Consider the following 230,686-nt stretch of genomic DNA (forward strand, 5'->3'; position numbering starts at 1 on the left):
GTAAAGTCGTCAGTGTGATTGGTGATGGTGCCATCACCGCGGGAATGGCATTTGAAGCCATGAACCACGCAGGCGATGTCGACAGCGATATGCTGGTTATCTTAAATGATAATGAAATGTCGATTTCAGAAAATGTCGGCGCACTCAATAACCATTTGGCGCAATTACTGTCTGGCAGTTTATACACTTCGATACGTGAAGGAGGCAAAAAAGTTTTATCGGGCATTCCACCGATTAAAGGGCTGGTACGTCGTACCGAAGAGCATTTAAAAGGTATGGTCGTACCGGGGACGCTATTTGAAGAATTCGGCTTTAATTATATCGGTCCGATTGACGGCCATGATGTCTTAGAACTGATTAAAACCATCAAAAACATGCGTGAACTCAAAGGTCCGCAGTTTTTGCATGTCATGACCAAAAAAGGCAAAGGCTACGCGCCCGCAGAGAAAGATCCTATCGGTTATCATGGCGTACCCAAATTTGATTTAAGCCATACCAGCCTACCGAAGAGTGCTGAAAGTAAGCCTACTTACTCAAAAATCTTTGGTGATTTTTTATGTGATATGGCCGCGCAAGATCCTAAATTAATGGCCATCACCCCTGCAATGCGTGAAGGTTCGGGGATGGTGCGTTTCTCCAAAGAGTACCCTAGTCAGTATTTTGATGTCGCGATTGCTGAGCAACATGCCGTCACTCTCGCAACAGGAATGGCAATCAGCGGTTATCACCCGATTGTGGCGATTTACTCAACCTTTTTACAGCGCGGTTATGACCAATTGATCCACGATGTGGCAATTATGAATCTACCAGTGATGTTTGCCATTGACCGCGCGGGATTAGTGGGTGCCGATGGTCAAACTCATCAAGGGGCATTTGATTTAAGCTTCTTACGCTGTATTCCCAATTTATTGATCATGGCTCCGGCAGATGAAAATGAATGTCGGCAAATGCTCTATACCGGTCATCAGCATCAAGGTCCAAGTGCCGTGCGCTACCCTCGTGGTACCGGCATGGGCGTGCAGATTGAAACCGATTTCACCCCACTGACAATTGGCAAAGGTCGCCTGATCCGTCAAGGTGAAAAAGTGGCGATCCTCAGTTTTGGCACCTTATTACCTAATGCCTTACAAGCCGCCGAAGCGCTTAATGCCACCGTCGCGGATATGCGCTTTGTGAAACCGCTGGATGAAGCATTGATCACTGAGTTAGCCAATAGCCATGACGTACTGGTCACGTTAGAAGAAAATGTTATTGCTGGCGGTGCTGGCGCGGCTGTGGTTGAGTATTTGATGGCGCAAAAACTCCTCAAACCGACCTTAAATCTTGGCTTGCCGGATCAATTTATTGCCCAAGGGACGCAAGAAGAGATGCATGCTGAATTAGGTTTAGATGGCGCAGGCATTGAAGCTGCGATTCGTGATTACTTAGCCAAGTAATCAAAGAGAAAAGGAAAGCCTTCTCAATCGAGAAGGCTTTTTTGTTGTGGGTCTGGCCATGAAAAAGCGCTAAACAAGCGTTGCCAATCGTCATCAAACCCTGCGTTTAAGGTGACCATTTGCTCTGTATAAGGATGAATAAAGCTTAATTGGCTAGCGTGAAGCATCAAACGCTGCACTTGATACTGCTCACGGTACAAGCGATTATGTTTACCATCACCATGGGTGGTATCACCAACAATCGGATGACGTAAATGAGCCATATGGCGCCGTAATTGATGTTTACGGCCGGTCTTCGGTTTCAATTCCATCAAACTGTAGCGGGTGGTGGCAAACTTGCCGGTAGAAAAAGGCACTTCAACGTTGGCTAACGGCTGATAAGCGGTGATCGCCGATTGCGGCTCTTTATCTTGCTGAGCAAATTTATCGGCGATTTTATCCAGCTCTTGTTTAAGTGGATAATCCAAAACACCGGCTTGCTCAATCCAGCCTCGCACCACGGCATGGTAAGTTTTTTCCATTTGTTGACTAGCAAACATTGGCATCAGTATTGAAGCAACTTCACTGGATAACGCAAACACGAGTACGCCAGATGTCGGTCTATCTAAGCGGTGCAAAGGGAAAACATGTTGACCAATTTGATCGCGTAAGGTTTGCATCACAAATTGAGTTTCATGCTTATCCAACCAAGAGCGATGAACAAGCATACCCGCAGGCTTATTGACCGCGACCAGATACGGGTCTTGATAAATGATCTCTAACATTATTGTGCCACTCTATCTATCTCAATTAACACTTCAATCAATGGCTGGTAGCCAGATTGATCTTTCCACGCTTCAACAAAATAAGGCGTTAACAAAAAACCTTTAGGCAAAGGTTGTTTCGTGTCGAGTAATTGCCACATTCGAGGTAAAAAAATCCATTGTAGCCATTCGTGTGGATGTAATGTATCAATAGCAAACGGCTCTCGACTGAGGAGCTTATCCTCCGTTGGGCAATGTTCTTGCCATAAAGCCGCCACTTTGAGCTCTGTGGTTAGTTGTTGCAGTAAAATCGGTAAACGTGTTGGATAGATCATCAATGTTTATTTGTTGGGCCTTGAATTTGCGCCAAATGATACCATTTATTAAACAAAGAAAGTTAGGAACAAATAATCCCTTATGCAGCCGATTCATACCCTCACCGATTTACTTAAACAGAGTGAAGTACACTATCAGATTTTTGATCTGGGACGGCGCATCCAACCCGTCGATGCACAACAATTTCACCATGTTGAACAAGCAAGACAACCGTATCCTTACCCGTTGCAGCGTCAAGCTCATCTCGCCATTGTTTATTGGCATCAGAACCAACAACCGTGGATATGGTTTGTAAAATTTACTCTTGATGAACGCGGGTTATTGGCTCAAGCAGAAATAGGCCAATTTCTTAGTTACGTTCTTGAAGCAATGGGCTCGCGGCTCACTGGCGAATTAACCGAAGCTCAACAACAAAAGCTTGCTAATAATCCTTATACCTTTAAACCAAGCGAAGAAAAAATGGCGGTCATTCATAGCCAAATTCGCCAGCAGCTTTCATTATCTAGTAGTCAATACTATGAACATGCTCAACATTACTTAACAGGTGATTTAGGATGGGATAACTGGCAAACTGTTGGTCTACAAGGCATTAGCGATATCTGCGCGCGTCTTAATGATAGCAACAATGGTCGGTTAATCATCAACGCACTCGCTCATTTACCTTCGCCTGTCCTTTATGCTCTGCTCGGCTCACTTGAACACAGCTCATTACCCAATGACCTAGCACAGGCTCTCGATGAGAAATTACGAGCTTGCATCACGCAACCTGAATGTGACCTATTTTTATTGGCAGCGTTGATCCGAGCACTCTCTGGAGGGACGCCAGAGCAGCTAGCTCAATGGATTGATCAAGTGTTGGATGACTGTTCTTTTTGTCACCCAGAAGTGCTGATTGCTATCGCCGGTCGTTGTTGGTCAGCGCTCAAGGATCCCGGGCGCGCTCAACGATTTTTACTACGCTTAGCACAAAGTGGTGATCAAACGCTATTTAATCAAATTTTTGCTGATTTAGTCATGCTACCAGAGCTGCGAGTCGTGCTATTACCGCTACTCCATAGCAGCCCTTCATCAGAACTCACTCAAGCGCTGGTCAATTTACAGCGTGCCACCAAACCTTCATCGCCATAAAGGAAAGCGAATGATTGATAACCTTATTGGCATCATTCTACTGAGCTTAGTCTGTTATCTATTTTGGCAGCAGCGTCGTCAATCAGAAATAGCCAAACAGTGTATAGCACGTAAATGCGCAGCGTTAGATTTACAGCTACTCAGTGTCTCTTTTGGACAGCATAAATGGAAAACGCCAGCTCATCGCTGGCGTTGGCATACGGTCTATTATTTTGAATTCTCTGCGCTCGGTGATGATTGCTATCAAGGACAACTGATGATGGTCGGCTTTACCCCCTCGGGCTTTCATCTGCCGCCGCACCGAATGCTTTAAACTTAACGCCGTTACTGCTCAGAGAGAGTAACTGGCAAATGAGGATAACTCGGTTTGGCGTTGCCATTGATACTCATAAAACACGCCAAAAATGTCGTCTTCCGTTCTTATCGAAATAAAACCTAATTTATCCAAAATAGATTGAGCCGCCGCATGCTGAGCGTTAACCCTAGCCATCACCTTCTCAAGGTGTAATCGTTGACAAATTTTAGGAAAAAAAGCCTGCAATGCCTCATTAGCGATCCCTTGTCCCCAGTAACTTTTATCGAACACAAAGCCCAACTCAGCGCTCTGCTCGTCGACTTCAACGTACAAATGCCCCATGTATTCACGATTATAATTATCCAGCACGGCCATCGCATGTAAGTGAGGGTCATGTAAAATGCGTTGAAATTGCTGTCTCGCGGCCGCCACCGTTTTCGGGCCATTCATTTGGGCACGATTTTTAGCACAGCAATTAAGCATCAAAAAATCAGATTCAAACGTCTCGGTATAAGGCACTATTAACGTTCTACGTGTTACTATCGTCACGGGCCATCCTTGTTCTCAACAATATCAATTATCTCAATACCTAAAACGAGTAAAGAAACAAATCGTCGTACTCCGCAGCCATCATAATGATAGCGCTGGTATCACGACAACCTTGCCACTTCACCGTCTCACGGTATAAACAGCGCTAAGCCACTGCGGAGTTTTCTTGAAGAAGTAGGCGAAAGTAAACCAATCCCAACGATGACGTATTGATCTTGATGTCATTTGCTCAACATCACATTATTATAATTATCATTATACTCAAACCGTTCGACATTACCGGCAGCAACATCATGTTTTCACTGCCCTATCCGAACTAAGAAAAGCCCCGACACACATGGTATCGGGGCTTAAGTCTTACTTATAGCAATCCAGCTACTTGTTCGTGCTCCCTGCATCGTCCCTAATAGTAGCGGTACAATCCAGTGACCTTATCCTATGCATCGCCACCTTGGCGGTGTCCTATTCATCCATGACACTAACCGATCCTGATTAGTTTCCTTCACTTGTTCCTTGAGCGGTGTCCTACCCTCATCCTGAAGGGATCCCGACCTATTCCATAGGGTCCTGCTTTCCTTGCCCATCAACCTCATGTCAATGGTCATATCCTTAATGAGTCCTAATCCTTGCGGCGATGTTCCGATTCACCGTCTCATCCTTGAAGCAACACTCCTTGTGTCATTCCTATTCCTTGTCACTTCCGCTGCGACAGCTACTAATCTACTCACTTCTGGCCACGATTCAATCCCAAGTTCAAGTTTTATATCACTCAAATAGTTCAACATTAAATTTAATCACTTATAAAACAATCTATTAGAATTTTCATATCTTAAGACTTCAATAACGTAGCGCTTTTCTCGCACATCACAGGTAAGCGATCTCTTACACGCAACGCCCTCTTTTGCTACCAAAAGAACAAAGACTGAGAGAAGAGAAAACTCAACACGAAGCCATCATTTATGGGTAAGATAGGCACTATCCATGACACAAGGACAGAATATGCTCAGTAAAGATCTATCGCATGAATTACAGGCTATTTTCACGCAATTACAACAACAGGGAAAAGCGCCAACGGTGGCTCTGGTGAAATCTCGCCTTAGCACCTCGCTGCCAATCCCCGTCCTTATTGCAGCAATAACAAGTTGGAAACAAGCCCAACGAGTCCCAAAGGTTGAGGTCAATAGCGTTACTCCACTGACGGATCAACAACGTATTACCCAACTTGAACAGCAACTCGCGATGCTCAGTACTAGAGTCGAACAGTTAGCCGCCGAACTGACCAATCAGAAGGAATCAAGATGAAAATTTGGGTCGATGCCGACGCGTGTCCGAAGGTGATCAGAGAAACCCTGATCAGAGCCGCTGAACGTACGGGAGTAGAATGTACGTTTGTTGCTAACCATCAAATCCCACTCCCTAAACGCAGTAATATCATTGCATTGCAAGTTCCTGCTGGGTTTGATATTGCCGACAATGAAATTGTTAAGCGAGTCGAAAAGGGAGATTTAGTTATCACCTCAGACATCCCATTAGCCGACGAAGTGATCACGAAAGGTGCATTAGCACTGAGTTCACGAGGAGAGCTGTTTACCTCTGAAACCATTAAAGCTCGGCTGAACATACGAGACTTTCTCGATACTATGCGCTCAAGTGGCATTCAAACGGGTGGCCCAAATGCATTATCCCAAACCGAGCGACGTGAATTCGCCAACCATCTCGATCGCTGGTTGACTCGCCGACGCTAAACGTTGTCAGATAATCTTGGTCATGTCGAGATCGCCCTGTTTACGATCAAAAAACGCCGCTGCCATTTTCATCATCGCAGCGGCGTTAAGCCTGTTTTTACTCTTTCGTTAAAGAGAAAAGATTAAGGAATATAATAGGTTGCAGCGCCCGGCCCGACAGGCATTCCCAGCACAAATACCCATACAAAGAACAGTACACTCCAACCTAATGTAAAGACAATCGTATAAGGGATCATGACCGCAATCAGCGTACCAATGCCTAGATTTTTAATGTACCGACTCGCAATCGCTAATATCAAACCAAAATAACTCATCATGGGGGTAATGATATTGGTCACAGAGTCACCAATACGGTACGCCGCTTGAATGGTCTCCGGTGCATAGCCAACAAGCATCAACATCGGTACAAAAATAGGTGCCGTGACTGCCCATTGTGCTGAAGCTGAACCGATCATCAGGTTAATAAATCCACACATCAGAATAAAAGCAAAAAACAGCATTGGTCCAGTCAAACCAATGGTTTGCAAAAAGGAAGCACCACCGACAGCAAACACTTGACCAAAGTTAGTCCAGCTAAAAAATGCCACAAACTGAGCGGCAAAAAATACCAACACAATATACATGCCCATTGAGGACATGGATTTTGCCATTGCATCAATCACATCACGGTCATTTTTCATCGTGCCTACGACTTTACCGTATACAAAGCCAGGAACAGCAAAGAACACAAAGATGAAAGCAACGATACTGCGTAAGAACGGCGAACCAGCAACCAGCCCGGTTTCAGGGTGACGTAATACGCCATTTTCCGGCACAATCGTCCAAGCCAACAGTCCGCAGACAACGACGGTGGCGAATCCAGCGTATTTTAAGCCTTTCTTTTCCACATCGGTCAAAAAGCCCATTTTATCTTGTGATAAATCATCGCCCGCTTCAGCCACATCATACTTACCGAGTTTAGGCTCAACAATTTTTTCCGTTACCCAAGCACCAGCAATTGCAATAAAGAAGGTGGAAACCGCCATAAAGTACCAGTTTACTTCTGGGCCTACGATGTATTCTGGGTCCAAAATTCGCGCCGCCGTTTCCGTAATCCCAGAAAGCAGCGGATCGACCGTACCAATGAGTAGGTTGGCAGAATAACCACCAGAAACACCAGCAAACGCAGCCGCTAAGCCTGCTAAAGGATGACGCCCCAATGAATGGAACAGCATGGCGGCAAGTGGAATAAGCACCACATAACCCAGTTCACCCGCCGTGTTAGACATGATACCGGCAAAAATAACCGTAAACGTAACCATGCGTTTTGAAGCGCCCATGACCATGCCACGGATCGCAGCAGACAGCAGGCCAGAATGCTCAGCAATAGAGACACCTAGCATGGCAACTAACACCGTGCCCAAAGGAGCAAAACCGGTAAAGTTAGTGACGAGATTGGTCACAATGCGCTGTAAACCATCGCCATTCAGTAAGCTGACCACATGGATCATACCATCGGCAGCACGACCTCTTGCACCTTCAGGTCGAGGATCGACAACCGACACTTCAAAATAACCAGCAATACCTGAGGCGACTAAAATTGCCACGCAAAAAATGGCAAACAGTGTGATGGGATGAGGTAATAAATTCCCTAAATATTCCACAGCATCTAAAAATCGCGTAAAGCGCGGTTTTTTCGGTGCTGGTTGATTAATCGAAGCAGATGAACTCATCTGTTCCCTCCTTGTTATTATTCCTATGCATATGTGACAGAAATGTCAAAAGCGAGCGCAGGTTACTTGAGGAAACGAATAAGTAAAAATTGAAGATGTTACTAAATGTAAAAATAAGTCTTATTTTTAACCACTTTTAAACAAAAAATCAGATGATTAATCGGTAAATCAATCATCTGATGAGTCATTACTGTGTTACGTGTTTTGTGATCGAATCTAAGCAACACTCCCTAGCTACTCATGGCCCAATCCAATTTTTTAACGCTGCACGGCTTTAAAGCGCGGATTGGTTTTACAAATCACGTACAAACGTCCCCGTCTTTTGACAATTTGGCAATCTGGATGACGTAATTTTGCGCTTTTTAATGAACTTAAGACTTTCATGGTTTATTCCTTGGTAAATTGGGCAAAGCGACGATTAAAGTTAGCCACACGTCCCTCTTTTTGAATCACACGCTGCTTACCCGTGTAGTAAGGGTGCGATTCTGCTGAGACTTCGACCGTAAAATAAGGGTAAGTTTTTCCATCTTGCCACTCGATGGTGCGATCGGTTTTTAATGTCGAACCAATCATAAAATATTTATCAACACTGGTATCATGAAACACCACTGGTCGATATTCAGGATGAATTCCTGCTTTCATAGACCCTCCGAAAATTGATACATTATAACATATCAATTAATAATCATTATCAACTGAAAATGCAAGTAAAAAATGTGCTATTTTGGCATGTCTCATTCTTATTATTCAGCGTTAGGTTATGTATACAATTGATCCTATTGGTATTATTGAAAGTCCCTATCAAGAAAAATTTGCCGTCCCTCGTCAACCTCGCTTAGTGCCCGCCGCAACCGCACGTTTAAAACTCCTCGGGACGGCTAATACTCCTGAAGCCGTGCGTGGCATTGAACAATTTTCTCATCTCTGGCTACTGTTTTTGTTCGATAAAAACTTAGCCGCAGGCTGGAAACCAACAGTAAGACCACCTCGCCTTGGTGGCAATGAACGGGTTGGGGTCTTTGCTTCCCGCTCAACCTTTCGCCCAAATGGCATCGGTATGTCTGCCGTTGAACTAAAAGGGATAACCAAACAAGGTGAGCAATTGTTTCTTGAGTTAGGCAGTGTTGATTTGGTCAATCACACGCCGGTGATTGATATTAAGCCTTATATTCCATACTCCGATGCAATTCCTCAAGCGACAGGAGGCTATGCTGACCATGAACCAGAGCGGTTGCCTGTGGTTTTCTCCCCTCAAGCACAAACACAGCTCAATAGACTTACGGGGCATCACTATGAACAACAAGTGATTGAGCAGGTTTTAGCGCAAGATCCACGTCCCGCCTACAAGAAAAACCAACTTGACAATAAGGAATATGCGGTCAATTTGTTCAATTTGAATGTGAAATTTACCGTTAGCGATAAGTTAGTGACAGTAACGAGCATTGAACGCTTTTGACAAAGCCGATTGGCTGATATTATACAAGGCTTAATTTTACGCCCTCATAATGATGAGGGGCTTTTCAATCATGATGAAACGGATACCATAGAATGCGTACCAGTCAATATCTTCTTTCTACTCTGAAGGAGACTCCAAACGACGCTGAAGTCGTGAGCCACCAGCTCATGTTACGTGCAGGTATGATCCGTAAGCTGGCTTCAGGTCTTTATACTTGGCTACCTACTGGTCTACGTGTACTGCGTAAAGTCGAAAACATCGTTCGTCAAGAGATCGATAACGCCGGTGCGATTGAAACCTTGATGCCCGTTGTCCAGCCGTTTGAACTGTGGGAAGAGACCGGCCGCTCAGAAAAAATGGGCCCGGAACTACTTCGCTTTACTGACCGCCATACTCGTCCGTTTGTTCTTAGCCCAACGGCTGAAGAAGTAATAACCAGCCTCGTTCGTAACGAGGTCAGCTCTTACAAGCAATTGCCGTTGAACCTGTACCAAATTCAAACCAAATTCCGTGATGAACGCCGCCCTCGTTTTGGTGTGATGCGTGCCCGTGAATTTTCTATGATGGATGCTTACAGCTTCGATATCGACAAAGACGGTCTAGAAAAATCGTACCAAGCGATGCACGACGCTTACTGTAAAGCCTTCGATCGTATGGGGCTTGATTACCGTCCCGTATTAGCCGATACCGGTGCAATTGGTGGTAACGGTTCGCATGAATTCCACGTGCTGGCTGAAAGTGGTGAGGACATTATTGCTTTCTCTACTGAGTCAGATTACGCAGCCAACATTGAAAAAGCGGAAGCGGTAGCGCCAGCAATCGAGCGCCAAGCTCCAACCCAAGAAATGACGCTGGTTGATACACCAAACGCAAAAACCATTGCTGAATTGGTTGAGCAGCACGGTCTACCGATCGAGAAAACCGTTAAAACCCTGTTTGTCAAAGCCTCTGATGAGATCGATGCCCCTATCGTGGCACTGATCATCCGCGGTGATCATGAACTCAATGAAATCAAAGCAGAGAAACTCGCTGAAGTTGCCGCTCCATTAGAAATGGCCAGCGAAGAAGAAATTCGCGCGCTGATTGGTGCAGGTCCTGGTTCTCTTGGGCCAGTCGGCCTTCAGCTACCATTTATCGTTGATCGCACTGTAGCGGTGATGAGTGACTTTGGCGCGGGTGCCAATATTGACGGCAAACACTACTTCGGTATTAACTGGGGCCGTGATGTTGAGCTAGCAAAAGTGGAAGATCTGCGTAACGTCGTTGAAGGCGACCCAAGCCCATGCGGTAAAGGAACCTTGATGCTGAAACGCGGTATCGAAGTGGGTCATATCTTCCAGTTAGGGACTAACTACTCGGAAAAGATGAACTGTGGCGTACTCGATTCCAATGGTAAACACACTATTTTAGAAATGGGTTGTTATGGGATTGGTGTTTCTCGTGTTGTGGCCTCAGCCATCGAGCAAAACCATGACAAGTACGGCATTATCTGGCCAGATGCACTCGCCCCTTTCCAAGTCGCGATTGTACCAATGAACATGCACAAATCTGAGCGAGTTCAACAAGCGGCGGAAACACTCTACGCGGAATTAACCGCTGCTGGTATTGAAGTCTTGTTTGACGATCGTAAAGAGCGCCCAGGCGTGATGTTCTCGGATATGGAACTGATCGGTATTCCGCATACGATCATCATCGGTGATCGCAGCATGGATGAAGGTAACTTTGAGTACAAACATCGTCGCAGTGGTGAAAAATCTGCCGTCCCTATGGCCAATATGGTGAGCTTTATTCACGAGCAATTGGGCGATAGCTAAGCGATGTGAGTGGATGATCATCCATTACTCATTCTCAATGAAGGCTGCTGAATGGCAGCCTTTTTTATCGATGCTGCTTAAAAGCTCCACCTTAAAAACGGCAAAATCAGTTCTATCCCATGCGGGTTCCAAGACTATCTATTCACCATCAATGTATAGAGCCCTTATCGCTTCAAGTCGGAAACGAGAGAATGATTTTGTTTTCTGAACATACCCTGTGTATCATTGCGAGCCGTTATCATCTATCAATAGGAAACCCAGATGCGAGTTTACGATTGTTGTGATTTAGTCCGCGAGCTGTACGCACAAATTGGCAGTGGCGATCAAGGCTATATCCCTAAAGCTATCTCCTGCGCAGTAAAAACCTTAAATGATATTGCTGCCGATCCGACTCTGCCTAAAGACACTCAAGAAAAAGCCGCTTTCGCTGCTGCCAATTTGCTCATTTCTGATTTTGAGGACTAAGCATGATGCTCGACAATTTTGCGAATATGGATCCCATCATGCTGATGAGTATCGTTAATATGAAGCTGCGCGATGAGTTTGCTGGTGACCTTGATAAGTTGAGTGATCATTTTGCTATCGATCGTCAGGCATTAGAAGCACGCTTGGCCAATGCGGGGTTTGAGTTTTTACCTGAGGTTGGTCAGTTTCGCTAATACGCATAGCTCGACTTGATAGACAAGATGGTATGGGCCATAAATGTAAAAAACCCACAAATTGAAGTGGGTTTTTTATCATCCAACAAGTCGACGAAACGAAACGCGTTAGTCTTGTTTCTCTTGTTTTTCTTGCTTTTCTTGTTTTTCTTTTCTTGCGACGGCTTTGCGCTCATTACGCTTAGCTTGGCTTTCAATAAAACCAATCAACTCTTTTTCAGCCCAAGCTTGTGCCTGTGCTTCGCTCTCAAAACCCATTTCGCGCTTTGAAACGACGGTGCGACGGGAGGTAACTTGACGAACAATTTCTGCCGCCCAACCATTATTCTTTTCGGTCACTTTAATCGTGAATTTTTTACTGTCTGACATTTTCATTTTCCTAAGGGAAGAAGAAGGGATTACTCATCAACGTTAATCGCGCTTAGAGCCGACTGGCTTAGCCGCTGAATATGTTGAACACCATCCCTTGGTAAGCGCGGCATTAGAGCACAAATTTCACTATTTTTCCGCTTTTTTTGCAAAATTTTACGCTCAACCGATAGCATCAAGCCGCAGACGAACCGCGGCTTGATGGGGTATTAGAGCGCGAGCATCGCTCCGTTAAAGAGTAAACTTAACCGAGGTTTTTACGCGCATTTTGGAACATACGCATCCAAGGACCATTTTCTCCCCAATGATCAGGATGCCATGAGTTGGCAACCGTACGGAATACTCGCTCAGGATGCGGCATCATGATCGTCACTCGGCCATCTTGGGTCGTTAAGCCAGTAATCGCATTTGGCGAGCCATTCGGGTTGTTCGGGTATTGTTGAGTCGCTTGACCATGGTTATCCACAAAACGCAGCGCCACCGTACCAGATTGCTCTATCGCGTCTAAATGACGGCTATCACGCACTTCTACTCGGCCTTCACCATGAGAAACGGCAATCGGCATCCGTGAACCAGCCATCTGATTAAAAAACAGTGACGGCGACGGTTGAATTTCCACCAAACTAAAGCGCGCTTCAAAACGCTCAGATTCATTGCGCACAAACCGTGGCCATAACTCAGCACCCGGAATCAAGCTTTTTAAATTAGACAGCATTTGACAACCGTTACATACCCCTAATGAAAAGGTATCTTGGCGTTGGAAAAAGCGCTCAAACTGCTCACGAGCTTGGGGGTTAAATAAGACCGATTTCGCCCACCCCTCACCAGCACCGAGCACATCTCCGTAGGAGAACCCGCCACAAGCGACCAACCCATGGTACTCATCAAGAGCGACTTGCCCCGTTAAAATATCACTCATGTGGATATCAACGGCATTAAAGCCAGCGCGATCGAAGGCAGCAGCCATTTCCACGTGTGAGTTGACCCCTTGCTCACGCAAGATAGCCATATTGGGTTTGCTTCCCTTCGCAATATACGGTGCCGCTATGTCTTGTTGGACATCAAACGTTAACTCGGCATGTAAACCTGGATCAAGGTTATCTTGCTTAGCCGCAAACTCTTGATCAGCGCAGCGTGGGTTATCACGCAATCCCTGCATTTTATGGGTCATTTCTGCCCAAATAGTGCGTAGTTGGGTGCGGTTACGTTCAACCACAACTTGCTGATTTGAAGTAATACGTAAAGTATCCGAGTCCGTTACCGTGCCAATCACATGGCAACAGGCTTGTAATCCATGATTCGCTAAGCTAGCCAGTACTGAAGTCAGCGCCTCGTTGCGCACCTGCAATACAGCGCCAAGCTCTTCATTGAACAGAATCGCTAAGTTGTCATCGCCCAATGGTGCAATATTAGCGTCAATCCCGCAGTGCCCAGCAAAGGCCATTTCTGCTAACGTAACCAGTAAACCACCATCGCCCTTATCGTGATAAGCAAGTACTTGTTGCTGGGCGACCAGCGTTTGAACCGCGTTATAAAAACCTTTTAACTGCGTAGCGTTATCAACATCTGCAGGCTTATCGCCTAGCTGCTTGTAAACTTGAGCCAGCGCTGTTGCACCAAGGCGATTTTTACCATTGCCCAAATCAATCAGAACTAAGCTTGTTTCACCTTTATCGGTTCTCAACTGAGGAGTGATGGTTTTGCGCACATCTTCCACCCGAGCAAAAGCGGTAATCACCAATGATAATGGTGACGTCACTGATTGAGATTGTCCCTGCTCATCTTGCCATTGGGTCTTCATTGACATGGAGTCTTTACCGACGGGAATGGTTAACCCTAATGCCGGACAAAGCTCTTCACCGACCGCTTTCACTGCAGCGTAAAGCCCGGCATCTTCACCGGGATGCCCTGCTGGCGACATCCAGTTGGCAGATAGCTTAATATGTTTAATATCACCAATATGTGTGGCGGCAATGTTGGTGATCGCTTCACCAACCGCCAAGCGTGCAGAGGCAGCAAAATCGAGCAATGCAACTGGCGTACGCTCGCCCATGGACATCGCTTCGCCATGATAAGTATCATAACTGGCCGCGGTTACCGCACAGTTCGCTACTGGCACCTGCCAAGGCCCCACCATCTGATCACGTGCCACTAATCCAGTTACCGAGCGGTCACCAATGGTAATTAAGAAGGTTTTCTCGGCCACGGCTGGCAAGCGTAGGACGCGATCAATAGCGTCATTCATCTCAATATTAGAGCGGTCTAACGCCGGACTTTGTACTTGTTGCGTAGTAGCTTGACGATGCATTTTCGGTGGCTTACCCAGCAAAATATCCATCGGCATATCAATCGGCGTCTTATCGAAATGGCTATCTTCAAGGGTTAAATGGCGCTCTTGAGTGGCTTCGCCAACCACCGCATAAGGGGCGCGTTCACGTTTACAAATCGCCTCAAACACTGGCATGTTTTCTGGAGCAACCGCTAACACGTAACGTTCTTGAGATTCATTACACCAGATTTCTAGTGGACTCATGCCCGGTTCATCGTTGGGTACATCACGGAGTTGGAATTTACCGCCGCGATCACCATCATTGACTAACTCAGGAAGGGCATTAGAAATACCACCCGCCCCAACATCATGAATAAAGGCAATCGGGTTAGCATCCCCCATTTGCCAACAGCGGTCGATAACCTCTTGGCAGCGACGTTCCATTTCCGGATTTTCACGTTGTACAGAAGCAAAATCCAAATCTTCTGCTGATTGACCCGATGCCATAGAGGATGCCGCACCACCACCAAGTCCAATATTCATCGCTGGGCCACCCAGCACAATTAACTGCGCACCAATAGGGATCACTTTTTTCTGCACATGATCTGCGCGAATATTGCCCATCCCACCAGCGATCATAATCGGTTTATGGTAACCACGAACCTCTTCTCCCGCATGTGAGATCACTTGCTCTTCATAGGTTCGGAAATAGCCCAATAAGTTAGGACGACCAAACTCATTATTAAACGCCGCGCCGCCTAGTGGACCTTCGAGCATAATGTCTAACGCGGTGACAATCCGACTTGGCTTACCAAAATCACTTTCCCACGGTTGAACAAACCCAGGAATACGTAGGTTAGATACACTAAAACCAACCAATCCAGCCTTCGGTTTACCACCGATGCCGGTTGCGCCTTCATCACGGATCTCACCGCCCGACCCCGTTGCCGCACCCGGCCATGGTGAAATAGCCGTTGGGTGGTTATGCGTTTCTACCTTCATTAAGATATGGGCATCTTCATGATGATAAGTGTATTGACGAGAATCGGGATCAGGGAAGAAACGGCCGACTTTAGAACCGGTCATGACGGCAGCGTTATCTTTATAAGCAGAAAGGACGTGATCAGGGGTAACTTCAAAGGTATTTTTGATCATCTTGAACAGCGACTTTGGCTGTTCTACACCATCAATGGTCCAATCGGCATTAAAGATTTTATGGCGACAATGTTCAGAGTTAGCTTGCGCAAACATCATTAATTCAATGTCATTCGGGTTACGACCTAAACGAGTAAAACTCTCGACTAAGTAGTCAATTTCATCTTCGGCTAATGCCAAACCAAGGGAAACGTTTGCTTGTTCAAGCGCAGAGCGGCCGCCAGTGAGGATATCAACTTGTGACAATGGTGCTGGTTCAGCGACAGTAAACAAGGCACTCGCCGACTCTAAATCACTGAATACCACTTCCATCATCCGATCATGAAGTAAGTGACTTAGTTCGGTTTTTTGAGCCTCAGTCAGTGGGCTCTGACTATCAATATAATAAGCCGTGCCACGCTCTAAGCGCTTAATTTTGCCTAAGCCGCAATTATGAGCAATGTCACTGGCTTTAGAAGACCAAGGAGAGATAGTGCCGGGACGCGGCGTGACTAACAACAGTAAACCTTGCGGCTGGTGCTCTTGAATCGTTGGGCCGTAAGTGAGTAATTGTTGCAATTTACTCTGTTCAGCGCTGTCGAGTTCAGCATTAAGATCAGCAAAATGCATAAACTCAGCATAGATACCAGTAACTGGTAGGTTTTGTTGACGACACGTTTCGAGCAGTTTTTGAATGCGAAATTCAGAAAGCGCTGGGGAGCCACGCAAAATTCTCATGAGCTTAGGTCTCTATATACAAGTGATTAAGATGAAATTGGGATAAGTTCATTATATTACAAATAGTTATGTATAAATTAATAAACAAATACCAATGTCGACTCATTATTGCGAGGGCATTATAGAGGATTTCTTTTTGTGACGTAACACTAAAAGCAACCGTTTGCGCCATTTTTTCGTATATTTTGCACCAGCCCTCATTGCTCGCTCGACAAGGTGGTTCAAGAAGCTCAGAAAAATAAGGTCGTTAAGTTCCTATTCCTGAGCGATGGTGTATATACTTTGCCTTCAACACCTCGGGTTTGGTATAAAGACATAACCAGATGTAAGAGATCGCTAATCAATGACCCCATTTTCTTTCACGTTTTTCTATCGTGCGCTATGGCTAGCATTAACCCTGCTCGTTCTCAGCGGCTGCCAAATTGACTCTGAGCCGAAAAGTGAGCTAGAAAAAATCCGCGAGAGAGGCGTATTACGAGTCGGTACGTTGAATAATCAGCTGTCCTATTTCATTGGCCCAGATGGTCCCGCGGGTCTTGATTATGAATTAGCAAGAGAGTTTGCTCGTGAGCTGGGGGTACGATTAGAAATGAAACCGGCCTATCGTACGTCGAGTCTCTTTCCAGCGTTAAAAAATGGCGAGATAGATATTATTGCTGCTGGGTTAAGTCAATCAGAACAGCGCTTAAAAGAGTATCGCGCTGGGCCAGCCTATTACTATGTATCGCAACAGGTGGTATATAAACCCGGCCAATGGCGACCTCGTAACATTAATCAGTTAATCGCCAGACAAGATGAACTGTTGGCAAATAATGATCAGCAGCCTATTTTTAAAATCGTCAACGACTCTCATTTTACTACGACATTAGCCAGTGTTGCCGAGCGTTATCCTGATTTTCAATACGTGATTGATAATAATAGTGATGTGAGTGAACTATTGAAGCAGGTCTCTAAAGGTGAGCTGCTGTTTACCATGGCAGACTCGGTAGAAATTTCACTCTCACAACGTATTTATCCAGATATCGCAATGGCCTTTGAAATGACCGAAGACCAGCCGATTTCGTGGTTTATGCGGCGTTCAGATGATGAAAGCTTATATGCGTTAATGATTGAGTTTTTCGGTAATCTCAAACAATCTGGAAGCTTAGCCTCTTTAGAAGAGAAATACATTGGTCATGTTGGCAACTTTGACTATGTGGATACTCGCGCCTTTATCCGTGCTTTGGAAACTCGCTTACCAAAATGGGCACCGCTGTTTCAAAAATACTCAGAAGAATTTGACTGGCGTTTAATTGCTGCGGTGGCTTACCAAGAGTCACACTGGAATCCGATTGCTCGCTCGCCAACTGGCGTTCGCGGAATGATGATGCTCACCTTACCAACGGCGCGCAGTGTCGGAGTGACCAATCGACTCGATGCAGAGCAATCGATTCAAGGTGGTGTCGAGTATCTACGCAGAATGGTTGCACGCATTCCAGACAGTATTCCGCAGCATGAAAAAATCTGGTTTGCATTGGCTTCCTATAATATTGGCTATGGGCATATGATGGATGCTCGCCGTCTAACTCGCCAACAAGGTGGTTCGCCGGATGCTTGGGCCGATGTTAAAGATCGCCTTCCTCTTTTGCGTCAACAACGCTATTTCTCGCAAACGCGTTATGGTTATGCTCGTGGAGATGAAGCTCGTGCTTATGTTGAAAACATCCGTCGCTATTATCAAAGTATTATCGGCCATATGGATCCACATCACAGCATCGATACCGATCTCGGAATCGATGACTTGTTAGTGATTACTATCGAGCCAGAAGAGGTCACGGATGAGAGTAATGACCATCACGTCGACGTCGAGTAAATCCTTATTAGCGAACCGCGACCGGTTTCCATCGTCTACCCAACAAAATTCGGTGTTCGCTAATAAAATATCTTGATTTTTATACTTAAAAATCATAAATATCTAGTGTGAAATTTAACGGTAATAAAGTATTGATACACTTTACTCCTACCTTGCTATACCCAAACGACTTGAGGTTGCAGGTAGGCGGAAAGTGAGTGAATCCCCCCCTAACTACTTCTAGTTACAGCCTCCATGAAAAAGTCCATCCGCATGGCTGCAACTTCCAGTGGTAAGGGATCGATAAGTTTAATTATTTTTTATAATAATAGGAGGGTGTTTATGTTGAAACGAAAACGTCAATCAAAACTCCTGAACAAAGCAGTATCAGCCAATCGCCGCCGCCGCATGCTGGCGAACACAAAGAAGAAAGTGCTCGCACGTCATCGTGCCTTCGTGCAACTGATAGATTGATCGAACACCAGCAAACATCTACACAAAGACTCAATCAGGCTGTAGATGTTTGCCAGCCTCCATCTCAGAAACACATCCCATCACTATTTTTATTTTGCCTTTGTTTTTGTTGCTCTTTTTGAGCTTTAATTTCTTGCCGACGACGTTTGAAAAAAGCTTGCAGTTGAGTACGGCATTGCTCTTCTAATAACCCTTTTTCAATGACCGCGTAATGGTAAGCCGCTTGACTCGCAAACAAATTAAGCACCGTTCCTGCTGCTCCCGCTTTGAGATCTGGCGCGCCGTAAACAATCCGTGCAACTCGGCTGTGGAGCAAAGCACCAGCACACATTGGACACGGTTCTAAGGTGACATATAAAGTGGTATCTAATAAACGATAGTTTTGTAACGCTTGTCCAGCTTGACGCAACACTTGGATCTCAGCATGAGCCGTCGCATCATGCCCACCAATCGAGCGATTCCAACCCTCAGCGATCACTTGACCATCTTTGACTAATACCGCCCCGACGGGTACCTCGCCTTCCGCTTCGGCCTTGGCAGCAAGCGCTATCGCACGACGCATAAAGACTTCATCTTGTTGGGAAAACAAGGAGGGACTGTCGCTCATAAAAACCTCTTACACAAATGATATACCTAAACAACTTGGCGTTACGGTACGTGAGTCGCCATCAACATAGATAAACGATGTGAGAACGTGGCCACCACTCTCCCGCTTCAAGTAGCAGGGATAGAAAGTATATCGTTAACCGCTTTATCCGGTAAGCTTAAAGCGATAAATGCTGAGTTAGATGGTCAACCAACAAACGAACCTTGGTCGATAAGTGGCGGTTTTGTGGATACAGCGCCCATACCCCTTCACGATCATCTCGAAAAGTCGCTAACACTTCGACTAAACGGCCCTGAGCTAAAGGTTCCGTGACATAATAATCGGGTAACTGTGCCAGTCCCATACCTTTCAAGGCAGCATCCAGCAGTACCATGCCACTACTACAGCGGATCCGCCCACTCACTTTGATGCTTCTTGATTGTTGATGTTCCTTAAAACGCCAATGATCGTGGGTACCAATCAAACAAGAGTGACGAGTTAATTCAGATAACGCATAGGGGGTACCGTATTGCGCTAAATAGTCTTCACTGGCACAGACATATAAACGACGATCACTGAGTTTACGAGCGATAAAACTGGAATCCTCTAATTGCCCTAAACGTATCGCTAAATCAATCCCTTGATCAATCAAATCTAATTTCTGGTTGGTTAACACCAACTCTAACTCAAGCTGCGGATAAAGCAGTAAAAAATCATGCAATAGTGGTGCTATTTTTTGCTCCCCATACGTCACCGGAGCCGTCACTTTAATTTTGCCACTTGGGGTATGTTGAATCTGCGTTATCGCTTGCTCAGCCTGAAGTAAACCATCAACCAACACTTTACATTGTTGGTAATACAGCATTCCCGCTTCCGTTACCGAGACTTTACGTGTCGTCCTGAGCAAGAGTTTTATGCCTAATCTCTCCTCAAGCTGTAATACTCGTCGACTGATGTTAGCGACTGAGGTGTGTAAGCGCTCAGCCGCCTGAGTAAAACTCCCCATCTCAGCGACGGCCACAAATTCATTCACGCCTTCCCAACTTGCCATATCACCCCATTATTACTTATTTGTAAAAGTCATTCATATTTTGAGCTAATTATAGCAATAAAATAAAGCACTATACTGACCTTGTTGTGAGCCGCAAGGCTCCCCTAACGGCTTAAGTTCGTGGTGACCACCTGAATCCCTATCTCACTATTGAGCCTTTTCTCTATAACCAAACGACTTGAAGTTGCAGGTAGGCGGCAAGTGAGTGAATCCCCATGAGCATAGGCAAACTATGTGATTGGGGTGAACGAACGTAGCCAACACCGCTGCCGCTTCAAGTAGGAAGGGTATATCGCAAGGAATAGATTATGTCACAAGATAAATTTATCAAATCACGCGCCGCCATTGCTTGGGGCCCTAATCAACCACTGAGCATCGAAGAAGTCGATGTAATGCTGCCTCGTAAAGGCGAAGTATTGGTACGAATTGTTGCCACTGGTGTTTGTCATACCGATGCTTTTACCCTTTCCGGTGAAGACCCAGAAGGAGTTTTTCCGACGATTCTTGGCCATGAAGGAGGCGGAATTGTCGAAATGGTCGGGGAAGGCGTGACTAGCGTGGAAATCGGTGATCACGTGATCCCGCTCTACACTGCCGAGTGTGGCGAATGCAAATTCTGTACTTCAGGTAAAACCAACTTATGCCAAGCGGTACGTGCAACACAAGGTAAAGGATTAATGCCAGATGGCACCACTCGCTTTTATAAAGATGGGCAGCCGATTTACCACTATATGGGCTGCTCTACCTTTTCTGAATATACCGTACTACCTGAAATCTCGCTTGCCAAAGTCAATAAGCAGGCCCCATTAGAAGAAGTTTGTTTACTTGGCTGCGGTGTAACAACGGGCATGGGCGCGGTACTGAATACGGCTAAAGTTCAACAAGGGGATACCGTTGCTATTTTTGGCCTTGGCGGGATCGGCTTATCCGCAATTATTGGCGCACGAATGGCAGGAGCCAGCCGAATCATTGGTATCGATATTAATGAGAAAAAGTTTGCCTTAGCACGGCAATTAGGCGCGACCGACTGCATTAACCCGCAACAATTTTCGCAACCGATTCAGGAAGTGCTCATCGAAATGACTGATGGCGGCGTTGATTTCTCATTTGAGTGTATTGGTAATGTCAATGTCATGCGCCAAGCTTTAGAGTGCTGCCATAAAGGTTGGGGAGAATCCGTGATCATTGGCGTGGCTGGGGCTGGGCAAGAGATCGCAACGCGTCCGTTTCAGTTGGTAACAGGTCGAGTGTGGCGAGGCAGTGCATTTGGCGGCGTCAAAGGACGCTCACAATTACCGACTATCGTCGAACAATACTTAGCCGGAGAATTTGGCTTACAAGAATTTATTACCCATACCATGCCGTTGGATAAGATTAACGAAGCTTTTGAATTAATGCATTCCGGAGAAAGTATTCGTTCCGTGGTGCATTTTGATTCTCAACCGTCCGCTTAATCTTACTGGTCGCCATTGACGTGGCGACATTAAGTCACCGCTAATCAGGAGCATTCATGAGCCTTACCCCTATCAGTCAATCCAAAGTATTTTCTGGCTGGCATAAACAGTATCAACATCCGTCATCTGTACTGAATTGTGAGATGCGTTTTGCGATTTATCTGCCACCACAAGCTTCGCCTCAAACTCCCGTTCCGGTGTTGTACTGGCTTTCAGGGCTAACGTGCAGTGATGAAAACTTTATGCAAAAAGCCGCCGCTTTTCGTAAAGCGGCTGAACTGGGTATTGCTATTGTTGCTGCTGATACTAGTCCGCGAGGTGAGTCTGTCGCCGATGATCCACAAGGTGCTTACGATTTAGGACTCGGGGCTGGGTTTTACGTTAATGCAACTCAAGCACCGTGGAAGCAGCATTATCAAATGTACAGCTATATTGTTGATGAGCTACCAGCACTGATCGAGCAGCACTTTCCGGTGAATCAACGTCGATCTATCGCCGGACATAGCATGGGAGGGCATGGCGCTTTAACCATCGGCATTAAAAATCCGCAGCGCTATTGCTCTATTTCGGCATTGAGTCCGATTTGTCATCCCAGTGATTGTCCTTGGGGACAAAAAAGCGTTTCGCCATTATCTCGGTGAGGATCAAGCGGCTTGGCAAGCGTATGATGCGGTAGAGCTGCTTAAACATCAAAGTACTTCAGTACCTATCTTAGTGGATCAAGGGGAAGCGGATCCCTTTTTACAAGAACAATTAAAACCAGAAACCTTACAAGCCGTAGCCATTAATAATGAGTTAAATTTTACCCTTCGCCTGCATGCCGGTTACGATCATAGCTACTACTTTATTCAGAGTTTTATCAACGATCATCTTGAGTTTCACGAACAGTATCTTAAAGGCTAGTTAACGACTGAACGGGTATCCATGACTGATACTCATCTCCCATCCCTGCTTAAACAATAGTAAAAAAGCCTGCTATATCAGCAGGCTTTAATTATCATTTACTCTTATTCATGGCCGAAACAGCAAACCTTCAGCTATCAATTGACTTATAAAGAGTAGGTATAAGGCGCTTGAATACCCAGAGGAATACCCAGTGCCCAATAGGCTAAAAGGAAAACCGTCCAGCCAATCAGCATGGCAATGGAGTACGGCATCATTAATGACGCCAGAGTACCAATACCCGCCCCCTTCACATAGCGCTGGCAATACACCACCACCAATGGGAAGAAGACCATCAAAGGTGAAATGATATTCGACACCGAATCACCCACTCGATACGCCGCTTGCGACAGTTCAGGGGAAATGCCAACCGCCATCAACATCGGCACTAAAATTGGACCAATTAATGCCCATTTTGCAGACGCGGAGCCTATCAACAAGTTAACCATCGCGGTCAATAAAATCATCCCGACAATGGTTGCTTGTCCGGGTAAGTTCATCGCTTTTAGCCCTTCCGCGCCATACAGCGCCAGCATAGTACCGATGTTTGATTGGCTAAAGGCCGCCAAAAATTGCGCACAGAAAAACGCCATCACGATGTACGCCCCCATGGTCGACATAGTGGCGGACATGGCTTTAATCACATCATTATTGGTTTTAAACGTTCCTGAAACTCGTCCGTAAACAATGCCGGGAATAATAAATAAGATGAAAATCAAAGGGACAATAGAGCGCATCACGGGCGCAGAAAAAGCGGTTAATTCTCCTTCAGGGGAACGTAGCGCCGATGTTTCTGGCCATAGTGCGGCAACCAGTAAACCAATACCAAGCAGCATTGCACCACCAGCATAACGAAACGCTTTAGACTCAATGGCGGAAAATGAACCTAAATCAGGGGCAGTTTCTGCATCTTCGTCAATCGGCATACTATTAAGGCGAGGTTCGATGATTTTTTCCGTGACATACCAACCAATACCGACAATCAGCATCGACGATAATCCGGTAAAAAATATATTTGAAAGCGGGTTCACTTGATAAGTTGGATCCAGCACTTGAGCCGCGGTTTGGGTAAAGCCCGCGAGTAGCGGATCAATTCCTGAAGGCACGAAGTTCGCGGCAAAACCACCTGATACCCCCGCAAAGGCCGCCGCAATACCAGCCAGTGGATGACGCCCCGCCGCATGAAAAATAATCCCACCTAATGGAATAACCAGCACATAGCCAGCATCCGCCGCAGTATGAGAGACGATTGCCACCAGAATTAACATCGGCGTTAATAACTGCGCCGGAGTAAAATTGAGCATTTTTTTCAAGCCAGTGGTGATAAAACCGGATGAATCAGCAACACCGACACCAAGCATCGCTACAAGTACAATGCCTAATGGAGCAAAACTGGTGAAAGTGGTGACCATATTGGCCAAAAAGTTAGCTAGCTCGGTGCCCGTTAATAAATTATTCACTTGCAGCGCTTCGCCAGTACGAGGATTGATTAAATCGAAGCTTGCCTGCGATAGTAAAGCTGAAGCGACCCAAACGATAATGAGAGCCCAGAAAAAAAGTATCGCAGGATCTGGGATTTTATTGCCCACCCGCTCAATTAAATTTAAAAAACGATCCATACGACTCAATGGTTGCGTAGGTGCTGAGTTTACCGCTTGATTACTCATCCGTAGTTCCTAGTTCATGTTGTGCCTATCCCCTTCCTGACTAATGACGAGGTAAAACTTTTTCCAATCCTATTCATGGATCTTCGTTCGTCACTAACTGGGCACACCAAAGTGTTTAGGGAGATAGCTTATTAATTAGAGTCACAGTGTGCATTTTGATAGATTGATTTTATTGACGTCATCCTATCGATATCTGTGCTCAATTATTGTGAGTCATAGCCCATGATGAGATTCTATAAAACAAGCCAAGGCGAAGCACAAAATTCCAAACCAACTGAAACATCCAGAGACACTTTGCCCAACCTTGCCATATCAAAGCAACATTGCATCAACAAATCATCTACAAAACTTTTTACAATTGAGTAATCAACCTATAAAGCTAGCGATAAATCGTAACGTCGATACCCAAACGACTTGGAGTTGCAGGTCGGCGGCAAGTGAGTGAATCCCCATGAGCATAGGCAAACTATGCAATTGGGGTGAAAAAACGTAGTAGCCAACACCGCTGCAGCTTCAAGTAAGAAGGGTAGATAATGCAGAGATATATTGATTGGATCTGTATAAACCCGAAGCAATAAAACCTCTAATCAAACTCGCTGTGTTGGGAAATCATCGTTTTGAGTTGGACAGATTGATCTTTTCCATATCTGTCTTTCCAAGTGGCTTGAACAACGATGGTTTTTAATGCACCAGACAACTGGGTTGAAGGTACGCTCCATTGCAACAGATAGAGAGGATGACGACTATCCTCACCATCAACAAAGTCATGAGGATAACTCGCAACTAAACTCGCCGTCGCGGCTGAAGCACCGCGGGTACGAAACCATTCTAATTTTTGCTCAGCAAGGTTGAGTGCAGTAATGCTGTGCTGCGCAAAATCTGCACGCTGCTCAACAAAGGTTTGCAACTTAACCAAACTTAACGCACCAACGCCGATGAGCACAAAAGCAATCATCACTTCAATCAGGCTAAAGCCTCTTTGTTTAATATCCATTCCAGCTCCCCTGTTGTAATGAAATGGTTTGCGAACGCTGATGTGACTCCTTATTCGATTGGAACTGTAAATTAAGCGCCCCATTAATTACCACATCCATACCATCGGCATCAAATACCATCCCCCCATCCGGTCGAAAAGCACCGCTATCAATGTACACAACGTTCCCCGTTACCAAATGCTTTATAACGTCGTAAAACGGTACTTGTTGCCAATCATTCGATAAAACCTCTGGATTCTTGATCATATGGAAAAATGCGCCACCATATACATGGGATCCATTGGTAGCAAATAAACCGTTTTCTACCACTAAAGAGCGAGCTTCGGGTGCTGAAAAAGAGCCGTGAATAAAGCAGTCTCCTACTACCCAAACGTCTTTATAAGTCGCAAATGCTTCATGCAACTTCGTGATACAGTCTTTAGATTCTGCGCCATTGAGTGTAATAACATGATGCAGATTTTTCACTTTGTGATAATTTTCTGTGCTATAGGTCAGGCCGAAATACGACTCAAACGGCTTAAATTTAGTATCTTGCACAAAATCGGCTTTAAATTCTGATGAGTCTTGAGTATTAAAATCTTTACCTTGACCACGGGGTATTGAGGTTTTGCTCTCTGCTTTACACTTCAACTCCGAGTTATTCTCAGCGAGAGCATCTAATACTCTTAAGCCATTTTCTGATTTAGGTTTATTCTTTTCTGATTCAGTTTCCGTTGATTGTTGGGAACTCGCTTCAGAATGAAATACAACTTGATACTTATAACGCACCGCGACACAGTCATAAAAGCCGTTTTCATCAGCCTCTCCTACCGCTTCTGGTCGAATATCAAAATCCCCCACTAGGCGCAGATTAGCATTGGTTTGAATTGCGCCAGTGCCTGTCGTGTATGAATAAATCTGCTTATTCACCTGTGCGTATCCTTGACGTGCATAGATACGATACACGCTATTTTCTAATGGTATGAGTTGCAATTCATCGAGCTGAAGTTGCTGTTTACAATGATTAACTTCACCGGGAACTTGTTTTAATAAACCAGTAATTCTAGTCGGGTCTTGTGCGATATAAGCATACAAACATTCAACGCCACCTTCGGCTAACCAATAACTTTGCCGAGCACTCACTTCATTTTGTGCTCGCTTAATTTGATAAAACAAATTTTTATACGAGCCAAGGGTTATCACTAAGGTAATTGAGAGCAAGACCGCCGTGATCAGTAATGTCGCGATGCCTTGTTGATGACGCTTCATGATTGCCAATTCCTTTGCGTAATGTGCAATTGCATCGAATGGGCCACCGCAGGGTTAGCAACTAAAGAGGCACTAACATCAATCGAAATGACTGCACTTTGTACCGCCTGACCGTTAATAGGGAAACGCTTGACTGAAAATTGGGTCACTCGCACCTGCTTAGGATCAAATAAGTTAAAACAACGAGTCATACTCGCCGTAGACTGGGGGATCAGATAATTAGCCTGACAATACTTCAAACTACTCGAATCTAAGCGATATAGAGTATGGCTAAATTTTTCTGCTGAATGATTGTGGATATAATAGACATAACCTATCGAGTGATCTGTCACCGATATGAGATCGGGCTTATCGATAAACTGCAGTGAATAACTGTCTAAATAATTATATCCAGCACGCAGTACATCGCGTTTCAATTGGTGCATCACCATGCTCATTTGTTGCTGAAGCATAATTTCCTGACTACGCTGCAACGCTACGCGCTGATTAGAGATAAAGACACTACCTATAATCGCTAAAGCCATCACACCAACTAAACTGGCAATCATAAACTCAATCAAGCTCGCTCCAATTTGCTGGTGTTTAGCAACTGGAAAAGCCATATTGGTCTCCTTCTATGGTGCACACTTTTATTCGTCCGGCACGATTGTGCAAAATGACCCGAATCCCTTGGCTATCTTCAACGTGTGCTTTGATGGTGATACTGCCATTTTGAGTCGGATTACCCATGACATGATCAAATCTCACCGAGTTAATGGAGCTGGTATGGTTTACCGATAAATTACGGTATCGGGCGCCACTAAAAACTGAAATGTTCGATTCTTCATTGCTTGGCAATAAAGCGTCTGAAGAAAGCCGCAATTGCCACTCTCCCGTACTTGATGGCATTCCTTCAATATGAACCCAAAGCCCTTGATTACGAAACACCGCCTCAGATTTGGCTTGCATAAAAAAGCCATGTAAATCATTGGCCAGTGCCGTCATTTTAATTTGCTGATTTACCTGACGATAACTCGGCGCAGCAAAGGCAAGCATCAGCGTCACAATACTGACCGTAATTAACAGTTCTAAAAGAGTAAAGCCGCGAACCATTTCCCAAAATCCTTTGCAAACATAGAGATAGTCGTAAATCAACTTGCCTCGATATTAACAGTAATCAACACTAGGCAAGGATTGGTTAACAGAACGAATGGACATGATTCGAATAAATAAATGCAATGAATTGCACAAAAAGATGGGCGGCATGACACTGATCGAATTAATGATTGCCGTGGTGATCGTCGGTGTGCTGGCAAGTATTGCTTACCCAACTTACAGCCACTATGTGAAAGAGGGGCATCGTCGCCAAGTAATGGCTGATATGGCCAAAATACAACTCTATTTAGAAGAGAATTATCGCCATAGTGAGGGTTATCCTATAGACGAAATATTTGACAACAATAGCGTATGTTCATTTTGTGACTACGATAATGAACGATTTGAACTTACCATTAAATCTATTAATGATAACAGGCAATACACCATCATCGCTAAGCCACTGCTACAAAGAGGACAAAATACTGATACCTGTCGCGGAGAACAATATGATCAATTAGAACTGAAAAGTAATGGTGAAGCGCTGCCTCGGGCATGCTGGTAAATGAGACGAGCCAAGCGTAGATCAGCTATAGCAAAGATTACCCCAACAAAAGCCAGACTGCGACTGCGAGCATTAGCGTTGCCGAAATCCGGTTCATCAAGCGAACGTTATTGGTATGACCTAAAGCACGTTTCAAGCCTTTACCGCCCGTTGCGTAAATCGTCATACAGACAAACTCCGAAATCATGATGATTGAAATCAACCAGAACAATTGTGGTGCAATCGGAGCTTGGCTATTAATAAAAGGCGGCAATAGCGCAATCATAAATGCCCACCCTTTGGGGTTAGCAATCGCAGTGACAAAGCCTTGGACAATCAAATCCCAATCTTTACGAACAATAGGGGTTTCAACATTTTGATTCAACGCTAATTTACCTTTTGAGCGCCACATTTGAACCCCGATATAACCAAGATATGCCGCACCCAATGTTTTAAATACCGCAAATAACCAAGGATAATTGAGCATAACGGATGCCATCCCCAATACTGCCGCCATCGCCACCACCGCAACACCAATCAGTTCACCGAACATCATCCATAAAGTACGTCGATAACCAATGCTCATCCCCAAGCTCAATGCTAATGTCATACACATACCAGGGGTGATAGAGACAAAAAAGAACGTCGGCACAAAGGCCAAAAGCAGCGCACTCGTCATGATCGATCCAAATGAAAAAGAGAGAGTTAGAAAAGAGAAACCACAGCGTGGTATTGACCCCTTAATCTACCGCAGTTGTCTTGCGTATTTCAAGTAACAAAAAAGCTACCTAAAGTAGCTTTTTTATCAATCATGGTACGATTACTTTTTGCGGTTTTTTAAACGGTTCATCATTGATAAACGACGTTCAGCAGAAGCTTGATCTGGCTTGTCTTCATTAGGGTTGTTACGACGGCCTTGACGATCTTTAAAAGCCGCTTTGGTGTGCAATTTTTCAAGGTAAGCATCGCGTTTTTTCGGCTCATACCCAGGCTGTTCGACACGGCGAATGCGTTGCTGGATAAGATTCTCAACCTGAATTAACGTTAACTCTTCTTCACGACTGACAAACGATACTGCATGACCTTGCTTACCCGCTCGGCCAGTACGACCGATGCGATGCACGTAATCCTCTGCTAAAAAAGGCATATCATAGTTAATGACATGAGGCAGATCGACAATATCGAGCCCACGCGCAGCAACATCCGTAGCGACCATCACACGGGCTTTGCCCTCTTTAAATTCATCCAATGCACGGCGACGGGCACTTTGTCCTTTATCACCATGACAGATCACGGCTTTAATGCCATCTAATTTGAGCTCTTTAACCACTTGATTGGCGGTTTCTTTGTAATTCACAAACACCAAAACTTGCTGCCAGTTTTTACGACCTATTAACTCAGAAAGTAATTCGGTTTTACGTTCTTGATCAACAGGGTAAACCACATGCGCAACCGTACTTGCTGTCGTATTAACACGATCGGCATTAATCCGTTTAGGCTTGCGTAAAATATCACCCGCTAATTGGTTGAGCTGAGCAGACGTCGTCGCTGAGAACATCATGATTTGTGGTGACGTTTCAACTTCCAGCATGATCTTACGTACCGGATTAATAAATCCCATGTCTAAAATACGATCCGCTTCATCAAAAACTAAAAACTCTAAATTGGCCAGCGAGACATTACCTTCACTTAAATGCTCTTCTAAACGGCCTGGTGTTGCCACTAAAATATCAACCCCACTCTCGAGCTGACGCACTTGCGAAGACATTTTATTGCCACCGTAAACGGCGGTAACACTCAGCGAAGTATATTTAACGTAGTCTTTAATATTTTGGGCAATTTGAGCGGCTAATTCACGAGTTGGCGCTAAGATCAACGCTCGCGCGGTATGCGGAGAAGGTTTTTTACCACTATCTAATAAGCGTTGGATAACCGGTAATGAAAACGCGGCTGTTTTGCCTGTTCCGGTTTGTGCCGTTGCAAAAATATCATGCCCTTTGCGAGCCTCGGGGATCGCTTGTTGCTGAATCGGGGTTAATTTTTCATAACCACATTCTGTTAGCGCTTTAACCAATTCAGGGGCAAAACCTTGAGATAAAAATGACATTTAACGGGTTCCTTAAACAGACAGCCGATGATTCTTAATATTAGCCGAGCACTATAGCGGATTTAGGGTGATTTATCTCACATTTATCGTAACTACGGATAAATTCTCTTCTTGTTACCAACAAGCATGGTCTCAATGTCTAAAGTAATAGGTTGGAAAACCGAAGTGAACGAATCCCGATAACGATAGAGGACCGTGTGACATAGCTAAGAAAGGGAGTTAAGGCTGGAAATCCATCTTTCCAGCCTTATTACATAAAATAGCGCTAGTTAACTGGTCAAATCGTCAAAAAACTTTTTAACACCGTTGAAAAAGCCCTCTGATTTCGGTTTATGCTTATTTGCCGCATCTCCACCACAAGAGTCTTCAAGCTCACGGAGTAACTCTTTTTGACGAGCACTGAGTTTAACCGGCGTTTCCACCACCAATTTGACAATTAAATCACCGATGGCACCACCACGAACACTCTTTACACCTTTACCACGCATGCGGAACATACGTCCGGTTTGAGTTTCTTCTGGTACTTTGAGATTCACTCGCCCATCGAGTGTCGGCACTTCAACTTCACCACCTAAAGCAGCCATAGCAAAACTCACCGGGACTTCACAGTACAAGTTATTACCATCACGCTCAAAAATGTGATGTTCTTTAACATGAACTTGTACGTATAAATCCCCGGCTGGTGCGCCCATATCTCCCGCTTCACCTTCGTTAGCTAAACGGATGCGATCCCCAGTGTCCACTCCCGCAGGAATTTTGACGTTAAGGGTTTTGGTCTTCTGCTTGCGACCTTGACCATGACACACATTACAAGGATCTTTAATGATTTTGCCTTTACCATGACAGGTAGGACAGGTCTGCTGAACAGCAAAGAAGCCTTGACGCATCTGCACTTGTCCGTGACCATGACACGTTCCACAGGTTTGAGCTGAGGTTCCTTTCTTGGCACCGGATCCATCACATGAGTCACAATGAACCAGGGTTGGGATCTCAATCTCTTTACTGCAGCCACGAACCGCTTCTTCTAAGGTCAACTCCATATTGTAACGCAGATCTGCGCCACGCTGTGGACGAGGAGCACCACCGCCACGGCGACCACCGCCAAAAATATCACCGAAGACATCGCCGAAGATATCTCCAAATTCAGCACCGCCACCACTAAAGCCACCACCGCCAAAGCCACCAGCGCCTTGTTCAAAGGCTCGATGGCCATATTGATCATAGGCCGCTTTCTTTTGCGGATCAGTTAGAATTTCGTACGCTTCTTTTACTTCTTTAAACTTATCCGCAGCACTGGCATCACCCGGATTGCGATCGGGGTGGAATTTCATTGCTAGGCGCTTATAGGCCTTTTTAATATCGCGCTCTGAGGCATCACGGCTAACGCCTAATACTTCGTAAAAATCACGTTTTGACATGTTTTAAATCACCAATTATTACTACCAACGGGTTCACCGCTCGGTGTTTGTATCAATATAGATAAAGGTGCTAAGGGTATCATTGATGGTTCCCTTATCTTTATAGACACGGATATAACCACAAATTTACGGGCGTTAGAGTTCCCCCAAACGCCCGCAATCAGACCGTTTCAGACTCTCGGCAGAAATACTGCCGAGTCAAGAACGCTTATTTCTTGTCGTCTTTCACTTCTTCAAACTCAGCATCCACAACATCGTCTTGTGTAGATTGCTGTTCAGCGCCCGCATTTTGTGCTTGAGCCTGTTGCTGAGCAATTTCCATCAGTTTTTGAGCAGCAGCCATCAGCGCTTGAACTTTCGCATCGATCTCGGCTTTATCTTCGCCTTTCTTCGCTGTTTCTAGCTCATTAATTGCCGCTTCAATTTTCTCTTTTTCGTCAGCAGGTAGCGCATCGCCCGCTTCTTCCACTTGCTTACGCGTTGCGTGGATCATTTGGTCAGCTTGGTTACGAGTGGTTGCCAACTCTTCAAACTTCTTATCCGCTTCTTTGTTTGCTTCCGCTTCTTGAACCATTTTCTCGATTTCAGCTTCGCTCAAACCACCAGACGCTTGGATAGTGATGTTTTGCTCTTTACCGGTTTGCTTATCTTTAGCAGAGACATGCAAGATACCGTCAGCATCCAAATCGAAAGTCACTTCAATTTGTGGCATACCACGTGGCGCAGCATTAATGCCTTCTAGGTTGAATTGACCTAGCGACTTGTTATACATCGCTTGCTTACGCTCACCTTGTAGAACATGAATCGTTACTGCACTTTGGTTATCTTCTGCTGTTGAGAATACTTGATTCGCTTTAGTTGGAATGGTCGTGTTTTTCTCAATCAACTTAGTCATTACGCCACCCATAGTCTCAATACCAAGAGACAGAGGGGTTACGTCAAGCAGTAGAACGTCTTTCACTTCACCAGCAAGAACACCACCTTGAACTGCAGCACCAACAGCTACCGCTTCATCTGGGTTAACGTCTTTACGAGCTTCTTTACCAAAGAATTCAGCCACTTTCTTCTGAACCATTGGCATACGTGTTTGACCACCGACTAAGATAACATCGGTAATGTCTTTTACTGACAAATCCGCATCCGCTAGTGCAACTTTTAATGGCTCAAGAGAGCGTTGAACTAAGTCTTCCACTAATGACTCAAGTTTCGCACGAGTCACTTTAATGTTCATGTGTTTAGGACCTGTCGCATCAGCCGTAATGTAAGGCAGATTAACGTCAGTTTGCTGAGCAGAAGACAGTTCGATCTTCGCTTTTTCTGCCGCTTCTTTCAAACGCTGCATCGCGAGTGGATCGCTTTTCAGGTTGATGCCTTGCTCTTTCTTGAACTCATCCACCAAGTAGTTGATCATACGGTTATCGAAGTCTTCACCACCAAGGTGGGTATCACCGTTGGTTGCTAATACTTCAAAGGTTTTCTCGCCTTCAACTTCGTCAATTTCGATGATAGAAATATCGAAAGTACCACCACCGAGGTCATAAACCGCGATAACGCGATCGCCACCTTGCTTATCTAGACCATACGCTAGAGCCGCTGCCGTTGGTTCGTTAATGATACGTTTAACTTCTAGACCCGCAATACGGCCAGCGTCTTTAGTCGCTTGACGTTGTGCATCGTTAAAATAAGCAGGTACAGTAATGACTGCGCCAGTGACCTTCTCACCAAGAAAATCTTCCGCCGTTTTCTTCATTTTTTTCAGAACTTCAGCAGAGACTTGTGGTGCCGCCATTTTTTGGCCACGAGCTTCAACCCACGCATCGCCATTGTCAGCACGGACAATTTTATAAGGCATGATTTCAATATCACGCTGAACTTCTTCATCTTCAAAACGGCGACCGATCAGACGCTTGATTGCAAATAGCGTATTTTCAGGGTTGGTTACCGCTTGACGTTTGGCTGGCTGACCAACCAAGGTTTCACCATCTGTGTAAGCAATAACAGAAGGGGTTGTACGCTCGCCCTCTGCGTTTTCAATCACACGAGGTTTGTTACCGTCTAATACAGCAACACATGAGTTTGTCGTACCTAAGTCAATACCAATGATTCTACCCATCAGGCTATCTCCAAAATAATTCTATGTTCGTTTTTTGCTATACCCCTTATGTGGGGGTGGAGAATCGGGATTCAACCCCGATCACAAACAAAAACGTGAATGTTTGCTTCTCTTATGCCCCATAGATAAGGGCGAGCCCATGCATTTCAAGGGGGAATAGTAAAAAAATCTAATTTTTAATGACGATATACCGAGTTATCTGCCATGGCGTCGACAACTGGGTATAACCCCACACTCTAAAAACAAGAAGCGAAGCCTAACTGACTTCGCTTCAACAACAATAACCCGTTGTTAATCAACGACGTTATTTAGCAACCATCACCATCGCCGGACGAACAACGCGACCGTTGAGTTCATAACCTTTCTGCATCACAAACATCACGGTATTCGATGCGTGATCAGCGCTCTCTTGAATCGACATCGCTTGATGGAACTCAGGATTAAAGGTTTCACCTTCAGGATTAATGACCGACACGCCAAATTTCGTCACCGCATCGACAAAACTCTTATGCGTTAGCTCAACACCTTCAAGGAAAGGTTTAATCACTTCGTTTTCACAATCTGCCGCGTCAATCGCGCGCTCAATATTATCCAGCACCGGCAGTAACTCTTCGACAAAACGGCCAAGAGCATACTTGCGCGCTTTATCGACTTCTTGCTCGGAGCGACGGCGCATGTTCTCGACATCAGCCAAGGCACGCAGCATCGCTTCATGATTTTCCTTAGCGCGAGCTTCACTGGCTAGTAACGCCGCTTCTAATTGAGCAATTTTCGTTTCTTGGCCTTCTTCTGAGTCAACCTCGTGGTTCCAATCAATATCGGCATCGGTTCCCACAACGTCAGCTTCGGTTTCTACTGCTTGTTGCAGTTCTTCTTCTTGGATTTTTTTCTCTTCTTGGCTCATGATCTCTCCAGAATTCCTATCAAGATTGTGCAAAAGAACCACATTATCTTGGTTTCTTGACACAAACATTCGCATAAAAGCGTCACTTGCCCTTATTATGGGGATGAAGAATTCTGATTCAAGCCCAATTCAGTTGGAAAACGTATGAAAAATCCATTTACAGTGATCGCGATCATAGGCAAACCAAGAAATAAACAAGCAATTCAGACACATAACGAACTGTACTCTTGGCTCACCTCGATGGGAAAGTCAGTACTGATTGATGATCGTTTGCGTGAAATTTTAACCGATATCCCTAGCGAGCATTTTGCCAGCTTAGTCGAACTTGGCAAGGTGGCTGATTTAGCCATCGTTGTCGGAGGAGATGGCAACATGCTTGGTGCCGCGCGCGTGCTATCACGTTTTGATATTTCGGTGATTGGAGTCAACCGTGGCAATCTTGGTTTTTTAACCGATCTCAATCCGGATGACTTTGAAGAACAATTAACAGCCGTATTAGCCGGCGATTATATTGAAGAAACCCGTTTTCTACTCGAAGCAGAAATTCATCGTCATGGCCAAGTAAAAAGCCATAATGCAGCGCTCAATGAAGCAGTCCTGCACCCTGGAAAAATCGCACATATGATCGAGTTTGAGGTGTATATCGATGATAACTTCGCCTTTTCACAGCGTTCTGATGGCTTAATTGTCTCAACGCCCACTGGGTCAACCGCTTATTCATTATCAGGGGGCGGACCGATTTTATCGCCCAGTTTAAATGCAATTACTTTAGTCCCCATGTTTCCACATACCTTATCCTGTCGCCCTTTGGTGGTTGATGGCAATCGACGCATTAAGTTAGTCGTATCACCAGATAACCGAGGGATTCAAGAAGTCAGCTGCGACGGGCAGGTTTCGTTGCCTGTTTCACCCGGTGATGAAGTCCATATTTACCAAAGCCCAAATGTACTCAGGCTGATTCACCCCAAAGATTACAGCTATTATCGTGTATTACGTAATAAATTAGGCTGGTCAAGTAAGTTGTTTTAATGTTTACCACTGACCAGCCGTGATCTGAGTTAAATTTTTCCTCCTGGACAACTTTACTGTATAAAGAAACAGTATATACTGTTGCTATATACAGTATTGTTTAATTATACAGGTGCACAAATGCTGGCTCATCTTAGTGTAAATAATTTTGCGATTGTAAAATCACTGCAACTTGAACTGTCTAAAGGTATGACCACCATCACCGGTGAAACGGGTGCGGGTAAATCCATTGCCATTGATGCTCTCAGTTTATGCCTAGGAGGGCGAGCCGAAGCCAGCATGGTGCGTCAAGATGAAGAAAAGACGGAAGTCAGCGCCGCTTTTATTCTTGATAACAATTTGCACGCCACACGATGGTTAGAAGACAATGATTTACTGGATGGTAAAGAGTGCATTTTGCGTAGAATCATCAGTAAAGATGGGCGTTCAAGGGCCTTTATTAACGGCAGTCCAGTCCCTCTTTCGCAACTAAAATCGCTAGGCCAACTGCTGATCAATATTCACGGTCAACACGCCCATCAGCAACTGATGAAACCCGAATTGCAACTGGCTATGCTCGATCAATATGCCGGACATCTTGATCTGCTCAAGCAAACTCGACTGGCCTATCAACAGTGGCGTCAAGTTAATCACCATTTAAAACAGTTACGTGAAAACAGCCAACAGAACCAAGCTCAATTACAGCTTCTTGAATATCAAATCAAAGAACTCAATGAACTGGCGCTAGGTGAAGAAGAATTCATCGAATTAGAACAAGAGCATAAACGATTATCCAACAGTGGCGATCTGGCTATTAACTGCCAAAAAGCGATTAACTTACTGTATGAAAGTGAAGAAGTGAATGCGTTGAACTTATTGCAGACCGTCAGCCATACCTTGATTGAACTGGCCGAAATGGACGCTCAGTTGAACACGCTGCCGACTATGCTCAACGAAGCCATGATTCAACTTGAAGAAACCAACAACGAGTTACGCGCCTATTTGGATCACATTGATGTTGACCCAGAACGCATGTCTTACGTTGAGGAGCGCTACTCTCGGGTACTCTCACTCGCCCGTAAGCACCATGTGCTCCCAGAAGAGTTATATCAGCATCATCAAGCACTTTTACAGCAAATTGCCTTACTTGATTGCTCGGAAGAAAAAATCCAAGAACTGGAAAATGACGTCGCTGTCCACTACCAAACGTTTGCAAGCTGCGCAGAAAAGCTCCATAAATCACGCAGTCGTTATGCCAAAGAGTTAGATAAGCTGATCAGTCTTAGTATGCATGAACTGAGTATGGAAAAAGCGCAATTTAAAATTGATGTGGTTCAGCATCAGGGACAACCCTCTCCGCTTGGGTTTGATCATGTGACGTTTTTAGTCTCAACCAATCCAGGGCAGCCATTACAACCGATTGCCAAAGTGGCTTCTGGTGGTGAACTGTCACGTATCTCTTTAGCAATTCAAGTCATTACCGCTCAGAAAATTGATACTCCGAGCTTAATATTTGATGAAGTCGATGTCGGTATTTCTGGACCAACGGCTGCGGTGGTTGGAAAAATGCTACGTAAGTTAGGCGAATCGACCCAAGTACTTTGTGTTACTCACCTACCTCAGGTCGCGGGTTGTGGCCATCATCAACTGTTTGTTGCCAAACAGACCAAAGGCGGCAAGACCGAAACGCAAATGGTCAAACTCAGTGAAGAACAAAGAATCGCTGAACTCGCTCGCTTACTCGGTGGAAGTCAAATCACACCATCGACTTTAGCGAATGCCAAAGAATTACTGATTGCAGCTTAATAAAAACATTTTTTCTGCTAAGGTTTGCAACCTAATTCAAAATTTGTAGTCTGAACAAGCTCAGAGTGGCGTGAAGTTTTTACTTCTGCTCTGGGCTTGTTTATTATCACCCTAGTTTTGACACTTACCAGTAGTAGAATATTACCTATGCAGTTAACCAAATGGCTTGTTGCCATCCCTCTTGCCGTGACAATGTTATCCGGCTGCTCTGTTTTAGAACGTTTGGTGTATCGAATTGATATAAACCAAGGAAATTACGTTGAGCAACAAGCTGTTGAACAACTCAAATTTGGCATGACCAAAGAACAAGTCCGTTTTGTTTTAGGTTCACCGATGCTGATCGAAAATGGCTTTCCTAATACTTGGTACTACATCTATCATCATACTCCCGGTCACAATCCATCAGTGCAAAAAAACCTAATCGTAAACTTTAATGATGCAGGTCAATTGATTGAACTGTCTGGTGATTTTCAGCCTAGCGACACCTTTTTTGAAACCCTCAATTAAAGCAACTCACTGATGATCTGAAACCGACCGATTACTATACAAAAAGCCCATCCAGTTGATCATAATCTGGATGGGCTTTTTAGTCGTTAAGGCGAACAATCACTCACCGAGCGTTCACAAACCCAACCTCAAACCACGACTAGGCTTTCTTAGTCGCACTTGAACTGGCTAATTTGGCTTGCTCAGCACGCTTACGGCGAATGTCTTTAGGATCGGCTAACAAAGGACGGTAAATTTCAATTCGGTCATGATCTCGTACCGTTGCATCCAATTTTACATTACGGCTAAAGACGCCAACTTTGTTTTTACTAAGATCGATCTCTGGGTAAAGACTTAAAATACCCGATGTTTGAATGATTTCTTCTACCGTCATATGGCGATTGACAACTAACGTCATCACCCGCTGTTCATGAGGCAATGCATAAACCACTTCCACATGAATCCTATCTGACTCAATACTCATAAGGCGTACACCTGCTTCGCTCGTTGGGTAAACGCATTAACCATATTACTGGTCAACTCTGTAAAAATTTTTCCAAAGGCGAGTTCAATCATTTTGCTGGAAAATTCAAACTCTAACTTCAACTCAACCTTACAGGCGTGCTCATCCAATGGGGTAAAATACCAACCTCCCCGCAAAGTTTGAAAAGGGCCATCAACCAAATGCATGATGATCGACTCAGCAGGACGCAGTTCATTTGCTGTAGTGAACGTTTTGCTGATCCCCGCTTTAGACACATCGACCGAGGCGATCATTTTATCTGCTGAAGACTCTAAAATGCGTGAGCCAGAACAGCCCGGCAAAAATTCGGGATAGCTCGCCACATCATTGACTAAATGAAACATCTGCTCAGCACTAAACGATACTAAAGCCGAGCGACAGACTTGCTTCATTATTTCCTCTTTTATCTCAGCGATTACGATAGTCCGAATTGTACGTTTATCCCTAGCTCACCTCAAGCTCAGTGCGCTTTCTGACCAAAGTTAACATTTAGCACCGTCTAAACATGAGCCACAGCCAATCAATGGGGTCAATAAAGCGCAAAATACCGCTCACGACTCGCTTTACTGACAGATTGCACCTTGAACTGCTTGAAGTTACTTAGGGATATCCTTATGCTACAGCAAGAAAAAACATTCCTTAACTTTTAACCAATCCGTAAAATGCATCCACTATGGTAAAGAAAAAATCAACGAAGAAAGCGGGTAGTAGCACTATCGCGCTCAATAAAAAAGCTCGCCATGAATACTTTATCGAAGATGAAGTGGAAGCAGGTTTAGAGCTTCAAGGCTGGGAAGTAAAATCCCTCCGTCAAGGTAAAGCGAATATTGCTGAAAGCTATGTTTTCTTGCGAGACGGCGAAGCCTTTATCTCAGGTATGACGATTACTCCATTACAACAAGCCTCAACTCACGTGGTTGCCAACCCAACTCGTGTTCGAAAATTACTGCTTTCCCGCCGTGAACTCGATAACTTGTTTGGCCGCATTAATCGTGAAGGGATGACGTTAACAGCACTGTCGTTATACTGGTCACGCTCTTGGGTCAAAATCAAAGTCGGCGTTTCAAAAGGTAAAAAACTGCACGATAAACGTGATGACCTAAAAGAAAAAGACTGGGCAAGAGAAAAAGCACGAGTGATGAAGAGTTCATTGCGCTAATTGTAACCACTTAACCATTTGATGCTAGACAGAATCTTTGATTCTGGTACTATGCACCAACTACCTCTGGGGCTGATTCTGGATTCGACGGGAATTTTGAAGTCTGAGGTGCATGCCGAGGTGCGGTAGGCCTCGTTAACAAACCGCAAAAAAATAGTCGCAAACGACGAAAACTACGCACTAGCAGCTTAATACCCTGCTGAGAGCCTTTCTGCCCTAGCTTCCGCTCGTAAGACGGGGAATAACAGAGAGTCAAAACCAAACAAGCTCGTGCCGCGTCTCCCGCCTGAGAGACAAAGCATTAAAATAAATTCAGGATAGCCATTAGATAGCGTGTCGGTTCGCAGTTTGACGGTGAAATTAAAGATCGACTAAGCATGTAGTACCAATGATGAATGATTTTCGGACGCGGGTTCAAATCCCGCCAGCTCCACCAATTCATAGTTTAAAGACGTCTCAGGACGTCTTTTTTCTTGCCTGCAATAATTTAAAATCAATAGCTTAGCATCTAATGACGTTATCTATTCGCTTTCTCTACTTCATCGAGCTAAGTATTACGCTCATTAGGTAAATCACTTAAATAGTGTACAAATTCCACTTCAAACCCATCGGGATCGATAAAGTAAACATTACGACGAAAAGCCTCATTAGTTCCATTATCAGCAATCTCAAAACCCGCTTGCTCTAAACGTGCGATCACTGCATCAAGGTTTTGAGTTTCAAAAGCAAAATGCGCTAAGCCAACGCTGTGCCCAGTACGATCTCTGTTCCTCCCTTCGCCAAACTCATTGAGCGCAAGGTAATGATTTTCATCGCCAAAATGCACCCAAGTTCTGGCTTTGCCATACCACTCGCCACCACCTTTCGCGCGTATTTTCCAATGAGGAAAAGCGGCTCGGTAAAAGCGTAATGATTGTTCTAAATCTTTTATGACTAGATTAATGTGTTCAATTTTCATCGTTCTTCTCCTTGTGCTTGATGAAGATACAGGCTAAAACCTTAACCTTGGTTGAGGTAAAGTGTTTTTTTGCTTTTTTATAGAAAAATGAACAAAAGATGAGGCTGAGCACAATATGTCAAACGATTGGACAGTGGGGAAAGTCGCACAGCGCAGTGGGATAAGTATTAGTACACTGCATTTTTATGAACGTAAGGGACTGATTAAGAGTGACCGCAACGCAGGTAATCAACGCCTTTATCGTAAAGATATTTTACGTCGTGTTTCCGTGATAAAAGCAGCTCAGAAGCTAGGGATTTCTCTGGCAGAAATACAGCAAGCATTAGCAACATTACCCGATAGTCGGACGCCAACTCAAAAAGACTGGCAAGCACTATCAGCACAGTGGAAACAGAGCTTGGATGAACGAATTGCTGGATTGGAAAAGTTGCGCGATACGCTTGACGGTTGTATCGGCTGCGGCTGTTTATCGATGCAAACTTGCCCACTGTATAATCCAGAAGACAAACTGGCCCAATTAGGGACTGGGCCCGTGCTTTTAGAGCAGTGCCATATAAAATAAGGAAGACAGCAGCAAGGCATAGAGTGATCGAGGTAATCCATAGGGCCAATGAGCCTAGATAGACTCTAAAAGCTTTAGGGAAAACGAACGTAACCAATATCGCTGCCGCTGTAAACAAGAAGGGGATAGCCTTATCGCTTCCTATTCAAAAACTTAAAATAGCTATCTAATAAGCTGGCTCAATCGTACCGTTAAACGTTTCGGCAAGAAAATCACTCACCGCGGCCGATTGAAAAATCTGTACAAACTGTTGATACAACGGGTTGTCTTGCTCATTTTCACGAGTGGCAATAACCATTACCGCCAATGGTGCTTGATTGGATTCAAGAAAAATCCCCTGTTTTTTAGGATCAATACCAGCCGACATCACATAGTTCATCGTAATCGCTGCTGCATCAACTTCATCTAACGTTCGCGGTAACTGAGCGGCATCAACTTCAAGAAACCGCAAGTTTTTTGGGTTTTCAACTATATCCCTTGGGGTTGCATTGAAACCGACACCATCACGAAGCGTAATTAAATTCGCATCCGCTAACAGCAGCAAACCACGTCCACCGTTAGTCGGATCATTGGGAATCGCAACTCGTGCATTATCAGGTAAGTCTTGTAATGATCCATGACGATTAGAATAAATCCCCATCCGCATTAAAATCGAGTTACCAATCGATACTAACTTTGCCCCATGATTACGATTGTAGTTGTCTAAAAACGGTTGATGTTGATAACTATTTATATCGATACTGCCATCGGCCAGTGCGGCATTGGGAGTAATAAAATCAGAAAATTCAACAACTCTTACCGTTAAACCGTGTTTAGCCGCTTCTTTAGCCACAGCCTCAACCACTTGAGCATGTGGCCCAACGGTTGCTCCGACCTTAATTTCAGAGCGTTCTTTTTGACCGCACGCCGTCAGCCCCAGCAGTAATGTTATCGCTAACGCGTAACGAATCGTATTTTTCATTTTCAGCATCCTTTCTACCCACAAAAAAATAAAGACTTCTAGACGTCCATAATAAGCGCAATAGAATAATTCGCAACTCGATTTGCTTTTTATTATGTCGCCCCTTATATTAGGTTAATCTTATTTAGAAAAAACTAACAAAGAGGTTGTATGAAATCTTATTCTCAGTTACTCAAAGATAACAATACCTTAGGTAAATCTTATAAACAGCAAAGCCCTGATACCTTATCTGCGTTTATGCAATTACATAAAGCCGCTATGGCTCCTGGTGAGCTGGATCTGAAAACCAAAGAGATGATTGCACTCGGTATAGCTATCGCGGCACGTTGTGATGGTTGTATCGCCGCTCACGTTTTTGCGGCATTAAAAGCTGGATCGACACAAGCCGAGCTGGTTGAAGTGATCGATGTTGCTGTACTGATGGGAGGAGGCCCTTCCTTAACTTATGGCATTCAAGCACTGGGAGCAATTGAAGAGTTTGCCGCTGAATCACAATAAATAACGGCTGAAGCTAAAATAGGTTGGGGAGATAAGCGTAAAGGCTTTCCAGCAACAATCCCCAACCACTTATGGCAATATCATTTTTATCAATCAACGTATTATCAACGACGAGTGATTTGATCGAATGTTGCGCCTTGTGCAAAATGAGTTTGATGTGCCTGCTGCCAACCGCCAAACACCTCATCGATAGTAAATAGCGTTAAATGAGGAAACACTTGTGTATATTTCTCAGCGATATCAGGATCTCTTGGTCGATAAAAATTTTGCGCTGCAATCTCTTGGCCAACTGGAGAATATAAATACTCCAAATACGCTTGTGCTACCTCACGAGTTCCTTTTCTATCGACTACTCGATCAACCAAACTCACCGTAGGCTCAGCAAGAATAGAGCGACTCGGAACTACGATTTGTAAGCCATGATGATTTAATTTGTTCACCGCGAGCAGAGCTTCATTTTCCCAAGCAATCAACACATCGCCTATTTGTCGCTCAACAAACGTGTTCGAAGCGCCACGTGCACCCGTATCTAGAACGCTGACATTTTCATAAATCGACTTAACAAATTGCTGCGCTTTTTCTTCATCACCTTGATACTGATCTAAAGCATATCCCCATGCGGCAAGATAATTCCAGCGAGCACCACCCGAGGTTTTCGGATTAGGCGTAATGATTTCCACATCAGGTTTGATGAGATCATCCCAGTCTCGAATATTTTTGGGGTTACCCTCTCGGACCAAAAAGACAATCGTCGAGGTATAAGGCGCTGAATTATAGGGTAAACGAGTAATCCAAGTCGGAGCAATTCTTCCCCCCTCGGCAATCGCATCAATGTCATAAGCGAGTGCTAAAGTCACGACATCGGATTCAATACCATTCATCACGGAAACCGCTTGTCGACCTGATCCGCCGTGGGATTGCCTAACCGTGACATTATCTCCGTTTTCTGCTTGCCAATAAGTGGCGAATGCGGCGTTATATTGTTGATAAAGCTCTCTGGTCGGATCGTAAGAAACATTCAATAACACGGCACCTTTTGCCAAGGTATGTTGAGAAACACTGAATAGAGATAGAGCGAGTAGCCATGTACGCATGAGTCATCTTCCTTAGTTAATATGCGACAAGCAAATTAGCACAACATTTATAACCAAGTTAGAAACATAAATCGATTTCGTATTCTTTTTTGGAATATTAAAACCATGCCTAGCAGGCCTCAATATTAACTTGAGCACACCTTGGAAATTCAATCCGGTAACCAGCAAAACGGATGCATTCTCAATCTATTCTGTGTTAGCATGACCAGCTTTTATGATGGGCATCACAATTTTCCATTATTGTGACTACCATAATTCCTAAATTTGTTAGGTAAAAAGCGAGTTTTTATGTCTAAAGTTTCTTTGAGTGTTGATGCGTCTTGCATGACGGCATCCGATTACTCCGCCACGCATCCCCCGCAGAATAACAGCGCCTCACTATCACAAAAACTTGAGCTTAATAATCCCGTGTTATGGCTTAGTGGTAGTTTCCTCTCCTTATTCGTATTACTAGCGGTTACCTCTCCTGAGCTGCTCACTTCTCTGATTGATTCTGGTTTTCGTTATGCCACTCAAGGTTTTGGTGCCTTTTGGCAACTGCTGTTATTGGCTAATTTTGTGATTGGTTTGGCGCTGGCTTTAACCCAAACCGGATCGGTACGTTTAGGTGGTTTAACATCACCAGAAATCGATAATATGAAATGGTTATCAATCATTCTTTGCACTTTACTGGCTGGTGGCGGTGTTTTTTGGGCCGCCGCCGAACCCATTGCTCATTTTGTTAACGCTCCACCGATTTTTGCTGACGCCGATTTACCGACAATGGCCATCAACGCACTCTCACAATCTTTTATGCATTGGGGATTTTTAGCTTGGGCCATTTTAGGTTGCCTTTCTTCCATCGTACTGATGCATTTACATTACGATAAAGGGCTCCCACTAAAACCTCGTACTCTGCTTTATCCTATTTTAGGTCAACGGGCCGTTACCGGTTGGGTCGCAGACTTAATTGATGCTCTGAGTATTATCGCGGTTGCCGCAGGGACGATTGGTCCGATTGGTTTTTTAGGTTTGCAAATTAGCTACGCACTGCATGCCCTATGGGGTATACCCGATACTTTCACGACACAAATCATCGTTATTTTGTTTGCGATGGCAATGTATACCTTTTCTGCATTAAGTGGCTTGAGTAAAGGCATTCAAGTGATCAGTCGCTATAACATTATTTTGGCGGTGATTTTAGTTCTGTTTATCCTAACTTTTGGCCCAACGGGATTTATTATTGATGGCTATTTACAAGGTGTCGCTTCGATGGTCGATAACTTTGTTCCTATGGCGCTCTATCGTGCTGACACAAACTGGCTCAGTTGGTGGACGGTCTTTTTCTGGGGCTGGTTTATTGGTTACGGACCGATGATGGCGATCTTTATTGCACGCATTTCACGTGGACGCACAGTACGCCAATTGATTCTTGCGATAAGTATCGCCGCTCCGCTGATCACCTGTTTTTGGTTTAGTATTGTTGGCGGCAGTGGATTGGCTTTTGAATTGGCTAACCCGGGCGTTATTGCGCAAGGTTTTGAAGGGTTTAACTTACCTGGTGCATTATTGGCAATCACTGCTCAACTGCCCTTCCCGACCTTAATGGCTTTACTATTTCTGGTACTAACCACCACCTTTATTGTCACTACTGGGGATTCAATGACCTACACGATTAGCGTCGTGATCAGTGGCGAGACTAATCCTAATGCCGCCATTCGGACCTTTTGGGGCGTAGTGATGGGAGCGATGGCAATCGTTCTGATATCAATGGGAGAAGGGGGCATTTCCGCGCTGCAATCTTTCATCGTCATCACCGCTGTACCTGCTTCACTGATTTTACTGCCTTCACTATGGCAAGCGCCTAAAATGGCGACTCAAATGGCCAAAGATCAAGGCATATTGATGAAATAACAAAGGGGCTAAAGCCCCTTTTTAGATAACACTGACGGTAATCGCTGACTAAATTTTAAACTGTGAAACTTGTTGATGAAGTTGATCCGCTTGCTCAGTAAGAGTTTGCGTCGCCTCGGTTAACTGATGCGATGCCTGCTCGGTTTGTGATGATAAATCATTAATATTCACCACGTTTTGGTTAATCAGCTCAGCCACGGATGATTGCTCTTCTGCCGCAGTGGCTATTTGTAAGTTCATATCGGCGATTAAAGTAATCGCTTGATTAACTTGCTCTAAACGAGCAGCCATATCTTCGGCTTTCGTCACGGTAGTTTGCGCGGCGGAGCGACTTTGAGCCATCACATTGACCACATTTTCCGTTTGCTTAAATAGGCGATCAACCACTTCTTGGATCTGCTGGGTACTTTGCTGTGTACGACCCGCTAATCCACGCACTTCATCGGCAACCACCGCAAAACCACGGCCATGCTCTCCCGCTCGGGCTGCCTCAATCGCCGCGTTTAAGGCGAGTAAATTGGTTTGTTCAGAAACGGCGCTGATCACATCCAGCATGCCAACAATATCTTGCGTCCCAGTTTGTAACTCTGCAATCGTTGAACTACTGCCTTGCAAGGTGTCATCCAAATGTTTTAATTGTTGTAAGGTATCGCGCAGTAACACTTGTCCTTGTTTAGTTTCATTATCTGCTGCTGAGGCTTGACTTGCCGCTTCACTGGCATGGCTAGCAACCTCTTGTACGGTGGCGGTCATTTCATTCATTGCGGTCGCGACTTGATCCGTTTCTGAACTTTGCTGAGCGACCACACCTGCGCTTTGTCGTGTCACTTGTGCCAAGGTGCTCGAAGCCGCCGATACCGATTGAGCGGTATTATTAACTTCGTTCACCAGCAGATGAATCTTTTCAACAAAGGTATTAAACGCTTTGGCAATAGTGGCAATTTCATCGCTGCCATGCGCTTCGATCCGTTTGGTTAAGTCCCCCTCTCCTTGACCGATATCGGTCATTGCCAAGCTGACTTCTTGTAAACGTCTAAACCCTGAAGCGCTAGAGATCCACATCACACCGGTGGCAACCAGACCAATCAATAGCACCGCAATAACTGTCCAACGGATCATGCTATAGATACCCGATAAGGCATCTTGTTTATCGAGAGCAATATTCAACGACCAGTTGGTACCCGGTATTGCCTGACTAGTGAGATAAATGCTTTGACCTTGCAACGAGAGTTCGCGATGACCTTGACGTTGAATATCACTCAACATATTTTGCGTTAAGTTGGGGTTCAAATCACGTAAGCTTTTTAAACTCAAATTTGGATTCGGATGAGCAATAATGGTCCCGCTGTTATCGGTTAAAAATGCAAAACTGTTTTGTGTTGGCGCAATCGCACGTACCGTATCAATGATAAAAGTTAAAGGAATATCCCCCGCTAACACACCGCGACTGGCGTTATTGCCCAGTCCATGAGTAAAGGTGACCACTAAACTGGTTTGGCCATCTAGCGCATCTTCATAAGGTGCCGTTGTCGCAACGCCGCTCTGCGTAGCCGCTAAACGATACCATTCACGAGTCAATGGATTGTAATCACTCGGTGGTTGCCATTCATCAGAAAACACCGCAGAGCCATCAGGACGTGCGAAATACGCCGCTAAAAAACCACCGCCATCACTGAGTTGTTTTAGAGCAGACAAAGGTTCTCGATGTTCCAAAACCTTTCCGGTGGCCATCAGCATGTTTTTTCGCTCATCCATCCAGTTAGAAATTGAGCTCGATTGAGTTTGTAGCTGTTGTTGTAAATTACGGCTGATTTGCAAACGGAGCGTTTCAGAGCTAACTCTCACGATTAAAACCGCCGTCACAACCAATGAAATCACGATCAATCCCACGCTGATCGCGGTGATTTTGGCTCGAAAAGACTTGAACATCCTTGCACTCCTCATCTGACTACCTGTGAATAATATCGCTCTTTACTATCGGCGAATCAAAGGCAACCTTTATCATAAATTAATCACCAGTGTACCAATTTCACCCCGACATATTTTTGACACTACTCTCGCTTTGATTAAACCAACTAATCACAGCCAAGAATTCTGCAGCAAAGTAACAGTATCGCCTACCGCTATTGATAACTAAGGCTTATCAAACCTTGAAGATACTTTAGTTCATTTTCTCCTGATGTTTTTTTTGTGATCTTGAGCCACGAATTTCATTTAATTTGTTTCAAATTGTTACCACAAAACATATTAATAGATTTAGCAGTAATGGATCGTTTAATAACCATATGAATACGTTATCTACTGCAACCCAAGGGGCAAAGATGTTCAGCCATAGCGCAACGTTAAGTCACAGGGTAATACCATTCATCAAGAGGTAATCCTATGCCTATCTATAACAATAAAACCATCGCGTTAGCCGCGATATTATCAGGCTTGGTATGGAATACCGCCTATGCAGATGTTCAGCAACCACAAGGTGTGGCGGTTGAAATGCTGAGTACGCTTCAGGATGATAGCCAAGTTAGTTATTTAAATGCCGCTGAATTGTTGGTGGAAGAAGGAACAGTACCAACGTTAAGTGATGTGCGCGATAGCGTGCTTCGCCAGCATCAGCGCTACTTGATAGATTTTAGTAATATCAGTGATGAACAGGGTAAAACACAAGCCAAAGCGCTATTACGCGGTCAATTAGGTGTCGCGCTGAGCAGTGATTTCTGGCTAATTACCGAACATAAAGGAGAATTATTGTTCACGGGGTTAGATGATGAAAATGATCCAAGTATTCAGTTACTTGAGGCTCAACCTGTTACTTATTCTCGCCAACGGCGTAGTATTGATAGCCGCACTAATGCGACAAGCGAAGCTAACAGCTTGCCGCATGTTGCGTTTTATGTGAATGTTCATCGCCCAATCAGCGATGAAGAGTGCACCTTTAAAAACTCACATTTATGGGATAAAGGGACTCGCGTCTTTTGTGATAACCCGAACATCTCGTTGATCTATCGAGTTAACTATGAACGTTCTCTGCAATTTGGTACCACTGGCTCAGCAACACCAGACGCCAAAATTGTTCGTATCAGTTTGGATGACGATACCACTGGAGCCGGTATTCATCTCAATGATCAGTTAGGTTGGCGTCAATATGCAGCCGACTACGTCACTCTCGATGCGTATTTCAGAGATTGGTCAACGGATGCTATCGCACAGGATTATCAGTTTGTCTTTAACGCATCGAATAATAAAGCGCAAATTTTAAAAACCTTCCCGCGTGAAAATATTAATTCTGACTATGAAATCAAGGAAGTGTCTGGTTTCCAAGTTGGCGTCAATGGCGGTGTTGAAGTCAATAAAGATGGTCCGAAAGCCAAACTAGAAGCTAACGCTAGTTACAACCAAAGCCGTTGGTTAACCTTTAAAACTCACGATTATAAAGTCGCACGCAGTACGCCAAGCCCACAAAAAGTTCGTTTTACTTGGGAGCGCGATCAATACGCAACGGCTGAGTCTTTACTGGATCGCTGGACAGATGCACTATGGGTAAATACTTATCCGATTGATACCAACAAGATCAACCCAATCGGTTACGCCAGCTTTGTTCCGAAAATGGATGTGATCTACAGCGCTGCTCCAACTGAAACTGGCACTACCGAGTTTACGATTGATTCTTCGGTCAATATCCGTCCAATCTATAACGGCGCTTATAAGCATTATTACGTTTTTGGTGCTCATCAGTCTTACCATGGGTTTGAAAACGATGGACGTCGCCGAGTCGGTAAAACCACCAGCTTCACTGTTGATTGGCAACATCCGGTATTTACTGGTGGCAGACCGGTTAACTTACAACTTGCCAGCTTTAATAATCGCTGTGTTGAGGTTAATGGCGATCAATCGATAACCGCCAGTGAGTGTGTCGATAACAAACAAGCTCAATCGTTTATTTATGATCAGCTAGGGCGTTACGTGAGTGCTGCGAACACCGCTTATTGTTTAGATGGTGAAAACCTGAATGCGCTTCAGCAATGTAACTCAAGCTTAAGCCAGCGCTGGGAATGGATCCCTAATAGCGATACCTTAAGTAATGTGTACAGTCACCAAAGCCTAGGCCATGATACAACAACGGGACAACTCGGTTTATACGCCAGCGATCAATCCAATATCAGCGTGCGTACCATTACCAGCTACACCAATGTGTTTAATCCTGATAATCAATAATCAGGTTTACTAACAAAAGTCGTTAATAAAAAGCCGCCGCATGACGTCATCTTCCGCGGCGGCTTTCATCCCATTGAAAGGCGCTATCCATCTTATTATTCAACAATCGGTTTATTCAACTATCGGTAGCGTTTGTTTCACATAACTGCCCGGCGCTGCTTCGATGGCAGGGAAATTATCACTGCCGATGGGATAAGCAGGAACTAATGACTCAGGGTTAAACTGATCAAGCCATTGATCCCAATGCGTCCACCATGAGCCATCGGCCCGCTGCGCATTGGCTAACCACTCATCCGCCGATTCATCTAAGCTGTCATTCACCCAATAGCCGTACTTATTTTTGGCTGGTGGATTAACGATGCCAGCAATATGACCGGACTCACCGAGCACAAAAGTCTTATTGCCACCCATAGCTAACGCGCCGCGATAGGTGCCTTGCCATAAAGCAATATGATCATCTTTGGCGGAGATAAAATAGCTAGGAATACGAATTTTATTCAGATCAATCCACACGCCACCGATTTTAACTCCTTTATCTTGCACTAGCTGATTATTGAGGTACAACTCGCGCAGCAAAAAGTTATGGGTATTGGCCGCGACGTTGGTGCTATCGCTATTCCAATACAAAAGATCAAAATCAACCGGGCTGGTGCCTTTTAAATAGTTATCGATGTAATAGTTCCAATACAGGCTATTTTCACGTAACAAACTAAAGGTCACACTCAGCGAACGTCCATCCATAAACCCTTGCGCGTTATTTTGCGCTTCAATGGCACTAATGATGGTGTCATTAATGTAAGCACCCACTTCGCCAGGTTGAGAGAAATCGAGTAAAGTGGTAAAAAAACTCGCCGATTTAATCCGTTTTTTCATCCGCTTTGCAGCATAGTAAGCAATGGCAGACGCTAATGCTGTACCACCAATACAGTAACCTGCTGCGTTGATTTGTTCTTGTCCGGTAATATCTTCAATCACCGATACCGCTTGCACCACACCATCGAGGACATAGCTGTCAAAACCAATATCACGCTGTTCTTTACCCGGATTACGCCAAGAGATCATAAATACACAGTGCCCTTGCTCTAGCAGCCAGCGCACCATGGAGTTTTTCTCAGTTAAATCTAAGATGTAGTATTTATTAATAAATGGCGGCACGATCAAAAGCGGAGTTGCCTTAACCTGCTCTGTGACTGGTGTGTATTGAATTAACTCAAACAGCTGATTGCGAAACACCACCTTACCTTCTGTACTGGCTATCTCTTCACCCAGTCGAAAAGCTTGCTCGTTGGTCATGCGAACTTTCAAAATATCAGCACTGGACTGCAAATCTTCTTTGAGCAGCTCCATACCTTTGAGCAAATTCTGCCCATTATTTTCAATGGTGAGTTTGAGCAGCTCAGGGTTAGTGGCAATAAAGTTCGAAGGCGACATCGCATTGATCATCTGCCTTGAAAAAAAACTGATCCGTTCTTTGGTTTTGTCATCAACGCCTTCAATCGCGTTGATGGTCTCCATGTAGGTTTTACAAAACAGCAAGTACGACTGCTTAATAAAATTGTACATAGCCTGTGACTGCCATGTTTCATCGTTAAATCGTTTATCGCCTTTCTCAGCCTCAATCACATTTTGGGTATTACCAGATAACACCACTTGCTGCCATATTTGCATTTGTTGCTCCCACCACTGGGTTTGCAACTGCAGCAACGCCGTCGGTTGATTAACGGCTTGTTCAAAAAACTTCGCGCTATCTTCAAAGTTCACTGCTTGAATGGCTTGATTTAAAGGAGAGTTAGCGGCCATCTTGTTCGCTTCAAAATCCTGCCACCACTGTTGATTGGTTTCTTGCAGCTTAACCAGATAGTCCGAAAAGAAATGTTGCAACATAAAGTACTCCCTTACTCGGAACAGCGCCGCCAAAAAGGGGCGGCGCTTTAATAGATACCTTGATCACCTTAAGCGTTTCATCTCGCAAACGCTTAAGGTTATAAAGCGATCACAGGCTATTGTGGAGTCGCCGTTTTGATATTTTCTGAAGTCAACGTTTCAATATCTTGCTTGAACTCTTTCGCCGCCGCTTGCAATTTATTGCTATCGTCTAACATCTGCTGCGACAGTTTACTCAGAACGCCCAACTGCTGACTACTGAACGCCGCGAGTGTATTAACATCTTTAATCTCTGACGCCGCTTTCATCTGAGCCATGCCCATTTCGCTGTATGTGCGCATCGCATTCAGTTGCAGCTCTGTCAACAACTCAACATTTTTGGTCATTAACTGATTAAACTTAAAAAACGGTTGCATGTTTTTTTCTGCTTGATCGGTGAAAGTTTTAAAAAAGTCCGTGTACATAAGTATTTCCTCATTAATTAACACTGTTATCGATACCTAACCCTAAACACCATTGCTTGGGCAAAAGTCATCATGATGAAGAGACGTTGGTGATTAACCCAAGCCGCTTCACTATGTTAGTTCATGTATAAACTAGTTCATGTATAAGCCGCCATTGACAGAGAGCGTCTCACCAGTGATATAAGCCCCGCCATCTCCCGCAAGGAAAGAGACGGCTTTAGCGATCTCTTCTGGGGTCGCTAAACGCTGCATCGGGATCTGAGATTTAATAGACGCTAAGACCTCTTCTCGCATCTGCTCAACCATCGGCGTCGCGGTATAACCGGGCGCGACCGCATTGACCGTTACCCCACTACACGCACCTTCTAAGGCTAACGCCTTGGTGAAACCGATCATCCCCGCTTTAGCCGCCGCGTAATTAACTTGACCAAATTGACCTTTTAAACCATTTACCGAAGAGATATTAATGATTCGCCCTTGGCCTTTTTCACACATCGCCGAAAATAAGGGGCGAGTAACATTAAACACACTGTTCAGATTGGTGTTAATGACATCAAACCAATCCTCTGCGGACATTTTTTTCAATTGAGAATCGCGCGTAATACCAGCATTATTGACCACCACATCGATGGAGCCTTCTTCACTCAGTAACTGAGTTAAACGTTCACTGCACTGCTCGGTATCAGTCACATCGAGCTCAAATAAACGCACTTGTTGCTCGGTAAATCCCTTCTCATTAAACCAATCGATAGCGCATTGATAATTTCCGGTGTAATACGTCGCAACCACTCGATAACCATCGGCAACCAGTTGTGAGCTGATCGCAGATCCGATGCCACCTTTCGATCCGGTTATTAACGCTACTTTTTTCATGCCTACACTCCCTTGCTAAGCCTAAGGTTCACCTGAGCTAATCTTGATGATGAATCACTGTCCACTTTTAACGTTTATTCAATAATTCGAACAGTTGTTTAACTTACTTAAAATAAAGCAACAACATGACATTGCAATTGTAAAAATCAACTTGTTGCATAAAATTGAAATGGATCTCGTTTTTACTGCAAAGCGAAGAAAAGGAAAAAACCACAATAATGAAAGATAAGATCGCGATCTGGATTTTTATCGACACGTTTAACGATAATACACAGTGGTCAGATGAGAAAAACAAAGAAAATAGACATAAAAAAGCCATCATGCCCAGTGGCTATGATGGCTGATTAAGACTCGATGTTAAGAAGACGCCAACCTTACTGGTGGCCTATCGCATCACAAGTGAGGCGTTGTTTTATTAAATCGCATTCGGTAACCACATGACGAGCGATTCAGAGAAAGTGAGCAACATTAATACTGCCAATAGCGCAATCAAAAATGGAATCACCTCTTTCATAAACTCAATCATCCGAACTTTCAAAATGGAGCAAACGGTAAACATCATCGACCCAAACGGCGGGGTTACGCCACCAATCATGATATTAACGATGACGATCACGCCAAAGTGCACCGGATTGACTCCTGCATTCAGGACGGCAGGCAGCAATAATGGCGTCAAGATGATCATCGCCGCACCACCTTCAATAAACATCCCCACCACCAACAGCAATAAGTTAATCAGCAGTAGTAGCAACAGTTTATTATCGGTTAACTCAATCAAAGCACTGGCCACCGTCTGCGGAATGCGCTCCAACGTCATGTAGTAGCCAAATACCATCGCCCCAATAATGATGAACATCACCGTACTGGTACCTTGTACGGTTTCGCGCAAAATCGCCGCAAAATGATGCGGTTTTAATTGACGATAAATGAACAAACCAATCAGGCTACACAGCATCACGGCAATCGCACCAGCTTCGGTGGGCGTAAACAAACCAAAACGCATGCCTAAAATAATCCCGAAAGGGATCAACAGCGCTGGTAAAGCTTGTAAAAAATAACGCCCGCGTTCGCCCCAAGACGCCGCTTTCTCACGAGAAGGTGGATACCCCCGCCGACGAGCGATCCAAGCAACGGTAATCATCAGTGAGATAGCCATCAAAAAGGCCGGTACATAACCAGCTAAAAACATTTGGTGGACAGAAACGTTAGCCAGCAAGGCAAAGATGATCAAATTAATCCCAGGCGGGATAACCGGGCTAATACTCGAAGAGGCTGCGGTTAACGCCGCAGTAAACGGTAAACCGTAGCCCCGTTTAGTCATCTCCGGTGCCAATATTTTCGATTGCATCGCCGCATCGGCATTGGCCGAACCTGAAACTCCGCCCATTAAGGTACTTAATGCCACGTTGACTTGCGCTAAACCACCGACTTTATGGCCAATCAGCGCATCGGCGAACGCCAATAAGCTGCGGCTAATGCCGGAATAGTTCATTACCGACCCCACCATAATAAAGAACGGGATCGCCAGTAGTGGAAAAGAGGAAGCGGCAGAGATAAAGCGCTGCATCACCAAACTGACTGGAATGACATCATTAATGAAAATAAAATAGACCATGGCAGAAGCAATCAACGAAAAAGCAATCGGTACATTAAGTAAAAACAGGACAAACAAAATACCGATCGGAAGATAACTGATCATGATGCTTTTTCCTCACATCCAGCCCAAGATTGACCGCGCATCTTGGCGATCTCTTGATAAAGAAAAATAAAACTGTGTAATAACATCAATCCAAATGACAGTACCAAAACACTGTTAATGGCAAAATAAGACATGCCCATGACTGGCGTTACCTTGTTCGATAACATGGTGTACTGATAACTTAAATGAGCCATGCCACCATTAACCGCAATCAAAAATAACAGAGAGATAATTTTAAACGGCGATTGAAAACGCTCGGGTAATAAAATCACCAGAACGTCGACACCCATGTGCATGCGATGTTTGTAACATGAGCTAATGCCAAAATAGACCGCCCAAATAAAACAGACCACGGCAAGCTCTTCACTCCATGGCACAACAAACCCAAACCCGTAACGCAAAATAACATTGGCGACAACCATTAAAACGGTTACCGATATGGCCAGCGAAGCAAGCACTTCTTCTAAATAACGCCAAACTAAAATCACAACCTTCATTGGTGCTACTTCCTATCCAATGGCTTGAAAATAAAAACGCGTAACCAACAGATTCAAGGCTTATATTCAGCCTGTTCAGCCGGTTACGCGATACCCTTCTTCATCAATCACTGAGACGTTGGGCTATAACGTCGATCACTGCTTATTGTTGAGCGCGGATCTTCTCTAACTCAGCTTCAATCCGTGAGTAAATATCTGGGCTCCACGCTGGGAACTGGCTATAAACAGGCTGAGTCAGTTTGTTAAAGGCTTCACTGTTGACCTCATTAATGGTCACGCCGAGTTGTTGCAGTTTTTCAGCGTATTCGGCATCCAAACGCACCAGTTCAGTATTGTTAGATAAAGCGCCCTTCTCGAACTCTTCCATCACAATCGCTTGCTGCTCTGGGCTAAAACGCTCCCACACTTTAGGTGAAATGTAGACCCCTACCGTACCAAGGAAATGCTTGGTTAAAGATAGGTTTTTCGTCACTTCATACATTTTATTTGAGTACATGGTCAAAATAGTCCCTTCTAGACCATCAACCACACCTTGTTGCACCCCTGCATAAGTTTCAGGGAAAGGCAGCGCCGCAGGCGCTCCGCCCATTGCTGATAACGTACTGATGAATAACTGGCTACCCGGTACGCGAATGCGCATGCCACGCATATCTTCTGGCTCAACGATTTCACGGTTGGTCATCATGTGTCTAAAACCAAAGATATAATCGGTATTCAGGACTTTAACGCCTTTATCAAGCATCTGCTGTTTAAGATCGCTCACCAAATCGGTTTGCATCATCGCCAAATACTCATCATAAGTTTGATACAGCATTGGCCCTGCTAGCGCAGTGAAATCAGGCACGTAATCACCGAGATAGGTCAAATCTTCAACCGCAATCCAGTTTGCACCATTGACCACCTGCTCAAGGTTATCTTTATAAACCGGTAACTGACCGCTCGGGAACACCTGAATGTTCACCCCGCCATCGGTCTTTTCACGAATAGAATCGGTGACTTTAATCAACTCTTGAGTGAGCAGTTCACTGGGTGCAAACACCAAACTGAGGTTGATGTTAATTGGGCTAGGAGCAGCTTGGTCGGCGGCTTCTTTATCACCACAACCGGTTAGCAAAAGCGCAGAAGAGATCAGCGCGGCAGAGAGCAACTTTTTCATTATATTTGTCCTTCAATTACTTTATCTAAGCTGATTAACGTGGCAAACCAACGCCAACATTAAGCAACCGAGAAGTATCCATAAGGTGGATAAATCAGCTTATCCAAATAGTCGCCGTGATTATCCTATAAGGTTCAAACAGCCCAAATAGTTTGTTTATTATTTGTGACATATTTATTAAAAATGAGCATTTGAATACAAAAAATCAATCATAGGTAACTTTTTGCCCCTCGATATCACTCTAGCTGATAGAAAAGAAAAAAAATCACCACTTTCGCGCAGCGATTTACGCTCGAATAACAAATCTATCTTGGCCGAAACGTTAAGGATGAATATCAATAAATTGCACCTCTAGACGCGGTAAGCCATCTACGGACGTAAAGCGGTGTTGCTGAACCTGTCCTTGGAAATAATAAGGTGCAAGTCGGCTCTGCTCTGTCGGTTCAAAAGCAAAGTACAACGTTGCTGGTTGTTGATTGAGCTGCTGGGCGGTCAAATATCCCACCAACGCATGCTCAAACTGATGGTAGCCATTACCCCAATGAAACGCCTTGGTTGATTTGGGGTTAAGGCCCACTCCGCCGTACTGCTCATCCACCCAGACCTGCATAAACGCGGGCGCTGTGTACGCCAAGACAGACTCCAGCTCCCCTTCGAGTAGCGATAGCGTCATCGCCGCTTGATCGAGCTCTGCCCATTCCCATGAAGAAATGCCATAACTCATCGGCCTGTTACGCCAACTCGCCACCGGCTTACCTTGCCACTGTTTTGCTAACGAATCGGGTAAGCGCGGAGCGATATCCGTCCAATTCGGCTGATATTGCGCTTGGCGAATGGTCGTTCTCATCCCCTGCTTTGCTAAGCTTTGCCACTGTGAGTTTTGCAATACGCTACCGGTGAGATACGTCATCCAATAGGCTTTAATGGTATGGCCAAAATCATTATGTTTAGCGCTTTGGGTCATCACTGCTGGATGATGTATTGCGCCATAAAAGCGCTGCTCAGGTTGATGATGATAGTGAGTTAACATCACCTCAGTTAGCCAAGACAAATCTTGCAACCATTGGCTACGATGAGGCTCAGGTAACAAGGGAGCCACCAGCAATAAATACCCATTGATTTGATCAAGCTGGGCAACCAATTCGCGCTGCTGAGCGCTTTCGCCATCGCCCTCTTTTAACACCCACGCCAATCCTTGATCATCGGCTAATCGATAATGGTCAAAAATAAACTGTTGCTGTTTAATCAACACCGCTTCCAATTGCGGATCACGAGTCAAATAATAGAGCATCGCCAGCCCCACCAAGGCATAGGCTTGGTCTTGCGAGGTGCGCTGTTGCCACTCAAGCCCCGGCTGACCGTTTTCGGTAAAACTGATAAAACCGCCGTTGTACTTATCTTGCAAATGGTCAATTAAATAGTGCGCTCCAGCGTTGGCGAGCGCTAACGCCTGAGCATCACCAGTTAAGTGATACAGCACTGCATATGCGTAAGTTTGGCGCGATTTCATCCGCGTATAGTCACGGCCAAAGTGTGGGCTTATCCACCCTTTATTGAGCTCTTGGCAAACGTGGTTAACATCAAGCAATTGACCGTTATCACAACGAAAGGTAGGAAAGTTGCCCAGCGGCTGCCCGTGAGCGGTCTCCATCATCCAATATGGCGCTAAGCCCTGCTGCGCATGGTTTAACCATGCCTCACCATTTGGAAAACTGGCCAACTTATCGGTTTCTGCCTGCACTAAGGCACTGCATAACCCCAAACTGAGTAACCACATAGTAGGTTTTAAATTGTGTTTCATTTTGCTCTCGAGTTCGTCTTGTTCATGATCCGCACTATACAAGAGAGCAAACGCGCATTTCGTTGAAAGGGTCACAGTTAACATGCAACTGATTGAGAAGTAAGGATTAGGAGATAAGTCTGAATTGAAAAGGCTAAATAGCCAATGTGCAAATTTAAATAGGCAGTTCTCATTCAAAGCAGAACTGCCTAATACGATTATCACAAACTGTTATTAATAGTCATCGGTTACCAGAAAATTAAAACCTACTGACCAAGGATCTCAGCCAAACGGCCATTGCTCTCTAATTGTTTTAAGCCATCATTAAATGCGGCAATAATCTCTGCCGCTTTTGGATGTTTACGAGACACAATTAAATGGTAAGGCACGAATTTAATACTTTTATCAAAATAAGCCACTTGGCTAAAACCGACACTGGCCGCCAACCCCGAGCCAACTAACCGCTCTTCCATTACACCATCCAAACGGCCTGCTTGCAGCTTACGAAAGTTGTTTTCAGGTTGGCTAATGCGCTCAATGGTGTAACCCGCATCTTCACGGACAAAACCATAATCATAAGCCACCACGCCACCGAGGGTTTTACCTAACAAATCTTGCTCACTCTCCCAGCGCAGCGGTTTATCGGGGTGATAAAAAACCACCGTACTCAGGGTTATCACCGGCTCGCTATAGTGAAAGCGCGCAGCACGATCTTGATTAAAACTGTACAAAAAAGTCCCACCCAGTTCAGCATTCTCAGCAGCATTGAGCCCCCTAGCCCAAGGAAGGTATTGGTAGTTCACCTGCCAGCCCGATAGAGTAAACGCTTCGCTCACCACCTGAGCAGCCGGCCCGCCACTCGCTAAGCTTTGTCCTTGATAAGGCTCCCACTCACCACTGGCAAGCGTAATGGTATTCGCCAAAGTCACACTCGCCCAAAACACCAATGAAGCAAGTAGCGATTGCAGTATTAATTTCATATTCAGCTCCGAACTCACACGATTGAATCATAGTGTAAATCTAGTTCAGCTTGGTCTATTTACAAGCTTGTGAACCATGAGCCTAACACGGCTAATGCCGTACGAGAGCAGAAAAGAGAGGGCGATTTCGCAGATAGGGTCACACTTAACATGCAACTCATTGAGTGAGAAAGCGTAGACAGTTACAATCCGTTGGCAAATCAGGAGTGCTTATGTCTATCGACTTTTATAACCAACATGCCGCGCAGTTCTTTTCATCGACTGTTGATATCGATGCGTCGAGCTTACTTAAACCATTTTTAGATTACTTACCAGATGGTGGGTACATCCTTGATGCCGGATGTGGTTCAGGTCGTGATAGTAAGCATTTGATTGAACTTGGTTATCAAGTGCAGGCTTTCGATGCCAGTCCAGCCCTCGCCGCATTAGCACAAACGCTGATCAAGCAACCCGTCACCGTTGCCACCTTTCTTGAATGGCAAACAGACCAACACTTTGACGGAATTTGGGCTTGTGCATCGCTGCTGCATGTTCCGCGCCCATTGCTCACCCAAACTTTTGCACACCTAGCCTCAATGCTCAAAACCGGAGGCGCTTTTTACTGCTCATTCAAATACGGACAAGATGAAGTCACTCGTGATGGCAGAAGCTTTACCAATTGTGATGAGTCATTACTCTGCGCACTATTAAGTGATGTGCCTCTGAACATCGAAAAGCTATGGATTACTCAAGATCTACGAGCAGGCAGAGAAACTGAACAATGGCTTAACGCTATATTACTAAAGGCATAATCCACCATGCCTAACGCAACGACTGGTCAATTGTATTCTGGGCATCGACTCTCTTCGGGTGGGGTAAACGATCCGCTACTACCGAGGTTAATTCAAGCCATCAACCATGCCAGCGAAATCGAAATCTCGGTCTCCTTTATTCAACCGTCAGGCTTAGCACTACTGTTTGATCCTCTGTTCGATGCTATGCAAAGTGGCGCGAGGATAAAACTCCTCACCTCCGATTACTTAGCCATCACCCACCCCGTTGCCCTGCGCCGCCTGATGCTATTGGTTGAGCGAGGCGCAACCTGTCGTATCTTCCAATGTGGCGATGATAGCTTTCATATGAAGTCGTACATTTTTGTTCGCCAGCAACAAGGGGAAATCGTCGAAGGCTGCGCATGGATAGGCTCGAACAATATCAGTCGCACCGCTTTGTTAAGTAGCCACGAGTGGGCTTTGCGCCACGACTTTGAGTTACCCAAAAATTCACCAGCAGCGATTGAATTTACTCATATACGTCAACAGTTCAATGCCATTTTCACCCACAACCAGAGTCAGCCATTAAGCCATCAATGGATTGATAATTACCTCTGTCGTTATCAACAAATACAGCAGCAGCGTACCATTGCTCAATTGGCCACAGAGGATGAACAAGAAACCATCGACGTTCCAACACCAAATTCAATCCAAATTGAAGCTTTAGCCGCACTGGATGCCACTCGACAACAAGGTTATTCAAGGGGGTTAGTGGTGCTTGCGACAGGCATGGGAAAAACTTGGTTATCCGCCTTTGATGTGATGCAAATGCAAGCGAAAAACGTGTTGTTTGTTGCCCATCGCGAAGAGATCCTACTGCAAGCAGAAAAAACCTTTAGTCAGTTGATCCCCCATGCCAAAACTGGCCTCTACAACGGTTCTATACAAGATGATCAAGCAACGCTATTGTTTGCCTCTGTCGCAACCTTAGGTAAGCAAAATCACCTACAACGTTTTGCCGTTGATCACTTTGATTACCTAATAGTGGATGAGTTTCATCATGCCGCGGCAAGAAGCTATCGTCAGTTGCTTGCCTATTTTCAGCCTAAATTTCTCCTCGGTTTAACGGCGACACCAGAGCGTTCTGATCAAGCTGATATTCTCTCTTTATGTGATGATAACTTAGTCTTCGAACGCAATTTAGTGCATGGCATTGATGATGAGATTCTCGCACCGTTTGATTATCACGGTATCTACGATCAAGGGGTAAATTATCAAGAGATTCCATGGCGTAACGGTAAGTTTGATCCTAATACGCTTGAAAATAAACTGGCCACATCGCGACGCGCTGAACATGTCTATCGTGAATGGCAAGCCAAAAAACAAACGCGAACCTTAGCCTTTTGTGTCTCGAAAAAACACGCGGATTTTATGGCGCAGTATTTTGTCGCCAAAGGCATTAATGCCGTTACAGTGTACAGTGATTCAGCCGTAAGGCGTAATCAAGCGCTGCAATGGCTAGACCAAGGTAAAATTGATATTATTTTCTCGGTCGATCTGTTTAATGAAGGCACAGATCTCCCCTCGATTGATACGATTTTAATGGCTCGTCCAACCGAATCAAAAATTCTCTTTCTACAGCAATTAGGTCGCGGCTTACGCCTTTCTCCCATCACCAATAAACGCAAACTTGTCGTGCTGGATTTTATTGGTAATCACGATTCATTTTTAAACCGCCCAGCAACCTTATTTAATGTCAAAACACTCAGAGAAGTGATAGGGAAATTACAAGCGAACGCGCCACTTGCCAAAGGTTGTCATGTTAATTTTGATATTGAGCTGATCAACTTTTGGCAACGTTTAGCCAAACGGCTACGCAATAATAATGTGCAAGATGATTATCAACAATTAGCGCATCAATTGGCTCATCGCCCGACCGCCAGTGAATTTTTCCATCATGGCTACCCGATGAAGAAAGTTCGCCAGCAAGCGATAAGCTGGTTTCATCTGGTCGCCAGCCAAGAAAATGATCCACGAATCAGCGAGCTCGTCAGCCATTATGGTGATTTTCTCCTCCATGGCATTGAAAACACAGCGATGAGCAAATCGTTTAAAGCGATCTTACTCGAAGCCTTACTGGAACTTGATGGTCTGCGTCAGCCACCAACACTTAGCGCGTTAGCCGAGCGAAGCCATCATGTGTTGTCACGTCGCCCACAGTTAATGGCGCAAGAGCTCACCGAAAGTGCCAAGCAGTTTCAAGCCAACGATCAAGGCTGGTTAAAATATTGGCTAGCAAATCCAATCAAAGCTTTTACCAAGCCCAATAATAAATCGGCTCCTTGGTTTGCAATTAACGATCAAAAATTTGTCGCTACCTTCGCGATAAAAGATCAGCATATCGAGTTATTACACGATGCCATGCAAGAGTTGGTTGATTTACGCTTGGCTGAATATGCCCAGCGACCACAGCAAAAACAGCCATCGAATCAGCCAGACATTGAACACTTACCTTCAGCCCAAGTGCTCGAGTTTGCCAAACAAAGTGATCCGCAAGGGACGATGCTGCCTTTTTACCCTGAACTGAAAATTGCTTGCGGCCATTTTAAACGCGGCTCTCATGAAGCGGTTCAATATCACTGTGTTGCCGATGGCTATGGTAAGCTAGACCCTAGTCGCCATTTTGTTGCCCCCGCAACGGGAAACTCTATGAATGGCGGCAAAAATCCGATTCAAGACGGGGATCTGTTATTACTTGAATGGGTGACACCAAGTAGCGCGGGTTCCATTTCTAACTTAACAATGGCAATCGAAACCCAAGATGAGACCGGTGATAACCACTATTTGCTGCGGGTAGTACGCAAAATTGCACCGAATCAATACCAACTGCAAGCGCAAAACCCAAGTTATCCAGATATGCCAGCAACCGATACAATGAAGACCTTTGCACGGTTGAAGTCGGTATTGAAGTGATAGCTAAGCACATCATTAATTGGTGAAGGGTTTTATGATTATTTAATAAAATTAAATAACCAAACTGTATAATTATGGCTCAAATCACAATTAATAGTGTTACACCAGTTTCGTTTTAATCACGACAGAATCGCTTGGTGATCACAAGCGATGCATTACCCTAGTAACAAACTTTTGGACAATTTCGAGTTAAGGTTGGCGATCTCGGTATGTACCTTCGAATTAGATTTAGTTAGGTAAACAATGAGAAAAATACAGTTTATGATCTTGATCACCTAAAGCGTAATACATACTTTTAAAACGAATCAACAAACCTAAAGTCATACTTTTTTTGCTCACCATAATATGCAACAATGATATTGTCATGAAAAATAATTAGTTTAGAGGTTCTATGTCTGGTGTTGCTAGTTTAAACGATTTCAAGTTATTAAATATTAAATGTAAAAAGTATTTTGACCTTTACTCAAAAGGCGCTGTCTTTGCTAAGCAACCAGAGAATGACAAGCTAAAGGAACGGTTTGGTTTTTATCTGTTCATGCTTGAAAGTTTGTGTGATGAGAAAGATCTTGATCGTATAAGTGATATTATCACTGATACTGAATACAACGCATACCTAACAGGTAATCGATTTAATGACCAAGGTATTGATGCGATTTATATTAATGATGAAAGTAAAGAAATATTATTATTCAACTTTAAGTTTAGAGAGTCATTTAAACCAGGTCAGATGCAAAGTTCAAATGAAGCTTTTGTTTCAACAAAGCTAGTAAATTGTATCTTGAATGGGAATTCTGACGGTCTAGAAGGAAAGTTAAAGAGTTTAGTTGATCACGCGATAGAAAGACTCAATAGTAATGATGTCTGGAAGACCTCTCTTTATATACTTAGCAATGAAGCAGTTCCAATAAATAATGATGAGACGGCTATTCAGCAACTGAAAGACTTTTATGATATGGAAGTTATTTCCATTTGCCTTCCTCAAATTAAATCAATGATGTCTATTCGACCGAAGCCAATATCTTCAGAGCTTATAATCGACAATGACGCTTTAATGTCCTATTCGGAAAATACCATCTCAACCTCAAAGTCATATATAGTAAGATTAAATGCGGCAGATATAATTAGAATAACATGTAAAAATCAAGAGCTAAGAAATAACTACAATTGTGAGAAAATTGAAGTTTTAGCTAAAGAGCGGATAGAATATGGAGTTTTATTCGATAATGTTCGAGGTTTTGTTCAAAAATCAAAATACAATGAAGCCATAGCGCGTTCTCTAAAAGAAGATCCTAGCAAGTTCTTCATGTATAACAATGGCATGACAATTGTTGCTAAAGATATTAAAGCAGAGCCTGTTAATGGTAACAAGAAGGTAAGAATTTCTATCACTGACTTCCAAGTGCTAAATGGAGGTCAAACGCTCCGAACGCTTCATAATTTCAATGCTCAAGATGATTCTCATATATCTGAGTTTTTATCTAAAAGCGAAGTCTTAGTTAGAATATTCAATGCCTCAAATAGTGAGTCCGTTAACAAAATCGCTGAATACACTAATAGCCAAAATTCAATCTCAAATGTAGATTTAAAGTCTTTGAGTACTCTACAAATTCAACTAGAACAACTTTTGGATGAACATGACATTATCTACTCAAGAAAGAATGGTGATACTGGCATGAATGATCAAAAAGATTACAAATACAAAATTAGTATGGAGTTATTTGGACAGATACTGTTTGCAATTCAAGGTAATCCTGAAAAATCATCTAACCAAAAACAACATATCTTTGGTAAATATTATGATGACATCTTCTCGGAAAAAAACTTCAATATATCAGATGCACCAGCGATTATAGAAAGCTACTTTGACATTAAAAAATCATATGACTCAGTAACGGAAAGTCTACAGAAGATTGAACAAAAAGTATTCTATATATTATATATGAGAAAAGTTCGTAGTGATCTTGATAATCAGGCTTGTATTGATGAACTTGAACGTATACTAGATCTGTTTGAACCGTCTAAGAAAACGATTACAGATGCTCGTAAAATGATCCAAGTCCGTTTTAAAGATTTTCTTAATGAGCAATTAGGCTTATATTAGTATGATTTTTTAATAACTGTTAAATGGGGAGTGATTGACGACTCCCTATCTAATCTAAATTTGAACAAGCCATAGTACCAAGTTTTGTTACCATTAGTTAGAGTATTTCAAAACCCCAATTTTACTATTTACTTTGATGTAGCTGGTAACTCACTTTGAGGCAAAAGCTTGTTTGCTCTCCCCCATCCCCCTGTAAAAACCAAGTACATTTACCTTTACGCGGTGGCCATAAACCATAGTTGGGGTTACATCGCTCGTTTGTGCTGGACGTGAGATAATCTTCGATTAACTCAACCATTTTTAAGGATAAAAATGACTGCCAGTGCTTACCTTAACCAACTCAACCAAGACTACTTGGCCATTCACCGCCGCAAAGAAGATTACTTTTGGCAAACCTACATGGGCATTAGTGATGACCAAGCGGGGGCAACCAAAGCCCAAACCGAGTGGACTCACTTTCTCTCACAAGGGTCAAGAATAGAAGAAATCCGCCAACAGATCGCCGCAGCAGAAAACATCAGCGATAGCGAGCAACGAGAGCAAACCCTGCAAGGGCTGAATGGCTGGTTAGCCATGTTCCAAGCCCATGCGATAGAATCTCTCCAAGCTCAGCAACTGAAAAACGAGCTGATCGAGTTCGAAGCTGAGCTATTTAGCAAAAAACAGCAACATGTGCTGACTTACACAAACGAACACGGTGAGGTGATTGAAGCCAGTTTACCCGAGCTCAGTTCAACCATTCGTGCCAATAACTTTGAGTCAGATGGACATTCAGAAGGACTATGTACGGGAATGGTTGGGTCATGAAGTTTTAGACAAGCCAATCATAGTTCATGACTGGCAAGCAGAATAGAATTAGCCCTGAACAGTATGAGCTTTTTGGATAGTTTTGTTCTGAGACTCTGTCGCTGCGACAATGACGCGCTTATAAACCTTGTTTTTATCACCAGCAGATGTATTACGAACAAATCTGGCAAGTGGTGAAGTAGCATTGTTGGCTTTAGAATCAATCATCACGCTTCTCCTGGTGCCTACTAGCACCTACGATTTCTCTTACAACTTCCAAAGTATACGCTGGATCCAAATACTGTTGCAAACTGATTATATCACTGTGATGGCTGTGGGTAGTTCCATCGTTATCTTTAAGAAGCAAATCAACCTGAATTTGAGAGCCATATTTCTCTTTAAGTTGTTCGATAACCTGCTGAGAACCAAAGAACTGTTCAACAAAATGTTCTGGTAAGATCCTTCTTCCTTCGACCTTCTCTCTTGCCTTTACAAAGTTCCATGCCAGCTCCGGTCGTTGATAAACAAAGACCACTAATACCATCCTACCTTTTTTTAGCGAGCGGCCTATGTTTTTATCCGCGACATGAAAGCTAGCCAACGTCCCATCCAGAAGAAAGCTCTGGTTATTCTTAAAAATCATATCCATGGCACGTTCGACAAGTGTAATCACCGCAGATTGGAATAAGTATGAATTGTTCCCATTGTAATCTTCAAACTCCTCCCTTAAATCATCAGGGTCAAGGCGCAAAACATGTCCACCATCCTCAGTTAAAACTGCAACCAACTCCTTAGAAGACTCAGTTTTCCCTGCACCTGGAGATCCGCTCATAAACACAGAAACTGGCTCCAACTCTGGAGCGTAGAGACTGGTGTCGGTAAGCCTGCGACAAATCCTAGTACGATTTTTCTTTGCAAAATCCAAGGCCTTTTTCTTAATAGCCAACTCGCTGGGTGAAAGTTCCAATTCATCTTCTCCAGTGGAAAGAAATCGCCTGCTCCCCAAAGAGGCACCAGCAATTTTCACGTTGTATCGTTTATTCAGCTTTTAGTTAATCAATTTCTTCAAAAACGGATTATACCAATCACACCTCTAGATATCCGTATCTTAGGAAATTTTGAGTGCATCTTTGCTCTCAACACCAAGATAGCGAATGGTGTTATCAAATTTCACATGCCCTAAAAGTAGCTGTACCGCCCTGATATTTTTTGTTCTCGCCTATTAGTCCTTCGCATGGAGTAGATACCATACTGCGCAGCGTTAAGTCCAAGCGTCGTTGCCCATTTTTTATGCTGTGGACGTAATAGGAGTAGCTCATTGGCGCCCCAATTTTTTTGGACTAGGAAAGATAAAGTCCTAGTGAGAAAGTTGACTAATAAACAACCTCTGGCTGAGTGCGTGTTGAGTTTGCTCTCACCCCCCATCCCCCTGTAAATACCAAGTACATTTACCTTTACGCGGTGGCCATAAAACCATAGCTGGTTTTGCATCGCTCGTTTGTGCTGGGCGTGAGATAATCTTCGATTAACTCAACCATTTTTAAGGATAAAAATGACTGCCAGTGCTTACCTTAACCAACTCAACCAAGATTACTTGGCCATTCACCGCCGCAAAGAAGATTACTTTTGGCAAACCTACATGGGTATTAGCGATGATCAAGCGGGGGCAACCAAAGCCCAAACCGAGTGGACTCACTTTCTCTCACAAGGGTCAAGAATAGAAGAAATCCGCCAACAGATCGCCGCAGCAGAGAACATCAGCGATAACGAGCAACGAGAGCAAACCCTGCAAGGGCTGAATGGCTGGTTAGCCATGTTCCAAGCCCATGCGATAGAATCTCGCCAAGCTCAGCAACTGAAAAACGAGCTGATCGAGTTCGAAGCTGATCTATTCACCAAAAAGCAGCAACATGTGCTGACTTACACAAACGAACACGGTGAGGCGATTGAAGCCAGTTTACCGGTGCTCAGTTCAACCATTCGTGCCAATAACCTTGAGTCCGTGCGTCAATCAGCTCATCAATCGCTGCTAGAACTAGAGCAATGGTTGCTTGAACAAGGCTTTTTGCCATTAGTACAAAAGCGTAACGCCTTTGCTCGCGCCATGGGTTATGCCAATTACTTTGACTATTCGGTGCAAAAGACCGAAAAAATGAGCAGCGAAGCCCTGTTTACCATTTTGGATGATTTCGAGCAGCGTACCCGTCAACGCCATCAAGAGAGCTTAAGCACACTGGTTGCCGAGCAAGGGGAAGAATGCCTCAAAGGGCATAATTTTGTTTTCTCGTTTGCTGGCGATGTGATGCGTGATCTCGACCCTTATGTGCCGTTTTCGCAATCCTTACGCCGCTGGGTAGAATCGTTTGGCCGCTTACATATCAACTATTCAGAGGCTGAGCTGACTTTAGATTTGCTGGATCGCAAAGGAAAATACCCCAATGGTTTTTGTCACGGCCCGATCCCATCTTTTTACCATCAAGGACAATGGGTTGCGGCTAAAGTCAACTTTACCTCCAATGCCAAACCTGACCAAATCGGCAGTGGCTATGATGGTATCAACACCCTGTTTCATGAAGGTGGCCATGCGGCGCATTTTGCTAATGTGAAACTCAACGCCCCTTGCTTCTCACAAGAGTTTGCGCCAACCTCCATGGCCTACGCTGAAACGCAATCGATGTTTTGTGATAGCCTACTCAACGACGCCGATTGGCTAAAACGCTATGCCTTGGATAACAAGGGCAACCCGGTTCCTGATAGTGTCATTCAAGCGATGGTGAATAACCGTCAGCCATTCAAAGCGTATCAAGAACGAAGCATTCTGCTGGTGCCTTATTTTGAACGCGCCCTGTATCAATTGAGCGATGAGCAGTTAACCGCTGAACAGGTGACGGCTTTAGCCCGTGAAACCGAGCAGCGTATTCTTGGCCTTGAGTCGAGCCCTCGCCCACTGTTGGCGATTCCGCACCTATTATCCGATGAATCAGCCTGCGCTTACCAAGGTTACTTATTGGCTCATATGGCGGTGTATCAAACGCGGGCTTACTTTATGGAAAAGTTTGGCTACCTAACAGATAACCCACAGATTGGCCCATTTCTCGCCAAGCATTATTGGCATAAGGGGAATCAAGTCTCACATTCTGAATCGATCCAAAGCCTCACTGGTGAAGGTTTTAATGCTAAATATCTGGCCGATGTCTGTAACCTTTCTGCCGAGCAAGCTTGGCAACAAGAGCTGCAAAAAATCGCGGCGATGCAGAGCCGTCAACCGAGCAGCCCAGCGCCACTGAATGCGAAAATCACCATCGTCGATGGGGAGCAAGTGATTGCGTCTAATGCGGTGTCTGATGAGCAGATGTGCCAGCAGTTTGAAGATTACATTATGCAGACTTACGGCTGTTAACGGCTCTATCCCCTGACGACTTGAGCAGCGGTGATCTTTATTGCCAGCAACCTCAAGTGGTTTGGGGATAGAAAACCCATAGCTTAAACCTGCTTCGGATAATGCTTTTTCAGTAAGCTGTGCACATTGCGCTTACGTTTGTAGGTTTCCGCCAGTGATGTTATCGCGAGATAAACATTGCTCGATACTGCACGCCACTCATTATCTTCCCCCTTTTTTTTAGCGCTCTGTATTAACTCATTGAACTGTAATTATTATTTTATATTGATGACATATTAACTTCATTTTTGGATGCCAACCTCCTGCTCTGGTTTGACCAGTTTTGGATTTTTAGTGCACAACCCCCATCCCCAAACAGCGTGGTGTTAGGGATAAAAAAGATGGAAATAAGGAAGTTATTATGTCTATGTCTCGCAGAGGCTTTATAAAGGCGGTTTCCGCTAGCATGGTCGCTAGCAGTTTGATCGCGTGTCAATCTGATGATACACAGTTCAAACCGGTCACCTTTGAGCATGGTGTAGCCAGTGGAGATCCGTTACAAGATGCCGTTATCATCTGGACTCGGGTAACCACCGAAAGTCGTTACGCAGAAGTGACTTGGCAACTGTCTGAGCATGAGGATTTTGCTCACTTAGTGGCTTCTGGCAAACGGCAAACTGACAGCGAAAAAGACTTTACAGTCAAAGTTGATGTCACAGGATTAGCCGCAGGAAAAAACTATTTTTATCGCTTTATATGTCAGGGAATAAACAGCCAAGTGGGGCGAACCAAAACGTTGGCACAAGGCGAGTTAGCCAAAGCATCGTTGGCGGTGGTTTCTTGCTCTAATTACCCGACAGGGTACTTCAACGTTTATCGAGAAATCGTTCTCCAGCATCAGAAAAAGCCGTTTGATGCGGTACTGCATTTAGGCGATTACATTTACGAATACGGCTCCGGTGGTTATGCCACCGAAAATGCGGCGTCCCTTGGACGTGAACCGAGCCGTGGTACTGAGTGTGTCAGCCTGCAAGATTATCGAGCACGTTATGCACAATATCGCCAAGATAGCGATCTACAAGCCTTGCATGCTTCGATGCCGATGATTGCAGTATGGGATGATCATGAAATTGCTAATGACACTTGGCTTAATGGCGCTGAAAATCATCAACCAGAACAAGGCAGTTTTGAATTGCGACGCGCCGCAGCCGCTGCTGCATGGGTAGAATGGCTCCCTGTCCGTGAAAACCCTGAATCGAATGTAATTATCTATCGTCACTTCTCTTTTGGCGATCTTTTGGATCTCTACATGCTCGATACTCGTGTCGTCGCCCGTGATGAACCATTGGATTATTTTTCGTTGTCCTCTCCCTCAATGGAAGGCATCGCGGGATTGGTTGCTCAGTCTCGTCAACCCGGTCGAAACCTATTAGGTCAGCATCAAAAACAGTGGCTAAAAAACCAAATGGCTAACGCTTCTGGTAAATGGTCAATCATGGGCCAACAAGTATTGATGAGTCGAATGGAGCTACCAAGCACAGTAATGCAAGCGCTGTTTGGTTTGTTTATGGCTGATGACGAGAATAAAGCCCTAGCCCTAAATCATGTCAACCAAGCTATCCAAACGTACCTTGCCAATCCTAACTCAGATCCGCATCTTATCCCCTACAACCTTGATGCTTGGGATGGCTATTATCAAGAGAGAGAATGGCTTTATCATTTAGCGCAACAAGAAGGCAAACGGTTTATTAGCTTAGCAGGTGACAGTCATAATGCATGGTGTAGCCAACTGTTTGATGCGCAGGGCAAAGCGATAGGTATCGAATTTGCGACATCATCGGTCAGTTCGCCCGGTTTAGAAGAGTACCTAGGCGTTGATGGCTCGACTATTATGCAAATGGAGCATGTTCTGCCACTGTTGGTCAGAGAGCTGCAATGGACAGATTTGAAGCAACGCGGTTTTCTACGCTTAGATGTCACCAAAGAGAAAGCTGAAGCTACTTGGACTTTTATTTCCAATATCATGACCAAGGATTACCAAGTAAAACAAAAAACCATCGCTACTGAAGATGGTAAAGGGATTAGCATCCGTTGAGTCTCTATCCCCTGACGACTTGAGCAGCGGTGATCTTTATTGCCAGTAACCTCAAGTGGTTTGGGGATAGAAAACCCATAGCTTAAACCTGCTTCGGATAATGCTTTTTCAATAAGCTGTGCATATTACGCTTACGTTTGTAGGTTTCCGCCAGTGATGTTATCGCGAGATAAAAATCAGCGAGTGCGGCTGGGTGTTTAGCCAATAAGCGCTCGACGCGTTGTAAATGGTGAATGGCCTCTTGATAACCTTGGTTACTGGTGCGGTCAATACACACGTGAGCAACACGAATCTTGATCAATGGGCGAATCGCTAAGTAAGCAATACGCAACGGCAGCACCATGTTTACACATCTCTTGGTATTCAGCGGCTGGGCAAGTGCAGTAGCTTGATAATGTTTGACCACCATTGAGTTGCACACGGTAAAGCTGAGAGCCTTTTACTTCGGCATTGGCGGTATGACCATTAACGGTCAATTTACGCACCGCTCCACTTTTCGCGAGCTGCATGCCTTTTTGTAATGAGCTCGGTTCGCACAGGGCAAACAGAACAGTAAAATCAAAGAAAGGAAAAGGAATTATTAGGCATAAGCAGATCCGTTTTCGCTATCGTCGGCCTTGTCTGGTCAAGACGTTGCTAGGGGTTTCACGCACTTTGCCTATTTTGGATTGGAGCTTCAAGTCAAACATCGTGATAATGAATAAAACGGTGGCTCGTTTAACTTCATAACTGGTTTGCAATTAAATGGTTTATTTAGGAATTTCACTGAGCGATAATCTCGCACATAGGCTGCTCATATAATCAGCCTGATGATGAATATAAAATGGAATTTTTAATGCTTGCCATCCCTCTTCCCTTTATAGCATCTTTGCTATTTATCATTACCGCCTTATTCATGCGTCCCAAACGTAATTGGCTAAAGTCTGGAGTATTTTGGTTCAGTATACTCTGCTCTACGATGACCGCCGTCGTCGGATTAAGGTGGACATTTGATATTGCTTTATTACGCTGTATTCAACCTATTCTAGGTGCGATGTTGCCTGTCGCAGCCTGGCTTTGCTTTTCTAAAACTCAGCACGCAAAGACTAAATATCTCCACTGGCTTGGTCCTATTATTGTCGCAATTGCTTCTACCAATCCATCACGAGTTTGGTTAGTCACTATTGATATTGTTTTGATTTGTCTTTATTTAGCCTACGGACTCTTACTCATAAAAGAATCATTAAAAATACCAACCCATGTCCGCCTTAATCAAATTACCACGGTTTTATTTGCTCAAAGAGCAGCAGGACTCTTGTTACTAATGTCAGCTCTGATTGATGGGATGATCAGTTATGATTTAATTCGTAACAGTGCTGCGCACATCAATCTTATTTTATCCTCTAGTTATCTAGCCTTGATCGTAGGAATCGTCACAACGGTAACTATCGCTAGTCAGCATACTGTGGTTGAGCCAACAAATAACGTGATAACACAGCCCCCACTAACGGAAATAAAATCATCATCTTTATCAATGAGTAAGCAAGAAGCAACACAGATTTGTGACAAACTCAGCCACTTACTCACAGAAAAAGAACTGTATAAGGATGTTGATTTAACTCTAGCGAAGCTCTCAAAGTGGCTCGGAGTGCCAGCGAAGCCACTTTCTCAAGCAATCAATCAGGTGTACGGAGAAAATATTTCCAGAGTGATCAATTCATTTAGAATAGAGCATGCTAAATCACTGCTTTTAACCAGTAATATGTCGATCACCGAAGTTTATTTAGCGTCAGGGTTTCAAACTAAATCCAATTTCCATCGTGAGTTTTCACGTATCACGGGGCAAACACCCAGTGGCTACCGAAACTCATCATCATAATGCTATCAAGCCCTTCCTAAATATGACACTAAGCTTGCTCACGCTCCTTGCCTTAAAAACAATAAAATATCGGCAAATATGCTTTGATGAAGATCGCTGCGCGTTATGCCTCTTCCATCTTTACAAATGATACCGTCACCTTGCACTTCTTCTTCAAGTAAATGGATTGCACCAGGCTTGCAAATGGGTAAAAAACTAAAATGCATCGCTTGCTCATACACTTTATAACGCCGTGATAGTAGCGGTATGTGTTCAGCTAAAAAACCTGACTCTTGAGTTTGAGGGAGATCACCAATATCAATGCCAGCCGCCAAAATCAAAACAGGTGTTTTTATTTTATGAAGACTAGAGGAGGAAAAACTGCGCGCCAAACCTAAATCTAAGCTGATTACTTGCTTAATACGCTCATCGTGTAACCTTGCTGACAAAGGTTCATTGGGTTGTGACTCGGCCAATCCTAGCTCTTTTGCCAACCCACAAGTTCTAGGGTTTGGGTACAAAAGACATTGCTGATGAAAAAAAGCGCGATCTACCTGAGCACCAACCAGTTGTAACACGGTCCAGCCACCTAAAGAATGGCCTATCGCAGTCACATTCGTACGATCAATCACGCCGGACCACTGCTCATCAGACAATAAATAATCAAGCAGCCGACTTAAATCCTTCGGTCTTTGCCACCATTGCGCAGCTTGTTGAGGAGATGAATCAAGTGTCGTTGTTCCAGGGTGATCAACCGCTGCAACAACATAACCCTGCTCAACCAACTTCACCGCTAGCCAATGCTGGTTTCGCCAGTTACCTCGATAACCATGAGAAAGCATCACCAAAGGGGCAGAAGCGGTATTTACTGCACCATTTTCTATCACTGGATTACCTTGAAAAACTGGATTATCAGCAATCAAAGTGATTTGATTGGACGGCTTAGCTGGGTACCAGATGGATATAGATAAGGGCCTTTCTAAAGATTGGCTGATAACCTTTTGTTGGAAGCCAATCTCTGTAGCCGCCATACTTGATGGTAACATCAGTACCAGAGTAATAAATGAACAAAACCAACGCATAACCCACTCCTTTATAAATGATAATCTTCAGAGCTAGATTCTGATATCGCGCTTTCTAATGCGTCCTCAATCCGGTTTTAGGACCTAAAAAATAAACCAAACCTAACCAAAGTTGGCACCAGTCACACAAAAATAAACAAACAAGAAGCTTCTTACATCTTGGGCGTGATTTTTATCACTTACAACAGGTAAGCATATCCTTACCATTCAGATAACGAATCAATGTGTCTTATCTGTCTGTATCGTTTAAATCGGTTTTGTTTTGATTTTGAATAGACAGTTACTCTATGGTGTGAATAATGAAAAAAATGCGACTTACTCCGACCGCTTTGCTGCTCAGTAGCGCACTGCTCGTGGGCTGTAATCAGGATATCGATACCATGGCAACACCTGAAAAAACGCTTAAAATTGCTACCTATAATCTCTCTTTTGACCGTAACACCTTTGCAGAACTGGTGACTGAAATGCAGGTAGAACCTGCGCAGCAGCAAGCTTTGGTTGAAGCTTACTTAGCGGGCAAGATTGAACAAAAAGACAAAACATTAGCGCAAAATGTTATCCAGATCCGCAATGTCGCGGCGGTTATTCAACATAATCGCCCTGATGTATTGATGATGGCGGAATTTAATAATGATGGTACTGGTGAAGATACTTCGGCGTTGATCGGCTTTCAAAAAAATTATTTGTCTGTCGCGCAAAGCCGACAAGGCGCAGGAGGCGAGCCAGATTTAGAGCCGATTGATTATCCGTTTGCTAAAGCCTACGCCACCAATACTGGGCTATTGAGTGAATTTGATTTAGATAATAATGGCCAAAAGGGTCAGTTACCGGGCGATGCTTGGGGATTTGGTTTTTATCACGGTCAATACGCGTTTGCTTTACTGTCTAAGTACCCAATTGATGCGAGCCAAACACGCACCTTCCAGCACTTTAAATGGAAAGATATGGCTGGAGCAGAAAACCCCAAGATCACCATCTGTGATGGCTCACAAAAAATTCCTCAAGGCATGGTGTGTGGTGATGCTTGGTATAGTGATGCAGAATGGCAACAGGTACGTTTATCGTCTAAAAACCATGTGGATGCGCCGATTGTGATTCCAACTGCCGATGGGGAGCAAGTGATCCATTTACTGATGTCTCACCCGACGCCCCCGGTCTTTGACCCTGGTAAAAATCAGCAACAAAACGCTGCAGAAGTGCAGTTTTGGCACCATTACATACAAAATCAGCCTTATTTTTACGATGATGCTGGTAAGACTGGCGGATTAGCCAACAATGAAAGGTTTGTCATCATGGGCGATTTAAATCTCGACCCGGTCGCCGGTGATGGGTTAAGTGAAATAATGCAAGCACTGCATGCTGATCCGCTACTTAATCAAAAGGTGACTCAAGGGACGCTTTACCCAAGTAGCCTTGGTGCCGCTGAATTTGCTGCGCAGCGATCATCAACTCATCCTCATCCACAGCGAATCACGTCCACTTTTGGCTTAGGCGTTGATTATGCTCTGCCTTCGGCTAACTTAACCGTTATTGATTCAGGTGTTTATTGGCCAGCGTCTGATCAGGTGGGCTATCGTTTAATGAATGACTCGCGTTTGGGCCGTTATGGGGACGGTAAAGATGTCTCTTCCGACCATCGCCTAATATGGGTTGAAGTGAAGTTATAGGGTATCCCAAGTTGTTGGGGGATAAGAAAAGAGGCTCTATTTAGAGCCTCAATCAAGCAAGTTTAGCCAACCGCAGGAAAATCTAAGATGCTGGTGGCGACGGAGAAATAGATAATAACTCCGACCGCATCGGCAATAGTGGTAACCAGTGGTGCACTGGCCGATGCCGGATCAAACTTAAGTTTGCTGAGAATAAATGGCAGTGACATCCCCACCAGCGATCCAACTACGACCACAATTTGCATGGTTAACGCTACCACTAAGGCAATTTCTGGACCGCCGCGCCATAAGCCAAGCAACGATACCGCAATCGCCATAGTGACACCCAGTAAACCGGCGATAAACAGTTCTTTAGCCAGCATTTTCGCCCAGTCTTTACCAATGACTTCGCCAGTGGCAATAGCTCGGACCATCAGCGTTGCCGACTGCGCCCCGGCATTACCACTACTACCAATCAATAAGGGTAAGAAAAAGACCAGCGCAACGTAGGCTTGAATCGTATCTTCAAAATAGGCGATCCCCGCTCCGGAAAAGAGATTACCGAACACCAGCAAAACTAACCAAAACACGCGCTTACGGTACATCAATCCAACGGAAGCATCTTTTAGGTTACCGGAGAAATCGACCGCGGCAGATTTATGAATCGAACGATCTGCTTCTTCTTCTGCAACGTCCATCGCATCGTCATAAGTCACAATACCGACCATGCGATTTTGTTGATCCAATACCGGGAGAGCGAGTAAGTCATATTTACTGATCGCTTGCGCGGCCACATTTTGCGCTTCATCCACCCGTACAAAGATCAGCACTTGAGTCATGATTTTGCCAACCGTTAGACTTGGCTCAGAAATCATCAAATCACGCAGGGAAACGGTACCTTGCAGATGCATTTGCTCATCAACAACGTAAGCTTGGTAAATAGTTTCTCGCTCACTGGCGATTTTCCGTAGTTGGTTGATGGCTTCTTCAACGGTTTGATGGGCATCGAGCGTCGCAAAATCCGAGGTCATTAATGCCCCGACGCTCTCTTCTGGATAAGAGACTAAGCGCTGAATATCGCGCCGGTCTTCCGCATCCATTTGTTGTAAAACTTGATGCTGAAACTCGGGTTCTAATTGAGTAAGTAAATCAGCGCGTTCATCATGGGGCATGAGCTCCGTCATTTGTGCGAGCTCTTGCGCATTAAGCTCTTCGGCGAGCTTTTCTTGCCAGCGCAAGGAAAAATACCCAAATAGAGCGGCTTGTTTTTCTAGAGAAATCAGCAGTAACAATTGCCCCGCTTCTTTAGCGGTTAAACGTTGATTATCCAACAATTCGGTGAGGGCTTCTGCGCAGTCAGCCAGTGGGTGCTCTTCAACAAAGCGTTCCATAGCTTCGGCATTTTGACTGATGTGCAGCGCCATGAGGTCTTGAGTCATGATATTGATTGACATCTAAATACTCTTTTCATTGTCATGTGAGCATGAATCAACGTCATTATTGTTTTATCTTATGACATGCTCTTTGCTCTTAGCGACTAAAGATACTGAGAGATAAAATAATAATAAGATGAATAGCATGCAAATGGCTGATTTTAGCACAGTTATAAGACAACCAGAGCGAAGAAAAAGAAAATCAGGCTATTCTGACTACGTGCTAAGAAAATAGACGTCGACAAAATAGCCTGATGAAGGTTGTAAATGACAAGGTCGCTTCACTTATCCAGACGACAGCGAGTTAAGCTTCCACAACTTGCCAACTAGCCAGTGAAACGGTCGGCTCTAAACTTAATCGACCAATCACCCGTTCGATGTGTGAATCGGTCCGTTGTGTTGCCATCACCGAAGAGATGACACGTACCTGAGTCTGTTTATCTTGGATTAAGGTTTCACTTTCTAGCTTTTGTAATTGCAAAGCCCCCGAAGAGACACCTTGCAATAATAAAGCTCGAACATGCGCTTCATCACTCTCTAAACAAACCACCTCTAAACGGTATTGCCACCAGCATTCCGCTTGTTGGACGGACTCGACAGGGCGATGGTTGATGATCCTCACTAACGGGCGTAATAGGGTATTGGTGGCCAAAATAACGATCGTCACCGCAACCGCACCTGACCACTGATTGGCGCCAATCATCACTCCTATCGCGGCAGAGCACCACAAAGTAGCCGCGGTATTTAAGCCGCGAATATTGGCCCCTTCTTTCATTATTACCCCAGCACCGAGAAAGCCGATGCCTGAGACTACCTGCGCTGCCACGCGTGTTGGACTGGCATCGCCATCGACCATCATCGACATCAGAGTAAAGCTCGCCGCACCAAGGGACACTAAAGCGTTGGTCCTCAAACCGGCCATGCGTTGATGCCATTGACGCTCAAGCCCCACCATGGCTCCCAAGCCTGCGGCTAACATGAGCGGCAGGATAAAATCAAAAATGTCCCACATGGCGAGCTCCTATGCCCATTTATACCGTGGGCGGAAAATCCAGAATCATCGTCGCCACCGAGAAATAAATGATGACTCCCACCGCATCGGCAATCGTAGTGATCAATGGCGCACTAGCGGAAGCAGGATCAAACTTCAGTTTGCTAAGAACAAACGGCAGTGACATACCAACGACGGAGCCAACAATCACCACAATTTGCATGGTAATTGCCACGACTAAAGCAATCTCTGGTCCACCGCGCCATAAACCAAGCATCGATACCGCGACAGCCATGGTTACGCCGAGTAGCCCTGCTATCATCACTTCTCTACCGAGCATTTTTGCCCAATCTTTACCGATCACTTCTCCGGTAGCCAGTGCCCGAACCATCAAGGTGGCAGACTGAGACCCCGCGTTACCGCCACTGTCGATCAACAGCGGTAAAAAGAAGACCAAGGCGACGTAGGCTTGAATGGTATCTTCAAAATGGGCGATCCCTGCGCCAGAAAAAAGGTTACCGAACACCAGCAAGACCAACCAAAAGACCCGTTTACGGTACATTAATCCCACTGAGGCTTCTTTTAAGTTACCCGTGAAATCGACCGCTGCCGATTTGTGCATGTGGCGATCAGCTTCTTCTTCTGCCACATCCATCGCATCATCATAAGTCACAATACCCACTAGACGATTTTGTCCATCGACTACGGGTAACGCGAGCAAATCATATTTACTGATCGCTTGTGCTGCGACGTTTTGATCTTCATCGACTCGGACAAAAATCAACACTCGGGTCATGATCTTACCCACAGTTAAACTGGGCTCTGAAATCACCAAATCGCGTAGTGACACCGTACCTTGTAAACGCTGCTGATCATCGACCACATAAGCCTGATAGATAGTTTCGGTTTGCTTAGCAATGCTGCGCAATTTTTGCATCGCTTGCTCGACCGTATAATCGGCAGCGAGTACAGCAAAATCAGAGGTCATCACCGCACCGACACTCTCCTCTGGATAAGCAACCAGCCTTTGAATGTCAGAACGCTCCTCGCTATCCATTTGATCCAACACTTGCTGTTGCAGTTCTGGTTCCAGTTGAGTCAGTAAATCGGCTCGTTCATCGTGTGGCATAAGCTCAGTTAACTGAGTGAGTTGCTGAGCATCCATTTGCTCAGCGAGTTTTTCTTGCCACGTTAAACTGAAATAACCAAACAGAGCCACTTGCTTTTCTAATGGCAGCAACGTAAGCAATTGACATACGTCTTGTTCAGTAAATTGTCGCTCGGTTAATAGCTGTGAAAAAGCTTCAGCACAGTCAGCCAAAGGATGTTGGTCGATAAAACGTAGCATCGCGGCTTGATTATGGCTGATGTGCAGTGCCAACAGCTCTTGAGTCATGATAGAAACAGACATCGTGCTCTTCCCTTAGTGCTTCCAAAAACGCACAAAGCGCTTCCAGCCAGATGAAGTTTTAGCCACACCTTGATCATTAAGCTCAAGTTGATGACGAATGATCGCGCGGGCAGCGTTTAATTCCAAGACACCCACGACACGGTGGCGGCTATCCAGTATTGGTAGCACGGGCCATTGGCTTTTTCTCAGTTGTAATGCGGCAGGATAAGCTTCGCTTAAGGCGAAAGTATAATGGTTAGACCCTTGTACTAGCGCCGTGACGGGCTGGGTTTTATCAGCACATAATAAACGGCTAATAGACACCAAACCTTGGTACTCAGCGCGATCATTAATCAAAGCAATAACATGAACAGAAGAAGAAAACAGCGGGCTCGCTTTGAGCATGGTGATCACTTCTTGCACCTGCAATTGGTCACTAACACAGAAAAAATCACGCTTAGCGTGGCTCAATACTGCGCGTTGCACTGGGGTACGGGCTTTTTTTACATCAGCGATGTAATGCGTACGAAAAACTGTCATCTTTGTCTCTCCTGAGTTGGGCTCAGGACAAAGAAACCTGGTGATCGCAACCACAAATTTTGCCTAAACGAAAAACGCTTAGCGCAACAATGGGTTTGCGAAGCACGACGTGTCGGCTCACAGCGTGTGAGCATCAGTCATAGGTTACGCAAAGGCAAACGTTGCCTTACTGCGCAAAGTATTAACGTATGGAATTAACGATGGAAGGAAAGAGTTCGCTTTGCCAAGGGTAGTTACCGCCTGACAACAGCTAAAGAGAATTTAGCGACAGGCTAGCAAGAAACCGTTGGTGTTTTCGAACCATCGAAAAGACCATACTGTGATATTCGACTACTCGACGAGTCCATAGGTTTCTATTGTACCTCGATAAATTAAAAGGGATCGATTGTTGCTCGGCTTAACGCTTAAAGTATAGCGTTAAATCACATCAACCGGGTTATTTTTCGCGCTGAATATTATTGATCAACCAATTGAAAGTCAATTTAAAATTAAGCGCGAACGCATTTTTTACCATTTATCTCAAGCCAGCAACAACGGTTCTCTTGGGAGGAAGGCCAACTAACGTAACGTCTCTTGATTGACACCGAGGTTCTCACCTAGCCACATCACTTGCTGTTCACTATGATCATGCCAGTCATCACCAGAGACAGGATGAATCAAGACACTCAAGGGACCACGTGCATTATCCAGCCAATCAATAAATGATTTTTGCTGTTCAGAGAAATGAATTTCAAACATCGGTTTGCGATGGGGGCCAACCAAACGCGGGACCAAAGGAAAGATGGCACTAATCTGCTCGCGGCATTCAGCAATAATGGTTTGCTGCAAAGCATAAGCGAATGGCTGCTGAGATAAATCAAAATAAACATGAGCGTGATACATCATTTACTCCTTGGGCAAGTAGGACAAGTTCTCACTATTATACGGGGCGTAGCGATGAAACCTAGCCTGAGTTTTTCAGCAACTTGGTTAAGATTTTTGAACGATCAGATTGATTCATCGTTACTCGCCAGTACATATCACTACAGAGTAAGCAGCCATCGCCAATCGTATCGATTAATCAGCTCGATAAACTTGCCCTTTTAACCATTCAATAAAAATCGTCGTGGTTTCCGTTTGATTATGAACAATAAAGTAATAGCCAGCGTTCGCCGCTATTGGCTCAAATGGCGTGACTAATTTGCCCTGTTCTAATTCATTACTCAGTAGAGCCAGCCTTGCCATCGCGATACCAACGCCCGCCTCAGCCGCCGACATGGCCATGTCGGTTCGATTAAAAAAATGACCTTGATGAGTCGCCAATTCAATGCCCATTTCCGAAGCCCAATACAACCACTCATAATCTCGCGCCGCTTTTGCCCATGGCATGGCATCATGCAACAAAACGACCTCGCGCCACGCCGATGGACGACGAGCATGTGTCATTAAATCAGGATGAGCCGCCAGATAAGCCGGGCTCATAACCGGTAATAAATACTCTTCCAATAATAATTCTGCGTTGGCTTTAGAATAAGGAAACGGCCCGTAGTCAATCGCCAGATCAAAATCGCGCCGATCGCTATCCACCAATGCTCCTTCCGCGAAGGTTTGAATTTGAATATCAGGATGATGACGATAAAAGTCTTCCAGCCGGGGCACCAACCATTTAAAAGCAAATGATGGGGTGAGTTTTAAACGTATCTCACGTCGATTGGCTCGTTGGTTAAGATGCTCAATTGTACTGTCAATATCTTGCAAGCTACGTTGGACAACCACCAACAAGGTTTGTCCCGCTTCGGTCAACCGCACCCCTCGCGAGTGCCGTTCAAAAAGACTAAAACCTAATTGCGCTTCAAGCTGCAATAATTGCTGGCTAATCGCTCCCGTCGTAATGTGCAAACTTTTGGCCGCACTACTGAAACTGGTATGATGAGCGACCTGTACAAAGGTATGTAATGCTGCAAGGTAAGTATTCTTTAACATGGTAAGAGCCTTTAGAAAAACTAAACACTGATGATAATTTTTATCGATTGTTAACAAAAGGTAAAGCAAAGAAACTACTTACGTTGTTAATTTGGAGGTTGTCATGGAAATTATTATTTTAGGTAGTGGTGTTATTGGCTTAACCAGTGCTTGGTATTTATCACAAGCAGGGCACAGTGTGACGGTTATCGATCGTCAAGCCAGAAGTGCAGAAGAAACCAGTTTTGCCAACGCAGGGCAAGTTTCCTACGGTTATTCTTCGCCTTGGGCAGCCCCAGGTGTACCGCAAAAAGCCATCAAATGGCTACTGGAAAAACACGCACCGCTGAAAATTAAGCCATCACTTGATCCCAAGCTACTCAATTGGACAACCCAAATGCTGGCGAACTGCCAGTTATCTCGTTATCAAATTAATAAAGCTCGCATGTTATCGATTGCTAATCATAGCCGAGAGTGTTTGATTGAGTTGAATAAAAACTACGATATTCAATATCAAGGCCGCCAAAAAGGCACCTTGCAAGTGTTTCGAAAGCAGAAACAATTGCAAGCGGTTGAAAAAGACATGCAGTTGCTGGAAGAAAGTGGCACTCGTTTCGAACTGATGGATGTCGCAGGCTGCTTGAAACAAGAGCCAGGATTAACGCCTGTTCAAGATAAACTGGTTGGTGGCCTTTATTTACCCGATGACGAAACTGGTGACTGTTATCTGTTTTGCCAACAATTAACCGAGTTAGCAAAATCGAAAGGCGTACGCTTTGAGTTTAATACTCAAGTGCAAGGCTTACTGAGCGAAGGCAATAAGATCACCGGTGTCCAAACCGATAAGGGGCTACTTAAAGCCGATGCTTATGTGGTTGCGATGGGCAGTTACTCTCCGGCGCTGCTCAAACCATTTGGCATTGATCTCCCCGTTTATCCAGTAAAAGGATACTCATTAACCGTACCGATCCGTGACGCCGATTTTGCTCCGCAATCCACCGTGATGGATGAAACCTATAAGGTTGCCCTAACCCGTTTTGATGAACGTATTCGCGTCGCTGGAACCGCTGAATTAGCGGGCTTTGACCCTTCAATTCCCGAAGCGCGTAAAGCCACGATTGAAATGGTGGTGAAGGATCTCTTCCCTCAAGGCGGTTATTTCGAACAAGCGGAATTTTGGACTGGCTTTCGCCCAATGACTCCCGATGGTACGCCAATCATTGGCGCAACCAAGCTCGACAATCTTTATACTAACACTGGACATGGCACATTAGGCTGGACGATGGCTTGTGGCTCAGCCAGTTTACTGGCTGATATTATCAGCCAACGTCCGAGTAAAATAAAAACCAGTGAACTCAACGTGTCTCGCTATGGTCAGGCGGTATCATAGGATTATGAGCGTCTAATCAATCCGTATTTTCACCTCCTCTCTGGCTCAACACCGTTATGGTGTATGAGCCATTTTTGTTTAGCCTCTATCACCCTCGCACAATACATCACTAAAAATTAACATGTTACGACTATTTATGTGATCAAAGCCACGCAAACACACAAGAAAGAAAAAACCAGTTAACAAAATAGTTACAAGAGATTTAAGATGTGGATGCAAAACAAACACAACAATTCGTTAACAGGGAAACTTTCATGCAGTCATTTGTTGATTTTATTAATGGAATAATTTGGAGCCCAGCCCTAGTGTATTTATGTCTTGGCGCTGGTTTGTTTTACTCAATCAATACTCGCTTTGTACAAGTTCGTCATTTCACCGAAATGTGGCGCTTGTTACTGTCAGGTAAAAGCTCATCAAAAGGAATATCTTCTTTTCAGGCATTGGCGGTATCTTTATCCGGTCGAGTCGGGACAGGTAATATAGCTGGTGTCGCTGCAGCGATTGGTTTTGGTGGGCCAGGCGCAGTATTTTGGATGTGGATGGTGGCCTTTTTTGGTGCTGCCACCGCGTATGCAGAGTCGACCTTAGCGCAAATTTATAAAGAAGAAGACAAAGATACTGGTCAGTTCCGTGGTGGACCGGCTTATTACATTGAAAAAGCCATGGGCACCTTTAGTTTTGCGAAGATCTTTACCGGTGCATTAATCTGTATTGTGCTGGCTTTCATTATTTTCGGTGGCGTTAAGCGTATTGCTCAATTTACTCAGTTTGTCGTTCCTTTTATGGCACTGGCTTACGTTATCCTCGCCTTTATCATCATTCTTTTAAATATCACTCAAGTTCCCGCAATCTTCGTTATGATTATTGGTGATGCTTTCACGCCTATGGCTGGCTTTGGTGCTGCTATCGGTTGGGGGGTGATGCGTGGCGTATATTCTAATGAAGCAGGTCAAGGAACCGGTCCTCATGCTGCAGCTGCAGCGAGTGTCCAACATCCAGTGCAACAAGGGTTAGTTCAGTCATTTTCTGTCTATATTGATACTTTACTGGTTTGTTCAGCCACTGCTTTCATGATCCTAATAACCGGCGCTTATAATGTTCACGGCGCAGAGGGGATGATACTGCAAAATTTACCAGCCGACATTGCAGCTAACAGCCCAGCCTTTACCCAAATGGCGATTGAAACCACCCTACCAGGGATTGGTAAGCCATTCGTTGCTATGGCGCTGTTCTTCTTCTCATTTACCACGATATTAGCTTATTACTATATCGCAGAGACTAACATTGCCTACATTCGCCGTAGCTTCAAAATCAGTAGTGCTATGTTTTTACTCAAAGTGGCCATGGTTGCAGTGGTGTTCTACGGTAGTATCAATACCGCTAACCTTGCATGGGCGCTCGGCGACGTTGGTGTAGGGCTAATGGCATGGCTCAATATTGTCGGTATTTTAATTATCTTCTTTTTGGCTAAACCGACCATCGTGGCGCTAAAAGATTATGAAGAACAACAAAAGCAAGGCGTTGAAGAATTTACTTTCAACCCCGTCAAGCTTGGCATTAAAAATGCCACTTATTGGGAAGAGAAATACCTACGTAAAACCGGCCAAGCTCCCACAGCTGAACCTGAAGAAGGTAAAGCAACCGAGCTGCCAAGTACCTAAATAATAAGGCCGCTTTGTAAACACAACTTGCTGTATATAAAAACAAAAAACAGTACCAAGGGTTAGCGATTGCTAACCCTTTTTTATATTTGCATAATGCTGATTGTAATAAAAAACGAGCGCAGGATAAACTGTGCCATAATCCGGCTTTATAAGGATTTACATGGATGTTTAAAGTACTGATCACCGGCTTTGAGCCATTTGGAGAGGATAGCCTTAACCCATCACTGGCATTAATCAATGCACAACAACAACTACAACTTCCTGGCGTTGAAACGATCGGCTGTGTTCTACCCGTGGTCCGTTATCAAGCCGCTGAAACTGCGATTAAAGCCATTGAGATACATCAACCCGATTTAGTCTTGATGTTCGGGCAAGCCAGCGGACGCGCCGCCATTACACCAGAGCGAGTAGCCATTAATCTTGATGACTACCGGGATAGCCGATAATGCCGGTCATCAACCTATCGATGAACCCATTATTCCCCATGGACCAGCGGCGTACTTTACTACCCTGCCGGTCAAAGCCATGGTGGAGGATTTACAACAAGCGGGGATCGCCGCCGAAGTATCCCACTCGGCAGGAACCTTTGTCTGTAATCATCTGTTTTATGCTGTGCAGCACTATTTAGCTCAACATGATATTCCGAGTGGCTTTATCCATATCCCAGCATTACCAGAACAAGTTCCAGCGACTAATCCATCACTACCCAGCTTAGGATTAGAACCGCTCATAGCAGCCGTACGAGTCATGATTCAAACCTGTTATCACAGCAAACAAGACAGACAAATCGTCGGTGGAAGTGTGTGCTGATGGTCATAAAATGCAAAAAGCTGGCCTGAGCCAGCTTTGATGGACCATATTAGATTTAAGCGCTAACCGGCTCAGTTACCACCGCCGCTTTACGCTTAGCACCAATCGGTAATACGGTTCTACCATATTCATTATTGATCACTTGCGCCATGGCAAAATAAATCGCGCTCGCACCGCAGAAAATACCTTCAAAACCAGCAATCGTACCAATCAGCTCACTACCAGTAAAATCACGGATCGCCAATAAAGCAAACAAAATCGTTAATGAACCAAACACCACTTGTTTAGCGACTGGGTAGCACAGTGAACCAATAAACATGAAGCCAGTAAAAATGCCCCACAACGTTAAATACCAGCCCATAAAATGAGCCGGGCTGGCTGGCAGTCCCATATATGGCATCACTAATAGACCAACTAAGGTTAACCAAAATAAACCGTATGAGGTAAACGCAGTGGTACCAAAAGTATCCCCGCGTTTAAAGCACATGATGCCAACGATCACTTGGCTCAGGCCACCATAAAAGATCCCCATAGCCAAAATCATTGAATCAATTGGGAAGAAACCAGCATTATGGATGTTAAGTAGAATTGTTGTCATACCAAAACCCATCAAGCCAAGCGGCGCAGGGTTAGCAAGTTGCGTCGACATTCACATTACCTTCAAAAATGTTAATAAAAATTACGCGCGAAGTTTAGTGAACAAGTCGTCAAAAAGGAAAAACCATTAATGAAAACTTAGATTACATTTATACAACTTTTGTTACATTTAGCTTTCTATAGTCAAAGGGCCTGAACTATCAGAAAACCAAGGATGGATCAGACCTGATACCTTTGCTGGTCATCCGCCTATCTCAGCCCTCAATCAATACCGAGAATAACTCAGCTTAAGTTATTTTAGCCCTCTGGTTCAGCGGCTTGAGCTGAGGATGAGTCGCGAGTTAACAAGGTAAAGCAAGCTTGTGCAATTAATACAAACGTAAACGGCAGTGCCCCTGCGATGGCAATCTGTTTATTGAGATCAACATCGTTAATCGTAACCAAGGCAATAGCTAAAGTGACGACAATCACTGACCAACTGATCTTACTGGTCAAACGTTGATCATTGGTCAACATCCCAGCGGCATAGATAGCCGAATCAGCACTTGAAATAACAAACGTCAGTAACAATATCAGCGCCACTATCGCTAATAGATTGCTCGCAGGAAGATGAGAGAAAAACACGAATAAGCCTTTGGTGTAATCATCACTCACTGCCGTGATCACTTCTTGTAGATAAAGGCTATCAAATATTGCGCCAGCAAAACCGGAAAACCACAAAACAGAGGCAAGAGTGGGGATCAGTACGGTACAACACAAAAATTGTCGAATACTTCGTCCGCGGCTAATGCGAGCAATAAATGGCCCAACAAACGGCGTCCACGCTATCCACCAAACCAGATAAATCACCGTCCAATTTTGACTCCAGCTTTTATTTTCTCCCAGAGCACCGAACGAGACTTGCGGCAGAATGTTGATATAGGTGACTAAAGAACTCAATAGGCGCTGAATAACCGCTAAGGTATCAACATAAACCAATACCACGGCAAATAAAACCAACATGAGCAAGACGTTAAAACGGCTGAGTTGCTTAATGCCTTTTTGTAATCCTAGTGCACTTGATGCAGTAAATAACACGCCAAGTAATACCGTTAAACCAATACGAAATACGGTTAAATCCCCTTGATAACCACTAACACTACGTATCCCTTGCTCAACCAGCGCCATGGTATTGGCCAACACACCAGCAATGCCAAATAAAATCGCCAATACTGCGATTAAATCAATGATAGCTAGCCAACCAGCTTTTTGATGGCCGATAAAAGACGCACTGACTCGCATCGGTCTTTTTTTGTACATAAGCCAGCCACGCCATCATTAACCCAGCGAGCGCATACAAACTCCAAGCATGAATTCCCCAGTGAAAATAAGTTAAGGCTAAAGCGAGATCTTTTTGATCGCCTTGATAATCGATACTTGGCAGATGATTAAAATGGAAAATCGGCTCCGCAACACCCCAAAAAATTAACCCCGAACCCATCCCAGTGGTAAAGAGCATGATTAACCACGTCGTAAAAGAAAACTCTGGCTGACCATCACCGAGTGTTTTTTTACCGATTGGGCTTAAACAAAGTACGACGCACAAGACAACAGCCAAGCTGGAAAAAAGGATAATTTGATCGTCAAACTGCTCAATACTCCATTGGGTTAATTGAGCAAGCTTAGCCACGCTGATGCTAGGAAAAGCGACAAAAAAAACCGCAATCAAAGCGGCAAAAAAAATCAGGCGGTGGGAAGGTTGTGGTAAAAAAATCATGATTATCAGGTATCAGTCAGTCAATCGGCATAACCTAATACGCAATTAATCCGCTAATAGGTCATCAGAAACCATTGCTAAGTACGATCCCAAAACCATGCTGAGAATATACAAAAACCGTGGCATATGTTGACTTAGCTTAACACAGTTTATTTTCATTTTTGTAACCTTGATGCTCATCTCCTGCCCTTTGTCGAGAAAAGCAGCAGGTAATATGAGTTAATCCATATCGCCTGCTGCTTTAAAGATAACGCTATTTATCTAGGGCTGTGTAATCGCTATCCAAGGATCACCCGCCGTTGGTACATCACCTTGCGACCACCATTTCGCTTGATATACCGCACCTTGATAAGTCACGAGATCACCAGCATAGTAAACTTTACTGGCTTGCCATAGCTCAGTTCCTTCAACCGGTGGCTCATCTGGCTGTTCAGGCTCGGTTGACTCTAATTGTTCCACCACTCGTACTTTAGGCCAGCTAGCGTGAGACTGATAATAGTTAGTCACACACTTTTCATAATCGCCTTCAACCAGAGCTGAATAGGCGGTTTGAAAGCCGACTAAATTACATTCAAAAGAGTAACCACCGGGACGATCAGGATAATAACGCCAGTTACCATCCCAATTGGTGTAAAGGACATCCGTTGCGCCATTTAAATTTAAGCTGCCATAGGGCGTTTGTTGCCAACAAGTATTCAGCTCATCAGTTTCAATCGGGATCTGATAATGCTCAGCCAAACCTTCCCAATAACGAATCCGGTTAACCGGCTGACCTTTATCTTTGTTTTGCTCGCCACACTCAATTCCACCATTAATGACATTGATGGTGGTACCAAATCCATAACCAATTCCTGCATCGATTTCACGTTGAGAAGGTGTCCAAGTTCGGTCGATAACGTGCAACATCGCCGGTTTAGGCGCTTGAGGCGTTAAAAAGAACCAAATCGCAGAAGCAAGATTCAGCCAAGAGTCCGCGACTAATCCAGGATTATTCAACAATACAGAAGCATCACCATCAAACATCACCTCGGAAAAAGCACCGTAATTAAAGTGATAAGAAAGTTGTTTGGCACCACGACCAAAATAGCCTTGCCCATCACCACAAGGCCATTTCCGGTTTTGCCAATCATTTTGCCCACACCCAGTGGTATAACCGAGCTGTCCTTCCGACCAGCCCATTTCCCTAACATGGACAAGCGCTTGCTGCCACTCCTCCAATCCAAGTGGATTATCAGAAATATTATCTTTCGCTATATGACCACCCGTCTCTTGAGCAAAATGAGCAAAAGCCGTGATCACCGACTTTTTACAAATGGCATCGGCATCCCGTCCATCCTCATAATCACCACAAAAGGCGGGGAACTTGCCGATAGCCCTTAAAAATCGAGTATAGGTGTATTCTGGTGCGGCCATATGAGTGAGGAAATTCCACTCATGCTCAGGAAAAACCCGCTCTACCCGCTTCACATTGTCTGGATTACTCGCCAATCCCGGTTCAATACTTTCGACTAAACTATTGGGCGCTGTTCGTAAAGCCTGTGACCAAATCGCATACATAGGATCAGCCGCTTTTTGCTGCTCAATGGCTTGTAACTCCACGCGAGATACCACGTATCCGGAGCTGTCGAGAGGATCGACTTGAATAGTCATTGCATAACTTGGCAGTGCACAAATAAGACTCACCCAACAGGCCGTTTTATTGAGTATGAACATGAAAAAAATCCCTCTTATTGATAAACGCCACTTTAGGATAGAGGCTATTCATCTGCTTTTAAGCAAAAACCAATGATGATAAGACGGTTTTGCGAGGCACTAGCGATCATCCTGCGTCCATGTTGCATGGTGACATTTTTCTTGGAAGCACTACGACAAATGTGATCCAATAAAAAACCTCAGGCAGAACCTGAGGTTTGATAAACAGTAAACTCAAAAAACGAATACTGGGAAATCATTCCCACTCGAATATCAACAAGCATGAAATCTAACTAAATAACAGCTAGTTAGAAATACCACCTTCGCCGATACCATCATCGATACCATGCAAAGAATTTTTTTGATTTTTTGCAGTTCGTCGACGTTTTAGTTCGGCTTTGGCCCAGGCTGACGATTCTGCCATGTCACGACGAAGCTCTTGTTTCTCTTCATCAGTAAGCACTCGCGGGCTCGATGCAACTCTATCCACCTTGTATCTCCAACTTGTCGTTGTACATTTTAGATAGCGTATCAAAACATGAGTTACCAGCAAGGAACCTTAAGTGTATTTTTAGATTATTTTTCATACATATCTTGAAAACCATTAGCATTGACCAAATAGTGTACAGTGAGGAATGACCTTATCATAAACAAGGTTAAAATTATGGGTTTAAAACCAGGACCAAAACCAATAGCCAAGTCGACCGGCAAGCCAGATCAACGTCGACGTGATAACAAAAAAACGCCAGGCAACACTCCAGGCCTAAAGCCGAGCAAATCCTCTACCAAGTAACGCTACCTCAATATAGAGTCAGATTAAGTCGCACTGACTCTTTACTAAAAAGGAAAACTGATGACAGTAAGTGCACCTACTATTCAAGATGTTTTGAAGGGAGTTGGTACTAAAGAGTTCTGGATTGGAGGCTTTGTAGTTGGAGCAGTGGTCTTCAGTCTTGGTTTAGCCTATTACAATGTGCAAACAGAATTGGATAAGAAAAACCTAGAGTTAGCAACTAAAAACTTAGAAATGCATAAAATTCAATTTGAAAACGATAACAAGCACCTATCTAGGGAATTGAAAAGTGCACAAAGCGAATTATCTGAGTTAAAGGTTCAATACGAAAAATCTATTGCAAACCAAAAGACCTTATATAAAGTAATAGCTGAGCGTTGTAATGAGCAACGAAAATACCTTAAAGCACTCCATGCAGATTATGGCTTTCAAACTAAATACACTGCAAACTATGAGTATCTATCTATATTAGAAAAGATTATCGTTCAAATTGGTGAATACGCTGAAAATTGTTAGCCTCTCATCATTGACATAACTCACCTTTATTCCCGAATTAAGCAGACTAATAAACAATTATCCAAATAAAAAATGCCAGTCAGCGATACTGACTGGCATCATGTTTTCTAAGTAAAGACCAGGTTATATATTTATAGCCTTGCCTATTCCAACGAGAATGCTAATGAAAGAGTTTATACAACCACTAGTTATCGAGTCACTCTCTCGCCGCATCATTAAAATTTTCATGTTCCTTAATTTCAAGTATATTTAATCAGCAGATACTTGCTCAATCAATTCTCTCTCAAACTCTTCCATTTGGTCAAAATTAATACTTATTGAAAGTTGATCAAAGCATAGATCACTTGGCTCACAAGTATTCCTTTGCAGATTATTTGCAGCTCCCCACCAATTGACCTTCTTTCCAGTCTGTTTGGATATAGAGTCCAATTTATTTGCTACTTGATATGCTAAAACACCACAATCTAAATCGTTTTCTTCGGCGACCTTAATAACTGAATTTTTCAGCCAAGCAATATTACCATTTGCATTTTTAAAGCATTGCTCAATATAACTACCGGCTTTTTCACCGAGAAGAACACTTGCTGCAAAATTATTAGCATCAATTTCTTCCTGGTCATTTCTCCGCTCTTCACTTGTCTCACTAAGCTCAACAATTATAAACTCATCCAGCTCTGGTGATTGGGATGCATGGTAGAGCTCATGAAGTAAATCAAACATCCATTTTGATGTATGTCTAGATTTTTGCTTAAGTACAACTACATTTCTACCATTTATACGCCAAGTCGCGCCATGAAAAGCTCCAGAATCGTTCAAAGGAATAACAGGAACACCCAGATCAGTAGCGTAAGATAAAACTGATTCAAATGTTAACTCGCCATATTTATCTAGAATATCACCTCTAACTACATTAGCATCCTGAGGTATGTCTTTCTTTTCTAAAGAACAGTACTTAGCTACAATATTTGCAATTGTATAAGCATATTGCGTATAAGCACTTGTATATAGCTCGTTAGCACCTACTGGCATTTTAAACCTTGCAACCATTGATCCATCACGCCCAAAAACTAACGGCCTATCACCTAATAGAAGATCCTTATTCCATCCAAATATAGATTGAAGTTTTTCTACTGTTTTTTCTACCCAAAGGCCATATTCGAAAGGCATCAAATCACGAGGTGAAATTCTCTTTTCAATAAAGTTTCTATCTAAACCAGCATCATTTAGCTTTGATATTAATATATTTTTCTCTCTAGAATCTTTAGGTAAAAAGACATCTTCTGTTATTTTTAAATCTAAAGCATCTACAATTGAAACAAGAGTACTAAAACTTGCGGAGCTATACTCCGTGTTTTCATACCTTTGTATTTGCTGCTCTTTCATCCCTAGTCTTTCAGCCAGATCTTTTTGAGTTAACCCCATTGAAATACGAGACATAATAAGAGCTTTAGGGAGATCAGAAATACTATTCACATCAAAAATAGCAAGTTCACCAGATAACAGTAGTTCGTATTCTTCCGCTTGCTCAACCAATTCATCACGCTGACACATTAGTGCATCAATCTGAGCTTTCGCTAACAATGGAGAAAATTTAGACTCTTCTCTATTAAGTTTTTCAATTGCTTCAGAAAACTCTTGTATACGTTTTTTGGTTAAAGCTAACTGCTTATTATTTTTAATCATGATGAACCTCCAATCTGAATTGCCACAATGCCTTTTTTCTCAAGGGTGTTTTTATCAGTTTGAAAAAAATCGACAAATAGCTTTCCCGACCCTCCTTCTGGTAATTCTGCAGGAAATATATCGCCTCGATATTTCTGCAACATGTATTTTCTACCTGATGGAGAAAAATCAATAAGTGCACGATCTAATTTCGACTCATCGACACCATGTAGACTCCAACACAAATCATAGTCACCAGGGATTTCCTTTGATGTAACAAAACTTCCATCGATGTAAACCAAATTACAGTTCGCACTTTCGAGCGCTGAAATTAGAAGCTTTAGTCCATCAATTAACCAAGCACGCTTTGGGTTGTAGCCAAATCGTGCGATCAATTCTTCCATCGAGGCTAAATGCACTCCTTCTGGCAAATTACCCGACTCATTAAATTCTGGTATCATTCCTTTAGAACCCCCCCCAACAATATTGTTGTGTCACTTGTAGATTTATAGCATTTATTACAATAGAAATCAATTAAAAAGCATATTTATAATGATGACAAAAAAACAAATAAAATCTTATATATCAATGATTTGCATTTACTTAACCACACCACCACAACATTAGCCTAGTTATGGTTTCTTTCTATGGGGCTTAATACTGTCTCAATGATGAGGCAGTAGTACAAAGTGGAACACCATCACCGGCCCGTGTGCTTTCTAACTACTTGCGTCGGCCAAATGGCCAATGTCTCATTTTGTCGATTTGATCGACCGATCTCGTCATGTCCTTGTAAGCACGCCCGGCCAACCTGTTTTGGAAAACCTCCATTTTGTCGGCAATGTCTTTCATCTTCGGGCCGTGTCCGGTGCTGTGCAGCCACTGCCCCAAAAAATTGAAGGCTAACATCACAATGAAAACAAATAAAAATGCCAGTCAGTAATACTGACTGGCATTTTTATTTTATAAGAACTTGGTTAGTTTTTACAACTAAGCCTATTCCCACTCAATGGTCGCGGGTGGTTTACCAGAGATGTCATACACCACGCGAGAAATACCACTCACTTCATTGATAATGCGGTTGGAAACCTTACCCAAAAATTCATAAGGTAAGTGAGCCCAATGGGCAGTCATGAAATCGATGGTTTCTACTGCGCGTAGTGACACAACCCAGTCGTATTTACGGCCATCGCCCATTACACCAACAGAGCGCACGGGTAAGAAAACGGTAAACGCTTGCGACACTTTATTGTACAAATCCGCATTGTGCAGCTCTTCAATAAAGATAGCGTCAGCACGACGTAGCAAATCGCAATACTCTTTCTTCACTTCACCGAGGACACGCACGCCAAGACCTGGTCCTGGGAATGGGTGGCGGTATAGCATGTCGTAAGGTAGACCTAACTCAAGACCTATTTTACGTACTTCGTCTTTAAACAATTCACGTAATGGTTCCACTAAGCCCATTTCCATATCATCCGGTAAACCACCGACGTTATGGTGTGATTTAATCACATGCGCTTTACCGGTCTTAGAGGCGGCTGACTCAATCACATCTGGATAAATCGTGCCTTGTGCTAACCACTTAGCGTTTTTCAATTTCTTGGCTTGCTCATCAAAGACATCAACAAACACATGTCCGATCGTCTTACGCTTTTCTTCTGGATCGGCTTTGCCTTCTAAGGCAGCGAGGAAGCGCTCTTCAGCATCGACTTTGATGATGTTTAGGCCAAATTTATTGCCAAACATATCCATCACTTGCTGACCTTCGTTCAAGCGCAGTAAGCCGTTATCGACAAAGACACAAGTCAGACGTTCACCAATCGCGCGGTGTACCAACATAGCGACAACCGATGAGTCAACGCCACCAGATAAGCCAAGGATCACTTCATCATCACCGACTTGCTCTTTAATCCGAGCAATCGCATCTTCAATGATTGATTCAGACGTCCATAAACGTTCACAACCACAAATATCGAGTACGAAATTCTCGAGCATTTTCAGGCCATGTTTGGTGTGCGTCACTTCTGGATGGAACTGAACTCCGTAGTATTTTTTCTCTTCATTGGCCATGGCTGCGTATGGGCAGGTCTCGGTTTCACCAATTTTTACGAAGTCGGCTGGAATTTCCACCACTTTATCACCGTGGCTCATCCAAACATCTTGAATCGCTTCAAGATCGTTAAATAACGCCGATTGACCAGAAACCGTAACTTGCGCATAGCCAAACTCGCGCTCGGTGGAAGTAGCTACGCGACCACCCAACTGCTCAGCCATGGTTTGCATGCCATAGCACACACCAAATACCGGCACACCTGAATCAAATACATATTGAGGCGCGCGAGGTGAGTTAAGCTCAGTTACGCTTTCAGGGCCACCAGACAGAATAATGCCGTCTGGGTTAAATTCGCGAATGTCCGCTTCTTCGACATCCCAGCTCCACAACTCACAGTAAACACCAATTTCACGTACACGACGGGCAACTAATTGAGTGTATTGTGAGCCAAAGTCTAAAATAAGGATTCGTTGATCATGAATGTTCTTGGTCATAGTTAAGCAGTCTTATCAGCTAAATTAAGAAACGGAGGCGAGTCTACTCGCCTCTCAGAATGGCATCAAGGAAAAAAGCAAACGTTTACGTTAGCTCATTCGATAGTTAGGTGCTTCTTTAGAAATTTGTACGTCATGGACATGAGACTCTTTCATGCCGGCTCCAGAGATACGAACAAATTGCGCTTGAGTACGCAAGGTTTCAATATCTGGTGAGCCAGTTAAGCCCATGCATGAACGTAACCCGCCCATCTGCTGATGAACAATCTCTTTTAATAGACCTTTGTAAGCGATACGACCTTCAATACCCTCAGGGACTAATTTGTCTGCCGCATTATCGGTTTGGAAGTAACGATCAGAAGAGCCTTTTGACATCGCACCTAAAGAACCCATGCCACGATAAGCTTTGTAAGAACGGCCTTGATAGAGGATAACCTCTCCTGGGGCTTCTTCGGTGCCAGCAAACATTGAACCCACCATGACACAAGATGCGCCTGCAGCAATCGCTTTAGAAATATCGCCCGAGAAACGAATACCACCATCAGCAATCACAGGAATGCCATATTGATTAGCCACTTCAGCAGCATCAGCAATGGCGGTGACTTGCGGAACACCTACACCAGTAACGATACGCGTAGTACAGATAGAACCTGGGCCAATACCGACTTTAACGGCACTAACACCCGCTTCAATCAGTGCTCGGGCACCTTCGGCGGTCGCCACGTTGCCACCAATGATATCAAGATCAGGGTAAGCGGCGCGTGTTTCACGAATCCGTTGCAATACGCCTTCTGAGTGGCCATGAGACGAGTCAATCAGCAGTACATCAACACCGGCTTCAACTAACGCTTTAACGCGCTCTTCATTCCCCGGAGCAGCACCAACGGCAGCGCCGACTCGTAGACGTCCTTGAGAATCTTTGCATGCATGAGGTTTGCTTTCTGCTTTGTGGAAATCTTTAGCAGTGATCATGCCTTTTAATTGAAATTCATCATTAACAACCAGAATTTTCTCAACGCGAGCTTTATGCATCCGCTCTTGAACTTCTTGGCCTGAAGCGCCCTCTTTCACCGTCGCCAGACGATCTTTTGGTGTCATCACATCAGAAACCAACTTGGTTAAGTCAGTAACAAAACGCACATCGCGTCCGGTAATGATCCCAACCAGTTCGTTGTTCTCAGAGACAACAGGAAAGCCGGCAAAGCCGTGTTTCTCGGTCAACGCCATGACATCAGCAATCGTGGCTTGAGGACGAACGGTGACAGGATGAGTAACCACGCCGGCTTCAAAGATTTTCACTTGGTGAACTTGTTCAGCTTGCTGTTCTATCGACATATTTTTATGGATAAAACCAAGACCACCTTCTTGTGCAAGTGCGATTGCTAGGCGAGCTTCTGTTACTGTATCCATAGACGCAGAAATCATAGGGATGTTGAGAGTAATGTTTTTGGTAAGTCGAGTGCGAAGATCGGCTGTATTAGGGAGGACAGTAGAGTGTGCAGGGACGAGGAGAACATCGTCGAAGGTCAAAGCTTCTTTAGCAATTCTTAGCATTTGCAATATCTCACAACGTGAAGGTTAAGAGTAATAAATCGCTTTATCGTTTCGCATAATAAAGAGATTTAGATTTGATATTGCGGACGGATTATACGCCCAGAGCAATCGATTGACCACTCATTTTTTAATTTTTAATTTGCAATCCCCCCCTTGATATGTATTATATTGCCGCTAATTTCCATACTTATGTCTGGCCAAATTAGCGGTGCCCTCCTTGACTAATCCAAATATCTACACTGTTTCTCGTCTTAATGCTGAAGTCAGATTGTTACTTGAAAATGAAATGGGCATCGTCTGGCTGATCGGTGAGATCTCTAACTTCTCTGCACCAGTATCCGGTCATTGGTACTTGACCCTGAAAGACAGTCGCGCTCAAGTCAAATGCGCGATGTTCAAAGGTAATAACCGCTCCGTTTCTTTTAAGCCCCAAAATGGCCAACAAGTGTTAGTCAAAGCTAGGCTCTCTTTGTATGAGCCTCGTGGTGATTATCAAATTATCATTGAAAGCATGCAGCCTGAAGGCGATGGACGGCTACAACAAGAGTTTGAACAACTCAAAATGCGACTGGCCGCAGAAGGGTTATTTGCGCAATCACTCAAAAAAACACTGCCAGAACACCCGCGCTGTGTGGGCGTGATCACCTCAAAAACCGGAGCTGCTCTGCACGATATTTTGCAGGTGCTGAAACGCCGCGATCCAAGCCTGCCGATCATTATTTATCCGACCATAGTGCAAGGTAGTGAAGCGGCGATAAGTATTGCTCAGGCCATTGGCTGTGCTAATTCTCGCGCAGAATGTGATGTATTGATCGTCGGCCGCGGAGGCGGTTCACTGGAAGATCTCTGGTGTTTTAACCATGAAATTGTGGCAAGAACGATAGCGGCAAGTCAAATCCCGATCATCAGTGCAGTGGGCCATGAAGTGGATGTCACTATTGCTGATTTTGTTGCCGATATGCGTGCGCCAACGCCGTCTGCTGCTGCTGAACTGGTAAGTCGAGACAATAGCAATAAAAAACAGTCAGTTAATCAAAAACAACACCAACTCACCAATAGCATTCGCTATTACTTTGCCCAGCAAAAAAATCAGTTACAACAGTTACAACACCGATTGGATAAACAACACCCAGCTCACCGTTTGCAGCGACAGCGTCAACAATTGGATGAACTTACCTTGCAATTGACACAAGTGATGCAACGGCGTTTGATGTTATTAGCCAAAGGCGTCAGCCAACAGCAGCATCGCTTACAGCTTCGCTCTCCAGAAAAACAGCTCAGTGCACAAAAGCATCAGTTGATGATGAGCCAACATCAGTTGCGTAAAGCAATGGAGCGTCAATTACTCGACGCACAGCATCGTTATGCCCGCTTAGTGGATAAGCTCCATACTGTAAGCCCCCTTGCAACTCTCTCTCGTGGCTACTCAATTACCCAAAATGAACATGGAGAAGTGATTCACACCAAGGACCAAGTTCAATCTGGTGAAGTGATTGTTACCCGCTTGGCACAGGGTGACATTCGTTCTACTGTTAATTAATCACAACCAATAACCAACGAGCTTGTTACTTTAGCGTTGCGAATTCAATCTGAACACGTGATTTAGACTTAAGTTCGTTGCACGAATGACAAAAATAATTGGCCGCCCCACAAGCCTGAAGCTTTTCTAACTCCGCGCTACAATCTGGGCAGTGAGCTATTTTTGTATAATTTACATCACACGACGCACAGTAATAACGACCATTCCAGACCAATTCATGCGAGCATTGTGGACAACATGTTTCCATTGCAGGTTTCCTTTCTGATAACGATTACTCTACCAAGACGCTACATCACCGCAGAGCCGAAGCCGTCGATTAATCCAACGCGATACTCCGACTGGTTGATAAAAAAGGTGAACAAAGGCGGCACACACCACTGCGGCTTCAAGTAGAAAAAGAGATGCCCTAGAACAGTATGAGGCAAAAAGACACCGAGCTCCTCTTCTTCAAATCGCAAGGCGCTAGCGATCATACCGCCAAGTAGTCGATAGAACAAATGGGGCGTTGGTGATTTCAGCCGATCTGTCTATTTACATAAAATCACGTGAATAGTTCCACTTGCTGTGCTTTGGGATCTATCATGGATCTTTTGCTTTATCTACCTTGATCAGCGATCTACCGTAAAAAGAACATTTATATCACCACACACCGAAAGCATAAGTTACATATTCTGCATTTGGATTTTAAACAGACTAAAAATCTAAATAAAACTTAAAAATAATGAGTTGATGACATTTAATAAAATGATCATTATCACTAATTCGTCCTTATAAGATCCTATTTTAAGCATACTATAACGCTATACTCAAAGAGGAAGCGTTAACTCATCCATAAAAGACCGACAAAGTACAATGACGAAAAGGGATAAAAAAAGCCCAAGCTAACAGCTTGGGCTTTTTATAATATATCGACCTAGGTCTATTTTCGACGATCTTTCACCATGGTCATTAAACGCTTACGTTTACGTTCTTGAGATAACGTCAACTTACTCACTTTGTTCTCAAATGGGTTTTCACTACTTTGGAACTGAATACGAATTGGCGTACCCATGATTTCTAATGATTTACGGTAATAGTTCATTAGATAGCGCTTATAAGAATGAGGCAGCTCATTAACCTGGTTACCATGAATAACAATGATCGGTGGGTTATAACCACCTGCGTGAGCGTACTTCAGTTTAACGCGTCGACCACGAATCAGTGGTGGTTGGTGATCATCGGTTGCCATTTTCATGATACGAGTTAATACCGAGGTCCCAACTCGTGTCGTGGCAGAACGATACGCTTCTTGCACCGACTCAAACAGGTGACCAACTCCGGTACCATGCAGCGCCGAGATAAAATGAATACGAGCAAAATCAACAAATCCTAAGCGGCGATCCAACTCTTTTTTCACACGCTCTTTGATATCATTGCTCAAGCCATCCCATTTGTTGATCGCAATGACCACCGAACGTCCAGCATTTAAGGTAAAACCGAGTAGGCTTAAATCTTGATCAGAGATATTTTCACGAGCATCGATCACTAATAGCACAACGTTAGCATCTTCTATCGCTTTAAGCGTTTTAACAACAGAAAATTTTTCTACCGTTTCATTGATACTTTTACGACGACGCACACCCGCGGTATCGATCAAGACATACTCACGATCGTCACGCTGCATTGGAATATAAATCGAGTCACGTGTAGTGCCGGGCATATCATAAACCACAACCCGTTCTTCACCTAAAATACGGTTAGTGAGTGTTGATTTACCTACATTAGGTCGACCAATAATGGCCAGTTTAATCGGTTGATCTTGTAACCTTTTGAATTCTGCTTCCGCTTCTTCTTCAGTGTATTCCAGCTGCTCGGGCTCATCAGTATCAACAAACTCCGTCAGATCTTCTAGATTCTGTAGCTCTTCGTTCATCTGCTCTGCGAGCGGATTCAACGCGCGATCGATAAGAACAGCAACGCCTCGACCATGAGCAGCGGCAATTTGGTACATTTGCGATCCCATCCCGAGCTGCCAAAATTCAGCGCAGGCCGCATCAGCATCAATACCATCGACTTTATTCACAACCAAAATCGCGTTTTTCTCAATACGACGTAAATGCTGAGCAATGGCTTCATCGGCGGAGGTTAACCCTGCACGACCATCAACCATGAACAAGACGACGTCGGCTTCGTCGATCGCCGCCAATGATTGCTGAGCCATTTTAGTTTCAACGCCTTCTTCTGTGCCATCAATACCACCGGTATCAATCACGATGAATTCGTTTTCACCTAATTTTGCTTGGCCATATTTTCTGTCGCGGGTTAAACCGGGGAAGTCCGCTACCAGTGCATCTCGTGTACGGGTGAGTCGGTTAAATAGCGTCGATTTACCTACATTAGGACGCCCAACAAGAGCAACAACAGGTATCATAACAACCTCAATAATAATTCTTTCTTATGTAATTATACTCAAATGATTTTGCTACTCGGTACAAAAGTTTAGTATGACAAACACATTTGGGTATACAAACTCAAGGTTTATTGCAGCAAAACGGCCCCTAGCTGTATACAGCCAGGAGCCGAATGTGAATTATATCACGATTTATTGAGTGATAGTCAGTTTCTTTATTTTACCATCTCGAGAGACAATCAAGTAGCCATCATCAAGTGCAAGGGGACCGACTGCAAAACCGCTTTTGCTGACGAATTGCTGAGCCACAAATTCTCCGCTATTACGATCCAACCAGTGAAGATATCCCTCACTATCACCAACAACTAGGTAACCATCAATCAATTTAGGCGCCGTTAACAGTCGGTTCTGTAGCTGATTATTCTGCCACAGCTCCGTGCCGCTACGTGCATCAACGGCAACAACATGATCTTTGTCAGTAACTAAAAACAGACGGCGGCCATCGCTGACCATATCAGTCGTTGACGAATAATTGCGTTTCCATACCGCACTACCTGAACGCAAATCAATTGAAATTAACTGCCCATTAAAGCCGATGGCGTACAAGTTAGCTCCAATAATCAATGGCGCAGCATCAACATCGACCAAGCGATCAATTTCGGTTGCGCCTTGCGGTTGACCTATCGGCTGTTGCCAAATTAATTGGCCACGTTCAATAATCGCGGCGGCAAGACGACCGTTAGACGTTCCCCAAAAAACACCACCAGAAGCGGTAACAGGCCGACTATCACCACGTAAGGTTAAGCTGGGCACTTCGGTACTGATGGTCCATTTTTGAGCACCACTAGTACTGTCTAACGCAAGCAATATACCTCGGCTGGTATTCACAATCACTAAGTTACTGTCTGTAGCAACCGAAGCCAATACTTCACCTGCTACATCGACACGCCAATTCAGCTCGCCCGTTTCGGCATCTAAAGCCAGGACTTGACCGTTTTCACTGCCAATAAACAGCTGATTGTAAGCGGCAACAATGCCTCCGGATAAACGCGCTGGCATATCTTGTCTTACATTAACACGCCATAATGTTTTCCCATCATTGGGATCAAGTGCTTTGACTTCTCCATCACGACTAGCCACAAACACTTTACCATAAGCGTATTCAGGAGTCAGATTAGAGAAAAAATGACCGACTCCTCGACCAACCGAGTTACTCCAAATGGGTTGAGGTGTAAACTCACTACTCACACTGGGTAGCGGAGCCATAATGATATTTTCTTCTTCCCCAGCACATCCGCCTAACAAACCGATTACGGCCGCAGACAAAAGCACTTTGTTGAATATTTTTTTCATCAACAGATGCCCTTATCTGGCTAGATCATCGAGTTTCAGCTGTAATGTTTGGCTAGCATTACTCGATTGTTGAGCTTGTGAATAGGCTGCATAAGCCGCGTCTTTATCTCCTTTACGGAGTGCAATATCGCCACGTAATTCAGCGACACGCGCTGCCCAACTGGCCTCAGTAATCGTTGTTAATTCAGCCAGAGCGGCATCGAATTGCTGCTGCTCAGCCTGCAAACGTGCAATACGAAATGCAATAACTGGGGTTAATGCCGCGTCTTTCGTTGACTTCTTAGCCCATTCAAGTTGCGCTAATGCCTCATCTAACTGTCCGGCATCGGCTTGTGCTTTAGCAAGCTGCATCGCCGCTAAAACAGCGTATTCAGATTTCTGATGATTATCGATAAAATGCTGTAAATCTGACTCAGCTTGCGCTCCTTTAGCCGAAAAGTTAGCGATAGCTTTGCTATACGTTTCAGACGTTGTTTCTTGACCCGTCGTCGTTGAATGCTGGTAATAACGCCATCCAAACAAACCGCCAAGACCAAGTACCGCACCAAGGAGAACGGCTTTACCATTCTCTTTCCACCAATCTTTTATCGCTTCAACTTGTTGTTCTTCGGTATCGTAGAGTTCCACTTCCTGTCCTCTTAAATAAGAAATCTCAAAAACATGCGTTTAAACGAGATGAGCCAATTGGCTAGCAATGTCAGTTTGAGATAACGTGGTTTGTTGACCACCAAGTAAATCTTTTAGTACTACCGTCTTTTCAGCGATCTCGTTTTCACCAAGTACCAGAGCGACCGCAGCACCAACTTTGTCTGCACGTTTAAATTGTTTTTTGAAGTTACCACCACCACAGTGGTTCATCACACGTAAACCCGGAACTTGTTCACGCAGTTGCTCAGCGAGTTTCATTCCTGCCATGGTGGTACCTTCACCCGCCGTGACAATATAAACGTCTACGCTACGCCGCACGTCTGTATTACCTAAGGTTTCCATCATCAATACCAGACGCTCAAGCCCCATCGCAAAACCAACAGCCGGAGTCGCTTTCCCTCCGAGCTGTTCAACTAAACCATCGTAGCGTCCACCGCCACACACAGTTCCCTGAGAGCCTAAACTTTCTGTTATCCATTCAAAAACCGTTCGATTGTAATAATCTAATCCACGCACTAAACGTTGATTAACGGTGTATTCGATACCAGCCGCGTCAAGAAGTTCACACAAACCGCTAAAATGTTGTTTCGATTCGGCATCTAAGTAATCAGCCAATTCAGGCGCATCGCCAAGTATCGATTGAACGTCTGGATTTTTACTGTCAAGTACACGCAATGGATTGGTATACATGCGACGTTTGCAATCTTCATCCAATACGTCTTGATGTTGCTCTAAATACTCAATCAACGCGCTGCGATAATCGGCGCGAGCCGCCAATGAACCAATTGAGTTAAGCTCTAATCGCACATGCTCAGCAATACCAAGTTCACGCCATAGACGTGCTGTCATCATGATAAGCTCTGCATCAACATCTGGGCCATCGATACCAAATACTTCAACGCCACATTGATGGAACTGACGATAGCGACCTTTCTGAGGACGCTCATGACGGAACATTGGCCCGATATACCATAAACGCTGCTCTTGGTTATACAGCAGCCCATGTTCAATTCCGGCACGAACGCAACCGGCTGTTCCTTCAGGACGAAGGCTTAAGCTGTCGCCATTACGGTCAGCAAAGGTGTACATCTCTTTTTCGACCACATCGGTTACTTCACCAATAGCGCGGCTAAAAAGTGGCGTCATTTCCACAATGGGCATACGCACTTCACTATAACCATAGGCACTAACAACATTTTTAACTGCATTTTCCACTTTTTGCCAAAGTGGAGATTGAGTCGGGAGGCAGTCGTTCATACCTCGAATTGCTTGAATAGTCTTTGCCAAAATATTTACCGTAATATCGTGAGGTTAATCTTGCTCGATTTGCTGAATAGCAATACGATTTTTCGTGTCTAACTGAGCTGCTTTTGAACGGATTCTAGCTTCGAGCTGAGCAACGAGATCGTCATTATCAAAGCGCTCTTTCTGACGGACACCATCTTCATAGAAAGCACTTTTTTTATTACTGCCAGCCAATCCTAAGTGGGAGACTTCAGCCTCACCAGGGCCGTTGACGACACAACCAATGATCGAGACATCCATTGGGGTTAACACATCTTCCAAACGCTGCTCAAGTGCGTTAACCGTACTTATCACATCAAATTCCTGACGAGAGCAACTTGGACAAGCGATAAAATTGATCCCACGAGAGCGAATACGCAGTGATTTCAGAATATCAAAACCGACTTTAATCTCTTCAACAGGATCGGCCGCTAAAGAAATCCGTAGCGTATCACCGATACCTTCAGCCAACAGCATCCCTAAACCAACTGCCGATTTAACAGAACCCGCTCGGGCACCACCCGCTTCGGTGATCCCTAAATGAAGAGGTTGATCGATTTGTTTAGCCAATAATCGATAGGAATCCACTGCCAGAAAAACATCCGAAGCTTTAACACTGACTTTGAACTGATCGAAGTTTAGCCTGTCGAGAATATCGACATGGCGCATCGCAGATTCAACCAGAGCTTCAGGTGTCGGTTCACCATATTTAAGCTGAAGATCTTTTTCCAATGAACCACCATTAACGCCGATTCGAATCGGAATGCCTTTATCACGGGCGCAATCGACTACCGAGCGGATCCGAGCTTCATTACCGATATTACCAGGGTTAATCCGTAAACAATCAACACCATACTCGGCCACTTTTAAAGCGATTCGATAGTCAAAATGAATATCTGCCACTAAAGGAATCGAGACCTGTTGCTTAATTAACTTAAATGCTTCGGCAGCATCCATAGTAGGAACCGAGACACGGACAATATCGGCCCCGACTTTCTCCAACGCTTTTATTTGAGCGACGGTCGCAGCCACATCTGTGGTTCTGGTGTTAGTCATGGATTGTACGGCGATAGGCGCGCCATCGCCAATAGGTACGTTACCCACATAAATACGTGTAGAGGGGCGACGCTTAATAGGAGACTTGTGTTGCATAATTTCGTCTAAGGTAAGGTGAATCTAGCTACTCTGCCTGAAGTATACCCAGAAAGGTCGACAGGTTCACTCGCAAATGTGACAGAAACACCTTCTGGTGCTCCAAGAATGACACTAATCGGGGTTTCACCACGCACATTGATTGATTGGCCGGCTTTTTTAACGCCGGTAGACAGCGTTTTGCCAGTGGCATCTTTAACTTGAATCCAACAATCAGCGCTAAAAGTCATGCTGAGCAAATTACTCTCGTCAGCGTTGACCGGCGTATTTTCGGTGGTAGCTGGTGTGATGGATGGCTCCGCTTCTAAGATAGGCTCAACCCGACTATCGTTGACGGGGGACTCTTCCTCTTCTGCTTGCTCAACCGCTGATACCTCATTACCAACAGTCAGGTCACTCACCGTCGGTAGCTGATCCAAAATAGGGTCGGCCGACGCAGACTGCGGATTGGTTTGCTCAGTAATCAATGAACTACGCTCACTCGATGAAGTGAGATTATTGTGTTGGTTATTCTGCCACCACCACAGTGATGACATACCAATAATCACCAATACAATAACCCAAGTAATCAGCATGATACGACTATCGTGTTGAGCTCTTTTATTCTTCCTAGAAAAGCTCTGCATTCTCTGTTCTTGTGGGCCAGTAACATAATGTACTTCGTAAGATTCAACGACTTCAGCAACTGAGAGTCCGACGGCTTTAGCATAAGAACGCAGATAACCACGAGTAAAGGTTGCCACCAAATCAGAATCAAATTGGTTATCTTCAATGTTACGAATAATCGCCACCCGCAACCGTAAGCGATCAGCCACTTGCTTTTGACTCAATCCTAAAGTTTCTCGTTTCTGCTTAAGCAGCGTACCAGGTTGTTGAACGTTCGGCGTTTCTTCAACGATGGTCTCTTGTTGTGTATTCATCCGCGCTATCAATCTCTTTTATTCGTGTTCGAGCCGAAGCCTACGCTGTTATTTTTGTCTCTATTCGTTAATCGCGTTTAGGTTCTCAGGGCTCCAACAGGGAAAATGGTTTCATCCAATTCACTTAAGTTTCGATAATACTAACTTCCAGACTAATTTTGCTTATACAGCGAGGAAATTGCATTATCACTCATCAAGTAAGTTGGATATCACGTTTGTTCGATTCGACCGCTACATCGAATGGGCTCTTATTAAATCATTCTAATGGATCTTAGGCGGTAAACAACATTGATTTGAAAAAGAAATTACAGCTAGGTCAAGATTTTTCGTTAAATTGACATAAAAAAGCCATAATTTGCCACTGTGAGCTAAGAATCCTACTATGCATCAAAACACCTTACGCAGCCTGTTTCATTTAATAGCATGATTCTATCAAGGTGCTCGATGACCGATAAAAACTGAGCATCTATTGGCTTATAAACTCAAAATGTAATTCGACTTGTTTAGCCGTTTTCTCTTAACAATAACGCCAGCGAAAAGGCTGGCGTTATTAAAAAGGTTTATAAGGTTTTTACGGGAATAATCTGCTCAGGCTGCTGCTTTAATTTCGTCCGTTTGGTTCTGTCTATTACATCACCAACTAACTGACCGCAGGCAGCGTCAATATCATCACCACGCGTTTTACGTATTGTCACAGTATGCTCATATTGCATTAAGGTTTTCTGAAAACGATCAATGCGTGAATTACTGGGTTTTTTATACGGTGAACCTGGATAAGGATTAAACGGGATCAGGTTAATTTTACAAGGCGTCCCTTTCATCAACTGAGCCAGTTCATGCGCATGTTCAGTGCCATCATTCACATGATCCAACAAAACATATTCGACGGTTACTTTACCGCGATTGGCGTTAGAAGAGGCAATATAGCGGCGCACTGAAGCAAGAAAATCTTGAATATCCCAGCGATCATTAATCGGCATAATTTCGCTGCGTAGTTTATCGTTAGGTGCATGAAGTGAAATCGCTAAAGCAACGTCAATTTGCCCGGTCATTTGATCTAAACCAGAAACGACACCTGAAGTAGAGACCGTCACACGACGTTTCGACAAACCAAAACCGAGGTCATCAAGCATAAGTTCTAACGCAGGAATGAGGTTTTTCATATTGAGCAACGGCTCACCCATGCCCATCATTACCACGTTGGTGATCGGACGGCGGCCTGTTTCTTTTTCCAAACCAATTTCACGTGCTGCACGCCAAACCTGACCAATAATTTCCGAAACGCGTAAATTACGGTTAAACCCTTGCTGAGCGGTTGAACAAAACTTACATTCCAGCGCACAACCAACTTGTGAAGAGACACACAATGTGGCGCGATCTTCCTCGGGAATATAGACGGTTTCGACATCTTGATCTCCGACTCGCATTGCCCATTTAATCGTGCCATCACTGGAGTATTGAGCATCGGAAACGTAAGGCGCTCGAATCTCACAGTGAGTCTGTAATTTCTCACGTAGGTTTTTGTTAATGTTGGTCATTTTTTCGAAGTCATCACAACCGAAGTGATAAATCCACTTCATGATTTGATCAGCTCGAAACGCTTTTTCACCCAATTCTTCTGCGAAATAAGTACGTAAGCCTTTGCGATCAAAATCGAGCAGATTGACTTTTTCAGTGGTCATGTGGCCTCTCCAAGATGGAACTAGAATTAAGGGCGCGAATTGTACAGCCTTTATTCAATGACAACAAGCACAGTAAAACCCTGAATTTTTTGCGACATTGTTGGGATAGGAAAGCGGTTCTAGTCGATGATTAATCCCTGATGAGGCAGGACTCATCAGGGGTCACCAATAAACACTGTGATTAACTATTTACCTTCAGCTTAACGCTTACTTTATACCGTGGTAAAAGCCATAAACCATCCAGCGCTGAGTCTTGATGGTGCCATTTGGGTTCTACGGCAACTCACTCACTGCGTGGGTAAATTTCAGCGTCGGGAAAAAAGAACTCAATTTCACGAGCAGCCGAAATAGGACTATCGCTGCCGTGTACAGAGTTATAACGCATACTCAGCGCGTAATCAGAGCGTATCGTGCCACATGCCGCTTCTTCCGGATTAGTTTTACCCATTAATTCACGATAACGAGCAATCGCATTTTCTCCCTCTAACACTTGGACCATGATCGGACCTGATGTCATAAAGGCTTTTAGATCATTAAAGAACGCTTTTCCTTCATGCTCAGCATAAAAACCGCTCGCTTGATCTTCGGTTAAATGAACCATTTTTGCCGCGATAATTCTCAATCCCGCTTTTTCTATACGATGGTAAATCTCGCCGATTAAGTTACGCTTTACTGCGTCAGGTTTGATAATTGAAAATGTTCTTTCAAGAGCCATAAGATGTCCTTTTTGGATTTTGATAGTAAATAGTAAGGCTAATTGATACGTACTCCAATCGCTTGCTGCTACCTTTAGCGACAGATGAGTCACTCCCTAACCACATAGATAACCATGTCATAGGAGCTACTCAACGCCGTCAATACCGCTGTAATAGCAAAAAAGAGTACAAAACGGGGCAATCAACGCTGCCCCTTGGTTACTTATTATTTGGCCTGATCTAATAAAATACGCGCAACGGTCTTAACGCCCATCGCTGTTGCCCCAGCGGCCCATTTATCACTGGCGGATTTACGATACGTTCCCGCGCAATCGACATGTAGCCAGCCTTGCTGGTAATCGTCAACAAAGTAGGATAAGAAAGCCGCTGCCGTACTTGCACCCGGTGAATAATCACCAGAACAAATATTGGAGAGATCAGCAAAGTTCGAGGGCAACATATCACGGTGAAAATCAGCTAATGGCAGAGCCCATAATCCTTCATGCTCTTCTTGAGCTGCATTGAGCGCTTGTTGACTCAAAGCTTGGTCGAAGCTCAGTAATGCGTGGTAATCATTACCTAACGCATTTTTTGCAGCTCCCGTTAACGTTGCACAATCGATGATCAATTGTGGTTTTTGCTCTGAAGCGTAAATCAAACCATCAGCTAAGACTAACCGCCCTTCGGCGTCAGTATTCATAATTTCAACGGTTTTGCCGTTTTTATAGGTGATCACATCACCCAATTTTAATGCACGGCCAGATACCATGTTCTCAGCACAGCACAAAATGAGCTTAACGCGTTTATTCAAACCGCGCATGATAGCCAGCCCCAGGGCTCCGGTGATGGTTCCTGCTCCGCCCATATCCGCTTTCATCGAAGACATAAAATTAGACGGTTTTAAACTATAGCCACCAGAGTCAAAGGTAATGCCTTTGCCAACTAAGCAGGCAAATACAGGAGCATTATCATCGCCCGTTGGGTTGTAGTCTAATTGCAACATGGCAGAAGTGCGCTCAGAACCTCGACCTACCGCATAAATGCCTTCCCAATTTTCCGTCAATAGGTCTTTATCTTTTACAATTCGATAAGAGACGTGATCCGGAGCTAGTGACTTAATAAACTCGGCAGCCATGGTCGCTAATTGACGAGGAGCCACTTCTTCAGCACTTTTATTGATAATATCGCGTGTCCAATCCGCCGCTTTAATCCGTGCTTCAAGTTCAGTTTGATCAGCGCTGGCTAACGACTCCCACTGTAAGGTATTTTTCTTTTTAGGATCACGATAACCTTGGTGAAATGCCCAAATCGTTTCTAAGGTCCATGCTGAACCAGATAAATGTAACGAACGCAATCCTTGGCCATCTAATTTACGTGCTGCACGCTGAATGGCATTGAGATCATTCTCTTTCGATAAATGAATGGTCGCGCCCTGCTCTGAGAATGAGACGAGGGCTTTTTCTCCCCACTGAGGCTGGGCTGACTCTAGACTAATAAATACAGGCATCTGTGTAGACATGGTTTCTCCTTGTCCTATATGGTGTGGCCCTAATAGATATATTCCTTTGTTCCGTTACACTACCGCGCGATTACCGCTCTTGTAACGAGTCGAGAATAACTACTCTCGGATATATCTGAATCACAACGAATAATCAACCTAACGATGTTAACATTTTGTCGCGTAAAAATACCCACTGGATAAAAAAACGGACCATGAGGTCCGCTTATTTTGCTTAAAATTGTTAACTCAACACTGATTTGATGGCTCGCTGCCGACTATATTATTGAGCTTTCTTTGTGCATTTGCCACAAAGGCGACATATTACGCAATTGAGTCACTGCGCTACGAATATGTTCAATCGCATAATCTATTTCATCTTCGGTCGTAAAACGGCCAAATGAAAAACGAAGCGAGCTGTGTGCTAATTCATCATCCAAACCCAGTGCACGCAATACATAAGAAGGCTCTAAGCTAGCCGAGGTACAAGCACTGCCTGAAGAAACCGCAAGATCTTTCAGGGCCATTAACAACGATTCGCCTTCGACAAAAGCAAAACCGAGATTAAGGTTATGAGGAACACGCTGCTCTAAATCACCGTTAATGCTCACAGCTTCGATATCTTGTATGCCATTAAGTAAACGGTCACGTAAAGTTTTAGCATGTTGATAATCATGCTCCATCTCTTGTTTAGCGATGTTAAACGCTTCTCCCATCCCAACAATTTGATGGGTCGCCAGTGTTCCTGAGCGGAAACCGCGCTCATGACCACCACCATGCATCTGTGCTTCAAGATAAATACGCGGCTTGCGACGCACAAAGAGAGCCCCAATACCTTTAGGGCCATAAATTTTATGCGCTGAGAGTGAGATAAGATCGACTTTCATTGCTTGTACATCGACCTCAACTTTGCCCACGGATTGAGCCGCATCAACGTGAAAGATGATATTTCGATCACGACACAGCTCACCAATCGCAGTGATATCCTGAATCACACCAATTTCATTGTTGACATGCATCACCGACACTAGCACGGTATCATCACGCATGGCGGCTTGTAATTGATTTATATCGATCAATCCACGACGGTCAGGCTGAAGATACGTCACCTCAAAACCTTCCTGTTCTAGCTGGCGAGTAGTATCTAATACTGCTTTATGCTCAGTTTGACAGGTGATGATGTGCTTACCTTGTTTAGCATAAAAGTGCGCCGCACCTTTAATCGCCAAGTTATTCGACTCTGTTGCCCCTGAAGTAAAAACAATTTCACGCGGATCGGCATTAATAAGTTCAGCAACTTGTTCACGCGCCGTATCCACCGCTTCTTCTGCCTGCCAGCCATAACGATGCGATCGAGAAGCTGGATTACCAAACGTCCCATCCATCGTCATATGCTGAATCATCTTTTCAGCCACGCGCGGATCAACCGGACACGTAGCCGAATAGTCTAAATAAATAGGCAGTTTCATTTTTTACTCCAGTGTAAACATTACCGCTATGAGCGAGCGTTAAGACCAAAGGAGGCTGCACCAATAGTGACAGATTGAGAATGCTTATTGCCATTCCCTTGGTTCGCCGCAAGGTGCATGCCTTGGCGGTCAGAAATTTGTAAGACTTCGTTATCAACCATCAACTCACCGAGTGTGATGTTATTTAAGAAGTCGCTAATACGTGAACTGAGGTCACACCACAAGGTATGAGTGAGACAACGTGTGCCACCTTGGCAATCACCTTTACCATGACATTTCGTCGCATCGACAGATTCATCCACCGCGGCGATGACCGTACCAATAGAAATGGTACTCGCTTCTGCGCCTAAACGATAACCACCGCCAGGACCACGAACACTAGCAACTAAGCCAGCTTTACGTAATTTAGAAAATAGCTGCTCTAGATAAGACAGGGAAATACCTTGTCGCTCTGAAATATCCGCTAGAGGTACTGGGTTTTGCTGCGAATTTAGCGCCACATCTAACATGGCGGTTACCGCGTATCTTCCTTTAGATGTTAATCTCATATTACACCATATCCACATCGATTATGTGGTTGAGATTCTTCCATACCCGACTAATTCAGTCAAGTATTTAATTGACCAAATTAGTCGGGTATTTAACCTTAGATTAATCAGGTGATTACCGACGATTAAGGCTGGCGCATTTTTTTCTCTACTGCAGTCAACACGCCACGTAAGATATTAATTTCTTGCGCTTCTGGGCGAGCTCGGCTGAATAATCGACGGAGCTTGTTCATTACCTGCCCTGGCTGTGAAGGGGAGATAAACTCACTTTCCAACAACACTCGCTCTAGATGCTGATAAAATCGGTCCAGTTCTTGATGACGAGGATAGTCCACCATTGTCGGTGATGGAAATTCACCCTGTTGATGTGTTAAATGAGCAACGCGAATCTCGTAACATAACGTTTGCACGGCCATCGCTAAGTTTAATGAGCTGTATTCAGGGTTAGCAGGAATGCATACATGATAATGACAAAGCTGTAACTCTTCATTGGTTAAGCCCGTTCTTTCACGGCCAAATACTACCGCAACGGGATGGGTTTGACCTTCAATCGCAAATTGTTCGCCACACTGACGAGGATCAAGCATCGGCCACTCTAATGTACGTGAACGGGCGCTGCTACCAACGACTAACCCACACTCAGCGACCGCTTCACTCAGCGTGCTGACGACCTGAGCATTTAACGCAATATCACTGGCACCAGCCGCTAACGCGATTGCTTGAGCATCCACTGCGCATTCTGGTGCGACTAATACCATCTGACTTAGGCCCATCACTTTCATCGCTCTAGCCGCTGAACCAATGTTTCCTGAATGTGATGTGCCCACTAAAACGATTTTAACATTGTCTAACATGACGTTAATTTACCATCAATTTATCGCTAATCTCGCCGTCGATGATAACACTCGCTCGTTGATTCGCGTTGACGAGCGAGTCCATCTTAACTTTGACGGTATTAAATTGGCTTGAAGGGTTGGCTAAGTAACACGAGAATAATCCATACAAAAGCGGTTACTTGGCGTTCATTGTTCGATAATAACATAAAGCAAAATGAAATGATCAGGCCGTTTGTCGGCCGCATCATTAAGCGAATAAAAAATAACCACTTCCTTTTTGGTATGATTTTGCTATAATCCGCTCCGCTTTTTTCGTTCTTTAACATCCGTTGGGAAACTCGTATGCATCCAATGCTAAACATTGCTATTCGCGCTGCGCGAAAAGCAGGTAACCATATTGCTAAATCTCTAGAAAACGCTGACAAAATTGAATCCTTTCAAAAAGGAAACAATGACTTTGTTACTAATGTCGACAAAGAAGCGGAAGCGCTAATCATTGCTACCATCCAAAGCTCTTACCCTGAGCACTGCATTATTGCCGAAGAAGGCGGTCTTATCGAAGGTAAAGATAAAGACGTACAATGGATCATCGACCCACTGGATGGAACCAATAACTTCGTGAAAGGTATCCCTCATTTTGCGGTATCGATTGCCGTAAGAATGAACGGTCGCACAGAAGTTGCCTGTGTTTATGACCCAATGTTAAATGAACTATTTACTGCTCAACGCGGCTCTGGTGCTCAATTAAACAATGGTCGTATTCGCGTTAAGCCATTGAAAGATCTGCAAGGGGCTATCCTTGCGACTGGTTTCCCATTTAAGCAAAAACAACATTCTGAATCTTACCTAAAAATTATTTCTTCTTTGTTTGTTGAGTGCGCTGATTTTCGTCGTACTGGCTCAGCCGCCTTAGATTTATGTTATTTAGCGTCTAACCGTGTCGATGGCTACTTTGAGTTAGGTCTTAAACCATGGGATATGGCGGCAGGCGAACTGATCGCTCGTGAAGCAGGCGCAATTCTGGCCGATTTTGCTGGCGGTACTAATTACATGCAATCAGGCAATATTGTCGGCTCAAGCCCACGTGGTGTAAAAGCGATTTTGCAACACATCCGTGAAAACGGAAACAGTGCGATTTTTAAATAACCGTTCTATTGTCAAACAATCAGCATGGCACCAATCATCCATGCTCGCTTGATAAAAAAACCGCTGAATATTCAGCGGTTTTTTTGTTACTGGTGAAGACGAATCTCACTGTCACCTGTCAACCTTAAGCTAAGGCAACTCATCCAACTCAGCACCCTCTTTTTCTATAGGTGCTGGAATAAGATGCTCACGGGTAATACCAAGCTTTAACGCTAACGCCGAAGCAACGTAGATAGAAGAGTAAGTACCTACCGTGATCCCCAACAGTAATGCGGTAGCAAAACCATGGATATTCGCACCACCTTGGACAAATAATGCGATCACCACAAACAAGGTCGTGCCTGAAGTAATTAACGTCCGACTGAGTGTTTGCGTAATGGAGCTATTCATTACTTCCGCTGAATCGCCTTTACGCAACTTACGGAAATTCTCACGAATACGGTCAAAGACCACTATCGTATCGTTCAACGAATAGCCGACCACCGTTAGTAAAGCGGCCACGATCGTTAAATCAATTTCGATTTGCAGTAACGAGAAAATACCTAGGGTGATGATTACGTCGTGAGCTAGAGATAATACGGCTCCAGAGGCTAAACGCCATTCAAAACGCATTGAAACGTAAAGCAAAATACAGATGAGTGAGGCTAAAATTGCTAAGCCTCCCGCTTCTGCCAGCTCATCACCAACGTTAGGACCAACAAACTCGATCCGGCGCATATCAACGCTTTCACCCGTTCCCTCTTTGATGGCATTCAGAATTTGGTTACCGAGCGTTTCTCCAGCGACCCCTTCACGAGGACGCAAACGGACCATTACATCACGTGCTGAACCAAAGTTTTGTACTGTTGCATCACCAAATCCACGCTCATCAAGGGCATGGCGAATTTTCTCCAGATTCGCAGGCTCGGCAAAACCCACTTCTATCAGTGTTCCGCCAGTAAAGTCCAATCCCCAGTTTAACCATTTGGTGGATAAGGTAAAAATTGACGCGCCAATCATCAATAGCGATAAGACAAACGTAAACTTTGACCAACGCATAAAGTCGATCGTTTTCTCTGCTTTCAGAATTTGATACATAATGATTCCTAGCCTTAGATCGACAATTTATTAATACGTTTCCCGCCATACAGCAGGTTAACCACACAACGCGTACCGATAATCGCGGTAAACATCGACGTTAAGATACCAATCGATAAAGTAACGGCGAAGCCTTTGATCGCACCAGTACCCACCGCAAACAAAATAATCGCCGTGATCAGCGTCGTGATATTCGCATCAGCAATGGTACTAAACGCATTGGCGTAACCTTGGTGGATCGCTTGTTGCGGATTACGACCTTCACGTAGCTCTTCACGAATACGTTCAAAAATCAGCACGTTAGCATCTACCGCCATACCAACCGTTAACACAATACCGGCAATGCCGGGTAAGGTCATGGTTGCTCCGGGAATCATCGACATAATGCCGATAATCAACACTAAGTTGGTCAACAAGGCTAAGTTAGCAATCAAGCCAAACGTACGATAGTACAGTGCAGTAAAGATCATCACCGCAAACAAACCCCAGATACAAGCTTGAATACCCATGTCGATATTCTGTTGTCCCATTGACGGGCCAATCGTCCGCTCTTCAACGATCGAAATCGGTGCGATTAATGCGCCTGCACGTAGTAATAACGCTAAATTTTGAGCCTCAGCCGCCGAGTTGATGCCGGTGATTCGGAAATTACGCCCCAATGCTGACTGAATCGTCGCTTGGTTGATGACTTCTTCATGCTTTTCTAAAATCACTCGGCCATCGTCGGTTCTTTCACCACTGTCTCGATATTCAGCAAATACCGTTGCCATCAGCTTACCAATATTATTTCTTGAGAAAGCCGACATCTTACTGCCACCTTCACTATCAAGAGAAATATTGACCTGTGGGCGACCGTATTCGTCGGCACTTGAACTGGCGTCAGTAATACTTGAACCACCCAAAATGACTCGACGTTTTAAAACAACAGGACGACCATCGCGATCCAGTTTAATTTCACTACCTGCAGGCACTCGACCTGCCGCTGCGGCAGCCAGATCAGCCGTAGCGTCGACTTCACGAAACTCAAGGGTTGCCGTCGCACCTAAAATTTCTTTCGCACGTGCAGTATCCTGTACGCCAGGTAATTCAACCACAATCCGACTCGCACCTTGACGCTGAACTAAAGGTTCTGCAACCCCTAATTCATTGACACGATTGCGTAAAATAGTGATATTTTGCTCAACCGCGTAGTTGCGAATCTCTTGTAAACGGGCGTCTGTAAATTTGGCTACCAAGAGGAAGCGCCCATCACGATCAGAAGCGGTAAAATTCATATCACGATGATTCGCCTCTAATAGACGGCGAGTTTCTTCAAGCTGAGCGGCATCGCGTAAAATGATCTCGACGGAATCCGCTTGACTACGGATCGCACGGTAGCGGATCTTCTCATCGCGCAATTCACTACGAAAAGCTTCTTCTTGTTGGCTGACTAATCGCTCCATTGCCGCGTCCATGTCCACTTCCATTAAAAAGTGAACTCCGCCGCGTAAATCAAGGCCAAGTTTCATCGGCGCTGCGCCAATGGATTCTAGCCAACGAGGAGTGGAAGGCGCTAAGTTCAGCGCAACAATGGTGTCATTGCCTAAAGCTTCATTAATGATGTCACGAGCACTGATTTGGGTATCAGTGTCATTAAAACGCACCAAAATGGAGCCATTTTCGAAAGCAATGGATTTATGAGAGAGTTGCGCTTTATCGAGCGCTTCAGTGACAGCATCCAGCGTTGACATATCTACAGAGGCGCCACGCGCCCCTGTAACTTGAATAGCCGGATCTTCACCGTAAAGATTAGGAAGTGCGTATAAAGCAGAAATGGTAATGGCAAACACAACCATTAAGTACTTCCATAACGGATAACGGTTTAGCACAGCGAGGATCCTCTAGCTGTTTTACAAAGATTTAAGTGTACCTTTTGGTAACACGGCAGAAACGAAGTCTTTTTTGATCACAACTTCATTATTGTTGTTCAATTCAACAGAGATAAAATCATTATCATCAGCGATTTTAGTGATTCTTCCCACTAAAACACCACTGGTTAAGACTTCATCACCTTTCGCCATTGAGGCCATTAGGCTTTTATGCTCTTTCACTCGTTTAGACTGTGGGCGGTAAATCATAAAATAGAAAATTACCGCAAACATGCCAAGCATGATCAGCATTTCGAAACCACCACCCTGTGATGCACCTTCACCTGCTGCGTGCGCTACAGAAATTAGACTCATTGAGAAACGTCCTCTAAGTTATTGTTTGTAATATTTGTAGGTATTGGGCCGCACTAAGACAAATTCAAGCCATGAATAGACCCTTCAGGATAAATCCATCTCAGTGCTTGCCATTACGCTTGTTCGATTTGTAGCGGCGGCACTTCGCGTTGACGGCGTGCGTAAAACGCTTCTACAAATTGATCAAAGCGATCTTCGTCTATCGCTTTACGAATACTTTCCATCAATCGTTGGTAATAACGTAGATTGTGAATAGTATTCAGACGAGCGCCAAGGATCTCATTACAACGATCCAAATGGTGCAAGTACGACTTAGAATAATTTTTGCAAGTGTAACAGTCACAGTGCGGATCCAGTGGTGTTGTATCGGTTTTATGTACTGCATTACGGATCTTGATCACACCACCGGTCACAAATAGGTGTCCGTTACGAGCATTTCGTGTTGGCATCACACAGTCAAACATATCGACGCCACGACGCACACCTTCTACCAAATCTTCTGGCTTACCCACGCCCATTAAGTAGCGAGGCTTATCTTCAGGCAGCTGCGGGCAGGTGTGCTCTAAAATACGATGCATATCGGGCTTGGGTTCTCCAACCGCAAGGCCACCGACCGCATAACCATCAAAACCGATTTGTGTCAGTCCTTTCACTGACTCATCACGTAAATCTTCGTATACCCCACCCTGAACAATGCCAAACAGTGAATTGGTATTGTTGAGCTTGTCAAAATGATCACGAGAGCGCTGCGCCCAACGTAATGACATTTGCATCGATTTTTTTGCTTCGTCATGCGTCGCAGGGTAAGGCGTACATTCATCGAAAATCATTACGATATCTGAACCTAAATCTTTTTGGATTTCCATGGATTTTTCGGCATCCATAAAGATTTTGTCACCATTTACAGGGTTGCGAAAATGCACCCCCTCTTCGGTGATTTTACGAATTTCGCCCAAACTAAACACTTGGAAACCACCAGAGTCAGTCAGAATCGGGCCTTGCCAATTCATAAAGTCGTGCAAATCACCATGCATTTTCATCACTTCTTGGCCTGGACGCAGCCAGAGATGGAAGGTGTTACCCAGCAAAATTTCAGCACCCGTTTCTTTAACTTCTTCCGGGGTCATGCCCTTTACTGTGCCATAAGTCCCAACGGGCATAAAGGCCGGGGTTTGTACGGTGCCACGTTCAAAGGTCAACTGACCTCGACGCGCATTACCATTTTTCTTTTTCAGTTCAAACGTTAACTTCACAAAGCCTCCAATGTCAGAGAAACAGTCTGACGATATTAAGGGATCAAGCTTACGCCTGATTTTTTTCAATAAACATCGCATCACCATAGCTGAAGAAGCGATATTTCTGCTCTACCGCATGCTGATAAGCAGCCATAGTGTGCTCATAACCAGCAAAGGCACTGACCAACATAATCAGCGTCGACTCTGGTAGATGAAAATTGGTGATCAATGCATCAATCAATTGATATTGATAACCAGGAAAAATAAAAATATCCGTATCACCAAAAAAAGGCGCTAACGCTGTGCCTTTCGCAAGTGCATCTTGCGCTGCGCTCTCTAAAGAACGCACCGAGGTTGTCCCAACCGCAATCACTCTGCCACCACGAGCCTTTGTCGCTGCAATCGCCGCGACCACTTCTTCTGGTACTTCAACGTATTCAGCATGCATATGGTGATCATGAATATTTTCCACGCGCACCGGTTGGAAAGTACCCGCGCCGACATGCAAAGTCACATAGGCAAACTCAACGCCTTTGGCTTGAATTTGATCCAGTAATGCTTGGTCAAAATGTAGCCCAGCTGTTGGTGCGGCAACGGCGCCCGGCTTTTGATTATAAACCGTTTGATAACGCTCTTTATCGGTTTCTTCATCGGGACGATCAATATATGGTGGCAAAGGCATATGGCCAATATGGTTTAAGATTTCCAAAACCGTTTGCTGGGCATTAAATCGAATCTCAAACAAGGCATCATGGCGTGCGACCATGGTCGCTAAATATTGGTCCTGCTCACCCAGATAAAGTTCTGTCCCCGGTTTAGGCGGCTTGGAACAACGAACGTGCGCTAAAATAGAGTGCTCATCGAGCATACGCTCAACCAACACTTCTAATTTACCACCACTGGCTTTACGACCAAATAAACGAGCTGGGATAACACGAGTATTGTTAAAGACTAATAAGTCTCCTGGCTCGATATAATGCAACACATCGGTAAATGTGCCATCAACCCGTTCACCGGTGGTGCCATTTAATCGCAGTAACCGACTATCAGTACGCTGCGCTTTCGGGTAACGAGCGATTAGCTCATCTGGGAGGTCAAAGTGAAAATCTGAAACTTGCATGGCTCTTTCTTGGTTATTGATAAGGTTAGCGACGGTTCATTTCGCGGCGCAACAGTATATACCCAAGCTCCGGCAAGATACAGGATTGTCAGCAGCCAGGATACGTTCAATCGATTAAGGATTGTAATCAAAAGTGACTTAGCGGCTTCTCTGCTGCGATTACCAGTAAAAGCTGACTTAACTCTCAGATATTAACCACAAACAAACCTATACTGAATATCAACAGACCGCGCGCCACGTTACGTTCATTGGCCAGTTAAACTTGGTTACCGATCATCGAAAGGAAAAGGAGTTGGTTATGATCAAAGTTGAAGACATGATGACTCGCAACCCACATACTTTGTTGCGTACCCACACAATAGCCGACGCCCGAAATATGATGGAAGCATTAGATATTCGTCATATCCCTATTGTCGATGCCAATCGCCGGTTATTAGGCATTATTACTCATCGTGATGTATTGGCAGCACAAGAGTCGAGTCTATACAACAAAATCACCGATACCTCACACACCGAAACGACTCCTTTATATGAGGTCATGCACACTGGCGTCATGTCGGTCGCTCCACAAGCCGGCCTAAAAGAAAGTGCTATCTACATGCAACGGCATAAAGTTGGCTGTTTACCGGTGGTCAGTAAAGGCGAGTTGGTCGGGATTATTACCGATAGTGACTTCGTCGCAATTGCTATCAACTTGCTAGAATTACAAGAAAACAGCGAGCCTGATGAAGTCGATACTGACAATGACAATGACTTTGAACAAGACGTTTTGTAACTGGCCAATAGCTAGCCGATAGAATGGATGGATGGATAAATAAAAAAGAGCATGGTGATCAATACCCTTGCTCTTTTTATTTTTGAGATAGCTTGCTATCACTCAGACAATTGAGTGATGCGATAAATTTATTAAAGTTGCAGTGTCCACTGCAACTTTACGTCATCAGATTATCACCATGCAGAAGTTAGAACTGCTCTTCTTCGGTTGAACCGGTTAGCGCAGTGACCGATGATTGGCCACCTTGAATCGTGTTGGTCATTTTATCAAAATAACCCGTGCCCACTTCTTGTTGGTGAGCAACAAACGTATAGCCTTTCTCAGCGGCGGCAAACTCTTTACGCTGAACCATTTCAACATAATGACGCATCCCTTCACCTTGAGCATAGGCATGGGCAAGTTCAAACATGTTAAACCACATATTATGAATGCCAGCTAAAGTGATAAATTGGTATTTATAGCCCATATTCGCTAATTCTTGCTGGAATTTAGCAATCGTTTCTGCATCCAGGTTTTTCTCCCAGTTAAACGATGGCGAGCAGTTATAAGCCAATAGTTGATCAGGGTACTGAGCATGAATCGCTTCAGCAAACTGTCTGGCTTCTTCTAAATCAGGTTTAGCGGTTTCACACCAAATCAAATCGGCGTACGGGGCATAAGCCAAACCACGAGAAATCGCTTGATCGATCCCAGCACGAACACGATAGAAACCTTCCGCCGTACGCTCACCAACAATGAAATCGGCATCATAAGGATCACAGTCCGACGTTAATAGATCCGCGGCATTAGCATCAGTTCGAGCAATCACCAGCGTGGTTGTTCCAGCAACATCAGCAGCCAGACGTGCAGCCACCAATTTTTGCACCGCTTCTTGAGAAGGAACCAGTACCTTGCCGCCCATATGACCACATTTTTTCACCGATGCTAATTGGTCTTCAAAGTGAACCCCAGCCGCACCCGCTTCAATCATCGACTTCATGAGTTCATAAGCATTCAGTACACCGCCAAACCCCGCTTCTGCGTCAGCGACTATTGGTAAAAAGTAATCGATCCCACCTTCATCTTGCGGAGCTTTACCATTTGACCATTGAATTTGATCAGCACGACGAAACGCGTTATTAATGCGTTTAATCACACTAGGAACTGAATCTACCGGATAGAGCGATTGATCAGGATACATCGTCCCAGCGGTATTATTGTCCGCCGCGACTTGCCAACCTGAAAGGTAAATCGCTTCGATACCAGCTTTAGCTTGCTGGACAGCTTGTCCTCCCGTCAAAGCACCAAGACAGTTAACGTAGCCTTTTTTAGCACTGCCGTTTACCAGTTCCCATAATTTATCTGCACCACGCTGGGCAATGGTATTGGCTGGGGTAACTGAGCCCCGAAGATTGACTACATCTTCTGCACTGTATGTCCGCTTAACGTGTTTCCAACGTGGATTCGTTGCCCAATCTTTTTCTAGTGCTTCGATTTGCTGGCGGCGAGTTAATGTCATGATCTGTCCCTCTTATTATTGGTTTCGCGTGGCTAATGGCACACGCCGATATCGTCCTTTTCGCCACTCACTCTGATTAGGTGAGTTTTGAAGTTCTGTTTCACGTTACATTTATTATTGGTTAAGACCGTTCTACGCCAAGTAGTCGTAGCCCGGGATAGTTAAAAAATTACCGAGATCGTCACTGGTAGTGAGACGTTCAATCAATTCAGCCGCTTCAGTAAACCGCCCCTGATCAAAACGTGCTTGTCCAACTTCAGCTTTAACGACTTCAATTTCTTGAGCTAAGTAATCACGAAATAACGTTTTCGTGACTACCTGTCCGTTATCTAAGGTTTTACCGTGCTGAATCCATTGCCAAATTGAAGCGCGAGAAATTTCTGCGGTTGCAGCGTCTTCCATCAAGCCATAAATAGGCACACAGCCATTACCAGAAATCCACGCTTCGACGTACTGCAAAGCAACACGGATATTATGTCGCATGCCTTGTTCGCTCCGTGGGCCATCACAAGGAGCAAGCAGCGCTTCTGCACGAATTGGCGCATCCGATAAGCGAGTGACATCCAATTGATTACGACGCTCACCCAGCACTTGATTGAAGACCTCCATAGCGGTATCCGCTAATCCAGGATGAGCGACCCAAGTCCCATCATGGCCATTCATCGCTTCGAGCATTTTGTCATGACGGATTTTTTCCAGTACTTGAGCGTTAAGCGCGGGATCTTTGGCCGGAATAAAGGCCGCCATGCCTCCCATGGCAAATGCGCCGCGTCGGTGGCAGGTATAGATCAGTAAACGTGAGTAAGCATTCAAAAATGGCTTATCCATCGTCACGACTTGACGGTCAGGCAATACGCGATCAGGGTGTTTTTTCAAGGTTTTAATGTAGCTAAAGATATAATCCCAGCGGCCACAGTTCAGCCCCACAATATGTTCTTTAAGAGCAAAGAGGATTTCATCCATCTGAAACACCGCAGGCAGAGTCTCAATCAGCACCGTCGCTTTTATCGTCCCGGTCTCTAAACCAAAATAATCTTCGGTAAAATGGAAGACATCACTCCACCATTGCGCTTCTTGGTAAGCTTGGAGTTTAGGTAAATAGAAATAAGGACCACTGCCTTTTTTCAATAACGCTTTATAGTTATTGAAAAAATACAAAGCGAAATCAAATAAAGCCCCGGGAATCGCTTGCTCAGCAAATAGGGCATGCTTCTCTTGTAAATGCAGCCCTCGAACCCGACAAATCAACACGGCTGGATCTTCTTTAAGTTGATAGACCTTATCGTTATCAGGATTACGATAACTGATGGTGCCATTCACCGCATCGCGCAAATTCACTTGTCCATCGAGCAGCTTATCCCAAGCGGGTGACATCGAATCTTCAAAATCTGCCATGAAGACTTTAACGTTGGCATTGAGTGCATTGATGACCATTTTACGATCCGTTGGACCGGTAATTTCTACTCTTCGATCTTGCAGATCGTTAGGAATACCGAGGATTTTCCAGCTGCCTTCACGAATATCGATGGTTTGCTCTAAAAAATCAGGCAGGTGACCTTGATCAATATGCTGCTGTTGTTGTTCGCGCTCATTGAGTAACGTATTCACTCGCGACGCAAAATGACGACACAGCTCAGCTAAAAAGGTTTGGGCTTCAACAGGGAAAATGGCGCTATGTTCCGAGGATAGAGTCCCCTTAATAACTAATTGATCGTGATGCTTAGCATTTTCAATGGCTGATGACGATTTATCGGGGGTTTGAGCAAGCATGGCATCCTTCCTTAGAGAGTATCTTTATCTGTCATTTGTAAATTTAGAACTACAAAAAACACAGTAAGCGTATAACAATAATATTGGCGAGTTGTGTTTATAAGCCTGACTTAATCCATCAATGGGTCAAAGGTAAGTCAGCACGATACAAACCAATAAACTCAAGACAAACATTACCCTATAAGCCATTACAATTAAAGAGCGAAAGTTAACACATCGTTAAATTCAACGTTTTATTCCGTTTCAAACTATCGTTTATTATTGGCTTGAAAAATGTAATTTATTACGTAATAAAATTACACTAAAAATTAACCTTGAAAGTCGTTTAAAACAGCCGTTCGATAATTAAATCGATCAGCGATATCGTATTTTCAGGGTTCAAGCAGGATAGATAACCGAATGTTGAAACAATGGAATGAGGAAAAGATGTAAAATTAACCATGTGAAGTTTTACTATTTTATGAAAGCTTCAAAACTTTATCGCTGTAAAATTTGACAAAAAAAGATTCACTAGCAGAGTTAAACTCTGTTTAATTAATAAAAAATGGCAAATAAAACTAGAAAAACCGCAAATATACAGGACAGCCAAACGGCTTAACATCATTATGCTCTCCAAACGACTTGGCACAATTAACCGCTAGCAAGCAAGCCACTGGCAAATTTATCTGCAAAAAACCACTACCAATGCCAATGAGAGCCAAACCTCGCTTTCACTGGCTCCATGAACATAGATAAATAATGGAATTAGAGTAAACAAACGTCGCTAATATCACGGCAGCTTCCAAAACAAAGAGTGTATCGCCGCCATCGTCGCTCCCTTATTGTGTCCTGAGAGAGCGTTATAATAACTGCGACACGACTTCGGCAAGCTGTTCGAAAGTTGGCTGGCGAGATGAACCGGGACGCCATACCACACCAATTTCTCGATAAGCCTGCTGACCGGGAGGATCAATAATCACTAAGTTTTGATTATCTAACAGACCATGTTCAATCGCCATTTGCGGAATAAACGTCATACCTAATCCGTTGGCCACCATTTGTACTAAGGTATGTAAACTGGTTGCCATAAAAGGATTGATTTTTTCTTTATCGGTTAACTTGCAAGCAGATACCGCATGCTCAGTTAAGCAGTGCTCATGCTCTAATAAAAATACCGATTCATTAGGCAGATCATCATAAGTGATAGGTACTCGAATACGGTCCGCCTGCTGACGGCTAATCACCATCCTAAAAGGATCTCGACCAACGATTCGACTCATCATCTGACCGATGTCCATCGGTAAGGCGAGAATTAATACATCGAGCTCTCCGACTCGCAAGGCGTTTAATAAATTAGCGGTCGTATCTTCGCGTAATAATAAGTGTAACTTAGGATAACGCTGGTTAAGCTCTTGCACCAAATCACACAATAAAAAAGGCGCGATCGTCGGAATGCACCCTAGTTTGAGCTGTCCTTCCATTGGCCCATTCTGACACTGCTGCCCTAACTCCAGCAGATCTTTACCTTTCGCCAGTAATTCACGCCCTCCCTTTACCACTTGTTCTCCGGCATAAGTAAAAACCAACGGGCTTTTTTTGTCTGATTTCTCATATAAAGGGCAACCAATCAGAGTCTGCAAATTTTGAATGCCTTTACTCAGTGTCGATTGGCTAACAAAACACCGTTCAGCCGCTTCACTAAAATGCCGTGTTTCATATAACGTAATCAAATAATGTAGCTGCTTTAAGCTTGGCCATTTATTCATCGTATTCTCTTTATTCTCCACTCAAATAGCTTAAAACGCGATTTCTCGTACCGAGTAAATTCAGCCACTAATCCTTATCGCTTTTTTCGATTAACTTAATCTATTTAATTCGCTTTTTTCTATGCTACATGGTGTACTATAGTTTGTCTCGTTTAAATGGACTTGATAAAACATGCTGTTTTATCAAGCATTAACCATCATCTTAGGAGCAAAAAAATGGTACTCGTAGGTCGTCAAGCCCCTGATTTTACTGCTGCAGCTGTTCTTGGTAACGGTGAAATCGTTGAAAACTTCAACTTTGCACAGTTTACAAAAGGTAAGAAAGCCGTTGTTTTCTTCTACCCTCTTGATTTCACTTTCGTTTGTCCTTCAGAGCTTATCGCTTTTGACAAGCGTTTTGAAGATTTCCAAGCTAAAGGGGTTGAGGTGATCGGTGTTTCTATCGATTCACAATTCTCACACAACGCATGGCGTAATACTCCGGTAGAAAACGGCGGTATCGGCCAAGTTAAATACCCATTGGTTGCAGATATCAAACACGAAATCGTTAAAGCTTACGATGTCGAGCATCCAGAAGCAGGTGTTGCATTCCGTGGTTCATTCCTGATTGATGAAGAAGGCCTAGTTCGTCACCAAGTGGTTAACGATCTACCTCTTGGTCGTAACATCGATGAAATGCTACGTATGGTAGATGCGCTTAACTTCCACCAAAAGTACGGTGAAGTTTGCCCTGCGCAATGGGAAGAAGGTAAAGCAGGCATGAAAGCCTCTAGTGAAGGCGTTGCCGCGTTCCTTTCTGAGCATGCTGGTGATCTAGGTAAAAAATAAGTTAATAGGTCACCATAGGCCTATTAATGGCTCGCGCTCAACTCGAGCCACACGGATAAAGGTTGGACACAATAAAAAGCGTTTAACGCATAAGCCAATCAGTTATAAGTAAAGTCATCAAAGCCCAAAACCAATAGGTTTTGGGCTTTTTTCATCTCTCTCATCAACAATAAACGTCAATTCCAAAGCTCTCTAAATCACTCACTCACACTATTTAAGGAAAGGCCACCTGCGTAACTTTACCTCTATTTCAGACCTTAGGTTAACAGACGCTATCGCGGCAGACTGATAAAATCAGCATCAAAAATCAAACCGTTTAAGTGAGAGATCATCATGAATTATGAACTTGAAGTCTGCATTGATAATATTGAATCGCTGCATTATGCCATTCAAGGAGGCGCAACGCGTATCGAACTTTGCTCAGCGTTAGCGTTAGGAGGCCTAACCCCCAGCTATGGCATGATGAAGCAAAGTGCTCGCCTATCAACCATTCCGGTGTATGCCATGATACGGCCACGCCAAGGCGATTTTTTGTATGATCACGATGACATCGCCATGATGTTAGATGACATTGATGCTGCGGCCGAAGCTAAGCTTCAAGGTGTCGTGCTTGGGGCCTTAACCGCACAGGGCGAGATAGACCAACCACAGGTCAAACAACTGCTTACCCGTGCTCAGCAACATGGTTTAGGCGTAACGTTCCATCGGGCAATCGATCAATGTCGAGATTTTCGTCAGGCGCTTGAACTCTTAATTGATTTAGGATGTGAGCGAGTACTTACCTCAGGGCAAGCACCTCAAGTAGAACAAGGTATCTCTACATTGGCAGACATGGTCTCCCTTGCCAAAGGCAGAATTCGCATTATGGCAGGCGCAGGTTTAACCGCGAATAATGTGACACAGATTATTCAACAAACTGGCGTGCAGGAAGTTCATTTATCAGGTAAAAGCGTGCGACCCAGTCACATGCAGCTCAAATCCGCTGCCGCAAAAATGGGCCGAGCGGATGTGGATGATTTTATGATCCCGGTAACGAATCCAACCGCGATTGCTCAAGTTGCTGAAAAATTGAGGATCTTGGTTTAGCGCAACGCATCGTCTATCGATTGTTTGCCCAAGTGACGAACATCTTTACCTTTTACAAAGTAAATAATGTATTCGCAAATATTTTGGCAGCGATCACCGACCCGTTCAATAGCACGAGCCGACCACATTACTTGCAAAATGTGCGGTATATTTTTCGGGTCTTCCATCATATAGGTCATTAATTGACGGATCACCGCTTCGTATTCTTGGTCTAATTTATCATCTTGTTTATGCAAAGCCGCCGCCGCGACCACATCCATGCGAGCAAAAGCATCTAAGACTTGATGCAGCATGGCGATGGCTTGACGGCAGAGTGGCTCTAATGAGACTTGAAAGCGACGTTCTTTATCGGCAGGGCTTTCTATTGCGATATAGGCCATTTTAGTCGCAACGTCGCCAATGCGTTCTAAATCGGTAATGGTTTTAATGATGGCCATAATCAAACGCAAATCTTTGGCCGTCGGCTGGCGCTTAGCGATGATTCGCGTGCACGCTTCATCGATTGACACTTCCATTTCATTGACTTGATGGTCATCTCGAACCACTTTGCGTGCCAACTCGATATCTTCTTTGTGCAGCGCCTGCATCGCCAAAGAGAGTTGCTGTTCCACCAATCCTCCCATGGTCAGTACATGGGTTCGAATCGATTCAAGTTCGACATTAAATTGTCCTGAAATATGTCGGCCTAACTGCATCATGCCATCCTATTTTTTGCTATTTGATTAGCCATATCGACCAGTAATGTAGTCTTCAGTCTGTTTTTTCAATGGAGAAGTAAAAATAGAATCTGTATCGGCATATTCGATCAACTTTCCCATATGAATAAAAGCCGTATGGTCACTGACTCGCGCCGCTTGCTGCATATTGTGCGTCACTATGACCACGGTATATTGTTTTTTTAACTCATGAATCAATTCTTCAATGGTTAAGGTTGAAATAGGGTCCAACGCGGAGGTAGGTTCATCCAACAACAATACCTCGGGTTCAATCGCTATCGCTCTCGCAATAACCAAGCGTTGCTGCTGTCCACCGGATAATCCAAACGCATTTTCGTGCAAACGATGTTTTACCTCATCCCACAAGGCCGCCGCTCGTAATGAATACTCTGCCGCGTCATCGAGTGTCCGACTGTTTTTTATACCTTGTAAGCGTAGACCATAGACCACATTCTCATAAATGGATTTAGGAAAAGGATTGGGGCGCTGAAAGACCATCCCGACTCGGCGTCGCAACGTCGGCACATCGACATCACTGTCATAGACATTTTTACCATGCAATTTCACGGCGCCTTCAACTCGACAACCATCGACTAAATCGTTCATTCGATTAATACAGCGTAATAACGTCGACTTACCACAACCTGAAGGACCAATAAATGCCGTCACCTGCCCTTTGGGAATACGCATCGAAATTCCATTTAAAGCACGAGTCTGTTGGTAATACAAACTGAGTTCTTCAATAGTAATCGCGGTTTGCTGATCCGTTAAATGATGAACATCTAAGGGAGGCTGATAACCTAATGTTTGCTCAACAGAAAACATATTTAATCTTGTCCTAAGGTTCGGTATTTTTCACGCAAGTTATTGCGAATATGAATGGCGGTTAAGTTCAACATCACGACCACGGTCACCAGCAAAAACGCCGTGGCATACACTAAGGGGCGAGCAGCTTCAATATTGGTGGTTTGAAAACCAACATCGTAAATGTGAAATCCCAAATGCATAAACTTGCGCTCTAGATGTACAAAAGGAAACTCGCTATCGACAGGTAAATTCGAGGCTAGCTTAACTGCACCGACTAACATCAAAGGAGCCACTTCGCCAGCGGCGCGAGCAATCGCAAGAATCAGCCCAGTAATCATCGCTGGACTGGCCATCGGCAGCACTATCCGCCAAATGGTTTCAAACTGCGTTGCTCCTAAGGCTAATGAACCATAACGCACTGATGGCGGAATGCGTGTTAACCCCTCTTCGGTGGTCACGATCACCACCGGTAAGGTAAGCACCGCTAACGTTAATGCCGCCCACAATAATCCCGGCGTACCAAAGGTGGGGGCCGGTAAACTATCAGCATAAAACACACTATCAATACTTGCGCCAATCGTATACACAAAAAAGCCCAGCCCAAATACCCCATACACAATCGATGGCACACCCGCTAAGTTGATCACCGCAACGCGAATTAAACGCGTAAAGGCATTGTCTTTAGCATATTCATGAAGGTAAACCGCAGCAATAACACCCAGAGGCATCACAATCACAGACATGATCAATACCAACAATACGGTGCCAAAAATGGCGGGAAAGACCCCACCTTCAGAATTCGAGTCGCGAGGCGAGTCGGATAAAAAATTCCACAAATGCTTCAGCCAGCGAATCACTTTCTCGGCATGGGTCATTTCATTGGGATACCAATAATCGAGCACCTGACTCATTGGGATACGAATCGTATCACCAGCCATATCTTGCAATAAAAGTCGCTGATCATCCAATGTTGCCCTTAAGCTTTCTAATCGTTGCTCAGCTTCGGCCAGCTCACTCACCCAGTGCTGCTCTTTTTGCTGGCGCTCTGCACGTTGGTTAGGGGTTTGTTTTAAAGAACTAGGGTCTAATAAACGAAGCGTCGTTAACTGATGAGCCAGTTCACGAATGCGCGGTCGAACTTGCTGCTCGATCTCCGCTCTTATCTGCTGAGTCTGCCCAAAAACGGTTGCTAACCACTGCGATGTACTTAAAGGCTGATCTTGACTGATGAGTGTTGATTCGAAACCAATCGGCTTACCATAAAACTGCCCGTCATGGGTTCGTTGTAAGACGACCCAACCATGAGCAAGCGTCGCCGGTGACAATTTAATATCAAGAATCGACAAAAAATCAGCCTGATAAATGTCTCGATTAGCCACCTTAATGTTTAATCGTTGCACGTGGCCTTGCGCAATCGCGTCTTCAGGTAGGCTTATTCCCATCTCAAGAAGATGATTCACCGTCACCTTTTCTCGAGCATAGAGCTGCCCAACCAAAGTATGACCATCTTCAGTTTGCCATTGATAGAGCGGCGCTGGCCAAAAATAAATTAATCCTTTCCAGCCAATTAATAACAATAAGCCTAATACTGAGATCAATCGAGTAGGAGGCGGGATCACTCCCGCCGTCCTCTCACACCACCGTACAAGCGTGGATCGCATACGGCGGTTCCGAATAGATTTTCAATGTTTCATACCCTTCCAACAATGAGTATAACCCCAACTCTTCCAACCGTTTGTTGGGTAAAGCCTGATTGACTTGGGGCGTCCGTGAGAGTTTCCACCATCCTTTATCTGAACCTGCGACTTTCCATGCATTAGGTTTGGCGACTCCTAAACTAATCAGCCACATCGCTATGCTGTATTTCCGCTTTTTCTGTTTTAGACGGTAGCACCGCAGTCGGCGTCTTATCCAACTGTCTAGGTGACTCATCGATGACGGCCTTAAGCCCAGTTTAAAGTAGTTCTGCCAACCTCGTAGATACGTCGATAGTTCCTTGATGATTGCCGGGAACGTTCGTCCTCTATTTCGTTTGGTGACTTGTCGCACTCGTTTCTTCATTTGATGCATGGCGTCATCACTGATACCTATCACACCATCATCGTTGAAGCGGTGTCCCAAGTAGCTACGCTCACTCACTCTGGTCGCCGCACTTTTCTCACGGTTTACCCGTAATTTAAGCGTCTGCTCCAAGAACTCCGTAACCGAGGTTTTCACCCGTTGCGCTGCTGCTTCACTACCTACGTAGATTTGGCAATCGTCTGCGTATCGGCAGAACTTATGACCTCTACGTTCTAACTCTTTATCAAGCTCATCCAATACGATATTAGAGAGCAGCGGCGACAGAGGACCTCCTTGTGGGGTTCCTCTTTGTCTTCGCTCTATCACTCCATTTCGCATCAGACCACTTTGTAGATATTTCCTGATCAGTTTCAGCACCCGTTTATCCGCGATATCTTGAGACAGCCGATACATCAGTCTGTCGTGATTGACGGTATCGAAGTACTTCTCCAGATCTATATCGACTACATATCCCCGCCCTTCTCGAATGTATTCACTCGCTTTCGACAAAGCATGATGAGCACTCCTTCTTGGTCTGAACCCGAAGCTGCTCTTTGAGAACTTCGGCTCATACAACTGTGTCAGGAGCTGTGCCATCGCTTGTTGTACGATGCGATCCTGAACGGTTGGGATACCCAGTTGGCGTACTCCACCTTTTGGCTTGGGGATTTCTACACCCAGAACGGGAGACGGTTGGTAACTTCCATCCAGTAAAGACTGGCGAAGTTGCTGCCCATTATCCAACTGGCGAAGCTTTTCCAAGGTCGCTGTGATCGTCAGTCTATCTACCCCACCGCACCCCTTGTTGCGCTTCACCTGTTTGGTCGCAGCGTTTAAATTACCCGGACTGAACATCTGTTCGAGTAATCGAGTGGTGTCCATCAAGACTCGTCCTTCTTTCTATGCCAAATCAGCTTGTTACGCTTCGTTTCCGTCAGTTCCACTTTTGGCTTCACCAATCGGAACGTAGAGATGGGTCGCATCGTTACTGTTACTCCACTGATTTGAATATCTGGCGACTGCTTCTTGACCTATTCAGTTCCGGCCTTCCCTTAAGTTGTACTTCCTCAAGGTACTATGCCTTCTGCTGACTCCTTATTACCCATCAGCATCCATCACTGGCTGCTTAGTTTCGTCCGAAACAGATAATAAGATCTCCCGAGGTAAGACGTTGTTCTTTCTCGTGGTCATGCCTGATTTACTGCATCGCACTTCTCGTCGAGTCGTTGGGCTATTCTATCTATTGCTAGGTTACCCAAGTCGACACAGCCTACTATCAGATTTCTGTTCGTCATCACCACGTTTTGCCATTTGCTTCCTTCAGATTTCACCTCACGATGAACACCCTTGCATAGGCTAACGGTTCCCGCTCGACTGAGCCCGTAGAGGACTTTCACCTCCTAGATCAACGCCATGCTCGGCGCACAACTGATGCTAACGGCACCAGCCGTCAGCCAAATCCAAGGAGAGCCAGATTGAAATTGCTGGGTCAGTTTCATTTACGTGCTCCCGATTACAATGAACGATATTTGGCGCGTAAGCGCTGACGCACCCACTCAGCAAAGGAGTTAACGATAAAAGTAAAGACAAACAGCAATAACGCCGCTAAAAACAGTACTCGATAATGAGAGCTCCCCACCGCAGACTCAGGTAATTCAATCGCAATATTGGCTGAAATGGTGCGCATGCCTTGTAAAATATTCCAATCAAGAATAGGCGTATTCCCTGTCGCCATCAGTACGATCATGGTTTCGCCAACGGCTCGCCCCAACCCCATCATGATTGCCGAAAAAATTCCTGGGCTGGCAGTCAATAACACGACATGGGTTAAGGTTTGCCATCCAGTCGCTCCTAGAGCCAATGAACCATCCGATAAATGTTTCGGAACCGAGAAAATCGCATCTTCTGCAATGGTAAAAATTGTTGGGATCACGGCAAATCCCATCGCAATCCCCACAATTAACGCATTACGCTGATCAAAACCAATACCTCTTTGATCCAAAAAGAGCAGTACATCTCCGGCAAACAAGACTTGTTCGATGAGATGACTAGAAGAGAGCGTCAATGCCATGATAACGATCATTAATGGCACTAAGATCAGTGCTTGCCAACCGGAAATATCATACCCCAAATAACGTTTAGGTAACCAAGACCAGATAACACCTATCATTAACGTCGAGATGGGTAAACCGATTAAGAGTGCGACCACCGCCGCCAAATTGTTTTCTACGATAGGGGCAAACCATAGCCCAGCGAGAAAGCCAATGATCACCGTTGGTAGCGCCTCCATCAATTCAATGGTCGGCTTCACCACTCGACGCATCGCGGGTTTCATAAAATAAGCGGTATAAATAGCGGCAAACACCGCTATCGGCACGGCAAATAGCATGGCATAGAAAGCGGCTTTCAATGTACCAAACGCAATCGGCACTAAACTTAATTTCGGTTCAAACTGCTCATTCGCCGCGGTTGACTGCCACACAAACTGCGGCTCTGGATAGCCTTCATACCAGACTTTTTTCCATAGAGCTGAAAAGGAAATCTCAGGGTGAGGATTATCCAATTCAATGACCTGAACGATTCCATCGTCCCAAGTGGCAATATAACGCTCGTTATTGGACATCACCGCTAACGTTGGCGCTCTAGGGAAAACCCGCTCAAACAACACCAGTTTTTCGCTGGTGGTATAATGACTTTGTAGCGTGCCATTAGGATAAAAAGTATAAAAACCTTTACGCTGAGTATCCGTCAGCAAAAGCTGAATAGACGGCGCCAGCTGAAAATCACGAATCGACTGCAACTGGCGTTGACCTTGGTGTAAAACATCAAACCATTGACTGACAACGCCATTCTCGTAAGTAATCAGCAGCGAGTAAGCGCCGGACAATAAGGTCATATTCGTCACTAAGCGCTGCGGCTGGCCGCGACTAAGATCCACTTGTTCACGCAGACGATACGCTTCACCATCACGCTGAATAACCGCCAATTGCGAGCCAGTACGTAAGTAAATCGTCTGGCCATCTGGAGTAATAATGAGTTGATCCAGTTGCGCGTAGCGAGTCGGTAATACCGTTTCTGCCATGGCTAAAGGCGCTTGTCGCGCCAGCCAACGAATCATCACCCGTTGGTCAGCCAAATAACTGACCGTGTAAAGATAGTCAGCCGTTAGCGCAAAGTTGAACTGTTCAATCACCGCTTCCTCAGGGGCTGCAACCAGCGTAGATTCGGTGGTTAATAACTCAAGCACAGGGGTAAACTCTCGTCGCTGTTGAGTCATTGAATAATCAAACCGAGGACGGAAAAGATGCACCTGGTGCGCAGCATCCAAAACCGCATACCACCCGTCTTGTGCCGTACCGGCTTCTATTTTTACAGGAACAAAAGACAAGGACTGTCGCCATAACGGCTGATCACTCAGTTGCTTTAGCGCCCAAAATTCCGCGTCACCATGCTGATCGACCACGAACAGATGCTCACCATAATCATCCATCGCCAGTAACTGAGGCTGCACAGAAGAAATCGGCTGTTTAGCAAAGTTGGCATCAAGCTTGGCATCTGCAAAAAGTGGCAGGGTGACCAACGCCAAATAAACAAAAATTAAAATCAGAGCCGCTAAGACTCCAACCCCACCACAGGTTACCGCAAAGCGAACGCAACGATCTTTCAAACGTCGTTTATGATCTCGTTGCTGTAATGAAAATTCACTGTGGGGCATCAATTCACTCTATCCTTGTTATCTTGAGAGGGCGGCCGAGCTTAGAAAACGGTAGTGACCAACAGCACGGAGAGTAAGAATAAGATCGCGAGCGCAAGAAGCGCATCAGAATAACCAGCCGCTTAACTATGTGAAGCGTTTCATACTTTATGGTGCTACAGGGTATACTATTTCAAATACGTGACGGTTATATTACAGCGCAGATAAGCAACTGAAAACAAAACCACTCTATATCAACTCAATTTGTAATAATTATGTCATATCATCGCTTTAGTTTGCACAATGATCATTGCGACTGGCTTATCTACCAATAACGTCGATCGTCAGATAGACGGCAAGTCCGTCGCCATGAGTATAGATAAACGATGTGATTGAGATGAAGTAAAATATAAATTAGGCAACGGATAAGCATGGCGGAAACCGACGTATCATCTCGTCAGGTTTTCGAGCTTAAGCAAAAGAAAGGAATCCATGAGTACCGAAAAGTTGTACATCGACAAAGAATTAAGTTGGCTTTCGTTTAATGAACGTGTGTTGCAAGAAGCGGCAGATAAAACGGTACCATTGATTGAAAGAATTCGTTTTTTAGGTATTTTTTCTAATAACTTAGATGAATTCTATAAAGTCCGTTTTGCTGATGTCAAACGGCGAATTTTAATCAACCGTGAACAAGGCGTAAAAGATAGCTCCAAGCATCTACTGAGTAAAATGCAGAGCAAAGCGTTTAAACTGAACCAAGATTTTGATCGTCTATACAGTGAATTGATTGTCGAAATGGCCCGGCGGCGGATTTTTTTAGTCAATGAGACCCAACTCGATACCCTACAACAAAAGTGGATCAGTAAATATTTTCATAAAGAGGTATTACCTCATATTACTCCGCTATTGCTGCGTGATGATATTGATGTATTGCAGTTTCTTAAAGATGAGTACGCTTACATTGCCGTTGAGCTTAAAAAAGACCAGCAATCAAGCTATGCCCTGCTCGAGATCCCAACCGATCATTTACCTCGCTTTGTCATGTTACCTGAGCAAAAAGGCAAAGGACGCAAGACCATTATTTTGCTCGATAATATTATTCGTTACTGTTTAGATGATATTTTCCGTGGCTTTTTTGATTACGACACGCTTCACGGCTACGCAATAAAAATGACTCGAGATGCAGAGTACGATTTACGCCGCGAAGTTGAGTACAGTTTACTCGAACAATTATCAGAAGGCTTAAGTCAGCGACTGACCGCGATGCCCGTGCGTTTTATCTACGAACATGACATGCCTGAAGCCATGCTGACGTTTTTATGTGAAAAACTCAAAATTTCTTATTATGATAGTCTGCTTCCCGGTGGTCGTTATCACAACTTTAAAGACTTTATCGCGTTTCCCAATGTTGGGCGCGATTACTTAGAAAACCGTACATTACCACCTCTCAAATGTGCTGATTTCGATGGTTACTTAAACGCCTTTGATGCCATTCGTAGCCAAGACATCTTACTCCACTACCCTTACCATCGCTTTGAGCATATCACCGAGTTAGTGCGCCAAGCCTCGTTTGATCCCAAAGTGATCAGTATTAAAATCAACATTTATCGGGTAGCTAAAAACTCTAAATTGATGAATTCGTTGATCGATGCAGTGCATAACGGTAAACGTGTCGTCGTGGTCGTCGAGCTGCAAGCGCGTTTTGATGAAGAAGCCAATATCGAATGGTCCCGGATCCTCACTGAAGCGGGCGTTGACGTGATTTTTGGTATTCCAGGAATGAAAATTCATGCCAAGTTACTGTTGATTACTCGTCGAGAAGAGAGTGAATTAGTGCGCTATGCACATATTGGTACCGGGAATTTCCATGAAAAAACCGCACGGATTTATACTGACTTTTCTTTACTCACCGCCGATCATGAACTCACCAATGAAGTGCGTAGTGTGTTTGCGTATATTGAAAATCCATTTCGCCCGATTAAATTTACTCACTTACTGGTTTCACCGCGAAATAGCCGTACCCAGTTGTATCGGTTAATTGATAGTGAAATTGCCAATGCCCGTAACGGTAAGAAGGCTGAAATCATGGTTAAAGTGAATAATTTGGTTGATAAAGGATTGATCAATAAACTCTATGGTGCGAGCAGCGCGGGCGTTAAAATAAAAATGATCATTCGCGGTATGTGTTCATTAGTTCCCGGTATTGCAGGAGTCAGTGATAACATTAGTATTATTAGTATTGTTGATCGTTTCTTAGAGCATCCACGAGTACTGATCACCCATAACGATGGCGACCCTTTAGTCTATATCTCTTCGGCTGACTGGATGACACGTAACCTCGATCATCGGATTGAAGTAACCACACCCATTCGTAGCCCACGTTTAAAACAACGGATCATCGATATCATTAATCTCCAGTTTACCGATACCGTCAAAGCTCGAGTTATCGATAAAGAGATGAGTAACCGTTACGTCAAACGCGGCAATCGGAAAAAAATACGTTCACAATTGGCTATTTACGACTACCTTAAACAAATAGAAAAAGAAACACGCAAACCCAAAGGAAACCTTGAGCCACATGAAAACCCACTCTGAGATCACTTCTCCAGACAGTAGCGAATCGACCAGCCGAGAAATCGCGGCGATTGATCTTGGCTCAAATAGCTTCCATATGGTGGTCGCAAAAGTCGTTGAACAAGATTTACAACTGATCAGCCGCCATAAACAACGGGTGCATTTGGCATTAGGCTTAGATGAACAAAAAAATCTGGATCACGCCTCCATTGAGCGAGGGTTAGCCTGTTTAGCCATGTTTGCTGAGCGGCTCCAAGGGTTCAAAGTCGAGAATGTCCGTATCGCGGCCACCCACACCTTACGTCAAGCTAATAACGCTCACCTTTTCTTACAACGAGCGTTAGAGGTGATGCCTTTTCCTATCGAAATTATTCCTGGTAGTGAAGAGGCGCGATTAATTTATCTTGGTGTAGCTCATACTCAACCGCAAGCAGACTCTATGCTGGTCGTCGATATTGGCGGTGGAAGTACGGAGCTGATCATCGGTAAAGGCTTTGAAGCTGAATTGGTTAACAGCAAACAGATGGGCTGTGTCAGTTACACTGAACGCTTTTTTACCAATGATAAACTGTCAAAGAAAAAGTTTGCTCAAGCGATTTTATCGGCGGAACAAAAACTCGAGTCCATGGCCAGTAAATATCGTAAAAAAGGCTGGCAGCGTGCATTTGGCTCGTCAGGTACCGTCAAAGCTATCCATGAAGTATTGATTGGCTTAGGCTACGACGATGGCGTGATCACCCAAGAACGGCTACATAAATTAGTCGATAAGCTGTGTGAGTCTAATCAAATTGCGGATATTCAATTAACCGGACTGACTGATGATCGTAAACCGGTCTTTCCTGCCGGAGTCGCCATCTTAACCGGTGTCTTTAATGCATTAAAGATCAAGGAAATGCATTTTTCCGATGGCGCATTGCGCGAAGGCTTACTGTATGAAATGGAAGATAGGTTCAAGTACGACGATGTCCGTTTACGCACGACAGAAAACTTAGCGGTCAAACACTTCGTTGATTTAGAGCACGCGGCAAAAGTTAAGGGCTACGCTAAAGAGTTTTTGAGTCAAGTTAATGACGAATTAGGACTCAAAGCCAACAGTGATTTATTTGCGCTACTAGAATGGGCTGCGCTACTCCACGAAGTTGGCCTTAGCATCAGCTTACAAGCCTTTCATCGTCACTCCGCTTACATCTTACAGCACACCAATATGCCAGGGTTTAACAGTGAACAACAAAGGGTGCTCGCCACGCTGGTTCGCTTTCAACGTAAAGCTCTTAAGCTTGGTGAAATGAGCGATTTCTATCTCTATAAGAAAAAACACATCATCGGCCTTATCCGCGTGTTACGGTTAGCGATTGTCCTAAATGGACAGCGCAATGATGATCCACTTCCCGAGATTCGCTTAAGTGCCAAAGAAGATCGGTGGCAATTAACATGCAATGATCCAGCTTGGCTTGAAAACAATAAACTGCTGCACATCGATTTACTCAGTGAACAAGCCTATTGGCATAAAGTTGGTTGGACGTTAACGTTTTAAATCAAGTGGGTCAAAGCCTAGATTTAACTGCTGGCATGCGCGGTAAACACAGATCACTTAATCCCCACTTTGGCCAATTCTTGCTGCGCGACCTCAGCAGATATGGCTAAGTAACCTTCTTTGCTAACCAGATCTTGTCCCTGCTTAGAAAAGATAAAACGCACAAATTCTCTTTCCAGCGGCATTAATGGCCGCCCTGGGTGTTTGTTAACGTACAAATACAGATAACGAGATAAAGGGTATTCACCAGACAAAATATTATCGTGTGAGGGATAAACGTAATCTCGTCCTTGGCGAGCAATCGGGACCAGTTTCACTCCAGAAACACGATAGCCTACCCCAGAATAGCCTAATGCATTAATCGATGAAGCAACCGACTGCACCACAGAGGCTGAACCCGGCTGTTGATTGACATGGGCTTTAAAATCACCGCCACACAACGCGGTTTGCTTAAAATAGCCGTACGTTCCCGACACCGAATTACGTCCAAACAACTGCATGCGTCGCTGTGCCCATGAGTAATCTAGACCTAATTGTGACCAACGGTTGATCGATTCTGTGGCCCCGCAACGTAACGTTACTGAAAAAATCTGATCGAGCTCGGTAAAATTTAATCCCTCGATGGGATTATCTCGATGAGCAAACACACCAATCGCATCAATCGCAATCCGTAACTCAGTCGGCTTGTAGCCATGGGTGCGTTCAAACGCTTCAATCTCTCGTAGACGCATTGGTCGACTCATCGGTCCAAATTGCGCTGTTTCTTCCGTTAAAGCTGGCGGTGCCGTCGATGAGCCTGATGCTTGTACTTGAGCATTAACATTAGGATACAGCTCATTAAACGCTTCTGCCCAAAGTGTTGTCAGCCCGGCAAGAGTATCCGAGCCCACAGAAAGGACACTCCCCGATATACCCGGTACGCGATGATAATCGGTGAGTGATTGCGAAGCTCCTGAGCTGAACGGAAAACTCGCCATCATCACCATCAACCAACGTCTTAATTGCATTTCACCACCAAACGTTTCGGTAACACAAACGAGAAACAGCTCCCAACGCCAACTTCACTGCGAATATCTAAATGGCTATCGTGATGGGAAAGCGCATGTTTGACAATCGCCAACCCCAGACCACTACCACCGGTATCGCGTGATCGCGCTTTATCCACTCGATAAAAACGCTCGGTTAAGCGATGCAAATGCTGAGCCGCAATCCCTTCACCACGGTCTTCCACTTCAAACAACGCTCCTTGTTCAGTATTTTGCCAGCGAACCTGAATCTCTGCGCCCGCTGGGGTATATTTCACGGCGTTATAAACTAAATTAGAAATAGCGCTACGCAGTTGGTCTTCATCGGCTAAGACTTTAAGCTGTTTATCCACAGTAAAACGAATCTGATGAGCCTGTTCACCACTTAAACTTAACGCTTCTTTTTCTAACACCTCAAGCATCGCTGGGACATCAACTTCTTCATCCAACTCATGAATGGGCGAAGCCTCAATTTTCGATAAGGTGAGCAATTGATTAACTAAACTCGACATCCGATTCAACTGCTCGGTCATCACTCCGTGGGCTTTCGGCCACATTGGACCGAGTAGCAGATCTGGGTCTTCCGTCATTTCTAAGTAACCTTGCAGAACCGTCATTGGCGTGCGTAACTCATGCGATACATTAGCAAAAAAATTTCGTCTCATGCCTTCAAGCTGCTTCACCTGAGTCACATCACGTACGACCATTAAATGTTCACCTTCGGTGTACGGCACGATACGTAGCTCTAAAGATCGCTCAACATTCAATGGCGAGTGCATGGTCAACGGTTCTGAAAAATCATTTTTCTGCAGATAATTGATAAAACCTGGAGTGCGGATCAAATTGGAAATCGGTTGTCCAGCATCATCGGGCCAACGAAATCCCAACAAATACTGGGCTAAGCGGTTGCACCACACAATATTGCCTTCCGCGCGAAATACCACCACCGCATCAGGTAACGATTCTGCACCATTACGAAAACGGCGAATTAAATTGGTGAGCTCTTTGCGCTTTTTGCGTTGCCGCTGCTGCAAACGATAAATACCATTAAACAGCGACTCCCAATTCCCTGAACCAGAAGGGGGTGTTAAGCGCTTTTCATCCCACAACCAAGCCGAAAATCGCACTTGATTATGCAAATGCCAAACCAGCTGTAATGCCGTTGCCGCTAACAGCAACCAAGGCATATGCCCAAATACCCAGCCAACAATCAGCCAGGGAAGGTAAAAAAAAGCCAGCTCCCAGGCCAGCTTTTTCCAAGTTAATCGTTCAACCATAATACTCCACAACGGGCCGACTTAAGCTTTGGTTGAAAACCGGTAGCCAGCGCCACGCACGGTTTGAATCAGCTTATCATGCCCGGCATCTTCTAAAGCTTTACGCAAGCGGCGAATATGCACATCCACCGTACGATCTTCGACATAGACATTGGTGCCCCAGATGTTATTCAGCAGTTGCTCTCGACTGTATACGCGCTCTTGTTGAGTCATAAAAAAGTGCAGCATCTTAAACTCGGTCGGTCCCATATCTAGCGCCACATCATCAGCGGTCACTCGGTGAGACACCGGATCCAATTTTAAACCTTGCACGTCAATGACATCTTCTAATGAGGTAGGAGTAACACGGCGAATAACCGCTTTTAAACGCGCAATCAACTCTTTCGGTGAAAAGGGTTTGGTGATGTAATCATCCGCTCCCACTTCTAAACCACGAACTTTATCTTCTTCTTCACCCCGAGCGGTCAGCATGACAACCGGAATGTTACGTGTTAACTCTTCACGTTTCATGTGTTTGATAAAGTTAATCCCGCTACCGCCGGGTAGCATCCAATCGAGCAGAACAAGATCGGGGAAAGGTTCAACGAGCTTAGTCACCGCGCTATCATAATCTTCAGCTTCCACTGCTTGATAGCCTTTTTGTTCAAGCACAAAACACAACATTTCACGAATGGGTGCTTCATCCTCAACGACCAGAATCCTTCTAGACATAATTGAATAACCTTTGTTATTAATCAACGCTATGCATTATGGGAAATGATTATGACACTTTTGTGACCTTTGCAAACTAATTTTCATATAAAGTTCACGCTTGTGTACGGTTTACGAGGTGATTAGCGTGACCAAACTCCGCTAACCAATCGTCATTTCGTGTCGTAAGAGTATAAGACATTAATCGTCAATTCCCCTATCATAGACGAATTGTGAACAACCAAAAGAAGCGCACTATGTGGTTTAAAAATTGTATGGTGTATCGCGTCAATCGTGATATTCCCTTTAATGCGGATCAACTGGAAACTCAACTAACGGAATTTCGTTTTAGCCCTTGCTCTAGTCAAGACAAACAGAAGTTTGGTTGGGTGCATGCCCTTGGTAAACATGGCGATATGATGACGCACGTTAGTGATGGACGAATACTGATTTGCGCTAAAAAAGAAGAAAAAATGCTCCCGGCATCGGTGATCAAAGAGTCTTTGAATGCCAAAGTCGACACCATTGAGACGCAAGAAGGTCGACCACTCAAGAAAAAAGAGAAAGAAACCTTAAAAGAAGAAGTCATGATTGATTTGCTGCCGCGAGCCTTCAGTCGTAGCCATTATACCTACGTACTCATCATGCCTAAAGAAGGGTTAATTCTGGTCGATGCTAGCAGCTATAAAAAAGCGGAAGATGTTCTGGCTCTGCTGCGCAAAACCATGGGTAGCTTACCCGTCCTGCCAGCAATTCCTGAAATTGCGGTCGAAACCACATTGACTCAATGGGTCAAGGACGGCAACGTACCACAAGGCTTTACGCTCTTAGAAGAAGCAGAGTTAAAATCCACCTTAGAAGATGGCGCAACCATCCGTTGTAAAAAGCAAGAGCTGACCAGTGATGAAATCATCAGTCATATTGCCGCTAATAAAGTCGTCACTAAACTGGCACTCAATTGGCAAGACCGGATCAGTTTCATCCTCGCCGAAGATTGCAGCTTAAAGCGTTTGGCATTTAGTGATGAGCTCAAAGACCAAAACGAAGATATTCCAAGAGAAGACCAAGCGGCGCGATTCGATGCGGATTTATCGTTAATGTGTGGTGAATTTTCTGCTCTATTACCTAACTTATTTGATGTATTAGGCGGCTTACCGTCAAACGACGCCTAACGGCCTATTCAGGCTGGTATCTCCAGCCTGAATCCTTTCTCTTCATCCTTCCACGACAAGACCAAGACGCCAAGGAATAATAACCTGAAAAAGAGTATGGTCACCGCTTACCTTTTGACGTAAAATTTGCGCCCTTTCCAATACCATGAGGTGGTATTGGCCTGACTTGAAATCAGATTGAGAAGCTAATAATGAGTACAACATCCCCTTTCGTCCCTGAGCTACTGTCACCTGCCGGTAGTCTAAAAAATATGCGTTATGCCTTTGCTTACGGCGCAGATGCTGTTTATGCCGGCCAACCGCGTTACAGCCTACGCGTACGTAATAACGAGTTTAACCACGAAAATCTGCAAATCGGCATTAACGAAGCGCATGCACTGGGTAAAAAATTCTATGTGGTGTGTAATATTCAGCCACACAACTCAAAATTAAAAACCTTTATTCGCGATTTAAAACCGGTTATCGACATGGAACCGGATGCATTAATTATGTCCGATCCCGGCCTGATCATGATGGTACGTGAAGCGTTTCCTGAGATGGCGATTCATTTGTCAGTACAAGCTAATGCGGTTAACTGGGCAACGGTTAAGTTTTGGTCAACCCAAGGTGTCGAACGCGTAATATTATCTCGCGAGCTGTCACTAGAAGAGATCGAAGAAATTCGCCAACAATGCCCAGAGACTGAGCTAGAGATCTTTGTCCATGGCGCACTGTGCATGGCCTATTCGGGCCGCTGTTTATTATCAGGCTACATGAATAAACGAGACCCGAACCAAGGTACTTGCACCAACGCTTGCCGCTGGGAATACAAAGTAGAGAAAGCACAAGAAGATGCGTTAGGGCAAATTGTCGAACAGTTCGATCCAAGCGCCGCCCAAGCGATTGAAGTACAAACAGAACGTCCCGATAACACCTTAGGGTTAGGTAAACCGATTGATGATGTCGTGCTGTTGTCTGAAAGCCACCGCCCTGAAGAAAAAATGGCCGCGTTTGAAGATGAACATGGTACCTATATCATGAACTCAAAAGACTTACGCGCGGTTCAGCACGTTGAACGTTTAACCAAGATGGGTGTTCACTCGCTCAAAATTGAAGGTCGTACTAAGTCATTCTATTACTGCGCCCGAACGGCTCAAGTTTATCGTAAAGCGATTGATGATGCCGTCGCTGGCAGACCGTTTGATGACAGCCTAATGGGCACCTTAGAAAGCCTCGCGCATCGCGGCTATACCGAAGGTTTCCTACGTCGTCATACTCATGATAGCTACCAAAACTATGACTATGGTTATTCTGTCTCCGATAGTCAGCAATTTGTCGGTGAGTTTACCGGTAAACGCCGTGGTGATTTAGTTGAAGTGGAAGTGAAGAACAAGTTCTGTGTCGGTGACAGTCTTGAGTTGATGACCCCTAAAGGCAATATCATTTTTACTCTTGAAGTGATGGAAAACCGCAAGTCGCAAGCCATTGATGATGCAAAAGGTAATGGTCACTTCGTGTTTATTCCTATGCCTGAAGACTTAGATCTTGAGTACGCGTTATTAATGCGTAACCTCAATGCCGGTCAAGATACTCGCAACCCAACAGGCAAATAATCATGGCACTATTGATCACAGACAAATGCACCAACTGTGATATGTGTGAGCCAGAGTGTCCAAACGGCGCCATTTCGATGGGTGAATACGTTTATGAGATTAACCCAGATTTATGTACCGAGTGCAAAGGACACTATGATCAACCGACCTGTCAGTCGGTGTGTCCGATCAATAACTGTATTATTACGGATCCTCAACACATTGAAAGCGAAGAACAACTGCTAGAAAAATTTGTTATCCTTCAAGGATTAGCTTAGCTATTTTTTAGTGGTTGCTTGATAAAAAAATCCGCCAGTGAAGGCGGATTTTTATTACTGATTAATTCAACTTATTTACTTAGCGACGGCGACGGAACCAGCCAAATGTCAGTAAAGACAAGAGGCCAAAGCCACCCAGTGAGCCACCTGAACCTGAACCATCATAGCTTGGCACAGCAACTTTACCTGTACTAATACCATCGGTTGCAGCTACTTCAATCATCATTTCTTTACTGGAACCAGCCACTTCAGACCAAGTCACTTCAGCCTCATTGACTTTCACAACCGCTTGATCGTCTGCAACATCTTGACGCATTAGATACATGCGAACGGTATATTCACCACGTGGTAAATTAGCCACGTTAAAACTTACCGTTTGAAGGCCATCTTTTTTCAAGCCCACTACAGGGATCTGAGGTTTATCGTTTGATTTCAAACCGCTAGTGATGACTAAATAAGCTTTATCGTCTTTTTTAGCATCGACATTGACAACAAATGGGATATCAACGCGGCTACTATCTATAGTAAAGCGAATCCGTTCACTCCCTTGCTCTGCGTATTTATAAGCTAGATTCATTAACACAGGATCATGATCTGATGAACGAAAAGCCGTTACTACTGGGTTAGAGTAGTCTTTATCCGTACTATGGAACTTACCGGGGTTAGTACCCGCATTTCTCTTAGCATAATCAAACAGTGGAGTTTCTGAGCTATTGATATGCCAATCAACCGCATCAACAACTCGTCCTTTAAGACCAGAACTGACTAACATATGATCTAACGAGCCAATTTCATCGTTGTAAGAGTAACTCCAGCTTGGTTGGCGACCTTTCTTTTCATCCATCATGTGTACAGCATTGGTATACCCAAAAGAACGAGTAATCACAGCACCATTAGAACCAAATTGAGGTTGATTACCAATCCAAGTATCACGAGCCGCCGTCAATACTTTATTTGTCGGATTGCTGGTCAAAACTAGCATTGGATCTTCTTTAGCATACGAGTTTAAGTCCCCCATAATGATGCGATCATTATCTGGATAACGTTTAGCTAATTGTTCACCTAATTGAACGGCCCCTGCAACACGGAAGTTTTCGCAGTTACCTTGCTGATCTTCATCTATCGGGTTATTACTTGAGTCTCGATTTTGGAAGTCTTCCCAACAAGCTGAGCCTTTAGATTTAAGATGGTTAACGGAAATGGTTAACTTTTTCCCAGTGTTATGCACTAAAAAAGTCCCCGTTAATGCATCACGTTGATAGGCACGTCCACTCCCAATTAACTCTCCTTTACTGTTAGTTAAAACATTGCCATTTTCATCAGTAATAGCTGGTGCTTCTTGTCGAGGCATCGGTATAATATCCACTTCTTCCAATGTGACTTTACTTGGTCGGTAAATGAGACCAGTGGTAATCGCATCAGAGCCAATAGTGTCTTCAGAAGTAATCAACTTATCGCCGTTCGCATCATACGCCACAAAGGTATAGCGGTTGCCGACGTAACGTGCATCAGTCCGTCTGGAATAACGATCTTCAGTGTATTCTTGGTTAAGCGTATCAACTAGCTCTTTAATTGCTCCATAATGACCAAATCCATTATTTTCAATCTCCATTAAACCAATTACATCAGCATTCATGCCATATAATGCTTTGACTAATTTGGCTTTTTGTAGCTCAAACTCAACTTGACTCTCTGCACCACGATTTAAACCATGAGGGTTATAGTCCCCTTTAAATGGCGAGTTGAAAAAATTCAGTACGTTCTTAGAAGCAACCCGTAATACAAACTCATCAGAATTTACTGTTGAATCAATAACAGGAGAATTTTGACGGCCATTATTAGCTTTAAAGTTTGCTTTAGTCACATCAGACGTAGGTATTAAGCGATATTCATCGTAACTATAATTAATAACGCCTTGCATCCCTACTACACTGTCATCCACACGAATATAGTTATTGGTCGGATTATCAGTCCAAGCAGGGAAATAAGGAATGACACCATCGGCTGCTTTTGCATCACTTTCAACATATAAACGACGATCTTGGTTATCGATGATCGAAGCTTTCGATGAATCAGAACCTGCTGGGGCAAGTTGGTTCGGATGCAAGTTAGTTTTCTCATAAGATAAAACGAGATTGCTACGATAAGAGGCATAGTCAAAGCTGAAAGTTCGAGTCACTCTCATGTCTTGCTTACCTTCTCGTGAAGTATCAATATCTTCAGGAAGCGTCACCAACATCCCTTCATGACGCTCAAGCAATTTGCGGAATGAACGTTCATCACTATCAATCATAGTTAATGGAGTCGGGGTGATTTGAACTGGCGTAGAGTTCATGACTTCCCATTTATTTTCGGTAGGATTTAATTGTGTGGAGTTATAGTACTCTTGTACTTTTCCACGGAAACACAACGTTTGCCCAACTAAGTTAGTATCAATTCCTGAAGGAAAATAGACGAACAGACCATCTGACGTTTCTGGATCGCCATCACCATGTTGATCTTGAATATAATAGCCTTTGGTTAGCCCTGTTGTAGTCGCAACCACTACACCTTCGACTAGATATTCATCGTCACTGTAGAATTTATTATTTTCTACATCAACCAATGGAGAGTTCCACCCATTCCCTTGAATTTCATAAATGGCTTTTTTCATAATGGAACTAGGCGCATCACTACAAACCCCGGTTTGCGGTACGGGTTCAACTGGAGCGCCAGATAGCCCAGTACCTAAGCCTGCTGGAGAATCTACTGAATATTCAACCCAATCAGCTGCAATAAATGAAGAGCTGGGCTGTGATAACTCACCAGTATTACGTACCAATGTTTTCCGATATCCCCAACCAGTGGTGTTACCCGAAACCGTCTTAGCGCCAACAATATCATGAGTATTGGCTCGAATAGCCTCTCTAGCATCATCACCATCAACGTAACAGACAGTCTCATCAGAACAGCCGGGATTAATCACGGGATGGGCGATAAAAATCGCATCGTCGCCATTAAACACAAATCCAGCGACTTTAGTTTGTACACCAGCGGGAATTTCAGATTTTATTGTATCGACAAGAGAACCATGATGGATAACAATAGATTGTCCTGCTCCTAAAGTTACCCCATTAAGCATATTGATGCCTTGAAATGAATCAGCACCACTTCCAGAGAAACCATCCATATACAAGGCGGTATTTTCAAACGTATGAGCTTCAGCGCCCACATTGGTAATTTCTATTGCTTTGTTATTGCTCATTCCCATCAAATAACGTGCAATCACAATATCATTGATATCGGCAAAAGCAGGTGCTATCAGTGAGCTACCAACCGCTAATGCTAAGAGAGACATTTTATATTTCATAAGTATATCCTTAATTCTTCACTAAGCGGATTAGAAAAAGACTTTCGCTTTCGCATAAACATCTTGATAGGCTTCACCGATATTGCCTTCTACTTCAATCACAGAAGAACGACTCGGTTTATAACGCACACCGATGGTTTGGAAACTCCGACTGCGGCCCATCGCTTCCCAGAGCTCGACATCGTGGCCCCACTGTTGGCTTCCTCTATCCCAATCTTTATAAGCTTCATAGTTGACCGAACCAACTACATCCCAACGCTCATTCAAACTATATTGAAATGAAACTAAACCGCCTTGATTCTTAAATTCTTGATAGCGATTACAAACTTTAATCGCCGGATCGACCCAAGGATCTGATGTGGTAGTACATTCACCGATTTCTTCATATTCAATAAAACCATTCAGACCAGGCTTTGTTGCTTAATTCAGAGAAAAGGCATACCAGCCCATAATGCTTCATTTTTAAACAACATACTGAGTTTCAGGCATACCTAGCCCCGTAAGCTTGTTCAGCGCTTTGATCATTGCGTAAGTCTCGCCAACCTGAGCGTTGTAATTTCTTAGGCTTAATTTCCCACCTAACAACTGTTTCACTCGATGCATGGCTGTCTCTGATAGAGAGCGCTTATGATAACCATACCGCTTTTTCCACTTTTTGTTTGAGCCGTAGAGCTTCTGACAACCTACCGCCAAATTGCGAGGATGTCCTTGCTCCCAGAAAGCTGCCCCTTCTCGTGGCGGGATGAGCGGAACTGCTCGCTTGATTCGTATAGCTTCATGGCAGCTTCTTGTGTCATAAGCTCCATCACCTGATACTTCAATGATTTTACGACGTGTCTGCTTAAGTAAGTTGGGAAGCACTTCAGCATCGGTTACGTTAGAGAAACTCAGTTCTGCTGCGACTATTTCGTGAGTGCTGGCATCTACTGCAATATGCAGTTTACGCCAAACTCTACGCTTCCCGTCAGTACCATGCTTCTTAACCTTCCATTCACCTTCGCCATAAACCTTGAGACCAGTGGAATCAATGGCTAGATGTTGTATCGCTCCTCTGGTTTTAGTTTTAAATGAAACATCAACTTCCTTAGCTCGACGACTTATGCAGGTGTAATGCGGACAAAATAGCGGGATATTAGCCAGTTTAAATACTGAGTCTATAAATCCTTGCAGCGCTCTCAATGGCATAGAGAATACTCGTTTCACCATTAATGCAGTCGTAATGGCTAAATCACTGAATTGGCGTGGTCTACCACGCTTGCCTTGTTTGCTTTGCTTCCACTCAGCTATCGCTTCCTCATCAACCCAAAAGGTCAGTGAACCACGATTAATTAAGGCTTTATTGTACTGCTTCCAGTTGGTTGTTTTGTAACGAGGTTTAGGCATTAGGCTACGACGATTAATGGATGTAGCCGATCAGATCGTAGCTTCTTGATTTAGTTCCATCGATTTAAGCAACAAAGCCTTCAGACCAAGTAAAAACTGTTCAGTGACCGCATAACGTAGCCCAATACCGTACAGTTTAAACAAACCATACTTAGACTCTCCAGCCGAGCCATTACGACGCTCTGCACCAAATACCATAGAGAATTCATCACCAAAGTAACCCACATAACCATTGGTGATATTACCTTGAGCTTGCCCCGATGAAGACTCACCTTTATAACTGTAAGAAACTCCTACGGCAAACTTCTGATAGTTACCTTCATATTTAATGGTTTTAGCTTGGTCACCCGCTTCTCCCGTCTCAGCACCAGTATCAAAAGTTAAGTCACCATAAGCATCATAATCATCAAATGCGGTATCTGTTAAACCAAACTCCACATAGTGATAAGGGTTATATCGATAACCAAGCCAAGCTTTATCGATATGTAACACCATATCACCTGTACCACCACGCCAATTTTCACGCTCGTAATCTAACTCTATACGGTAATCAAAAATGCCGACACGGCCTTTCGATCCAAACGTAGCAAACGTGTCATCAATAAAAGAGTCATCGGAGTGATATTGTTTATATTTTGTTTTGTTACCAAAATAACCACCAACACCCACTTCACCAAACACATCCATATAATCACCATTATCCGCGGTATAAACACGAGCTGCATGGCCCGAAGCTGATAATGCTAAAAACACGGCGGACAGCGCTAAAGGTAACACTGATTTTCGAGAAACTAATACTCGCATGCCATTTTCCTTGCTGTTGTTATATAGCCCATTTATAGTGAGGTAAGTCACTTAATCATTAAAATTATACATAAAGCAACATTATGATTTTGTGACATGGCACGCGATGAATTTATTGATTTTAAGTAACTTTTCTATTGCTATAAAATAATCAATGTTAATACATAAGGTTACAAAAAAAACCGCCTTAAATAGCTTGAACAGGATTTGTTAAAGATTTGAGTTAGCTCTCAAAATCACACTATTCCGTAACTAATCGCAAACGTTTGCCATTGATTGAATTGGTTTTTATCAAGGAAAAAACGAAAAAAGGAGAGTTTAGTTCAATCAATGAAACGAAGTTCAAATAAAAAGCCCCTAGGGATAAACCTAGGGGCTAAAGCATGAAGAGTAGAGGTTAACGAAAAACTCGTTTAGGGATACATGCCTTTACCAAATAAATTAAAGACTCGCGCTACACCTTGGGTGAAGATCATCGGTTCAGTGAGAATGGCTAAACATAAGCAATCTTGCCCCGCATCGGTTTGTGGTGCGTGACAAATAGAAGCATCACGTTGGATAAAATCCCCCACCTCGTAATGGCCTTCTTCATCGCTAAATCCACCATGCAAAACCAAGGTAGATTCGATGCCTTTATGAGTATGTTGTGGCACACTCACTGCCTGATTAATGTACATTAAACTCATGCGCACTTTATCTTCACTATGTAAAGGAAGTGAATAAACCTTACCACCAAAATTGCGCCATTTAGTCTCGGCTGGGATCAAACGTCGCAGAGCAGCAGGAATCGCAATCGATTTACCATTAACCTCAATGGTCACCGGTAAAGATTCTGAGACCGATACTGGCGCACTTGGCACTGGGGTCGTAATAATCTCTGCCAGCATACCAGTCCAATCATCGGTCGATAACTCTTGCTCTAGCGCAGCCAGTTGCTCGCCTTGTTGCTCTTCAAATTGTTTGACCACTTGACGACAGTGAGCACACAACTCAAGATGAGTCGCCAGAGCGATTCCATGACAAGCATCAACATTGCCTTTGGCATACGCTTCAAGTAATGATAATTCTGGATGATAACTCATAACGGCTCCGCATCGATCGAGGTTCTTAGTTTTTCTACAGCTAACCGTAGACGTGATTTGACGGTCCCAAGAGGAATATCAAACATTTCCGCGACTTGTTGGTGCGGTAAATCTTCTAAATACACAGCTCTTACGACTTTTTGCTGTGATTCTGGTAGTAAATCAAGAAACTTAACCACTTGCTCTTTCAGTCTTTCATGCTCTGGCGAATAGTGGTCGATTAAATCTGGCGGACAATAATCGGTTGGCCAAATATCATCAGCAAGCACGTGCAACTCCCTTCCCTTTTGCTTACGCATTAAGTCGTAGCAGAGGTTACGTGCAATCGTGTAGACCCATGTTGACAGAGAGCTTTTCTGACTATCGAACAAATGCGATTTTTGCCATAACGCCGCCATCGTTTCTTGAACAATTTCCATCGCAACCTGCTCATTGCCTAACTGCTTAATCACAAACTGTTTAAGACGGGGAGAAAAAAAGTGGAACACGACACCAAAAGCGGCTTTATCCTGTTGCTGCACTTTTTCCATACAATCAGCCCAATCATCACGGGTAAAGGTTTGTGGATTTTGACTCGTCATAGGATACCTGTCCTTGCAAAACCTCGGCTTGAGATTTCTCCCCAATCACTCATATTACGTAAGTAAAGTCATCGTGGATCACTGACTGAGTAATGATGGAGATTTCAATACCTAGAGAAAGATTCATTATATACCCAAATGGCTGAGACAGGCAGAGTAGACTCGTGTTTGTCCTATGCGACTCTTATCCCTAAAAAGTTAAACGTGATTATTAAATCATCCACACAATAAAAGAAAGCGATAGCTTCACACTATCCCTGACCAGAACAATCATCATAGATTTCAATCGTCTGTGTAAGAAAAGACAATGCCGGATAACAGCTCTCATGATCGACCAAGCCCTCCCACTGAGCTTTTGATAAGGGGAGAATCTCCAACCAACGCTGAGCGACCCAACTCGCATCATCAAAAAAACGATGTGAATACAGTTGCCCCACTTGCGGAAACTGTTGGTAAATTTGCTGTAACTGCTCACTCAATAATAAGTGGTGGTCAGACAAAGGTGTGGTGGGCCAGTTAGTTAACCAACGGACGGTAGCTTTGCGTAACCCATCCGATTCACTGCGTACTTGTTCAATAAAAAAACGTTTAATGCCAACAACGGTGACCCCTAATAAACCATCGTCTACGGTTTCAAAATCAACAATCTTAACCCAAGTACCGAGGTACGAAAGCTGGTGACGTTTGTCTGCAGATTTATTATCCAATAAACAGACACCAAATCCGCTATTGGCTTTGCTGCATTCCGCAATCATTCGTTTGTATCTAGGTTCAAAAATGCGTAACTTCATTTTACCTTCCGGCAGTACAACCGAACTCAATGGAAAAAGCATAATTTCTTGCATTATTCCTCCCTCTATTTTTACTGATGCTTCTCCTGTTTACGAAATAGACAGTTAAGGGATCACTTACCGACTTTGTTGCTTTTGTGAGTGGTTTAATCCTTCCGATAATAACAAGCCAAGATCGCATTAATAATGCAAAAAAAATGAAAAAACACATTCTGGTTAATAAAAAAAAAACAAAATAGTGTGACAGAAGTCAACATAACTGAGTTTTTCGCACTTTATTTCACTTTTAATTAAGAGATATATCGCTATTATGCCCAGCAATTAGCAAGGACAACATTCAGCCTTGTAAGTTCACTCAACAAAGAGAGTTCCCCTATGCGTAAATCACTTTTAGCTCTTGGCCTCATGGCTGCTACTTCTGCTCCTGTTATTGCTGCTGACTATTCTGACGGCGATATTCATAAAAACGATTATAAATGGATGCAGTTTAACTTGATGGGGGCATTCGACGAACTGCCAGGCAAATCAAGCCACGATTACTTAGAGATGGAATTTGGTGGTCGCTCAGGTATTTTTGACCTGTATGGTTATGTCGACGTATTCAATCTTGCTAGTAAATCAAACAGCGATAAAGCTGGCGCTCCAAAAATCTTTATGAAATTTGCGCCACGTATGTCTCTCGATGGATTAGCGGGTAAAGATCTCTCTTTTGGCCCAGTACAAGAGCTTTACATTGCTTCTCTATTTGAATGGGATGGAACTGATTACAAAACTAATCAATACTCTGTAAATAACCAAAAAATCGGTCTTGGTTCTGATGTGATGGTGCCATGGCTAGGTAAAGTTGGCGTTAACCTTTATGCAACTTATCAAGGTAATCAAAAAGATTGGAACGGTTTCCAAATTTCAACTAACTGGTTTAAACCTTTCTACTTTTTTGAAAATGGCTCATTTGTCTCTTACCAAGGTTACATTGATTACCAATTTGGCATGAAAGAGGAATATTCATCTTCAAGCAATGGTGGAGCAATGTTTAACGGTATTTACTGGCATTCCGATCGCTTCGCGGTTGGTTATGGTTTGAAAGGCTATAAAGATGTTTACGGTCTAAAAGACGGTGGAAACGCAGGAAAAACCACTGGCTTTGGCCACTACGTAGCCGTGACCTACAAATTCTAATCGTTTTTTATTCAATATCGTATATAGGGAGAAGCATTAGCTTCTCCCTTTTTTCATTGAGTCGTACTGATTTTTTTGACGGTATCTAGCAAAAAATAAAAAGCGGTCCTTCATCTAAAGAACCGCTTTAATAATCACAAATTTTTGCTTAACCAAGATAACGATTAATTAACTCGATTCAACGTCACTACTGGGTAATCCAACGCTTCCAATACAGGTTGTTGTTCTGCGATATACTTAACCACAGCACGCGCATCAGTATTACACACTACATTATCCGCCTTACAATTGAGTTCATTGCCTTGATAGCGTACTTGATAACGCCCAGCGGCTTCTTCAATGTGACTGACTGGGAAAGCGGTCAAATTACCATCGACATAAGCAAAATCGACTCGACCAGATTGCTCTTTTTGTGCTTCAAATAATGGTGTCCAACCATCATTACCGGTCGCGTTGTAGCTATTCATCGCCACATTGTAGATTTTATTATCCTCTAATGGGCTCCAGATTGGCTCATTCAATGTACCGGTATTAACTTCAATTAAACTGAGAGTCCCTGCTTGGTGTTGAACGGTTTCATCAAACACATAACGCAAGTTACCCCCATACGGGAATTTCCCTGCATGAGCGGTAGGCGGCAACGTTTCACTGACGGTTTTCGCGATCAACGCTTTAATTACCGAACCTTTCACTGGCACAATCGACATAAAGTTAGCAAAAGGCAACATTTCTAACGTCACGTCCCCTTCACGGTATTCCCCTTCAGCAATATTGGTGCGAATGCCACCGGCTCCGGTCAGTGCAAAGTCGGCTTTCATTCCTGTCAATCGCACGACTTCATCGCTCGCCGCCCAATAATATTGTCCCAATGCGACAATCGGTGCGACTCGCGAGCCGTGTTGATCAGAGTTATTATCGCCTGGTCGACGAGCATGGCGAATTTCCTGTGGCACATTGGCGATCACATCACCATACGCTTTCTCAACCGCAGGCTTGTATTGTCTATCGATATGAGCACGCAATGCGGCTTCTTCGGCGGCTACTGCAATGTTACGCTGACGCTCAATAAAACGGAGGGCTTTACTGCGTTCATCGTCGCTAAAGACACTCTCTTGCTGACGATTAGCTTGATGATAAAACTCGTCGTTGGTCAGCAAAGTATTATGGCCAGCACACGAAATCAGTTCGCCGTCACTATCAAACGCGACCGTCGTTTTACCAATCGCTTGAGCAAACTCTCCGGCTTGAACGACACAAGTTCTACTGGTGCCATTCGGGTTAGTGACTAACTGAGCATAAATACCGTTATTGCCCAAACCTAGATTGGTAAAATCACCCAACAGTGAGTGAGAGTGACCACCAACAATCAAATCAATCCCATTCACTTTACTGGCAATGTCTAAATCAATCGCATTACCGACGTGGGTGACGGCAATGATGTTCTTAATACCCAGTGCTTGCAGTTCATCAACGGTCGCTTGCGCAGATTTAACCATATCAAAAAATTGAACGTCTCCAGTATTCGGAGCAATATTAGGCATATCATCCAATGCCAATCCGAAAACCCCTACCAACGGCTTATCGGTTGGTAATTGGCTCATATCATCAAAACGCTGTTTCGTATAACCATCGAACGCGTACACGACATAAGGTTTTAGATTGGTTTGATCTTTTAAATCTTTATCTAAACTAGTATCAATATTGGCAGCAAGAACGGGAAAGTTGATCCGATCTAAAAATGCATTCAGTTTTTGGTTATTTAAATCAAATTCATGGTTACCTAGCGCCATAGCGTCGATACCCATTCGGCTCAGAATATCCGCATTCATCAGCCCTTCATTCAATTTAAAGTACGCGCTACCCTGCCACGCATCACCGCCATGTAAAAACAGCATGCTTTGATTGTTTTTTTCAGCTTGTTCACGGTAGGTATTGGCTTTGGATAAAATGCGTGGATGGCCGCCAAATTCGTTGTACACACGCTGTTTATTGATATAAAAGCTTGAACGAACCGCATCAAAACTGGAGTGGGTATCATTAATATGGGCAATAGTCAGTTCAAAGGCCGCTTGTTCGGCACTCTCTTTATCTGTTTGACTGCATCCTAATAACGCCAGAGTGATAGTACTGGCGAGTATGGCATATTTAAATTGCATAAACTTATTTCCTTATTTCGCTTAAAGTCACAGAGCCGCTGTAATTTACCGGAAAAAACATTAAAATTCCGTGATATCACAGAGATTATTTAGCTCAACCATTCTATTCAAGGTTTGAATAAATGATTAATTGGCTCACTAGCGCTGCTTGCCGATTCGTTTTTTATCGCCATCATCGGCTACTATAAGCAAACAAGCATCATCCGCCCTAACTACAGGTAAACTTGATGAATATCGTTATATTAGGCCCTGGTGCAATCGGACGTTTATGGGCTTATCAATTATATAAAGCTGGCCACCAAGTCGCCTTATGGGGAACCCAGCCAGCGGGAGAGCGTTGCCTTATTCTGGATGATCTAGCGCCGATCACTCTCGCTTATAATCAACCAGCGACTCTTGAACAGGCTGACTTACTGCTCGTTTGTGTTAAAGCGTGGCAAGTAGAAACCGCCTTGCTTCCTTTGCTCGATAAGCTTGCTCCACAAACCATATTACTGTTTATTCATAATGGGATGGGGGCACTCGACACACTCACAGAGCCGCTCTCTGATTACCCACTATTGATGGCAACCACCACTCATGGGGCGTTAAAACAAGGCGCACATCATGTTATGCACACCGGACAAGGCACCACCCAATTAGGCGCCGTCAACGCTCAAGGCGAGCGCTGTGATTTTTTGGTTGATGTCTTCAACCATGCCTTACCCCACGTTTTATGGACAGACAATATTCGCTATGCCTTATGGCACAAGCTAGCAATTAACTGCGCGATTAATCCACTCACAGCAATAGAGAACTGTCGCAATGGGCAGTTAGCGGACGCTAACTATCGACCATTACTCAATCAGTTAATTAATGAACTGGTGAGCGTTATGCGAGCCGAACAAGTGCCAATCGAGCCACAACAACTCACCGAATCTATTGATCGCGTTATTGAGGCAACAAGTCAAAATTACTCATCAATGCAGCAAGATGTTGCCCAGCAAAGGCCAACCGAGATAGACTTTATTACTGGTTATGTCATAAAAAAAGCGGCTCAACACAGTTTAGCCGTACCAGTCAACCAGAGCCTTTATCAACATATTCATTCACTACAACAACGTTGGATACCTTAATGACCAAACGTATATTAGTTCCTATCGCTCCCGGAACCGAAGAAATGGAAGCAATAACGATTATTGATATTTTGGTTCGAGCCAACTATGAAGTGGTCGTTGCCAGTGCCGATTTTTCTGGCCAATTGACAATGAAAGCCTCACGCGGCGTGACCTTAACCGCTGATTGTAAGTTAGTGGATGTGGCGGATGAAGAATTTGCAGCGGTGGTATTACCGGGCGGCATTGGCGGAGCGGAGGTATTTCGCGACAGTACCTTACTGGTGGAAATCGTCAAACAGCAGAAATACGATGGCCGTTTAGTCGCGGCGATTTGTGCAACCCCTGCCGTGGTGTTAGAACATCACCAACTCTATCCAAAGGCGATCATGACTTGTCATCCCAGCTTACAAGAACGTATCCCAGAGCAACGCTGGCGCAATCGTCGTGTCACCTTTGATGTTAATCACAATCTCTTAACCAGCCAAGGGCCAGGCACAGCACTGGAGTTTGCGATTGAAATTATTGCTCAACTTTCAGGCAAACAACGAGCTAAAGAGGTTGTGCTCCCCCTGATCCCACTGCCGCAATTGCATTATGATAAACAGGAAGAAGCGTAGCCTTAGACAATTTCTGTGCGTATTTTTTCCACAATCGCTTTCAGGCCATTACCACGAGAAGGGCTGAGATGGTCAAGTAATCCCAAATCGGAAAAATACGCATCCATATCAAAAGCCGCTATCTGCTCACCAGTTTTGGCGTTTAATGCGGCTAAAACCACAGCAATCAAGCCACGTACGATACGTGCATCGGAATCGGCGAAAAATAACCAGCCATCCTGTTCATCTTGCTCGCTGACTAACCAGACTTGACTTTCACATCCTGCGACAACGGCTTGATCACTTTTTAAGCTCTCATCCATAACAGGCAATTGCTTACCCCAGAGGATCAGCTGCCGATAACGCGCTTCCCAACCTTGTAATGACCGCATAGTGGCAAGAATGTGCGCATCAGTAATAGTGAGACCAAACGGATGGTTAGGCAAACTGGACATCAATAATATCTCCGCAACGAATGATGAGTTAAAGGTCTCGACACTGCAGCAATTGACTCAATTGCTGCAGATATTTAAGCTGAATGTTTCTGGATAAGTTTATCAATGATCCGGGCAACCGCGACAAAACCAAAGGTTGCGGTGACCACAGTTGCAGCGCCAAATCCAGTGGCACAATCCATACGCTTAGGCCCTTCCGCGCTTGATTTAGCGGCGCACACCGTACCATCGGCTTGAGGATATTTAAGTTGCTCGGTAGAAAACACGCACTCAATAGCAAATTTACGTGCCGGATTAGTTGGAAAATGATGATCACGACGCAAGCGATCTTTCAGCTTTTTCGCTAAAGGATCTTGAATGGTTTTCGTTAAATCAGCGACTTTAATCTGGGTCGGATCGGTCTGACCTCCAGCACCACCAATAGTAATCACTTTGATTTTATTACGGCGACAATAAGCCAACAGAGAGGCTTTAGCGGATAAACTATCAATCGCATCTAAGACATAGTCCATCTGGTTATTAAGGTACTGAGCTTGATTGTCCGAGTCGATGAAGTCATCAATCAAATTGACCTTACAGTCAGGGTTGATCAATGTCACTCGTTCAGCCATGACCTCTATTTTGCTTTTGCCTATCGTGCCCGTCATTGCATGGATTTGACGATTAATATTGGTAACACAGACATCATCCATATCGATCAATGTCAGCTCGCCGATACCAGAGCGAGCCAGAGCTTCCACAGCCCATGAACCAACACCACCAATCCCAATTACGCACACATGAGCGGCACGGAGGATCTCCACTTGTCTATCACCGTACAAGCGGCGAGTTCCGCCAAAACGCTGATTGTAATTGTCTGAGGCAGGCGTATCGAGTTCACGCATAACAAGCATCCACACTGTATAAAAGAGGCAAAAAGAAAGAGTGCGATTTATACGCACTCTTGATAAAAAAGTCTAGGCTGTGTCGTGTTATTGTCGCTTTTCAGGCGGTAAGGCCCAAGGCGCTTGTGTCGCGGAGTTTTCCAATCCCAGCTTCCATACTCGGCCAAAGTGCTTGTAATGCCCCGCTTCAATACCAGCGCGATACCCCATGCCGTGGTATAAATCGAGATGATTTTGCTTCACAGCGCCGCCAGTATCAAGCACGATTAATAAACGTAATTGGTGAACCCCTGACCAGCTTCCATCGGCATTCAACAAAGGAACTTCTGCTAAAATAGGCGTGCCCATCGGTAAGATGGATCGATCACCTGCCACCGCAGCCATCGATAATAGAGGGATACCCGCACTGCCGGTGACAGGTGCGGCAGCACTGGGGCGGAAAAAGACATAAGAAGGGTTTTGCTCTAATAACTCGCGCACCGTCGGCTCATCATTCGCTAGCACCCACTCTTTAATCGCTTTTAATGACATATTGGCGCGCTCAACCAAACCTCGTTCAATTAAAATACGGCCAATACTGACATAGGCTTTATTATTTTTACCAGCATAAGCAAAGTATTCGAGCGTGTCATCATCTTCAAAATGAACAAAACCGCTGCCTTGCACTTCCATAATAAACGGATCAATCAAGTTGGCGGCATAACCAATTTCTAAGCCTTGCCCAGCGAGTACACCTGCGTAGATTTCTGCTCGGGTTGGACAGTTATCGCTACAATCCGGTAGAGCGTACACCGGATAACGATAGACTTCATCGGCGGTATGGCGCAGTTCCATTACTGGTGAAAAATAGCCCGTAAAAAGAACATTACCTCGTTTATCGCCTCCGCCCATTTGCGCGGTTTGCACACCAAATTGCGCCAGATCAGCGGGATCGCCGCTTTGCATCGCCCACTCATTAAGCTTTTCATACAAAGGTTGATAGATCGCCGCCATAGAAGGAGAATTAATCACCACTTGCTCACTTTGTGCGGCAAACTTAGAAAAATCACGCGGGGTATTGGAATGGAGCTGCTCAACCTGATTTAAGATATGAGGAAATTGATCATCAGTATATTGTTGCGCGCGGTCGGTCGGCTGAGCACAGCCAAACAGAAGCGCTAACGTAGCACAAGAAAATAATCGTTTTATCACTGGGAGTTATCCATGTTGGGTTTCATCAAAAAGCATGACAAACTCCACAGTGAAGCGCAATGGCTGAATTGTTAACGAAGGTTTTTTTGATGCTTTCCTGACAATTGAAATGTCGGGTTATAATGCGCTTTGGAGACTAGCCGCATTTCTGTGTATTCATCATTGAGCATCCGATATTCCATCTTTTGATCGCCGATATAAAAACTCAAATGCCGCCCGTTAAAGTCATAATGGGTTGTCACCATACGTCCATCAATCATAATCGCATCCGCTTGGACATAAATTCTTTGCGCGGCATACGGCGCGACATTCTGCTCTATCCACAATCCATAAATATCACTTTTTGATGGTGAAAAAGAGTCTGCTAGGCGATTAAACACTTGGCTATACAGCAAAATAACCACCGAGACGCCCAGTACTACCGCGAGGATTAAGATTCGCTCTAACCATTTTTTATTACGGGTTGAATTCGTGTTCACTTTCTTATTCTCTCATCATCAATGAGTGATTCCAAACCTAACCAATAAGAGTCTCTCGTTCATCACTTCCCTTGGAGATGTTAGCGTAGAACTACGTAACGACACCCCAAGAGATGGCTAAATCTTTTTATTGACTAAACCCATAACAAATAATCTCCCTATTATCGATAAAACCGCTTGTTAATAGGTGAATAAAAAGTCATTATTTAGACATATTTAAACACTTCGGTATGATAAAGTGAAAATTCGTAGCACAGCCTTAGTCAAAGGATTTAGACAATCCGCGCCTTATGTTAACGCTCATCGCGGTAAAACCATGGTGGTCATGATTGGCGGCGAGGCAATAGCAGATAAAAACTTCGCTAATATTATTAGCGATTTAGCCTTACTGCATAGCCTTGGCGTTAAAATAGTATTGGTTCACGGTGCTCGTCCACAAATCAATCAAATTTTGCAGACTCACCAACGAACCACCCCCTACCATAAAGGTATTCGCGTGACTGACGAAGAAGCGTTAAGGTTGGTTATGCAAGCCGCTGGACAATTACAACTAGCGATTACTGCTCAATTATCCATGAGTCTCAACAATACGCCAATGGCTGGCACCCAACTTAACGTCGTAAGTGGTAATTTTGTTATCTCTCAACCATTAGGTATAGACGATGGTGTCGACTATTGCCACAGCGGTCGTATTCGTCGCATCGATATTGACAGTATTAATCGTACCCTTGAGCATGGATCGATTGTGTTACTGGGGCCTATCGCCAGCTCAGTCACTGGCGAATGTTTTAATCTGTTATCCGAAGAGGTCGCGACTCAAGTCGCGATTCGCCTTAAAGCCGATAAGTTAATCGGTTTTTGCTCTGAACAAGGCATTATTGATGAGCAGGGCAATGCGATTGCCGAGCTGTTACCCAATGAAGTCGAACATATTGTCGAGCGTTTAGAGTCATGTCCTGTTGCAAAAAGTGAGGACCCAACAGGGACCTTACGTTTTCTGCGCGCGGCGATTGCCGCTTGTCGAGCTGGCGTACCACGCAGCCATTTGATCAGCTACAAAGACGATGGCGCACTGATTCAAGAATTGTTCTCTTTTGATGGCATTGGAACTCAAGTGGTGATGGCGAGTGCCGAACAAGTCCGTCAGGCGAGCATTGATGATATTGGTGGTATTTTTGATTTGATTCGTCCATTGGAAGAGCAAGGTATTCTCGTGCGCCGCTCTCGCGAACAACTCGAACAAGAAGTTCATAAATTTACCATTATTGAAAAAGATCGCTTACTGATCGGCTGCGCCGCTCTTTACCCCTATCCTGATGAAAAAATGGCGGAAATGGCTTGTGTGGCTATTCACCCTGAATACCGTGATGGCAATCGAGGGTTACTGTTACTCAACCATATGAAACATCAAGCAAAACAAATGGGCATTCAACGTTTATTTGTATTAACTACCCACAGCTTGCATTGGTTTAGAGAACAAGGCTTTATTGAGGTCGGAGTCGAATCCCTCCCGGTGGCTAAACAAAGTTTATATAACTACCAACGTCGCTCAAAGATTTTAGTCTTGCGTTTATAGTCCAAGAATAGCCAAGGTACGGCGCGCCCCAAAAAAATAGCAACGAACTGCATATTCATTGCACAGTAAATGAACGCTTTATTTCTGTGTAGATTATGGGTAGAATCCGCCTTCTGACGAGATCTGTACAATTAATACACAGATTTCATCCATACCCTCAATGCTTCAGGAAACCAATGCTTGAGGGTACGACCTAACCATCGGTATGCAAGGATTGCTTTTACGACCACACGTACTTAAGAGCAACAATTGATGAAAACTGTTATTTGTAACTCATTACAAAGCTTTTGGGATATGGCCGATAACCAGTTCCTTGAAGGTCACGCAGTACACTGCGTATTTCCAACCAGCGACCAACTTCGTGCTTTTATCCTGAGCTCTCAAAGCCGCTATAAAATCAAAAACATTACCTTTACTCATGCCTTTTAGCGCGTTCGGCTTACCCTTTATGATGCAGATTGTGGACGGTAAGCCTAGGGTCTGTTGACCTTTCGCGATAACGGATTAAGAGACGGTTAATTTAGCCACTAAACCACTGGCACGCTCCGTTTTTAACTGAACCGCGCGTTTCATGATAGGTAAATCACTCAAGAGGATTAATCGTTTTTTCGCACGAGTTACTCCAGTGTAGATCAACTCGCGAGTTAATATCGGACTAAAATCAGGCGGTAAAATCAGTAACGTTAAGTCAAATTCACTGCCCTGGGATTTATGTATGGTCATGGCATAGGCGGTTTCATGTTCAGGAACTCGACTGGGTAAAATCGCCTTTACACTGCCATCCGGTAATTCAAAATAGACCTTCAAACGGGGTTCGTCTTCACTCCTGTCTAATATGCATAAACCAATATCGCCATTGTATAAACCTAAGCTGTGATCATTACGAGTGACCATCACGGGTCGGCAGTGATACCAAAGCTCATCTTGCAGATCAATCAAGCGACGCGCCGCGAGTGCTCGCTCGATGCGTTGATTTAAGCCATTCACCCCAAAATCCCCTTCACGGACTGCGCACAAAACACGACACTGATTGAAACAATCCAGCGCCGCTTTCGCTTGTTGGGCCTGCGTTTCTGGCGCAGCGCTAGAGGGATCAATCATAACGTCCTCAAGACGACGTAAATAGTGACCATACTCTTCAACCACTGTTTGCAACATCTGATTATACTGGTCACTGGTGAGTGGATGATGAGTAATGTCGCCATAATCCCGTTTTAATACCTCATCGACCGCGCTCGGTTGGCCACGATTGATCGCTTTAGCCAACTGACCAATGCCAGAACGTACATCAAAGCGGTAGCTTTTTTGCAACATGCATAAACTGTCAGCGATAGGGTTGACGTTCGCTTGCGAATGTCCGGTGAACCCTTGATAGCCGGTTAATGCCGACAGTTGTTCACTTTGCGAACGACTGTATCCTAAGGCCAAAAACGAACAGATATCGCCCAAGACCGCTCCCGCTTCCACGGACGCTAATTGATCTTTATCACCTAACAAAATTAAACGGGCGTGTTTAGGCAGCGCTTCGATCAGTTTCACCATCATGGGTAAGTCCACCATCGAAGCTTCATCAACCACTAAAATATCAAGATGCAGCGGGTTGCGCTGATGGTGACGAAATTCCACGCTGTGAGGGATCGGACCGAGTAATCGATGTAACGTACTTGATTCACTAGGGATCGCGGCTTTTAGCGCCGGCTCAACCGCTAACTCAGCCACAGCTTTACCAATCGACTCTGTTAAACGTGCTGCGGCTTTGCCAGTCGGCGCAACAAGCTTAATACTAGGCATGCTACCGTTTTGTTGAGCTTGAGCGATTAACGCGGCGAGTAATTTGGTTACCGTGGTGGTTTTTCCCGTCCCCGGCCCTCCGGATATCACCGCAAAACGACGCGTAAGCGCCACCGCGGCTGCCACTTTCTGCCAATTGATACAAGCCCGTTGTGGGATCAGCGTATCTAAGTGGATCAGATCTTTCACGTGACGAGCTGCGCTAACTACAGAATCAATCGCACTCCAATCCAATTCTTGCGGACTCACCACATCCAGAAAGTCACACACCAGCTGTTGGCGAGTTAATGGTGTCGCAATGGCAGACTGTGCCAGCAAAGCCTCAAGTAACCGATGGTATTGACGAGCAAATAAGCCATCGAGCAGCGTTTTCAGCTTTTGGACATCAGTAGGCTTTAAGCTCATCGGTGACCCAAAGCTCAGTAAACGCTGCGCTAAGGTCACTTCATAGTACCAATAACGATGCAGATAAAGACGCTGACCATCAAACATTAACGGGACCGCTTCCCCTTGCTGACCAACCAAACTCGAACGCTGCAAAACCCCAAGCCAATCGATGGCTTGCAACTGCTGATTAACCACCAGCGCCGCATCACCAAATAAACCTAACTTGGCACTGAAATCAGCCGGAGTTAAGAGTAATGACTCAGTAGCCGTTGCCTGTTCACGAAACAGTGGCAAGCAAATATGCCCTTTAGCTAACTCTGCGCTGACCAGCGCGGCAATAAAACCGAGCGCTTGGCTATCTTCATCGCCTAATTGAGACCTGCTTTTTTGAGCAATAAATCGCGCAAATTGATAATCCAGTTGGCGTAGCGCCCCCTTTTCGGCTAAGGGTTCCAGTAGTGTCATTAGTGAACCAGTCATAAATCCAACTCCATTTGTCCAGCGTTCGTCGCTCGGACATGAGTGGCTTCTCCATCCATCAATCTGTCCATCTCATCCAGCAGTTCACTACTTGGTTTATTAAAGAAAATACCGTGTTCAGACTGACCATCAATACCGCGTAAAAACAGATAATACACACCGCCAAAATGACGCTGATAATCATAATCGGCGAGACGACTACGCAAAAATCGATGCAGCGCTAATGCATAAAGCTGATATTGCAGATCATAACGATGCTCGACCATCGCCGCTCTTAAACGCTCACCATGATAAGCACCGATCTCATCTCCGAGATGATTGGATTTCCAATCCAACAAATAATATTTACCTTGATGTTCAAATACCAAATCAATAAAACCTTTGAGCATGCCTTGTACAGGATAAAACCCCAGTTCCCCAGCCTTAGCGGACAAGGGATCATAGCGTTGAATTATTCGATTTAAAGCCGGAGCGCTCAGCACTTCGACCGGTAATAAAAACTCCATTTCCACCAATCGTTGTTGGGCGGTTTTTTGATTCAAACGTAATGCTTTTCCATCGAGCGGCGTAGCTAATACGGTATCAACTAACTGTTGTAAAACCGGTAACCACTCAAGCTCAATGTGCTCTCGTTCCATCAATTCAATGATTCGTTGCTGATTCTCATCGCTGCTGGCCGATTCGGTAAACTCAACCTCTTCAAACAAACTGTGCAAAAAGGTTCCCGGTGTCGCGCCGCGGGGAAAAGTAAAAATAGAGCGTTCTGGTTCTAGTAATAGAGCTTGATTCTGTTCATCGCCCGAATCGATATCAAAGCCGGATATTTCCAAGCTCGCCTCATCATAAGCCAGCTTGCTCGAATGTTTTACCAACGCCGAGTAACTGGTCAGACGCCAATGGCGATCGATATGCGTATGCAAAGTCTGAGCTTTCAAGATCGGTTTCTCTGCCACCAAGGCCGTGAAGGGTTCATTCTGTAGCGGTGGCGGAGCGGTGACCACAATAGCATCCCTTACTTGCGCATTAAGCGCCGAATGGAGTTCGGCAATACCCGTCTCTTGACCATTTTGCAGTAAATAACCAATCGCACTTAAGTGAACGCCTGTCGGCTCTTTAGTCGAGCGGCCATTACGCAGCGGTGCCAAGCCAATAAAACAACCATACACCGCGCGAGTCAAGGCTACGTAGATCAAGCGCAGGTCTTCAGCCAGCCGTTCTTTATCCGCTTGCTCAAGCGCTGCCGAGCTGTCAGTAATATCAAGCACGGTTTGATCGTTGACTGAATCATAATACTTACCTTCGCTGGCCTCTCGATAGCCAGCCACAAATGGCAAAAAGACTAAGTCATACTCCAATCCCTTCGATTTGTGAATGGTGACGATTTGTACTAAGTTTTGTTCCGACTCTAAACGTTGAATCTGTTCATCTCGACCGCCGATCCCCTGCTCGGCATCACTGATCGACTGAGCCAACCAACGCAACAGGCCGTGATCACTCTCTATCTCTTGTCGTGCCTGCTGAAGTAGCTCACCGATGTGCATGAAATCCGTCAATAAACGATCGCCATTCTGCTCTTCCAACCAACGTTCGGCGAGATGACGCTTACTCATCACACTGCGCAGCATCGGCAATACACCACGTTCAATCCACAGTTGTCGATAGGCTTTAAACTCATTGACTGCGTTTTCCCAAACCACTTCGTCATTGTTGAGTGCATCTAGGCTGGCAGCATCGAAAGCAAAGAAGGGCGATGCTAAACAGGCGCGTAAAGTACGATCATCGTCTGGGGTTAATACCGCTTGCAATAGGCGTTGGAGATCCTGCGCGACATCACTGCTAAAAACGCTATCACGATTTGAAAGATAAACACTGGCAATCCCTTGTTCGGCGAGCGCTTGTTTGATCATCCGCCCTTCGTTACCCGTACGCACTAACACAGCAATATCGCCAGCTTGAACTATTTTTTGGCCTTTGCCCGTTTCAAAATACGCTTGATGGTGCTGCGCCGCACTCAAAATGGTTTGAATGTGACTCGCACACGCTTTAGCCATACAGGATAGGTATTCATTTTTTGGAAGTGGCTTATCGGCCTCTTGCAGCCAGTAAGTTAATGCCGGTTGACTCTGCCCGTTAAGTAACCATTGTCGCTTATCCGCATTCGGGCTAGCGGCAACAGGCAAAAACGGAATGTCTTGATCATACATAAAAGGGCTAGCAGATGAGCTAAATAACTGGTTAACCGCGCTCACCATCTGCGCACTAGAGCGCCAGTTAGTGCCTAACGTGTAATGCGCACTGACCTGCTGACGAACTTTGATGTACGTGAAAATATCCGCCCCCCGAAAACCATAAATCGCCTGTTTCGGGTCGCCAATCATCAATAAACCACACTCTGCTTTGGGGAGATAAATTCGGCTGAAAATGCTGTATTGCAGCGGATCGGTATCTTGAAACTCATCAATCATCGCCACTGGATAAAGTGTGCGAATCCGCTCAGTCAGTAAACCAAGCTGATCGTGATCAATCGCCGCCGATAACTGAGTTAACAGATCATCAAACGATAACCACTGTTTTTGCGCTTTGGCTTCAGCGAGCCGCTCTCGACAATGGAGGATCGCGTGGGCCAATAATGGCGCAGCTAAACTGATCGGCGTTTGTAAAAACTGCTCAATAATCGTAAACAGAGCATGTTGGGGGGGATTGCCTTTTTTAGCTTTAGCCTCCAGCGCACTTTGAGCAAAGTCTGATAATTCACTGGGTAAATCGAACTGATGGTGAGGCTGATTTGCCCACACATTCAACAACTCTAGCCGTGTTAATAGCGCTTTTTTAGTCGCGGCATGTAAATCAGAGTCTTGAATCGATGAAGGGAGATCGCGACATGACGCCAACCATTGCTGTTTCAAATCAGCAATCCGTGATAAGCCATCGTGATAAAGTGCCGTTAAATCACCCTTCATGGCTTCAACCGATAGCGTTAGCGGAGCCCCCGTTAAATAACCACCAATTTTATCCAATAAGGCTTGTGGCGAAGGCCACAAACGACGGACTTCGGCCGCCAGGTTCAATGGTAATGGATAAAACTGACGACGCCAATAATCGGCCACGACTTGCGCTTTCAACTGGCTTTCATCGGTGACAAATTCGTTACTAAATCGGCTTCCTGATTCAAAGGCATTTTGCGTCAGCATCCGCTGACAAAAACCATGAATCGTATAAACGGCGGCTTCATCCATTTGTCGTTCGGCTTGCAGTAATACTTTTGCGACCCCAGGTCGATCGGCATAATCGGCCAACAAACCTTGAATGACGGGATCATCACTAGAACCACGTAAAAAAGCGATTCGCGCCTGATGGATCCGCTGACGAATGCGATCGCGCAATTCAGCGGTTGCCGCTTCGGTAAACGTCACCACCAAAATTTGATCAACCGTCAGCGGCGTTGGATGACGAGTGTCTGCATTGCCATGGCCCAGCAGCAAACGTAAATATAAAGCCGCAATGGTAAAGGTTTTTCCAGTTCCCGCCGATGCTTCAATCAATCGCGCGCCATGCAATGGAAAAGTAAGCGGATCTAACGGTGTCACCACCGCTGGTGAAGAGATACTCATAACTCGTTAACCTTTGAATGCACAGGTGTGTACCAGCACACCGATGTAAGACGAAACCCCAATAACGATCTAAACGTAAGCTGGCTTTGCATCATCCCATTAATGCTCAACATCTGCCGCTTGCTGAGCCGCAAGTCTGGGTCCTTGAATGACTAAACTGGCCAATAACCGGACTTGCTCAGCTAACTCTTCATGCCATTGTGGCCAAATACGCGCAATATAAACATTACTGCCTTCACCACGAGTCATATAGCCATCATGAAAAGTCTCCGCCATTTTTTTCAGTGATTTTTCGCGATCATCGACCCACTTTCCACGGCTAAACCCCGCTTCAATACTGGCTAATGCAGTATTAGGAAAATACGCCAACGGTTCGGTCATGCCTTGATAAAATAAACGCACTAACTCCGTCAGTAATGCCTTGGCGTGATCGGCATCCGCGATGGGGGGATAAACCCAATGCTGCACGCCTTGTTTGCGATCGTAACCAATCACATGAGTCGGTTTATTGATTCCCATTGCGGCAAGAGCAAGATGATCGATCCACGCCGCGAGATAATGCTGAGCACGAATCGTACCACTGCGATAACGCATTAATCCAGCTTGATAATTCTTAGTCAGCCAGCCAGTCAGTTGAACCGATTTGCCCTCACCGAATAAATCAAAACGCAGATTGATCTCTTGATCATCAAGTGGTGAGTGACATAAGAAACCGATTTTCTCCGCTAGCGCTTGAGCTTGTGCACGATTGGTCTCAAATTCTAGCTCGCCAAAGGCACCGATCGGTAATTTACCCTGCGCCCGCTGCTCAACCAATACACGTTCGATCGCATGTTCAGAATTCGGCTGCTCAAGAAAAACATCAAGGAGTTGATCGCGTAATTGATAACTCTCTAGCCCATCCAAAGTAAAAGGCTCTGCATCTTCCATCACTGGCTGCGGCGCTTCAAAGGTGACTTTCAGTCGGCGATTAAAAAAGTATTGCACTGGCAAACGCCAAAAACGTTGTAGCTCTACAAGCTCTAAATTCAGAGGGTACGTTGCCTCAATTAAGTAATCACTGAGCGCACGATTAAATTCACCACGGGATTGTCCCTGACGATTAGCCGCAGGTAGCCACTCTTTAGCGTAACTGCCGGGTTGGGTCGAAAATGCGTCTGGACTGAACGGGACCATGGCATGAGTTGTGGTTAACGCGTCAACCAATCGTTCCGCCGACCGATCACTGCTCAACGATTGATCGCCCTGCAAACAGTAATTTTGTTGGCAATACTCCATTAACTCTGCGACTAAAACTGAAGGAACACGCTCAGTATTGTCTTGAATCGAACGACCAACGTAACTGATGTACAACGTTTTTTGTGCCGAGAGCAACGCCTCTAAAAATAGGTAGCGATCATCATCTCGCCGCGAGCGATCCCCCGCTCGGGGACGTCCATTGATTAAATCAAAACCATCTTTCGGCATGGTTCGCGGATACACGCCATCGTTCATGCCCAATAAACACACCGTTTTAAAGGGGATCGATCGCATCGGCATTAAGGTACAAAAGTTCACTTGTCCTGCCAAAAAGCGCTGGCTGACTCGTATACCTAATAATTTGTTGCGTAGATACTGGATGATGATACTCGGGGCCAGTGCTTGATCGTATTTAGCATCCGCCAGTTGTTGTTTTAATTGCGCTAAGGTATCGCGAATCGATTTCAGCGCCAGCTCACCTTGCAGATCAACCACAAAAAAGTCATCCAGTAGATCCCCTAACAGCGCTCGCCACTGTTCAATACTCTGAGTGTTGGCGAGCCGCTCACGGTAATCACTCACTCGCTGAATAAAATGCGCCAATTTGCCCGCCAGCTCCGCATTCAATCCTTGCACTTCATTGTAAGGCGCTAAAGCCAGTTCGCCTTGCTCAAATAAGCCCGCAGAGGGCGGCATGGCATAACCGAGTAACATCCGCTCAACGCCAAATTGCCAAGTATTTTGTTCGGTTGGCGGCAGTTCAAATTGATCTGCCGTGCGAGCATTTAGCCCCCAGCGAATCCCAGACGCTTCTACCCATAATTTTGCTTGCGCGAACTCTTGCTCATTAAGCGCAAACTTAGCCATCATCGCTGGCGTTTCGAGTAACTCCAGTAACTCTGAGGCTAAGCAACGTGATTCTGGCAAACTAACCAAATGCATAAATGCACTTAAGATAGGACTTTCTTGATCGGCTGTGCGATCTGAAATGGCATAAGGGATATAACGCTCACCAGGCGCATTGCCAAATACGGCGCTAATCGCTGGGCTATAAGCATTGATATCTGCCACCATGACAATAATGTCACGCGGTTTTAAATCTGGATCAGCATCAAACATGGCCAGCAGTTGATCGTGCAAGACTTCCACTTCTCGCATTGGACTATGGCAGACATGAAGCGAGAGAGAAAAATCATCAACCTCGATGATCTGTTTGTGCAGGCTATTATCAAGTTGCTGATCATCTTGATGTTCTTCTAAATGCAAAATATCCGCTTGCAGATGATGCAGTAAACTATCCCGAGCAGGTGCCATAAACAGCTCCAGCTCTTCGCAATCCAATAGCGACAGCAAATAGAGATTATCACGGCCCAATTTGCCCATCGAGGCTAATAAACCATTGCCGACCGAAGCTTCGTTATGCTGCTCATCAACAAGATTCGCTTCAATGCCTCCTTTCAGTGGCGATCGCTGACCTTCAACGTGGATTGCATTGGCTTGTAACGCTAAAGTTTTACGCTGTCGACTGTCCAGCTTAGCGAGGGTTTTTCGATCGCGAATATCCCCCCAATAGTGCTGACAAGGGTTGGTAAACATTAGGTGGACATCTATCTGCTCACCTAATGCCTTTAGTGCATCAAGATAACGGGGAGGAAGAGAGGCGATACCAAAAATAAATAACCGCTTGGGTAACAGACGGGTATCTAATGCCCCCTCTACCAATTGCTCAATAAAGCTTTGATACAGATTGCCACGATGATAATGGGACTGACCTTGATAGACAGTGTCTTGATATAAGGCTTGCCACAATATTGGCTGCCAAGGATGCTCGTCATCGAGTTCTTTAACGACCTCCCCCGCTTCCCACTGAGCGATCCAATCCGGACGATACACCAAATAACCATCGAAAATATCGGCAATTTTCTCTGCCAATTGGTAAAGCTTCGAGTGATCGTCGTCTTGCTCAAGGTAGCGTTGCAGGGCAGTGAATTGTGGATGAGTGAGTAGATTTGGCAGCAGACGCATTAACTTCCACGTCATTGCTTCTTTATTAAATGCACTACGCTGTGGCACCTCAGGCAAGACTTGGGTAAACATCTCCCAAATAAAACTGGCCGGTAATGGAAACTCAAGATTTGCAGCCACTCCTAGCTCTTTGGCTAACGCCATCTTTAGCCATTGCGACATGCCCGAGCTTTGTACCAAGATTTTTTCTTTGTCGAACGGGTGCGCTAACGGGTCGTTTTTGATCAACTGAACTAACAGCGTTTTGAGGATTTCAACGTTATTCGAATGATAAACGGTAAACACAATGCACTCACACTACTCTGCCCTTAATAAGAGTTGAGAGTAGCATAAGTGCCGTTAACTGGATAATTTTCCTAGGGTCTGTTGCCCCTAATACATGACGATTATCCCGCCTGACCAGCCAATGAACGAGCTGGAAAATAGAACATCAGATAACGTAGCGCTACGTACCCAACCACCACGGTCGCCACAATCAGTTCAAAGCTGGCAAGCGCATGTATCTGCTGTACATAGTGAGGGTCGATATTTAAACTTTCCATCCAATGAGCGGTTTTAAACAGCGCCGTGGCACCAATCACCATTGGAAAGGTAAACGCGGCATAACCGGGGCTAAAAGGTAAACGCAGTAATTGAGTGAACGCGAGGTAAATAATCGCCGTCATCAACACCGCAATACCAAACAGTAAAGCAATGATCACAGGGGAAGGCTCAGCGGTCACCGTTAAATAACCCGCCAAAGAGAGACTCGCTGGCGCTGCCAAGATCGCTAAGGTGGGTTTAGCCGCATCCGGTACTTGATGGGTAAACATAAAACGATAAATCATCATCGGTAGCATTACCGCGTAAGCCAACATACCAAACACTAAGGTTGCATGAGCCATCGGAGCCAGTAGTGGGTTACCAGAAAATGACACATCAGCCACGATGATCCCCACTGGCGGTACAAACCAACTCGGCACCATATGATGCAGTTCAAACGCTTTTGCGCGATGATAAACAAAGCTCACCAAGAAAATCACATGCAGCAACACCGCCAGTAACCACAGTCCATCACCGAAAAATGGTGAAAATTGGCCCACCGAGTGAGACACCACCATACACGCCATCGCAAAAGTGGGCACGACACTGCCTACCACAGGATGCGCCAAATCTTGGCGGAGTAAATGATGATGCAAGAGAAACTTAAACGCTAAAACAATCAATAATACACTGGCTAGTGCAGCGCCAAGCCACTGACCGTAGCCTTGTAAATTGGCAAGGTTTTCCCAGCTCCAACCTAAACTGGCAATACCTAATGCCAATCCTGCCATAGGAGTGGGAGCTCCCATCACTTTTGTTTTTGCTGCTTGAATCATACTGACCTCAACACGGCTTATTATCGCAATACGCGCATGATACCCTTGCTTAATGTTTGAATATATCTGATTATTTGTAACCTACGTTCAATAAAACTAAACAACCTATGGCCAGCCCGATTTCGCTCAAACAACTCAATGTGTTTATGACCATCACCCAACACAAAACGCTAACCGAAGCCGCAGACGCTTTGTTTCTCTCTAAAGCAGCGGTGAGTTCAGCTTTAGCGGAATTGGAGAAACACTTAGGACATGCGCTGTTTGATCGAGTCAACAACCGGTTAATCCTTAATCAAGAAGGGCAAAAACTATTGCCTTTGGCCGATGAATTGCTGGGACGCGCCAAAGATCTGCATCATCTGTTTGATCAGCAAAATACCCTCGCTGGGCAATTACGAATTGGAGCCAGTGATACGATTGGTAACCAGTTAGCGCCTTATTTAATTAGCGCCTTTCGCTCACAATACGATCATCATGCACAAAGCCTATTTATTTCTAATTCAGCACTGATTTGTCAAAAACTGGTCGATTATGAGTTAGACGTTGCTTTGATTGAGGGCAAAACCTTGCATCCTCAATTGATTTCGCGTCAATTTGGTCAAGATGAAATGTGTATTATCTGCGCCCCTGATCATCCGCTCGCCAAAAAATCAACGTTAACGCTCAGCGATTTTGAACAGAGCCAGTGGGTGCTAAGAGAGGCCGGTTCGGGGTCTCGAGAATTTTTTATGCGCGTCGTTGCGCCGCGTATTGAGCAATGGCAAGAGAGTTTCGAGCTCAATACCACCGAAGCATTGATTAACAGCGTCTCAGCTGGATTAGGTTTAGGTTGTTTGTCACAGCTGGCTGCCCACTGCGCGTTACAAGATGGGCGAATCAAGCAACTGACTGTCCCTCTCGATATGCAACGGCGTTTTTGGGTCTTGGTGCATAAAGAAAAGTACCAAAGTCCGCTTTTGAAAAGCTTTATCGCCTTTTGTCACCAATCCAACGCCTAGCCTCTCAGTTTGGTGGCTTCATCTAGACTTTATTGAATAAAAACTGTATAAAAAGCCAGTAATTATTTAGCACAACATAGAGGATGAACCATGGCCGTCATCGTTAAGTACGTGGTGGAGCGCAACGGAGAAGAGAAAATGACTTTTACCTCGAAAGCCGAAGCTGATGCTTATGACAAAATGCTCGATATGGCAGATGAGCTGTTCGAACTATTGGGTAAAAGCGCTCTGATTGAAGATGAAAGTAAGCAAGAAGAGTTAGCGCTGTTCTTGGCACAGAACAAAGAAGACGTGCTGGTCGCGCTCGGTGCCAAACGCAAGCCTACGCCACCTAAAAAACCGAAAGCGGTCGAGAGTGATGACTCTGTTGACGACGCTGCTTAACTGATTCTGACCGCTGCCTAGCAGCGGTTTTTTATCCTAGAAAGGATATCTATCGCTAAAAAGACAGACGATATCGTTCGATGGACGGATAACGTATTGCTCCTTTCCTCTGCATAAAACTCTCTTTAAGATAACAATCATCTTACGGTCATTGACCACGAAATTGACACCACCAAAATGGAGAACTCATAATGGCGAATTTTGCCCTAGGCTTTGGTACGGCCACACTCAATCGTGACGGAAAAATCATTGAGGCATTTTTCCCTCATCCAGTTCTAAATCCAAGTGATGATTTAATCAAAGTATTGGCTGGTATTTGCAATTATCAATCGGGTAATCAAGTACTTGAGATCTTACCAGAGCAATGCGGTCAACTGGCTCATGCCTTTGCTAGCCATGCTCAAGCAGATAATGCTGCTTTTGCCAGTAAAGCCGCGTTATCGACTCAACCGCTGATTTTGGTGATCCTCGCGACCGATGAACAACCAAGCTCAATCGCTGAAGGCTTTTTAAAACTACAGCTTATCTCTCATCGCCTTGTGCAACCACACGGCACAGTACTGGATGGCATTTTTGGTCTATTGCATAACATTGCTTGGACCAATGAAGGCCCGATTGATTTACCAGAGCTTGCCGAGCGTCAAATCGAAGCTCGCCTTGCTGGGCGTCAATTGAGCGTCGATTGTGTCGATAAGTTTCCGAAAATGGTTGATTACATTGTCCCAACCGGTGTGCGCATTGCTGATACTGCTCGCGTTCGCCTTGGCGCACACGTTGGCGAAGGGACCACCGTTATGCATGAAGGCTTTATCAACTTTAATGCGGGTACCACAGGCGTCAGCATGGTGGAAGGACGAATTTCCGCTGGGGTTGTTGTCGGCAATGGTTCTGATATTGGTGGTGGTGCGTCAATCATGGGCACCTTATCTGGCGGCGGCAAAGTGGTGGTTTCAATTGGGGAAAACTCACTACTTGGCGCCAACGCTGGTCTTGGTTTCCCACTTGGCGATCGCTGCACGGTAGAATCCGGTCTGTATGTCACTGCTGGCACCAAAGTCCGCATGCTCGATAACCAAGGTCAAGAAGTTGAGATCATCAAAGCACGCGAGCTAGCAGGTGTCTCTGACCTGTTATTCCGCCGCAATTCGATCACCGGTCAAATCGAGTGTTTAGCCAATAAATCAGCGGTTGAGCTAAACAGTGAGTTGCATAGCAATAACTGAGTTTCATCCAATGAGTTCAACGGCTTAACCCGTTCGATTATCCAAACAAAGGCTAGCGTCAGCTAGCCTTTGTTATTGCACTATTGTTCGCTGATGAACCGAATTAACGGGCAATATTGGCTGGGCTAATCACCACACAAGCGGTTTGCTTTTGCTTACCAAAACCGATGATCTGCGACAGGGCTTTTTTACCAACCGGAACATACGCCGAAGCCATCGCATGCTGTTCAGATTCCGCGTGAGGATCGTGGAAAAAGAAAAACTTTTCACTCATGCCACTTAAAACGATCCAGTGAGGTTCTTTTTTGCCATCAAACCGATAGGTGCTAATCAACAATAGTACGCAAGCCCCTTGCGTCACCCACGCTTCAAGTTGATCCTGAGTTGGTGGAGCATCAATCATCGCCACATCTTGATGAGCCAGTTGCTCACAAAAATCCAGATGCACTAACTCAATCACCTGTTTTTTATTGAGGTCTCGGACACTATCAATGAAAGGGGTACTTTGTGATTGGCTCCATAACTCGACATGAAAACCTCGTTTCGCTGCTGCTAACGCTAAGCCTTGGCCACTACAGCCACCGTGTCCCGCCGCCATGAAAATCGTCGTCGCTTCTCGCCATAACTGAAGCTCTTGGGTGCGACTCAGTTCAAAAGAGGGTCGTAAACAAGAGAAACTCATCAATAAGCAAGCGGCACCACAGGTGAAGGGTGTGGTTTGCACATAAAGGGGCATCGGTAGCAAAATTTTAGGTCCATGAGGAGTTAAACGTTTTTGCATCCGACGACCATCACATAAATCGTCGTAATAGTGGATCAAACACTTCAAAGTGCGATAACCCATTTTTTCATATAATTTTATTGCTGCTATATTGTCTTCACGAACTTCTAGCCGTAATGTAGTGAAACCTTGATCAAGAGCAGCACGCTCGCATTGTTCAACTAACGTTTGAGCAATCCTCCGTCCTCTGAAATCAGGTTTAACGGCAATCGAATACAACCTTGAGAGCTGTGTACCTTGATGAAATAGTAGCAATGCATATCCAGCTAACTCCGTACCGGAATCGGCGACAAAAATCACCGAATGGCTAGAATGTAAAAAACGCTTCATTTGACGAGGAGAAATTTTATCTCCATCAAACAGCTGTTGTTCTAACGCATTAAGCGCAGCGAGATCAGTACTTTTCGCAAGACGAAAGTCCATACGACGTCCTTACAGGATGAAAAGAGTGGTTGGCAAGATTGTGACTCAATAATAGACCTATTGATTTAGGAAGAATATAGCGATGGCAAACCTTTTAATCGTGACCGATCAGGCCAGTGACTGGCAACAGTATTTCCCTTCAGAACAAGTCGTCAGCGTTGATCAATATTTAGATGCTGACTGGAAAGCTTCACAGCGCAGCGTACAGGTGGTGAACCTTTGTCGCGATTATGATTACATGAGTACGGGATATTACTGCTCTCTGTTAGCTGAAGCGCGTGGACATCGAGTGATCCCACGCGTGATGGCAATTAACGATATTAACCAGCCGTTTTTACTGTCCTCTGGACTCTTAAAACTTAACAAGCTGTGCAAAAACATCGACTCTATCCACTGTAAAATCTACTTTGGACGCACACCAGAAGCTGGTCTAGAAAAACTGGCTCAGCGCCTGTTCGAACAGTTTATGGTGCCAGTAATTGAACTGAAAATGACTAAAATTCAGGGACAATGGCAAATTCACAGTATTGCGCCATTCCCTTTTCAAGATCTGCAAGACAGTGAGCAAGATTTCTTCATTGAGTCATTAGAGCTGTTCTCAAGTAAAATCTGGCGCAGACCGAAACAAGAGAAGAAGTATCGCTACGATATCGCGATGTTGGTCGATGAAGAGGAGAAAATGCCGCCTTCCGATCCTTCTGCATTGAAGCGTTTTCGCCGCGCCGCCAATCGCTTAGGTATGAACTTAGAATTGATCTCCCCTGATGATTTGTCGCGTTTGGGCGAGTTTGATGGCCTATTCATTCGCGCCACCACTAATATTAGCAACTACACCTATCGGTTTGCGAAAACCGCAGAAAAAATGGGCCTGATCGTGATGGATGATTCAGAATCGATCATGAAATGTACCAATAAGGTATTTTTGACCGAGTTACTGCAACGTAATAAAGTTCCTGCGCCTAAGAGTGTTATCGTACAAGGGTTTGATAACGATTGGAAAAGCTACTTGATGGGACAACTGGATTTCCCTATGGTGCTGAAAATCCCCGATGGTGCTTTTTCTCGTGGGGTAGTCAAGGTTCGTAATGAACAAGAGCTTGAGAAAGAAGCCAATGCGTTATTTAGCAAAAGCGCGCTGATCTTGGCTCAAGCTTTTATGCCGACTGATTTTGATTGGCGAATTGGCGTAATGAACCGCCAAGCGATTTATGCCTGTAAATACATGATGAGTCGTGGACATTGGCAAATTTATCAGCACCATAGCAGTGGTCGAGTCTCATCGGGTGGATTTGAAACCTTCGATTTAAAACAAGTCCCTAAATCGGTGGTGGATGTCGCCGTAAAAGCGGCGAATTTGATCGGCAGTGGTCTGTATGGCGTCGATCTTAAAGAGATCGATGGACAAGTTTATGTGATTGAAGTCAATGATAACCCGAGCATTGATCATCAAGTTGAAGATGCGATTCTCGGCGATCTGCTCTACGATCGTATCATGACAGAGTTCTTACGCCGTATTCAGATGCGTGGTTTTTAGTTTATTCTGATTCAATTAACACCGCCCCCAAGTGATGTTGATAACCCATCACTTGGGTTTATTTTATCAAGGACAAGGATTCTCAATGGATTTTCTTCTCGATCATTGGTCTTTTGCCACACCCCCTACGGCACAGCTCTCCCTACAACCCAAAAAAATTGAAGCGGATCACTGGTACCATTGCCAACGAGATAAAGCCGGGTTACGTGAATGGCTAATCGATAATGCGATTCCTCTCTCTATTGTCGATAGTTTACTCGCAGAAGATACTCGACCTCTATTTGAACAGTACGATGAACAGCATTTTCTGCTGATTCTACGAGGGGTTAACCTGAATGACAATGCCGACCCTTCTGACATGCTCAGCGTGCGAATTCTCTATTATCATGGCGCCTTGATTACCAGTCGTAAGATATCTTCAAAAACTATCAACTTAATTAGCAGTGCTTTACAACAAGGCAATGGACCGAAAAGTCTTGCTGATGTGTTGGTCGCTATTATTGATGGCTTAAGCAAAAACATTGATGACTATCTTGATTGCGTCGAAGAGAAAATCACTCGATTCGAAAGTGAGACCGAATTAAGCGACCCCTTAATCCAAACCCATAAAGCACTGTTAAAAATCAAACGCTTTATTAAACCTCAGCAATACGCGCTTGAGGATTATCAAAACTCCAACCTATTGATGGCAAATCATAAGCAATTAAACTTACGACATAGTGTAAATACCATTACTCGGATTAATGAAACCTTAGATTTTTTCTTGAGTGAGTTGGATATTATTAAAGGGGAATTGCGTCAGTATCACGCTGAAAAAATGAACCAAAATACCTATTTATTTTCAGTCATCGCAGCAATTTTTCTACCTGCCAGTTTTTTAACAGGTCTGCTGGGTGTCAATGTAGGAGGTATCCCAGGGACCGACTCTCCAATCGCTTTTGGGGTCTTTTGTGCTGGTCTGCTTGCTATTTTTGTGATGGAATTTTGGATATTGCGCCGTTTGCGTTTTTTAACTCATTAAATAGTTTTAACTCATTAAATAGGAAGTCACTATGTATATTTTCGGTTACGGAAGCTTAATGAATTCAGCTTCGCGTCAACTGACAGGCGAAACCGGACAAGCGATTCCAGCGATTGTTCATGGTTTAGTGCGTTATTGGGGAAAAGTGGATGATAGCTATCTGATTTCACCTTTAGTGGTCAACCCGGGACAAGGCCAAGTGAATGGCGTACTACTCGAAATCGATGAGGCTGGATTGGCTGAGTTTGATCGCCGAGAACGTGGATATCAACGTATCGCACTTTCTCATCAACAAATAGACTGTCAGCATGACCTGAAAACCGATCAAGCGATTTGGGTCTATGTCACCGAACAATATCAGCCTCCTTGTACACGCAGTCCGATTGTCCAAACTTACGTTGATACCGTCCTCGCCGGGTGTTTGGAAGTTTCTGAAGCGTTTGCTCGCCATTTTGTCGAACACACCTTAGGCTGGCAAGCGCCATGGGAAAATGATCGGTCCATGCCTAAATATGGCAACTTAGCCGGAGTCAACGCCACTGACCTTGAACACATCGATCAACTGATTGCTCAGGTTCGTTAAATATTGAATTCGCTATTAGGACGATGAACAAGATGTGGGAAATATTCATACGCTTTTTTACGCTCGGATGGATAAGTTTTGGCGGCCCTGCGGCGCATATTGGCTACTTTCGACACACGTTTGTTGAAAAACTAAAATGGATGAGCGATCAACAATATGGACAAATTGTCGCTTTAAGTCAGTTTTTACCTGGCCCAGGTTCAAGTCAAGTGGGCTTCGCGATCGGTTATCAACGAGGCGGATTATTGGGAGCCAGTTTAGCCTTCATTGGCTTTACTCTCCCTTCGATCATACTAATGGTATTACTCGCCACTTTCAGCCGCTATTGGCTTGATACATCCCAATATGCACTACTGATCCATGGATTAAAACTGCTCGCTGTCGTAGTCGTTGCCGAGGCAACATGGGGAATGTATCAAAACTTTTGCCGAACAAAAACCACCGCCAGTTTAGGTCTGTTTAGTGCAGTCATTTTGTTATGTATTCCCGGTATCTTAGCGCAAATCTTGGTCATAGTCCTTGCCGCCATCATCGGTATAATCTGGCTAAAAAATCCTCATCCTACAACCACTTTGACCCCATTTCGCCCAACGTGGTGGCCTTTAGTTTTATTTGTAGCGATTTTATTTGGCCTACCATGGCTAGTCAGCTCAAGTGCGAGTGTAATGTTATTCAAACAGTTTTTTCATGCTGGTAGCTTGGTATTTGGCGGTGGTCATGTCGTCATGCCTCTGCTGCAAAATTTGTTAGCCGATCAAATAAGCAGCGATATTTTTCTGACTGGTTATGCCGCCGCCCAAGCAGTACCCGGCCCAATGTTTACACTGGCAACGTATCTGGGTTACTACTTGCTACCCGCATCGCCTGTCACTGGTGCCATCATCGCGACCATCGGTGTCTTTTTACCGGGATTTTTACTCCTTTTAGGCGTACTCAAACACTGGCAAAATCTTGCCAATCTTCCCTTCGTTTCAGGAGCACTCGCTGGAGTCAACGCATCCGTGGTCGGATTATTACTCGCGGCTCTTTATCAACCGGTATTTATCAGTGCGGTATTCAATGCTTGGGATGTCGCTTTACTACTGATTGGCTTATGGTTACTTAAAATTATGAAGTGGCCAATTCTTGGTTTAGTCATGTTCTATTTGTTAACGGCACTTATTCGTGGCGTTTTGTAACAAAAAGAAGTTATTTTTTGCTGATCAAACACGGTGAATTCCAGCGAATCGCCTAAACTTATTAAAGGCGCTGACTATTCCACCGCAAGGGGGGGCAAATGAACACGTACCATGAAGGAGAAAAACCCAGCTTCTTTGCTAAAGTGGGCACACTAAACCATCAGTTAACGGATATTCATCAACGAATGCTGACCGTAGAGCCGAATATCGCCCGTATCTCCTTCGCTTTATACGATGAAGAAAGTACCGAGTTAAAAACTTATGCTCACAGCGACAATCAAGGCTTTGAACTGCTTCATTACTCGGTGCCCCTCGATAACCTGCCGACTTTAAAAGCGTGTGCGCAATCTGGTGAAGTTCGCTATCTCAATGATATTTCAATTGAAGTTAATCATATAACTCCGCATAGCCAATGGTTATTTGAACAAGGTTTTCAATCCTCAATGACCTTACCGGTTTACCATGATCAAACGTTCATTGGTTTTATCTTTTTAAACTCAAAACAAAAACACACCTTTACGCCTGAAAAATGCGCACAACTCAAATCGTATATTGATATTGTACGTTTTGTCGTTAGTTCAGAATACGATTTAGTCCAATCGCTGCTCAATGCAACCAAAGCCATTAACGCTAAATCGCCTGAACACTGGTTAGATTCAAAAGAACATAAAGAGCGTATTAGCCGCTATGCGCGGGTGATAGCACTAGAAGTAGCATCAGTCTATCAATTGGATGATGAGGTAATAGAAAATATTAGCCAATTTTCTAAATGCCATGATATTGGCAAGCTAGCCATTCCGGCAGAATTACTGAATAAACCTTGTTCACTCGGTCAGGATGAAAGACAGCAACTCAATCAACACATCGAAAAAGGCATTGAGATCATCAATGATATTATTGATGACATTGGCGCTCCAGAACATCCAAGTATCGCCGTACTCAAAGAGATTGTTGCCTACCACCATGAGTTTCTTGATGGTAGTGGCTATCCTTATGGCTTAACCCAAGAAGCCATTCCTATCTCAGCTCGCATTATTGCTGTCGCAAATATTTTCGATGCACTAACGAGCCATCGCCCCTACAAACAAGCTTGGTCTGTTCCATTTGCCTTGTTGGAACTAGAAAAAATGGTCGTATCCGGTAAGCTAGATAAACACTGCGTTAACGCGCTGCGTTATCATCAAGATTATTTAAAGCGGGTTAGCGAGACTTATCCAGAACTCGATCCGAAAGATAGAGAATCCCCAGCTTCTTAATTTGAGTAATTTTTGTGAGGTATCACTCTGTTGTCATTAACAAATGTGAGTTAATTAACCTTCATCACTCCTATAGCCATGCTACTATTTACAAAATTTTAACATAAATAGAATAGCCATTGCCTCATACATGGAGTTAGAGAATGAATCCGTTAACAAATCTAAGTCAAACTAAGTGCGCTCTCCCCCCCCCTAATGAAATGATCTTAACTTGGGCGCAAACTCGCCCCAACGACGTTTACTTGAAACAAATTATTAATCGGCAGTTTGTTGAATACACCTTCGCTCAAGTCGCTGATCAAGCACTACGTCTCGTTTCAGCACTACGCGCCTTAGGGGCTGAACCTGGTGATAAAGTGGCGCTTATATCAAAAAACTGCGCCGAGTGGTTCATATGTGATTTAGCAATCATGCTCGGTGACTATGTCAGTGTGCCCATTTTCCCTACTGCCGGCGCTGACACCATTGAATATTGTGCGAGTCATAGTGAAAGTAAAATAATCATTGTCGGTAAATTAGACGACAGTAAAGCCACCGCCCAAGTTTTAGCTAAAATGCCAGAGCTGATCAGTATCGCTCTACCTTACGCTTCAGCACCATCGTGCCACCATCAATATCTAGACTTAATTGCTCAGTATCCCCCAAGTGAAGAACGGCCTGAACATTATGATGATAAACTGATGTCGATTGTTTATACCTCAGGAACTTCAGGCGTACCAAAAGGTGCCATGCTAACCTACGGTGCTTTTGCTTGGGCAGTACAACAATTGATTGCTCAAATCGGTATTCAAAAAGATGATCGCCTGTTTTCTTATTTGCCTCTCGCACACATCACCGAACGTGTTTACATTCTTGGCACGTCAATTCAAGGTGGTGTTTTAACCGCTTTTCCTGAGTCACTTGATACGTTTATTGAAGATGTGAAAATGCATCGCCCAACGTTGTTTATCTCAGTACCAAGGCTATGGACTTTGTTCCAACAGCGTATTCAAGACAAACTTCCGCAGAAAAAGCTGAATATTCTGCTCAAAATCCCTTTTATAAATAGCTTAATTAAACGCAAATTAGCGGATGGTTTAGGGTTAGATCAAGCACGAGTCCTTGGTTGTGGCTCAGCCCCAGTCTCTCCTGCCTTGTTAGAGTGGTACCACAGCCTTGGCTTAAATATTACTGAAGCATGGGGAATGACCGAATCATTTGCCTACAGTACGATCAATTACCCCTTCCGGGCAGATAAAATAGGAACGGTTGGCCATGCTGGACCAGGAGTTCGCTTAAAAATTACCGATGACGGTGAGATACTCGTTCATAGTAAAGGGGTATTTTCTGGGTACTACAAAAATGACATTGCTTCCAAAGAAGCTTTTGATGCTCAAGGTTGGCTACACACTGGAGACTTAGGTTCAATTGACTCTGATGGTTATCTTACGATCCAAGGACGAATCAAAGATACGTTTAAAACAGCCAAGGGTAAGTTTGTTTCTCCCGTCCCGATTGAGAAAAAATTGTATGAATACAGCCGAGTAGAAATGCTGTGTTTAATTGGCTTAGGGCTGCCAGCGCCGATACTTTTGGTTGTACCGCATAATTTCTCTGATTTTGATCGAGAGCGTTATGAACGCACGACGAAACGCGTTATCGAAAAAATGAATACTAAACTCGAATCTCATGAGCAAATAAAAGGCGTATTGATGATCAAAGATCCGTGGAGCATCGATAATGGTATTCTTACGCCAACACTAAAGATAAAACGTCATGTCTTAGAGCAAAAATATCATGACGTAGGCCAGAATTGGCCTAAAGACAAACTCGTGGTTTGGGAAGAGTAATCTCACTAACTGTCCTTCTTTAGAACAGTGAAAAACGATGATCAAAGTAAAAACTTAGTGATCCATCTTACTACTGAAAACTTTGCCCCTATTATCATCAGTTAGGATTGGGGGTATTTTAGTTTTTCTCTTTTTCATCTTGTACAACATAAAACGCAGCAAACAAAACGCCCCGAACAGCATTCACTGTTCGGGGCGTTTTTAGCGCTTAAAGTGAAGAATTATTTCTTCTCTTTTTTCGCTTTAGCTTCAGCAATAACGGTTTCTGCTACGTTAGCTGGACATGGTGCATAGTGTGAGAACTCCATAGAGAACTGACCACGACCAGATGTCATTGTACGTAGAGAACCGATATAACCAAACATTTCAGATAGTGGGATATCCGCTTTAACACGAACACCAGTCACACCAGCTTCTTGGTCTTTGATCATACCACGACGACGGTTCAAGTCACCGATAACGTCACCAACGTGATCGTCTGGAGTGAACACGTCAACTTTCATGATTGGCTCAAGAAGTTGTGGGCCAGCTTTAGGCATTGATTGACGGAATGCACCTTTCGCTGCGATTTCAAATGCAATTGCAGATGAGTCAACGGCGTGGAAACCACCATCAAACAGTTCAACTTCAACGTCTAAGGTTGGGAAGCCAGCAAGAACACCTTCTTGCATCATACCTGCAAAACCTTTCTCAATCGCTGGCCAGAATTCCTTAGGAACGTTACCACCAACAACAGTTGAAGTGAATTTGAAGCCTGAGTTTGGCTCGCCTGGTTTGATACGGTAATCGATCTTACCAAACTGACCAGAACCACCAGACTGTTTCTTATGCGTGTAGCTATCTTCAACAGCTTTCGTGATTGTTTCACGGTAAGCAACTTGAGGAGCACCAACAATAAGATCGATACCGTGCGTACGCTTAAGGATGTCTACTTTGATATCTAGGTGAAGTTCACCCATCCCTTTCAGGATAGTTTCGCCAGTCTCTTCGTCTGACTCAACTTGGAATGATGGATCTTCAGAAACCATTTTACCAAGTGCAACACCTAACTTCTCAGAACCACCTTTATCTTTAGGCGCAACCGCGATAGAGATAACTGGGATTGGGAAAATCATTGGCTCAAGAGTACATTCGTGTTTAGGATCACACAGGGTATGACCAGTTTTCACGTTCTTCATACCAACGATAGCAATGATGTCACCCGCTTGCGCAGAGTCGATTTCATTACGGTCATCAGCGTGCATTTCTACCATGCGGCCAATACGTTCAGTTTTACCTGTCGCACTGTTCAAAATGGTATCGCCTTTCTTCAGTTTACCTGAGTAAACACGAACGAAGGTTAATGCACCAAAACGGTCATCCATGATCTTAAACGCAAGAGCACGGAATGGTTCATCAACAGAAACTTTAGCGACTTCGCCAGTGGCTTCACCAGTATCTGGATCAGTTAGCTCTTGTTCATGAACTTCTGTTGGGTTTGGTAGGTAATCTACAACCGCATCAAGGATAAGTTGCATACCTTTGTTTTTGTATGCAGAACCACAGTAAGTTGGGAAGAAAGCAAGTTCACGAGTACCTTTACGGATACAACGTTTGATGTCTTCTAGAGAAGGCTCTTCACCTTCCATGTAAGCCATCATTAGCTCGTCGTCTTGTTCAACAGCCGCTTCAATCAACATTTCACGGTATTCTTCCGCTTGGTCAACTAAATCAGCTGGGATATCCGTTACTTCGTAGTTCTCTGGAAGACCTGAGTCATCCCAGATGTACGCTTTTTGGCTCAGTACGTCAACAACACCTGTGAACTCATCTTCACGACCGATTGGTAGTGTCATGACTAGTGGTGTAGCGCCAAGTACATTTTTGATTTGGCCAACAACGCGGAAGAAGTCTGCGCCCATGCGGTCAAGCTTGTTGACGAAAATCAGACGAGATACTTCTGAATCGTTCGCGTAACGCCAGTTGGTTTCTGATTGAGGTTCAACACCGCCTGAACCACAGAATACACCGATACCGCCGTCAAGAACTTTTAGAGAACGGTATACTTCAACTGTAAAGTCAACGTGCCCAGGAGTATCGATGATGTTAAAACGGTGGTCTTTCCAGAAACAGGTAGTCGCAGCAGACTGGATTGTGATACCACGTTCAGCTTCTTGATCCATGAAGTCCATGGTTGTAGTACCATCGTGGCTGTCGCCCATTTTATGGATTTTACCAGTCAGCTTAAGGATACGCTCCGTGGTAGTGGTTTTACCCGCATCAACGTGCGCGAAAATACCAATATTTCTGTATTTTGATAAATCTGCCATTGTCTTACTCTGTTAATAAGGTATAAAGTGCGCGCAGAGTATAGCATAATCTGTCAAGACTGATACCCCTGCGATCGCTTGCTGAAAAAAAATAGTCAAGGACTACCTGTTGCTGATGAAATATAGGTGATGCGCACACAAGACGCGAGCAAATATCGACAAAACTCTCCGTTTCATCACACCTAATCTTTCGAAAAACACATACGCATTGTTTATTTTGCTATCACAGCTCATCAAAAGCGGCAATCGCTTCGGAAAGTTTTCGCACGCCATGAATTTGCATACCAGAAATCCCGCCCTTGGGCATATTGGCCATTGGAACAATTGCGCGGCTAAATCCATGTTTGAGCGCCTCGTTAAGACGCTCTTGCCCACTCGGCACCGGACGAATTTCCCCAGCTAATCCCACTTCGCCAAAAACCACCACATCTTTAGGTAACGGCTTATCACGAAAGCTAGACAGTAGTGCCATTAACAGGGCGAGGTCTGCACTGGTTTCGGTAACTTTTACGCCACCAACGACATTGACAAAAACATCTTGGTCGGCCATTTGCAAACCACCATGCTTATGCAATACAGCCAGTAACAAAGAGAGCCTATTTTGCTCTAAGCCAACCGCAACACGACGTGGATTGGCCAATTGAGAGTAATCGACCAATGCTTGAATTTCGACTAAAAGCGGACGGGTACCTTCCCAAACCACCATAACCGAACTACCGGAGGTCGCTTCTTCACCACGCGACAGGAATATCGCCGAAGGGTTACTGACCTCTTTTAATCCCTGCCCAGTCATTGCAAATACACCCAGTTCGTTCACCGCACCAAAACGGTTTTTATGACTACGAAGGGTACGAAAACGACTATCAGCGCCCCCATCAAGCAACACCGAACAGTCAATAATATGCTCAAGCACTTTAGGGCCAGCAAGAGTGCCATCTTTAGTCACATGACCAACGATAAACACCGCAACATTATTTTGTTTGGCATAGCGAGTTAAGGCCGTCGCCGATTCGCGAACCTGAGCGACACTGCCCGGAGAGGATTGCACATCGGCGACGTGCATAACTTGAATCGAGTCGATAACCATTATTCTCGGTTGCTCTTGCTCGGCAATTTGGCAAATACGATCGACGTTGGTTTCGGAAAGCATTTTCAGGTGTTCTTTGGGTAACCCTAAACGGGCGGCACGCATCGCAACTTGCTGTAATGACTCTTCTCCAGTGACGTATAAAGTTGGCATCTGCGCAGAAAGCAAACACATGGTCTGTAAAAGTAACGTCGATTTACCAGCCCCTGGACTGCCGCCAATCAGAATAGCAGCCCCTGGTACCACACCTCCGCCTAGCACTCGGTCAAACTCTTTAAAGCCACTGCTAAAACGAGGCACTTCTTGTAAGTTGATTTCGGCTAACGTTTGCACACTCGTTTGCGTAGCATTTCCCGCATAACCGGATAATCGTTCATGGCGAGCAACTTGAGGGGAAGCGGCTAAACGAACTTCAGAAATGGTGTTCCAAGCCCCACATGCATTACATTGACCTTGCCAGCGCGGAAAATCTGCCCCACACTCATTACATACATAGGCTCGTTTTGCTTTAACCATGAATCCTCAATACTTAATTAAAAATGGTAACTTAGCCGCTTGCGCTATCTTAACGAAACGGACAACTGTGCCTACATTTTACTTCGGTTATCGTTAAAGATTAACTGCATGATGCCGATATCATTCAAGAACCTAACTTTAACAGAAAAGTATGCAGCAATCTGACATTCTCTCTTTCACTGAAAAACTCATTCCGGTCTATCGCTCTCCGGACTTTGAGTTCATCCTCTCTCAGATCACGGATGGGCAGCCTGCCTCTGCTAAACTATTGATAAAAATGGAACTCAATCGACTGATGGCGCCGTGTAAAAAAACCATTGATTTACGCAGCCGAGTTGATACTGAGTGTCGAGAATATGAAATCGACGGTTTTAAACACTGGTTAGATGATATTGCATTAAATGATTACCAAAAAGGGGTAAAAAAGTTTTCTGGTTATACTGAAGGGGTTTGGGAAACGGTTTGCAAAGCGCGAATCAGCCAACGGGATAACACCAAAACCGATCAAGCCACTAATAAAGCATCCAAAAGCTTCCAAGCTGAGATCATTAAACTGGGCTATGATTTAAAACGCAAAGAAAATCGCCTCAGCCTAAATAGCCAAGTCTTGATCACTCTTAATAATCAAGCCATTCATGCAGTAACACTGGATCTCTCGCCTTCAGGCGCAAAATTTAAAGTACCCGCGGCATTTAACTATAAATCCGGACAAACGTTTAAAGCACAATTCACTGAACTGGAAAAATCGCTCGATATTCCTGGCTTAAATCAACCGATTGAATACCGCATACTGGCTATTGATGATTCCTATGAAAACAATGCGGTGAAATACTTGCGGGCATTACGTATTACTGAGACGACATTAATCGATAACGTGATTGCCGAGTCACTAGCTAGTAATATTAAGAAAAACCGTCACGATAACCAAGATAAAATCATTCGCGCTCGCACCCGTGGCTATGAGCACGTCTATCTCAAACACACAGGCCATTTACCGCTGTTTTTTAGTGGCAACCAACTGAAATTGGTACTGCTGACGGAAAACAATCGTCCTATTTGGCAATACTGGCATGATGAACGAAATCAGCAGAGTTTGGGCAGCTTATTTAATGCTGAACGGATGGGGCTGCTCACACAACCGGGCGTGAAAAATTGCAGTAACGTACTGTACTCGTTTAAACATGAGTATCAGGATAAAACGTTGTTTTTCTCGATGTTCATGCCCGAAGCCTCAGCAGAGCAACGAAAACTGTTCTGGCATATTGGCGCAAAAAAAGACAGTTGGAAAGCGTTCCGTTTATCGGTTTTTGAATTGTCAGCCGAAGAGCGAGCCGAGCTAGCCAACCATTCCGAAGAATTATTAGAGCACTCCAGTCAGCTAACGCATTGTGGGATTTTACAAGAAATTGCCGATATCAGTTCAGCACAAGATTATCTACTGGTAGCAAAACCCCCTCTACCTGGCAGTGCGTTGAATCCTTTTCGTCATAGCCGCCAAGTGATCGGTCAACCGTTAGGAGTGTATTTTGATGCTTGCTCTCGACGTAAAGAACTTCGCTACCGCTTTCGAACGCCATTACAGCTAAAAGATCAACAGCAAGTATTAGGGGAAGGATTGAGTGTTGATCTCTCTAAGCATGGATTAAATCTGATTCTTAATGCTCCAGTGGCACTCAAAGCTGGTGATAAACTGCAGGTGAATTTTACTGAACTAAAACGCTACGATGAAAAGTTACCCTTGGATGCCCTACCTTATCAAGTGGTTCGGATTAGTCCTGAAGGGCGACGTTTACAATTAAAGATTGAAGAGACATCCGCAACCATCAAAAGCATTGCGTTTTTTAATTCTCTTATCGAGCATAATCAAGACAAATTGTTACCGCAAAAAGAGCAGTTACCGAGCCCCCTCTCTCTTAGAGGGCTTGCATGATCTGTTGTTAGACAAAATGGTTTGTTCACCGATTTTCGTTGATAAACCTGGCGCGAATTTGCGACCACGAGTGATTGGCGTTAATTTTCCACTACCCGCTCACCTCATGTTATTGGCTAAACTCGGACAAGATGGTTGTTTTTCCCTTGAACCTATCTTTAAAAACCACACCAATACTCTACTCGCTTCGCCGATGAGACGGATTGATGGTGCCGAACCTCAGCATCATGAAATCTATATTGCAGTGGTCAAGTTTGCTGATCGTATTCAGTCGGTAGAATCTTGTTTGAAAAGTGAATTTAGTAGTATCAAAGAACGCATTCAATTTATTCGTAGAGCAAGAGAAACGGGCGAGTTTTATGCATTGCGTATTTCTGGTTCGCCGGTATTTGAACCGATGACCACCTTACTGCGCGAAGATCTCAATCAATTACTATTAGTTAGCTTAAACGATGCCAAAGCCTTAGAAAAAGAACTCAGTGCGATTGTCGGTTATTGCGAATTAACCGATATCACGCAAGAGGTGATCACTCGACTGGAGCTCACGGACTAAGTCAGAACGCCTGCCCTCTCAGCAAAGCGTTTGTGGGAATCCATCACACATAGTGTAAAAATAGACTCCCACTCTGCACTTAAGGCTGACTTTTCCAACTGATCTTTTGCTGTCTAATCAGACCCGCCGAAAGAATACACAATACACCACCTAAGCTTGCAAAACGTACCGCCGTTTGTGCTTTCGCCTCTACTTTTGGTTTCGCATGATAGGCAATCCCGAGTCCAGCCACCTCCATCATCACTAAGTCATTCGCCCCATCTCCTACTGCAACGGTATTATGCAATTCAATATCAAACTGCTGAGCAAGTTTTAAAACAATCTCTGCCTTAGTTTGCGCTCCTACAATCTCGCCCTTCACTTTGCCACTCAGTTGATTATTGATGATTTCTAATTGATTGGACTGCGCATAATCTAACGATAACAACTGTTGCAGGTGATCCGAAAAATAGGTAAAGCCACCGGAGGCTATCGCGGTTTTCCAGCCCATCGCTTGTAGGGTGATGAGTAACTCCGGCAATTCAGGCATCAAGGGTAAATCGTTGCGTACCTTTTCAAGGATTGCCGCATCCGCGCCTTTGAGCTTGGCGACTCGCTGACGTAAACTCTGCTCGAAATCCAGCTCACCTTGCATGGCTCGCTCCGTTACCTGAGCGACCTCATCACCAACACCCGCTAATTTGGCAATTTCATCAATACACTCAATTTGAATCGCTGTGGAGTCCATATCCAAGACGATCAAGCCGGGTTTAGACAGATCAGGCACTTCGTCGATTCGAGCATAATCCAAGTGTAATTGTTGTAGAATAGGTTCTAGCGCAGCGTCGAGCTCTCCCGCCATTAAAGCGACATCATAATTGCCGACTTTCCATGTATCAACTATCACTAATCCTTGACCACTCCATTGCTCAATATCCATAAAATGAGCAGGAGTCAGTGGCTGAGCAAAAATAATCCAATTAGCGTGGGACTTATCAAGAGCGCTACTCTCTCGCGTTTCTGGGTAGCGATTCAGCAGCGTCGTATGTTTTCTAATTGAGAGGGGTTTTACAGCATCCATGTTTCGCTTCCTTAACTATGATTCCCTGACGTTACCCTATTGCAATTTAAAAACGCAAGTCTCAATATGAGCGAAATGTCATTTTTTAGGTTTACGATCTATGGATAGCTCACTGTTTTCATTTCGTGTCGTCGTGCGCAGCTTAACCGTTGTGCTATTGATGGGCATGTCGGTGTTCACGATTCAAAATAGCGTTGTGATCAGTAAAGGCAATGAGCGCATTCAAGCCAATCAATTAGAAACCTTAACGAAAGTGTTAATCAATCAAGCCTCCCTGTCGGCCAGCAGCATGCTCGCAGAACAAGATCAAGAGCGATTACTGGCACTCACCAATCAACTTGCTCAAGAACGTTTAGTGTTTGATGCGACAATCTATGATGCTGAAGGCGTTAAGCTAGCCGCAAGTGACGGAGCACTCAGTGTTCGAGAGATATTAGGGCTAGATACACCACTACAAACGGCCAGTATTGGCCGTCAACAACTGGTTGAGCCGGTCTTGTATGATGGCAGCGTTATTGGTTTTGTCCGCTTAACGTTTGAAACGGGCCGAGTAACGGCAATTTCTGATCATCACTATCGAAAAAGCGATCGATACATGTATTTAATGTTATTGATGAGCTTTACTGGTGGGGTTTTGATCACTCTCTTGTTGCGTCGTCAATTTAGACCGAAAGAGCAGAAAGTAGAAAATGTGCTGCTTAAGCACGTTTAGCGATTAAACGATCACAATCACCAAAGCGCGAAGATCCCGATGAGTAAAGATAGACTTAACTCATCGGGACAAATGACGCAGAATATAACGCTTAACTGTCTCTATCGAAGCGGTATAACGGGCGTCAGAATCAAGATTAATTAATACCCGGCTTGATCGCCAATTAAAATGGAATCTAACGCAATTTCAATCATTTCATTAAAGGTATTTTGACGCTCTTCAGAGGTGGTTTGCTCACCGGTTTTAATATGATCAGAAACCGTGCAGATAGCCAGTGCTTTTGCGCCGTATTCAGCGGCAACGCCATAAATCCCAGCCGCTTCCATCTCAACGCCAAGGATGCCATATTTATCCATCACATCGAACATACTTGGATCGGGAGTATAAAACAGCTCTGCTGAGAATAGGTTTCCGACTTTAACGTCCACGCCACGAGCTTTCGCAGCTTCTTCTGCTGCCTTGACCATTTTATAATCAGCAATCGCAGCAAAATCATGATCTTTAAAGCGGATACGATTCACTTTTGAATCCGTGCAAGCGCCCATACCAATCACAACATCGCGTAATTTGATCTCTTCATTCACAGCGCCACAGCTACCAACACGAATGATCTTTTTCACGCCGTAATCTTTGATGAGTTCAGTCACATAAATCGAGCATGAAGGAATGCCCATACCGTGGCCCATCACTGAAACTTTACGGCCCTTATAGCTGCCCGTATAGCCGAACATGTTACGCACATCACATACCTGAACGACATCATCTAAAAAAGTCTCTGCGATGTATTTAGCGCGTAGTGGATCACCTGGCATTAAAACAACGTCAGCGAAATCACCCAGTTGAGCATTAATGTGTGGAGTTGCCATGTCTTTTCCTCTTTATCTTGGTGATTGTGTTGCCCAGTCAGTCGAGCAACACAATTGAACAGTAGGCTTAGCTTTGCTAATAGCAAAACCAATCATAAAATACAGTCTTCTATTCCAGCACTGCAGGTGATGTTACAAAAAGGATTTTCCGTAATCCATTGGTGAAGTAGCAAAATAACTCGCTAAACTCTGACCAATATCAGCAAAGGTTTCACGGTGGCCAAGGCTACCCGGCGCTACTTTTTGACCATAGACGATCACTGGAATGAATTCGCGTGTATGATCGGTGCCTGGCCAAGTAGGATCGCAGCCATGGTCAGCGGTTAAAATCAGTACATCTTGCTCTTGCATCTGATCAAGAATTTCTGGCAGACGCTGATCAAAATACTCTAATGCTGCCGCGTAACCGGCGACATCTCGGCGGTGACCATAAGCAGAATCAAAATCAACAAAGTTAGTGAAGACTATCGTGTTATCACCCGCTTGTTCAATTTGCTCTAATGTGGCATCAAACAAAGCAGGAATACCGTTGGCTTTCACTTTTTTACTGATCCCACAGTTAGCATAAATATCAGCTATCTTACCAATCGAAACCACTTCACCTTGTCGCTCTTCAAGCAGTTTTTGCAATACGGTAGTTGCAGGTGGCTCTAAAGATAAATCACGGCGGTTACCAGTACGAGCAAATTGTCCTTTACCAGGACCGGTAAATGGACGGGCGATCACTCGACCAATGTTATAATCTTCTAACTCTTCACGAGCAATCTGGCACAGTTCAAGCAGGCGGTCTAAGCCGAAAGTCTCTTCATGACAGGCAATCTGAAACACTGAATCCGCTGACGTGTAGAAAATTGGCTTACCTGTCGCCATATGCTCTTCACCCAAATCATCAAGCACTTGAGTACCAGAGGCATGACAATTGCCAAGGAAACCATCCAAACCGGCACGCTTTAAAATGCGGTCGGTTAGCTCAGTAGGAAAACTGTTTTCTTTGTCACTGAAATAGCCCCATTCAAATAGCACTGGTACACCAGCAATTTCCCAGTGTCCCGATGGTGTATCTTTACCAGAAGAAAGTTCAGCAGCGTGTCCGTAAGCGCCAATAATATCTGCGTTTTGATCTAAGCCTGGCGCAAATTGTCCTGTGGCTTCTTTGTGCGCCATTGCTAAGCCTAACTTAGAAAGATTAGGCAAACGTAAAGGCCCTTGGCGATCCGCATTATCCGCTTTACCTTGTTGGCACTGCTCGGCAATGTGACCTAAGGTATCAGCGCCAACATCACCAAACTTTTCAGCGTCTGGAGCGGCGCCAATACCAAATGAATCTAATACTAAAATAAATGCTCTTTTCATTACTTTTCCTCACCGGAGTTACACATCTTCAGGTCGAATTTGACGATAGATTTCCGGAGTTTCTTGATAATTGCCGCCAATCTTAACGGCTTGTTGAAGTGCTTTCGCAGCAACCTCCCACTGTTCTTCATTGCGGGCATGAATCACCGCCAGTGGTTTATTGCTATCAGCTATTTCACCTAAACGAATGAATTGATCAAAGCCGACCGCATAGTCAATAGTATCGGTCGCCACTCGGCGTCCGCCGCCCATACTCACGACCGCCATACCAATCGCGCGCGTGTCCATGGCAGAAACTACGCCGGCTTGCTGCGCATAAACGGGTTTTACCACCTCGGCTTTTTCTAAATAACGGTCGTAGTGTTCAACAAAGTCATTCGGACCGCCGAGTCCTGCGACCATCTTTCCAAATCGCTCTGCCGCTTGTCCATTATCGAGCACGGTTTGTAATTTAGTGCGCGCTTCTTGAGGATCTTTGGCTAATTTGGCTAACAATAACATCTCGATGCACGAGGCCATGGTCACTTCTAATAAACGCGGGTTGCGATATTCACCGGTTAAGAAACGAACCGCTTCACGAACCTCGAGAGCATTACCTGCCGATGAAGCCAATACTTGATTCATATCGGTTAAAATAGCCGTAGTATTGGTGCCAGCACCGTTCGCCACCGCAACAATCGATTTCGCTAACTCTTCAGACGCTTGATAGGTTGGCATAAACGCACCTGAACCGACTTTGACGTCCATCACTAAGGCATCTAGACCTGCTGCGAGCTTTTTCGATAAAATCGATGCAGTAATCAACGAGATATTGTCCACCGTGGCGGTGATATCACGGGTCGCATATACCCGTTTATCCGCTGGTGCTAAATTGCCGGTTTGACCAATGATCGCGACGCCAGCGTGTTTGGTCACCTCACCAAACAGCTCATTACTGGGCATAATGTTGTAGCCGGGGATCGCTTCTAGCTTATCTAGCGTACCGCCGGTGTGCCCCAAGCCTCGCCCAGAGATCATAGGAACGTAGCCACCACAAGCGGCCACCATAGGGCCGAGCATTAATGACGTCACATCGCCAACGCCACCGGTAGAGTGTTTATCCACGATCGGGCCATCAAAATTCATGTGCGCCCAGTCGATAACCATTCCCGAGTCACGCATCGCACAAGTCAGTGCTATACGCTCTGGCATGGTCATTTCTTGAAAATAAATGGCCATCGCAAAGGCAGCAATTTGCCCTTCTGAAACGCTATTATCAGCCACACCTTGGATGAAAAAATAAATTTCATCGCGCGTTAAAACTTCACCATCGCGTTTTCTACGAATAATTTCTTGTGGTAAGAATACATTAGATGTAGACATATAAGCCTCCTAGATGCTTTTGCTAATCTTTCAGGCCCTCTTTAAAATCGCATGTCTTAATGGTTAGCACCATTGTTAATTGGACTCACACTTCGCTGTATGAAGTCTTCTGCTTAGCACTTTGCAGATGCTGAAATTATCGAGGGAAAAACAAAGTAAGTAATGCTTAGCACTACTTACTTGCTCGTTAATGATTAATAAGCGCTAGGATCGGCTTGTTGATCGGTCACCTCTAACGTATTTAATAAGTTAGTTAACAGACTCGAAGCGCCGAAGCGATAATGGCGGCTATCAGCCCAACCTTGGCCAAGAATGTCATCTGCCATGGCTAAATATTGCGCGGCATCTTCTGCGGTACGTACACCACCGGCAGGTTTAAAACCTACCTGTTTCGCAACGCCTAAATCACGGATCACTTCAAGCATCATGCGCGCATACTCAGGTGTCGCATTGACAGGCACTTTACCGGTTGAGGTTTTGATAAAATCCGCACCCGCTTCGATACTGATTTGTGAAGCTTTCTTGATTAAGGCTTCTTGTTTTAACTCACCCGTCTCGATGATGACTTTCAGTAAAATATCACCGCAAGCTTGTTTGCACTGCTTAACCAGTTCAAAACCGACTTGTTCATTGCCAGCAATCAAAGCTCGGTATGGGAATACGACGTCAACCTCATCAGCACCATAAGCAACCGCGGCTTTGGTTTCAGCCACCGCGATGTCAATATCATCATTACCGTGTGGAAAATTGGTGACTGTGGCAATGCGAATCTCTGGAGTACCTTGCTCACGAAGGGTCTTCTTAGCAATAGGAATAAAACGTGGGTAGATACAGATCGCCGCCGTATTACCTACTGGGCTTTTTGCATCATGACAGAGCTGGATCACTTTGGCGTCCGTATCGTCATCATTTAATGTGGTTAAATCCATCAATTTCAGTGCGCGTAGCGCTGCGGCTTTTAAATCGCTCATTTCTATCTCCGATCAATATATTCAATTCATTGACTAGTGAGTAAGACGTCACTCGACATAGTCACAAAATGAACGGACTTGGTTCCTTGAAGACTCGGTGTTTTGCACCAATTGCTATCCCTGTCACCGCACAATGCCAATAAGCTTTATGGCATAACCGTCTGTGATTGCGGTACACAATATTGCTCAAGCAACCACTTGTTGGAAGTTGATGGTTATGCCACAAGCTTCCATTACAATCGATCGCTCTGATGCTCTGCTTCACCCTTGTTCGATAATAAAAACCGTGAATCCATCACTCGTTTTATTGTCACAATATTGGGGGCATATAAAGGCGAATAAGCTGTGATCTACAGTATAACTCTTCGCAACAAAACCCTAGCACAACACTCAGAGCAAACGGTTTGTATCTCAAAATAATCGTTATCATCCATCATGGACAATTCATTTATTAAACTGTCTTAGCGAACCTTATCGTGTGAAAGACAAGGAACTGTGTTTTCTTGGTCAACAAAACAGAAAAACCCCGCAGCAATCTCTTGCTACGGGGTTGTGTTAAATGGCGTCTATATCGTTTTCTTTACTAAATTAGAAAGAAAGGAATAGGCCAGCAATGGTTGCTGCCATCAAGTTAGATAGCGTACCAGCAACCACAGCCTTGATACCCATACGAGCGATATCACCACGGCGTGAAGGAGCCAAGCTACCTAAACCACCCAACAAAATCGCAATTGAAGATAAGTTAGCAAAACCACACAATGCAAAGGAGATGATCGCTTTGGTTTTCTCAGTCAGTACAACTGGTGCTGCATCACTTAGGTACGGTGCAAATTGAGAGTAAGCTACGAATTCGTTAGCAACGGTTTTTAGACCGATAAACTCACCAGCGATAGTCGCTTCCGCCCATGGCACACCCAATAGGAATGCAAGTGGAGCAAAAACAAGACCTAGAATCATCTCTAGTGTCAGCTCTGGCATACCGAACCAACCACCGATACCACCAAGCATACCGTTGATAAGAGCGATCAAACCGATGAAAGCAATTAACATCGCACCAACGTTTAGTGCTAGTTGCAGACCAGCTGAAGCACCGCCTGCCGCCGCATCAATCACGTTAGCTGGTTTATCAGCTTCAGCCGCTTCGATACCTTCGATTTGATCAACCGGTTTATCGGTTTCAGGCATGATGATTTTAGCAAACAGTAGACCACCTGGTGCCGCCATGAATGATGCCGCAACTAAGTATTCAATTGGCACGCCCATTGATGCGTAACCCGCTAGAACACCACCAGCAATAGAAGCTAGACCACCACACATCACCGCAAACAGTTCAGATTGCGTCATCTTAGGTACAAACGGACGAACCACAAGTGGTGCTTCGGTTTGACCAACGAAAATGTTCGCAGCCGCTGACATTGATTCTGCGCGAGAAGTGCCTAATGCTTTCTGTAACGCACCACCTAAAATTCGGATAACCCATTGCATAACGCCGAGGTAATACAGAACTGAGATTAATGCAGAGAAGAAAATAAGTGTTGGTAGTACGCGAAAAGCAAAGATGAAGCCTCCGCCACCAAATACTTCAAACATTTTACCAGAAACTAGGCCACCAAACATAAACTCAGTACCGTTATTACCATAGTTGATAACATTCGACACTGCGTCAGAGAGACCACGAAGGAGTTCCTGACCCCATGGTACATACAAAATGAATGCGCCAAGGGAAAATTGGATAGCAAAAGCACCACCCACGGTTCTGATATTGATAGCTTTACGGTTTGATGAGAGTAATACTGCGATTCCCAGTAATACAACCATTCCGATTAGGCTCATAAACAGGCTCATAGTTTATGGCTTCCTTATAAGTTAGAAGTTAATTAGGTGTTGGCGTGTGGCAAAATAGAGCTCAAAAGCGAAGCGATTATACTTATCTCAACCACAATAAAATAATGCCTTCCTCACACTTTCTTATAAGATTAATAATCCATTCACACACTTATGTGACACGAATCACTATTGATAAACTTATTTGTTACTCTCATCACGCTCATCGGCGGTAGAAAGACCAAACAACCTATGGCTGGTTTGCCAAATAATGGGCGCAATCTGCTCAGGCTCTGTTTGATGTAACCTGGCCAACTCCCGCAGCACCAAAGGCAGTCGTAAAGGACAATTAGCTTGACCTTGATAGCCCAATAGCGGCATATCCGGTGCATCGGTTTCAAGCACTAAGTCTTCAATCGATACCGAAGCAATAGCTTGACGCGTTTTATTGGCTCTTGGATAAGTAATCACACCGCCTACGCCTAATTTAAACCCTAAATCAATAAACTGCTTCGCCTCTTGCCTACTGCCTGAAAACGCGTGTAAAACACCACCTTGGGTAAATTTCATCTGCTTTATCATCTGTATGAGCCGCTGATGGGTTTTACGACTATGAAGAATGACTGGCTTCTGAAAAGCTTGAGCGATGGAAAGCTGTCCAATCAGGAGTGCTTCTTGACGCTCTGCGGGTTGATCAATCAGCGCATCCAAACCACATTCGCCAATCGCCACACAGGCGTGCTGAGCAACCGAAAGCTTATGCTCTAATTGTTGTAATAATTGGGCAGGAGTTGATAAAGGAATAAAATGAGGGTGAATGCCAAGCGCATAGAAAATACAATCTGAGTCGCGTGACACTAACTGCTCAATTCTCGCCCAGCTCTCAAGACTTGTCGATGGAATGAGAAAACGCTCAACGCCTTGCGTTTTAGCTTGAGCTAAGTCGCTGGCTAATGTCGATTCAAAAACAGGTAAGTCCAAGTGACAGTGGGTATCAAATAATTGCACAGTACTATACCTTAAGCGCGCGAATCGGATGAACCATCACGCTCAGTACGACGCGCTGGATCCGCTCGATAAGCCACACAACTGCGCTTTTGTTCGGGCGTTAACCCCATCTGTTGACACCATGCATCGTAGCGAGCCAGTGTCTGTTTTAGCCATTGCCACATGGTTTTTCCCTCTCCAGCGTCTGTGGTTAATGCCATCTATTATTCCACAAAATCATCGTGGTTTTATTGCTCTTCACGCTTAAAGACCAGCTCGGTAGGGCTCGACTCTTGAGGTACAAAGTAATAGCCAGCGGTGGTGAAATGGGTCAGCTCTTCAACCGAGGTGACTTGATTATCAATAATATAACGCGCCATCATGCCGCGAGCTTTTTTAGCATAAAAACTGATCACTTTATATTGTCCGTTTTTGGCATCTTTAAAAATTGGCGTGATCACTTGTGCATCAAGCTGATTGGTTTTCACCGCTTTAAAATATTCATTAGACGCCAAATTGATCAGTACATTATCACCTTGCGCTTCAATCTCTTGATTCAGCTTATCGGTAATAATAGAACCCCAAAATTGATACAAATTACTGCCTCGAGGATTGGTTAATTTGGTGCCCATTTCTAAACGATAAGGCTGCATTAAATCGAGCGGCTTAAGTAAACCATATAAGCCTGATAACATACGTAAATGCTGCTGAGCAAATCGCAAACTCTCTTCAGATAAGCTCTGAGCATCAAGACCGGTATATACATCGCCTTTAAAAGCGAAAATCGCTTGGCGGGCGTTGTCCAAGCTAAACTGCTCACTCCACTGTGCAAAACGAGCGACGTTTAATCCAGCAATCGTATCACTGACTTTCATTAATGCTGAAATATCGTCAGGTGTTAATTGACGACAGACGTCAATCAGCAGCTTGGAGTGCTCGATCAGTTCCGGTTGAGTGTGCTCTTGACTTGGTAAAGGCGATTCATAATCAAGGGTTTTAGCAGGAGAAACCACAATCAGCATTGTTCTATCCTAATATCGTTTTACTTAGAGAGTTGAATCGTTAGATTAACAAAAAAAGCCACACATTGTCTGCATGGCTTTTTCTATCTTATTCATTGGGCCTAACGATAGGCTTAACCACTTTCAATGGCAAATCATCATAAAGGGTAATTCTTAACGATTATTTGCTTTTGCTATCCCAAATCCCGTCTTCTAGCTGAGATTTTAGCTCTGGGTAATCGTTGGCATCAAAGGTTGGTAACTTACCGGCTTTCAGTTGACGGTTGTAGTCTTTCGCCAATTTAACCACCGTTCCAGAGAGCAGCAAAATCGCAATTAAGTTGACAATCGCCATCAAGCCCATCGTAACATCAGCCATCGACCAAACGGTAGGTAATGTCGCAAGCGAACCGAACATCACCATGCCCAGCACGATCATTCGAAAAACCACCAAGCCTTTTTTATTATTATGCTCAAGGAAAATCAGGTTGGTTTCAGCATAAGAGTAATTGGCAATAATGGAGGTAAAGGCGAAGAAGAAAATCGCTAAGGCAATAAAAATACTTCCCCAATCACCAACTTGTGAACTCAGTGCACGCTGGGTAAGCTCAATACCGGTAATTTCACCGTGAGGAACATACTCTCCAGACATAAGAATGATCGCAACGGTCGCCGAACAGATGACTATCGTATCAACGAAAACCCCAAGCATCTGTACGTATCCTTGTGAGGCTGGATGCGGAGGATAAGGCGTGGCAGAAGCTGCCGCGTTAGGTGCCGAGCCCATGCCCGCTTCGTTCGAAAATAACCCGCGTTTAACACCATGAATCATTGCTTGAGCAATCGCATAGCCTAAGCCACCTGCCGCCGCTTGCTCTAAACCAAACGCGCTTCTAAATACTAAGCTTAGTACTGACGGTAACTTTTCGATGTTTAGGATCACCACGACCATAGCAATCAAAATATAGGCCAAGGCCATGATCGGTACAATCAGCTCGGCAGTACGAGCAATCTTACGAATCCCACCAAAAATCACAAACGAAGAGATTAAAACAATCGCGATGCCAACATAAAGCGGATCAAAACCAAAAGCAGTGTGCATCGCACTGGAAATCGAATTGGCTTGCACTGCATTGAACACTAAACCGAAAGCGATGATAAGGAAGATAGAAAACAGCACGCCCATCCAACGCATGCCTAAGCCTTTTTCCATGTAATAAGCGGGACCACCACGATAGTTTCCATCTCTATCACGGGTTTTATACAGCTGAGCTAGAGTACTTTCCGCGAAAGACGTCGCCATACCAAGCATCGCCGTCATCCACATCCAAAAAATGGCACCAGGACCACCTAATGTCAAAGCGACCGCAACCCCGGCCATATTACCGGTACCAACACGAGCCGCTAAGCTGGTGCATAAGGCTTGGAAAGAAGAGATACCAGATTGGTCTGATTTTCGGCTGTTTCTCAATACACTGAACATATGACCGAAATGACGAAACTGGATAAATCCTAAACGGACCGTAAAGTAAATCCCTACCCCGACTAAAAGATAAACCAGAATCGATCCCCAAAGCAGGTCGTTCATTAAATTAATTAAGTCTGTCACAAGAACCTCTCTTAGAATGTGTGTTGAGTTGACCAGCCGATCAGCACGAAAAGGTGAATGAGCATCCCAGAAAATAATTCGTATTACGGGAGCCATTAAGCGTGATTCAACACTTTTTAGGTCGTTAAAATAATGCAGTAAATTTTTTGACGGGCGGATAATGCTACCTCAATCAGCAAAAATCAATATGCAACACAACTCATCTTTATGTTATTTTTTACTATAAAGTCACCATTTATTAACACAAACGCGACCATTAAACCCCAAAAAAACCAATAAAAAACAAACAAAATACCAACAAAACAGAATAAAAAAACCGCACAAACCTCATGTTGCATAATCCTAATCTCATTGGCTGAGAATCTAGCTATCACAGTGCATGACTGAATTTTTTGTCAGTAAAATGTCATAAAACACAACCAAGCGAGCAATAAATCATCAAGCAGTCAATTGCTAGCGTTAAATGTAACGTTTTATTAACAAGATTTTTCTGGCAATAAAAACGTTTGCGCGAATCGGTTGCGTCTTTTTTGTACAGAAAAAAGTTCAAAAATGTGAAAGAACAACGAAAAAAAAGCCGTTCAATCGATAAAAAGTCATAAATGAGAAATGAATCATGGCTAAGATTAAGTTTCATATGCTATACCCAAATCGCAATGAGATGCAGCGCGGACTTACATCATAAAACAAGCTGGTTGATGTAAGATCTTAACTTAAGTGCTGTAACTTCAAGTAGGAAGGGAATATCTAGCATGATGTTTACGATGTAGACCCAACCCACAGGATACCTGCGATAGATGCCGTCCGTTGTGCTCTTTAATGAACGAGTATCTCATCAGCGAAGCTATGGCGGTATGCAGTGGAGAGGGAGAATGACTTATGACAATGAGGCTTGCTTATGGATGACTTGCACTTTGATCAACTACTAGACATGGAAATGACCAAGATTCGCGCTAGCCGCAGTAAACCAGTGAAACGAATGTGGAGAGAAATTGAAGCAATACGGGATAAAAAACGCTTAGAGAAAGAGCTACTTGATATGGATGTCTGCTTGGATCTCGACAGCATAAAACTGTAACTATACCCAAACAACTTGGAGTTGCAGGTAGGCGGCAAGTGAGTGAGTCCCCATGAGCAGTGAGTCCCTATGAGCATAGATAGACTCTATGATTGGGGCGAACGAACGTAGACATCCCCTCCTGCAGCTTCAAGTAGGAAGGGGATATGTAATAAGGCGCACTCAGCTATTCGGTGCGCCTTATTATTGATGGTCATCTTATTATCTAAATGCACTCTGACTCACTTTTCCTGACTCGCCGAGCCAACTGGGTGAATCGATCAGCGATGGTTTCGCCAAAGACAGGATCATCTTCGTGGCCACTCCAGATAGATTCAACCTGCTGCCAATCTGAAATACTAAAAGCATCTTCAATCAATGGAAAAACCGACTGCTCTTCTAACTCTAGGTGACGCTGCTGCTGTTCAATAAAATCGGTCAATTTTTCGATAAAGACATCTTGAGGCACGACAGCATCTTGCAAAATCATTTCTACGATCAACAAAAATGCTTGCGTCTGCTCAGCCAGCAACTCATGTTCTTGCTCCAAGTTTTCGACCATCGGAGTCGTGGGGTAGTTCTGCTGATAGTAGTGATAAAGCACATTCTCTTTCGGGTGATGAACTGATTGAGAATGAGAGCCTAAATAATCAACAATTTCTTTAATCAGACTATAGTTGATCAGCTGCTCTGTATTGAGCAACTGTAACTTTTCGCGCAGTATGGTGAGTAGACGAGCCATGTACTCATGTTCGCGACGGATCCTTTCTAACATCATGATGAGCCTCCCTGACTGATCGTAAACCAATCGTATTCTTTGGTTTGATTGTTCAGTATAGCTCAAAAAACAGCCAACCCTTCAAGATCTCGCGCTCTCAGACATCCAATTTCGGTTGCCAATCGATAGCTTGCTTACCTTGCTGTTCAAGTAATTGATTCGTCATTGAGAAGTGTTTGCAGCCTAAAAAACCACGATGGGCAGAGAGGGGGGAAGGATGCGGGGCCTCTAAAACATGATGACGCTGACGATCGATCATCTTGCCTTTTTTTTGTGCATGAGCTCCCCATAATAAAAAGACAATCCCTTGTCCGTGTTGATTTAATGCTTCAATGACACGATCAGTAAACGTTTCCCAGCCACTATTGGCATGAGAGTGAGCCTTACCCTGCTCGACGGTTAATACAGTATTGAGTAGAAGAACGCCTTGATCGGCCCAACTTTTTAGGTAGCCATGGTTCGGAATGCTAAACCCTCTGATATCTTGTGCCAGCTCTTTATATATATTCACTAATGAAGGCGGCGTCTTAACTTGTGGTAACACCGAAAAACAAAGACCATGAGCTTGGTTTGGCCCATGGTAAGGATCCTGACCAAGAATCACTACCTTAACATCATGAAATTCCGTTAAACGAAAAGCGTTAAAAACCTCTGCTGCCGGAGGATAAATTACTTTTCCAGACCGTCTTTCTTGTTCAACAAAGGCTAGCGTATTTTTAAAATAGCCTTGCTGTTTTTCATGACCAATAACCTCATGCCAAGTCAATGATTGCCCCATAAAAAAGCCCTATAATATGAATAGTCAGCCCATTGTATACTCAAACGACCTCCGATTGCAGATAGGCAGATCGACTAGATTGATCAAACCGACAACGCTTGGTGATGATAATCTCGTAGTGTTTGAATTTCTTGCGCCCAGATATCGGGATCAATCGTTTCTAAAATCAAAGGGATACCATTAAATCGGCCATCTTGAGCGATATACTCAAAGCATGTCCACCCAATCTCACCCTGCCCTAATGAGTGATGACGATCGACTCGGCTACCCAAGGGGGATTTTGAATCATTAATATGCATGGCACGCAAATAATGCATACCAACGATCTGATCAAAAAGTGCGAAAGTCTGCTCACAATCGGCTTTAGTTCGTAAATCATAACCCGCGGCAAAGGTATGGCATGTATCAAGGCAAACGCCGACTCTCGATTGATCATCCACTTGTTCGATGATTTCGGCAAGCTGCTCAAAACGCCAACCTAAATTGCTCCCCTGACCGGCCGTGTTTTCAATCACCGCAACAACGTCAGGAACGGCCTGATGAGCTAAGTTTATCGATTGAGCAATATGACGAAGGCATTCACTTTCAGAGATTTGCTTCAAATGACTACCCGGATGAAAATTGAGTAGTGATAATCCTAATTGTCGGCAACGTTGCATCTCATCAATAAACGCCGCTCTTGATTTGGCAAGCTTATCCACCTCTGGTGCGCCTAAATTAATCAAATAAGAATCATGCGGCAAAATGTGGTCATGGTTAAAACCTAGTCGTGCGCAATTGGCTTTAAACGCTTTTATCGTCTCGATATCTAAAGGCTTAGCCGCCCATTGGCGCTGATTTTTAGTAAATAAGGCAAAAGCATTCGCTCCTATTTGGTGAGCGCGGATCGGCGCTTGATCAACACCACCAGCAGCAGAGACATGAGCACCAAAATATTTGGTTTTTGAAGGTTCTATCGTACTTGTCATTGAGTCACTTTTTTACTTTCAGTTTTATTTAGATAACTGTCTGATGCTACGTAATACAGGCTAAAAACACACCTAAAAATGTAGTAATTTTACAAGAAAACAAGATTAAAATTTATTTTAAACATTCAAAAAATAAATGGACTCATTGTTTATTATCAACTTATTGATTGAGATCAATTCTACAGCCGATTCAAAAACAAGCAATATTGATGTTTTTTGACCCAAATCAATACTTAAAGTGGGGATATAAGCTATATAATACCCAGCTCAACACGTATTGAAAATTAACACCAATAATGCCACATTCAGTGGGCAAGGAGACAGTAATGATCCAAGGTATCCAAATCACTAAAGCCGCCAATGACGACCTGCTTAACTCTATCTGGCTGATCGATAGCCAAACCAATCAAGCACGCTGCGTAGCGGCAGTCAAAGGCTATGAAGCAGACCAAGTCGTTGCGCTGAGCGAATTTGGCGATTATGAAAGTCGTGAAGTGGCTGTTGAAACCACTCCTCGTATTGAAGGTGGCCAACACCTAAACGTTAACGTACTAAAACGTGAAACGTTAGAAGATGCCGTCGCTAACCCAGAAAAATACCCACAATTAACCATTCGTGTTTCTGGTTATGCTGTGCGTTTTAACTCACTGACGACCGAACAACAACGCGATGTGATTGCACGTACTTTTACTGAATCACTATAATCGTGAGTTGAGTGGTTATCTTGATATGATAACCCTGAATATAAAAACGGCGTCTATGACTATAGACGCCGTTTTCTATTTATTCCGACACGACTTTGCATGACAGTTCAAGCGTAAACTCAATATTACAAAGCCACTAAGCGCGCTTTTAATTGCGCAAAATCCGCATCAAGCTGTTCAGAAAGCAAAGTCATCACGGCATGTTTAGCAAGCGGGGCAGGAAGATCAATATCGCTACCTAAAATATCATCAACCACTTCTTTAAACTTCGCAGGATGCGCGGTACATAAAAATAACCCGGTTTCACCTGGTTGTAATTGCTGAGTTAAGAGACGATAACCAATCGCGCCATGTGGCTCACACAAATAGCCAAGCTCATTGAGTTCTTGTACCGCTTGAGCGCTTTCATTATCCAAGACTGAGCCTTTACCTAACGTATCTAAACCCCAGCTTTGTAATCGACATAGCTCTTCAATACGTGGCCAGTTGTTCGGCTGACTCACATCCATCGCATTGGCGGTGGTGGCGACGGTTGGTTTCGGATCCCATTTTCCCGTCTCAAGATAACGTGGCACGGTATCATTGGCATTAGTTGCGGCGATAAAACGTTTGACCGGTAACCCCATGGCTTTAGCAAATAAGCCAGCCGTCAAATTACCAAAATTACCGCTAGGGACACTGATGACTAAGTTTTCTCGCTCCGCTTTACTAAGCTGAGCAACCGCTTCAAAGTAATAACAAATTTGCGCCATTAAGCGACTAATATTAATCGAGTTAGCTGAATTAAGGCCGATTTGCTGACGCAGATCGGCATCATCAAAGGCTTGCTTGACTAGTGCTTGGCAAGCATCAAAGTCACCGTTTACCGCAATGGTATGAATGTTGCCGCCTAGGGTACAAAATAGCTTTTCTTGTAACGGACTAATTTTTCCTTTCGGGTACAAAATCACCACATTAATGTTAGGCATACCATAAAAAGCATGGGCAACAGCCGCTCCTGTATCACCGGATGTCGCAGTGAGAATAGTAATTTTACCGCCATCAGAGACCGCCGCGAGAGATTGAGCCATGAAGCGGCCACCAAAATCTTTAAACGCTAGCGTCGGTCCATGAAAAAGCTCTAATGCATAAATATCTTGGTTGATCGCTTTAATCGGCGCGGGAAATTGGAACGCCTGATTGACCATCTCAGTCACTTTTTCCGCGGCCAGTTCATCACCAATTAACGCAGATAAAATTTTACTGCTACGCGAGATAAAATCTTCATCTAATAGCGCGTCAATATCACTAAATTTAGGTAACTCAGCAGGGAAAAACAACCCCTGATTACGACCTAAGCCTTGGCGAACGGCTTGGGCAAAAGAGACTTGTTGATCATTTTCTTTGATGTTGTACAGCTTCATAATTGACTTCCTGTTACTTGTGATCCTTGCTTGTCTAGACGACAAATATGCACGAATCCTTGTTCATTTTGTAAATAATTTTTTTCAAGCCACTTCGCAACGCGCTCGGCAACGTCTTGCTGCTGACAAATACTAAATAAAGTTGGCCCGCTACCTGAGATCCCCGTGACCAGAGCCCCGGCAGATTTGGCATACTCGCGGGCTTGGCTAAAACCAGGTAACAGTTTTTCACGATATGGCTCAGCAATCACATCTTTGATCATCGTGGCAGCCAATTCCGGTTGCTGAGTATGGCAGGCATGGATAAAGCCAGCCAGATGACGGCCATGAGCAATCACATCTTGACGACGATATTGAGCGGGTAAAATAGCCCGAGCTTCAGCGGTTGAAACTTTAATCCCAGGGTAAGCCATGACCCAAAACCACTGATCAAAACCCGGTACAGGTTGGCTGATTATGCCTTGCTCCTCAATCATCAACTGCAAGCCACCTAAGTAGCATGGTGCGACATTATCATAATGAATGCCACCGGAGATTTTTCCTTCCATTTCCCCCATTAATGCCAGTAATTCAGTCTCGTTCAATGGTTGGCCATGAAAGCGATTTAAGGCATCGAGCGCGGCAACAATTGAACAAGCGCTAGAACCAAGTCCAGATCCAATCGGCATGTTTTTCTCTAGGGTCATCACGAGAGGCTTTACGGAGATCTGCTTGATGGTTAATTCACGAACAAATACCGTCCAACAGTCATAAACAATATTTTGCTCAGGATCGCTAGGCAGTTTATCGACAAAGCGCCCCGCGGTTTTGAGTTCAAAAGGCAGGCTTCCCGCTTGAACGCACACTCGGTCGCCTAATAAACTGCCATCAATCGGAGAGACGGCGGCACCCAGAACATCAAAACCGACGCTCACATTCCCAATCGAGGCTGGCGCGTAAACTACTACACTCATATCACTTGAACTCATCGCTTAAACCCCTAACTTCCAGCCTAATGTCCGCATCACATCGGCAAAAACACCCGCAGCTGTGACCTCAGTACCAGCACCATAGCCACGAAGTACCAACGGGATCGGCTGATAATAACGGCTGTAAAATGCCAGTGCATTCTCACCGTCTTTGACTTTAAACATCGGGTCGTTTTCATCAACCATCGCGAGACGAACTTGGCAACGCCCAGCGCAAATTTCTGCTACGTAGCGAAGTACACGGCCTTGCTGACGCGCTTGATCAACTAACTGTGCAAAATAGTGGTCAGCTTGTGGTAAACGAGCAATAAACGCTTCAACACTGCCTGAAGCATCAAAACCCGGTGGTAAAGCTGGCTCAACCTCCACATCATTCAGTTCAAGCGCTAAACCAGATTCACGAGCCAAAATTAGTAACTTACGCGCTACATCAATCCCAGACAAATCATCTCGGGGATCCGGCTCAGTAAAGCCTTTCTCTTTGGCTAATAACGTCGCCTGACTAAAAGTCAGTCCCTCATCCAATTTACCAAAAATAAACGAGAGAGAACCGGATAAAATACCGTTAAATTGCTCAAGTTCATCCCCTGCAGCAATCAAGTTTTGTAAATTTTCAATAACCGGTAGACCAGCACCGACGGTAGTTTCATACATTAATTTACGGCGCGACTGACGAGCTACATTACGTAATTGCTGATAGTAAGCCATGCTACCTGTATTGGCTTTTTTATTAGGCGTCACCACATGAAAGCCTGCGGCAAGAAAATCGGCGTATTGACTAGCAATCACTTCGCTAGACGTACAATCGACTAATACTGGATTAATAATATGATTGCGTTGAACCAGAGCGGTTAAATTGGCTAAAGAGAAAGCCTCCGTCGCGGCGCTCATTCTGTCTCGCCAATGCTCTAATGGCAGGCCGTCAGCATCGAGTAATAACCCTTTACTATTCGCTAAACCACAGACGCGGATCACGATACCTTTGGCAGCAAGTTTGGTTTGTTGACGATAAATTTGATCCACCAGTTCACCGCCAACACCACCGATGCCAACCACAAACACATCAAGGAAATGTTTTGAGTTAAACAAATTTTCGTGACACGCTTTAATTGCAGGTGAGACTTTATCTTCTGGGATCACCGCAGAAATCGCTCGTTCGGAAGAGCCTTGAGCAATGGCAACAATGTTGACATGTGCTTCGGTTAACGAAGCAAAAAATTGTGCCGCCACGCCACGTGAGGTGCGCATGCCATCACCAACCAATGTAATGATCGACAAATCGTTCATAAACTCAACCGGCTCCAACAAGCCTTCTTTTAGTTCCAACTCAAATGCTTCGGCTAATGCTTGTTGAGCTAACCGTTTATCTTGGGCTTCAATACAAAAGCTAATGCTGTATTCAGAAGACGACTGAGTGATCAAGACAATCGATACCCCAGCAGTAGACATTGCACCGAATACACGACTCGCCATACCAACCATGCCCTTCATACCCGGTCCGGATACGTTAACCATGGTCAAATGATTCAAGGTCGTGATGCCTTTGATCGCCAGTTGATCTTCACCCGTATCTTGACCAATTAATGTCCCCGCCCCTTGCGGATTAAAGCTGTTTTTGATCAAACATGGGATATGGAATTGAGCGATTGGGGCGATAGTTTTGGGGTGCAACACCGAAGCACCAAAATAAGACAACTCCATTGCTTCTTGATAGCTAAGCGACTTGAGTAAGCGAGCATCGGCAACCAAACGAGGGTCACAGTTATACACGCCATCAACGTCGGTCCAGATTTCACAACATTCTGCGCGTAAACACGCCGCCAATACTGCGGCAGAATAATCCGATCCATTACGCCCTAAACAAACCAGCTCACCCTTTTTATTACCTGCGGTGAAACCAGGCATGATATGGACATGTTGCTTGGGTAATGGGGACTGTAAAAAGTTTTGTGTCGAAAGTTCAACATCGACCATGGCTTCCAGATAATCACCTTTAGCGATGAGATACTGAACTGGATCAATTAAATTGACCGCTAAACCTTTGGCTTGGATGACCGCTTTCATTAGCTGTATAGAAATACGCTCACCTTTACTGATGATCCGCGCATTCACATTATCAGGACACATGCCTAACAGATGAATACCATGCACAAACTGACGCAGTTGAGTCATAGATTGCTCTACTTGTCGATGATAAGCAGCGCCGTCTATCTTGGGGAGCTGAGCTTGAATATCACTAAACAAACGTTGGAATGACTGTTCCAGTTCAAGCACTTGCCTTTCAACATCACCATGACGTAACGCCGTATCGATAATCGCCACTAGCTTATTGGTGGTTTTACCCGGTGCTGAAAGCACAATGGCCACGTCTTCTTGTTGAGCATTGTTAACGATAATATCGGCCGCTCTCAATAGACGTTCAGCATCCGCTAATGATGAACCTCCAAATTTTAATACTCGCATCCCTTTCTCCAAACTCGTCAAAATAATAGGTATAAAAAAAGGCCTGTATCGGTGGGGATACAGGCCTTTTTCTTGTGAAATTTTACGCTCAGCAGCCCGCCCCAACATGCGTAGTGTCGGTGGTAATAATGGTGGTGGTCATTACTAGGCTGAACAATGTCATCACGATGATAAATCACTTTCTGTGGGCGTTTATCTACGTTTACCTTATTTCTTGTTGCAGAGTCAATAAAAAGTTTAACATTCTATGCATTTTAAATAATCATTCGCTCAATAAAGATAAACAAAACCGAGCTTTATCACCCATCCATTAATCATAGAGATAAATTCAAGATAATTTCTCTCTGCAAAGCGGGGAATTTTATGCTTAAATAGTGTTCAACGTGAAACAAAGCTCGGTAACAAGGAGGATACCATGCGCATACTGATCGCACTGTCTGGCTTATGGCTAGCATTAAGCGCCCACGCGGTAACGCTCCCTTCCTTACCTTCTGAGCCCTCCCGCTCTGCGCACACCGTTTTTCTCTACAGTGACCCCAATAGCCAAACTTTCGATAGTTGGGTAATTGATAGTGGCTACGCTTACAATGTCTTTCGTAACGTTGATCTTTATGTCGGTGCGAGGATTAACTCATCAAGCGCTTCAATCAATGGCGCTAGTAATGGCTTTTTAAGCGGTGTGAGTTACAAAGTTAACGAGCGAGTCTCGGTTAAGAGTACCCTTTATTCATCGACAAAATACGATGACCAAAAACGTCGCTATGACGCCTTTTCAGCAGAGCTATCCAGTCGCCTACGTCTATCGGAAAACTTAGATTTACACGCCACCCTTGACTATCAAGAATGGCAACAGGGTATTGAGTTCGGTATCGGCTTTCGGTTTTAAGCCAACGTTAGCGATTGCTCAGAGAGTAAAATACCATTCCAATCGGCATACAGATAATCCCCAGGTTGAACCATTTGGTTGTGCAAAGTTAGAGTCACATTGACCTCTCCTGCACCACGCTTGTCAGTTTTAAAGGGCGAGGTACCTAACGCTTTAATCCCTAAATCCATTTGTGACATCGCTACAACATCGCGGATGGCACCATTAATGATCACGCCTTCCCAACCGTTTTCAATTGCCATGATCGCAACTTGATCGCCCATTAAGGCTTTTTGGCAAGAACCATTACCATCAACAACCAAAACTTTACCTTTACCTGGTTGACTGAGAATCTCTTTGACTTTTGAGTTATCATGATAGCAACGTACAGTGACTATCTCTCCCCAAAATGCACTACGCATGCCAAAATTTTGTAGTGGTAGATTAAGTAGCGTAACTTGTGATGGGTACTTATCACACAGATCCGGTGTTATATCGTTCATTGTTCCTCCATGATTCTAATCGCCTAACGACAAGAAGTGGTAACATCGCGAGTAAGTGTATGTGTCTTAATCAGCGCCAATAATAATCAACTTGCTGATCGAGTACTCACACCCACCGCTACCGTTTCAAGTCGCAAGGAATAAGTAAATCTGTTACATGACTCGGTTTAAGGTGATGTGATTTTGCTTGATAATAACCCTAAATCGAATCGTTGATGATCAAGGCAAGATTGCAAAATAAGTTGCCCATCTTGTACGTAATAAAGCGCATGTTGCGCAAACTGGCCAGCTAAAACCACCGCGTCAGCGAGAGGCATCACGACTGCAAAACTCTCTTCATACCAACTAAAATCCTCATTACCAACGATCACATCGGTCAAATCATAGCCGATTAAAGCTTGCTGTAAACGTCGATTATTTCGCCGATTCTCATCTTCTGACAAGCGAACGCTTCGTGGGTTCCATGCGGTAATAATCGCAAAATTCCCTTCAATACTCCTTGTTGGGAACACCAGCGTGACTTGAGTGTAAGCGTACCATAGGTTTTCATTGATCATCTCTTTTTACATCTCGTTATTACTATTCATATCTGTTACATTGCAACTCTTGATATAAATCAACAAAGTGATTGGAATTAACATTTGGGCGTTGTTAGCATGCTGTTAACATTATAGAATCCGCTCAAAGGCTGATAGAAGTGAAAGGTGATGGATCTTTATAGCAAATATACCAAGGACGGCGGCAGTTGAGGTGATTTTTCAAGATACTTTGATTTATTATCAACATAAAGTTTCTTGTATGTTATGTTTTTGCCTAGAATAAGTTCTATTAGTACAATTTTTTCACAAGTTTGGGTACCGCCAAATGCAAACCCCGCAGATTCTTATCGTTGAAGACGAGCAAGTCACTCGCAACACATTAAAAAGTATTTTTGAGGCAGAGGGATACGCTGTTTTTGAAGCCAGTAACGGTGAAGAGATGCACCAAATACTGTCGGATAATCCCATTAACTTAGTCATCATGGACATTAACCTACCGGGTAAAAATGGTTTGCTACTCGCCCGTGAACTACGCGAACAGGCAGATGTGGCTCTGATGTTTTTAACGGGTCGTGATAATGAAGTTGATAAAATTTTAGGACTTGAAATAGGTGCCGACGATTACATCACCAAACCTTTTAATCCTCGTGAATTAACCATTCGTGCGCGTAACTTATTGAGCCGTTCAATGAATGCTAACGTTGCTCACGAAGAAAAACGTTCGGTTGAAAAATATCAATTTAATGGCTGGGTATTAGATATTAATAGCCGTTCTTTGATCAGCCCACATGGTGAAGGTTACAAGCTGCCACGCTCAGAATTCCGTGCTCTGCTTCATTTCTGTGAGAATCCGGGGAAAATTCAAACTCGTGCCGATCTATTGAAGAAAATGACCGGTCGTGAACTTAAGCCTCATGATCGCACCGTTGACGTTACCATCCGTCGTATTCGTAAGCATTTTGAATCGATCTCCGGTACACCAGAAATCATCGCGACCATTCATGGTGAAGGCTATCGCTTCTGTGGGGATATCACTGAGTAAGCGGACATGTTATTAAAAAAAGCCTCGACAGATGATCGAGGCTTTTTTATGGTTATCATGCCGAAATCACGGGGCCTGCAGGTGCTCCCGAATTTTTTAGAGCAGCCGCGAAGCGAGACATGAATCAATCGCTATATGCATAGATGACGAGATGTTCGAAGCGAAAGAGCCGCTAGTTTTAAAGTCCACTCTAAAGTCAACAGACCCTAGGTATTCGTTAATAGACTTTATCAATCGATACTTGATGCTCGACTAACCACGTCTTACCTAAACTGTCTTGTACCCCCAGCGCCACACTCACTGGACGGTTAATATCCACCGATAGCGTGCTGTTAAATACCACTTCCCAATTATTTTCGCTTGGTGTACGAAGTTCTAACTCAGAGCCAGCAAGCGACCAGATCTCATCTCCTTGTCTGAACACTAATTGAAACAGGGTTAAATCCGCTGGCAATTGACCTGAAGTTTCTAACACTAGAGTACCGTTTAAATTGTCGGTAAAATCGAGCTCAGTAGCCTCCTCAGTTAATGCTATTTTAGGCATCCTATCGGTCCATAAGTTGCTTTTTAGCTGAATAGCGGTCTGAGAAAATAGTGCCGCATTACTTGCCTGCCAATTGACTTGCGGCGACGTTGCACACGCTGACAATAAAAATGTGAGTATCATTAAGCCATATTTTTTCATATTATCTCCTTTGCTCTAACCACTGTTTTAACACCTGAATATCATTACGGTATTCATTTTTTATTTCATCGACCCAATCGGTAATATTTTCCCACCATGCTGGCGCATCGGGAGACTGAGCTTTTTGTGCAACGTTTTGAATTCGTTTTAAGCCGATGGAGCCTGCTGCACCTTTAATTTTATGAGCCTCAGAGACAATGCCAGCTTGATCTTTCGCCACCATATTAGAATCCAAGACCTCTAAATAACTCGGCATCATTTTTTCAAGCATCTCAACGCTTTCTAACATAGGTTGAGGCCCGACAATATCGAGATAAGAGTTTAACATGTCGAGATCGAGCAAACGGCCACATAACTCTTGATAACAAGGCTCTGCAAGATCAACATCAGGGATATTCGTAGCCTCGGTCTGAAATGGCTGCTGAGCAATGACTTTACTGATCACCGCTTGCACCACTTGCACCGAAAGCGGCTTACTTATCGCATCATCTAATCCTTGGGTTTGATACTGCTGCTTATCCTTCAAGACATTGGCGGTCAACGCAACGAGCGGCGGTAATGAAGAATAAGTCTCTCGATAAAACTGCGCCACATCAAACCCAGTCATATCCGGCAGTTGAATATCTAAGAAAACCAAATCAAACTGATCGGGCGTAAATCGTTGTTTAGCTTCTTCACCGGTCATGGCGACCGTAACCTGATGGCCTAAGCTCTCTAACAGTGAGCGAGCAACCGTGACATTAAGCTCAATATCTTCCACCATAAAGATACGTAAACTTTTTTGTGGAGTTAGGCTTAATTGCGGCTTATCAGGAGGACTCACTAAAGGCACTCGGATAGTCACCGTAAAGGTACTGCCGAAGCCCTCTTCGCTGCTTACCTCGATATCACCAGCCATTAAATTAATTAATTGGCGCGAAACCGCAAGACCAATGCCCGTTCCTACGGCATGGAGGTTATCTTTGCCAGATTTAACCTGATAATACATGGCAAAAATCTTATCCAATTCATGTTCAGGGATGCCAATGCCTGTATCTTCTATTTCCATGGTGATGTCAGCAGAACCTGGATTAATATCCGCACTGACACTCATCACTACGCCACCTTCTTTGGTGAACTTCATGGCGTTACTCATTAAATTCCACAGCACTTGGCGCAAGCGTGTTGCATCGACTTCAATCCAGGTCGGCAGCTCGGTTAAGCGCTCCAAATCAAAACGCAGTCCTTTTTGCTCTGCCATTAAAGCAGAAAGGCTCTCTAGCTCGGCGACAAATTCGACAAAGTTTAAAGGTGCGGGTAACAGCTCTAACTTACGCCTGTCAAATTTATCCATATCAATAATATCGTTAAAGATATGACCCAATGTAATCGCACTGACTTGAATGGTTTGCATATGCTTACGCTGTTCATCAGTTAGCTGGGTATCAAGTAACATTCGACTTAAACCGACAATACCATTGAGTGGCGTGCGTAATTCATGACTGATGGTCGAAATAAAGGTGGTTTTATCGCGGCTGGCTTTTTCTAGTGATTCTTGATGACGCTTACGTTCAGTAATGTCTCGTCCAAAACCCACTAAACCTAGATGACGGCCCTCTTTACTATAAAAAGGCACTTTGCGCAGTTCAAAGAAGTGTTTACGCCCATCGGGATATTCAAGCCATTGCTCATAGGTAATAGCTTGATTATTCTTAAATACTTGCTGATCGGTTTCAACTATCGATTGAGCAATCTCCTTACGATACACATCCCAAGGTGTCAGACCGACTAATTGACTTTCCCGTTTCCCGGTTAGCTCTTCCATTGCTCGGTTACAGCCGGAAAATTCACCTTTCGCATTACGGTAATAAATTAAGTCCGGTGAGGCATCGATGAACGAGCGTAATAGCGCGGTACGTTCGGCCAATTCCAACTGCGTTTTCTCTCGTTGATACACTTCGTTTTCCAAATCAACCATCGCCTCTTCACGGGCTTCTTCGGCTTTAATTCGCTCTTCTATCTCCTGATTGAGTTTGACAATATTTTGCTGTAACTGTTGGTTAAGTTCTTGATCTCGCGAGCGCATATCTTTGAGCTTGGAGACTAACTTAGAGAGACGTTGTCGAGACTCTTCCAACTGATCGACCACGACTGATAAGAAATATACCGCCCACGGGGTGATCAATAGTCCAAAAAATACCGAACGTACAATATCAATGTCATCGACAAAACCTTTCAAAACCAGCGTAATTCCGACTTGGACTACCACCGCTAAGGCAACCAACGCTAAAGCCAGTAAAATTGAAAAACGTAAAATACCCAATTTAACAAGTAGATCGACATAGTATTGAGCTAAGTTTTTTATCGGTTTCATTGCAGGTTCCGCATAGATAATGGCCGTGACGCTAAGTGAGTTTCAAAACCGCGGCTCAGCGCTAATCCAACAGCGCTTTCAGATAAAAAGCCTGTGATTAAAAAGACTTAAAGGATAAAGATACCAGCTTCTCAAATCAGGATCTGCAACTATTCTAAGAGTTTGCCTAGCGTAACGCAGTAAATTACGTTTAAAAGTGAGCGGCTTATTTTTTGTTGGTCGGATTAATGTATTGGAAAGGACGCCCAATTAATGAACCTTGCGCGCCATCTTTTGCTAATCGCCGGCCAAGCTCAGTCATCGCCAGCCAACGATTCTCACACCAGAGAGGAGCCAACAACGTAGGACGGCGAGCGGCAGAAGAGACGCGATGATAAACCACTTCAGGTGGCGTTAAGCGAATGAGGTGGCTGGCAATCGTGACGTACTCTTCTAATGTTGGCGCAACTAACTTCCCTGCCCGCCACGCTTTGGCCATCGTACTCCCATCAACAATATGCAAACCATGTAACTTGATACCATCTGTTCCCACTTCAACGACTTGCTGTAATGTCGCCACATTATCGCTTGCCGTTTCTTTAGGTAGCCCAACGATTAAATGAGTACAGATTTTAATACCAAGCGCTCTTGCTCTTTGAGCGATCGATTGATAACAATCAAAATCATGACCGCGATTAATGCGCTTTAAAGTACTATTATTTGCGGTCTGCAAACCCAACTCTAACCAAACTTCAAACCCTTGCTGCACATAATCATGCAACAGTTCCAATACCGCATCCGGGACGCAATCAGGGCGAGTGCCCACACACAAACCGACAATATTGGCACTTTGCAACGCTTGTTGATACATGGCTTTTAACACCTGAACTTCGGCATAAGTGCTGGTATAGGCTTGGAAATAAGCTAAGTATTTATTGGCACGCTGAACTTCACCCGCTCTTTCTTTTAGCTGATCAGCAATACTTTGCTTTTGGGTATGTTCATCAACAAAAGAGGCAACATTACAAAATGTGCATCCGCCTCGACCAATGGTGCCATCTCGATTAGGACAACTAAAGCCACCATGCAACGTCAGTTTATGGACTTTCTCACCATAGCGGCGTTGAAGATCTTGCCCTAATGTGTTTACTAATTGATGCAGTTGCATAACGAATACCCAAGCTGTGAATACAAATAACTCTCACTTCGATCTATGTAATTAAATTACATCGAAAGGAATAAATAGTAAGCGTATGAGATAGATACCGCGTGGTGCAAAATCAATAAACATTCATTAAATCTGCATTTAGCTAACTTTGTTTGAAAAATGTTGCGCTGATTATGCAGAGACTGAGAAAAAGGCGCAAAAAAGACCGAGTTTTTCATTGCATTTACGGCTAACAAAATTGTAGGATAGTTACAGTTTCATGATGATTTTTGTTTGTTTTATTACAAATAAGCTCAAGAAACGTCGGCGATATTCCATTCCTACCTATATAAACCACTATAAAATGTGGTTAAACAGAGGAATATCACTAAGGATTGTTTTTCTCACACTATATATTTCCTGTGAGAGACGGAAGGGATGCGAGTCGGTCAGCATAGATCGATTTAAATGGATAACAATAAGGATAGATGCAGTGCTGGGGCTTGCCTTGGCTTGCTTGTGTCCAACTGAACTGGAAGGATGTATCTATGGTTAATAGAGAACAAAGTTCGCAAGGTCTGTATACACCAGAACTCGAGCATGACGCTTGCGGCATCGGTTTTGTTGCTCACCTCAAAAACCGTAAATCACACCATGTCGTGACTCAAGCCCTAGATATGCTAGCGCGCATGGAACATCGTGGCGGACAAGGTTGTGACCCCTGTAGCGGTGACGGAGCGGGTATTTTACTGCAGAAACCTCACGAATTCCTATTAGAGGAAGCGGTAAAACTGGGGATTAAACTACCGTCATTTGACCAATACGGCGTCGGTGTCGTCTTGTTTCCAAGGGATGAGCACAAACGCGCTCAATGCCGTGATATTTTAGAGCGTAATGCTAAGCGCCTTGATCTTGATGTCCTCGGTTATCGCAAACTGCCAACCGACAACAGCATGCTCGGTGCCGATCCACTCAGTACTGAACCTTATTTTGAACATGTTTTCATCTCAGCCGGTCCAGGAAGTACGCCACAAGAACTGGAACGCAAACTCTACGTTCTGCGTAACTATACCGTTCGCGTTTGTCTCGAAAGCGTTTCTAATATTGGCGATGATTTTTATATCAACTCGCTCTCCTATAAAACGCTGGTTTATAAAGGCCAGCTAACCACTGAGCAAGTTCCGCAATATTTTCTCGATTTACAAAACCCAACCATGGTTACCGCCTTGGCTCTGGTGCATTCACGTTTTTCCACCAATACCTTCCCAAGATGGCGTTTAGCGCAGCCGTTTCGTTACATTGCCCATAACGGCGAAATCAATACCGTACGCGGTAACTTGAACTGGATGAAAGCCCGCGAAGCTATCTTACAATCCAATCTCTTTACCCAAGCAGAAATTGATATGCTGCTGCCGGTTTGTCAGGAAGGCGCGTCAGACTCCGCCAACTTTGATATGGTGTTAGAGTTATTGGTGCTATCAGGCCGCACTTTGCCGCACGCATTGATGATGATGATCCCCGAAGCGTGGCAAGAAAATAAAACCATGGATCCCAAGCGTCGTGCCTTTTATCAATATCATGCCAATATCATGGAACCATGGGATGGCCCAGCCTCAGTGTGCTTTACCGATGGCGTACAAGTAGGCGCAACCTTAGATAGAAACGGCTTGCGTCCCTCTCGTTATACCGTCACTAAAGACGATTTTTTGATCATGGCCTCTGAATCTGGTGTGGTAGAAATCGATCCCGCTAATGTCGAATATCGTGGTCGCTTACAACCCGGACGCATTTTTGTCGCCGACCTTGAACAAGGGCGAATCATCTCTGATGAAGAAGTCAAAGATGGCATCGCTAACGCTCAACCTTATGAAAAATGGGTAGAAGATAACTTACTGAGCCTAAAAAAGCTTCCTGAAGCCGATAACGTTCACAGCCAACCGTCACCGGAGCGTCTGCTCCATCGTCAGCAAGCGTTTGGAGTCAGCAGTGAAGAAGTCAACGACATTATCTTTACCTTGGCTGAAACGGGTTACGAGCCTCTTGGCTCAATGGGAGCCGATTGGCCGGTGGCGGTGCTGTCGCATCAGTCTCAGCACTTATCGAACTACTTTAAACAGTTGTTTGCGCAGGTAACCAACCCGCCGATCGATCCGATCCGCGAGCGGATGGTCATGTCACTCAATACCTATATTGGTCGTGATCAAAACCTACTCGCTGAATCTCCCGTTCACTGTCGAAAAGTCGAGCTAGAATCACCGGTGATTTCTAATGCTGAATTAGAAAAACTGCGCGCGATTGATAATGAGCACCTACAAGCCAAAACACTGGATATTGTTTTTCAAGCCAGTGAAGAGCCCGGCAAACTTGAACGAGCACTCAAACGCATCTGCCAATACGCAGAGGATGCGGTGATCGATGGCTATTCCATCATTCTCCTTACTGACCGCGCGGTAAATTCTAACCATGCCGCGATTCCAGCGATGCTGGCTGTCGGCGCTGTCCATCATCATCTGATCCGTAAAGGACTACGCTCTAAGTGCGGTATTGTGGTTGAAACTGGGGATGCGCGCGAAACTCACCATTTTGCTACCTTAGTCGGCTATGGTGCCAATGCGGTGAACCCGTATTTAGTGGTCGAAACCATTGTCGATTTGCAGCGTCGCAATAAGCTGGATACTGACGTTGAGGTGAATAAATACTTCGAAAACTATCGTAAAGGGATCAATGCTGGCCTATTGAAAATTTTCTCAAAAATGGGCATCTCAACTTTACAGTCCTACCATGGAGCACAAATCTTTGAAGCCTTAGGGATCAGTAAATCGGTGGTAGACAAATACTTTACTGGTACTGTTACTCGTATTCAGGGCCTAACGTTAGACGATATCGCCAAAGAAGTGGTGGTTCGTCACCGTATTGGCTATCCGATTCGTGAAATCCCGTTACAAATGCTCGATGTCGGCGGTGTCTATCAGTGGAAACAGCGTGGTGAAAAACACCTGTTTAACCCAGAAACCATCCATTTACTGCAACACTCTACCCGTAATAAAGATTATCAACAGTTCAAGCAGTATGCGGCTGCTGTCGATAGCCAAGGGGATAAAGCGGTGACCCTGCGTAGTCAGCTAGATTTTATTAAAAATCCAGCGGGTTCAGTTGCGATTGAAGACGTCGAGCCGGTGTCGAGTATTGTGAAACGCTTTGCCACTGGCGCAATGTCGTTCGGTTCGATTTCTCATGAGGCGCACTCAACATTAGCAGTCGCCATGAACCGCCTGGGCGCACGTTCCAATTCTGGTGAAGGGGGTGAAGATCCCGCGCGTTTCGTTCGTAAAGAGAATGGCGATTGGGAACGCTCAGCCATCAAGCAAGTCGCCTCTGGACGCTTTGGGGTTACCTCTTACTATTTGACCAACTGCGACGAAATTCAGATCAAAATGGCACAAGGAGCCAAGCCAGGTGAAGGCGGTCAGCTACCAGGAGATAAAGTCGATGATTGGATTGGCGCAACTCGTCACTCAACGCCAGGGGTCGGCTTAATTTCGCCGCCACCGCATCACGACATCTACTCCATTGAAGATTTGGCGCAGCTGATTTTTGACTTGAAAAACGCCAACCGTAAAGGGCGAGTCAACGTTAAACTGGTCTCTGAAGCCGGCGTGGGCACTATCGCTTCTGGTGTTGCTAAAGCGAAAGCGGATGTAGTGCTGATTGCAGGCCATGACGGCGGCACCGGCGCGTCGCCTATTTCATCGATTCGCCATACCGGCCTACCTTGGGAACTTGGTCTGGCTGAAACTCATCAGACACTACTTAAAAACGGTTTACGTAACCGCATCGTCGTACAAGCGGATGGGCAGATGAAAACCCCACGCGATATCGCTATCGCCACCTTACTTGGTGCAGAAGAATGGGGCGTTGCTACCGCCGCCTTAGTCGTGGAAGGTTGTATCATGATGCGTAAGTGTCATAAAAACACCTGCCCAGTCGGTATCGCAACTCAAAACAAAACATTACGTGAACGCTTTGATGGCCGCGTGGAAGATGTGGTGACCTTCTTCCAATATATGGCACAAGGCCTACGGGAAATCATGGCTGAGCTTGGTTTTCGCACCATTGATGAGATGGTAGGGCAAGCGCAAAAACTCAAATTACGTGATGATGTGGGCCACTGGAAGTATAAGAACCTCGACCTTTCTCCCCTACTCTATCTTGAGCCAGCCCGTGAAGGTGATGGTATTTATTGCCAAAGCGCACAAAACCATAATTTGGAGCATGTCCTCGACCGTCAATTAATCCAGTTAGCGAAACCTGCGCTTGAACAAGGCTTAGCGGTGAATGCCGAACTGCCGATCATCAATACCGATCGCAGTACTGGCACCATGTTGTCGAACGAAATTTGTAAAGTCTATCAAGATCAAGGGTTACCTCAGCCTATGACGGTTAAATTTAACGGTAGTGCTGGGCAATCTTTTGGGGCTTTCTTGACCAAAGGCGTCCATTTTGAAGTTGAGGGCGATGCCAACGACTACTGGGGTAAAGGCTTATCAGGCGGTACGTTAGTACTCTATCCTAACCGCAATGCCAGCTTAATTGCCGAAGATAATATCGTGGTTGGTAACGTCTGTTTCTATGGCGCTACCTCTGGTGAGTCTTACATTCGAGGCTTAGCGGGCGAACGCTTCTGCGTGCGAAATTCTGGCGCTAAAGTGGTCGTAGAAGGTGTCGGCGATCATGGCTGTGAGTACATGACCGGCGGTATTGCGGTGATCCTTGGTTCAACCGGACGTAACTTTGCCGCAGGTATGAGTGGCGGTATCGCTTATGTGTGGGATAAAGCCGGTGATTTTTCACAAAAACTCAATCCTGAGCTGGTCGATCTCGATCCTATCGAAGCGGAAGATAAAGCGCTGTTAAAAGAGATGCTGACTAAACACGTTCAATTCACAGGAAGTGAAGTGGCACAAACATTCCTCAACAATTTTGAGCAAAGCTTAGCGACAATGATGAAAGTCATGCCTCGTGACTATAAAGCCGTGCTTGAAAAACGTAAGGAAGCCGCAGCGGCAATGGAAAAAGCGGAGGCTGTATAATGGGTAAAGCAACTGGATTTTTAGAGTTTGGTCGAGAACTGCCAAAAAAAATCGACCCTGCAGAGCGAATTAAACACAACCATGAGTTTGTGCTCAATAAAGAATTTGGTCACAAAATTAACCAACAAGCAGCTCGCTGTATGGATTGTGGGGTGCCGTTTTGTCATAGCGGCTGCCCGATTGGTAACATCATTCCAGAATTTAATGATGCGGTTTATCGCGATAGTTGGCAAGAAGCATGGCAAATCTTAAGCTCAACCAATAACTTCCCTGAGTTTACTGGTCGAGTATGCCCAGCGCCTTGTGAAACCTCATGCGTGCTTGGTATTAATCAAGATCCCATCACCATTTGTAATATTGAGAAAACCATTGTTGAGCGGGCTTATCAAGAAGGCTATGCCAAGCCCAAAACCCCTCGTGCTCGTACAGGCAAAAAAGTGGCTATTATCGGCTCTGGGCCGGCGGGATTAGCCGCGGCTGAGCAATTAAATAGCGCTGGACATCAGGTGACTGTGTTTGAGCGGGATGAAAAAGTTGGTGGATTACTGCGCTTCGGGATCCCTGATTTTAAACTCAGCATGGCCGTGATTGATCGCAAACTCGATCTTATGGCTCAAGCTGGGGTTGAATTTGTGGTTAATGCTCATGTGGGGGTTGATATTAACGCGCAACAGCTACGCCAAGAGTTCGATGCGATTTTGCTGACTGGCGGCTCCACCGTACCACGTGATTTACCGATCCCCGGACGTGATTTGCAAGGCGTTTACTTTGCGATGCAATTCCTCGGACAAAATAATCGCCGCGCTAACAATATGGATCTTAAAGGTGAAGAGATTCATGCCAAAGGCAAACATGTGGTGGTCATTGGTGGTGGCGATACCGGTTCAGACTGTGTCGGTACGTCCAATCGTCATGGCGCGGCAAGCATTACGCAAGTCGAGATCATGCCGATGCCACCAGAAAAACGTCCAGCCAATATGCCATGGCCACAGTATCCGATGATTTTACGCACGTCGACCTCCCATGAAGAAGGCTGCGAAAGACATTGGAATATTCTGACCAAAGAATTTATTGGCAACGAGCAAGGTCAAGTGACTGGGCTGAGAATTGCCGATATTGTTTGGCAAGAGGCCGCGCCGGGACAACGCCCTGAGTTTCGCGAAATCTCTGGCACTGAGCGAGTGATAGCTTGTGATATGGCGTTTCTCGCGATGGGCTTTTTACATCCAGAACCACATGGTGTACTCGCACAATTAGCGATAAAACTTGATGATCGCGGTAACGTGGCAACGGATAATTTTGCCACCAATCAAAAAGGGGTCTTTGCTGCTGGCGACATGCGCACTGGCCAATCACTGGTTGTACGCTGCATCAATGAAGGTCGTGAATCAGCCAGAGCGATTGATGCTTACTTGATGGGCAACACGCATCTTGAATCGATCAATGATTCTTTAATGTTATCGGCGTAAGCGCTTTATCTATACCCAAACAACTTGGCGTTGCAGGTAGGAAAGGGATATCTTAAACGGCTAACACCTTGTGTTAGCCTTTTTTATTGCTAAAAATATCGTCTCATTACTCAACCTTAACGACCACCTTAGTCGTCAAACTAGAAAAATCATGACCTTAATAAACCAAAGATCGTCAATCAATCGTATAATTGGTTATCCTCAGCGACAAATATCAGCTATGCTCAAATTTTATTCGCTGTAGGAAAATGTCGTGAAGCCATTCATTATTATTGGGTTATCACTCCTTATCATTGCTTGTAGCCGAGGCGTTGCATCGAATATGACCGACCGAACAACCGACCTTTGTGGGAATAAACCCAACTGTGTCTCGACGGAAGAGTCGAGAGAAAAATTTTCTGTGGCACCGTTTATCCTGCGCCCAGGAGTGACCCTTAGCCAAATTGAACGTATTGCATTAACCTTACCCGGCGCTGAAGTCGTTGAAAAAGAAGAGAATTACTTACGAGTGGAATGCACTACCCGAGTATTACGCTTTGTCGATGACTTGGAACTTAAACTGCAGCATGATCAATTAAAAGTTCGTTCAGAGTCTCGAGTTGGCTATAGCGATTTTGGCGTTAATCGCCGTCGAGTTGAAACACTACGTGATAAAATGACGGCTGCTGGTTTGCTACAATAGTCTATTCAGCGGTTTACCTTTCTGCTTAATCTCGATCAAACCTAGCCGAGCATGATAAACTGCAGTGATTTTTATCCAATGAAAAGAGACATGACATGAAAATTGGCATCATCGGCGCGATGCAACAAGAAGTCGCCATCTTAAAAGACGCTCTCGAACAACGCCAAGAAGTCAGTCAAGGTGGCTGCACCTATTACAGCGGTAAGCTGCATGGTGTTGAGGTTATCTTGCTTCAATCTGGGATCGGTAAAGTATCTGCGGCGGTTGGCACCGCATTATTGCTTAATCAATATCAACCAGATGTGGTCATCAACACGGGTTCAGCTGGTGGTTTTGATCCTAGTTTAACCATGGGCGATGTAGTGATCTCTACTGAAGTCCGTCATCATGACGCCGATGTAACCGCTTTTGGTTACGAAATCGGGCAAATGGCTGGTCAGCCCGCTGCATTTCAGGCGGATGAGAAACTCATGTCAATCGCTGAACAAGCTCTGCAAACCATGGACAACAAACATGCGGTTCGTGGCCTGATTTGCACTGGTGATGCCTTTGTCTGCAGCGAAGAAAAACAAAACTTTATCCGTCAACATTTCCCAACCGCAGTAGCGGTCGAAATGGAAGCGGCGGCGATTGCCCAAACCTGCCATCAATTTGGTGTACCTTTTGTCGTGGTACGCGCCATCTCTGATGTCGCTGATAAAGCTTCACCGCTCTCTTTTGATGAGTTTTTGCCGCTAGCCGCGCAAAGCTCTTCAGCGATGGTGCTAAAAATGGTTGAACTACTAAAGTAGCCTGTTGTTCATGGATGAATTATTCAAACCCTTTTATGCCAATGGTGCCCTACTCGTAATGTGGGGCGCTTTGTTATTTCATTGGCTATTGCCGATACCTCGCGCTGCCCATCCGATTACCTTATGGCATAAATTTGCCGAAATATTAGCTGACAAAGTTAATAAACCGAGCAATTACCAACAAAGCTTACTTTCCGGCACGCTGGCTTGGCTGCTGATGATTATCCCTACCATTATGCTGTGCGTTGCTTTTCAGCCTTTGGTTTGGCATCCGCAACTGTTTGAATTAGCGTTATTGCTGTTAGCTCTCGATTGGCGCAGTGCGGATAAACTTAGCCAGCAGATGAGTCAAGCACTGGCACAACAGGATAAACCGTTAGCTCGCCGTCTATTGGTGCCGTTTGTTAATCGTGAAACGGCGACGCTTTCCCCGGTCGGTTTAGGTAAAGCCAGTGTCGAAACCATCACTATGGGTATTGGCCGTAACCTGATTGGGGTTCTATTTTGGTATGGATTACTCGGGGGGATCGGCGCGTTTATTTATCGTTTAATGGTTGAATTAGCCCGTTGTTGGTCTCCTTCTCATACTCAATTTCAGCCGTTTGGTTTACCAATCATTCGAGCTGTCGCGTTACTCGATCTTATTCCTCTGCGTTTATTTAGTTTACTGATCCTAATCGGCGATAATATTAAATATAATTTGACGCAAACGCTCAACCAAAGTCGCTCTTGGCCGTTACCGGGGCCGGGATGGCTACTGTGTGCAGTCGGTAATAAATTACACTTAGCATTGGGCGGGCCAGCGATCTATGGTCAGCAAAAAGCGGTGCGCGCCAAAATTGGCGGGCGCATAGTGCCAGCAAGCCTTCATTTAGCTCAGTTACGCCAACTACTTACCCGTAGATTATGGCTTTGGCTTATTTTACAAAGCATTATGTTACTGCTCGTTTATCAAGGCGTATAAACATGCCACACCGATTCTTTCTCTTACTTCTGCTCTCTTGGCCTTTTTGCACTCTTTCTGCTGCGGAAAGGATCATTAGCTTAGCTCCCCATGCCACCGAGCTGGTTTTCGCGGCCGGACTAGGGGATAAGCTGATCGCGGTCAGTGACTATAGTGATTATCCTGAATCCGCCAAAACTCTACCTCGAGTCGCCAATTATCAAGGGATCAATATTGAACGAATTCTAACTTTGCAGCCCGACTTGGTGATCGTTTGGCCTGAAGGCAATGCCATGCGTGAAGTGGAAAAATTGGCTCGTTTAGGCATTCCTTTGTTTTATTCTCATCCTAAAACACTGACTGATATTGCAGATGATATAGAGAAACTCAGTCAATACGCCAGCGATCCAACAAAAGGTATGCAAACGGCCAATCAGTTTCGTCAGCAGCTCACTCAACTTGAACAGAAATACGCTCATCTCGATGGAGTTCGGTATTTTTACCAATTAAGTGAAAAGCCAATCATCACCTTAGCGCAAGGCAGTTGGCCAAGTGAGATTTTCGCTTTTTGTGGGGGGGTGAATATTTTCCAACATAGCCCGTCCCCCTACCCTCAAGTCAGTATTGAACAGGTGCTACTCGCCAAACCAGAAGTCATCTTTACTTCAGAACAAGCGATGGCTCAAGGCACTATGTGGCAGCGCTGGAAAAACCAAGTCCCTGCGGTAAAAAAAGGACAGATTACTAGCCTTAATGCTGATTGGCTCAACCGCCAAACCCCAAGATCACTGCTCGCCATTGAGCAAGTTTGCAATTATTTTTCCCAAATAGAAAAGTATTAACTAAAACAGCAAAAGTTGCATACAATGTGCTCCCATTCACTCATCCCAAATTAACAGGGAATGTTAAGCGAGCGACTCAACTTTGGATACTTCACTGCTCTACTTGATTGATATGTTTGGCACTGCGGTGTTTGCGATTTCAGGCGTACTACTTGCGGGGCGATTAAAGATGGACCCTTTCGGTGCGGTGGTTCTAGCCAGTGTCACTGCCATTGGTGGTGGAACCATTCGCGATATGGCGCTAGGTGCGACGCCGGTTTTTTGGATCACTGATACCACTTATTTATGGGTGATCTTCGCGACCTGCTTATTAACCATGTTGATTGTCCGTCGCCCTAAACGAGTCGCTTGGTGGATATTACCGGTCTGTGATGCGGTTGGCCTGGCTGTATTTGTCGCTATTGGGGTTGAAAAAGCACTGATCTTCCAAGAATCAGCGTTAATCGCCATCATTATGGGGGTAATCACCGGCTGCGGTGGTGGCATCATCCGTGATGTGCTTGCTCGTGAGATCCCGATGGTATTAAGAAGCGAAGTCTATGCCACCGCGTGTATTGTCGGCGGCATGGTACATACCACCGCACTCGCTTTAGATTATAACAGTTCGAGCGCTTTCCTATGCGGGGTGATTTCAACTCTCGTCATCCGCTTATGCGCCATTCGTTGGCACTTATCACTGCCGACTTTTGCATTGACTAAATAATCCCTCCATCACCAGTCATCATGGCTGGTGATGCTCCATACGCAAGCTTTGTGACTTTAGTAGACGACACCGCGATGGTTCAAGGTTACCATTAGCGACATCTATTCCCATTTGTCATCAACCTATGTTACTCGAAGGCATTGAAACCTTACTGGTGCTCAGCAAAGAAAAAACCATGAGCCGTACCGGTAGCCAACTCTATATCAGCCAATCGGCAGTCAGTAAGCGCATTGCTAACTTAGAAAAAAAACTCGGCAAAAAACTGATTGTTCCCGCGGGCCGACACATCAAATTGACTGCAGATGCCGAGCAATTAATTGCCAGCATTGGCCCTACGTTTAATGAGTTGCATGGTTTAATTTTCGAGCAGAAAACATTGGAAGACAATACGCTGCTGCGCATGGATTGCTCAGAGACTTTAGTCGCCGGTTATCTTGGCCAGACTATGGGGCAACATCGAAAACACGACCCACATTGGGTGATCACCACCAACCACACACCGCGAATTGTCGAAAATGTTCAGTCTGGCAAAGCCACCTTGGGCTTTTGTGCGGGGTATCTGCCCGCCAATCACGGTTTGCTGACTTTTCATTTAGGCGATGAGCCATTTACCGTGATTAGCCAAGCACCTCTGTTCTCACTGCCAAGCGAGCTGATCACTAATGATTTAGCCAATCCCGCCAATACCTACCAAGCGGCCATGCTGCACAAACAAGGCATTCGACCCGCGATGGAGATGGACTCTTACACCGCCGCGGCGCAGCTCGCACTCGGCGGTATGTTACCAGCCCTAGTACCACGTTCGATTGTCAGCACCCTAAAAATTGAGCCCCAGCACTGCTTTGATTTTGCTGAACTTGCCGATCTGACTCGGCCAATTCATATTTGTCTGCGCGCCAGCCGCTATCGTAGCATTAGAGTCCAAACATTGATAACAGCGCTGCATAATGCTGTTCCCAAA

The 230,686-nt window shown here is 44.5% G+C and carries 193 protein-coding genes, 1 other RNA gene, 6 pseudogenes and 1 other annotated feature (3 of these 201 running past the window's edge); of the genes and pseudogenes, 74 read left to right on the forward strand and 126 right to left on the reverse strand.

Annotated elements, in window-relative coordinates:
* Positions 1–1,436 carry the 3' portion of a 1-deoxy-D-xylulose-5-phosphate synthase gene (gene dxs / locus VIB_RS09655; protein WP_004395755.1) on the forward strand. Its footprint begins 430 nt before the window's first position, so the window shows 1,436 of its 1,866 coding nt (coding positions 431–1,866); the start codon falls outside the window, past its left edge; its stop codon occupies positions 1,434–1,436.
* A gap of 23 nt (positions 1,437–1,459) precedes the next feature.
* On the opposite strand, the gene truC is transcribed toward dxs, so the two are convergent.
* Both truC and VIB_RS09665 read right to left on the reverse strand, forming a co-directional pair.
* Positions 1,460–2,200, reverse strand: a complete 741-nt coding sequence (gene truC, locus VIB_RS09660) for a tRNA pseudouridine(65) synthase TruC (protein ID WP_004395756.1) — start codon at positions 2,198–2,200, stop codon at positions 1,460–1,462.
* On the reverse strand, positions 2,200–2,514 hold the full coding sequence (locus VIB_RS09665) for a YqcC family protein (protein WP_040904574.1): 315 nt from the start codon (positions 2,512–2,514) through the stop codon (positions 2,200–2,202). The genes truC and VIB_RS09665 overlap by 1 nt, the downstream gene beginning before the upstream one ends.
* A gap of 82 nt (positions 2,515–2,596) precedes the next feature.
* Between VIB_RS09665 and VIB_RS09670 the strand changes: the two genes are divergently transcribed.
* Both VIB_RS09670 and VIB_RS09675 read left to right on the forward strand, forming a co-directional pair.
* On the forward strand, positions 2,597–3,643 hold the full coding sequence (locus VIB_RS09670) for a DUF3549 family protein (RefSeq protein WP_004395758.1): 1,047 nt from the start codon (positions 2,597–2,599) through the stop codon (positions 3,641–3,643).
* A gap of 10 nt (positions 3,644–3,653) precedes the next feature.
* Positions 3,654–3,956 carry a DUF3301 domain-containing protein gene (locus VIB_RS09675; RefSeq protein WP_040904577.1) on the forward strand — a complete coding sequence of 101 codons (303 nt, stop codon included), beginning with the start codon at positions 3,654–3,656 and terminating at the stop codon, positions 3,954–3,956.
* A gap of 18 nt (positions 3,957–3,974) precedes the next feature.
* Here the strand turns inward: VIB_RS09675 and VIB_RS09680 are convergent, their stop codons facing one another.
* Complete coding sequence (locus tag VIB_RS09680; RefSeq protein ID WP_040904580.1) at positions 3,975–4,487, reverse strand: GNAT family N-acetyltransferase; 513 nt, start codon at positions 4,485–4,487, stop codon at positions 3,975–3,977.
* Positions 4,488–5,486: 999 nt separating this feature from the next.
* Here VIB_RS09680 and VIB_RS09685 point away from each other — a divergent pair.
* Together VIB_RS09685 and VIB_RS09690 are read left to right on the forward strand one after the other, a co-directional pair.
* The gene (locus VIB_RS09685) at positions 5,487–5,789 is read left to right on the forward strand and encodes a hypothetical protein (RefSeq protein WP_040904582.1); all 303 of its coding nucleotides are present in this window, start codon (positions 5,487–5,489) and stop codon (positions 5,787–5,789) included.
* Positions 5,786–6,232 carry a YaiI/YqxD family protein gene (locus VIB_RS09690; RefSeq protein ID WP_004395760.1) on the forward strand — a complete coding sequence of 149 codons (447 nt, stop codon included), beginning with the start codon at positions 5,786–5,788 and terminating at the stop codon, positions 6,230–6,232. Before VIB_RS09685 ends, VIB_RS09690 begins: the two co-directional genes overlap by 4 nt.
* Positions 6,233–6,354: 122 nt before the next feature.
* On the opposite strand, the gene VIB_RS09695 is transcribed toward VIB_RS09690, so the two are convergent.
* From VIB_RS09695 to VIB_RS09705, 3 genes are all read right to left on the reverse strand, one after another.
* The gene (locus VIB_RS09695; protein WP_040904584.1) at positions 6,355–7,944 is read right to left on the reverse strand and encodes an AbgT family transporter; all 1,590 of its coding nucleotides are present in this window, start codon (positions 7,942–7,944) and stop codon (positions 6,355–6,357) included.
* Between the two features lie 258 nt (positions 7,945–8,202).
* Positions 8,203–8,328 (reverse strand): type B 50S ribosomal protein L36, encoded by a 126-nt coding sequence (gene ykgO / locus VIB_RS09700; RefSeq protein WP_040904587.1) that lies wholly within the window; start codon positions 8,326–8,328, stop codon positions 8,203–8,205.
* Between the two features lie 3 nt (positions 8,329–8,331).
* Positions 8,332–8,586 carry a type B 50S ribosomal protein L31 gene (locus VIB_RS09705; protein ID WP_040904590.1) on the reverse strand — a complete coding sequence of 85 codons (255 nt, stop codon included), beginning with the start codon at positions 8,584–8,586 and terminating at the stop codon, positions 8,332–8,334.
* 118 nt (positions 8,587–8,704) lie between these two features.
* Between VIB_RS09705 and tsaA the strand changes: the two genes are divergently transcribed.
* The 4 genes from tsaA to VIB_RS09725 all read left to right on the forward strand — a co-directional run bounded on the left by tsaA (position 8,705) and on the right by VIB_RS09725 (position 11,873).
* Entirely contained in the window at positions 8,705–9,400 is a 696-nt protein-coding gene (gene tsaA, locus VIB_RS09710) for a tRNA (N6-threonylcarbamoyladenosine(37)-N6)-methyltransferase TrmO (protein ID WP_004395763.1), read from the forward strand.
* Between the two features lie 92 nt (positions 9,401–9,492).
* Entirely contained in the window at positions 9,493–11,214 is a 1,722-nt protein-coding gene (locus VIB_RS09715; protein WP_040904592.1) for a proline--tRNA ligase, read from the forward strand.
* Positions 11,215–11,475: 261 nt separating this feature from the next.
* A complete protein-coding gene (locus VIB_RS09720; RefSeq protein WP_004395765.1) occupies positions 11,476–11,679 on the forward strand; it encodes a YaeP family protein in 204 nt (67 codons plus the stop codon).
* A 2-nt stretch (positions 11,680–11,681) separates the two neighbouring features.
* The gene (locus tag VIB_RS09725; protein WP_040904594.1) at positions 11,682–11,873 is read left to right on the forward strand and encodes a DUF4250 domain-containing protein; all 192 of its coding nucleotides are present in this window, start codon (positions 11,682–11,684) and stop codon (positions 11,871–11,873) included.
* 108 nt (positions 11,874–11,981) lie between these two features.
* On the opposite strand, the gene VIB_RS09730 is transcribed toward VIB_RS09725, so the two are convergent.
* Complete coding sequence (locus VIB_RS09730) at positions 11,982–12,242, reverse strand: DUF3622 domain-containing protein (protein ID WP_004395767.1); 261 nt, start codon at positions 12,240–12,242, stop codon at positions 11,982–11,984.
* Between the two features lie 244 nt (positions 12,243–12,486).
* Entirely contained in the window at positions 12,487–16,383 is a 3,897-nt protein-coding gene (gene purL / locus VIB_RS09735; RefSeq protein ID WP_040904596.1) for a phosphoribosylformylglycinamidine synthase, read from the reverse strand.
* A gap of 343 nt (positions 16,384–16,726) precedes the next feature.
* Between purL and mltF the strand changes: the two genes are divergently transcribed.
* Both mltF and VIB_RS18215 read left to right on the forward strand, forming a co-directional pair.
* On the forward strand, positions 16,727–18,235 hold the full coding sequence (mltF, locus tag VIB_RS09740) for a membrane-bound lytic murein transglycosylase MltF (protein ID WP_004395770.1): 1,509 nt from the start codon (positions 16,727–16,729) through the stop codon (positions 18,233–18,235).
* Positions 18,236–18,556: 321 nt separating this feature from the next.
* Positions 18,557–18,688, forward strand: coding sequence for a hypothetical protein (locus VIB_RS18215; protein ID WP_004395771.1), 132 nt, complete (start codon positions 18,557–18,559; stop codon positions 18,686–18,688).
* Between the two features lie 64 nt (positions 18,689–18,752).
* Here VIB_RS18215 and tadA read toward each other — a convergent pair whose 3' ends face one another.
* Complete coding sequence (gene tadA / locus VIB_RS09745; protein WP_040904598.1) at positions 18,753–19,295, reverse strand: tRNA adenosine(34) deaminase TadA; 543 nt, start codon at positions 19,293–19,295, stop codon at positions 18,753–18,755.
* A gap of 157 nt (positions 19,296–19,452) precedes the next feature.
* Positions 19,453–20,325, reverse strand: coding sequence for a LysR family transcriptional regulator (locus tag VIB_RS09750; RefSeq protein ID WP_004395773.1), 873 nt, complete (start codon positions 20,323–20,325; stop codon positions 19,453–19,455).
* Positions 20,326–20,633: 308 nt separating this feature from the next.
* Between VIB_RS09750 and VIB_RS09755 the strand changes: the two genes are divergently transcribed.
* Both VIB_RS09755 and fghA read left to right on the forward strand, forming a co-directional pair.
* Positions 20,634–21,779, forward strand: coding sequence for an S-(hydroxymethyl)glutathione dehydrogenase/class III alcohol dehydrogenase (locus VIB_RS09755; protein ID WP_004395774.1), 1,146 nt, complete (start codon positions 20,634–20,636; stop codon positions 21,777–21,779).
* Positions 21,780–21,835: 56 nt separating this feature from the next.
* Positions 21,836–22,682 (forward strand): annotated as a pseudogene (gene fghA, locus VIB_RS09760) (S-formylglutathione hydrolase).
* Positions 22,683–22,828: 146 nt separating this feature from the next.
* Here fghA and VIB_RS09765 read toward each other — a convergent pair.
* From VIB_RS09765 to VIB_RS09785, 5 genes are all read right to left on the reverse strand, one after another.
* The gene (locus VIB_RS09765; protein WP_004395776.1) at positions 22,829–24,388 is read right to left on the reverse strand and encodes an AbgT family transporter; all 1,560 of its coding nucleotides are present in this window, start codon (positions 24,386–24,388) and stop codon (positions 22,829–22,831) included.
* Positions 24,389–24,971: 583 nt separating this feature from the next.
* The gene (locus VIB_RS09770) at positions 24,972–25,382 is read right to left on the reverse strand and encodes a type IV pilus modification PilV family protein (protein ID WP_004395777.1); all 411 of its coding nucleotides are present in this window, start codon (positions 25,380–25,382) and stop codon (positions 24,972–24,974) included.
* Positions 25,372–26,631 (reverse strand): hypothetical protein, encoded by a 1,260-nt coding sequence (locus VIB_RS09775; protein WP_004395778.1) that lies wholly within the window; start codon positions 26,629–26,631, stop codon positions 25,372–25,374. The genes VIB_RS09770 and VIB_RS09775 overlap by 11 nt, the downstream gene beginning before the upstream one ends.
* Complete coding sequence (locus VIB_RS09780) at positions 26,628–27,233, reverse strand: hypothetical protein (protein WP_040904601.1); 606 nt, start codon at positions 27,231–27,233, stop codon at positions 26,628–26,630. The genes VIB_RS09775 and VIB_RS09780 overlap by 4 nt, the downstream gene beginning before the upstream one ends.
* The gene (locus VIB_RS09785; protein WP_040904604.1) at positions 27,214–27,723 is read right to left on the reverse strand and encodes a GspH/FimT family pseudopilin; all 510 of its coding nucleotides are present in this window, start codon (positions 27,721–27,723) and stop codon (positions 27,214–27,216) included. The genes VIB_RS09780 and VIB_RS09785 overlap by 20 nt, the downstream gene beginning before the upstream one ends.
* Positions 27,724–27,820: 97 nt before the next feature.
* Between VIB_RS09785 and VIB_RS09790 the strand changes: the two genes are divergently transcribed.
* The gene (locus VIB_RS09790) at positions 27,821–28,270 is read left to right on the forward strand and encodes a type IV pilin protein (RefSeq protein WP_040904606.1); all 450 of its coding nucleotides are present in this window, start codon (positions 27,821–27,823) and stop codon (positions 28,268–28,270) included.
* Positions 28,271–28,307: 37 nt separating this feature from the next.
* Here VIB_RS09790 and VIB_RS09795 read toward each other — a convergent pair whose 3' ends face one another.
* The 5 genes from VIB_RS09795 to grpE form a co-directional block, all read right to left on the reverse strand.
* Positions 28,308–28,928 carry a LysE family translocator gene (locus tag VIB_RS09795; RefSeq protein WP_004395779.1) on the reverse strand — a complete coding sequence of 207 codons (621 nt, stop codon included), beginning with the start codon at positions 28,926–28,928 and terminating at the stop codon, positions 28,308–28,310.
* Positions 28,929–29,069: 141 nt separating this feature from the next.
* On the reverse strand, positions 29,070–30,356 hold the full coding sequence (locus tag VIB_RS09800; RefSeq protein ID WP_004395780.1) for a DEAD/DEAH box helicase: 1,287 nt from the start codon (positions 30,354–30,356) through the stop codon (positions 29,070–29,072).
* 269 nt (positions 30,357–30,625) lie between these two features.
* The gene (gene dnaJ / locus VIB_RS09805) at positions 30,626–31,774 is read right to left on the reverse strand and encodes a molecular chaperone DnaJ (RefSeq protein ID WP_004395781.1); all 1,149 of its coding nucleotides are present in this window, start codon (positions 31,772–31,774) and stop codon (positions 30,626–30,628) included.
* 208 nt (positions 31,775–31,982) lie between these two features.
* Positions 31,983–33,887, reverse strand: a complete 1,905-nt coding sequence (gene dnaK, locus VIB_RS09810; RefSeq protein ID WP_004395783.1) for a molecular chaperone DnaK — start codon at positions 33,885–33,887, stop codon at positions 31,983–31,985.
* A 304-nt stretch (positions 33,888–34,191) separates the two neighbouring features.
* Positions 34,192–34,791 carry a nucleotide exchange factor GrpE gene (grpE, locus tag VIB_RS09815; RefSeq protein WP_004395784.1) on the reverse strand — a complete coding sequence of 200 codons (600 nt, stop codon included), beginning with the start codon at positions 34,789–34,791 and terminating at the stop codon, positions 34,192–34,194.
* A gap of 144 nt (positions 34,792–34,935) precedes the next feature.
* Here grpE and nadK point away from each other — a divergent pair, with 144 nt between their 5' ends.
* From nadK to bamE, 3 genes are all read left to right on the forward strand, one after another.
* A complete protein-coding gene (gene nadK / locus VIB_RS09820) occupies positions 34,936–35,820 on the forward strand; it encodes an NAD(+) kinase (RefSeq protein WP_004395785.1) in 885 nt (294 codons plus the stop codon).
* A 120-nt stretch (positions 35,821–35,940) separates the two neighbouring features.
* Positions 35,941–37,605 carry a DNA repair protein RecN gene (recN, locus tag VIB_RS09825; RefSeq protein WP_004395786.1) on the forward strand — a complete coding sequence of 555 codons (1,665 nt, stop codon included), beginning with the start codon at positions 35,941–35,943 and terminating at the stop codon, positions 37,603–37,605.
* A gap of 147 nt (positions 37,606–37,752) precedes the next feature.
* On the forward strand, positions 37,753–38,112 hold the full coding sequence (gene bamE / locus VIB_RS09830; protein ID WP_040904610.1) for an outer membrane protein assembly factor BamE: 360 nt from the start codon (positions 37,753–37,755) through the stop codon (positions 38,110–38,112).
* 139 nt (positions 38,113–38,251) lie between these two features.
* On the opposite strand, the gene VIB_RS09835 is transcribed toward bamE, so the two are convergent.
* Positions 38,252–38,575, reverse strand: a complete 324-nt coding sequence (locus tag VIB_RS09835) for an RnfH family protein (RefSeq protein WP_040904612.1) — start codon at positions 38,573–38,575, stop codon at positions 38,252–38,254.
* Positions 38,572–39,006, reverse strand: coding sequence for an SRPBCC family protein (locus tag VIB_RS09840; protein ID WP_004395789.1), 435 nt, complete (start codon positions 39,004–39,006; stop codon positions 38,572–38,574). The genes VIB_RS09835 and VIB_RS09840 overlap by 4 nt, the downstream gene beginning before the upstream one ends.
* A gap of 281 nt (positions 39,007–39,287) precedes the next feature.
* On the opposite strand from VIB_RS09840, the gene smpB reads away from it, so the two are divergent.
* Together smpB and ssrA are read left to right on the forward strand one after the other, a co-directional pair.
* Complete coding sequence (gene smpB, locus VIB_RS09845; RefSeq protein ID WP_004395790.1) at positions 39,288–39,773, forward strand: SsrA-binding protein SmpB; 486 nt, start codon at positions 39,288–39,290, stop codon at positions 39,771–39,773.
* Between the two features lie 68 nt (positions 39,774–39,841).
* Positions 39,842–40,209, forward strand: a transfer-messenger RNA (tmRNA) gene (ssrA, locus tag VIB_RS17325).
* Positions 40,210–40,320: 111 nt separating this feature from the next.
* Here ssrA and VIB_RS09850 read toward each other — a convergent pair.
* Positions 40,321–40,731, reverse strand: coding sequence for a VOC family protein (locus tag VIB_RS09850; protein WP_004395791.1), 411 nt, complete (start codon positions 40,729–40,731; stop codon positions 40,321–40,323).
* A gap of 115 nt (positions 40,732–40,846) precedes the next feature.
* On the opposite strand from VIB_RS09850, the gene soxR reads away from it, so the two are divergent.
* The gene (soxR, locus tag VIB_RS09855; RefSeq protein WP_040904614.1) at positions 40,847–41,293 is read left to right on the forward strand and encodes a redox-sensitive transcriptional activator SoxR; all 447 of its coding nucleotides are present in this window, start codon (positions 40,847–40,849) and stop codon (positions 41,291–41,293) included.
* Positions 41,294–41,459: 166 nt separating this feature from the next.
* Here the strand turns inward: soxR and VIB_RS09860 are convergent, their stop codons facing one another.
* Positions 41,460–42,263 (reverse strand): MetQ/NlpA family ABC transporter substrate-binding protein, encoded by an 804-nt coding sequence (locus tag VIB_RS09860; protein ID WP_040904616.1) that lies wholly within the window; start codon positions 42,261–42,263, stop codon positions 41,460–41,462.
* A 141-nt stretch (positions 42,264–42,404) separates the two neighbouring features.
* On the opposite strand from VIB_RS09860, the gene VIB_RS09865 reads away from it, so the two are divergent.
* Positions 42,405–42,752, forward strand: a complete 348-nt coding sequence (locus tag VIB_RS09865) for a carboxymuconolactone decarboxylase family protein (protein WP_004395793.1) — start codon at positions 42,405–42,407, stop codon at positions 42,750–42,752.
* A gap of 104 nt (positions 42,753–42,856) precedes the next feature.
* Here the strand turns inward: VIB_RS09865 and VIB_RS09870 are convergent, their stop codons facing one another.
* Positions 42,857–43,846 (reverse strand): sulfate ABC transporter substrate-binding protein, encoded by a 990-nt coding sequence (locus VIB_RS09870; RefSeq protein WP_004395794.1) that lies wholly within the window; start codon positions 43,844–43,846, stop codon positions 42,857–42,859.
* Positions 43,847–44,134: 288 nt separating this feature from the next.
* Here VIB_RS09870 and VIB_RS09875 point away from each other — a divergent pair, with 288 nt between their 5' ends.
* On the forward strand, positions 44,135–45,739 hold the full coding sequence (locus tag VIB_RS09875; protein ID WP_004395795.1) for a BCCT family transporter: 1,605 nt from the start codon (positions 44,135–44,137) through the stop codon (positions 45,737–45,739).
* A 48-nt stretch (positions 45,740–45,787) separates the two neighbouring features.
* On the opposite strand, the gene VIB_RS09880 is transcribed toward VIB_RS09875, so the two are convergent.
* Positions 45,788–47,668: a methyl-accepting chemotaxis protein gene (locus VIB_RS09880; RefSeq protein ID WP_004395796.1), complete on the reverse strand. Its 1,881-nt coding sequence runs from the start codon at positions 47,666–47,668 to the stop codon at positions 45,788–45,790.
* A 453-nt stretch (positions 47,669–48,121) separates the two neighbouring features.
* On the opposite strand from VIB_RS09880, the gene VIB_RS09885 reads away from it, so the two are divergent.
* Positions 48,122–49,951, forward strand: a complete 1,830-nt coding sequence (locus tag VIB_RS09885; protein WP_004395797.1) for a leukocidin family pore-forming toxin — start codon at positions 48,122–48,124, stop codon at positions 49,949–49,951.
* A 111-nt stretch (positions 49,952–50,062) separates the two neighbouring features.
* On the opposite strand, the gene phaC is transcribed toward VIB_RS09885, so the two are convergent.
* The 3 genes from phaC to VIB_RS09900 all read right to left on the reverse strand — a co-directional run bounded on the left by phaC (position 50,063) and on the right by VIB_RS09900 (position 53,172).
* Positions 50,063–51,835: a class I poly(R)-hydroxyalkanoic acid synthase gene (phaC, locus tag VIB_RS09890; protein WP_004395798.1), complete on the reverse strand. Its 1,773-nt coding sequence runs from the start codon at positions 51,833–51,835 to the stop codon at positions 50,063–50,065.
* A gap of 116 nt (positions 51,836–51,951) precedes the next feature.
* Entirely contained in the window at positions 51,952–52,299 is a 348-nt protein-coding gene (locus VIB_RS09895) for a phasin family protein (protein ID WP_004395799.1), read from the reverse strand.
* A gap of 132 nt (positions 52,300–52,431) precedes the next feature.
* Positions 52,432–53,172, reverse strand: a complete 741-nt coding sequence (locus VIB_RS09900) for an SDR family oxidoreductase (RefSeq protein WP_004395800.1) — start codon at positions 53,170–53,172, stop codon at positions 52,432–52,434.
* Positions 53,173–53,390: 218 nt separating this feature from the next.
* Here VIB_RS09900 and VIB_RS18220 point away from each other — a divergent pair, with 218 nt between their 5' ends.
* Positions 53,391–53,516, forward strand: a complete 126-nt coding sequence (locus VIB_RS18220) for a hypothetical protein (RefSeq protein ID WP_004395801.1) — start codon at positions 53,391–53,393, stop codon at positions 53,514–53,516.
* Positions 53,517–53,587: 71 nt separating this feature from the next.
* On the opposite strand, the gene VIB_RS09905 is transcribed toward VIB_RS18220, so the two are convergent.
* The 5 genes from VIB_RS09905 to VIB_RS09925 form a co-directional block, all read right to left on the reverse strand.
* On the reverse strand, positions 53,588–54,871 hold the full coding sequence (locus VIB_RS09905) for a TRAP transporter large permease (protein ID WP_004395802.1): 1,284 nt from the start codon (positions 54,869–54,871) through the stop codon (positions 53,588–53,590).
* Positions 54,868–55,356, reverse strand: coding sequence for a TRAP transporter small permease (locus VIB_RS09910; RefSeq protein WP_172465325.1), 489 nt, complete (start codon positions 55,354–55,356; stop codon positions 54,868–54,870). Before VIB_RS09910 ends, VIB_RS09905 begins: the two co-directional genes overlap by 4 nt.
* Positions 55,357–55,510: 154 nt before the next feature.
* Entirely contained in the window at positions 55,511–56,524 is a 1,014-nt protein-coding gene (locus VIB_RS09915; RefSeq protein WP_004395803.1) for a C4-dicarboxylate TRAP transporter substrate-binding protein, read from the reverse strand.
* Between the two features lie 322 nt (positions 56,525–56,846).
* The gene (locus VIB_RS09920) at positions 56,847–58,301 is read right to left on the reverse strand and encodes an AGE family epimerase/isomerase (protein WP_374058330.1); all 1,455 of its coding nucleotides are present in this window, start codon (positions 58,299–58,301) and stop codon (positions 56,847–56,849) included.
* 269 nt (positions 58,302–58,570) lie between these two features.
* A complete protein-coding gene (locus VIB_RS09925; RefSeq protein WP_040904622.1) occupies positions 58,571–59,284 on the reverse strand; it encodes a substrate-binding periplasmic protein in 714 nt (237 codons plus the stop codon).
* Positions 59,285–59,496: 212 nt separating this feature from the next.
* Here VIB_RS09925 and VIB_RS09930 point away from each other — a divergent pair, with 212 nt between their 5' ends.
* The 4 genes and pseudogenes from VIB_RS09930 to VIB_RS09945 all read left to right on the forward strand — a co-directional run.
* On the forward strand, positions 59,497–60,075 hold the full coding sequence (locus VIB_RS09930; RefSeq protein WP_004395806.1) for a class I SAM-dependent methyltransferase: 579 nt from the start codon (positions 59,497–59,499) through the stop codon (positions 60,073–60,075).
* 6 nt (positions 60,076–60,081) lie between these two features.
* Positions 60,082–63,009 (forward strand): DEAD/DEAH box helicase family protein, encoded by a 2,928-nt coding sequence (locus tag VIB_RS09935; protein WP_004395807.1) that lies wholly within the window; start codon positions 60,082–60,084, stop codon positions 63,007–63,009.
* A gap of 391 nt (positions 63,010–63,400) precedes the next feature.
* Positions 63,401–65,110: an AIPR family protein gene (locus tag VIB_RS09940; RefSeq protein ID WP_004395808.1), complete on the forward strand. Its 1,710-nt coding sequence runs from the start codon at positions 63,401–63,403 to the stop codon at positions 65,108–65,110.
* Between the two features lie 312 nt (positions 65,111–65,422).
* Positions 65,423–65,872: pseudogene (locus VIB_RS09945) on the forward strand (M3 family metallopeptidase); the annotation flags it as partial.
* A 93-nt stretch (positions 65,873–65,965) separates the two neighbouring features.
* Here VIB_RS09945 and VIB_RS17775 read toward each other — a convergent pair.
* The 3 genes and pseudogenes from VIB_RS17775 to VIB_RS18355 all read right to left on the reverse strand — a co-directional run.
* The gene (locus tag VIB_RS17775; protein ID WP_004395810.1) at positions 65,966–66,124 is read right to left on the reverse strand and encodes a hypothetical protein; all 159 of its coding nucleotides are present in this window, start codon (positions 66,122–66,124) and stop codon (positions 65,966–65,968) included.
* Positions 66,117–66,863, reverse strand: coding sequence for a zeta toxin family protein (locus VIB_RS09950; RefSeq protein WP_040904894.1), 747 nt, complete (start codon positions 66,861–66,863; stop codon positions 66,117–66,119). Before VIB_RS09950 ends, VIB_RS17775 begins: the two co-directional genes overlap by 8 nt.
* 141 nt (positions 66,864–67,004) lie before the next feature.
* A pseudogene (locus tag VIB_RS18355) lies at positions 67,005–67,253 on the reverse strand (site-specific integrase); the annotation flags it as partial.
* A 195-nt stretch (positions 67,254–67,448) separates the two neighbouring features.
* On the opposite strand from VIB_RS18355, the gene VIB_RS09960 reads away from it, so the two are divergent.
* Together VIB_RS09960 and VIB_RS09965 are read left to right on the forward strand one after the other, a co-directional pair.
* Positions 67,449–69,296 (forward strand): M3 family metallopeptidase, encoded by a 1,848-nt coding sequence (locus VIB_RS09960; protein WP_004395812.1) that lies wholly within the window; start codon positions 67,449–67,451, stop codon positions 69,294–69,296.
* A 400-nt stretch (positions 69,297–69,696) separates the two neighbouring features.
* Positions 69,697–71,370 (forward strand): alkaline phosphatase D family protein, encoded by a 1,674-nt coding sequence (locus VIB_RS09965; RefSeq protein WP_004395813.1) that lies wholly within the window; start codon positions 69,697–69,699, stop codon positions 71,368–71,370.
* Between the two features lie 82 nt (positions 71,371–71,452).
* On the opposite strand, the pseudogene VIB_RS09970 reads toward VIB_RS09965, so the two are convergent.
* Together VIB_RS09970 and VIB_RS17335 are read right to left on the reverse strand one after the other, a co-directional pair.
* A pseudogene (locus tag VIB_RS09970) lies at positions 71,453–71,641 on the reverse strand (SWIM zinc finger family protein); the annotation flags it as partial.
* Positions 71,637–71,879 (reverse strand): SWIM zinc finger family protein, encoded by a 243-nt coding sequence (locus VIB_RS17335; RefSeq protein ID WP_083797764.1) that lies wholly within the window; start codon positions 71,877–71,879, stop codon positions 71,637–71,639. The gene VIB_RS17335 and the pseudogene VIB_RS09970, both read right to left, overlap by 5 nt.
* Positions 71,880–72,193: 314 nt before the next feature.
* Between VIB_RS17335 and VIB_RS09975 the strand changes: the two genes are divergently transcribed.
* The gene (locus tag VIB_RS09975) at positions 72,194–73,228 is read left to right on the forward strand and encodes a helix-turn-helix domain-containing protein (protein WP_244262428.1); all 1,035 of its coding nucleotides are present in this window, start codon (positions 72,194–72,196) and stop codon (positions 73,226–73,228) included.
* Between the two features lie 38 nt (positions 73,229–73,266).
* Here VIB_RS09975 and VIB_RS09980 read toward each other — a convergent pair whose 3' ends face one another.
* A complete protein-coding gene (locus VIB_RS09980) occupies positions 73,267–74,289 on the reverse strand; it encodes an alpha/beta hydrolase family protein (RefSeq protein WP_004395816.1) in 1,023 nt (340 codons plus the stop codon).
* 299 nt (positions 74,290–74,588) lie between these two features.
* Between VIB_RS09980 and VIB_RS09985 the strand changes: the two genes are divergently transcribed.
* Entirely contained in the window at positions 74,589–75,956 is a 1,368-nt protein-coding gene (locus tag VIB_RS09985; protein WP_004395817.1) for an endonuclease/exonuclease/phosphatase family protein, read from the forward strand.
* A 62-nt stretch (positions 75,957–76,018) separates the two neighbouring features.
* Here VIB_RS09985 and mgtE (VIB_RS09990) read toward each other — a convergent pair whose 3' ends face one another.
* The 6 genes from mgtE (VIB_RS09990) to VIB_RS10015 all read right to left on the reverse strand — a co-directional run bounded on the left by mgtE (VIB_RS09990) (position 76,019) and on the right by VIB_RS10015 (position 82,251).
* On the reverse strand, positions 76,019–77,389 hold the full coding sequence (gene mgtE / locus VIB_RS09990) for a magnesium transporter (protein WP_004395818.1): 1,371 nt from the start codon (positions 77,387–77,389) through the stop codon (positions 76,019–76,021).
* Between the two features lie 283 nt (positions 77,390–77,672).
* Positions 77,673–78,380 (reverse strand): MgtC/SapB family protein, encoded by a 708-nt coding sequence (locus VIB_RS09995; RefSeq protein WP_004395819.1) that lies wholly within the window; start codon positions 78,378–78,380, stop codon positions 77,673–77,675.
* Between the two features lie 19 nt (positions 78,381–78,399).
* Positions 78,400–79,770 carry a magnesium transporter gene (gene mgtE / locus VIB_RS10000; RefSeq protein WP_004395820.1) on the reverse strand — a complete coding sequence of 457 codons (1,371 nt, stop codon included), beginning with the start codon at positions 79,768–79,770 and terminating at the stop codon, positions 78,400–78,402.
* A gap of 12 nt (positions 79,771–79,782) precedes the next feature.
* Positions 79,783–80,289 (reverse strand): CBS domain-containing protein, encoded by a 507-nt coding sequence (locus tag VIB_RS10005; protein ID WP_004395821.1) that lies wholly within the window; start codon positions 80,287–80,289, stop codon positions 79,783–79,785.
* Positions 80,290–80,847: 558 nt separating this feature from the next.
* Positions 80,848–81,171: a DOPA 4,5-dioxygenase family protein gene (locus VIB_RS10010; RefSeq protein ID WP_004395822.1), complete on the reverse strand. Its 324-nt coding sequence runs from the start codon at positions 81,169–81,171 to the stop codon at positions 80,848–80,850.
* A gap of 174 nt (positions 81,172–81,345) precedes the next feature.
* Positions 81,346–82,251, reverse strand: coding sequence for a LysR substrate-binding domain-containing protein (locus VIB_RS10015; protein WP_004395823.1), 906 nt, complete (start codon positions 82,249–82,251; stop codon positions 81,346–81,348).
* A gap of 103 nt (positions 82,252–82,354) precedes the next feature.
* On the opposite strand from VIB_RS10015, the gene VIB_RS10020 reads away from it, so the two are divergent.
* The 3 genes and pseudogenes from VIB_RS10020 to pcp all read left to right on the forward strand — a co-directional run bounded on the left by VIB_RS10020 (position 82,355) and on the right by pcp (position 86,094).
* A complete protein-coding gene (locus tag VIB_RS10020; RefSeq protein WP_004395825.1) occupies positions 82,355–83,620 on the forward strand; it encodes a D-amino acid dehydrogenase in 1,266 nt (421 codons plus the stop codon).
* A gap of 254 nt (positions 83,621–83,874) precedes the next feature.
* The gene (locus VIB_RS10025) at positions 83,875–85,281 is read left to right on the forward strand and encodes an alanine/glycine:cation symporter family protein (protein WP_040904629.1); all 1,407 of its coding nucleotides are present in this window, start codon (positions 83,875–83,877) and stop codon (positions 85,279–85,281) included.
* A 167-nt stretch (positions 85,282–85,448) separates the two neighbouring features.
* Positions 85,449–86,094, forward strand: a pseudogene (gene pcp, locus VIB_RS10030) (pyroglutamyl-peptidase I).
* Positions 86,095–86,149: 55 nt separating this feature from the next.
* On the opposite strand, the gene VIB_RS10035 reads toward pcp, so the two are convergent.
* The 5 genes from VIB_RS10035 to VIB_RS10050 all read right to left on the reverse strand — a co-directional run bounded on the left by VIB_RS10035 (position 86,150) and on the right by VIB_RS10050 (position 90,629).
* Positions 86,150–86,743 carry an acetate uptake transporter gene (locus VIB_RS10035; RefSeq protein WP_004395827.1) on the reverse strand — a complete coding sequence of 198 codons (594 nt, stop codon included), beginning with the start codon at positions 86,741–86,743 and terminating at the stop codon, positions 86,150–86,152.
* Between the two features lie 245 nt (positions 86,744–86,988).
* On the reverse strand, positions 86,989–87,990 hold the full coding sequence (locus tag VIB_RS10040; RefSeq protein ID WP_004395828.1) for a BCCT family transporter: 1,002 nt from the start codon (positions 87,988–87,990) through the stop codon (positions 86,989–86,991).
* Positions 87,914–88,447: a BCCT family transporter gene (locus VIB_RS17905; protein WP_050782724.1), complete on the reverse strand. Its 534-nt coding sequence runs from the start codon at positions 88,445–88,447 to the stop codon at positions 87,914–87,916. The genes VIB_RS10040 and VIB_RS17905 overlap by 77 nt, the downstream gene beginning before the upstream one ends.
* 261 nt (positions 88,448–88,708) lie before the next feature.
* The gene (locus VIB_RS10045) at positions 88,709–90,160 is read right to left on the reverse strand and encodes a chitinase (protein ID WP_004395829.1); all 1,452 of its coding nucleotides are present in this window, start codon (positions 90,158–90,160) and stop codon (positions 88,709–88,711) included.
* 283 nt (positions 90,161–90,443) lie between these two features.
* A complete protein-coding gene (locus tag VIB_RS10050) occupies positions 90,444–90,629 on the reverse strand; it encodes a hypothetical protein (RefSeq protein WP_040904631.1) in 186 nt (61 codons plus the stop codon).
* Between the two features lie 363 nt (positions 90,630–90,992).
* Between VIB_RS10050 and VIB_RS10055 the strand changes: the two genes are divergently transcribed.
* Entirely contained in the window at positions 90,993–91,448 is a 456-nt protein-coding gene (locus VIB_RS10055) for a hypothetical protein (RefSeq protein ID WP_004395832.1), read from the forward strand.
* 249 nt (positions 91,449–91,697) lie between these two features.
* On the opposite strand, the gene VIB_RS10060 is transcribed toward VIB_RS10055, so the two are convergent.
* From VIB_RS10060 to guaB, 5 genes are all read right to left on the reverse strand, one after another.
* A complete protein-coding gene (locus VIB_RS10060) occupies positions 91,698–93,131 on the reverse strand; it encodes a helix-turn-helix domain-containing protein (protein ID WP_004395833.1) in 1,434 nt (477 codons plus the stop codon).
* Positions 93,128–93,571, reverse strand: coding sequence for a DUF6932 family protein (locus tag VIB_RS10065; protein ID WP_040904634.1), 444 nt, complete (start codon positions 93,569–93,571; stop codon positions 93,128–93,130). Before VIB_RS10065 ends, VIB_RS10060 begins: the two co-directional genes overlap by 4 nt.
* Before the next feature lie 262 nt (positions 93,572–93,833).
* Positions 93,834–94,046, reverse strand: coding sequence for a hypothetical protein (locus VIB_RS17910; protein ID WP_050782725.1), 213 nt, complete (start codon positions 94,044–94,046; stop codon positions 93,834–93,836).
* A 60-nt stretch (positions 94,047–94,106) separates the two neighbouring features.
* Entirely contained in the window at positions 94,107–95,660 is a 1,554-nt protein-coding gene (guaA, locus tag VIB_RS10075; protein ID WP_004395834.1) for a glutamine-hydrolyzing GMP synthase, read from the reverse strand.
* A gap of 90 nt (positions 95,661–95,750) precedes the next feature.
* Positions 95,751–97,214: an IMP dehydrogenase gene (gene guaB / locus VIB_RS10080; protein ID WP_040904637.1), complete on the reverse strand. Its 1,464-nt coding sequence runs from the start codon at positions 97,212–97,214 to the stop codon at positions 95,751–95,753.
* Between the two features lie 208 nt (positions 97,215–97,422).
* On the opposite strand from guaB, the gene xseA reads away from it, so the two are divergent.
* Positions 97,423–98,754 carry an exodeoxyribonuclease VII large subunit gene (gene xseA, locus VIB_RS10085; protein ID WP_040904639.1) on the forward strand — a complete coding sequence of 444 codons (1,332 nt, stop codon included), beginning with the start codon at positions 97,423–97,425 and terminating at the stop codon, positions 98,752–98,754.
* Positions 98,755–98,779: 25 nt separating this feature from the next.
* On the opposite strand, the gene VIB_RS17340 is transcribed toward xseA, so the two are convergent.
* The 13 genes from VIB_RS17340 to trmJ form a co-directional block, all read right to left on the reverse strand.
* Complete coding sequence (locus VIB_RS17340) at positions 98,780–99,001, reverse strand: zinc ribbon domain-containing protein (protein ID WP_083797765.1); 222 nt, start codon at positions 98,999–99,001, stop codon at positions 98,780–98,782.
* A 672-nt stretch (positions 99,002–99,673) separates the two neighbouring features.
* Entirely contained in the window at positions 99,674–101,164 is a 1,491-nt protein-coding gene (der, locus tag VIB_RS10090) for a ribosome biogenesis GTPase Der (RefSeq protein ID WP_004395837.1), read from the reverse strand.
* Positions 101,165–101,335: 171 nt separating this feature from the next.
* Positions 101,336–102,496 carry an outer membrane protein assembly factor BamB gene (gene bamB, locus VIB_RS10095; protein WP_004395838.1) on the reverse strand — a complete coding sequence of 387 codons (1,161 nt, stop codon included), beginning with the start codon at positions 102,494–102,496 and terminating at the stop codon, positions 101,336–101,338.
* Between the two features lie 12 nt (positions 102,497–102,508).
* On the reverse strand, positions 102,509–103,123 hold the full coding sequence (locus VIB_RS10100; protein WP_004395839.1) for a YfgM family protein: 615 nt from the start codon (positions 103,121–103,123) through the stop codon (positions 102,509–102,511).
* 39 nt (positions 103,124–103,162) lie between these two features.
* Positions 103,163–104,431, reverse strand: coding sequence for a histidine--tRNA ligase (hisS, locus tag VIB_RS10105; protein ID WP_040904642.1), 1,269 nt, complete (start codon positions 104,429–104,431; stop codon positions 103,163–103,165).
* A gap of 24 nt (positions 104,432–104,455) precedes the next feature.
* Positions 104,456–105,580: a flavodoxin-dependent (E)-4-hydroxy-3-methylbut-2-enyl-diphosphate synthase gene (ispG, locus tag VIB_RS10110; RefSeq protein WP_004395841.1), complete on the reverse strand. Its 1,125-nt coding sequence runs from the start codon at positions 105,578–105,580 to the stop codon at positions 104,456–104,458.
* A gap of 8 nt (positions 105,581–105,588) precedes the next feature.
* Positions 105,589–106,500 carry a RodZ domain-containing protein gene (locus VIB_RS10115; RefSeq protein ID WP_004395842.1) on the reverse strand — a complete coding sequence of 304 codons (912 nt, stop codon included), beginning with the start codon at positions 106,498–106,500 and terminating at the stop codon, positions 105,589–105,591.
* Positions 106,501–107,060: 560 nt separating this feature from the next.
* Positions 107,061–108,182, reverse strand: coding sequence for a dual-specificity RNA methyltransferase RlmN (rlmN, locus tag VIB_RS10120; RefSeq protein WP_004395843.1), 1,122 nt, complete (start codon positions 108,180–108,182; stop codon positions 107,061–107,063).
* Positions 108,183–108,465: 283 nt separating this feature from the next.
* Complete coding sequence (ndk, locus tag VIB_RS10125) at positions 108,466–108,897, reverse strand: nucleoside-diphosphate kinase (protein ID WP_004395844.1); 432 nt, start codon at positions 108,895–108,897, stop codon at positions 108,466–108,468.
* Between the two features lie 206 nt (positions 108,898–109,103).
* A complete protein-coding gene (gene pepB / locus VIB_RS10130; protein WP_004395845.1) occupies positions 109,104–110,396 on the reverse strand; it encodes an aminopeptidase PepB in 1,293 nt (430 codons plus the stop codon).
* 257 nt (positions 110,397–110,653) lie between these two features.
* Positions 110,654–111,844, reverse strand: coding sequence for an IscS subfamily cysteine desulfurase (locus VIB_RS10135; RefSeq protein ID WP_004395846.1), 1,191 nt, complete (start codon positions 111,842–111,844; stop codon positions 110,654–110,656).
* Between the two features lie 26 nt (positions 111,845–111,870).
* Positions 111,871–112,392, reverse strand: a complete 522-nt coding sequence (iscR, locus tag VIB_RS10140; RefSeq protein ID WP_083797766.1) for a Fe-S cluster assembly transcriptional regulator IscR — start codon at positions 112,390–112,392, stop codon at positions 111,871–111,873.
* Positions 112,393–112,517: 125 nt separating this feature from the next.
* A complete protein-coding gene (trmJ, locus tag VIB_RS10145; RefSeq protein WP_004395848.1) occupies positions 112,518–113,246 on the reverse strand; it encodes a tRNA (cytosine(32)/uridine(32)-2'-O)-methyltransferase TrmJ in 729 nt (242 codons plus the stop codon).
* A 324-nt stretch (positions 113,247–113,570) separates the two neighbouring features.
* Here trmJ and suhB point away from each other — a divergent pair, with 324 nt between their 5' ends.
* Positions 113,571–114,374, forward strand: a complete 804-nt coding sequence (gene suhB, locus VIB_RS10150) for an inositol-1-monophosphatase (RefSeq protein WP_004395850.1) — start codon at positions 113,571–113,573, stop codon at positions 114,372–114,374.
* Positions 114,375–114,503: 129 nt separating this feature from the next.
* Here suhB and secF read toward each other — a convergent pair whose 3' ends face one another.
* From secF to queA, 5 genes are all read right to left on the reverse strand, one after another.
* The gene (gene secF, locus VIB_RS10155; RefSeq protein WP_004395851.1) at positions 114,504–115,451 is read right to left on the reverse strand and encodes a protein translocase subunit SecF; all 948 of its coding nucleotides are present in this window, start codon (positions 115,449–115,451) and stop codon (positions 114,504–114,506) included.
* Between the two features lie 14 nt (positions 115,452–115,465).
* A complete protein-coding gene (gene secD, locus VIB_RS10160) occupies positions 115,466–117,319 on the reverse strand; it encodes a protein translocase subunit SecD (RefSeq protein ID WP_083797767.1) in 1,854 nt (617 codons plus the stop codon).
* A gap of 21 nt (positions 117,320–117,340) precedes the next feature.
* Positions 117,341–117,673, reverse strand: coding sequence for a preprotein translocase subunit YajC (gene yajC, locus VIB_RS10165; protein WP_004395853.1), 333 nt, complete (start codon positions 117,671–117,673; stop codon positions 117,341–117,343).
* Between the two features lie 113 nt (positions 117,674–117,786).
* Complete coding sequence (gene tgt, locus VIB_RS10170; RefSeq protein ID WP_004395854.1) at positions 117,787–118,926, reverse strand: tRNA guanosine(34) transglycosylase Tgt; 1,140 nt, start codon at positions 118,924–118,926, stop codon at positions 117,787–117,789.
* A gap of 49 nt (positions 118,927–118,975) precedes the next feature.
* The gene (gene queA, locus VIB_RS10175; protein ID WP_004395855.1) at positions 118,976–120,028 is read right to left on the reverse strand and encodes a tRNA preQ1(34) S-adenosylmethionine ribosyltransferase-isomerase QueA; all 1,053 of its coding nucleotides are present in this window, start codon (positions 120,026–120,028) and stop codon (positions 118,976–118,978) included.
* Between the two features lie 298 nt (positions 120,029–120,326).
* On the opposite strand from queA, the gene VIB_RS10180 reads away from it, so the two are divergent.
* Complete coding sequence (locus tag VIB_RS10180) at positions 120,327–120,803, forward strand: CBS domain-containing protein (RefSeq protein ID WP_004395856.1); 477 nt, start codon at positions 120,327–120,329, stop codon at positions 120,801–120,803.
* Between the two features lie 187 nt (positions 120,804–120,990).
* Here VIB_RS10180 and aceA read toward each other — a convergent pair whose 3' ends face one another.
* The 3 genes from aceA to VIB_RS10195 form a co-directional block, all read right to left on the reverse strand.
* Positions 120,991–122,301 carry an isocitrate lyase gene (aceA, locus tag VIB_RS10185; protein ID WP_004395857.1) on the reverse strand — a complete coding sequence of 437 codons (1,311 nt, stop codon included), beginning with the start codon at positions 122,299–122,301 and terminating at the stop codon, positions 120,991–120,993.
* A 132-nt stretch (positions 122,302–122,433) separates the two neighbouring features.
* On the reverse strand, positions 122,434–124,071 hold the full coding sequence (gene aceB / locus VIB_RS10190) for a malate synthase A (protein ID WP_004395858.1): 1,638 nt from the start codon (positions 124,069–124,071) through the stop codon (positions 122,434–122,436).
* A gap of 839 nt (positions 124,072–124,910) precedes the next feature.
* A complete protein-coding gene (locus VIB_RS10195; RefSeq protein ID WP_004395859.1) occupies positions 124,911–125,816 on the reverse strand; it encodes a hydrogen peroxide-inducible genes activator in 906 nt (301 codons plus the stop codon).
* 216 nt (positions 125,817–126,032) lie between these two features.
* Here VIB_RS10195 and VIB_RS10200 point away from each other — a divergent pair, with 216 nt between their 5' ends.
* Both VIB_RS10200 and VIB_RS10205 read left to right on the forward strand, forming a co-directional pair.
* Positions 126,033–126,644, forward strand: coding sequence for a peroxiredoxin C (locus tag VIB_RS10200; protein ID WP_004395860.1), 612 nt, complete (start codon positions 126,033–126,035; stop codon positions 126,642–126,644).
* A gap of 333 nt (positions 126,645–126,977) precedes the next feature.
* A complete protein-coding gene (locus tag VIB_RS10205) occupies positions 126,978–127,730 on the forward strand; it encodes a copper homeostasis protein CutC (protein WP_004395861.1) in 753 nt (250 codons plus the stop codon).
* Here the strand turns inward: VIB_RS10205 and phoU are convergent.
* The 5 genes from phoU to VIB_RS10235 form a co-directional block, all read right to left on the reverse strand.
* Complete coding sequence (phoU, locus tag VIB_RS10210) at positions 127,727–128,425, reverse strand: phosphate signaling complex protein PhoU (protein ID WP_040904645.1); 699 nt, start codon at positions 128,423–128,425, stop codon at positions 127,727–127,729. The two genes, VIB_RS10205 and phoU, sit on opposite strands and share 4 nt — an antisense overlap.
* A 27-nt stretch (positions 128,426–128,452) precedes the next feature.
* Positions 128,453–129,271 (reverse strand): phosphate ABC transporter ATP-binding protein PstB, encoded by an 819-nt coding sequence (gene pstB, locus VIB_RS10215; RefSeq protein ID WP_004395863.1) that lies wholly within the window; start codon positions 129,269–129,271, stop codon positions 128,453–128,455.
* Between the two features lie 2 nt (positions 129,272–129,273).
* Complete coding sequence (pstA, locus tag VIB_RS10220) at positions 129,274–130,914, reverse strand: phosphate ABC transporter permease PstA (protein WP_004395864.1); 1,641 nt, start codon at positions 130,912–130,914, stop codon at positions 129,274–129,276.
* Positions 130,886–132,196 carry a group II intron reverse transcriptase/maturase gene (gene ltrA, locus VIB_RS10225; RefSeq protein ID WP_000381813.1) on the reverse strand — a complete coding sequence of 437 codons (1,311 nt, stop codon included), beginning with the start codon at positions 132,194–132,196 and terminating at the stop codon, positions 130,886–130,888. Before ltrA ends, pstA begins: the two co-directional genes overlap by 29 nt.
* A gap of 631 nt (positions 132,197–132,827) precedes the next feature.
* Positions 132,828–135,029 (reverse strand): ABC transporter permease subunit, encoded by a 2,202-nt coding sequence (locus tag VIB_RS10235; protein WP_004395865.1) that lies wholly within the window; start codon positions 135,027–135,029, stop codon positions 132,828–132,830.
* Positions 135,030–135,500: 471 nt separating this feature from the next.
* Here VIB_RS10235 and ppk1 point away from each other — a divergent pair, with 471 nt between their 5' ends.
* Together ppk1 and ppx are read left to right on the forward strand one after the other, a co-directional pair.
* Complete coding sequence (gene ppk1 / locus VIB_RS10240) at positions 135,501–137,603, forward strand: polyphosphate kinase 1 (RefSeq protein ID WP_004395866.1); 2,103 nt, start codon at positions 135,501–135,503, stop codon at positions 137,601–137,603.
* The gene (gene ppx, locus VIB_RS10245) at positions 137,587–139,116 is read left to right on the forward strand and encodes an exopolyphosphatase (protein WP_004395867.1); all 1,530 of its coding nucleotides are present in this window, start codon (positions 137,587–137,589) and stop codon (positions 139,114–139,116) included. Before ppk1 ends, ppx begins: the two co-directional genes overlap by 17 nt.
* 53 nt (positions 139,117–139,169) lie before the next feature.
* Here the strand turns inward: ppx and VIB_RS10250 are convergent, their stop codons facing one another.
* The 3 genes from VIB_RS10250 to phoB are packed head-to-tail and all read right to left on the reverse strand — an operon-like array spanning position 139,170 to position 142,129.
* Complete coding sequence (locus VIB_RS10250) at positions 139,170–140,096, reverse strand: PstS family phosphate ABC transporter substrate-binding protein (protein WP_237665977.1); 927 nt, start codon at positions 140,094–140,096, stop codon at positions 139,170–139,172.
* Between the two features lie 17 nt (positions 140,097–140,113).
* Positions 140,114–141,418, reverse strand: a complete 1,305-nt coding sequence (gene phoR / locus VIB_RS10255; protein WP_004395870.1) for a phosphate regulon sensor histidine kinase PhoR — start codon at positions 141,416–141,418, stop codon at positions 140,114–140,116.
* Positions 141,419–141,439: 21 nt separating this feature from the next.
* Positions 141,440–142,129 carry a phosphate regulon transcriptional regulator PhoB gene (phoB, locus tag VIB_RS10260; protein WP_040904650.1) on the reverse strand — a complete coding sequence of 230 codons (690 nt, stop codon included), beginning with the start codon at positions 142,127–142,129 and terminating at the stop codon, positions 141,440–141,442.
* 236 nt (positions 142,130–142,365) lie between these two features.
* Here phoB and rdgC point away from each other — a divergent pair, with 236 nt between their 5' ends.
* From rdgC to VIB_RS10275, 3 genes are all read left to right on the forward strand, one after another.
* Positions 142,366–143,280 carry a recombination-associated protein RdgC gene (gene rdgC / locus VIB_RS10265; protein WP_040904652.1) on the forward strand — a complete coding sequence of 305 codons (915 nt, stop codon included), beginning with the start codon at positions 142,366–142,368 and terminating at the stop codon, positions 143,278–143,280.
* Between the two features lie 191 nt (positions 143,281–143,471).
* Entirely contained in the window at positions 143,472–144,872 is a 1,401-nt protein-coding gene (trhP, locus tag VIB_RS10270; protein WP_040904654.1) for a prephenate-dependent tRNA uridine(34) hydroxylase TrhP, read from the forward strand.
* A gap of 2 nt (positions 144,873–144,874) precedes the next feature.
* A complete protein-coding gene (locus VIB_RS10275) occupies positions 144,875–145,129 on the forward strand; it encodes a YfhL family 4Fe-4S dicluster ferredoxin (RefSeq protein ID WP_040904656.1) in 255 nt (84 codons plus the stop codon).
* A 79-nt stretch (positions 145,130–145,208) separates the two neighbouring features.
* Here VIB_RS10275 and VIB_RS10280 read toward each other — a convergent pair whose 3' ends face one another.
* The 7 genes from VIB_RS10280 to VIB_RS10310 form a co-directional block, all read right to left on the reverse strand.
* Positions 145,209–148,478: an ExeM/NucH family extracellular endonuclease gene (locus tag VIB_RS10280; protein ID WP_004395875.1), complete on the reverse strand. Its 3,270-nt coding sequence runs from the start codon at positions 148,476–148,478 to the stop codon at positions 145,209–145,211.
* 30 nt (positions 148,479–148,508) lie between these two features.
* Complete coding sequence (locus VIB_RS17060; RefSeq protein ID WP_050782726.1) at positions 148,509–148,745, reverse strand: hypothetical protein; 237 nt, start codon at positions 148,743–148,745, stop codon at positions 148,509–148,511.
* 195 nt (positions 148,746–148,940) lie between these two features.
* Positions 148,941–149,861: an IS5 family transposase gene (locus VIB_RS10290; protein ID WP_004393905.1), complete on the reverse strand. Its 921-nt coding sequence runs from the start codon at positions 149,859–149,861 to the stop codon at positions 148,941–148,943.
* Positions 149,862–149,891: 30 nt separating this feature from the next.
* Positions 149,892–150,665 carry a hypothetical protein gene (locus VIB_RS10295; protein WP_174900839.1) on the reverse strand — a complete coding sequence of 258 codons (774 nt, stop codon included), beginning with the start codon at positions 150,663–150,665 and terminating at the stop codon, positions 149,892–149,894.
* A gap of 413 nt (positions 150,666–151,078) precedes the next feature.
* A complete protein-coding gene (locus VIB_RS10300; protein ID WP_004395878.1) occupies positions 151,079–151,747 on the reverse strand; it encodes a ChrR family anti-sigma-E factor in 669 nt (222 codons plus the stop codon).
* Complete coding sequence (locus VIB_RS10305; protein ID WP_004395879.1) at positions 151,744–152,328, reverse strand: RNA polymerase sigma factor; 585 nt, start codon at positions 152,326–152,328, stop codon at positions 151,744–151,746. The genes VIB_RS10300 and VIB_RS10305 overlap by 4 nt, the downstream gene beginning before the upstream one ends.
* Positions 152,329–152,579: 251 nt before the next feature.
* Positions 152,580–153,173 (reverse strand): LON peptidase substrate-binding domain-containing protein, encoded by a 594-nt coding sequence (locus VIB_RS10310; RefSeq protein ID WP_004395880.1) that lies wholly within the window; start codon positions 153,171–153,173, stop codon positions 152,580–152,582.
* A 321-nt stretch (positions 153,174–153,494) separates the two neighbouring features.
* Here VIB_RS10310 and VIB_RS10315 point away from each other — a divergent pair, with 321 nt between their 5' ends.
* Entirely contained in the window at positions 153,495–154,298 is an 804-nt protein-coding gene (locus tag VIB_RS10315) for a nucleoside-specific channel-forming Tsx family protein (RefSeq protein ID WP_004395881.1), read from the forward strand.
* Positions 154,299–154,462: 164 nt separating this feature from the next.
* On the opposite strand, the gene VIB_RS10320 is transcribed toward VIB_RS10315, so the two are convergent.
* The gene (locus VIB_RS10320) at positions 154,463–156,454 is read right to left on the reverse strand and encodes a bifunctional metallophosphatase/5'-nucleotidase (RefSeq protein WP_004395882.1); all 1,992 of its coding nucleotides are present in this window, start codon (positions 156,452–156,454) and stop codon (positions 154,463–154,465) included.
* A gap of 227 nt (positions 156,455–156,681) precedes the next feature.
* Between VIB_RS10320 and panE the strand changes: the two genes are divergently transcribed.
* Together panE and VIB_RS10330 are read left to right on the forward strand one after the other, a co-directional pair.
* Entirely contained in the window at positions 156,682–157,569 is an 888-nt protein-coding gene (gene panE / locus VIB_RS10325) for a 2-dehydropantoate 2-reductase (RefSeq protein WP_004395883.1), read from the forward strand.
* Positions 157,569–158,168, forward strand: a complete 600-nt coding sequence (locus VIB_RS10330; protein WP_004395884.1) for a DJ-1 family glyoxalase III — start codon at positions 157,569–157,571, stop codon at positions 158,166–158,168. The genes panE and VIB_RS10330 overlap by 1 nt, the downstream gene beginning before the upstream one ends.
* Positions 158,169–158,170: 2 nt before the next feature.
* Here the strand turns inward: VIB_RS10330 and csdE are convergent, their stop codons facing one another.
* The 4 genes from csdE to VIB_RS10350 all read right to left on the reverse strand — a co-directional run bounded on the left by csdE (position 158,171) and on the right by VIB_RS10350 (position 161,156).
* Positions 158,171–158,602, reverse strand: a complete 432-nt coding sequence (gene csdE / locus VIB_RS10335; RefSeq protein ID WP_004395885.1) for a cysteine desulfurase sulfur acceptor subunit CsdE — start codon at positions 158,600–158,602, stop codon at positions 158,171–158,173.
* 74 nt (positions 158,603–158,676) lie between these two features.
* Positions 158,677–159,486 carry a tRNA cyclic N6-threonylcarbamoyladenosine(37) synthase TcdA gene (gene tcdA, locus VIB_RS10340; RefSeq protein WP_004395886.1) on the reverse strand — a complete coding sequence of 270 codons (810 nt, stop codon included), beginning with the start codon at positions 159,484–159,486 and terminating at the stop codon, positions 158,677–158,679.
* Positions 159,487–159,573: 87 nt separating this feature from the next.
* Positions 159,574–160,677, reverse strand: a complete 1,104-nt coding sequence (mltA, locus tag VIB_RS10345; RefSeq protein ID WP_004395887.1) for a murein transglycosylase A — start codon at positions 160,675–160,677, stop codon at positions 159,574–159,576.
* A gap of 71 nt (positions 160,678–160,748) precedes the next feature.
* On the reverse strand, positions 160,749–161,156 hold the full coding sequence (locus VIB_RS10350; protein WP_040904658.1) for a DUF2850 domain-containing protein: 408 nt from the start codon (positions 161,154–161,156) through the stop codon (positions 160,749–160,751).
* Between the two features lie 238 nt (positions 161,157–161,394).
* On the opposite strand from VIB_RS10350, the gene argA reads away from it, so the two are divergent.
* Together argA and VIB_RS17780 are read left to right on the forward strand one after the other, a co-directional pair.
* Positions 161,395–162,732 (forward strand): amino-acid N-acetyltransferase, encoded by a 1,338-nt coding sequence (argA, locus tag VIB_RS10355; protein WP_040904660.1) that lies wholly within the window; start codon positions 161,395–161,397, stop codon positions 162,730–162,732.
* Between the two features lie 252 nt (positions 162,733–162,984).
* Complete coding sequence (locus VIB_RS17780; RefSeq protein ID WP_004395889.1) at positions 162,985–163,161, forward strand: hypothetical protein; 177 nt, start codon at positions 162,985–162,987, stop codon at positions 163,159–163,161.
* 75 nt (positions 163,162–163,236) lie between these two features.
* Here VIB_RS17780 and recD read toward each other — a convergent pair whose 3' ends face one another.
* From recD to VIB_RS10380, 4 genes are all read right to left on the reverse strand, one after another.
* On the reverse strand, positions 163,237–165,390 hold the full coding sequence (recD, locus tag VIB_RS10365; protein WP_004395890.1) for an exodeoxyribonuclease V subunit alpha: 2,154 nt from the start codon (positions 165,388–165,390) through the stop codon (positions 163,237–163,239).
* On the reverse strand, positions 165,387–169,001 hold the full coding sequence (gene recB, locus VIB_RS10370; RefSeq protein ID WP_004395891.1) for an exodeoxyribonuclease V subunit beta: 3,615 nt from the start codon (positions 168,999–169,001) through the stop codon (positions 165,387–165,389). Before recB ends, recD begins: the two co-directional genes overlap by 4 nt.
* A 99-nt stretch (positions 169,002–169,100) precedes the next feature.
* Positions 169,101–172,550, reverse strand: coding sequence for an exodeoxyribonuclease V subunit gamma (recC, locus tag VIB_RS10375; RefSeq protein ID WP_004395892.1), 3,450 nt, complete (start codon positions 172,548–172,550; stop codon positions 169,101–169,103).
* A gap of 101 nt (positions 172,551–172,651) precedes the next feature.
* On the reverse strand, positions 172,652–173,623 hold the full coding sequence (locus tag VIB_RS10380; RefSeq protein WP_004395893.1) for a TDT family transporter: 972 nt from the start codon (positions 173,621–173,623) through the stop codon (positions 172,652–172,654).
* Positions 173,624–173,730: 107 nt separating this feature from the next.
* On the opposite strand from VIB_RS10380, the gene VIB_RS10385 reads away from it, so the two are divergent.
* From VIB_RS10385 to dapD, 3 genes are all read left to right on the forward strand, one after another.
* Complete coding sequence (locus VIB_RS10385) at positions 173,731–174,621, forward strand: LysR family transcriptional regulator (protein ID WP_040904663.1); 891 nt, start codon at positions 173,731–173,733, stop codon at positions 174,619–174,621.
* 90 nt (positions 174,622–174,711) lie between these two features.
* A complete protein-coding gene (locus VIB_RS10390; protein WP_004395895.1) occupies positions 174,712–175,005 on the forward strand; it encodes a YebG family protein in 294 nt (97 codons plus the stop codon).
* Between the two features lie 191 nt (positions 175,006–175,196).
* Positions 175,197–176,228, forward strand: a complete 1,032-nt coding sequence (dapD, locus tag VIB_RS10395) for a 2,3,4,5-tetrahydropyridine-2,6-dicarboxylate N-succinyltransferase (RefSeq protein ID WP_004395896.1) — start codon at positions 175,197–175,199, stop codon at positions 176,226–176,228.
* A 103-nt stretch (positions 176,229–176,331) separates the two neighbouring features.
* On the opposite strand, the gene VIB_RS10400 is transcribed toward dapD, so the two are convergent.
* Positions 176,332–177,432, reverse strand: a complete 1,101-nt coding sequence (locus VIB_RS10400; protein ID WP_004395897.1) for a GNAT family N-acetyltransferase/peptidase C39 family protein — start codon at positions 177,430–177,432, stop codon at positions 176,332–176,334.
* An 82-nt stretch (positions 177,433–177,514) separates the two neighbouring features.
* Here VIB_RS10400 and VIB_RS10405 point away from each other — a divergent pair, with 82 nt between their 5' ends.
* The 6 genes from VIB_RS10405 to VIB_RS10430 all read left to right on the forward strand — a co-directional run bounded on the left by VIB_RS10405 (position 177,515) and on the right by VIB_RS10430 (position 184,833).
* Positions 177,515–178,966, forward strand: coding sequence for a RimK family protein (locus tag VIB_RS10405; protein ID WP_004395898.1), 1,452 nt, complete (start codon positions 177,515–177,517; stop codon positions 178,964–178,966).
* 85 nt (positions 178,967–179,051) lie between these two features.
* The gene (locus VIB_RS10410; protein ID WP_004395899.1) at positions 179,052–179,987 is read left to right on the forward strand and encodes a zinc transporter ZntB; all 936 of its coding nucleotides are present in this window, start codon (positions 179,052–179,054) and stop codon (positions 179,985–179,987) included.
* 31 nt (positions 179,988–180,018) lie between these two features.
* Complete coding sequence (locus tag VIB_RS10415) at positions 180,019–180,570, forward strand: gamma-glutamylcyclotransferase family protein (RefSeq protein ID WP_040904664.1); 552 nt, start codon at positions 180,019–180,021, stop codon at positions 180,568–180,570.
* 32 nt (positions 180,571–180,602) lie between these two features.
* Positions 180,603–181,748 (forward strand): chromate efflux transporter, encoded by a 1,146-nt coding sequence (gene chrA / locus VIB_RS10420; protein ID WP_004395901.1) that lies wholly within the window; start codon positions 180,603–180,605, stop codon positions 181,746–181,748.
* Positions 181,749–181,846: 98 nt separating this feature from the next.
* Positions 181,847–183,004, forward strand: coding sequence for an HD domain-containing phosphohydrolase (locus VIB_RS10425; RefSeq protein WP_004395902.1), 1,158 nt, complete (start codon positions 181,847–181,849; stop codon positions 183,002–183,004).
* 143 nt (positions 183,005–183,147) lie between these two features.
* Positions 183,148–184,833, forward strand: coding sequence for an AMP-binding protein (locus VIB_RS10430; RefSeq protein ID WP_004395903.1), 1,686 nt, complete (start codon positions 183,148–183,150; stop codon positions 184,831–184,833).
* Between the two features lie 221 nt (positions 184,834–185,054).
* Here VIB_RS10430 and fusA read toward each other — a convergent pair whose 3' ends face one another.
* Both fusA and radA read right to left on the reverse strand, forming a co-directional pair.
* Entirely contained in the window at positions 185,055–187,142 is a 2,088-nt protein-coding gene (gene fusA, locus VIB_RS10435) for an elongation factor G (RefSeq protein ID WP_004395904.1), read from the reverse strand.
* A 223-nt stretch (positions 187,143–187,365) separates the two neighbouring features.
* On the reverse strand, positions 187,366–188,745 hold the full coding sequence (gene radA, locus VIB_RS10440; protein ID WP_004395905.1) for a DNA repair protein RadA: 1,380 nt from the start codon (positions 188,743–188,745) through the stop codon (positions 187,366–187,368).
* A 151-nt stretch (positions 188,746–188,896) separates the two neighbouring features.
* Between radA and VIB_RS10445 the strand changes: the two are divergent.
* Positions 188,897–191,228, forward strand: a pseudogene (locus VIB_RS10445) (PilZ domain-containing protein).
* Positions 191,229–191,307: 79 nt separating this feature from the next.
* On the opposite strand, the gene serB reads toward VIB_RS10445, so the two are convergent.
* Positions 191,308–192,288 carry a phosphoserine phosphatase gene (gene serB, locus VIB_RS10450; RefSeq protein WP_004395906.1) on the reverse strand — a complete coding sequence of 327 codons (981 nt, stop codon included), beginning with the start codon at positions 192,286–192,288 and terminating at the stop codon, positions 191,308–191,310.
* A 100-nt stretch (positions 192,289–192,388) separates the two neighbouring features.
* Between serB and VIB_RS10455 the strand changes: the two genes are divergently transcribed.
* Positions 192,389–193,000, forward strand: a complete 612-nt coding sequence (locus VIB_RS10455) for a YtjB family periplasmic protein (RefSeq protein WP_004395907.1) — start codon at positions 192,389–192,391, stop codon at positions 192,998–193,000.
* Between the two features lie 140 nt (positions 193,001–193,140).
* On the opposite strand, the gene deoD is transcribed toward VIB_RS10455, so the two are convergent.
* The 9 genes from deoD to VIB_RS10500 form a co-directional block, all read right to left on the reverse strand.
* A complete protein-coding gene (gene deoD, locus VIB_RS10460; RefSeq protein ID WP_004395908.1) occupies positions 193,141–193,866 on the reverse strand; it encodes a purine-nucleoside phosphorylase in 726 nt (241 codons plus the stop codon).
* 132 nt (positions 193,867–193,998) lie between these two features.
* Positions 193,999–195,219 carry a phosphopentomutase gene (locus VIB_RS10465; protein WP_004395909.1) on the reverse strand — a complete coding sequence of 407 codons (1,221 nt, stop codon included), beginning with the start codon at positions 195,217–195,219 and terminating at the stop codon, positions 193,999–194,001.
* Positions 195,220–195,237: 18 nt separating this feature from the next.
* Positions 195,238–196,581, reverse strand: coding sequence for a thymidine phosphorylase (gene deoA, locus VIB_RS10470; protein WP_004395910.1), 1,344 nt, complete (start codon positions 196,579–196,581; stop codon positions 195,238–195,240).
* 194 nt (positions 196,582–196,775) lie between these two features.
* Complete coding sequence (gene deoC / locus VIB_RS10475; RefSeq protein WP_004395911.1) at positions 196,776–197,552, reverse strand: deoxyribose-phosphate aldolase; 777 nt, start codon at positions 197,550–197,552, stop codon at positions 196,776–196,778.
* 588 nt (positions 197,553–198,140) lie between these two features.
* Positions 198,141–199,397: a NupC/NupG family nucleoside CNT transporter gene (locus VIB_RS10480; RefSeq protein WP_004395912.1), complete on the reverse strand. Its 1,257-nt coding sequence runs from the start codon at positions 199,395–199,397 to the stop codon at positions 198,141–198,143.
* Positions 199,398–199,577: 180 nt separating this feature from the next.
* Positions 199,578–200,384: a TatD family hydrolase gene (locus VIB_RS10485; RefSeq protein WP_004395913.1), complete on the reverse strand. Its 807-nt coding sequence runs from the start codon at positions 200,382–200,384 to the stop codon at positions 199,578–199,580.
* 11 nt (positions 200,385–200,395) lie between these two features.
* Positions 200,396–200,584: a hypothetical protein gene (locus VIB_RS10490; RefSeq protein ID WP_040904665.1), complete on the reverse strand. Its 189-nt coding sequence runs from the start codon at positions 200,582–200,584 to the stop codon at positions 200,396–200,398.
* Positions 200,585–200,611: 27 nt separating this feature from the next.
* Positions 200,612–201,385 (reverse strand): peroxide stress protein YaaA, encoded by a 774-nt coding sequence (gene yaaA / locus VIB_RS10495; protein WP_004395915.1) that lies wholly within the window; start codon positions 201,383–201,385, stop codon positions 200,612–200,614.
* A 160-nt stretch (positions 201,386–201,545) separates the two neighbouring features.
* Complete coding sequence (locus VIB_RS10500) at positions 201,546–202,973, reverse strand: alanine/glycine:cation symporter family protein (protein ID WP_040904666.1); 1,428 nt, start codon at positions 202,971–202,973, stop codon at positions 201,546–201,548.
* Between the two features lie 898 nt (positions 202,974–203,871).
* Between VIB_RS10500 and VIB_RS10510 the strand changes: the two genes are divergently transcribed.
* A complete protein-coding gene (locus tag VIB_RS10510; protein WP_004395917.1) occupies positions 203,872–204,051 on the forward strand; it encodes a DUF3545 family protein in 180 nt (59 codons plus the stop codon).
* Positions 204,052–204,256: 205 nt separating this feature from the next.
* Here the strand turns inward: VIB_RS10510 and VIB_RS10515 are convergent, their stop codons facing one another.
* The 3 genes from VIB_RS10515 to nfo all read right to left on the reverse strand — a co-directional run bounded on the left by VIB_RS10515 (position 204,257) and on the right by nfo (position 206,554).
* Entirely contained in the window at positions 204,257–204,808 is a 552-nt protein-coding gene (locus tag VIB_RS10515) for a hemerythrin domain-containing protein (RefSeq protein ID WP_004395918.1), read from the reverse strand.
* 97 nt (positions 204,809–204,905) lie between these two features.
* Complete coding sequence (gene ung, locus VIB_RS10520; protein WP_004395919.1) at positions 204,906–205,586, reverse strand: uracil-DNA glycosylase; 681 nt, start codon at positions 205,584–205,586, stop codon at positions 204,906–204,908.
* Positions 205,587–205,669: 83 nt separating this feature from the next.
* Complete coding sequence (gene nfo, locus VIB_RS10525) at positions 205,670–206,554, reverse strand: deoxyribonuclease IV (protein ID WP_004395920.1); 885 nt, start codon at positions 206,552–206,554, stop codon at positions 205,670–205,672.
* A gap of 326 nt (positions 206,555–206,880) precedes the next feature.
* Between nfo and grcA the strand changes: the two genes are divergently transcribed.
* Positions 206,881–207,258 (forward strand): autonomous glycyl radical cofactor GrcA, encoded by a 378-nt coding sequence (gene grcA, locus VIB_RS10530; RefSeq protein ID WP_004395921.1) that lies wholly within the window; start codon positions 206,881–206,883, stop codon positions 207,256–207,258.
* Positions 207,259–207,383: 125 nt separating this feature from the next.
* Here the strand turns inward: grcA and thrC are convergent, their stop codons facing one another.
* The 3 genes from thrC to thrA are packed head-to-tail and all read right to left on the reverse strand — an operon-like array spanning position 207,384 to position 212,092.
* The gene (thrC, locus tag VIB_RS10535) at positions 207,384–208,661 is read right to left on the reverse strand and encodes a threonine synthase (protein WP_004395922.1); all 1,278 of its coding nucleotides are present in this window, start codon (positions 208,659–208,661) and stop codon (positions 207,384–207,386) included.
* The gene (thrB, locus tag VIB_RS10540; protein ID WP_004395923.1) at positions 208,658–209,614 is read right to left on the reverse strand and encodes a homoserine kinase; all 957 of its coding nucleotides are present in this window, start codon (positions 209,612–209,614) and stop codon (positions 208,658–208,660) included. The genes thrC and thrB overlap by 4 nt, the downstream gene beginning before the upstream one ends.
* A gap of 18 nt (positions 209,615–209,632) precedes the next feature.
* Positions 209,633–212,092 (reverse strand): bifunctional aspartate kinase/homoserine dehydrogenase I, encoded by a 2,460-nt coding sequence (gene thrA, locus VIB_RS10545; protein WP_004395924.1) that lies wholly within the window; start codon positions 212,090–212,092, stop codon positions 209,633–209,635.
* A 32-nt stretch (positions 212,093–212,124) separates the two neighbouring features.
* Positions 212,125–212,245, reverse strand: a sequence feature (Thr leader region).
* A 262-nt stretch (positions 212,246–212,507) separates the two neighbouring features.
* Between thrA and VIB_RS10550 the strand changes: the two genes are divergently transcribed.
* The gene (locus VIB_RS10550) at positions 212,508–212,978 is read left to right on the forward strand and encodes a hypothetical protein (protein WP_040904669.1); all 471 of its coding nucleotides are present in this window, start codon (positions 212,508–212,510) and stop codon (positions 212,976–212,978) included.
* Here VIB_RS10550 and VIB_RS10555 read toward each other — a convergent pair.
* Both VIB_RS10555 and VIB_RS10560 read right to left on the reverse strand, forming a co-directional pair.
* Positions 212,975–213,460, reverse strand: a complete 486-nt coding sequence (locus VIB_RS10555; protein ID WP_040904670.1) for a putative 4-hydroxy-4-methyl-2-oxoglutarate aldolase — start codon at positions 213,458–213,460, stop codon at positions 212,975–212,977. The two genes, VIB_RS10550 and VIB_RS10555, sit on opposite strands and share 4 nt — an antisense overlap.
* Before the next feature lie 167 nt (positions 213,461–213,627).
* On the reverse strand, positions 213,628–214,017 hold the full coding sequence (locus VIB_RS10560; RefSeq protein WP_040904671.1) for a DUF3293 domain-containing protein: 390 nt from the start codon (positions 214,015–214,017) through the stop codon (positions 213,628–213,630).
* Between the two features lie 307 nt (positions 214,018–214,324).
* Between VIB_RS10560 and arcA the strand changes: the two genes are divergently transcribed.
* On the forward strand, positions 214,325–215,041 hold the full coding sequence (gene arcA, locus VIB_RS10565; RefSeq protein ID WP_004395926.1) for a two-component system response regulator ArcA: 717 nt from the start codon (positions 214,325–214,327) through the stop codon (positions 215,039–215,041).
* Positions 215,042–215,258: 217 nt separating this feature from the next.
* On the opposite strand, the gene VIB_RS10570 is transcribed toward arcA, so the two are convergent.
* From VIB_RS10570 to mnmL, 3 genes are all read right to left on the reverse strand, one after another.
* The gene (locus VIB_RS10570) at positions 215,259–215,726 is read right to left on the reverse strand and encodes a hypothetical protein (RefSeq protein WP_040904672.1); all 468 of its coding nucleotides are present in this window, start codon (positions 215,724–215,726) and stop codon (positions 215,259–215,261) included.
* A gap of 1 nt (position 215,727) precedes the next feature.
* Entirely contained in the window at positions 215,728–218,079 is a 2,352-nt protein-coding gene (gene arcB / locus VIB_RS10575; RefSeq protein WP_004395928.1) for an aerobic respiration two-component sensor histidine kinase ArcB, read from the reverse strand.
* Positions 218,080–218,284: 205 nt separating this feature from the next.
* Complete coding sequence (gene mnmL, locus VIB_RS10580) at positions 218,285–219,226, reverse strand: tRNA modification radical SAM protein MnmL/YtqA (protein WP_004395929.1); 942 nt, start codon at positions 219,224–219,226, stop codon at positions 218,285–218,287.
* Between the two features lie 527 nt (positions 219,227–219,753).
* On the opposite strand from mnmL, the gene gltB reads away from it, so the two are divergent.
* From gltB to VIB_RS10620, 8 genes are all read left to right on the forward strand, one after another.
* Positions 219,754–224,295, forward strand: a complete 4,542-nt coding sequence (gene gltB, locus VIB_RS10585; RefSeq protein ID WP_004395930.1) for a glutamate synthase large subunit — start codon at positions 219,754–219,756, stop codon at positions 224,293–224,295.
* Positions 224,295–225,764 carry a glutamate synthase subunit beta gene (locus tag VIB_RS10590; protein WP_004395931.1) on the forward strand — a complete coding sequence of 490 codons (1,470 nt, stop codon included), beginning with the start codon at positions 224,295–224,297 and terminating at the stop codon, positions 225,762–225,764. Before gltB ends, VIB_RS10590 begins: the two co-directional genes overlap by 1 nt.
* A gap of 322 nt (positions 225,765–226,086) precedes the next feature.
* Entirely contained in the window at positions 226,087–226,446 is a 360-nt protein-coding gene (locus tag VIB_RS10595; RefSeq protein ID WP_040904910.1) for a DUF1499 domain-containing protein, read from the forward strand.
* Between the two features lie 95 nt (positions 226,447–226,541).
* On the forward strand, positions 226,542–227,237 hold the full coding sequence (gene mtnN / locus VIB_RS10600; protein ID WP_004395933.1) for a 5'-methylthioadenosine/S-adenosylhomocysteine nucleosidase: 696 nt from the start codon (positions 226,542–226,544) through the stop codon (positions 227,235–227,237).
* A 10-nt stretch (positions 227,238–227,247) separates the two neighbouring features.
* Complete coding sequence (locus VIB_RS10605) at positions 227,248–228,201, forward strand: cobalamin biosynthesis family protein (RefSeq protein WP_040904673.1); 954 nt, start codon at positions 227,248–227,250, stop codon at positions 228,199–228,201.
* 2 nt (positions 228,202–228,203) lie between these two features.
* Entirely contained in the window at positions 228,204–229,022 is an 819-nt protein-coding gene (gene btuF / locus VIB_RS10610; protein ID WP_004395935.1) for a vitamin B12 ABC transporter substrate-binding protein BtuF, read from the forward strand.
* Positions 229,023–229,104: 82 nt separating this feature from the next.
* Positions 229,105–229,725, forward strand: coding sequence for a TRIC cation channel family protein (locus tag VIB_RS10615; RefSeq protein WP_040904674.1), 621 nt, complete (start codon positions 229,105–229,107; stop codon positions 229,723–229,725).
* Between the two features lie 124 nt (positions 229,726–229,849).
* Positions 229,850–230,686: the 5' portion of a LysR family transcriptional regulator gene (locus tag VIB_RS10620; protein ID WP_040904675.1), read on the forward strand. 24 nt of this gene lie beyond the right edge of the window; only the first 837 of its 861 coding nucleotides appear in the window; the start codon lies at positions 229,850–229,852; the stop codon falls past the right edge of the window.
* On the reverse strand, positions 230,640–230,686 hold the final stretch of the coding sequence (locus VIB_RS10625; RefSeq protein WP_040904676.1) for a TSUP family transporter. The gene runs 739 nt beyond the window's last position; the window shows 47 of its 786 coding nt (coding positions 740–786); its start codon lies beyond the right edge, outside the window; the stop codon is at positions 230,640–230,642. The genes VIB_RS10620 and VIB_RS10625 overlap by 71 nt on opposite strands.

The sequence above is a fragment of the Vibrio metschnikovii CIP 69.14 genome, from assembly GCF_000176155.1.
GTDB classification, from domain to species: domain Bacteria; phylum Pseudomonadota; class Gammaproteobacteria; order Enterobacterales; family Vibrionaceae; genus Vibrio; species Vibrio metschnikovii.

Bases quoted from the DNA above. Each gene is read 5' to 3' on its own strand.
- VIB_RS10235 (WP_004395865.1), bottom strand. From the start codon at position 135,029: ATGCCCCACAGTGAATTTTCATTACAGCAACGAGATCATAAACGACGT.
- smpB (WP_004395790.1), top strand. From the start codon at position 39,288: ATGGTAAAGAAAAAATCAACGAAGAAAGCGGGTAGTAGCACTATCGCG.
- dapD (WP_004395896.1), top strand. From the start codon at position 175,197: ATGGCGAATTTTGCCCTAGGCTTTGGTACGGCCACACTCAATCGTGAC.
- VIB_RS09720 (WP_004395765.1), top strand. From the start codon at position 11,476: ATGCGAGTTTACGATTGTTGTGATTTAGTCCGCGAGCTGTACGCACAA.
- ppk1 (WP_004395866.1), top strand. From the start codon at position 135,501: ATGAGTACCGAAAAGTTGTACATCGACAAAGAATTAAGTTGGCTTTCG.
- VIB_RS10310 (WP_004395880.1), bottom strand. From the start codon at position 153,173: ATGCAAGAAATTATGCTTTTTCCATTGAGTTCGGTTGTACTGCCGGAA.
- bamB (WP_004395838.1), bottom strand. From the start codon at position 102,496: ATGAAAAAAATATTCAACAAAGTGCTTTTGTCTGCGGCCGTAATCGGT.
- VIB_RS09730 (WP_004395767.1), bottom strand. From the start codon at position 12,242: ATGTCAGACAGTAAAAAATTCACGATTAAAGTGACCGAAAAGAATAAT.
- VIB_RS09870 (WP_004395794.1), bottom strand. From the start codon at position 43,846: ATGCGTACATGGCTACTCGCTCTATCTCTATTCAGTGTTTCTCAACAT.
- VIB_RS10385 (WP_040904663.1), top strand. From the start codon at position 173,731: ATGGCCAGCCCGATTTCGCTCAAACAACTCAATGTGTTTATGACCATC.
- guaB (WP_040904637.1), bottom strand. From the start codon at position 97,214: ATGCTAAGAATTGCTAAAGAAGCTTTGACCTTCGACGATGTTCTCCTC.
- VIB_RS10280 (WP_004395875.1), bottom strand. From the start codon at position 148,478: ATGAAATATAAAATGTCTCTCTTAGCATTAGCGGTTGGTAGCTCACTG.
- VIB_RS09895 (WP_004395799.1), bottom strand. From the start codon at position 52,299: ATGTACACGGACTTTTTTAAAACTTTCACCGATCAAGCAGAAAAAAAC.
- nfo (WP_004395920.1), bottom strand. From the start codon at position 206,554: ATGACAAGTACGATAGAACCTTCAAAAACCAAATATTTTGGTGCTCAT.
- VIB_RS10510 (WP_004395917.1), top strand. From the start codon at position 203,872: ATGGATGACTTGCACTTTGATCAACTACTAGACATGGAAATGACCAAG.
- VIB_RS09790 (WP_040904606.1), top strand. From the start codon at position 27,821: ATGGACATGATTCGAATAAATAAATGCAATGAATTGCACAAAAAGATG.
- VIB_RS09715 (WP_040904592.1), top strand. From the start codon at position 9,493: ATGCGTACCAGTCAATATCTTCTTTCTACTCTGAAGGAGACTCCAAAC.
- grcA (WP_004395921.1), top strand. From the start codon at position 206,881: ATGATCCAAGGTATCCAAATCACTAAAGCCGCCAATGACGACCTGCTT.
- VIB_RS10430 (WP_004395903.1), top strand. From the start codon at position 183,148: ATGAATCCGTTAACAAATCTAAGTCAAACTAAGTGCGCTCTCCCCCCC.
- ung (WP_004395919.1), bottom strand. From the start codon at position 205,586: ATGGGGCAATCATTGACTTGGCATGAGGTTATTGGTCATGAAAAACAG.
- VIB_RS17780 (WP_004395889.1), top strand. From the start codon at position 162,985: ATGAAAACTGTTATTTGTAACTCATTACAAAGCTTTTGGGATATGGCC.
- rdgC (WP_040904652.1), top strand. From the start codon at position 142,366: ATGTGGTTTAAAAATTGTATGGTGTATCGCGTCAATCGTGATATTCCC.
- VIB_RS09860 (WP_040904616.1), bottom strand. From the start codon at position 42,263: ATGCTGAAAATGAAAAATACGATTCGTTACGCGTTAGCGATAACATTA.
- VIB_RS09835 (WP_040904612.1), bottom strand. From the start codon at position 38,575: ATGAGTATTGAGTCAGATAGGATTCATGTGGAAGTGGTTTATGCATTG.
- VIB_RS10200 (WP_004395860.1), top strand. From the start codon at position 126,033: ATGGTACTCGTAGGTCGTCAAGCCCCTGATTTTACTGCTGCAGCTGTT.
- VIB_RS10465 (WP_004395909.1), bottom strand. From the start codon at position 195,219: ATGAAAAGAGCATTTATTTTAGTATTAGATTCATTTGGTATTGGCGCC.
- VIB_RS10405 (WP_004395898.1), top strand. From the start codon at position 177,515: ATGGCAAACCTTTTAATCGTGACCGATCAGGCCAGTGACTGGCAACAG.
- VIB_RS10295 (WP_174900839.1), bottom strand. From the start codon at position 150,665: ATGCGAGTATTAGTTTCTCGAAAATCAGTGTTACCTTTAGCGCTGTCC.
- guaA (WP_004395834.1), bottom strand. From the start codon at position 95,660: ATGACCAAGAACATTCATGATCAACGAATCCTTATTTTAGACTTTGGC.
- VIB_RS10015 (WP_004395823.1), bottom strand. From the start codon at position 82,251: ATGTTAAAGAATACTTACCTTGCAGCATTACATACCTTTGTACAGGTC.
- VIB_RS09925 (WP_040904622.1), bottom strand. From the start codon at position 59,284: ATGAAATTAATACTGCAATCGCTACTTGCTTCATTGGTGTTTTGGGCG.
- VIB_RS10515 (WP_004395918.1), bottom strand. From the start codon at position 204,808: ATGATGTTAGAAAGGATCCGTCGCGAACATGAGTACATGGCTCGTCTA.
- VIB_RS09795 (WP_004395779.1), bottom strand. From the start codon at position 28,928: ATGACGAGTGCGCTGCTTTTGGCCTTTGTGCCGACGTTCTTTTTTGTC.
- VIB_RS10380 (WP_004395893.1), bottom strand. From the start codon at position 173,623: ATGATTCAAGCAGCAAAAACAAAAGTGATGGGAGCTCCCACTCCTATG.
- yajC (WP_004395853.1), bottom strand. From the start codon at position 117,673: ATGAGTCTAATTTCTGTAGCGCACGCAGCAGGTGAAGGTGCATCACAG.
- suhB (WP_004395850.1), top strand. From the start codon at position 113,571: ATGCATCCAATGCTAAACATTGCTATTCGCGCTGCGCGAAAAGCAGGT.
- VIB_RS10025 (WP_040904629.1), top strand. From the start codon at position 83,875: ATGCAGTCATTTGTTGATTTTATTAATGGAATAATTTGGAGCCCAGCC.
- VIB_RS09960 (WP_004395812.1), top strand. From the start codon at position 67,449: ATGACTGCCAGTGCTTACCTTAACCAACTCAACCAAGATTACTTGGCC.
- VIB_RS10590 (WP_004395931.1), top strand. From the start codon at position 224,295: ATGGGTAAAGCAACTGGATTTTTAGAGTTTGGTCGAGAACTGCCAAAA.
- dnaK (WP_004395783.1), bottom strand. From the start codon at position 33,887: ATGGGTAGAATCATTGGTATTGACTTAGGTACGACAAACTCATGTGTT.
- VIB_RS10040 (WP_004395828.1), bottom strand. From the start codon at position 87,990: ATGTACAAAAAAAGACCGATGCGAGTCAGTGCGTCTTTTATCGGCCAT.
- tadA (WP_040904598.1), bottom strand. From the start codon at position 19,295: ATGAGCGACAGTCCCTCCTTGTTTTCCCAACAAGATGAAGTCTTTATG.
- VIB_RS10550 (WP_040904669.1), top strand. From the start codon at position 212,508: ATGCGCATACTGATCGCACTGTCTGGCTTATGGCTAGCATTAAGCGCC.
- VIB_RS09765 (WP_004395776.1), bottom strand. From the start codon at position 24,388: ATGAGTAATCAAGCGGTAAACTCAGCACCTACGCAACCATTGAGTCGT.
- VIB_RS09775 (WP_004395778.1), bottom strand. From the start codon at position 26,631: ATGAAGCGTCATCAACAAGGCATCGCGACATTACTGATCACGGCGGTC.
- mnmL (WP_004395929.1), bottom strand. From the start codon at position 219,226: ATGCAACTGCATCAATTAGTAAACACATTAGGGCAAGATCTTCAACGC.
- recN (WP_004395786.1), top strand. From the start codon at position 35,941: ATGCTGGCTCATCTTAGTGTAAATAATTTTGCGATTGTAAAATCACTG.
- VIB_RS10330 (WP_004395884.1), top strand. From the start codon at position 157,569: ATGACCAAACGTATATTAGTTCCTATCGCTCCCGGAACCGAAGAAATG.
- tcdA (WP_004395886.1), bottom strand. From the start codon at position 159,486: ATGCGTGAACTCGATACGCCTGCCTCAGACAATTACAATCAGCGTTTT.
- serB (WP_004395906.1), bottom strand. From the start codon at position 192,288: ATGGATGCTGTAAAACCCCTCTCAATTAGAAAACATACGACGCTGCTG.
- VIB_RS09665 (WP_040904574.1), bottom strand. From the start codon at position 2,514: ATGATCTATCCAACACGTTTACCGATTTTACTGCAACAACTAACCACA.
- VIB_RS09930 (WP_004395806.1), top strand. From the start codon at position 59,497: ATGTCTATCGACTTTTATAACCAACATGCCGCGCAGTTCTTTTCATCG.
- VIB_RS10415 (WP_040904664.1), top strand. From the start codon at position 180,019: ATGTATATTTTCGGTTACGGAAGCTTAATGAATTCAGCTTCGCGTCAA.
- recD (WP_004395890.1), bottom strand. From the start codon at position 165,390: ATGACTGGTTCACTAATGACACTACTGGAACCCTTAGCCGAAAAGGGG.
- VIB_RS10455 (WP_004395907.1), top strand. From the start codon at position 192,389: ATGGATAGCTCACTGTTTTCATTTCGTGTCGTCGTGCGCAGCTTAACC.
- dnaJ (WP_004395781.1), bottom strand. From the start codon at position 31,774: ATGTCAAAACGTGATTTTTACGAAGTATTAGGCGTTAGCCGTGATGCC.
- ykgO (WP_040904587.1), bottom strand. From the start codon at position 8,328: ATGAAAGTCTTAAGTTCATTAAAAAGCGCAAAATTACGTCATCCAGAT.
- VIB_RS09905 (WP_004395802.1), bottom strand. From the start codon at position 54,871: ATGATCAGTTATCTTCCGATCGGTATTTTGTTTGTCCTGTTTTTACTT.
- VIB_RS18215 (WP_004395771.1), top strand. From the start codon at position 18,557: ATGTTGAAACGAAAACGTCAATCAAAACTCCTGAACAAAGCAGTATCA.
- VIB_RS10300 (WP_004395878.1), bottom strand. From the start codon at position 151,747: ATGAGTTATCATCCAGAATTATCATTACTTGAAGCGTATGCCAAAGGC.
- mgtE (WP_004395820.1), bottom strand. From the start codon at position 79,770: ATGTCTGTTTCTATCATGACTCAAGAGCTGTTGGCACTGCACATCAGC.
- VIB_RS09750 (WP_004395773.1), bottom strand. From the start codon at position 20,325: ATGGCAAGTTGGGAAGGCGTGAATGAATTTGTGGCCGTCGCTGAGATG.
- mltF (WP_004395770.1), top strand. From the start codon at position 16,727: ATGACCCCATTTTCTTTCACGTTTTTCTATCGTGCGCTATGGCTAGCA.
- VIB_RS10135 (WP_004395846.1), bottom strand. From the start codon at position 111,844: ATGAAACTGCCTATTTATTTAGACTATTCGGCTACGTGTCCGGTTGAT.
- VIB_RS10390 (WP_004395895.1), top strand. From the start codon at position 174,712: ATGGCCGTCATCGTTAAGTACGTGGTGGAGCGCAACGGAGAAGAGAAA.
- pepB (WP_004395845.1), bottom strand. From the start codon at position 110,396: ATGTCTACACAGATGCCTGTATTTATTAGTCTAGAGTCAGCCCAGCCT.
- VIB_RS09885 (WP_004395797.1), top strand. From the start codon at position 48,122: ATGCCTATCTATAACAATAAAACCATCGCGTTAGCCGCGATATTATCA.
- VIB_RS10305 (WP_004395879.1), bottom strand. From the start codon at position 152,328: ATGACGAGTCAAAATCCACAAACCTTTACCCGTGATGATTGGGCTGAT.
- fusA (WP_004395904.1), bottom strand. From the start codon at position 187,142: ATGGCAGATTTATCAAAATACAGAAATATTGGTATTTTCGCGCACGTT.
- phoR (WP_004395870.1), bottom strand. From the start codon at position 141,418: ATGGTTGAACGATTAACTTGGAAAAAGCTGGCCTGGGAGCTGGCTTTT.
- VIB_RS10020 (WP_004395825.1), top strand. From the start codon at position 82,355: ATGGAAATTATTATTTTAGGTAGTGGTGTTATTGGCTTAACCAGTGCT.
- VIB_RS09935 (WP_004395807.1), top strand. From the start codon at position 60,082: ATGCCTAACGCAACGACTGGTCAATTGTATTCTGGGCATCGACTCTCT.
- VIB_RS10275 (WP_040904656.1), top strand. From the start codon at position 144,875: ATGGCACTATTGATCACAGACAAATGCACCAACTGTGATATGTGTGAG.
- VIB_RS09800 (WP_004395780.1), bottom strand. From the start codon at position 30,356: ATGTCATTTTTATCTCAAGGTTTTGCCCCTGAATTGGTTAAAGCGCTA.
- VIB_RS10250 (WP_237665977.1), bottom strand. From the start codon at position 140,096: ATGATGGCGAGTTTTCCGTTCAGCTCAGGAGCTTCGCAATCACTCACC.
- VIB_RS09985 (WP_004395817.1), top strand. From the start codon at position 74,589: ATGAAAAAAATGCGACTTACTCCGACCGCTTTGCTGCTCAGTAGCGCA.
- VIB_RS09915 (WP_004395803.1), bottom strand. From the start codon at position 56,524: ATGAAAAAGTTGCTCTCTGCCGCGCTGATCTCTTCTGCGCTTTTGCTA.
- VIB_RS09725 (WP_040904594.1), top strand. From the start codon at position 11,682: ATGATGCTCGACAATTTTGCGAATATGGATCCCATCATGCTGATGAGT.
- phoU (WP_040904645.1), bottom strand. From the start codon at position 128,425: ATGCAGTTAGGCCGACATATTTCAGGACAATTTAATGTCGAACTTGAA.
- VIB_RS09780 (WP_040904601.1), bottom strand. From the start codon at position 27,233: ATGGCTTTTCCAGTTGCTAAACACCAGCAAATTGGAGCGAGCTTGATT.
- thrC (WP_004395922.1), bottom strand. From the start codon at position 208,661: ATGAAGCTGTACAACATCAAAGAAAATGATCAACAAGTCTCTTTTGCC.
- VIB_RS09920 (WP_374058330.1), bottom strand. From the start codon at position 58,301: ATGTGGTTACTCAGTTTGGGGTTATGCAGTGCCTTAGTGCAGGCAGAA.
- aceB (WP_004395858.1), bottom strand. From the start codon at position 124,071: ATGCTTGCTCAAACCCCCGATAAATCGTCATCAGCCATTGAAAATGCT.
- bamE (WP_040904610.1), top strand. From the start codon at position 37,753: ATGCAGTTAACCAAATGGCTTGTTGCCATCCCTCTTGCCGTGACAATG.
- VIB_RS09980 (WP_004395816.1), bottom strand. From the start codon at position 74,289: ATGCGTTGGTTTTGTTCATTTATTACTCTGGTACTGATGTTACCATCA.
- VIB_RS10045 (WP_004395829.1), bottom strand. From the start codon at position 90,160: ATGTTCATACTCAATAAAACGGCCTGTTGGGTGAGTCTTATTTGTGCA.
- VIB_RS09840 (WP_004395789.1), bottom strand. From the start codon at position 39,006: ATGAAGCAAGTCTGTCGCTCGGCTTTAGTATCGTTTAGTGCTGAGCAG.
- VIB_RS10595 (WP_040904910.1), top strand. From the start codon at position 226,087: ATGACCGACCGAACAACCGACCTTTGTGGGAATAAACCCAACTGTGTC.
- VIB_RS09995 (WP_004395819.1), bottom strand. From the start codon at position 78,380: ATGTGGGACATTTTTGATTTTATCCTGCCGCTCATGTTAGCCGCAGGC.
- VIB_RS10005 (WP_004395821.1), bottom strand. From the start codon at position 80,289: ATGACAGTTTTTCGTACGCATTACATCGCTGATGTAAAAAAAGCCCGT.
- VIB_RS10115 (WP_004395842.1), bottom strand. From the start codon at position 106,500: ATGAATACACAACAAGAGACCATCGTTGAAGAAACGCCGAACGTTCAA.
- arcB (WP_004395928.1), bottom strand. From the start codon at position 218,079: ATGAAACCGATAAAAAACTTAGCTCAATACTATGTCGATCTACTTGTT.
- panE (WP_004395883.1), top strand. From the start codon at position 156,682: ATGAATATCGTTATATTAGGCCCTGGTGCAATCGGACGTTTATGGGCT.
- phaC (WP_004395798.1), bottom strand. From the start codon at position 51,835: ATGTTGCAACATTTCTTTTCGGACTATCTGGTTAAGCTGCAAGAAACC.
- aceA (WP_004395857.1), bottom strand. From the start codon at position 122,301: ATGACATTAACTCGCCGCCAGCAAATCGAAGCACTAGAAAAAGATTGG.
- VIB_RS17905 (WP_050782724.1), bottom strand. From the start codon at position 88,447: ATGATTTTTTTACCACAACCTTCCCACCGCCTGATTTTTTTTGCCGCT.
- trhP (WP_040904654.1), top strand. From the start codon at position 143,472: ATGAGTACAACATCCCCTTTCGTCCCTGAGCTACTGTCACCTGCCGGT.
- VIB_RS18220 (WP_004395801.1), top strand. From the start codon at position 53,391: ATGAAAGATAAGATCGCGATCTGGATTTTTATCGACACGTTTAACGAT.
- recB (WP_004395891.1), bottom strand. From the start codon at position 169,001: ATGAGTATCTCTTCACCAGCGGTGGTGACACCGTTAGATCCGCTTACT.
- VIB_RS10570 (WP_040904672.1), bottom strand. From the start codon at position 215,726: ATGAAAAAATATGGCTTAATGATACTCACATTTTTATTGTCAGCGTGT.
- VIB_RS10400 (WP_004395897.1), bottom strand. From the start codon at position 177,432: ATGGACTTTCGTCTTGCGAAAAGTACTGATCTCGCTGCGCTTAATGCG.
- VIB_RS09670 (WP_004395758.1), top strand. From the start codon at position 2,597: ATGCAGCCGATTCATACCCTCACCGATTTACTTAAACAGAGTGAAGTA.
- mgtE (WP_004395818.1), bottom strand. From the start codon at position 77,389: ATGTCAATCAATATCATGACTCAAGACCTCATGGCGCTGCACATCAGT.
- deoA (WP_004395910.1), bottom strand. From the start codon at position 196,581: ATGTCTACATCTAATGTATTCTTACCACAAGAAATTATTCGTAGAAAA.
- VIB_RS09975 (WP_244262428.1), top strand. From the start codon at position 72,194: ATGGAATTTTTAATGCTTGCCATCCCTCTTCCCTTTATAGCATCTTTG.
- VIB_RS09865 (WP_004395793.1), top strand. From the start codon at position 42,405: ATGAAATCTTATTCTCAGTTACTCAAAGATAACAATACCTTAGGTAAA.
- VIB_RS09695 (WP_040904584.1), bottom strand. From the start codon at position 7,944: ATGAGTTCATCTGCTTCGATTAATCAACCAGCACCGAAAAAACCGCGC.
- VIB_RS17340 (WP_083797765.1), bottom strand. From the start codon at position 99,001: ATGGAAACATGTTGTCCACAATGCTCGCATGAATTGGTCTGGAATGGT.
- purL (WP_040904596.1), bottom strand. From the start codon at position 16,383: ATGAGAATTTTGCGTGGCTCCCCAGCGCTTTCTGAATTTCGCATTCAA.
- secF (WP_004395851.1), bottom strand. From the start codon at position 115,451: ATGTATCAAATTCTGAAAGCAGAGAAAACGATCGACTTTATGCGTTGG.
- VIB_RS10180 (WP_004395856.1), top strand. From the start codon at position 120,327: ATGATCAAAGTTGAAGACATGATGACTCGCAACCCACATACTTTGTTG.
- ndk (WP_004395844.1), bottom strand. From the start codon at position 108,897: ATGGCTCTTGAAAGAACATTTTCAATTATCAAACCTGACGCAGTAAAG.
- grpE (WP_004395784.1), bottom strand. From the start codon at position 34,791: ATGAGCCAAGAAGAGAAAAAAATCCAAGAAGAAGAACTGCAACAAGCA.
- deoD (WP_004395908.1), bottom strand. From the start codon at position 193,866: ATGGCAACTCCACACATTAATGCTCAACTGGGTGATTTCGCTGACGTT.
- VIB_RS10055 (WP_004395832.1), top strand. From the start codon at position 90,993: ATGACAGTAAGTGCACCTACTATTCAAGATGTTTTGAAGGGAGTTGGT.
- VIB_RS09675 (WP_040904577.1), top strand. From the start codon at position 3,654: ATGATTGATAACCTTATTGGCATCATTCTACTGAGCTTAGTCTGTTAT.
- VIB_RS10410 (WP_004395899.1), top strand. From the start codon at position 179,052: ATGGATTTTCTTCTCGATCATTGGTCTTTTGCCACACCCCCTACGGCA.
- VIB_RS10035 (WP_004395827.1), bottom strand. From the start codon at position 86,743: ATGTCGACGCAACTTGCTAACCCTGCGCCGCTTGGCTTGATGGGTTTT.
- VIB_RS10195 (WP_004395859.1), bottom strand. From the start codon at position 125,816: ATGAATAAATGGCCAAGCTTAAAGCAGCTACATTATTTGATTACGTTA.
- ppx (WP_004395867.1), top strand. From the start codon at position 137,587: ATGAAAACCCACTCTGAGATCACTTCTCCAGACAGTAGCGAATCGACC.
- gltB (WP_004395930.1), top strand. From the start codon at position 219,754: ATGGTTAATAGAGAACAAAGTTCGCAAGGTCTGTATACACCAGAACTC.
- pstA (WP_004395864.1), bottom strand. From the start codon at position 130,914: ATGCGATCCACGCTTGTACGGTGGTGTGAGAGGACGGCGGGAGTGATC.
- VIB_RS09770 (WP_004395777.1), bottom strand. From the start codon at position 25,382: ATGGATATTAAACAAAGAGGCTTTAGCCTGATTGAAGTGATGATTGCT.
- VIB_RS10320 (WP_004395882.1), bottom strand. From the start codon at position 156,454: ATGCAATTTAAATATGCCATACTCGCCAGTACTATCACTCTGGCGTTA.
- rlmN (WP_004395843.1), bottom strand. From the start codon at position 108,182: ATGACCACTGAAAAAGTCAATCTGCTCGATTTTGATCGCAAAGGCTTA.
- VIB_RS10425 (WP_004395902.1), top strand. From the start codon at position 181,847: ATGAACACGTACCATGAAGGAGAAAAACCCAGCTTCTTTGCTAAAGTG.
- VIB_RS10065 (WP_040904634.1), bottom strand. From the start codon at position 93,571: ATGATACCAGAATTTAATGAGTCGGGTAATTTGCCAGAAGGAGTGCAT.
- VIB_RS10010 (WP_004395822.1), bottom strand. From the start codon at position 81,171: ATGTATCACGCTCATGTTTATTTTGATTTATCTCAGCAGCCATTCGCT.
- VIB_RS17775 (WP_004395810.1), bottom strand. From the start codon at position 66,124: ATGATTGATTCTAAAGCCAACAATGCTACTTCACCACTTGCCAGATTT.
- VIB_RS17335 (WP_083797764.1), bottom strand. From the start codon at position 71,879: ATGCAGCTCGCGAAAAGTGGAGCGGTGCGTAAATTGACCGTTAATGGT.
- tsaA (WP_004395763.1), top strand. From the start codon at position 8,705: ATGTATACAATTGATCCTATTGGTATTATTGAAAGTCCCTATCAAGAA.
- arcA (WP_004395926.1), top strand. From the start codon at position 214,325: ATGCAAACCCCGCAGATTCTTATCGTTGAAGACGAGCAAGTCACTCGC.
- radA (WP_004395905.1), bottom strand. From the start codon at position 188,745: ATGGTTAAAGCAAAACGAGCCTATGTATGTAATGAGTGTGGGGCAGAT.
- VIB_RS10060 (WP_004395833.1), bottom strand. From the start codon at position 93,131: ATGATTAAAAATAATAAGCAGTTAGCTTTAACCAAAAAACGTATACAA.
- mtnN (WP_004395933.1), top strand. From the start codon at position 226,542: ATGAAAATTGGCATCATCGGCGCGATGCAACAAGAAGTCGCCATCTTA.
- chrA (WP_004395901.1), top strand. From the start codon at position 180,603: ATGTGGGAAATATTCATACGCTTTTTTACGCTCGGATGGATAAGTTTT.
- pstB (WP_004395863.1), bottom strand. From the start codon at position 129,271: ATGTTTTCTGTTGAGCAAACATTAGGTTATCAGCCTCCCTTAGATGTT.
- iscR (WP_083797766.1), bottom strand. From the start codon at position 112,392: ATGAGATTAACATCTAAAGGAAGATACGCGGTAACCGCCATGTTAGAT.
- csdE (WP_004395885.1), bottom strand. From the start codon at position 158,602: ATGTCCAGTTTGCCTAACCATCCGTTTGGTCTCACTATTACTGATGCG.
- VIB_RS09880 (WP_004395796.1), bottom strand. From the start codon at position 47,668: ATGTTCAAGTCTTTTCGAGCCAAAATCACCGCGATCAGCGTGGGATTG.
- nadK (WP_004395785.1), top strand. From the start codon at position 34,936: ATGAAAAATCCATTTACAGTGATCGCGATCATAGGCAAACCAAGAAAT.
- yaaA (WP_004395915.1), bottom strand. From the start codon at position 201,385: ATGCTGATTGTGGTTTCTCCTGCTAAAACCCTTGATTATGAATCGCCT.
- trmJ (WP_004395848.1), bottom strand. From the start codon at position 113,246: ATGTTAGACAATGTTAAAATCGTTTTAGTGGGCACATCACATTCAGGA.
- truC (WP_004395756.1), bottom strand. From the start codon at position 2,200: ATGTTAGAGATCATTTATCAAGACCCGTATCTGGTCGCGGTCAATAAG.
- ltrA (WP_000381813.1), bottom strand. From the start codon at position 132,196: ATGGACACCACTCGATTACTCGAACAGATGTTCAGTCCGGGTAATTTA.
- VIB_RS10290 (WP_004393905.1), bottom strand. From the start codon at position 149,861: ATGCCTAAACCTCGTTACAAAACAACCAACTGGAAGCAGTACAATAAA.
- VIB_RS09850 (WP_004395791.1), bottom strand. From the start codon at position 40,731: ATGAAAATTGAACACATTAATCTAGTCATAAAAGATTTAGAACAATCA.
- der (WP_004395837.1), bottom strand. From the start codon at position 101,164: ATGATACCTGTTGTTGCTCTTGTTGGGCGTCCTAATGTAGGTAAATCG.
- VIB_RS09755 (WP_004395774.1), top strand. From the start codon at position 20,634: ATGTCACAAGATAAATTTATCAAATCACGCGCCGCCATTGCTTGGGGC.
- ispG (WP_004395841.1), bottom strand. From the start codon at position 105,580: ATGCAACACAAGTCTCCTATTAAGCGTCGCCCCTCTACACGTATTTAT.
- VIB_RS09965 (WP_004395813.1), top strand. From the start codon at position 69,697: ATGTCTATGTCTCGCAGAGGCTTTATAAAGGCGGTTTCCGCTAGCATG.
- thrB (WP_004395923.1), bottom strand. From the start codon at position 209,614: ATGAGTGTAGTAGTTTACGCGCCAGCCTCGATTGGGAATGTGAGCGTC.
- deoC (WP_004395911.1), bottom strand. From the start codon at position 197,552: ATGAGCGATTTAAAAGCCGCAGCGCTACGCGCACTGAAATTGATGGAT.
- VIB_RS09690 (WP_004395760.1), top strand. From the start codon at position 5,786: ATGAAAATTTGGGTCGATGCCGACGCGTGTCCGAAGGTGATCAGAGAA.
- VIB_RS10555 (WP_040904670.1), bottom strand. From the start codon at position 213,460: ATGAACGATATAACACCGGATCTGTGTGATAAGTACCCATCACAAGTT.
- queA (WP_004395855.1), bottom strand. From the start codon at position 120,028: ATGCAAGTTTCAGATTTTCACTTTGACCTCCCAGATGAGCTAATCGCT.
- VIB_RS10205 (WP_004395861.1), top strand. From the start codon at position 126,978: ATGAATTATGAACTTGAAGTCTGCATTGATAATATTGAATCGCTGCAT.
- VIB_RS09875 (WP_004395795.1), top strand. From the start codon at position 44,135: ATGTCTAAAGTTTCTTTGAGTGTTGATGCGTCTTGCATGACGGCATCC.
- phoB (WP_040904650.1), bottom strand. From the start codon at position 142,129: ATGTCTAGAAGGATTCTGGTCGTTGAGGATGAAGCACCCATTCGTGAA.
- VIB_RS10490 (WP_040904665.1), bottom strand. From the start codon at position 200,584: ATGGCATTAACCACAGACGCTGGAGAGGGAAAAACCATGTGGCAATGG.
- thrA (WP_004395924.1), bottom strand. From the start codon at position 212,092: ATGCGAGTATTAAAATTTGGAGGTTCATCATTAGCGGATGCTGAACGT.
- btuF (WP_004395935.1), top strand. From the start codon at position 228,204: ATGCCACACCGATTCTTTCTCTTACTTCTGCTCTCTTGGCCTTTTTGC.
- VIB_RS09785 (WP_040904604.1), bottom strand. From the start codon at position 27,723: ATGGTTCGCGGCTTTACTCTTTTAGAACTGTTAATTACGGTCAGTATT.
- VIB_RS09940 (WP_004395808.1), top strand. From the start codon at position 63,401: ATGTCTGGTGTTGCTAGTTTAAACGATTTCAAGTTATTAAATATTAAA.
- VIB_RS10480 (WP_004395912.1), bottom strand. From the start codon at position 199,397: ATGAGCCTGTTTATGAGCCTAATCGGAATGGTTGTATTACTGGGAATC.
- VIB_RS10315 (WP_004395881.1), top strand. From the start codon at position 153,495: ATGCGTAAATCACTTTTAGCTCTTGGCCTCATGGCTGCTACTTCTGCT.
- VIB_RS10605 (WP_040904673.1), top strand. From the start codon at position 227,248: ATGGATGAATTATTCAAACCCTTTTATGCCAATGGTGCCCTACTCGTA.
- VIB_RS10560 (WP_040904671.1), bottom strand. From the start codon at position 214,017: ATGATCAATGAAAACCTATGGTACGCTTACACTCAAGTCACGCTGGTG.
- VIB_RS09705 (WP_040904590.1), bottom strand. From the start codon at position 8,586: ATGAAAGCAGGAATTCATCCTGAATATCGACCAGTGGTGTTTCATGAT.
- VIB_RS09900 (WP_004395800.1), bottom strand. From the start codon at position 53,172: ATGAAAAAAGTAGCGTTAATAACCGGATCGAAAGGTGGCATCGGATCT.
- VIB_RS09685 (WP_040904582.1), top strand. From the start codon at position 5,487: ATGCTCAGTAAAGATCTATCGCATGAATTACAGGCTATTTTCACGCAA.
- soxR (WP_040904614.1), top strand. From the start codon at position 40,847: ATGTCAAACGATTGGACAGTGGGGAAAGTCGCACAGCGCAGTGGGATA.